Origin of the sequence: Cellulosimicrobium cellulans (assembly GCF_024124905.1) — a bacterium.
Lineage (GTDB): Bacteria > Actinomycetota > Actinomycetes > Actinomycetales > Cellulomonadaceae > Cellulosimicrobium > Cellulosimicrobium cellulans_G.
In genome coordinates, this window is record NZ_JAMXST010000001.1 from 513043 (window position 1) to 743728 (window position 230686).

General features: G+C 74.7%; 204 protein-coding genes and 3 tRNA genes (2 of these 207 running past the window's edge). 104 read left to right on the plus strand and 103 right to left on the minus strand.

Annotation, left to right across the window (positions count from 1 at the left end; all coding sequences use genetic code 11):
* Positions 1-100 carry the 5' portion of a cysteine--1-D-myo-inosityl 2-amino-2-deoxy-alpha-D-glucopyranoside ligase gene (mshC, locus tag NHH00_RS02385; RefSeq protein ID WP_253049746.1) on the minus strand. Its footprint begins 1175 nt before the window's first position, so the window shows 100 of its 1275 coding nt (coding positions 1-100); it begins with the start codon at positions 98-100; its stop codon lies off the left edge, out of view.
* Positions 101-252: 152 nt separating this feature from the next.
* Here mshC and NHH00_RS02390 point away from each other — a divergent pair, with 152 nt between their 5' ends.
* Positions 253-1350 carry a magnesium and cobalt transport protein CorA gene (locus tag NHH00_RS02390; protein WP_253049748.1) on the plus strand — a complete coding sequence of 366 codons (1098 nt, stop codon included), beginning with the start codon at positions 253-255 and terminating at the stop codon, positions 1348-1350.
* Positions 1351-1357: 7 nt separating this feature from the next.
* On the opposite strand, the gene NHH00_RS02395 is transcribed toward NHH00_RS02390, so the two are convergent.
* Entirely contained in the window at positions 1358-2233 is an 876-nt protein-coding gene (locus tag NHH00_RS02395) for an undecaprenyl-diphosphate phosphatase (protein WP_253049750.1), read from the minus strand.
* Positions 2234-2442: 209 nt separating this feature from the next.
* On the opposite strand from NHH00_RS02395, the gene NHH00_RS02400 reads away from it, so the two are divergent.
* Entirely contained in the window at positions 2443-3411 is a 969-nt protein-coding gene (locus NHH00_RS02400) for an aldo/keto reductase (protein ID WP_253049752.1), read from the plus strand.
* Between the two features lie 10 nt (positions 3412-3421).
* Here the strand turns inward: NHH00_RS02400 and NHH00_RS02405 are convergent, their stop codons facing one another.
* Entirely contained in the window at positions 3422-3742 is a 321-nt protein-coding gene (locus NHH00_RS02405) for a primosomal protein (RefSeq protein WP_253049754.1), read from the minus strand.
* 102 nt (positions 3743-3844) lie between these two features.
* Between NHH00_RS02405 and NHH00_RS02410 the strand changes: the two genes are divergently transcribed.
* Both NHH00_RS02410 and NHH00_RS02415 read left to right on the plus strand, forming a co-directional pair.
* A complete protein-coding gene (locus NHH00_RS02410) occupies positions 3845-4078 on the plus strand; it encodes a DUF5703 family protein (protein WP_009861400.1) in 234 nt (77 codons plus the stop codon).
* A 10-nt stretch (positions 4079-4088) separates the two neighbouring features.
* Entirely contained in the window at positions 4089-4940 is an 852-nt protein-coding gene (locus NHH00_RS02415) for a fructosamine kinase family protein (RefSeq protein ID WP_253049756.1), read from the plus strand.
* Between the two features lie 19 nt (positions 4941-4959).
* Here NHH00_RS02415 and NHH00_RS02420 read toward each other — a convergent pair whose 3' ends face one another.
* The 3 genes from NHH00_RS02420 to NHH00_RS02430 form a co-directional block, all read right to left on the minus strand.
* Positions 4960-6339 (minus strand): M20/M25/M40 family metallo-hydrolase, encoded by a 1380-nt coding sequence (locus NHH00_RS02420; RefSeq protein WP_253049758.1) that lies wholly within the window; start codon positions 6337-6339, stop codon positions 4960-4962.
* Positions 6340-6522: 183 nt separating this feature from the next.
* Entirely contained in the window at positions 6523-8229 is a 1707-nt protein-coding gene (locus tag NHH00_RS02425; RefSeq protein ID WP_253049760.1) for a multicopper oxidase family protein, read from the minus strand.
* Between the two features lie 256 nt (positions 8230-8485).
* Positions 8486-9019: a hypothetical protein gene (locus NHH00_RS02430; RefSeq protein ID WP_253049762.1), complete on the minus strand. Its 534-nt coding sequence runs from the start codon at positions 9017-9019 to the stop codon at positions 8486-8488.
* A gap of 166 nt (positions 9020-9185) precedes the next feature.
* On the opposite strand from NHH00_RS02430, the gene NHH00_RS20930 reads away from it, so the two are divergent.
* Both NHH00_RS20930 and NHH00_RS02440 read left to right on the plus strand, forming a co-directional pair.
* Positions 9186-10511: a sensor histidine kinase gene (locus NHH00_RS20930; protein ID WP_253049764.1), complete on the plus strand. Its 1326-nt coding sequence runs from the start codon at positions 9186-9188 to the stop codon at positions 10509-10511.
* Positions 10508-11227, plus strand: coding sequence for a response regulator (locus NHH00_RS02440; protein ID WP_253049766.1), 720 nt, complete (start codon positions 10508-10510; stop codon positions 11225-11227). The genes NHH00_RS20930 and NHH00_RS02440 overlap by 4 nt, the downstream gene beginning before the upstream one ends.
* Positions 11228-11296: 69 nt before the next feature.
* Here the strand turns inward: NHH00_RS02440 and NHH00_RS02445 are convergent, their stop codons facing one another.
* The 3 genes from NHH00_RS02445 to ald form a co-directional block, all read right to left on the minus strand.
* Positions 11297-13459 (minus strand): M3 family metallopeptidase, encoded by a 2163-nt coding sequence (locus NHH00_RS02445; protein WP_374613933.1) that lies wholly within the window; start codon positions 13457-13459, stop codon positions 11297-11299.
* Between the two features lie 68 nt (positions 13460-13527).
* Positions 13528-14163, minus strand: a complete 636-nt coding sequence (locus NHH00_RS02450; protein WP_253049770.1) for a GNAT family N-acetyltransferase — start codon at positions 14161-14163, stop codon at positions 13528-13530.
* A 101-nt stretch (positions 14164-14264) separates the two neighbouring features.
* Positions 14265-15380: an alanine dehydrogenase gene (ald, locus tag NHH00_RS02455; protein WP_253049772.1), complete on the minus strand. Its 1116-nt coding sequence runs from the start codon at positions 15378-15380 to the stop codon at positions 14265-14267.
* Positions 15381-15488: 108 nt separating this feature from the next.
* On the opposite strand from ald, the gene NHH00_RS02460 reads away from it, so the two are divergent.
* Together NHH00_RS02460 and NHH00_RS02465 are read left to right on the plus strand one after the other, a co-directional pair.
* Positions 15489-16808, plus strand: a complete 1320-nt coding sequence (locus NHH00_RS02460) for an APC family permease (RefSeq protein ID WP_253049774.1) — start codon at positions 15489-15491, stop codon at positions 16806-16808.
* A gap of 74 nt (positions 16809-16882) precedes the next feature.
* The gene (locus NHH00_RS02465) at positions 16883-17185 is read left to right on the plus strand and encodes a DUF1905 domain-containing protein (protein ID WP_253049776.1); all 303 of its coding nucleotides are present in this window, start codon (positions 16883-16885) and stop codon (positions 17183-17185) included.
* Positions 17186-17218: 33 nt separating this feature from the next.
* Here NHH00_RS02465 and NHH00_RS02470 read toward each other — a convergent pair whose 3' ends face one another.
* Entirely contained in the window at positions 17219-18490 is a 1272-nt protein-coding gene (locus tag NHH00_RS02470; protein WP_253049778.1) for an AI-2E family transporter, read from the minus strand.
* Positions 18491-18705: 215 nt separating this feature from the next.
* On the opposite strand from NHH00_RS02470, the gene NHH00_RS02475 reads away from it, so the two are divergent.
* Both NHH00_RS02475 and NHH00_RS02480 read left to right on the plus strand, forming a co-directional pair.
* A tRNA-Leu gene (locus tag NHH00_RS02475) sits at positions 18706-18790 on the plus strand.
* 369 nt (positions 18791-19159) lie between these two features.
* Positions 19160-19948 (plus strand): MHYT domain-containing protein, encoded by a 789-nt coding sequence (locus NHH00_RS02480; RefSeq protein ID WP_253049780.1) that lies wholly within the window; start codon positions 19160-19162, stop codon positions 19946-19948.
* Between the two features lie 22 nt (positions 19949-19970).
* On the opposite strand, the gene NHH00_RS02485 is transcribed toward NHH00_RS02480, so the two are convergent.
* Together NHH00_RS02485 and NHH00_RS02490 are read right to left on the minus strand one after the other, a co-directional pair.
* Positions 19971-20429: an SRPBCC family protein gene (locus NHH00_RS02485; protein ID WP_253049782.1), complete on the minus strand. Its 459-nt coding sequence runs from the start codon at positions 20427-20429 to the stop codon at positions 19971-19973.
* 27 nt (positions 20430-20456) lie between these two features.
* The gene (locus NHH00_RS02490) at positions 20457-21191 is read right to left on the minus strand and encodes a hemerythrin domain-containing protein (RefSeq protein WP_253049784.1); all 735 of its coding nucleotides are present in this window, start codon (positions 21189-21191) and stop codon (positions 20457-20459) included.
* 374 nt (positions 21192-21565) lie between these two features.
* Here NHH00_RS02490 and NHH00_RS02495 point away from each other — a divergent pair, with 374 nt between their 5' ends.
* From NHH00_RS02495 to NHH00_RS02520, 6 genes are all read left to right on the plus strand, one after another.
* Entirely contained in the window at positions 21566-22324 is a 759-nt protein-coding gene (locus tag NHH00_RS02495; RefSeq protein WP_253049786.1) for an ABC transporter ATP-binding protein, read from the plus strand.
* Positions 22321-23190, plus strand: coding sequence for a hypothetical protein (locus NHH00_RS02500; RefSeq protein WP_253049788.1), 870 nt, complete (start codon positions 22321-22323; stop codon positions 23188-23190). Before NHH00_RS02495 ends, NHH00_RS02500 begins: the two co-directional genes overlap by 4 nt.
* Position 23191: 1 nt before the next feature.
* Positions 23192-24016, plus strand: a complete 825-nt coding sequence (locus NHH00_RS02505) for a hypothetical protein (protein WP_253049790.1) — start codon at positions 23192-23194, stop codon at positions 24014-24016.
* Positions 24017-24047: 31 nt separating this feature from the next.
* Positions 24048-25493, plus strand: a complete 1446-nt coding sequence (locus NHH00_RS02510; RefSeq protein WP_253049792.1) for a sensor histidine kinase — start codon at positions 24048-24050, stop codon at positions 25491-25493.
* The gene (locus NHH00_RS02515) at positions 25490-26161 is read left to right on the plus strand and encodes a response regulator (RefSeq protein WP_253049794.1); all 672 of its coding nucleotides are present in this window, start codon (positions 25490-25492) and stop codon (positions 26159-26161) included. The genes NHH00_RS02510 and NHH00_RS02515 overlap by 4 nt, the downstream gene beginning before the upstream one ends.
* A 101-nt stretch (positions 26162-26262) precedes the next feature.
* Positions 26263-29022 carry a cation-translocating P-type ATPase gene (locus NHH00_RS02520; protein WP_253049796.1) on the plus strand — a complete coding sequence of 920 codons (2760 nt, stop codon included), beginning with the start codon at positions 26263-26265 and terminating at the stop codon, positions 29020-29022.
* Positions 29023-29032: 10 nt separating this feature from the next.
* Here NHH00_RS02520 and NHH00_RS02525 read toward each other — a convergent pair whose 3' ends face one another.
* The 3 genes from NHH00_RS02525 to NHH00_RS02535 are packed head-to-tail and all read right to left on the minus strand — an operon-like array spanning position 29033 to position 33594.
* Positions 29033-31693, minus strand: a complete 2661-nt coding sequence (locus NHH00_RS02525; protein WP_253049798.1) for a LuxR C-terminal-related transcriptional regulator — start codon at positions 31691-31693, stop codon at positions 29033-29035.
* Between the two features lie 58 nt (positions 31694-31751).
* A complete protein-coding gene (locus NHH00_RS02530) occupies positions 31752-33200 on the minus strand; it encodes a hypothetical protein (protein ID WP_253049799.1) in 1449 nt (482 codons plus the stop codon).
* A gap of 10 nt (positions 33201-33210) precedes the next feature.
* Positions 33211-33594: an SHOCT domain-containing protein gene (locus NHH00_RS02535; protein WP_253049801.1), complete on the minus strand. Its 384-nt coding sequence runs from the start codon at positions 33592-33594 to the stop codon at positions 33211-33213.
* 187 nt (positions 33595-33781) lie between these two features.
* Between NHH00_RS02535 and NHH00_RS02540 the strand changes: the two genes are divergently transcribed.
* Together NHH00_RS02540 and NHH00_RS02545 are read left to right on the plus strand one after the other, a co-directional pair.
* The gene (locus NHH00_RS02540; protein ID WP_253049803.1) at positions 33782-34291 is read left to right on the plus strand and encodes an SHOCT domain-containing protein; all 510 of its coding nucleotides are present in this window, start codon (positions 33782-33784) and stop codon (positions 34289-34291) included.
* A 318-nt stretch (positions 34292-34609) separates the two neighbouring features.
* On the plus strand, positions 34610-38506 hold the full coding sequence (locus NHH00_RS02545; RefSeq protein ID WP_253049805.1) for a PQQ-dependent sugar dehydrogenase: 3897 nt from the start codon (positions 34610-34612) through the stop codon (positions 38504-38506).
* Between the two features lie 132 nt (positions 38507-38638).
* Here NHH00_RS02545 and NHH00_RS02550 read toward each other — a convergent pair whose 3' ends face one another.
* Positions 38639-39784, minus strand: coding sequence for an FUSC family protein (locus NHH00_RS02550; protein ID WP_253049807.1), 1146 nt, complete (start codon positions 39782-39784; stop codon positions 38639-38641).
* 164 nt (positions 39785-39948) lie between these two features.
* Here NHH00_RS02550 and NHH00_RS02555 point away from each other — a divergent pair, with 164 nt between their 5' ends.
* Together NHH00_RS02555 and NHH00_RS02560 are read left to right on the plus strand one after the other, a co-directional pair.
* Positions 39949-41142: a zinc-dependent alcohol dehydrogenase gene (locus tag NHH00_RS02555; protein ID WP_253049809.1), complete on the plus strand. Its 1194-nt coding sequence runs from the start codon at positions 39949-39951 to the stop codon at positions 41140-41142.
* The gene (locus tag NHH00_RS02560) at positions 41133-42731 is read left to right on the plus strand and encodes a phytoene desaturase family protein (RefSeq protein WP_253049811.1); all 1599 of its coding nucleotides are present in this window, start codon (positions 41133-41135) and stop codon (positions 42729-42731) included. The genes NHH00_RS02555 and NHH00_RS02560 overlap by 10 nt, the downstream gene beginning before the upstream one ends.
* Positions 42732-42823: 92 nt before the next feature.
* Here NHH00_RS02560 and NHH00_RS02565 read toward each other — a convergent pair whose 3' ends face one another.
* Positions 42824-43261, minus strand: a complete 438-nt coding sequence (locus NHH00_RS02565; protein ID WP_253049813.1) for an SRPBCC family protein — start codon at positions 43259-43261, stop codon at positions 42824-42826.
* A gap of 140 nt (positions 43262-43401) precedes the next feature.
* Between NHH00_RS02565 and NHH00_RS02570 the strand changes: the two genes are divergently transcribed.
* Entirely contained in the window at positions 43402-44082 is a 681-nt protein-coding gene (locus tag NHH00_RS02570; RefSeq protein WP_253049815.1) for an ANTAR domain-containing protein, read from the plus strand.
* Positions 44083-44091: 9 nt separating this feature from the next.
* Here the strand turns inward: NHH00_RS02570 and NHH00_RS02575 are convergent, their stop codons facing one another.
* On the minus strand, positions 44092-44526 hold the full coding sequence (locus tag NHH00_RS02575) for a DUF6098 family protein (RefSeq protein WP_253049817.1): 435 nt from the start codon (positions 44524-44526) through the stop codon (positions 44092-44094).
* 267 nt (positions 44527-44793) lie between these two features.
* On the opposite strand from NHH00_RS02575, the gene NHH00_RS02580 reads away from it, so the two are divergent.
* Positions 44794-44976 (plus strand): hypothetical protein, encoded by a 183-nt coding sequence (locus tag NHH00_RS02580; RefSeq protein WP_253049819.1) that lies wholly within the window; start codon positions 44794-44796, stop codon positions 44974-44976.
* Positions 44977-45031: 55 nt separating this feature from the next.
* Here the strand turns inward: NHH00_RS02580 and NHH00_RS02585 are convergent, their stop codons facing one another.
* Together NHH00_RS02585 and NHH00_RS02590 are read right to left on the minus strand one after the other, a co-directional pair.
* On the minus strand, positions 45032-46399 hold the full coding sequence (locus tag NHH00_RS02585; protein ID WP_253049821.1) for a cytochrome P450: 1368 nt from the start codon (positions 46397-46399) through the stop codon (positions 45032-45034).
* Positions 46400-46439: 40 nt separating this feature from the next.
* A complete protein-coding gene (locus NHH00_RS02590; protein WP_253049823.1) occupies positions 46440-47321 on the minus strand; it encodes a manganese catalase family protein in 882 nt (293 codons plus the stop codon).
* A 261-nt stretch (positions 47322-47582) separates the two neighbouring features.
* Here NHH00_RS02590 and NHH00_RS02595 point away from each other — a divergent pair, with 261 nt between their 5' ends.
* Together NHH00_RS02595 and NHH00_RS02600 are read left to right on the plus strand one after the other, a co-directional pair.
* A complete protein-coding gene (locus NHH00_RS02595; RefSeq protein WP_253049825.1) occupies positions 47583-48188 on the plus strand; it encodes a DUF2231 domain-containing protein in 606 nt (201 codons plus the stop codon).
* Positions 48185-49033, plus strand: coding sequence for an SDR family NAD(P)-dependent oxidoreductase (locus NHH00_RS02600; RefSeq protein ID WP_253049827.1), 849 nt, complete (start codon positions 48185-48187; stop codon positions 49031-49033). Before NHH00_RS02595 ends, NHH00_RS02600 begins: the two co-directional genes overlap by 4 nt.
* Here NHH00_RS02600 and NHH00_RS02605 read toward each other — a convergent pair.
* From NHH00_RS02605 to NHH00_RS02620, 4 genes are all read right to left on the minus strand, one after another.
* Positions 48973-49233 (minus strand): CDGSH iron-sulfur domain-containing protein, encoded by a 261-nt coding sequence (locus NHH00_RS02605; RefSeq protein ID WP_253049829.1) that lies wholly within the window; start codon positions 49231-49233, stop codon positions 48973-48975. The two genes, NHH00_RS02600 and NHH00_RS02605, sit on opposite strands and share 61 nt — an antisense overlap.
* A complete protein-coding gene (locus tag NHH00_RS02610) occupies positions 49230-50231 on the minus strand; it encodes a glycosyltransferase (RefSeq protein ID WP_253049831.1) in 1002 nt (333 codons plus the stop codon). Before NHH00_RS02610 ends, NHH00_RS02605 begins: the two co-directional genes overlap by 4 nt.
* On the minus strand, positions 50224-51501 hold the full coding sequence (locus NHH00_RS02615; protein ID WP_253049833.1) for an iron-containing redox enzyme family protein: 1278 nt from the start codon (positions 51499-51501) through the stop codon (positions 50224-50226). The genes NHH00_RS02610 and NHH00_RS02615 overlap by 8 nt, the downstream gene beginning before the upstream one ends.
* A gap of 117 nt (positions 51502-51618) precedes the next feature.
* Positions 51619-51876, minus strand: a complete 258-nt coding sequence (locus NHH00_RS02620; protein WP_253049835.1) for an acyl carrier protein — start codon at positions 51874-51876, stop codon at positions 51619-51621.
* Between the two features lie 276 nt (positions 51877-52152).
* Here NHH00_RS02620 and NHH00_RS02625 point away from each other — a divergent pair, with 276 nt between their 5' ends.
* Genes NHH00_RS02625 through NHH00_RS02635 form a run of 3 tightly spaced genes read left to right on the plus strand, consistent with a single transcriptional unit; the run spans position 52153 to position 54198 of the window.
* Positions 52153-53082: a hypothetical protein gene (locus NHH00_RS02625; protein ID WP_253049837.1), complete on the plus strand. Its 930-nt coding sequence runs from the start codon at positions 52153-52155 to the stop codon at positions 53080-53082.
* Positions 53066-53578 carry a phage holin family protein gene (locus NHH00_RS02630; protein WP_253049839.1) on the plus strand — a complete coding sequence of 171 codons (513 nt, stop codon included), beginning with the start codon at positions 53066-53068 and terminating at the stop codon, positions 53576-53578. Before NHH00_RS02625 ends, NHH00_RS02630 begins: the two co-directional genes overlap by 17 nt.
* Positions 53575-54198 carry a DUF3618 domain-containing protein gene (locus NHH00_RS02635; protein WP_253049841.1) on the plus strand — a complete coding sequence of 208 codons (624 nt, stop codon included), beginning with the start codon at positions 53575-53577 and terminating at the stop codon, positions 54196-54198. The genes NHH00_RS02630 and NHH00_RS02635 overlap by 4 nt, the downstream gene beginning before the upstream one ends.
* A gap of 126 nt (positions 54199-54324) precedes the next feature.
* Here the strand turns inward: NHH00_RS02635 and NHH00_RS02640 are convergent, their stop codons facing one another.
* Positions 54325-55119, minus strand: a complete 795-nt coding sequence (locus tag NHH00_RS02640) for an MBL fold metallo-hydrolase (protein WP_253049843.1) — start codon at positions 55117-55119, stop codon at positions 54325-54327.
* A complete protein-coding gene (locus NHH00_RS02645) occupies positions 55116-56555 on the minus strand; it encodes an aldehyde dehydrogenase family protein (RefSeq protein WP_253049845.1) in 1440 nt (479 codons plus the stop codon). The genes NHH00_RS02640 and NHH00_RS02645 overlap by 4 nt, the downstream gene beginning before the upstream one ends.
* A 187-nt stretch (positions 56556-56742) precedes the next feature.
* Here NHH00_RS02645 and NHH00_RS02650 point away from each other — a divergent pair, with 187 nt between their 5' ends.
* Genes NHH00_RS02650 through NHH00_RS02695 form a run of 8 tightly spaced genes read left to right on the plus strand, consistent with a single transcriptional unit; the run spans position 56743 to position 67463 of the window.
* A complete protein-coding gene (locus tag NHH00_RS02650) occupies positions 56743-58419 on the plus strand; it encodes a carbamoyltransferase family protein (RefSeq protein WP_253049847.1) in 1677 nt (558 codons plus the stop codon).
* Positions 58416-60086 carry an HAD-IIIA family hydrolase gene (locus tag NHH00_RS20935; RefSeq protein WP_308202246.1) on the plus strand — a complete coding sequence of 557 codons (1671 nt, stop codon included), beginning with the start codon at positions 58416-58418 and terminating at the stop codon, positions 60084-60086. The genes NHH00_RS02650 and NHH00_RS20935 overlap by 4 nt, the downstream gene beginning before the upstream one ends.
* Positions 60083-61159 (plus strand): glycosyltransferase family 9 protein, encoded by a 1077-nt coding sequence (locus NHH00_RS02665; RefSeq protein WP_253049849.1) that lies wholly within the window; start codon positions 60083-60085, stop codon positions 61157-61159. Before NHH00_RS20935 ends, NHH00_RS02665 begins: the two co-directional genes overlap by 4 nt.
* Positions 61156-62154, plus strand: a complete 999-nt coding sequence (locus tag NHH00_RS02670; RefSeq protein ID WP_253049851.1) for a glycosyltransferase family 4 protein — start codon at positions 61156-61158, stop codon at positions 62152-62154. Before NHH00_RS02665 ends, NHH00_RS02670 begins: the two co-directional genes overlap by 4 nt.
* Complete coding sequence (locus tag NHH00_RS02675) at positions 62151-63425, plus strand: glycosyltransferase (RefSeq protein ID WP_253049853.1); 1275 nt, start codon at positions 62151-62153, stop codon at positions 63423-63425. Before NHH00_RS02670 ends, NHH00_RS02675 begins: the two co-directional genes overlap by 4 nt.
* Positions 63422-65653: a PfkB family carbohydrate kinase gene (locus NHH00_RS02685; protein WP_308202247.1), complete on the plus strand. Its 2232-nt coding sequence runs from the start codon at positions 63422-63424 to the stop codon at positions 65651-65653. The genes NHH00_RS02675 and NHH00_RS02685 overlap by 4 nt, the downstream gene beginning before the upstream one ends.
* The gene (locus tag NHH00_RS02690) at positions 65650-66384 is read left to right on the plus strand and encodes an SDR family oxidoreductase (RefSeq protein ID WP_253049855.1); all 735 of its coding nucleotides are present in this window, start codon (positions 65650-65652) and stop codon (positions 66382-66384) included. Before NHH00_RS02685 ends, NHH00_RS02690 begins: the two co-directional genes overlap by 4 nt.
* On the plus strand, positions 66381-67463 hold the full coding sequence (locus tag NHH00_RS02695; RefSeq protein WP_253049857.1) for a glycosyltransferase family 9 protein: 1083 nt from the start codon (positions 66381-66383) through the stop codon (positions 67461-67463). Before NHH00_RS02690 ends, NHH00_RS02695 begins: the two co-directional genes overlap by 4 nt.
* A gap of 25 nt (positions 67464-67488) precedes the next feature.
* Here the strand turns inward: NHH00_RS02695 and NHH00_RS02700 are convergent, their stop codons facing one another.
* Complete coding sequence (locus NHH00_RS02700) at positions 67489-68829, minus strand: UDP-glucose dehydrogenase family protein (protein WP_253049859.1); 1341 nt, start codon at positions 68827-68829, stop codon at positions 67489-67491.
* The gene (locus tag NHH00_RS02705) at positions 68826-69875 is read right to left on the minus strand and encodes an NAD-dependent epimerase/dehydratase family protein (protein WP_253049861.1); all 1050 of its coding nucleotides are present in this window, start codon (positions 69873-69875) and stop codon (positions 68826-68828) included. Before NHH00_RS02705 ends, NHH00_RS02700 begins: the two co-directional genes overlap by 4 nt.
* Before the next feature lie 201 nt (positions 69876-70076).
* Between NHH00_RS02705 and NHH00_RS02710 the strand changes: the two genes are divergently transcribed.
* Complete coding sequence (locus NHH00_RS02710) at positions 70077-71417, plus strand: APC family permease (RefSeq protein WP_253049863.1); 1341 nt, start codon at positions 70077-70079, stop codon at positions 71415-71417.
* A 163-nt stretch (positions 71418-71580) separates the two neighbouring features.
* Here the strand turns inward: NHH00_RS02710 and NHH00_RS02715 are convergent, their stop codons facing one another.
* A complete protein-coding gene (locus NHH00_RS02715) occupies positions 71581-72603 on the minus strand; it encodes a LacI family DNA-binding transcriptional regulator (protein WP_290444590.1) in 1023 nt (340 codons plus the stop codon).
* 173 nt (positions 72604-72776) lie between these two features.
* On the opposite strand from NHH00_RS02715, the gene NHH00_RS02720 reads away from it, so the two are divergent.
* From NHH00_RS02720 to NHH00_RS02740, 5 genes are all read left to right on the plus strand, one after another.
* A complete protein-coding gene (locus tag NHH00_RS02720) occupies positions 72777-73520 on the plus strand; it encodes a glutamine amidotransferase (protein WP_074806944.1) in 744 nt (247 codons plus the stop codon).
* On the plus strand, positions 73520-74440 hold the full coding sequence (locus NHH00_RS02725; protein ID WP_253049867.1) for a ribokinase: 921 nt from the start codon (positions 73520-73522) through the stop codon (positions 74438-74440). The genes NHH00_RS02720 and NHH00_RS02725 overlap by 1 nt, the downstream gene beginning before the upstream one ends.
* A 36-nt stretch (positions 74441-74476) precedes the next feature.
* Complete coding sequence (locus tag NHH00_RS02730) at positions 74477-75583, plus strand: DMT family transporter (RefSeq protein ID WP_253049869.1); 1107 nt, start codon at positions 74477-74479, stop codon at positions 75581-75583.
* On the plus strand, positions 75580-76629 hold the full coding sequence (locus tag NHH00_RS02735) for a phosphotriesterase family protein (RefSeq protein WP_253049871.1): 1050 nt from the start codon (positions 75580-75582) through the stop codon (positions 76627-76629). Before NHH00_RS02730 ends, NHH00_RS02735 begins: the two co-directional genes overlap by 4 nt.
* A gap of 110 nt (positions 76630-76739) precedes the next feature.
* Positions 76740-77324 carry a CueP family metal-binding protein gene (locus NHH00_RS02740; RefSeq protein WP_253049873.1) on the plus strand — a complete coding sequence of 195 codons (585 nt, stop codon included), beginning with the start codon at positions 76740-76742 and terminating at the stop codon, positions 77322-77324.
* 1 nt (position 77325) lies between these two features.
* On the opposite strand, the gene NHH00_RS02745 is transcribed toward NHH00_RS02740, so the two are convergent.
* The 7 genes from NHH00_RS02745 to NHH00_RS20510 all read right to left on the minus strand — a co-directional run bounded on the left by NHH00_RS02745 (position 77326) and on the right by NHH00_RS20510 (position 85005).
* The gene (locus NHH00_RS02745; RefSeq protein WP_253049875.1) at positions 77326-79290 is read right to left on the minus strand and encodes a zf-HC2 domain-containing protein; all 1965 of its coding nucleotides are present in this window, start codon (positions 79288-79290) and stop codon (positions 77326-77328) included.
* 121 nt (positions 79291-79411) lie between these two features.
* Entirely contained in the window at positions 79412-81262 is a 1851-nt protein-coding gene (locus NHH00_RS02750) for a DUF5979 domain-containing protein (protein ID WP_253049877.1), read from the minus strand.
* 211 nt (positions 81263-81473) lie between these two features.
* Complete coding sequence (locus tag NHH00_RS02755; RefSeq protein WP_253049879.1) at positions 81474-82919, minus strand: ThuA domain-containing protein; 1446 nt, start codon at positions 82917-82919, stop codon at positions 81474-81476.
* A 318-nt stretch (positions 82920-83237) separates the two neighbouring features.
* Complete coding sequence (locus tag NHH00_RS02760) at positions 83238-84410, minus strand: RtcB family protein (protein ID WP_253050737.1); 1173 nt, start codon at positions 84408-84410, stop codon at positions 83238-83240.
* Positions 84411-84528: 118 nt separating this feature from the next.
* Positions 84529-84604, minus strand: a tRNA-Arg gene (locus NHH00_RS02765).
* 44 nt (positions 84605-84648) lie between these two features.
* Positions 84649-84720, minus strand: a tRNA-Arg gene (locus NHH00_RS02770).
* A gap of 153 nt (positions 84721-84873) precedes the next feature.
* The gene (locus tag NHH00_RS20510; RefSeq protein WP_290444594.1) at positions 84874-85005 is read right to left on the minus strand and encodes a hypothetical protein; all 132 of its coding nucleotides are present in this window, start codon (positions 85003-85005) and stop codon (positions 84874-84876) included.
* A 325-nt stretch (positions 85006-85330) separates the two neighbouring features.
* On the opposite strand from NHH00_RS20510, the gene NHH00_RS02775 reads away from it, so the two are divergent.
* From NHH00_RS02775 to NHH00_RS02785, 3 genes are all read left to right on the plus strand, one after another.
* Positions 85331-86158 carry a metal-dependent hydrolase gene (locus tag NHH00_RS02775; protein WP_253049881.1) on the plus strand — a complete coding sequence of 276 codons (828 nt, stop codon included), beginning with the start codon at positions 85331-85333 and terminating at the stop codon, positions 86156-86158.
* A 293-nt stretch (positions 86159-86451) separates the two neighbouring features.
* Entirely contained in the window at positions 86452-87393 is a 942-nt protein-coding gene (locus tag NHH00_RS02780; RefSeq protein ID WP_253049883.1) for a serine protein kinase RIO, read from the plus strand.
* 62 nt (positions 87394-87455) lie between these two features.
* A complete protein-coding gene (locus NHH00_RS02785) occupies positions 87456-87857 on the plus strand; it encodes a hypothetical protein (RefSeq protein WP_253049885.1) in 402 nt (133 codons plus the stop codon).
* Positions 87858-87916: 59 nt separating this feature from the next.
* On the opposite strand, the gene NHH00_RS02790 is transcribed toward NHH00_RS02785, so the two are convergent.
* The 4 genes from NHH00_RS02790 to NHH00_RS02805 all read right to left on the minus strand — a co-directional run bounded on the left by NHH00_RS02790 (position 87917) and on the right by NHH00_RS02805 (position 94846).
* The gene (locus NHH00_RS02790; protein WP_253049887.1) at positions 87917-88198 is read right to left on the minus strand and encodes an NDUFA4 family protein; all 282 of its coding nucleotides are present in this window, start codon (positions 88196-88198) and stop codon (positions 87917-87919) included.
* 165 nt (positions 88199-88363) lie between these two features.
* Complete coding sequence (locus tag NHH00_RS02795) at positions 88364-92071, minus strand: error-prone DNA polymerase (protein ID WP_253049889.1); 3708 nt, start codon at positions 92069-92071, stop codon at positions 88364-88366.
* Positions 92064-93779: a DNA polymerase Y family protein gene (locus NHH00_RS02800; RefSeq protein ID WP_253049891.1), complete on the minus strand. Its 1716-nt coding sequence runs from the start codon at positions 93777-93779 to the stop codon at positions 92064-92066. Before NHH00_RS02800 ends, NHH00_RS02795 begins: the two co-directional genes overlap by 8 nt.
* The gene (locus NHH00_RS02805) at positions 93776-94846 is read right to left on the minus strand and encodes a hypothetical protein (RefSeq protein WP_253049893.1); all 1071 of its coding nucleotides are present in this window, start codon (positions 94844-94846) and stop codon (positions 93776-93778) included. The genes NHH00_RS02800 and NHH00_RS02805 overlap by 4 nt, the downstream gene beginning before the upstream one ends.
* Positions 94847-95125: 279 nt before the next feature.
* Between NHH00_RS02805 and NHH00_RS02810 the strand changes: the two genes are divergently transcribed.
* Both NHH00_RS02810 and NHH00_RS02815 read left to right on the plus strand, forming a co-directional pair.
* On the plus strand, positions 95126-95686 hold the full coding sequence (locus NHH00_RS02810) for a YbhB/YbcL family Raf kinase inhibitor-like protein (protein WP_253049895.1): 561 nt from the start codon (positions 95126-95128) through the stop codon (positions 95684-95686).
* A 43-nt stretch (positions 95687-95729) separates the two neighbouring features.
* A complete protein-coding gene (locus NHH00_RS02815; protein WP_253049897.1) occupies positions 95730-96311 on the plus strand; it encodes a YbaK/EbsC family protein in 582 nt (193 codons plus the stop codon).
* Between the two features lie 80 nt (positions 96312-96391).
* On the opposite strand, the gene helR is transcribed toward NHH00_RS02815, so the two are convergent.
* The 6 genes from helR to NHH00_RS02845 form a co-directional block, all read right to left on the minus strand.
* Complete coding sequence (gene helR / locus NHH00_RS02820) at positions 96392-98644, minus strand: RNA polymerase recycling motor ATPase HelR (protein ID WP_290444753.1); 2253 nt, start codon at positions 98642-98644, stop codon at positions 96392-96394.
* 264 nt (positions 98645-98908) lie between these two features.
* Positions 98909-99901 carry a siderophore-interacting protein gene (locus NHH00_RS02825; RefSeq protein ID WP_253049901.1) on the minus strand — a complete coding sequence of 331 codons (993 nt, stop codon included), beginning with the start codon at positions 99899-99901 and terminating at the stop codon, positions 98909-98911.
* An 80-nt stretch (positions 99902-99981) separates the two neighbouring features.
* A complete protein-coding gene (locus tag NHH00_RS02830; RefSeq protein ID WP_253049904.1) occupies positions 99982-102186 on the minus strand; it encodes an iron ABC transporter permease in 2205 nt (734 codons plus the stop codon).
* 83 nt (positions 102187-102269) lie between these two features.
* Positions 102270-103271: an ABC transporter substrate-binding protein gene (locus tag NHH00_RS02835; protein ID WP_253049906.1), complete on the minus strand. Its 1002-nt coding sequence runs from the start codon at positions 103269-103271 to the stop codon at positions 102270-102272.
* 129 nt (positions 103272-103400) lie between these two features.
* Positions 103401-104261: an ABC transporter ATP-binding protein gene (locus NHH00_RS02840; RefSeq protein ID WP_308202249.1), complete on the minus strand. Its 861-nt coding sequence runs from the start codon at positions 104259-104261 to the stop codon at positions 103401-103403.
* Between the two features lie 62 nt (positions 104262-104323).
* The gene (locus NHH00_RS02845) at positions 104324-105220 is read right to left on the minus strand and encodes an endonuclease/exonuclease/phosphatase family protein (protein WP_253049908.1); all 897 of its coding nucleotides are present in this window, start codon (positions 105218-105220) and stop codon (positions 104324-104326) included.
* A 112-nt stretch (positions 105221-105332) separates the two neighbouring features.
* Here NHH00_RS02845 and NHH00_RS02850 point away from each other — a divergent pair, with 112 nt between their 5' ends.
* From NHH00_RS02850 to NHH00_RS02860, 3 genes are read left to right on the plus strand one after another with little or no spacing between them, the layout of a single operon-like run.
* On the plus strand, positions 105333-105965 hold the full coding sequence (locus tag NHH00_RS02850) for a nucleotidyltransferase family protein (protein WP_253049910.1): 633 nt from the start codon (positions 105333-105335) through the stop codon (positions 105963-105965).
* A 55-nt stretch (positions 105966-106020) separates the two neighbouring features.
* Positions 106021-106833: an alpha/beta fold hydrolase gene (locus NHH00_RS02855; protein WP_253049912.1), complete on the plus strand. Its 813-nt coding sequence runs from the start codon at positions 106021-106023 to the stop codon at positions 106831-106833.
* On the plus strand, positions 106830-107534 hold the full coding sequence (locus NHH00_RS02860; protein ID WP_253049914.1) for an esterase/lipase family protein: 705 nt from the start codon (positions 106830-106832) through the stop codon (positions 107532-107534). The genes NHH00_RS02855 and NHH00_RS02860 overlap by 4 nt, the downstream gene beginning before the upstream one ends.
* 10 nt (positions 107535-107544) lie before the next feature.
* Here the strand turns inward: NHH00_RS02860 and NHH00_RS02865 are convergent, their stop codons facing one another.
* Positions 107545-109707: a HelD family protein gene (locus NHH00_RS02865; RefSeq protein ID WP_253049916.1), complete on the minus strand. Its 2163-nt coding sequence runs from the start codon at positions 109705-109707 to the stop codon at positions 107545-107547.
* A gap of 303 nt (positions 109708-110010) precedes the next feature.
* On the opposite strand from NHH00_RS02865, the gene NHH00_RS02870 reads away from it, so the two are divergent.
* The 3 genes from NHH00_RS02870 (at position 110011) to NHH00_RS02880 (ending at position 113261) form a co-directional block, all read left to right on the plus strand.
* Positions 110011-111171, plus strand: coding sequence for a DUF262 domain-containing protein (locus tag NHH00_RS02870; RefSeq protein WP_253049918.1), 1161 nt, complete (start codon positions 110011-110013; stop codon positions 111169-111171).
* Positions 111168-112301 carry an AAA family ATPase gene (locus NHH00_RS02875; RefSeq protein ID WP_253049920.1) on the plus strand — a complete coding sequence of 378 codons (1134 nt, stop codon included), beginning with the start codon at positions 111168-111170 and terminating at the stop codon, positions 112299-112301. Before NHH00_RS02870 ends, NHH00_RS02875 begins: the two co-directional genes overlap by 4 nt.
* Before the next feature lie 276 nt (positions 112302-112577).
* Positions 112578-113261 (plus strand): hypothetical protein, encoded by a 684-nt coding sequence (locus NHH00_RS02880; RefSeq protein WP_253049922.1) that lies wholly within the window; start codon positions 112578-112580, stop codon positions 113259-113261.
* A 35-nt stretch (positions 113262-113296) separates the two neighbouring features.
* Here NHH00_RS02880 and NHH00_RS02885 read toward each other — a convergent pair whose 3' ends face one another.
* Positions 113297-114187 carry a TrmH family RNA methyltransferase gene (locus tag NHH00_RS02885; protein WP_253049924.1) on the minus strand — a complete coding sequence of 297 codons (891 nt, stop codon included), beginning with the start codon at positions 114185-114187 and terminating at the stop codon, positions 113297-113299.
* A gap of 180 nt (positions 114188-114367) precedes the next feature.
* On the opposite strand from NHH00_RS02885, the gene NHH00_RS02890 reads away from it, so the two are divergent.
* A complete protein-coding gene (locus tag NHH00_RS02890) occupies positions 114368-117283 on the plus strand; it encodes a cation-translocating P-type ATPase (protein ID WP_253049926.1) in 2916 nt (971 codons plus the stop codon).
* Here NHH00_RS02890 and NHH00_RS02895 read toward each other — a convergent pair.
* Positions 117192-118355: a glycosyltransferase gene (locus NHH00_RS02895; RefSeq protein ID WP_253049928.1), complete on the minus strand. Its 1164-nt coding sequence runs from the start codon at positions 118353-118355 to the stop codon at positions 117192-117194. The two genes, NHH00_RS02890 and NHH00_RS02895, sit on opposite strands and share 92 nt — an antisense overlap.
* Positions 118355-119395 (minus strand): phosphodiester glycosidase family protein, encoded by a 1041-nt coding sequence (locus NHH00_RS02900; RefSeq protein ID WP_253049930.1) that lies wholly within the window; start codon positions 119393-119395, stop codon positions 118355-118357. Before NHH00_RS02900 ends, NHH00_RS02895 begins: the two co-directional genes overlap by 1 nt.
* A gap of 152 nt (positions 119396-119547) precedes the next feature.
* On the opposite strand from NHH00_RS02900, the gene NHH00_RS02905 reads away from it, so the two are divergent.
* The 3 genes from NHH00_RS02905 to NHH00_RS02915 all read left to right on the plus strand — a co-directional run bounded on the left by NHH00_RS02905 (position 119548) and on the right by NHH00_RS02915 (position 122237).
* Positions 119548-121314: an FAD-dependent oxidoreductase gene (locus tag NHH00_RS02905; protein WP_253049932.1), complete on the plus strand. Its 1767-nt coding sequence runs from the start codon at positions 119548-119550 to the stop codon at positions 121312-121314.
* Positions 121311-121670: a rhodanese-like domain-containing protein gene (locus NHH00_RS02910; protein WP_253049934.1), complete on the plus strand. Its 360-nt coding sequence runs from the start codon at positions 121311-121313 to the stop codon at positions 121668-121670. Before NHH00_RS02905 ends, NHH00_RS02910 begins: the two co-directional genes overlap by 4 nt.
* 294 nt (positions 121671-121964) lie before the next feature.
* Positions 121965-122237 carry a metal-sensitive transcriptional regulator gene (locus NHH00_RS02915; RefSeq protein ID WP_253049936.1) on the plus strand — a complete coding sequence of 91 codons (273 nt, stop codon included), beginning with the start codon at positions 121965-121967 and terminating at the stop codon, positions 122235-122237.
* Positions 122238-122336: 99 nt separating this feature from the next.
* On the opposite strand, the gene NHH00_RS02920 is transcribed toward NHH00_RS02915, so the two are convergent.
* The 6 genes from NHH00_RS02920 to NHH00_RS02945 all read right to left on the minus strand — a co-directional run bounded on the left by NHH00_RS02920 (position 122337) and on the right by NHH00_RS02945 (position 130040).
* Positions 122337-124451, minus strand: a complete 2115-nt coding sequence (locus NHH00_RS02920; RefSeq protein WP_253049938.1) for an ABC transporter ATP-binding protein — start codon at positions 124449-124451, stop codon at positions 122337-122339.
* Positions 124448-126181: an ABC transporter ATP-binding protein gene (locus NHH00_RS02925; protein ID WP_253049940.1), complete on the minus strand. Its 1734-nt coding sequence runs from the start codon at positions 126179-126181 to the stop codon at positions 124448-124450. Before NHH00_RS02925 ends, NHH00_RS02920 begins: the two co-directional genes overlap by 4 nt.
* 130 nt (positions 126182-126311) lie before the next feature.
* The gene (locus NHH00_RS02930; RefSeq protein ID WP_253049942.1) at positions 126312-127088 is read right to left on the minus strand and encodes a TetR/AcrR family transcriptional regulator; all 777 of its coding nucleotides are present in this window, start codon (positions 127086-127088) and stop codon (positions 126312-126314) included.
* Positions 127089-127325: 237 nt separating this feature from the next.
* Entirely contained in the window at positions 127326-128639 is a 1314-nt protein-coding gene (locus tag NHH00_RS02935; RefSeq protein ID WP_253049944.1) for an SPFH domain-containing protein, read from the minus strand.
* Between the two features lie 65 nt (positions 128640-128704).
* Positions 128705-129175 carry an NfeD family protein gene (locus tag NHH00_RS02940; RefSeq protein ID WP_308202250.1) on the minus strand — a complete coding sequence of 157 codons (471 nt, stop codon included), beginning with the start codon at positions 129173-129175 and terminating at the stop codon, positions 128705-128707.
* Between the two features lie 76 nt (positions 129176-129251).
* The gene (locus NHH00_RS02945; protein ID WP_253049946.1) at positions 129252-130040 is read right to left on the minus strand and encodes an ABC transporter ATP-binding protein; all 789 of its coding nucleotides are present in this window, start codon (positions 130038-130040) and stop codon (positions 129252-129254) included.
* 27 nt (positions 130041-130067) lie between these two features.
* On the opposite strand from NHH00_RS02945, the gene NHH00_RS02950 reads away from it, so the two are divergent.
* On the plus strand, positions 130068-130904 hold the full coding sequence (locus NHH00_RS02950) for a hypothetical protein (protein ID WP_253049948.1): 837 nt from the start codon (positions 130068-130070) through the stop codon (positions 130902-130904).
* A 175-nt stretch (positions 130905-131079) separates the two neighbouring features.
* The gene (locus tag NHH00_RS02955; protein WP_253049950.1) at positions 131080-131547 is read left to right on the plus strand and encodes a hypothetical protein; all 468 of its coding nucleotides are present in this window, start codon (positions 131080-131082) and stop codon (positions 131545-131547) included.
* A gap of 229 nt (positions 131548-131776) precedes the next feature.
* Here the strand turns inward: NHH00_RS02955 and NHH00_RS02960 are convergent, their stop codons facing one another.
* The 4 genes from NHH00_RS02960 to glgA form a co-directional block, all read right to left on the minus strand.
* Complete coding sequence (locus NHH00_RS02960; RefSeq protein WP_253049952.1) at positions 131777-132511, minus strand: hypothetical protein; 735 nt, start codon at positions 132509-132511, stop codon at positions 131777-131779.
* Between the two features lie 155 nt (positions 132512-132666).
* Positions 132667-133236, minus strand: coding sequence for a DUF6318 family protein (locus NHH00_RS02965; RefSeq protein ID WP_253049954.1), 570 nt, complete (start codon positions 133234-133236; stop codon positions 132667-132669).
* A 353-nt stretch (positions 133237-133589) separates the two neighbouring features.
* On the minus strand, positions 133590-134072 hold the full coding sequence (locus NHH00_RS02970) for an SRPBCC domain-containing protein (protein WP_253049956.1): 483 nt from the start codon (positions 134070-134072) through the stop codon (positions 133590-133592).
* Entirely contained in the window at positions 134069-135280 is a 1212-nt protein-coding gene (gene glgA / locus NHH00_RS02975; protein WP_253049958.1) for a glycogen synthase, read from the minus strand. The genes NHH00_RS02970 and glgA overlap by 4 nt, the downstream gene beginning before the upstream one ends.
* A gap of 129 nt (positions 135281-135409) precedes the next feature.
* Here glgA and glgC point away from each other — a divergent pair, with 129 nt between their 5' ends.
* Both glgC and serB read left to right on the plus strand, forming a co-directional pair.
* Entirely contained in the window at positions 135410-136651 is a 1242-nt protein-coding gene (gene glgC, locus NHH00_RS02980; RefSeq protein ID WP_253049960.1) for a glucose-1-phosphate adenylyltransferase, read from the plus strand.
* A 116-nt stretch (positions 136652-136767) separates the two neighbouring features.
* Positions 136768-137436, plus strand: a complete 669-nt coding sequence (serB, locus tag NHH00_RS02985; protein ID WP_308202265.1) for a phosphoserine phosphatase SerB — start codon at positions 136768-136770, stop codon at positions 137434-137436.
* Between the two features lie 75 nt (positions 137437-137511).
* On the opposite strand, the gene NHH00_RS02990 is transcribed toward serB, so the two are convergent.
* The 3 genes from NHH00_RS02990 to fabG all read right to left on the minus strand — a co-directional run bounded on the left by NHH00_RS02990 (position 137512) and on the right by fabG (position 139663).
* Positions 137512-138048: a SixA phosphatase family protein gene (locus NHH00_RS02990; protein WP_253049962.1), complete on the minus strand. Its 537-nt coding sequence runs from the start codon at positions 138046-138048 to the stop codon at positions 137512-137514.
* Between the two features lie 14 nt (positions 138049-138062).
* Positions 138063-138830, minus strand: coding sequence for an enoyl-ACP reductase FabI (fabI, locus tag NHH00_RS02995; protein ID WP_047233141.1), 768 nt, complete (start codon positions 138828-138830; stop codon positions 138063-138065).
* Positions 138831-138937: 107 nt separating this feature from the next.
* The gene (gene fabG, locus NHH00_RS03000; protein WP_253049964.1) at positions 138938-139663 is read right to left on the minus strand and encodes a 3-oxoacyl-ACP reductase FabG; all 726 of its coding nucleotides are present in this window, start codon (positions 139661-139663) and stop codon (positions 138938-138940) included.
* 208 nt (positions 139664-139871) lie between these two features.
* On the opposite strand from fabG, the gene NHH00_RS03005 reads away from it, so the two are divergent.
* Genes NHH00_RS03005 through NHH00_RS03015 form a run of 3 tightly spaced genes read left to right on the plus strand, consistent with a single transcriptional unit; the run spans position 139872 to position 141519 of the window.
* The gene (locus tag NHH00_RS03005; RefSeq protein ID WP_253049966.1) at positions 139872-140240 is read left to right on the plus strand and encodes a DUF3099 domain-containing protein; all 369 of its coding nucleotides are present in this window, start codon (positions 139872-139874) and stop codon (positions 140238-140240) included.
* Positions 140237-140485 carry a hypothetical protein gene (locus NHH00_RS03010; protein ID WP_253049968.1) on the plus strand — a complete coding sequence of 83 codons (249 nt, stop codon included), beginning with the start codon at positions 140237-140239 and terminating at the stop codon, positions 140483-140485. Before NHH00_RS03005 ends, NHH00_RS03010 begins: the two co-directional genes overlap by 4 nt.
* On the plus strand, positions 140482-141519 hold the full coding sequence (locus tag NHH00_RS03015; protein ID WP_253049970.1) for an SURF1 family cytochrome oxidase biogenesis protein: 1038 nt from the start codon (positions 140482-140484) through the stop codon (positions 141517-141519). The genes NHH00_RS03010 and NHH00_RS03015 overlap by 4 nt, the downstream gene beginning before the upstream one ends.
* Here NHH00_RS03015 and NHH00_RS03020 read toward each other — a convergent pair.
* Positions 141492-143090: an ABC-F family ATP-binding cassette domain-containing protein gene (locus NHH00_RS03020; RefSeq protein WP_253049972.1), complete on the minus strand. Its 1599-nt coding sequence runs from the start codon at positions 143088-143090 to the stop codon at positions 141492-141494. The two genes, NHH00_RS03015 and NHH00_RS03020, sit on opposite strands and share 28 nt — an antisense overlap.
* A gap of 255 nt (positions 143091-143345) precedes the next feature.
* Here NHH00_RS03020 and ypfJ point away from each other — a divergent pair, with 255 nt between their 5' ends.
* Positions 143346-144248: a KPN_02809 family neutral zinc metallopeptidase gene (gene ypfJ, locus NHH00_RS03025; RefSeq protein WP_253049974.1), complete on the plus strand. Its 903-nt coding sequence runs from the start codon at positions 143346-143348 to the stop codon at positions 144246-144248.
* Between the two features lie 88 nt (positions 144249-144336).
* Here the strand turns inward: ypfJ and NHH00_RS03030 are convergent, their stop codons facing one another.
* Complete coding sequence (locus NHH00_RS03030) at positions 144337-145470, minus strand: GNAT family N-acetyltransferase (protein WP_253049976.1); 1134 nt, start codon at positions 145468-145470, stop codon at positions 144337-144339.
* Between the two features lie 198 nt (positions 145471-145668).
* On the opposite strand from NHH00_RS03030, the gene metH reads away from it, so the two are divergent.
* The gene (metH, locus tag NHH00_RS03035; protein WP_253049979.1) at positions 145669-149262 is read left to right on the plus strand and encodes a methionine synthase; all 3594 of its coding nucleotides are present in this window, start codon (positions 145669-145671) and stop codon (positions 149260-149262) included.
* 34 nt (positions 149263-149296) lie between these two features.
* On the opposite strand, the gene NHH00_RS03040 is transcribed toward metH, so the two are convergent.
* On the minus strand, positions 149297-150127 hold the full coding sequence (locus NHH00_RS03040; protein ID WP_253049982.1) for a hypothetical protein: 831 nt from the start codon (positions 150125-150127) through the stop codon (positions 149297-149299).
* Positions 150128-150233: 106 nt separating this feature from the next.
* Between NHH00_RS03040 and NHH00_RS03045 the strand changes: the two genes are divergently transcribed.
* The gene (locus NHH00_RS03045) at positions 150234-150845 is read left to right on the plus strand and encodes a dihydrofolate reductase family protein (RefSeq protein ID WP_308202251.1); all 612 of its coding nucleotides are present in this window, start codon (positions 150234-150236) and stop codon (positions 150843-150845) included.
* 147 nt (positions 150846-150992) lie between these two features.
* A complete protein-coding gene (locus NHH00_RS03050; RefSeq protein WP_253049985.1) occupies positions 150993-151433 on the plus strand; it encodes a VOC family protein in 441 nt (146 codons plus the stop codon).
* 14 nt (positions 151434-151447) lie between these two features.
* Here the strand turns inward: NHH00_RS03050 and NHH00_RS03055 are convergent, their stop codons facing one another.
* The 5 genes from NHH00_RS03055 to NHH00_RS03075 all read right to left on the minus strand — a co-directional run bounded on the left by NHH00_RS03055 (position 151448) and on the right by NHH00_RS03075 (position 155774).
* Positions 151448-151816 (minus strand): DUF2200 domain-containing protein, encoded by a 369-nt coding sequence (locus NHH00_RS03055; RefSeq protein ID WP_253049988.1) that lies wholly within the window; start codon positions 151814-151816, stop codon positions 151448-151450.
* Between the two features lie 68 nt (positions 151817-151884).
* Positions 151885-152475, minus strand: a complete 591-nt coding sequence (locus tag NHH00_RS03060) for a DUF6580 family putative transport protein (protein WP_253049991.1) — start codon at positions 152473-152475, stop codon at positions 151885-151887.
* A complete protein-coding gene (locus NHH00_RS20940; RefSeq protein ID WP_253049993.1) occupies positions 152472-152933 on the minus strand; it encodes a DUF4430 domain-containing protein in 462 nt (153 codons plus the stop codon). Before NHH00_RS20940 ends, NHH00_RS03060 begins: the two co-directional genes overlap by 4 nt.
* 64 nt (positions 152934-152997) lie before the next feature.
* A complete protein-coding gene (locus NHH00_RS03070; RefSeq protein WP_253049996.1) occupies positions 152998-153642 on the minus strand; it encodes a cation transporter in 645 nt (214 codons plus the stop codon).
* Between the two features lie 2 nt (positions 153643-153644).
* Positions 153645-155774 (minus strand): DNA gyrase/topoisomerase IV subunit B, encoded by a 2130-nt coding sequence (locus NHH00_RS03075; RefSeq protein ID WP_253049999.1) that lies wholly within the window; start codon positions 155772-155774, stop codon positions 153645-153647.
* Positions 155775-155918: 144 nt separating this feature from the next.
* On the opposite strand from NHH00_RS03075, the gene NHH00_RS03080 reads away from it, so the two are divergent.
* On the plus strand, positions 155919-156131 hold the full coding sequence (locus NHH00_RS03080) for a DUF7455 domain-containing protein (protein WP_021479923.1): 213 nt from the start codon (positions 155919-155921) through the stop codon (positions 156129-156131).
* Between the two features lie 183 nt (positions 156132-156314).
* Here NHH00_RS03080 and NHH00_RS03085 read toward each other — a convergent pair whose 3' ends face one another.
* From NHH00_RS03085 to NHH00_RS03095, 3 genes are all read right to left on the minus strand, one after another.
* Positions 156315-157880, minus strand: a complete 1566-nt coding sequence (locus NHH00_RS03085) for an RNA polymerase sigma factor (protein WP_253050002.1) — start codon at positions 157878-157880, stop codon at positions 156315-156317.
* A 270-nt stretch (positions 157881-158150) separates the two neighbouring features.
* On the minus strand, positions 158151-158549 hold the full coding sequence (locus NHH00_RS03090) for a universal stress protein (protein WP_253050005.1): 399 nt from the start codon (positions 158547-158549) through the stop codon (positions 158151-158153).
* A 95-nt stretch (positions 158550-158644) separates the two neighbouring features.
* Entirely contained in the window at positions 158645-159820 is a 1176-nt protein-coding gene (locus NHH00_RS03095) for a DUF4192 domain-containing protein (protein ID WP_253050008.1), read from the minus strand.
* A gap of 152 nt (positions 159821-159972) precedes the next feature.
* Here NHH00_RS03095 and NHH00_RS03100 point away from each other — a divergent pair, with 152 nt between their 5' ends.
* The gene (locus NHH00_RS03100) at positions 159973-160545 is read left to right on the plus strand and encodes a hypothetical protein (protein WP_253050011.1); all 573 of its coding nucleotides are present in this window, start codon (positions 159973-159975) and stop codon (positions 160543-160545) included.
* A gap of 55 nt (positions 160546-160600) precedes the next feature.
* Positions 160601-161779 (plus strand): polyprenyl synthetase family protein, encoded by a 1179-nt coding sequence (locus tag NHH00_RS03105; RefSeq protein WP_308202252.1) that lies wholly within the window; start codon positions 160601-160603, stop codon positions 161777-161779.
* A 42-nt stretch (positions 161780-161821) separates the two neighbouring features.
* On the opposite strand, the gene NHH00_RS03110 is transcribed toward NHH00_RS03105, so the two are convergent.
* On the minus strand, positions 161822-162247 hold the full coding sequence (locus tag NHH00_RS03110; RefSeq protein WP_253050014.1) for an Rv2175c family DNA-binding protein: 426 nt from the start codon (positions 162245-162247) through the stop codon (positions 161822-161824).
* Between the two features lie 93 nt (positions 162248-162340).
* Between NHH00_RS03110 and NHH00_RS03115 the strand changes: the two genes are divergently transcribed.
* On the plus strand, positions 162341-164371 hold the full coding sequence (locus NHH00_RS03115; protein ID WP_253050017.1) for a Stk1 family PASTA domain-containing Ser/Thr kinase: 2031 nt from the start codon (positions 162341-162343) through the stop codon (positions 164369-164371).
* Between the two features lie 82 nt (positions 164372-164453).
* Here the strand turns inward: NHH00_RS03115 and NHH00_RS03120 are convergent, their stop codons facing one another.
* The 3 genes from NHH00_RS03120 to NHH00_RS03130 form a co-directional block, all read right to left on the minus strand.
* The gene (locus NHH00_RS03120) at positions 164454-165803 is read right to left on the minus strand and encodes a class II 3-deoxy-7-phosphoheptulonate synthase (protein ID WP_253050020.1); all 1350 of its coding nucleotides are present in this window, start codon (positions 165801-165803) and stop codon (positions 164454-164456) included.
* A 13-nt stretch (positions 165804-165816) separates the two neighbouring features.
* Positions 165817-167043: a pyrophosphate--fructose-6-phosphate 1-phosphotransferase gene (locus tag NHH00_RS03125; protein ID WP_253050023.1), complete on the minus strand. Its 1227-nt coding sequence runs from the start codon at positions 167041-167043 to the stop codon at positions 165817-165819.
* Between the two features lie 125 nt (positions 167044-167168).
* Positions 167169-167954 carry a lysophospholipid acyltransferase family protein gene (locus tag NHH00_RS03130; protein ID WP_253050025.1) on the minus strand — a complete coding sequence of 262 codons (786 nt, stop codon included), beginning with the start codon at positions 167952-167954 and terminating at the stop codon, positions 167169-167171.
* A 57-nt stretch (positions 167955-168011) separates the two neighbouring features.
* Between NHH00_RS03130 and NHH00_RS03135 the strand changes: the two genes are divergently transcribed.
* Positions 168012-168638 carry a hypothetical protein gene (locus NHH00_RS03135; protein WP_253050028.1) on the plus strand — a complete coding sequence of 209 codons (627 nt, stop codon included), beginning with the start codon at positions 168012-168014 and terminating at the stop codon, positions 168636-168638.
* 60 nt (positions 168639-168698) lie between these two features.
* Here the strand turns inward: NHH00_RS03135 and NHH00_RS03140 are convergent, their stop codons facing one another.
* The gene (locus NHH00_RS03140) at positions 168699-169646 is read right to left on the minus strand and encodes an ROK family glucokinase (RefSeq protein ID WP_253050031.1); all 948 of its coding nucleotides are present in this window, start codon (positions 169644-169646) and stop codon (positions 168699-168701) included.
* 260 nt (positions 169647-169906) lie between these two features.
* Between NHH00_RS03140 and NHH00_RS03145 the strand changes: the two genes are divergently transcribed.
* Entirely contained in the window at positions 169907-171724 is a 1818-nt protein-coding gene (locus NHH00_RS03145; RefSeq protein WP_253050034.1) for an AMP-dependent synthetase/ligase, read from the plus strand.
* A 73-nt stretch (positions 171725-171797) separates the two neighbouring features.
* On the opposite strand, the gene NHH00_RS03150 is transcribed toward NHH00_RS03145, so the two are convergent.
* On the minus strand, positions 171798-173243 hold the full coding sequence (locus NHH00_RS03150; protein ID WP_253050037.1) for an NYN domain-containing protein: 1446 nt from the start codon (positions 173241-173243) through the stop codon (positions 171798-171800).
* A 107-nt stretch (positions 173244-173350) separates the two neighbouring features.
* Between NHH00_RS03150 and NHH00_RS03155 the strand changes: the two genes are divergently transcribed.
* Together NHH00_RS03155 and NHH00_RS03160 are read left to right on the plus strand one after the other, a co-directional pair.
* A complete protein-coding gene (locus tag NHH00_RS03155; protein WP_253050040.1) occupies positions 173351-175195 on the plus strand; it encodes a DEDD exonuclease domain-containing protein in 1845 nt (614 codons plus the stop codon).
* Positions 175189-175470, plus strand: a complete 282-nt coding sequence (locus NHH00_RS03160; RefSeq protein ID WP_253050044.1) for an Lrp/AsnC family transcriptional regulator — start codon at positions 175189-175191, stop codon at positions 175468-175470. Before NHH00_RS03155 ends, NHH00_RS03160 begins: the two co-directional genes overlap by 7 nt.
* 40 nt (positions 175471-175510) lie before the next feature.
* On the opposite strand, the gene trpD is transcribed toward NHH00_RS03160, so the two are convergent.
* Together trpD and NHH00_RS03170 are read right to left on the minus strand one after the other, a co-directional pair.
* Positions 175511-176608 (minus strand): anthranilate phosphoribosyltransferase, encoded by a 1098-nt coding sequence (gene trpD, locus NHH00_RS03165; protein WP_253050046.1) that lies wholly within the window; start codon positions 176606-176608, stop codon positions 175511-175513.
* Between the two features lie 33 nt (positions 176609-176641).
* Complete coding sequence (locus NHH00_RS03170; RefSeq protein ID WP_253050049.1) at positions 176642-177079, minus strand: hypothetical protein; 438 nt, start codon at positions 177077-177079, stop codon at positions 176642-176644.
* A gap of 317 nt (positions 177080-177396) precedes the next feature.
* Between NHH00_RS03170 and ctaE the strand changes: the two genes are divergently transcribed.
* From ctaE to NHH00_RS03195, 5 genes are all read left to right on the plus strand, one after another.
* Complete coding sequence (ctaE, locus tag NHH00_RS03175) at positions 177397-178047, plus strand: aa3-type cytochrome oxidase subunit III (protein ID WP_087472315.1); 651 nt, start codon at positions 177397-177399, stop codon at positions 178045-178047.
* 73 nt (positions 178048-178120) lie between these two features.
* Entirely contained in the window at positions 178121-178900 is a 780-nt protein-coding gene (gene qcrC / locus NHH00_RS03180) for a cytochrome bc1 complex diheme cytochrome c subunit (RefSeq protein WP_253050052.1), read from the plus strand.
* On the plus strand, positions 178897-179958 hold the full coding sequence (qcrA, locus tag NHH00_RS03185; RefSeq protein WP_374614011.1) for a cytochrome bc1 complex Rieske iron-sulfur subunit: 1062 nt from the start codon (positions 178897-178899) through the stop codon (positions 179956-179958). Before qcrC ends, qcrA begins: the two co-directional genes overlap by 4 nt.
* Positions 179955-181718, plus strand: coding sequence for a cytochrome bc1 complex cytochrome b subunit (qcrB, locus tag NHH00_RS03190; protein ID WP_253050055.1), 1764 nt, complete (start codon positions 179955-179957; stop codon positions 181716-181718). The genes qcrA and qcrB overlap by 4 nt, the downstream gene beginning before the upstream one ends.
* Positions 181719-181909: 191 nt before the next feature.
* Complete coding sequence (locus tag NHH00_RS03195) at positions 181910-182536, plus strand: superoxide dismutase (protein WP_053369073.1); 627 nt, start codon at positions 181910-181912, stop codon at positions 182534-182536.
* 244 nt (positions 182537-182780) lie between these two features.
* Here the strand turns inward: NHH00_RS03195 and NHH00_RS03200 are convergent, their stop codons facing one another.
* Genes NHH00_RS03200 through ctaC form a run of 3 tightly spaced genes read right to left on the minus strand, consistent with a single transcriptional unit; the run spans position 182781 to position 185919 of the window.
* Positions 182781-183179: a cytochrome c oxidase subunit 4 gene (locus tag NHH00_RS03200; RefSeq protein WP_047234280.1), complete on the minus strand. Its 399-nt coding sequence runs from the start codon at positions 183177-183179 to the stop codon at positions 182781-182783.
* On the minus strand, positions 183176-184999 hold the full coding sequence (gene ctaD, locus NHH00_RS03205; protein WP_253050058.1) for an aa3-type cytochrome oxidase subunit I: 1824 nt from the start codon (positions 184997-184999) through the stop codon (positions 183176-183178). Before ctaD ends, NHH00_RS03200 begins: the two co-directional genes overlap by 4 nt.
* Positions 184999-185919: an aa3-type cytochrome oxidase subunit II gene (gene ctaC, locus NHH00_RS03210; protein ID WP_253050061.1), complete on the minus strand. Its 921-nt coding sequence runs from the start codon at positions 185917-185919 to the stop codon at positions 184999-185001. The genes ctaD and ctaC overlap by 1 nt, the downstream gene beginning before the upstream one ends.
* Before the next feature lie 400 nt (positions 185920-186319).
* Here ctaC and NHH00_RS03215 point away from each other — a divergent pair, with 400 nt between their 5' ends.
* Together NHH00_RS03215 and NHH00_RS03220 are read left to right on the plus strand one after the other, a co-directional pair.
* The gene (locus NHH00_RS03215; protein ID WP_253050063.1) at positions 186320-187465 is read left to right on the plus strand and encodes a cysteine desulfurase family protein; all 1146 of its coding nucleotides are present in this window, start codon (positions 186320-186322) and stop codon (positions 187463-187465) included.
* A gap of 17 nt (positions 187466-187482) precedes the next feature.
* Entirely contained in the window at positions 187483-187716 is a 234-nt protein-coding gene (locus NHH00_RS03220; RefSeq protein ID WP_253050066.1) for a sulfurtransferase TusA family protein, read from the plus strand.
* A gap of 104 nt (positions 187717-187820) precedes the next feature.
* Here NHH00_RS03220 and erpA read toward each other — a convergent pair whose 3' ends face one another.
* Complete coding sequence (gene erpA / locus NHH00_RS03225) at positions 187821-188171, minus strand: iron-sulfur cluster insertion protein ErpA (RefSeq protein WP_047234275.1); 351 nt, start codon at positions 188169-188171, stop codon at positions 187821-187823.
* 190 nt (positions 188172-188361) lie between these two features.
* Here erpA and NHH00_RS03230 point away from each other — a divergent pair, with 190 nt between their 5' ends.
* Complete coding sequence (locus NHH00_RS03230; protein WP_253050069.1) at positions 188362-188790, plus strand: VOC family protein; 429 nt, start codon at positions 188362-188364, stop codon at positions 188788-188790.
* 12 nt (positions 188791-188802) lie between these two features.
* On the opposite strand, the gene NHH00_RS03235 is transcribed toward NHH00_RS03230, so the two are convergent.
* Positions 188803-190020, minus strand: a complete 1218-nt coding sequence (locus NHH00_RS03235) for a glycerate kinase (protein ID WP_253050072.1) — start codon at positions 190018-190020, stop codon at positions 188803-188805.
* 114 nt (positions 190021-190134) lie between these two features.
* On the opposite strand from NHH00_RS03235, the gene nadA reads away from it, so the two are divergent.
* From nadA to NHH00_RS03255, 4 genes are all read left to right on the plus strand, one after another.
* On the plus strand, positions 190135-191343 hold the full coding sequence (gene nadA, locus NHH00_RS03240) for a quinolinate synthase NadA (protein WP_253050752.1): 1209 nt from the start codon (positions 190135-190137) through the stop codon (positions 191341-191343).
* Positions 191344-191395: 52 nt separating this feature from the next.
* A complete protein-coding gene (locus tag NHH00_RS03245) occupies positions 191396-191995 on the plus strand; it encodes a DJ-1/PfpI family protein (protein ID WP_253050075.1) in 600 nt (199 codons plus the stop codon).
* Between the two features lie 163 nt (positions 191996-192158).
* Positions 192159-192689, plus strand: a complete 531-nt coding sequence (locus tag NHH00_RS03250; protein WP_253050078.1) for an acyl-CoA thioesterase — start codon at positions 192159-192161, stop codon at positions 192687-192689.
* 48 nt (positions 192690-192737) lie between these two features.
* Entirely contained in the window at positions 192738-193562 is an 825-nt protein-coding gene (locus tag NHH00_RS03255; RefSeq protein WP_253050081.1) for a hypothetical protein, read from the plus strand.
* Between the two features lie 40 nt (positions 193563-193602).
* Here the strand turns inward: NHH00_RS03255 and NHH00_RS03260 are convergent, their stop codons facing one another.
* The 3 genes from NHH00_RS03260 to NHH00_RS03270 all read right to left on the minus strand — a co-directional run bounded on the left by NHH00_RS03260 (position 193603) and on the right by NHH00_RS03270 (position 197264).
* Positions 193603-195024 (minus strand): dipeptidase, encoded by a 1422-nt coding sequence (locus NHH00_RS03260; RefSeq protein WP_308202253.1) that lies wholly within the window; start codon positions 195022-195024, stop codon positions 193603-193605.
* A 74-nt stretch (positions 195025-195098) separates the two neighbouring features.
* Complete coding sequence (locus NHH00_RS03265) at positions 195099-195782, minus strand: TetR/AcrR family transcriptional regulator (protein WP_253050084.1); 684 nt, start codon at positions 195780-195782, stop codon at positions 195099-195101.
* A gap of 24 nt (positions 195783-195806) precedes the next feature.
* Positions 195807-197264 carry an MFS transporter gene (locus tag NHH00_RS03270; RefSeq protein WP_253050087.1) on the minus strand — a complete coding sequence of 486 codons (1458 nt, stop codon included), beginning with the start codon at positions 197262-197264 and terminating at the stop codon, positions 195807-195809.
* A 127-nt stretch (positions 197265-197391) separates the two neighbouring features.
* Between NHH00_RS03270 and NHH00_RS03275 the strand changes: the two genes are divergently transcribed.
* Together NHH00_RS03275 and NHH00_RS03280 are read left to right on the plus strand one after the other, a co-directional pair.
* Positions 197392-197985, plus strand: coding sequence for a DUF3043 domain-containing protein (locus NHH00_RS03275; protein ID WP_253050090.1), 594 nt, complete (start codon positions 197392-197394; stop codon positions 197983-197985).
* A 46-nt stretch (positions 197986-198031) separates the two neighbouring features.
* Positions 198032-199045, plus strand: coding sequence for an aldo/keto reductase family protein (locus NHH00_RS03280; RefSeq protein ID WP_253050093.1), 1014 nt, complete (start codon positions 198032-198034; stop codon positions 199043-199045).
* A 62-nt stretch (positions 199046-199107) separates the two neighbouring features.
* Here NHH00_RS03280 and yczE read toward each other — a convergent pair whose 3' ends face one another.
* A complete protein-coding gene (gene yczE / locus NHH00_RS03285; protein ID WP_253050097.1) occupies positions 199108-199821 on the minus strand; it encodes a membrane protein YczE in 714 nt (237 codons plus the stop codon).
* 62 nt (positions 199822-199883) lie between these two features.
* Between yczE and yczR the strand changes: the two genes are divergently transcribed.
* Positions 199884-201395, plus strand: coding sequence for a MocR-like transcription factor YczR (gene yczR, locus NHH00_RS03290; protein ID WP_253050100.1), 1512 nt, complete (start codon positions 199884-199886; stop codon positions 201393-201395).
* Between the two features lie 36 nt (positions 201396-201431).
* Here the strand turns inward: yczR and NHH00_RS03295 are convergent, their stop codons facing one another.
* From NHH00_RS03295 to NHH00_RS03310, 4 genes are read right to left on the minus strand one after another with little or no spacing between them, the layout of a single operon-like run.
* Positions 201432-201641 (minus strand): hypothetical protein, encoded by a 210-nt coding sequence (locus NHH00_RS03295; RefSeq protein ID WP_253050103.1) that lies wholly within the window; start codon positions 201639-201641, stop codon positions 201432-201434.
* On the minus strand, positions 201638-202750 hold the full coding sequence (locus NHH00_RS03300; protein WP_253050106.1) for a quinone-dependent dihydroorotate dehydrogenase: 1113 nt from the start codon (positions 202748-202750) through the stop codon (positions 201638-201640). The genes NHH00_RS03295 and NHH00_RS03300 overlap by 4 nt, the downstream gene beginning before the upstream one ends.
* A complete protein-coding gene (locus NHH00_RS03305) occupies positions 202747-203247 on the minus strand; it encodes a hypothetical protein (RefSeq protein ID WP_253050109.1) in 501 nt (166 codons plus the stop codon). Before NHH00_RS03305 ends, NHH00_RS03300 begins: the two co-directional genes overlap by 4 nt.
* Before the next feature lie 16 nt (positions 203248-203263).
* On the minus strand, positions 203264-203620 hold the full coding sequence (locus tag NHH00_RS03310) for a hypothetical protein (protein ID WP_253050112.1): 357 nt from the start codon (positions 203618-203620) through the stop codon (positions 203264-203266).
* A gap of 103 nt (positions 203621-203723) precedes the next feature.
* Here NHH00_RS03310 and NHH00_RS03315 point away from each other — a divergent pair, with 103 nt between their 5' ends.
* The gene (locus NHH00_RS03315; RefSeq protein WP_253050115.1) at positions 203724-205229 is read left to right on the plus strand and encodes a leucyl aminopeptidase; all 1506 of its coding nucleotides are present in this window, start codon (positions 203724-203726) and stop codon (positions 205227-205229) included.
* A gap of 95 nt (positions 205230-205324) precedes the next feature.
* Here the strand turns inward: NHH00_RS03315 and NHH00_RS03320 are convergent, their stop codons facing one another.
* Complete coding sequence (locus NHH00_RS03320) at positions 205325-205687, minus strand: oxidoreductase (RefSeq protein ID WP_374614025.1); 363 nt, start codon at positions 205685-205687, stop codon at positions 205325-205327.
* 215 nt (positions 205688-205902) lie between these two features.
* Here NHH00_RS03320 and lpdA point away from each other — a divergent pair, with 215 nt between their 5' ends.
* The 3 genes from lpdA to NHH00_RS03335 all read left to right on the plus strand — a co-directional run bounded on the left by lpdA (position 205903) and on the right by NHH00_RS03335 (position 210163).
* Positions 205903-207285, plus strand: a complete 1383-nt coding sequence (gene lpdA, locus NHH00_RS03325; RefSeq protein WP_253050118.1) for a dihydrolipoyl dehydrogenase — start codon at positions 205903-205905, stop codon at positions 207283-207285.
* 30 nt (positions 207286-207315) lie between these two features.
* Entirely contained in the window at positions 207316-209121 is a 1806-nt protein-coding gene (gene sucB, locus NHH00_RS03330; protein ID WP_253050121.1) for a 2-oxoglutarate dehydrogenase, E2 component, dihydrolipoamide succinyltransferase, read from the plus strand.
* Between the two features lie 148 nt (positions 209122-209269).
* Entirely contained in the window at positions 209270-210163 is an 894-nt protein-coding gene (locus NHH00_RS03335) for a TIGR01777 family oxidoreductase (protein WP_253050124.1), read from the plus strand.
* A 53-nt stretch (positions 210164-210216) separates the two neighbouring features.
* Here NHH00_RS03335 and NHH00_RS03340 read toward each other — a convergent pair whose 3' ends face one another.
* Positions 210217-211665: a hypothetical protein gene (locus tag NHH00_RS03340; protein ID WP_253050127.1), complete on the minus strand. Its 1449-nt coding sequence runs from the start codon at positions 211663-211665 to the stop codon at positions 210217-210219.
* Positions 211666-211830: 165 nt separating this feature from the next.
* A complete protein-coding gene (locus NHH00_RS03345) occupies positions 211831-212871 on the minus strand; it encodes a Gfo/Idh/MocA family protein (protein ID WP_253050130.1) in 1041 nt (346 codons plus the stop codon).
* Positions 212872-213034: 163 nt separating this feature from the next.
* On the opposite strand from NHH00_RS03345, the gene NHH00_RS03350 reads away from it, so the two are divergent.
* The gene (locus tag NHH00_RS03350; RefSeq protein WP_253050133.1) at positions 213035-213748 is read left to right on the plus strand and encodes an HNH endonuclease family protein; all 714 of its coding nucleotides are present in this window, start codon (positions 213035-213037) and stop codon (positions 213746-213748) included.
* On the opposite strand, the gene NHH00_RS03355 is transcribed toward NHH00_RS03350, so the two are convergent.
* Positions 213661-216030 carry an MMPL family transporter gene (locus NHH00_RS03355; protein ID WP_253050136.1) on the minus strand — a complete coding sequence of 790 codons (2370 nt, stop codon included), beginning with the start codon at positions 216028-216030 and terminating at the stop codon, positions 213661-213663. The genes NHH00_RS03350 and NHH00_RS03355 overlap by 88 nt on opposite strands.
* A gap of 38 nt (positions 216031-216068) precedes the next feature.
* Between NHH00_RS03355 and NHH00_RS03360 the strand changes: the two genes are divergently transcribed.
* From NHH00_RS03360 to NHH00_RS03380, 5 genes are all read left to right on the plus strand, one after another.
* Positions 216069-216575: a MarR family winged helix-turn-helix transcriptional regulator gene (locus tag NHH00_RS03360; protein WP_253050139.1), complete on the plus strand. Its 507-nt coding sequence runs from the start codon at positions 216069-216071 to the stop codon at positions 216573-216575.
* A gap of 9 nt (positions 216576-216584) precedes the next feature.
* Positions 216585-217271 (plus strand): lipoyl(octanoyl) transferase LipB, encoded by a 687-nt coding sequence (gene lipB / locus NHH00_RS03365; protein ID WP_253050141.1) that lies wholly within the window; start codon positions 216585-216587, stop codon positions 217269-217271.
* Positions 217272-217354: 83 nt separating this feature from the next.
* Complete coding sequence (locus tag NHH00_RS03370; RefSeq protein ID WP_253050143.1) at positions 217355-218707, plus strand: MFS transporter; 1353 nt, start codon at positions 217355-217357, stop codon at positions 218705-218707.
* A 108-nt stretch (positions 218708-218815) separates the two neighbouring features.
* Entirely contained in the window at positions 218816-219826 is a 1011-nt protein-coding gene (gene lipA / locus NHH00_RS03375; RefSeq protein WP_253050145.1) for a lipoyl synthase, read from the plus strand.
* Positions 219827-219836: 10 nt separating this feature from the next.
* A complete protein-coding gene (locus NHH00_RS03380) occupies positions 219837-220580 on the plus strand; it encodes a DUF4191 domain-containing protein (protein ID WP_047233940.1) in 744 nt (247 codons plus the stop codon).
* Between the two features lie 127 nt (positions 220581-220707).
* On the opposite strand, the gene NHH00_RS03385 is transcribed toward NHH00_RS03380, so the two are convergent.
* The gene (locus tag NHH00_RS03385; RefSeq protein WP_253050147.1) at positions 220708-221184 is read right to left on the minus strand and encodes an RDD family protein; all 477 of its coding nucleotides are present in this window, start codon (positions 221182-221184) and stop codon (positions 220708-220710) included.
* Between the two features lie 261 nt (positions 221185-221445).
* Here NHH00_RS03385 and glnA point away from each other — a divergent pair, with 261 nt between their 5' ends.
* The 3 genes from glnA to NHH00_RS03400 all read left to right on the plus strand — a co-directional run bounded on the left by glnA (position 221446) and on the right by NHH00_RS03400 (position 224587).
* Positions 221446-222870, plus strand: a complete 1425-nt coding sequence (glnA, locus tag NHH00_RS03390) for a type I glutamate--ammonia ligase (RefSeq protein WP_253050149.1) — start codon at positions 221446-221448, stop codon at positions 222868-222870.
* Between the two features lie 220 nt (positions 222871-223090).
* Positions 223091-223477 carry a hypothetical protein gene (locus tag NHH00_RS03395; RefSeq protein WP_253050151.1) on the plus strand — a complete coding sequence of 129 codons (387 nt, stop codon included), beginning with the start codon at positions 223091-223093 and terminating at the stop codon, positions 223475-223477.
* A gap of 198 nt (positions 223478-223675) precedes the next feature.
* Entirely contained in the window at positions 223676-224587 is a 912-nt protein-coding gene (locus NHH00_RS03400; RefSeq protein WP_253050153.1) for a glycoside hydrolase family 19 protein, read from the plus strand.
* Between the two features lie 64 nt (positions 224588-224651).
* On the opposite strand, the gene NHH00_RS03405 is transcribed toward NHH00_RS03400, so the two are convergent.
* Together NHH00_RS03405 and NHH00_RS03410 are read right to left on the minus strand one after the other, a co-directional pair.
* A complete protein-coding gene (locus tag NHH00_RS03405; protein ID WP_253050155.1) occupies positions 224652-226358 on the minus strand; it encodes a flavin-containing monooxygenase in 1707 nt (568 codons plus the stop codon).
* Between the two features lie 124 nt (positions 226359-226482).
* Positions 226483-228078, minus strand: a complete 1596-nt coding sequence (locus NHH00_RS03410) for an SLC13 family permease (RefSeq protein WP_253050157.1) — start codon at positions 228076-228078, stop codon at positions 226483-226485.
* Positions 228079-228166: 88 nt separating this feature from the next.
* Between NHH00_RS03410 and NHH00_RS03415 the strand changes: the two genes are divergently transcribed.
* On the plus strand, positions 228167-228808 hold the full coding sequence (locus NHH00_RS03415; RefSeq protein WP_253050159.1) for an NADPH-dependent F420 reductase: 642 nt from the start codon (positions 228167-228169) through the stop codon (positions 228806-228808).
* A 61-nt stretch (positions 228809-228869) separates the two neighbouring features.
* Here the strand turns inward: NHH00_RS03415 and NHH00_RS03420 are convergent, their stop codons facing one another.
* Positions 228870-230686, minus strand: the 3' portion of a protein-coding gene (locus NHH00_RS03420) for a bifunctional [glutamine synthetase] adenylyltransferase/[glutamine synthetase]-adenylyl-L-tyrosine phosphorylase (protein WP_253050161.1). 1327 nt of this gene lie beyond the right edge of the window; only the last 1817 of its 3144 coding nucleotides appear in the window; its start codon lies beyond the right edge, outside the window; the stop codon is at positions 228870-228872.

Sequence of the window (230686 nt, forward strand, 5' to 3'; positions counted from 1 at the left end):
AGGCCGCGACGACGAGCTCGCGGGTCGTCGAGTCGTGCACCCGGACCGGGAGGCCTCGTCCGGGGAGCTCGGGGATCTGCGGGGCGGGCCAGCTGTGCACGCGTCAACCTTAGCCGTCGGGACGTCGGCGCCGGACCGTCGTCCGGAAGGCGGGCGCCGCGCGCACGGGACACGGACGGCACGCCGCTGCCCGCACCGACGGCGATCCCGCGCGACCGGGCAGGTCCACGCCGGGCGCGGGACAATGCGGACGTGACGAAGCCCACCGACCCGCGCGTCGACGCCGCGCGAGGCCCCCTGCTCCCCGGCGCCACCGTCCTGGCGGCGTGGACCGTGGACCCGGGTGCGGCCGGGGTGCGCGAGGTCGACCCCCGCACGCTCGGGGATGCGCGCGCCGGGGACGACCCGGCCCGCGACCACGAGGGCGGCGACCATGACGCGGGCGAAGGCCGGACCCCGCGTAGCCCGGCGACGTGGGCGCGGGTCGCCGACCTCGACGCCGTGCTCGACGCCGCGGCCCGCGTCTCCACGAGCCCGGGACCGACGCGCCACGAGCTGTCCCGGCACGCGCACCACCCGCTGGCGCACGTGCGCCGCCTCGCGCCCGACTGGCTCCTGCTCGTCACGCCGACGGCGTGGTTCACCGAGGCGGACCGCCAGGTGCGCACCGGCCAGTTCGCCGCGCTGCTCGGACCGGGCACCGTCGTCACCGCCGAGGAGGGGGACGCCGGCGTGCACGCGACCATGCTCGACAAGCTCGCCGCCCCGGGGGACCCGCGGGGCACGCCCGTCCAGCGGATCGTGTCGGCCGCCGTCCTGGCGATCGTGGGCGGGGCGTCGCAGGTCGAGCTCGGCCTGGGGGACGCGGTCGCGGACACGGAGCGGGTCGTGTTCGACCAGCAGCGCGAGGACCCGGTCGAGCGCATCTACGACCTCAAGCGCGAGATCACCGAGGCGCGGCGCGCGCTCATGCCCGTCTCGGCGGAGCTGCCCGAGCTGCTCGACCCCGACGTCCCGGACCACCTCGCGGTGAACCGGCGCATGCTCGAGCGCGTGGTGACGACCGTCGAGCGGATCGACCGCCACCTCGACGCGCACGACGACCTGCTCTCGGACATGCTGCAGGTCCACATGTCCCAGGTGTCGGTGCGCCAGAACGAGGACATGCGCAAGATCTCGGCCTGGGCCGCGATCCTCGTCTACCCGACCATCGTCGCGGGGGTCTACGGCATGAACTTCCGGAGCATGCCCGAGCTGCACTGGGCGTTCGGCTACCCGTTCGCGCTCGCGCTCATGGCGGTCGGCTGCCTCGTGCTCTACCGGGTGTTCAAGCGGGTCGGCTGGCTCTGACCGCGGGTCACGGGGTGGACGCGGCGGTCCCGCCGGGCTCGAGCACGCCGGTGAGCAGGAGCAGCACGACGAGCGCGGCGAGCACCAGGCGGTAGACCACGAACGGCGTGTAGCTGAAGGTCGAGACGATCTTGAGGAACGCGATGATGACGAAGTAGCCGACGACGAACGCGACGAGCGTGGCGATGAGGGTCGCGCCCGCGCCGGGTGCGCCGGGGGCCGGCTCGTCCGCGGACTTGACGAGCTGGTAGAACCCCGAGCCCATGACCGCGGGGATCGCGAGCAGGAACGAGTAGCGCGCCGCGGCCTCGCGCGTGAAGCCCATGAGGAGGCCCGCCGTGATCGTGCCGCCGGACCGGGAGACGCCCGGGACGAGCGCGAGCGCCTGCGCGAACCCGAACGCGACGGCCTGGCCGGGCGAGAGCTCGCGCAGCGTGCGCCGCTTGGCGCCGATCCGGTCCGCCCAGCCGAGCAGGAGCGCGAAGACGGCGAGCATGAGCGCGGTGAGGTAGAGGTTGCGGAACGTGTTCTCGATCGCGTCCTGGAAGAGCAGGCCGAGCACGACGATCGGGACGGAGCCCAGGGCGATGTACCAGGCCATCGCGGCGTCGTGATCGTGCCGACCGAGGCGCGACCTCCAGTCCGTGCCGTGGTCGCCGCGCACCGAGCGCCACCACGCCGCGCAGATCCGCGCGATGTCGCGACGGAAGTACAGGAGGACCGCCGTCTCGGTCCCGATCTGGGTGATCGCCGTGAAGGCGGCCCCCGGGTCCTGCGAGCCGATGAGCTCGCCCACGATGCGCAGGTGCGCGCTCGAGGAGATCGGGAGGAACTCGGTCAGGCCCTGGACGAGGCCGAGGAGGACGGCTTCCCACGCGTTCACGAGCGGCCACGATACCCGCTCGGGCAGGCCCTCCCGGCACCTCGTCGGCGGGTCGGCGCCCCCGGACGAACGCCGGGCGACGGGCGCGTGAACACCGTCCCGCGGACCCGGACCGCAGGCTTGGAGGGACGGGTGAACCTCGCCGCTCCCGGGGTCCGTCGCGCGCCCCGACGGTCGCGCGGCGGGGTCCGCCGGTACCCTCGGCTCCCATGGAACACCGCCACCTCGGCAGCACCGGCCTGCGCGTGTCCGAGCTCGGCCTCGGCACCATGACGTGGGCCCGGGACACGGACGAGCTCGACGCCGCCGAGCAGCTGCGCGACTTCGTCGACGCGGGCGGGACCCTCGTCGACACCGCCGCCTCGTACGCCGACGGGGACGCCGAGTCCCTGCTCGGGTCGATCCTGGGGACGAAGGTCGACCGGCGCGACGTGCTCCTGTGCACCAAGGCGGGCGTGCGCCGCACGGCGCAGGGACCGGTCGTCGACGCGTCCCGCGGGGCGCTCCTCGACTCGCTGGACGACTCGCTGTCGCGCCTGGGCACCGACCACGTCGACCTGTTCCTCGTGCACGCGCCCGACCCGCGCACGCCGTTCACCGAGACGCTCTCCGCGCTGCGCCACGCCGTGACGTCCGGCCGGGCACGGTACGTCGGGCTGTCCAACCACCCCGCGTGGGCGACGGCGCGCGCCGCGACGCTGCTCGGCGGTGCCGACGACGTGGGCCTCGCCGCGGTCGAGCTCGAGTACTCGCTGCTCCAGCGCGGCGCGGAACGGGAGGTCGTGCCGGCCGCCGAGGCGCTCGGGCTCGGCCTCCTCGCCTGGTCGCCGTTGGGCCGGGGCGTGCTCACGGGCAAGTACCGCCGCTCGCTCCCCGCGGACTCGCGCGGCGCGTCCCCGCACCTGTCCGGGTTCGTCGAGCCCTACCTGGACCAGTCCTCCTCGGGGATCGTCGAGGCCGTCGTCACCGCGGCCGACGGTCTCGGCCGCGCCCCGCTCGACGTCGCGCTGTCGTGGCTCCTGGGCCGCCCCACGGTGGCGAGCGCGATCGTCGGCGCCCGGACTCCGGCCCAGCTGCGCACGTCGCTCGCCGCGACCGACCTCGAGCTCCCCGACGCCGTCCGCGCGGCGCTCGACGACGTGAGCGACCTGGAGGTCGGCTACCCCGAGCGGTGGTGACGACGGCGCGTCAGCGCGCGCCGTCGGTCTCCAGCTCGCCGGTCAGGACGTCGTCGTCGAGGGTGTCGTCGAGGTCGTCGAGCGCGTCCTCGTCCTCCTCGTCGTCGTCCTCGTCCTCGTCCTCGTCGTCCTCCTCCGCGAGGTAGAACGGCGTCGCCTCCCCGTGGACCTGGCCGAGGGCCTCGTCGTAGACCTCGAAGGCGTCCGCGAGCACGTAGTAGGCGTCGTCGACGGCGGGGTCGTCCTCCCCGCGGCGTGCGGCGACGGCGTTGTAGTGGGCCTCGAGCGCGGCGATGAACCGGTCGAGCGCGGCACGCGGGTCAGCGGTCATACCCTGACGGTAGCGCCGAGAGGGGCACAATGGCACTCGTTAGTCGAGCGGGTTCTCCCCGCCCGGCCGACGACCGAGACAGGCGAGAGAGGACGGTGGCACGTGGAGGAGAGGCCGACGTCACGTCGGCGGTCCGGATGGGCCGCGCACGGCGGGCAGTACGAGTACCGCGTCCTGACGATCGACCGCTCCACGAGCCGGTCGGACGCGAGCAGGCTGCTCACCGACGAGGCCGAGTACGGGCGCTGGGAGCTCGCCCGGACGAGGCTCTACGTCGGGGGCGAGCGCCGCGTGTGGCTGCGCCGCAAGATCATCCGGGTCAGCTCGACCCTGTGAGCCCTGCCCCGTGAGCGGTCCCGGCCGCGGGGACGGCTCCGCGGGCTCCCCGCCGGACGTCTTCACGAAGTCGCGCGCGGACGCGCCCGCGGGCTTCTTCGACTGCGAGGCCGCGGGGCTCGCGTGGCTCCGCGTCCCGGGCGGGCCGCGCGTCGCGACGGTGCGCGGGGTCGGCCCGACCCGGCTCGACCTCGAACGCGTCCTGCCCGCCGCACCGACGCCCGAGGCGGCGCACGCGTTCGGCCGGGCGCTCGCCGTCGTGCACGACGCGGGAGCGCCGGCGTGGGGCGCGCCGCCGCCCGGCTGGTCGGGCGACGCGTTCTTCGGTCCGCTCGACGACCCGCTGCCGATGCCGACGGGCTCCTGGCCCGACTGGCCGACCTTCTACGCCGAGGCGCGGCTGCTCCCGGTCGCGCGCCAGGGCCGCGACCGCGGGGCGCTCGACGCCGACGACGCGCGCCTCCTCGAACGCCTGGGAGAACGCCTCGCGGACCTCGCGCGCCCCGCGCTCGACGACTCCCCCGCGCGCGTGCACGGCGACCTGTGGTCGGGCAACGTGCTGTGGTCCCCGCTCGACCCCGGTCCGGACGGACGACCGGGCGACGTCGAGGCGGTGCTCGTCGACCCCGCGGCGCACGGCGGGCACCGCGAGGCCGACCTGGCGATGCTCGCGCTGTTCGGCGCCCCCTTCCTCGAGGAGATCCTCGCCGGGTACGACGCCGCGCACCCGCTCGCGCGCGGGTGGCGCCACCGGGTCGCGCTGCACCAGGTGTACCCGGTCGCGGTGCACGCGGTGCTGTTCGGCGGCGGCTACCGCGCGCAGCTCCGCTCGTCGGTCCGGGCGCTGCTGGGCGACGCCTGAGCGGTCGACCCGGACGGCGTCAGCAGGTGCGCAGCAGGCGGTCGAGCACGCGCACGCCGAAGCGCAGCGAGTCGACCGGGACCCGCTCGTCGACCCCGTGGAACATCCCGGAGAAGTCGAGGTCGCCGGGCAGGCGCAGCGGCGCGAAGCCGTAGCCCGTGATGCCGAGGCGCGCGAGCGACTTGTTGTCCGTGCCGCCCGAGAGCGTGTACGGCAGCACGGTCGCCTCGGGGTCCTCCGCGAGCAGCGAGTCGACCATCGCGTCGACGAGGTCGCCCTCGAACGGCACCTCGAGCGCGATGTCCCGGTGGATCTCCTCGACCCGCACGTGCTCGCCCGCGAGCGCCCGCAGCGTCGCGAACCCCTCCTCCTCGTGCCCGGGCAGCAGGCGCGCGTCGATCGCCGCCTCCGCCCGGCCCGGGATGACGTTCGCCTTGTACCCGGCGGAGAGCTGCGTCGGGTTGGACGTGTGGCGCACCGTCGCCCCGACGAACCGCGACGCGGGGCCGAGCGCGGCGACGAGCGCCGCGACCGACGACGGGTCCTCCGGGTCGTACCGGAGCCCGGTGAGGTCCGCGACGCCGCGCAGCAGCCTGTCGACGGTCGGGGTGAGCGTGTTGGGCCAGCGGTGGGCCCCGATGCGCGCGACCGCCTCCGCGAGCCGCGTCACCGCGTTGTCCTCGTTCACCTGCGACCCGTGACCCGCGCGGCCTTCCGCGACGAGGCGCAGCCACGCGATGCCCTTCTCCGCCGTCTGGAGCAGGTACGCGCGCCGGCCCCCGACCTCGACCGAGAACCCGCCGACCTCGCTGATCGCCTCGGTCGCGCCCTCGAACAGCTCGGGCCGGTGGTCGACGGCGTAGCGCGCCCCGTACACGCCGCCCGCCTCCTCGTCGGCGAAGAACGCCACGACGACGTCGCGCGCGGGCTTGCGCCCCTCGCGCGCCATCTGCCGCACGACCGCGAGGATCATCGCGTCCATGTCCTTCATGTCGACGGCGCCGCGGCCCCACAGCAGGCCGTCGATCTCCTCGCCCGCGAACGGGTCGACCGACCAGTCCGCGGCCTGCGCCGGCACGACGTCGAGGTGCCCGTGCAGCACGAGCGCAGGGCGGGTCGGGTCCGCGCCCTCCAGACGCACGACGACGCTCGCCCGGCCGGGCTCCGACTCGAACAGCTCCGGCTCGAGCCCGACCTCGTGCAGCAGCCCCATGACGTACTCCGCCGCGCGCCGCTCCCCCGGACCGGTCCCGTCGCCGAAGTTCGACGTGTCGATCCGCAGCAGCTCCCGGCAGATCCGCACCACCTCGTCCTCCGCCCGCGGCACCGTGCCGGAGGGGACGTCGACGGTCGCCGGGGTGCCGGCGCTGGCCTGGGATTCCGGGTACGGAGCGGTCATGGCCACACGCTACCCGTCGCGATCGCCCCGCCCGCCTGTCCCCGCCGCCCCTCCCACATCCCGGACGCTCCCCCCACCATGCCAGCCGCCGCGTCGAGCAGGTCGTCCAGGCGCGTCCGGGTCGCGTGACGCGCCCACATCGCCTGCTCGACCCGGCAGGATGGGCTGGTCGGGTCCTCGGGGTCAGTGGGTGGCGCCGTGGGGGTCCGGGGCGAGGTGGCGGGGGCCGGTGCCGTCGCCCGGGAGCGTGTCCGCGTGGTCGGGGTGGGTGGCGCCGTCGGGCACGTCGATGCGGGACGGCGCCCGCTCCCCCGGCGCGACGACGACGAGCTGGCCCATCATGCCCTGGTCCTCGTGCGTGAGCAGGTGGCAGTGGAACATGTACGGGGTGCTCGGGTCGGTCGCGCCCTCGGCCGCCTCGAACCGGACGAGCAGGCGCGTGACGCGGCCGGGCTGGACGTAGACGGTGTCCTGCCAGCCGTCGAGGTCGGGCGTGGGCGGCTGCCCGCCGACGTCGAGGACGCGGAACTGGACGTCGTGGACGTGGAAGTTGTGCGGGGTGTCGTCGAGCCCGGTGACCTCCCAGACCTCGGTCTCCCCGACGGTCACGACCTCGTCGACGCGGGACATGTCCATCGACCGCCCGTTGATGGACCGGCCGGAGAGCTGGAACGTCCGCGTCCGGACGGCGTCGGCCTCGTCGAGCACGTCCGCCGGGTCGGCGCCGAGGGTGTCGGGGACGGCGGGGCTCGGCGCGAGCGTGGGAGCAGCGCGCAGCTCCAGGAGGTCGAAGGTGTCGTCGCCGCCGGAGAAGCGCTCGAACAGCGGGTTGACGCCGAGCTCGGGCGGGAGGCTGCGCAGGACGGCGCGCTGCCCCGGGGCCATGGTCACGACGACCTCCGCCCGGTCGCCCGGGGAGAGGCGCACGCGCTCGACCGTGCGCGGGGCGGGGAGCAGCCCGCCGTCGGTCCCGACGAGCTGGACCGTCCCGCCGTCGGCGAGGCCGACGTCGTAGACCCGCGAGTCGGAGCCGTTGAGCAGGCGCAGGCGGACGCGCTCGGTCGTGACGTCGAGGTACGGCCCGGGCGTGCCGTTGACGAGCACCGTGTCGCCCAGCGTGCCGACCGGTGAGAGGAACGAGGCGGCGTCGTCGAGCCGCCCGTCGGGGTGGAAGCTCTTGTCCTGGAGGATGACCGGGACGTCGTCGACGCCGTACTCGTGCGGAAGGCCGGCGGCGGGGCCGTCGGCGGCGGCCGGGTCGTCGAGGAGGAACATCCCCGCGAGCCCCCGGTACACCTGGCTCGCGGTCCGCCCGTGCAGGTGCGGGTGGTACCAGAGCGTCGCGGCGGGCTGGTCGATCGTCCACGTGGGCGACCACGTCTCGCCGGGCTCGACCATCTGGTGCGGGCCGCCGTCCATCGCGGGCGGGAGGTGCATGCCGTGCCAGTGGAGCGTCGTCGTCTCGTCGAGCGCGTTCGTCACGTCGACGCGCACGCGCTCGCCGCGCGCGGCCCGCAGGGTGGGGCCGAGGTAGTCGCCGTTCAGGCCGATCGTCGGGGTCGGTGCGGACGCGCCGAGGTCCGCGACGCCCGCGCGCGCCTCGAGCTCGAAGACGCGCACGCCGTCCTCGACCCGGGACTCCGCGAGAGGCGGGACGGCGAGCGGCCGCGTGAACTCCACGGCACCCGCCGTGCTCGTCGCGGCACGCGCCCAGGCGACGCCCACGACCGCGACGACCGCCCCGACGAACAGGACGACGACGAGCCCGAGCACCACGAGGACGCGGGCGAGCGGGCCGCGCCGCCGTCGCGGACGACCTCCGGGTGGTCCGGCGGGCGCACCGGGCGCCGGCGGGACGGCAGGCGGCGGGGTGGTGTACGTGGTCGTCATCAGGTCTTCTCCAGGGTGGACGACGGCGGTCGGCGGGTGCGGGTCGACGGCGGCCCGGCCGTGCGGGCGACGCCGTCGACGCTAGGGACCGGGCGGTGCCGGGCGCGTCCGCTCGGAAGCGTACGCGGGCCCGGAACCGACCCCGAGCGCACCCGGGCACGGCTCGGGGTGGTGCCGGGTCGGGCGGTGCGGGTCGGGTGTGCGGGTCGGGTGTGCGGGTCAGGGGTTGCGGGTCGGGCGGGATCGGCAGCCGGCCTCAGCGGCGTCGGGCCGCGAGGAGACCGAGCGCCACGGCCCCCGCGAGCGCGCCCCAGACCGCGTTGGTGAGCAGCATCGGGACGATCGCGACGGGGTGGGCGACGGGTCCCTGCAGCTCGCCGGTGAGGATCGGCGACAGCACCGCGCTGAGCACCAGCGCGAGCACGCCGTAGGCGAGCCCGACGGCCACGCCGGTCGCGAGCGGGTGCGCGGGGCGGGCGACGACGATCGCGACGATCCACACGACCGTGAGCACGAGGGTCGTGAGCAGGGGTGCGGCGGGTCGGCCGATCGCGTCGTCGAGGCCGGTGACGCTCAGGAGCGGTCGGACGAGCGCGAGCGCACCGAGCCCGAGGACGAGGGGCCAGCTCAGCGAGCGGACGGTCTCGCCGAGCGTGGGGCGGGCCGCAGGAGCCGGCGCCCTCGACCCTCCGGGAGTGACGGCGGGGCCGGGCGGGACCGGGCCGTCAGGTGGGACGGACGAGGCGGGCGGGGTCGGGCGGTCCGGTGCGGGGCCGGGGGTCGGGTTCATGCCGTCGACGCTAGAGATCGGCATCGCCTCGCCGCGTCCGCCCCGGCGCGCGGCACGATGCGTCGTCCCGCGCCCCACGCCTACGCGTCTCGACGTAGTCGACCCTGACGCGGACCCGCCCCGCGACGGACGCGCGTCGGGGTGCGTCTTCCTAGACTCGATGGTCGTGACGTCCCCCGACCTCCCGCCCGACCGGCCCGCCGGGTCGCCGCCCGCGACCCGGGCGGCGCGCCCGTCGCCGCCGCCGTGGCTCATCGACGCCCTGCTGGGGTTCGCGGTGTTCGACGTCGTCGCGTTCGCCATCGCGGCCGACGTCGGCGGCACGCGCGCCGACCCGTGGGTCGCGTACCCGATCGCCCTCGTGCTGGGCCTGCTCGTCCTCGGCCGGCGCCGCTTCCCCGTGGGGGTGCTCGTCGCGACGGCGCTCGTGATCTGCGCCTACTACACGCTCGACCTGCCCGCAATCGGCCTCGCCCTGCCCGTCTCGGTCGCGCTGTACTCGGCGGCCGTCGCGGGCCGGCTCGGGTGGGCCGTGGGGGTCGCGGCGGCGCTCGTGGTCGCCTCGACGTACTTCCGGCTCGCCGAGGGCGACGACGTCCGGTACGTCGTCGGGTACGAGCTCGCGACCACGGTCGCGCTGATGGCCGCCGCGATCGCGCTCGGTCACGGCGCGTTCGCCCGCCGGCAGCGCGACGAGCAGCGGCGGCACGCGGACGCGCTGCTGGAGCAGACCCACGAGCTCGAGGCGGCCGACCGGCTCGCGCGCGACCGGGAGGCCGTCGCGCGCGACCTGCACGACGTCGTCGGGCACCACCTCGCCGTCGTGTCCCTGCACGCGGGCGTCGCGCACGAGGCGCTCGACGACGTGGGACGCGCCGACGGCGCCGGGCGGGAGGACGCGCTCGCGGTGGCGCGCGCCGAGCTCGACCTCGTACGCACGTCGGCGACGGCCGCGCTGGCGGACCTGCGCGCGACCGTGCGCTCGCTGCGGGGTCCGTCCGGGCCGGCGGGCGTCGCGGAGCAGGCCCGCCTCGACCGGCTCGGCGACCTCGCCCGCACGGCGCGGGCGGCAGGCCTCGAGGTCACGCTGGACGTCGACCTGCCCGCGGGCACGCCGGACGGCAGCGCGGCGGGCGCGGCGGTGTTCCGCGTCGTGCAGGAGGGACTGACCAACGTCCTGCGGCACGCCGGGGCGCGCGCCGCCGTCGTGCGCGTGACGCTCGAGCCCGCGACCGGGACGCCCGGCGACGTGCTCGCGGTCGAGGTGCGCGACGACGGTCGCGGCGCACCGGGCGGCACCCCGGACCGGGAGGGGTTCGGCCTGCGCGGGCTGCGCGAGCGGGTCGCCGTGCTGGGCGGCACCGTCACGACCGACGCGCCCGACGGCGGCGGCTTCCGCCTGCGCGCCCGGGTCCCGGTCGGCGCGGCCGGCCCCGCACCGGCGCCGGCCGGGGCACCGGGGAGCGAGGCCGCGGGCGGAGGCCCCGCGTGATCCGCGTCGTGCTGGTCGACGACCAGCCCCTCGTGCGAACGGGCATCCGCGCGCTGCTCGAGCGTGCGGACGACGTCGAGGTCGTCGGCGAGGCCGCCGACGGTCGCGAGGGCGTGGCGCTCGTGCGCCGGTCGCGGCCCGACGTCGTGCTCATGGACCTGCAGATGCCCGTCCTCGACGGGGTCGAGGCGACGCGGCAGATCGTCGGGGGCGCCACCGGCACCGACACGCCGGTCGCGGGCGCCGTGTCGACCGGCCACCGCCCGGACGGTCCCCGCGTCGTCGTGCTCACGACGTTCGACGACGACGCGAACCTCTTCGCGTCGCTGCGGGCCGGGGCGTCGGGCTTCCTGCTCAAGGACGCGAGCCCGGACGAGCTGCGTGCCGCCGTGCGCACCGCAGCCGCGGGCGACGCGCTGCTCTCCCCCGCGGTGACGGCGCGCGTCGTCGCGCAGGCGGTCGACGCCGGGCGGCGGGACGACGCGCTCGCCGCCGCCGTCGCGGACCGGCTCACGGACCGCGAGCGCGAGGTGCTCGCGCACGTCGGGCGCGGCCTGACCAACGACGAGATCGGGTCGGCGCTGTTCATGAGCCCGGCGACGGCGCGCACGCACGTGGGCCGCGTCCTCGCCAAGCTGGGCGTGCGGGACCGCGCCGGCCTCGTCGTCGTCGCGTACGAGACCGGCCTGGTCCGTCCCGGCACCCCGCCGAGGTAGAGGCGTGGTCATGACCACGCCTCTACCTCGCGGTACCGGGGCTCTACCTCGGCGGGGCGGATCGTCGGGTCAGGCATCGAGGCCGCGGCGCGCGAGGAGCGGCGCGATGTCGGCGTCGCGGCCGCGCAGCTCGCGGAACGAGAGGAGCGGGTCCTGCGAGCCGCCACGCGCGAGCAGGACGCGACGGAAGCGCTCGCCGTTCTCGCGCGACAGGCCGCCGTTCTCGCGGTACCACTCGACCGTGTCCGCGTCGAGCACCTCGGACCAGATGTAGGAGTAGTACCCGGCCGCGTACCCGCCGCCGAACACGTGGTTGTAGTACGTGGTCCGGTAGCGCGGCGGGACGGGCGCGAACGCCACGCCGGCCGCCTCCAGCGCCGCGGCCTCGAACGGCACGACGTCGGCCTCGGACGACGGGACGCCGTCGGGCCCGACCTGGTGCCACGCCTGGTCGAGCAGCGCCGCCGCGAGGTACTCGGTCGTGCCGAAGCCCTCGTTGAACTGGCGCGAGGCCAGCATGGTGTCGACCCACTCGGCGGGCATCGGCTCGCCCGTCACGTGGTGCACCGCGTAGGAGCGCAGGATCGACGGCTCCCACGCCCACATCTCGTTGACCTGCGACGGGTACTCGACGAAGTCCCGCGGCACCTCCGTGCCGGACTGCGACGGGTAGCGCACGTCGGAGAACAGCCCGTGCAGCGCGTGCCCGAACTCGTGGAAGAGCGTGATGACCTCGTCCCACACGAGCAGCGTGGGCTGTCCGGCCGGCGGCTTGACGAAGTTGAGGTTGTTGACGACGACCGGCTTCTGGCCGAGCAGGTGGTTCTGGTCGACGAGGTTGTTCATCCAGGCACCGCCCCGCTTGGACTCGCGCGTGTACCAGTCGGCGAGGAACAGGCCGAGCCCCTGACCCGGCTCCCCCGGCGTCTCGCTGTCGAAGACCTCGAAGACGCGCACGTCCGGGTGGTAGCCGACGAGGTCGTGCCGCTCGGCGAAGGAGACGCCGAACAGGCGGTTCGCGGCCAGGAACACGCCGTCGTGCACGACGCGCTCGAGCTCGAGGTAGGGGCGCAGCAGCGCGTCGTCGAGCGCGTAGCGGTCCTTGCGCACGCGCTCGGCGTAGAACGACCAGTCGGAGGCGCGCAGCGTCGCGCCCGGCTCGTCGGCCCGCAGCGCCGTCTCGAGGTCGGCCGCCTCGCGGCGCGCGTTCGCGACGGCGGCGGGGGCGAGCCGGTCGAGCATCGCGTTCACGGCCTCGGTCGTCTTCGCGGTCGCGTCCTCGGCGACGTACGCGGCGTGGTGCTCGTACCCGAGGAGGCGCGCGCGCTCGGCGCGCAGGCGCACGGTCTCCAGCACGATCTCGCGCGTGTCGTGGTCGTCGCCGGTCGCACCGCGCGACTCCGACGCCTGCTGGACGCGCTCGCGGACGTCGCGGCGCGCGAGCGACGCGAGGACGCCCTGCTGGGTGGGGAGCTGCATCTCCAGCAGCCACGCCCCCTCGTGCCCGCGCGAGGCGGCGGCGGCAGCCGCGCCCGCGACCGCGTCCTCGGCGAGGCCGTCGAGCTCGGCGCGGTCCGTGACGAGCACGCTCGCCGCGTTGGCCCCCGCGAGCAGCTTGCGGCCGAACGCGGCCTCGAGCGTGGTGAGGCGGCCGTTGAGCTCGCGCAGGCGCGCCTGCTGCTCCGCGTCGAGCTCGACGCCGGAGCGGCGGAACCGGACGAGCAGCGTGTGCAGCAGCCACGCGGCGTCGGGGTCGAGGATCTGCTCGCCGGCGTCGACGGCGTCCTGCAGGGCGCGGGCACGCGCGTAGAGGCGCGCGTCCATGTAGATCGCGTCGTGGTGCGCGGCAAGCTCGGGCGCGGACTCCTCCTCGATCTGCTCCAGTCCCGGCGTCGCGTCGGCGGAGAGCTGGTTGTAGAACGCGTTGAGCACGCGCGCGAGGTCGCGGCCCGACCGCTCGAGCGCCGCGAGCACGGTGGCCTCGGTCGGGGGTGCGTCGTCGGTCGCGACCGCCTCGATCGCGGCGCGCTGGGCCGCGGTCGCGGCGCGAAGCGCGGGGAGGTAGTGCTCCTCGCGGATCGCGTCGTAGTCGGGCAGCTCGTACGGCAGCGCGGAGGGCGCGGCGAACGGGTTGGCGGGATCGAGGTCGATCAGGGCGGAGGCGACTGCGGGCGCGGAGGTGGGCGCGGGCGCGTCGGTGCGCGTCGTGGGCTCGGAGGTCATGGTGCCCATCTTGACCCCGCGGGCGGGCACGACGGAAACGCATTCGCGGACGCCCCTTGGCGACCGGGGCGAGTGCGTCAGGCGGCGCGGCCCGACGACGGCGCGTCCGCGGGCCACGGCTCGTTCGGCGCGCGCGGGTCGTCGGGCAGGAGCGTGCCGAGCCACGCGTCGCGGCGCTCGCCGCGCTGGAGCGCGAACCCGCGCACCGTGCCCTCGACCCGGAAGCCGAGCCGCCAGGCGGTGCGCCGCGACGGCCAGTTGCCGACGTACGCCTGCCAGAAGAGCCGCGCGAGCCCCCCGCCCTCCGGGTCGAACGCCCAGTCGACGACGAGCCGGCACGCCGCGGTCATGAGGCCGCGGCCCCGGGCCTCGGGAGCGGTCCAGTAGCCGATCTCGGCCGACCGTCGCCCCTCGGGCGCATCGTCGAGGCTTAGCCCGACCATCCCGAGGAGGGCACCGACGCCGTCGGGGCCGGGGATGCCCGAAGGGCCGGCGCTGTCGCGCACGCCCCAGGTGAGGACGTCGCCGCGCTCCCAGCCCGGTCCCACGTAGTCCGACACGAACTGCACCGCGTCCTCGCGCGCGTACGGGGACGGGACGACCGTCCACGCAGCGGTCTCCGCGTCCTGGCACGCGGCCGTGATCGCGTCGACGTCGTCGAGGGTCGGGGTGGACAGGTGGACGCGGCCGTCGTCGAGGGCGAAGGGATGCACCCGCACGAGCCTGGCACGTCCCGCCGCACGTCGTCACCCGGATTCCCCGAGCGTGGCCACCCCGCGGGGCCACCGACCCGGCGTCCCGTCCCGCGGGTGCGTCACGGGCGCAGGGCGTCCTCCGCGGGCGTCCACGGCAGGCCGTGCGCGGCGGCGACCGCCTCGTTGAGGAGCGCGCCGCGGTGGGTGGACGCCCCCGACCGCAGGAGCGGGACGTCCCGCACCGCGTCGACCCCGCCCTCCGCGAGCGCCGCGAGGTACGGCAGCGTCGCGCTGGTCAGCGCGAGCGTGCTCGTCACGGGGACCGCGCCGGGCATGTTCGCGACGCAGTAGAACGTCGTGCCGTGCACGGCGAACGTCGGGTCGTCGTGCGTGGTGGGCCGCGACCCCTCGAAGCAGCCGCCCTGGTCGACGGCGACGTCGACGAGCACGGCGCCGGGGCGCATGCGTGCGACGAGGTCGTCGGTGACGAGGCGCGGGGCCCGCGCCCCCGCGACGAGCACGGCCCCGACGACGAGGTCGGCCTCGAGCACCTCCCGCTCGATCGCGTACGCGCTCGACACGACCGTGCGCACGTGGCCGGAGAACTCCTGGTCGACGGCGCGCAGGACGGGCAGCGACAGGTCGACCACGCTCACCTCCGCGCGCATGCCCACCGCGACCTCGGCCGCGTTGCGGCCGGCGGTCCCGCCCCCGAGCACGACGACCCGCCCGGGCCGCGTGCCGGGGACGCCGCCGAGCAGGACGCCGCGACCTCCCGCGGGTCGTTGCAGGAGCCAGGCGCCGACCTGGGTCGCCATGCGCCCGGCCACCTCGCTCATGGGGGCCAGCAGCGGGAGCGTCCCGTCGGGGGCCTGCGCCGTCTCGTACGCGACGGACGTCGTGCCCGCGTCGAGCAGTGCACGCGTGCAGGCCGCGTCCGCGGCGAGGTGCAGGTAGGCAAAGAGCAGGAGGTCGTCGCGCAGCAGCGGGTACTCGCTCGCGACAGGTTCCTTGACCTTGCACACGAGCTCGGCCTCGCCCCAGACCTCCTCGGCGCTCGGCACGATCCGCGCACCGGCGTCGGCGAACTCCGCGTCGGGCAGGTGGGAGCCGACCCCGGCCCCGGACTGGACGAGCACGTCGTGCCCGGCCCGCACGAGGTGGTGCGCGCCGGCGGGGGTGAGCGCGACGCGGTCCTCGTGGTTCTTGACCTCGGTGGGTATGCCGATCCTCATGGTCCAGTGTGGTCGCACCGTCCCGCTCCGCGCAGGGTGGCAGGATCTTGTCGGAGAGTGACCTTCCTGCCGCTCGTTCCGGGACCGGCCCGCTGCCAGGGTGGGCGCGTGGACACGACGACTCCCCTCGCGACGCCGGGCGTCGCACCCCGCCCCGCGCCGACGGCGAGCGAGCACGCGCCGGCGGGCACCCTGGGGCTCGCGCGCGGCAGCGCCCTGTACGTGGCGAGCGTGCTCGGCACGGGAGTGCTCGCCCTGCCCGGGCTCGCCACGCGGGTCGCCGGCCCCGCCTCCGTGCTCGCCGTCGCCCTGGTGCTCGTGGCGAGCGTCCCCCTCGCGGGCACCTTCGCGGCGCTGGCGGCGCGGCACCCGGACCGGGGCGGCGTCGCGAGCGCGGTGCGCGTCGCGCTCGGCCCGACGGCGGCCCGCGCCACGGGCTACTGGTTCTACCTGGGCGTGTGCGTGGGCGTGCCCGTCGTGGCGGTGCTGGGAGCGGAGTACGTGGTCGCAGTGGTGGGCGCCGATCGCGGGGCAGTCCCGGTCGTGGCCGTCGCGCTCGTCGTCGTGCCGGCGGTCGCCGTGGGGCTCGGCGTCCGTGTGGCGGGCGCCGTCCAGCTCGCGCTCACGTCGCTGCTGCTCGCCGCCGTCGTCGTGGTCGTCGCCGTGGCGGCGCCGGCGGCGAGCGCCGAGCGGTTCACCCCGTTCCTCAGCGAGGGGTGGTCCGGCGTCGGCTCCGCGGTGAGCCTGTTCGTGTGGGCGTTCGCGGGCTGGGAGGTCGGCACGCACGTCTCGGCGGACTTCCGCGACCCGCGCCGCACCGTCCCCGCCGCGACCGGGATCGCGCTGGTCGTCGTCGGCGTCGCCTACCTCGCCCTGCAGGTCACCACGGTCGGCGTCCTCGGCGCCGAGGCCGGCTCCGGCACCGTCGCCCTGCTCGACCTCGCGCGCACGGGCGCACCCGCCGCGGGGCCCGTGGTCGTCGGCGTCGTCGCGGCGATCGTCACCTCGGGCGTGCTCACCGCCTATCTCGCGGCGTTCGCCAACCTCGGCCAGGCACTCGCGCGCGACGGCGACCTGCCGCGCCCGCTCGCCGCTCTCTCCGGTCGCGCCGGGGTACCCCGGCGGGCGCTCGCGGTCACGCTCGTGCTGAGCGCGGCGTACCTCGCCGTGCTCGTCGCCACCGGCCTCGACCTCGAGCCGTTCGTGCGCGTCCACACGAGCTGCATGGTGGCGGTCTACGCGCTCGGCATGGTCGCCGCCCTGCGCCTGCTCCCCCGCGGCACGGTCGGCTGGTGGCTCGCGGCCGTCGCGACCGTCCTCACCGGCGTGCTGCTCGTCCTCGCCGGGGCGTCGCTCGTGGCCCCCGCGCTCCTCGCCCTGGCCGCCGTCGCGGTCGCGCTGGCCCGCCGCCGTCGCCCGCCGCGCTGAGCGGCCCGCCGGCCGGAGAGGTTCGCCCTCCTGGCCCGTTCCCCGCAGCGGCGGTGTCCGCTACGGTCGACGGCATGCCCACGTGGACGGACCCGGGCCCCGTCGAGTTCGACGCCGTCGTGATCGCCGCCGGGACGCGCTCGGGAGCGTTCGTCGCTCTCCCGTACGACGCCGTCGACCTCTTCGGCACGCGCGGTCGCGTCCCCGTGGTCGCGGAGGTCGACGACGTGCGGTACCACGCCTCCCTCGTCGCCTACGGCGGTCCGCACCTCCTCGCCGTCCTGCGCTCCGTGCGCGCCGCGACCGGCAAGGGCGTCGGGGACACCGTGCACGTCGCGGTCCGGCTCGCCGCGGAGGTCTCGGCCGTCCCGCGGTGAGGCGCCGGCCGCCCGCGCCCCGGCGGTCGCGCGTCAGCCGGCCGCGTCGGGCGCCGTGCGGTCCGACGACCCGGGCACGGCGTCGCCGAGCGCGATCTCCTTCGCCGTCGGCAGGTCCTCCTCCATGGGTGGGTCCTTGTGCCGCAGGTGCGAGAACACCGACCACGCGACAGCGACGAGCGGCACGGACACGACCGCGCCGAGGATCCCCGCGAGCAGCGTCCCCGCCGTCACCGCGATCGCCACGACGACCGGGTGCAGCGAGACCTGCTTGCCCATGACGAGCGGCTGCAGGATGTGACCCTCGAACTGCCCGATGAGCGCGATGCCGATCGTCACGACGAGCGCGATGACGATGCCCTTGGCCGCGAGCGCGACGATGGCCGCGATGATCATCGCGAGGGGCGCGCCGATGATGGGGATGAACGCCCCGATGAAGACGAGCACCGCGAGCGGCGCCGCGAGCGGCACGCCCAGGGCCCCCAGGAAGATGCCCGCGAGGATGCCGTCGACGAGAGCGATGATCACGGTGCCCCGGGCGTAGCCGGAGAACGTGTACCAGCCCGCGCCGCCCGCGACCTTCCAGCTGTCGCGCGAGCGGGCCGGGAGCTGGTTGAGGAACCACGTCCACATGTCCTTGCCGCGGGCGAGGAAGAACACCGTGCAGAAGATCGCGAGGGCGATCGCCGCGAACGCCTCGAACACCGAGCCGGCGCTCGCGGCGGCCTGGCTCGCGATGTCGCCGCCGTGCTCCGTGAGCCACTGCCGGCCGTTGTCGATCCACCCGTTGACGTCGTCCGCCGTGATCGTGACCGGCAGCGGGCCGTTCTCGAGGAAGTCGAAGATCTGCTCGATGCCCTGGTCGAACTGCTCCGCGAGGCTCTGCCACTGCCCCGCGACCGAGGTGATGACGTACGTCAGCAGACCGGCGATGAACAGCAGGGCGGAGAGGATCGCGAGCCCCGTGGCCAGACCCCGCGGCATGATCCGCGCGTAGAAGTCCGTGACGGGCCGCAGGACCGACGTGATGACGAGCGCCAGGAAGACGGCCACGAACACGAGCTGCACCTGCGCCGTCGCGAAGAAGATGAGCGCGACGGCCGCGACGATCATGAGCAGGCGCCACGACCAGCCCGCGGTCGTGCGCAGCCACGCGGGCACCGACTCGTCGTACCCGACCACCGACGGGTTGCGTCGCGCCCCGGCCACCTTGCGTGCCGCGCTCGACGCCCCCGCGAGGTGCTTCACCGACGCCGCCGCGCGGTCCGAGCCGGAGCCGGGCCTCGGGGTCGGCGCTGCTGCCACCGGCCGCTGCTCGTCCGTCACACGTGCCTCCGCCCGGTCGTGGCCACCATCCGCCCAGTCTGCCCCAGGTCGTCCCCCCACGCCGGGTACCGCGGTCGGCCCGTCGTCCCACGTCGGCCCGGCACCGACCGGCGACCGCGATGTGAGGACCACGCCCGAACCGTGCTATGTTTTTCCCCGCACCGGAACGGCGGAAACGCCGGGAAGGTCCACTCGTCCGGGTGGCGGAATGGCAGACGCGCTAGCTTGAGGTGCTAGTGCCCTTTATCGGGCGTGGGGGTTCAAGTCCCCCTCCGGACACCGCGTGGCACACCTCGTGCCACGGAGGCCGGGTCAGGAGATTCTTCCTGACCCGGCCTTCTGCGTATCCCGCCGCCTCGGTCCGGCGGGCCTCGCCTCAGCCGCCCGTGTCGGTCCAGGACGCGACCTCGACGCCGTGGTCGTCGGGCGACGCGAGCGACCACCACGTCGGGGCGCGCGAGTCATCGGCCAGCGCGCGCTCGTCGAACAGTCAGAACACTCCCCTCGATGCCGCCGGGCCTGACTCCGGCGCGCCCGGCCCGCGGGATCTCCTCGTCGCGAATCGCCGTCCGCGCGCCTCGAGATGCGGGGTCGGACGTCCCGCTTTACGGTGACGTGTCCTTTCTGATGCTTTTGAGGCGGTATGCAATGCTCGACGTCCATCACTTCACCTACGGTGCCGTGACCCCGCTCATCTCCTACGTGGCCGCGGTCTCCGGGTCTGCCTGCGGCCTGTCCGCGGTCTCCCGCTCCCGTGTCGACGCGCCGTGGCCCGTGCGCTCGGCGTGGCTGTGGCTGGGGGCCGCGGCCATCGGGGGCACGGGCATCTGGGTGATGCACTTCGTGGCGATGCTCGGGTTCACGGTCACCGGCATGCCGATCCACTACGACGTGCCGCTCACGATCGTCTCCGCGCTGGTCGCCGTGGTGGTCGTGTCGGTCGGCCTGCACCTGGTCATGATGTTCGGCTACCGGCCCCTGCTGCTGGCCGTGGGAGGCGCCGTGGCCGGGCTCGGCGTCGCCGGGATGCACTACCTGGGCATGGCGGCGATGCGCATGCACGGGACGATGCACTACAGCGCGGTCTCCGTCGTCCTGGCGGTGCTCGTCGCGGTCGCCGCCGCGACGGCGGCCCTCTGGCTCTGCGTGCACGCGCGGGGCGGGCTGTCCATGACCGTGTCGGCCCTCGTCATGGGGGTCGCTGTCGCAGGGATGCACTACACCGGCATGTGGGGCGTCTCGGTGACGGGTCAGCCGGGCGCACCGGACGGCGGCGTCCCGATGCTGGACCTGCTCGGCGCCCTCCTCGTCGGGGGCGGCGGCTCCGTCCTGCTGCTGGTGTTCGTCGTCGTCGGCTCCCGGACGGAGAGCGAGCGGCAGCGGCACGAGGCCTTCCGGGACCGCATGGCGCAGGAGACCGTCTCGGTCGGCAAGTAGCGGCACGCGGGTGCGCCGTCTCTCACGGCCGGCGCGCGCGTGCCCGGTCCTCCGTCTCGAGCACCCGGCGCAGGCCCGTGAAGTCACGCAGGAGGATCCGTGCCAGGACCGCGGTCGGGAGCAGCGCCACCAGCCGGAGCGTCGACGCCACGTCGCCGTGGTAGTCGGCGCGCACGCGCGTCCCGCCGCCGTCGGGCGACGTGACGTACTCGACGCGAGAGTTCCAGGGCGCGGTGGAGTGCCACACGACCCGCAGGTCGGGCTCGACGACCTCGAGCACGTCGGTGAACCGCACCCGGAACGGACCGACGCGGTCGACGGCGGCCCAGCGGCTCCCCACCCGCAGCGGCCCGTCGTCGACCGGGCGGCGGGAGACGACCGCGGGCGCGAACTCCGGCCACCGGCCCGGGTCGGCGAGGTACGGGAAGACGCGCGCCGGCGGGTGATCGAGGTGGACGTCGAGCGTCACGCGTCGCCACACGGTCCGGTCTCCTTCCGCCGCCCGGCGTCAGACCATCGCCGGCACGGGACGGTCCGGGTAGAGCTCGCGCATCGCGTGGTCGTACCGACGCTTCAGGAGCAGGAGGTACAGCACCCGGACGGGCGCGGGCACGTTCGCGCGGAACCACTCCTCCCGCTCGGCCTCGGGGACGCTCGCGAGCAGCAGGCCGAGCTGCAGCGCCACGAGGTCCTTGCCGAGCTCCTTGCGGTGCTTCACGAGGGTGGCGCGCGTGTGCTCCTCCATGGAGTCCCACTCCTGCTGCGACATCACGTCCCCGGCCACGGGGAGGATCTCCACCTCCTCCTGCCCGAGGTGCGCCGACAGGAGGTCCCGCAGCCCCTCGACGTCGGTCGCGAAGGCGTCGCGGAGCCGCGGGTCGGCCGTGGCCACCCACGGCTCGAGCTGCGGCTCGACCCGCGCGAGGCGCACCGCGACCTCGGCGTGCTGCGCCCGCATCTGGCCGACGTGCAGCGCGCACGCGGGCTCGCGCGCCTCGAGGCGGTCCCAGAGCACCCGGTCCTCGGTCTCGTGGTGCAGGTGCAGCGCGAAGAAGTCGAGGTGGGCGTAGCGGCCCACGACGGCCGAGCGCCCGGTGTCCCCGGGCCGGACCTCGCGGACCAGCACGGGGAGCTCGCGGTAGAGCCAGCGGAAGATCCGGTGGACGAGGAACATGCCCGACGTGTCGCACCCGGGGTGCTGCCCCGCGGGCAGCGGCCCGGGGAGAGGGAGCCTGTCGGTCATCTCGTCCTCCGCCCGTCGGACGACGTCGGTGTCGTCGTGGCGCTCTCCGACGCTACGCCCGCCCGCGGCGTGGCCACAATGCCCGGTCCGCAGGTTCACCCGGGCAGCGAGAAGCCCCGCCGTGTGGAGCGGCGGGGCTTCTCGATCCGCTGTCTCATTCGGATCCCGCCGGCGCTCTCACGCCGGAAGCATGCGTCCAGTCTAGGGCGTCGCGACGGCCGCCTCCGACCCCGGCACGACCGCCTCCTCCCCGAGGAGGAGGTCGCGCCCCCGACGATCTCGGCCGACGGCGGGAGCCGGCGTCCCCGCGCCCGTCCGTAGCGTCGACGACGGCGGTGCCCGAGGACCGGGCGCCCGCGACGACGGGAGGACGCATGATCCAGGTGGAGGCGCTCACCAAGCGCTACGGGCCGACGACGGCGGTGGACGGGCTGACGTTCACGGCACGCCCGGGCACCGTGACGGGATTCCTCGGCCCGAACGGGGCGGGGAAGTCGACGACGATGCGGGTCGTGGTCGGGCTGGAGCGGCCCACGTCCGGCACGGCGACCGTCGACGGACGCCGGTACGCCGACCTCCCGGCGCCGCTCCACGCCGTCGGCTGCATGCTCGACGCGCGGTCCGTGCACCCGGGGCGCACGGCGTTCCGGCACCTGCGGGCCCTCGCGCGGACCCACGGGATCGGCCGCGCCCGCGTGGACGAGGTCATCGGGATGACCGGGCTCGAGAGCGTCGCCGGACGGCGCGCCGGGACCTTCTCCCTGGGGATGGGCCAGCGGCTCGGCATCGCGGGAGCGCTGCTCGGCGACCCCGGGACGCTCCTCCTCGACGAGCCCGTCAACGGCCTCGACCCGGACGGCGTCCTGTGGGTGCGGGGACTCGTGCGCGGCCTCGCGGCCGAGGGACGGACCGTGCTCCTCTCCTCGCACCTCATGCACGAGCTCGCGCTCTGCGCCGACCGGGTCGTCGTCATCGGCCGGGGCCGGCTCCTCGCGGACGCACCGGTCCAGGAGCTCGCCGCCGACGCGGGATCCCTCGAGGAGGCGTACCTGCGGCTCACCGCGGGGGCGGTCCAGTACCAGGGCCGCGCCTCCGGCGGGTCCGACCGCGCCGCGGCGGGCGGTGCCCGATGACCGCCGCGACCCCCGCCCCGGTGCGCACTCCCCCGGCCCTGGCGCGGGCCACGCCCCCGGGCCCGACGCTCGCGCGCGTCGTCGGCTCCGAGTGGACCAAGCTCACGAGCCTCCGGTCCTCCTGGTGGGCGGCCGCGCTCACGGTCGCGGTCTCGGCCGCGCTGACCCACCTCTCGGCCCAGGCGTCGTCCGTGGACCCCGGGTTCGACCCGCTGGGCTCCCTCACCTCGGGCCTGCTGCTCGCCCAGGTGCCCCCGCTCGTCCTGGGCGTGCTCGTCGGCACGGGCGAGCACAGCACGGGCACGTTCCGCACGACGTTCCTCGCCGCCCCGAGGCGCTGGCCCGTGCTCGCCGCGCAGACCGTCGTCACCGCCGCGTTCGCGCTGCTCACGGCCGTGCTCGCGGTCGGCGCCGCCGTGCTCGCTCTGCTCCCCTCGGCCCGGGCCCGCGGCATCGCCCTCGATCTCGCGAGCGACGGCACGCCCCAGGTGCTCGGCGGGATGGTGCTCCTGCTCGTCGCGACGGCCCTGCTCGGCCTCGCGCTCGGCGCTCTGCTCCGGCGGCCGGTGCCCGCCCTGACGGTCGCGGTCCTCGTCGTCCTCGTCCTGCCCGTCGCGCTCGTGCTCGCGGCCGACCTGGCGGGCGACCCGCTCGCCGCGTCCGCGGGCGTGCCGCCCGCCCAGGCCGCCGTCAACACCGCCGTGACGTTCCTCCCCGCCGGCGCGGGGTCCCTCCTGACCACCGAGGGCGCCGTCGAGGGTGCGCCCGACCTCGGCGCGTGGGGCGGCGGGCTCGTCCTGGCGGCGTGGGTCGCCGTCCCCCTGACCCTGGCCGGTATCCGCCTCCGCGCGCGGGACGTGGTGTGACGTGGCCGCGACGACGCAGACGCCCGCCGCCCCGCCCGCGAGCCGCTCACCGGTGACCCTCCGCCGGGTGCTCGCGGCCGAGTCGGACAAGCTCACGAGCCTGCGCGCGACGGGCTGGCTCGCCCTCGCGACGGTCGCGGCGTCGGCCGCGAGCGCCTGGGCGCTCGGCCTGTTCGCCCGGCCCGACGACGGCGCGTCCGGCGCGCCCGTGGCCGTCGCCGGGTACGTGCTCGCCCAGCTCGGGTTCCTCGTGCTGGGCGCGACGACCGGCGCGGGCGAGTTCCGCACCGGCACGGCGCGCGTCACCTTCGTCGCGGTGCCCCGGCGGGTCCCGGTGCTCGTGGCCCAGGCGCTCGTCACGACGACGGTCGCGGCCCTCACGGCCGCGGTCGCGCTCGGCGCGGCGCTCGCGGCGACCGCCGGGCAGCGCGCGGCGACCGGGCTGGTGCTGGACGCCGCGGACCCGGAGACGGCGCGCCTCCTCGGGGGGTTCGTGCTCTACCAGACCGGGGTCGCGCTCGTCGGGCTCGGGCTGGGGGCGCTGCTGCGCCGGCCCGACGCCGCGCTCGTCGCCGGGGTCGTCCTGGTCGTCGTGCTCGACCACCTCCTCGCCACGAACCCCGGCCGGGTCGCCGACACGGCGCGCGCCCTCCTCCCGGGCGCCGGGGCGCGGCTCCTCCAGGCCGACGAGCGGCTCGCCGCGCTCGACGCGACGACGCTGGGCCCGCACGTCGGCCCGTGGGCGGCCGGCCTCGTGCTCGCCGCGTGGGCCGCCGCGCTCCTCGTCGCGGCGGGGTACCGCCTGCGGCGCCATGACGTCACCTGACGTGGACCGGCAGGGATGGGAGAGTGGGCCCATGCCCCTGCCGTCCCCCGCCACGTCCGCGCGCGGGACGACCGACGGCGGCGCGCTCACCGAGACCGACGTCCAGCGGCGCGGGCCGCTCGGCCGGCTGGTCGAGGAGCACCCCCGGGCCGCGGACGCCGCGCTCGTCGCCGGCGTCGTGGCGCTCGGGCTCGTCACCGCGGTCCTCGGGCTCGCGACGGTCGAGGGGTCGACCGGGCTCGGCCTCTTCCGGCCCGACGAGCCCGTCGCCCAGGTGGTCGTCACGGCGTGGCTCGCCGGGGCCGTCCTCGGGGCGACGCTCCTGCTCGCCCGCCGCGCGCGACCGCTCGTCGTCGCGGCCGCGCTCACGGCGCTGGCCGTCGCCTCGCTCGCGACCGCGGGCGTGCTGGGGGTGCTCGGGGTGTGCCTCGCGTGCGCGGTCCACGCCGTGGCGGCCTCCCGCCCGCCGCGCACCGCGTGGCTGACGTGCGCGGCGGTGCTCGCCGTCGTCACGGTGGCGATCTGGTGGTGGCAGGACATCGGCCTCGCCGAGATCCTGCTCTGGAGCGACCCGGTCGTGTCACCGGACGGCGATCCCGTGCGGGACCTCGCCGAGCCACCCTTCTCCCCCGGCCGCCGGTCCGCGTCCGTCTCCCTCCTGCTCGCGCTCCTGCTCCTCGGCATGGCCACGGGTTCCGGCGCGCGCGCCCGTCGGCTCCACGCCGAGGACCTCACGGAGCGCTACCGGGCCATGGCGCGGGACCGCGACCAGAGCGCCGCGCTCGCCCGCGCGGCCGAGCGCACCCGCATCGCCCGCGAGATGCACGACGTCGTCGCCCACAGCGTCTCGGTGATGGTCGCGCTGTCCGACGGCGCGGGCGCAGCGCTCGACCGTGCACCCGACCGCTCGCGCGAGGCCCTGCGGGAGCTCTCCCGGACGGGGCGCGAGGCGCTGACCGACATGCAGCGCGTGCTCGGTGCGCTCGACCCCGGCGACGAGGAGCCCGTGGCGCCGGACGGGCGGCCCGAGCCGACCGGGACGGACCTCGCGGCCGTCGTCGCACGGTTCCGCGCCGCGGGCGTCCCGGTGACCGCGACCGGCCTCGACGTCCCGCTCCCGGACGACACCTCGCTCCGGCTCGCGGTCGTGCGGGTCGTGCAGGAAGGGCTGACGAACGTCCTGCGGCACGCGCCCGGTGCTCCGACGGCCGAGGTCGAGGTCCGGCGCGGCGCGGACGTCGTCGAGGTCGAGGTCCGCGATTCCGGCGGCACGCGGCCCGGCACGGGCGGCGGGACCGGTCGCGGCATCGTCGGGATGCGCGAGCGCGCGGCCCTGCTCGGCGGCAGCGTCGAGGCCGGCCCGCGACCCGAGGGTGGGTGGGTCGTGCGGGTCGTCCTCCCGTGGTCCGGGCGGGACGCGCCGTGGGACCGGCCGCACGACCGGCCGTACGACGAGGACGACGGAGGGCTCCCGTGACGACCGTGCTGCTCGTGGACGACCAGGCGCTCCTGCGGATGGGCTTCCGGCTCGTGATCGAGTCGGAGCCCGACCTCAAGGTGGTCGGCGAGGCGTCCGACGGCCGGGTGGCGCTCGACCAGGTCGCGGCGCTCGCCCCGGACGTCGTCGTCATGGACGTCCGGATGCCCGGCATGGACGGCATCGAGGCGACGCGACGCGTCGTCGCGGAGCACCCCGCGACGCGCGTGCTCGTGCTGACGACGTTCGACGTCGACGAGTACGCGTTCGCCGCGCTGCGCGCGGGCGCGAGCGGGTTCCTGCTGAAGAACGCCCGCCCGGACGACCTCGTCGAGGCGATCCGTACCGTCGCGGCAGGAAGCTCGGTCGTCGCGCCCCGGGTGCTGCGCCGCATGCTCGACCTCTTCGCCCCGCACCTGCCCGTCGGGGACCGGCCGGCGGACGACGGCGTCGACCCGCGCCTGCGGTCGCTCACGCCCCGCGAGCTCGACGTGCTGCGGTGCGTGGCCGACGGCCTGTCCAACGCCGAGATCGCCGAGCGCCTCGTGCTGTCGTCGACGACGGTCAAGACGCACGTGGGCAACCTCCTCGCCAAGCTCGGGGTCCGGGACCGCGTCCAGGCCGTGATCGTCGCCTACGAGAGCGGCCTGGTCGGCTCCCGCCGCTGAGCGGCACCGCTCGCCGTCGCTGCCGCGTTCACCCCCGACGGGTGAGGCTCCGCCCCGGGTCCGCTGCGACCGTGGTGCCGAGCGCCGGAGAGGAGCCCACGATGACGGCTGCGCAGATCCCCCGACAGCAGGTCCCTGCCGCCACGGGCCCGTGGCACACCGCGTCGACGCAGGCCGTGTGCGCGGCGCTGGACGTCGACCCGGCGGTCGGGCTGACGACGGCGCAGGTCGCCGAGCGGCGCGCCCGGTACGGGCCGAACGCGCTCGCGGAGGAGCGCAGGGAGAAGCCGTGGCAGGCGTTCCTGCGCCAGTACCGGGACCTCATGCAGCTCGTCCTCGTCGGGGCGGCGGTCGTGAGCATCATCGCGCTCGGCGACGTCACGACGGGCGTCGTCGTGCTGGGCCTCACCGTGCTCAACGCCCTCATGGGCCTGCACCAGGAGGGCAAGGCCGCCGAGAGCGTCGCGGCGCTGCAGCAGATGCTCGTCATGACGGCCACGGTGCGCCGCGACGGACGCCAGGAGCAGGTGCCCGCGGAGGAGCTCGTGCCGGGCGACGTCGTCGGCTTCGAGGCCGGGAGCAAGATCCCCGCGGACGGGCGGCTGCTCGTCGCGGCGTCGCTGGAGATCGAGGAGGCGGGGCTGACCGGCGAGAGCACCCCTGTCGCCAAGGGCGTCGAGACGGTCGTCGCCGAGGACGCGCCGCTCGGCGACCGCACCGACATGGCGTACATGAACTCGCAGGTGACGCGCGGGCGCGGCGAGATGGTCGTCACGGCGACGGGCATGACGACCGAGGTGGGCCGCATCTCCGGGATGCTCAGCGGCGTCGAGCAGGACAAGACGCCGCTCACGCGCCAGCTCGACCGCATCACCGTGATCATCACGGTCATGGCGGCGATCGCCCTCGTCGTCGTCGTGGTCCTGGGCCTGGTGCGCGGCGAGGACTTCGACAGCCTGTTCGTGGTCGGGATCAGCCTGGCCATCGCCGCGATCCCGACGGGTCTCCCGGCCGTGGTGACGATGCTGCTGTCGCTCGGCACGCGGCGGCTCGCCGAGGAGGGCGCGATCGTCAAGCGCCTCAAGTCGGTCGAGACGCTCGGGTCGACCTCCGCGATCTGCTCGGACAAGACCGGGACCCTCACGCTCAACCAGATGACCGCGCGCCGCCTCGTGCTCGCGGGACGCCGGTTCTCCGTCGACGGCGAGGGCTACTCCACGACCGGCCGCATCCTCGCGGCCGCCGGCTCGACCGACGTGCCGCTCGAGCCCGTCGCGCTGCCCCTCGCGCTCGCGAGCGACGCCGTCGTGCGCGACGGCGAGTGCATCGGCGACCCCACCGAGGGCGCCGTCGTCGTCCTGGCGGCGAAGGCGGGCCTCGACGTCGAGGAGACGCGCGCCGAGCACCCGCGCGTCGCGGAGGTCCCGTTCGACGCGGCGTACAAGTTCATGGCGACGTTCCACGAGATCGACGGCGCGCTGACGTGCTTCGTCAAGGGCGCCCCGGACGTGCTGCTCGCCCGGTCGAGCCGGTACCTCACCGCCGACGGCGGGTCGGCGCCGCTCGACGACGACGCGCGGTCGCGCGTGGTGGCGGAGAACGACGCCCTCGCGGGCGAGGGCATGCGCGTGCTCGCGGTGGCGCGGCGTGCCGTGGGCCGCGACGAGCTCGCGGGCGAGCTCCTCGACGCGGTGCGCGACCTCGAGCTGGTCGCGCTCGTCGGGATCGTCGACCCGCCGCGCCGGGAGGCGCGCGACGCCATCGCGGAGTGCCGCGACGCCGGCATCCGCGTGCGGATGATCACGGGCGACCACGTCACCACCGCGGCGGCGATCGCCGGGCAGCTCGGCATCGAGGGCCGCGCGCTGACCGGGGCCGAGTTCGCCGCGATGTCCGACGCGCAGCTCGAGGCGGAGGTCGGCGAGATCGGGGTGGTCGCGCGGGTCGCGCCGGAGGACAAGGTGCGCCTCGTCGACGTGCTCAAGCGCACGGGCGACGTGGTCGCGATGACGGGCGACGGCGTCAACGACGCGCCCGCGCTCACCCGCGCGGACATCGGCGTGGCGATGGGCATCACCGGCACCGAGGTGACCAAGGACGCCGCGGAGATGATCCTCACCGACGACAACTTCGCGACCATCGTGGCCGCCGTGGAGGGTGGCCGCGGGCTCTACGACAACCTCATGAAGTACATCCGCTTCCAGATGGTCGTGCTCGTCGGCTTCATCCTCACGTTCGTGGGCGCGGGCGTCTTCACGGTCGCGGGCGGCACGCCGCTCACGCCGCTCCAGATCCTCTGGGTGAACTTCGCGATCGACGTGCTCCTCGCGATCGGCCTCGGCTTCGACGCCGCGACGCCCGGCCTCATGCGCCGCCGGCCACGGTCTCCCGCCGAGCCCGTCATCGGGCGTGGGCTCGGGGTCCGGCTCGCCGTCGGCGGCGTCCTCATCGCCGTCGGCTCGCTCGTCGCCGTCGCCTGGGGCGAGGCCGACGCCGACCTGGCGGTCGCGACGACGATGGGCCTCACCGCGATGTCGCTCCTGCACGTCGTGGCCGCGCTCGAGTGGCGCGACCCGCGGGCGAGCATCCTCTCGTTCGAGACCCTCGCGAACGGGCGGTTCGTCGTGCTGCTGCTCGCGTCGCTGGGGCTGACGTTCCTCGTCACGACCCTCGACGGCCTGCAGCGGATCTTCGGCACCGTCGACCTCGACGGGGGCCAGTGGGGCGTGTGCGGCCTCGTCGCGCTCGGGTTCCTCGTCCTGGCCGAGCTCGGCAAGCTCGTGCTCCGGCAGGTGGACCGGCACCGGGGCGCGCCCGCCGACTCCGGCGCCTCCGCCCAGGTCTCGCGCGCCCGGGTCTGAGGGCTCCGGGTCAGGGCACGACGCCGAGCTCGCGGCCCCGGCGGACCGCGTCGCGACGCGAGCTCACGCCGAGCTTGCGGTAGACCGACTTGAGGTGCGCCTTGACGGTGTTCACCGAGACGAAGAAGTCCTCGGCGATCTCGACGTTGCTGGCCATCGAGGGCAGCACGGCGAGGATCGCCAGCTCGCGCTCGGTGAGGGGCTCGACGAGCGGGGCCGGCTCCGGCGCCCGGTCCGCCGGGTCGAGGTGGGCGCGCAGCCGCCCGGCGAGCGCGTCGTCGCGTGCCGTGACCGCGCGGGCGAGCGCCGGACGCAGCTCGCGCACGACGAGGGTGAGGAACGGGCGCGCGACCTGCTCGACGGCGGCGAGGTCCAGGGCGCGGGCCAACGGGACCTCGACGCGGCGGGTGCCCGCCCGCGCCAGGGCGGACGCCTCGACGAGCGCCGCCTCGACCCGCACGACGTCGTCCACCTCGTCCTCCCCCGCGTCCACGAGCCCGGCGACCGCGCGCAGCGCGGCCCCGGTCCGCCCCGTGGCGAGCAGCTCGCGCGCGCCGCACACCGCGACGACGGCGGCGGTGCCCAGCCCCTCCCGCCGGACGCGCACCGGCAGCGCGGGCTGCGTCCCGTCGTCGAGCAGGCGGACCGCGGCGGTCGCCCGGACCCACAGGTCGGCGAGCACCGGCGGCGTCGCGACGGGCCCGAGCGCGTGGTCGGCCGCGACCAGCGCGTGCCGCGCGGCCCCGGCGTGCCCGCGGTCCGCCGCCGCGAGGGCCTGGAGGAGCCGGACGGCCGCCTCGGACGCCGGCTCGCGGCCCCCGGCGTCGGCCGCCAGCGCGTGCGCGAGCTCGCGGTCGAGGGCGGAGTCCGACGCACGCAGGTACCGCACCCACGCCCGGGCCGCGTGCGCCGGGCGCGCGTGGGCGTACCCGTCCCAGCCCCGGGGCTCGGCCTCCGCGACCACCGAGCGTGCGGACGCCTCCCCCTCGCCGAGCCGGCCCTCCGCGACCGCGAGGAGCGACGCCGCTGCCCGCGCCCCGAGGACGAAGAGCTGGGGCGCCCGCCAGTCGCGACCGGGAGGCGGTGCGAGCGGGAACGAGGCCGTCGCCGCCTCGGTGCCCACCGAGCACCACGCGAGGCCCGCGGCGCGGTGGGCCTGCGCGAGGCTGCGGTAGGTGTCGAGCGCCGGGAACGGGTACGGCGCCGCGTCCGCGGTCGCGAGGGCGGCGCCGGCCGCCGTCGCGAGGGCGCGCACGTCGCCCGTCGCGCGCGCGATCGAGGCGTCGAGCAGCTCCAGGAGCACGGCCGCGGCCGGCTGCTCGACAGGGTCGAGGAGGTCACGCGCCGTCGCGACGTGCCGACGGGCGGCGTCGTACCGCTCGTCGACGTACGCCAGCGCGCCCGCGCACAGGTGCAGCCGCGCGTCGACGCCGATCGTCGCGTAGGGCACGCGCCGCAGGACGTCCGCGACGGTCTCGCGGTGGGGGCCCGCGAACTGGGCGGCCGTGCCCTCCACGAAGACCTCGCCCACGAGGGTCCAGTCCTCGGCGGCGGCCGCGTGCTCAAGGGCCCGCACCGCCTCGCCGTCGCGCGCGAACCAGCGGGCCGCCGCCCGGTGGGCGTCGCGGAGGCAGGCAGGGTCCTCGGCCCGGAGCTGGCTCAGGAGCATCTCGCGCAGGAGCGGGTGGTACCGGTACCAGGTGCGGCGCTCGCCCGCCGCCGTGACGAAGCCGTCGGCCGCGGCCAGGCCCGGGAGCAGCCGCTCTGCCGGCGCCCCCGGGTCGAGGGCCGACGCGAGGTCGGGGCACACGGCCGAGGCGACGCTCGTGCGGAGGAGGAAGCGTCGGACCGTCGGCTCCTGGCGGTCGAGGACCTCGGCCAGGAGGAACTCCGCCGCCGAGCGGTCGGCGCGCGCGCGGCTCGCGGCATCGTCGGCCTCGACCCGCAGGCGGACGCCGACCGCCCAGCCGCCGGTCTCGTCGAGGACGCGGCCCACCGCGGCCGGGGACAGCGGTCGGCGGTAGGACGCCGCGAGCGTCGTGACGGACCTGGCGTCGAACGCGAGGTCCGCGGCACCGACCTCGGCGACCTCGCCCTGCGCGCGCAGCCGCTGCAGCCGCACCAGCGGGTCGACGCGCGTGAGCACGAGGAGATGCAGGGGCAGCGGGTAGCGCAGGAGGTCGTCGACGGTCGCCGCGACGTCGGGGCGCGCCGCGTGGTGGAAGTCGTCGAGCACGAGGACGACCGGCTCGGGCAGCTGCTCGACCGCGGAGAGGACGCGCCGCAGGAGCGCCGACGAGAGCCGGGGCGGGACGACGAGCGTCTCGAGCGGGTGCCCCGGGGGGACCGCGCCCGCGGCGCGGAGCGCGGAGAGGACGTCCGCCCAGAACGCCGCGGGCTTGTCGTCGAACGGCTCCAGGGTGAGCCACGCGACCCGCTGCCCGGTGCCGCCGCGCGCCCACCGCGCCACGGCGGTGGTCTTGCCCCAGCCCGGGCCGGCGGACACGAGCGTCAGGCGCCGCGCCACCGCGGCGCCGACGAGCGCCTCGACCCCGGGGCGAGGAAGCGTCGAGGCGGGGAGCGCCGGGACCGCGGTCCGGGCACGCAGCACCTCGAAGGCGTCGGACCGCGCGACGTCCTCGTGCTCGGCGCGTGGCTCGACCGAGGTCATGAGGGCAGGCTATTCCCGGGTCCCGGGAGGCGCAGGGCGAGCGCGGGGCGGACGGCCGTCAGGCCGGCCCGGCCCCGGTCCCCGGGTCGACGGCTCCGCTCACGGAGGAGCCCGTCGGCGCGGCGACCGCGGGTGGTCGGGCGAGGATCTCGACCACGACGAGGACGAGACCCGCGACGAGCGCGACACCGACCACGAGGCCCGGCGTGAGCGAGCCGGCGAGCAGGAGGACGAGCGCCGCGACGCCGATGACGACGACGCGCAGGAACGTCTTGTGCCGCCCGAACCAGTCGCCCACCGGACCCGCCGAGACCCCGCGACCCTCGCCCCAGCCACGCACGGTGGCGCCCAGGCGCCCGAGCCCCGCACGCAGGCTGCGCGCGGACTCGCTCGGTCCGCCGAGGTACGCGGCGAGCGCGACGACGAGGCCGAGCACCCCCACGGTCCGCAGCGTGAGGCGCAGGTACCCGACCGCCTGGTCGAACACCACCTCGGCCGCGTCGAGCCGCAGCACCTGCCCGGAGAGCGCCCCGAGGTACAGGCCGCGCGCGACCGCGAGGCCGACGCCCAGGGCGACCATGGCCCCCGTCAGCACGAGCCCGGCGACGACGAGCGCACGCGACCGCCGGTTCGCCACGAGGACCCCGGCGGCGAGCAGCCCGAGCACGACCCACGGCAGCCACGTCGTGAGGGTGACGATCTGCGCGTACCGGTTCTGGAGCATGACGAGCTCGGCGGACTGGGCGATGGTGAACGTCGCGTCGACCGACGGGATGCGTGCGGACACGTCCAGCCCGCGGTCGACGAGCCGCTCCTTGAGCAGGTCGATCAGGCCGGAGAGCTGGATGCTGAGGCGGCCGTCGTCGACCTGGAGGATGTCTCCGTCCTCGCCGCGCATGACCGAGACGAGCTGCTGGTGCGCCACGCGGTTCGCCTGGAGCCAGGCGCCCTCGAACGCGTCGCTCTCCACGAGCCGCGTCGCGGTCTCGTGCACGAGCGACTCGACGCCGCTCTGGAGCGGCGCCTCGAGCGCGGCGAGCGCCTGGGTCGCGCGCGGCGGGACGTCCCGCTCCTCCAGCCCTCCGACGAGGTCGTCGACGAGCGCCCCGACGTCGATGCGGGACATGACCTCCTCGGTGAGGCGTCCCGCGACGGCGGACTGCACGACCGGGTCCGCGGCGAGCGGACCGACGGTCGCGACGTACCGGTCGGTGTCGGTCAGCTCGCGCTGCGCCCACGCCGAGACCGCGCCCAGCGGCGCGAGGAGCGCCCCCAGGGTGATGAGCACGGCGCACGCCACGGCCCGCAGGCGGCGCCGGGGGCGGCGCGCGGCCGTCGGTGCCTCGGCGCCCGTGCCCTGGCCGGCCCCGCCACCCGGCGACGGCCGTTCCTCGAGCCGGCGCCGCAGCTCCGCGTTCTCGCGCTCCAGCGCGGCGAGGCGCGCCGCCACGTCGTCGGTTGCGGTCCCCGACCCGGTCCCCGGCGCGGGCTCGCTCTGGTCGGTCATCCCCGGCCCCTCAGGCGAGCGCCCGCGCCTTGAGGCGCGCGAACTCGTCCGCGTCGATCGTCCCGGCGTCGTAGAGCGCCTTCGCGTCCGCGATCTCGCTCGCGGGCGAGCGGCCCGTGCCCGCGGTCGCCCGGACGTAGTCGTCCATCACCTGACGTCGCGCGCGGTCCTCCTCGGCGTGCCGCTCGGCCATGCCACGCCCCCGGGCGATGACGTACACGAGCGCCGACACGTACGGGACGACGATCAGGGCGACGACCCACAGCGCCTTCCACCAGCCGCTGAGCGCCCTGTCGCGGAAAAGGTCGGCCACGATCTGGAACAGCACGACGAGGTAGGCGATGAAGAAGAACCACCACACCATGAGCCAGAACCAGTCCCAGAAGCCGTCCATCGGGCACCTCTCGTCTCAGGTCGCGAACGTTCGCGATGCTCCCACTGTGGGTCGCGGGGCGCCACCGGTGCTCACCCGCCGGGGGTAGTCGCCCGGCGCACCCACCCGGGTGCCACCCGCACCGGGTGATCCGCGTCGCCCCGTCCACGCGCATCCTGGGGCGACGTGGGCGAGCCGGGAGAGGCACATGGACGGCACGACGATGGTCGAGGTGACGGTGCTGGGCCCGGTGGCGCTCCCTGCTGCCGACCTGGCCGAGCTGGGGGTGCGGCGGACCGCGGAGTGCACGCTGCTCGAGGCGACCGTGCGCGACCAGGCCGCGCTCTACGGACTGCTCCAGCGTCTCGCCGCGCTCGGTCTCGAGCTCCTCGAGCTGCGCACCGCGGCGCCCGGGCAGCGGGCCGACGTGGAGGTCGTCGTCCGTGGCCCCGTGGGCGCGCTGGTCCAGGAGATGCTGCGCGACGTCGGCCGGGCCCTGCCGGGGTCCCTCACCTCCTACCGGCTCCGGGACACCGACCTGGCGGGCCTCCTCGCGGTCGTGGCGGACCTGCGTCCGCGGGCGGTCGACGACGAGTCGCCGCTCTCGGCGATGGACGCGAAGATCGCCCAGCTCCGCGAGCTCGCGGCGCTGCGCGACCAGGGCGTGCTCACGGACACCGAGCTCGCGGAGCAGAAGGCGCGCATCCTCGGGCGCTGACCCGGCGGCCGTCCGCGTCGCGGCCCTGCGACGCTGCGCGAGCGTGTATCCCTTGACACTCGGAAAGCGCCTTCCCTACGCTGCGAGGGTCGCGCGCACGGACGTGCAGCTCGAGCCGGACGGAGAGCAGGACGCGGCGGTCGAGGGGCCGCCACCGACCGCGCGCGCGACCCGTGCGGACCTCCGCCGCGACGATGCGGCCGCGGGACCCGACGGCGTGCAGGAAGCGACCCGGCGACGGACGGCCGGCGGGTCGGGAGACATGACAGCGCTCACCGGTGTGTCGTGCCAGCACCATCCGACGAAGTGGAGCAGACGATGACGTCTACGCATTCGAGCCGACGAGGGAGGACGGCGCTCGCCGTCGCCCTCGCGGCGGTCCTGGGAGGGACCCTCCTCGTGCCACCCGCGGCCGCAGAGGTCGCCGAGGACGAGTTCACCGAGATCCTCAGCTTCGAGGGCTACCAGCGCACCGCCCTGAACGGCCAGGACGGCTGGTCGGCCTCGGCCGCGGCCCGGGTCGTCGCGGACCCGCTCAACGGCAACAACCAGGTCCTCGAGATGGTCGGCGGCACCCAGCGCGCCCACCGCGCGGTCCCCGGGATCGCCGACGGCACGACCGGGACCGTGTTCTTCCGCTTCATGCGGACCGGCAGCGTCGACACGTCGTTCGGCATCACGGACAACGACGCGCCGTCCGACTACGCGCACAGCCGCGCGTACGTGAACAACCAGAACAACGACGTGATGCTCGTGCGGGACGGCGGCGCCTTCAAGCCCGCCGGCGTCTGGTCTCGGGACACGTGGCAGTGCGTGTGGATCGTCGCCGACAACGCGACGGACAAGGTCAGCGTCTACAGCCAGGGCGGCCCGTACGAGGAGATCACCCGGCTGCCCGAGGGCACGGAGCAGCAGTTCGGCTTCCGCCAGGGCGTCACCTCGGCGCTCGACCGGTTCTTCTGGATCAACGGCGCCAGCAGCGCGGGCCGCCTCATGCTCGACGACGTCGCGGTCGACGCGGCGGGGCAGAACCTCGCGATCCCGACGGGCAACCCCGCCGACTGCGCCGCGGGCGGCACCACGCCGAACGAGCCGCTGCTCAACCCGCTGCCCGACCCGACGCCGTCGACCCTCGGCATCGAGGTGACGGAGCTGGCCCAGCTCCCGGCGTCGCAGACGACCCCGGCGACGCAGGACCCGCGCCTCGTGCGCCACAACCGCATCACGCACCTCGACGAGATCCCGGACGGCTCGGGCCGCCTCATGGTGCCGGACAACAACGCGGTCCTCTACACCGTCGACAAGGACACGGGCGCCTACGTGCCCTACCTCGACGTGCGCCAGCAGTTCCTCGACAACTTCCACAACAGCGCGGGCCTGGGCACCGGCCTCGGCTCCGCCGAGTTCCACCCCGACTTCGCCGAGAACGGGCTGTTCTACACGGTGCACACCGAGGGCGGCACGGCTCTGACGGAGGACACCCCCGACTACCCGGCCTACGGCAACACGCAGTTCCACTCCGTCGTCACCGAGTGGAAGGCGACCGATCCGTCCGCCCCGGTCTTCGCGGGCACGAGCCGCGAGGTCCTGCGCGTGCCGTTCGCGGGACGCGTGCACACGGTGCAGCAGATCGCGTTCAACCCCACGGTCACCGAGGGGGACGCCGACTACGGCAACCTCTACGTCCTCGTGGGCGACGGCGGCAACGGCGTCGGCAACGGCAACCCGCAGAACCTCGCGACGCCGCAGGGCAAGGTCTTCCGCATCGACCCGCTCGGCACGAACGCCGCGAACGGCCGGTACGGCATCCCGGCGGACAACCCGTTCGTCGGCACGCCGGGCGCGCTGCCGGAGATCTACGCCGTCGGCCTGCGCGACCCGCACCGCATCAGCTGGGACCCCGAGGGCGACCACACGATGTACCTCGGGCACATCGGCGAGTGGCAGGTCGAGTCGGTGTACGCGGTCGAGCCGGGCGACAACTTCGGCTGGTCCGTGCGCGAGGGGTCGTTCCTCGCCGACAACCGGCAGATCTACCCGCTGCCCGCGAACGACGCCGAGAACGGCTTCACCTACCCCGTGGCCGCCTACGACCACAACCGCGACCCCGGTCAGACCGGCGACGCGGGCGTCGCGCTCAACGGCGGGTTCGTCTACCGCGGCGACATCCCCGAGCTGCGCGGACGCTACCTCTTCACGGACCTCGTGCGCGGCTGGGTGCTGTCCACCGAGGCGGACGAGATGGTCCGCAACGACGGCGACCTCGAGGACCTGGCCGAGATCGAGCACCTGCGCGTGTTCGCCGACGGCGCGGAGACGACCTTCCAGGAGCTCGTCGGCGACCAGCGCGTCGACCTGCGCTTCGGGTCCGACGCCGACGGCGAGCTCTACCTGATCTCGAAGGCCAACGGGAAGATCTGGCAGGTCACCGGCGCGCGGCGCGTCGGGGCGTCCTCGCCCGTCGTGCTCCCCGAGCTCGCCGGGAACGTCGCGGCGCACTACGACTTCGACCACCCGGTCGCGGGCTCGACGACGTGGGAGGCGGACCAGGGCTGGTCCGGCACGAACATCCAGCTCGTCAACGGCGGGGTGGAGATGCGCGTGGCCGACCGGGCCTACCCGGGCGCGGGCGAGGCGCTGCAGACGCAGCAGATGAGCCCGCTCACGGCGTCGAACGACGACTGGAAGGCCGGCGTCTACGACCCCGCGGGCGTGGACTCGCTCGGGGCGTTCGCGGACGCCGACGAGATCTCCGTCATGGGCTGGTTCAAGCCGACCGGCGAGCACCCCGCCCTCAACTCCGGCACGGCGAACCCCGACGACCGCTACAACGCGATCGGCCTCGCCGGGGTGCTGACCGGGGACTCCGACGGCCACGCCGTGCGCGCGCTGCTCGAGGTCATCACCGTCGGCGACGAGCTCAAGCTCGTCGCCCTGGGGCGTCGCGTTGACGGCGGCGGCTCGTGGACGTTCGCGGCCGACCTCCCGTGGGACCAGATCCTCGAGCGCAACCGCTGGGTCCACCTCGCGGCGACGTTCGACTTCGCGGGAGGCGAGATGAAGCTCTACATGAACGGCGAGGAGCTCGAGGGCCGGTACACGGCCTCGAACCCCTGGGGTGCCGGCTCCACCTCCCCGACCGACCCGCGGGGGATCAAGATCGGCGGCAGCTTCCCGCAGGACACGCGGGAGGCCAACCCGTTCCACGGCCGCATGGACGACCTCATGTTCCTCGACACCGTCCCGACGCCGGAGCAGGTCGCGGCGCAGTACGCCCGGTTCGGCGCGCAGCCGGTCGAGCCGCCGGCGCCGCCGTCGTGCGCGCCGGCGGGCGAGCCGGTCACGGACGTCATGGCCGCCGAGAACTGGGCGCCGCGCACGCCGTCGAAGTGGCAGTTCCCCGGCGACGCGATCGTCCTCGCCCAGGCGGGCGACAACCCGAACGACGGCATCCGCCGGCCGTTCGAGTACGCCGTCCTCACCGAGGGCCCCGAGCTCGGCTCGTTCGCGCTCGACGCCGAGGTGCGGCTCGACGCCCCGGCGTCCGTGAACAACCGGGACGTGATCGTGGTGTTCGGCTGGCAGTCGGACACGCAGTACTACTACGCGCACCTCTCGCAGGACAACACGATCTACGCCCACAACGGCATCTTCAAGGTCGACGGCAAGGACCGGGAGCGGATCGACGACCAGTGGGACGGCGCGGTCGGGGCTCCCCCGGCGGTCACCGACGAGGAGTGGCACGACGTGCGCGTCGTGCGCTGCGCGGACAGCGGCGACATCGCCGTGTACCTCGACGGCCTCGACACCCCGCTCCTCACCGCGAACGACACGACGTTCGCCGAGGGACGTGCCGGCTTCGGGTCGTTCGACAACACCGGCAGCCTGCGCGACCTCGTGGTCACGCCGGCCGCGGAACCGGCCGAGGTCGAGCTCGACGTGGCGGTCTCGCCGCGCTGCCTCGCCGGCAAGGCGTACCTCGCCGTCGCGGCGACGAACGCGTCCGACGTGCCGGCCGACGTGACCCTGACGACCGCCTTCGGGTCCCGCACGGTCGCTGACGTCCAGCCCGGCCAGGCCGCCTACCAGTCGTTCGCGTCGCGGGCGACCGCCCTCGACGCGGGGTCGGTCACGGTCTCCGCGACGGCCACGGTCGACGGCGAGGAGGTGTCGAGCGAGGTGGTCGTCGAGCACGCGGCGCACACCTGCGGGTGACGCCCGGCTCGTGGCCCGGGGGTCCTGACCCCCGGGCCTGACCGCACGAACCGCCCCGGCTCCGTCCAGGCTGCGTCCGACCAGCCCGCGGGACCGGGGCGGTCCGTGCGTGCGGACCGCGGCCGCCGGCGGTCACCCGGCCGCGAGCGCCGCCCCACCGCGCCGGAGCGCGAGGACGAGCGAGCCGGCGACGAAGTAGTCCTCGTCGACCTCGTGCCGCGCCTCCCGGACCGCCCGGCGCAGGTCCTCCGCGCGGGCCGCGAGGGTGCGCAGCGCCGCCTCGTCCGCGGGCACGGCGGAGACGGAGCGCAGCGCGGCGGCGTAGGCGTCGAGCGCACGGGCCGCGAGCGGCCGCAGCCGGGCCCCGAGGGCCAGGTCGTCGCGTCCCTCGCGCTCCCACTCGACCAGGAGCCGGACGAGCGACCCCACGACGTCGGCCGACACCTCCAGCTCCTGCGAGCGCCGCACCTGCGAGACCGCCCAGTCCCGGTGCCGGCGCAGGCGGAGGTTCGCCCGCGCGGCCTCGCGCGTGCGTGCGACGGCGTCGCGCGCACGGACGAGCGTCGGGTCCACCTCGCGGCGGCGTTCCTCCCACTCCTCCGCGGACGGCGGTCGGTCGCCGTCGAGCCCGTCCGCGAGCGCCTCGACCTGGTCCGCGAGCGTGTCGCGCAGCCCGTCGAGCGCGTCCTCCGTGGGGGTGAGCGGCAACGGGGGGACGAGGAGGTTGATCCCCACGCCGATGGCGGCGCCGACGACGACGAGACCGGCATAGGCACCGACGAACTCGACCTTCGCCGCGTTGCCGATGATGAGGACGAACAGCGCCGACGTCACCGCCCACGTGCCCATCTCGCCGAAGCGGCGCCACCCCGCGCACAGGAGCGCGAGCCCCACGACGAGCGCGACGGACAGCGCGCTCGGGGAGAGGACGAGGTCGACGCCACGCGCGATGGCCGCGCCGACGAGGATCGCGAGGATCGCCTGGGCGGACTCGCGGACAGAGCGGGCGAGGGTGCTCGTCGTCGCGACGACGGCGCCCAGCGGCGCGTAGTACGGGTAGTCGGAGAAGGGCTCGGGCGCGAGCACGCCGACGAACCAGGCGAGCGCGGCCGCGACGGCCCCCTTGACCGCGAGCGACCACCGGGGGTGCCGCACCCAGCGCCGGGCCGCGGTGGTGACCGCACGGCGCGCCCAGGTGGGCCCCTCCCCGTCGGGCCCGTGCGGGGCCGCCCGGTCGTCCGTCGTCACGAGCACGAGGATCGCCCCTCGTGCCGGCACCCGCACGTCGCCTCCTCACGGCGGCCCGGGGTGTGAGCGGGAGGGGCCGGTGCTTCACTGGCGGCGTCGGTGCAGAGTCCCGCCGACGCCGTCGGGCACGGTGGCGTCTCGGGCGTGCTGACGCCGCCGCGGTCGGCACGACGACCACGGAAGGACGACGACCCATGCGAGCACTGACCTGGCAGGGACGCGAGAGGGTGAGCGTCGAGGACGTGCCGGACCCGCGCATCGAGGAGCCGACGGACGCGGTCGTGCGCGTGACGTCGACCGCGATCTGCGGCTCCGACCTGCACCTGTACGGGGTGCTCGGGATGTTCCTCGACGCGGGCGACGTCCTCGGTCACGAGGCGATGGGCGTCGTCGAGGAGGTCGGCCCGGAGGCCGGGGGCCTGCAGGTCGGCGACCGCGTCGTGGTCCCGTTCACCATCGCGTGCGGGCGCTGCTGGATGTGCGAGCGCGGCCTGCAGACCCAGTGCGAGACGACGCAGGTGCGCTCCCAGGACAAGGGCGCCGCGCTCTTCGGGTACACCAAGCTCTACGGCCAGGTCCCCGGCGGGCAGGCGCAGTACCTGCGCGTGCCGCAGGCGCAGTACGGACCGATGGTCGTGCCCGACGACGGCTCCCCGGACGAGCGCTACCTCTACCTGTCGGACGTCCTGCCCACCGCGTGGCAGGCGGTCGAGTACGCCGACGTCCCGCCCGGCGGCACGGTCGTGGTCCTCGGCCTCGGCCCCGTCGGGCAGATGTCGGCCCGGATCGCGCTCCTCCGCGGAGCGTCCCGCGTCGTGGGCGTCGACCTCGTCCCCGAGCGGCGCGCGATGGCCGAGCGGCACGGCGTCGTGACCCTCGACCCGTCCGCCGTCGACGACCTCGCCGTGGCGGTGCGCGACCTCACCTCGGGCCGCGGCGCCGACTCCGTCATCGACGCGGTCGGCATGGAGGCCCACGGCTCCCCTCTCGCAGAGGCCACCCAGAAGGTGGTGGGCCCGCTGCCGGACCTGCTGTCGGCGCCCCTCACCGAGCGTGCCGGGGGCGACCGCCTCGCCGCCCTCTACACCGCGTTCGACCTCGTCCGCCGCGGCGGCACGGTCTCGATCTCGGGCGTCTACGGCGGTGCCAAGGACCCGTTGCCGATGATGCAGCTCTTCGACAAGCAGCTGACGCTGCGCATGGGCCAAGCGAACGTGCGCCGGTGGACCGACGACGTCCTCCCCCTCGCGGCCGACGTCTCCGACCCGCTCGGCGTCCTGGACCTGCGCACGCACCGGCTCCCGCTCGAGTCCGCGCCCGAGGCGTACCGCACGTTCCAGCGCAAGGAGGACGGCTGCATCAAGGTCGTGCTCGACCCGTGGGCCTGACCACCGTCGACGCCGTCGTCGTCGGCGCGGGGCCCAACGGTCTCGTCGCCGCGAACGCGCTCGCGGACGCGGGCTGGGACGTCCTCGTCCTGGAGGCGCAGGAGACGTACGGCGGCGCGGTCCGCTCCGCCCAGGTCGCCGCGCCGGGGTTCGAGACGGACCTCTTCAGCGCGTTCTACCCGCTCGCGGCCGGGTCGCCCGTCGTCCGGGGGCTCCACCTGGAGGACCACGGGCTGTCGTGGTCGCGCGCACCGGACGCCCTGGCCCACGTGCTGGACGACGGTCGGGCCGCCGTCCTGCGCGAGCGGGCGGTGGACACCGCCGCAGGGCTGGAGGAGTTCGCGACCGGGGACGGCGACGCGTGGCTCGAGCTCGTCGCGGGCTGGGACCGCGTGCGCGACCCGCTCCTGGACGCGCTCTTCAGCCCCCTGCCCGCGGCGGGGCCGGTGCTGCGCGTGCTGCGCCGCCTCGGGGCTGCGGGGACGCTCGACCTCGCGCGCCTGGCCGTGCTGCCCGTGCGCCGCCTCGCCGACGAGACGTTCCGCGGCGAGGGCGGTGGCCTGCTCCTCACCGGCAACGCCATGCACGCCGACGTCCCGCCCGACGCCGCCGGCAGCGGCGTGTTCGGCTGGCTGCTCGCGATGCTGGGTCAGGACGTGGGCTTCCCCGTCCCGACGGGCGGCGCCGGGCGCCTCCCGGACGCGCTCGTCGCCCGGCTGCGCGCCCGCGGCGGGGACGTCGTCACCGGCGCGCGAGTCGACCGGGTGCACGTGGTGCGGGGCCGCGCGGTCGGCGTGAGCACGGCCGAGGGTCGGCACGTGCGGGCGCGCCACGCGGTCCTCGCCGACGTCAGCGCGCCCGCGCTCTACCTCGACCTCGTGGGTGCCGACCGGCTGCCGCCGCGGCTCGTGCGCGACCTCGGCCGGTTCCAGTGGGACCACCCGACCCTCAAGGTGAGCTGGGCGCTCGACCGGCACGTGCCCTGGACCGCGCCCGGCGCCCGGTCGGCCGGGACGGTGCACCTCGGGGTCGACCGGGCCGGGTTCGTGGACGTCTCGGCCGCGCTGTCCCGGGGCCGCGTCCCCGACCGGCCGTTCCTCGTGCTCGGGCAGATGACGACCTCCGACCCGTCGCGCTCCCCCGCCGGGACGGAGTCCGCCTGGGCCTACACGCACCTGCCCCACGGCCTGCGCTGGACGCGCGAGGCCGTCGCGGACGAGGTGCAGCGCGTCGAGGACACGGTCGAGGCCGCGGCGCCCGGGTTCGCCGACGCGGTCGTCGGACGCTTCGTGCAGTCTCCGGCCGACCTCGAGGCCGCCGACGCCAACCTGGCGGGCGGGGCCGTCAACGGCGGCACGTCCGCCGTGCACCAGGAGCTGTTCCTGCGGCCGACGCCCGGCCTGGGCCGGCCGGAGACGCCGGTCGCGTCGCTCTACCTCGCGAGCGCGTCCGCCCACCCCGGCGGCGGGGTGCACGGCGCGTGCGGGTGGAACGCGGCGCGCGCCGCGCTCGCCGCCGCCGGCGCGCGCGGGGCGCTCCGGCGCGCGCTCGTGCGGACCGCGTGGGCGCGGCTCCTGCGCGAGCCCTGACCGCACGCGGACCACCCGCCGGCCACCGGGCCGAGGACGTGCCGGGACGGATCGAGGGCAGATCCGGGGGGAGGTCGCCGGCAGGTCGGGTGCTACGGGTTCCGGCGCTCGGCGAGGAACGCGAGCCGACGCAGCGTCTCGACGTTCCGCGGGCCGATCACCGCGCTGCGCAGGGGCCGCGGGACGAGCGTCCCCGGCCCCTTCTCGGCGTCCTCGGCGATGCGCACGACGCACCCGTCGGCGGTGGACGCCACCTCGATCCGCACCCGTGCCTCCCCCGCGGGCCAGCCCCGTGCCTGCAGGTCGATCCCGCGGCCCGGCTCCCAGGCGCGTACGACGGTCTCGTCGTCGAGCAGCGCGGGCCAGAGCCCGACCGAGTGGAGGATCCGCGACCCCGGCGCGGGCCACGCGTCGTCGACCGCGCGCACGCGCGCCGTCCCGACCACCCACGTCGCGTACGACCAGCCGTCCGCGAGCACGCCGAGGACCGCGTCCGGGGGGCACCGTACGGCCCGTGCGACGGTCACCATGAGGCGACGCTAGTCCCGCGCCCGGCACTGGCAACCGCTCGCGGTCGGGGCGCTCGTGCGCGCGTGCGCGCGCCGCCGGACGTAGCGTGAGAGGCCCCCCGCGACGACGCGAGGACCACCCTCAGGAAGGGGCACGCGCCATGGGTATCGCCCGCTTTCCGCAGGAGTTCGCGGTGCGCGCCGCGACGATCCTCGACCACGGCCTCGAGGTCAGCGTGACGATGCGCCAGGCGGGGGTGAGCGTGCGGGCCGGGAGCAGCAGCGACGCGGCCGCCCGCTGCGACCAGGCCGAGGCGCTCGACGACGCCGGGCCGTGCGTGGACGCCATGGACGTCGGCTCCCGGCTCGTCGTCGCGGTCGCGGACGCCGCGCGGTGGGAGCGCTGGTCGCGCCAGGCGCGCCTGGAGGGCTTCGTCTCGACCGCGGCGGTCCCGGCGACGGTCGCGGACGACGTCGCCGTCGCCCTCAACCTCTACTCCCGCACCCCCGATCCCTGGACCCCGGAGCTGCTCGCCGCGGCCGACTCGTACGCCCAGCTCGTCGCCTCGGCGGTACGCCTGCGCCTCGAGCTCGCCGAGCTCGAGGACGCGACCGCCGGGTTCTACCGCGACATGTCCGACGCCGTCGCCACGGAGCGCGCCGTCGGCGCGATCATGCAGACGAACCAGTGCTCCGCCGAGGAGGCGCGGCGCATCATCGACTCGGCCTCGCGGCACCGGAACGTGAGCCCGCGCGAGGTCGCCGAGCAGCTCCTGCGGGCGCTCGTCGTGTCGGAGCCGTTCGAGCCGCCCGAGCCGTCCGAGGACGAGCCGGGCGCGTGAGCGCGTGCCTCACGTCCCGTCGTCGCCCGCGTCGAACACCTCGCGGTAGAGACGCCCCGCCTCGTCGACGACCTGCGGGTCGACCGACGCCGCGGGCACGACGCCCACGAGCAGGGGCTCGCAGTCGGGCCCGCGCCCCGCGACCTCGCCGGTGAGCAGCCAGGGGAAGCGCTCGGGCGTCAGGAGGTGCGCGTACTGGCAGAGCTGGCGCGCGACCCAGTGCTCGACGGGCCGGTCCCACCACGGCTCGGGGTTCATCGGGTTGACGCTGAGGCCCGGCAGCAGGCAGCCGCTCTCGTGGTCGCGGCTCACGGTCGCGCGGTCCTGCGCGGGCCCACCGCTGAACCGGACGTAGAGGGGGTCCACGACCGCGACGAGCTCGGCGACCTCCGCCAGGCTCCGCAGGCGCGGCAGGGCGTCGAGCGCGCTCGTCTCCTCGGGCACCGTGTCCTCCTGACGGACGTGGCTGCGTGCCGGTCGGCCCCTTCTCGACCGCGTCCTGACGACGTCCCCGCCCGGGTCCGCCGCCGACACGGCCAGGCTACGAGGGCCTCGCGTCGCAGGCACCCCGGGACCTGCGAGCGCCGCGGCGCCGTGCGACGGTGGCACGACCGCGCCTTCCCGGCGCGGTACCGACCAGCCGGCACCCCACCAGCCGGCACGCAGCACCCAGCACCCAGCAGCCAGCCAGCACCGACCGAGGAGGCCGACATGAGCGAGAACGACGAGCGCGGCTACGACCCCGCCGAGGACCCCGACGCCGACCCCCGGTCGCTCAACCCTCGCGAGGGGCGCCACGCGAGCGGCTCCGGCGCGGACGACGAGACGGACACCGACGCCGACCCCGGGAACGTCAACCCGCGCACCGGCGGCGCGGCGTCCGGCGACGCCTGAGGCGCGCGCGAGCGCTACCGCGACCCGCCTACGCGACCGCGCTACCGCGACCCGCCTACGCGACCGCCGGGGCGGGCGTCGGCGTGGGCGCCACCGCCTCGCCCGGGGCCGTCTCCCCGCGGAGCCCGAACCGCAGGCCCAGGTGGTCCATCGTCGGCGGGAGCGGGTCCCGCGCGAGGTAGCGCCCCCGGCCGACGACGAGGTCGAGGCGGGCGACGCGCACGAGCGTGTGCGACGCCAGGAGGAGCACCACGTTGCGGCCCGGGCAGGACACCGGGCCGCCGCTGAACGGGACGAGCCCCCAGTCGGCGTCGGCCCGGCCGTCGAGCCACGCCTCCGGCGTGAACGCGTCGGCGAACGACAGGCGCCCGGGGTCCCGGTGGAAGTACGCGCTGAGCACGACGAACCCCGTCCCCGCCGGGAAGGTGCGCGCGCCCCAGCGCACCGGACCCGTCGCGTCGCGCAGGATCGCGAGCGTCGTGGGCCACAGCCGGACCGACTCCAGCACGCACCCCCGCGCGTACGGCAGCACGGCGGGCCCGCGTCCGGTCGTGACCGGCTCCGCGAGGAGGCGCTCGCGGACGACCGGGCGAGCGGACGCCACGGCCAGCGCGCGGAACGTGGCGGCGCCCGCGGCGTCGAACGCGAAGAGCCAGTGGGGGATCTGGCGGCGCACGGCGTCCGCCCCGTCCCTGTCACGCCCGCGCGCGGCGAGGGTGCCCGGCTCGGCCACGGCGACGTGCTCGGCGATCCGGCGTTCCAGGGCCGCCCGCAGCCACGGGCGGCGCGGCCGGAACCAGGACCAGTTCCCGTCACGGCGCAGCGCGTCGAGGACGGCGACGAGCCGCTCGTCGTCCCGGGCCGCGCGCCCGAGGACGACGGTGCGGACCACACGCCACCACGAGGCCGCGAACGTGTCCCAGTCGAGCCGGCCCGACGCCTCGACCGTCGCGACGAGATCTCGCGTCTCCCGCTCGACCACCGCGACCAGGGCGTCGCCGTCGTGGTGCACGGGCTCGGACGTGTCGAGCACCGCCTCGTTCTCGGGACGGCGCTCGCGTCGTGCCTCGGGCGGGGAGATCAGGACGCCGTCGGGCTGGAAGTGCCCGAGCGTCCCCCGCTTCTCCCACGACGCCGGGGTGAACGGCGCCGGCGACCCGACGAGGATCCGCTCGACGTGCTCGGGCCGGGTGGCCAGGACGAGCCGGCGCGCACCGAGCCGGACCATGAGCGGAGCCCCGTGGTACCGGGAGCGCAGGCGGTCCAGCAGCCGGCGGGCCGTGCGGTCCACCTGGCGACGCTCCGCCCACGCGGTCGCGCGGGGACGGCGCACGATCGCGCCCTGGGCGACGAGCGGACCGAGCACGTCCCGCAGGACGAGCCCGGTCTCGCGCGTCGTGAGGTCGACCGGCGTGTCGGTCATGCGCCCGTCCCGAGGACGGCGGCGGTCAGGGGCACCCCGCTCAGTCCTTGTGCAGGGCGTCCTTGACGGCGCCCTTGGCCTTGTCGAGCGTCGACGGCGTGCGCGTCGTGCCGTGGAACCGCTCGTCGGGGGTCGTGGGCGGCGGCATCGGCACGCCCGCCGGTGGCTCCGCGACGTAGGTGAACTCGCCCTTGCCGTCCGGGGTCGGGCCGCTCGCCCAGCGTCCCTCGGACGCGTGCTCGCCGTCGGAGAAGTTGATGTACTGGTACGCGACGTCGCGGTCCTCCTTCGAGAGCGGGAACGTGCTGGGGACGGGCAGCTCCTCGACGCCCTCGTCGCGCAGCTCCTGCGCCGCGGCGAGCCACTGGTTCTGGTGCATCGTGTCGCGCGCGAGCAGGAAGGCCAGGAGGTCCTTGACCCCCGCGTCGTCGGTCATGTGGTAGAGCCGGGCGACCTGCAGGCGGCCCTGCATCTCGGCGTTCGCGTTCGCCGTGAAGTCGGCGAGCAGGTTGCCGCTCGCGGTCACGTAGCCCGCCGACCACGGGTTCCCGTTCGAGTCGACCGGCCGGGCGCCCGCACCCGCGACGATCGCCTGCTGCGGGTCGGTCCCGCCGACGATCGCGGCCACGGTCGGGTCGTCCTGCACCGCGCCCTCGACGAGGCCGACGGGCGCCTTCTCCAGGAGCTGCGCGATCATCGTCGCCAGCATCTCGACGTGACCGAACTCCTCGGCGCCGATGCCGTAGAGCAGGTCGCGGTACTTGCCCGGGAGGTGGGAGTTCCAGGACTGGAAGCCGTACTGCATCGCGACGGTGATCTCGCCGTACTGCCCGCCGAGCACCTCCTGGAGCTTGCGGGCGTAGACGGCGTCCGGCCGGTCGGGCGTGGCCTGGTGCTGGAGCTCTTGACGGTGGAAGAACATGGTCTCTCCCTCGAGGAGGTCGGCCCTCACCACGCGGCGTGCGCGGAGGACCACGGCACGCGCCCCGTTCTCGACGCGTCGAGCGTCCCACCAGCGTGGAGCCCTCCGGTCCCGGTCGCATCTGGGCGGGGCACGCCCGACGCGGCGTCGCCGGGCTCCTCGGCGACGTGCGTCCGAGGTCGCGCGCGCGAGCGCGGCCGGACGTGCCTACGGTCGACCCAGGGCTTCGAGAACGGGAGCGCGACGACACGAGGAGCGCCCATGTCCGAGCCGCGCAGCAGCACCACCATCCCGGACGACGCCGGCGCCCCCGTCCTCCTGCGCCTCGCGCGGCGGCTCGAGGACTCGACCGCGCTCGACGACCTCTCCAGCGCCGTCCGCGGCGTGGCGCTCGCCGTCGTCCCCTCCCACGGTCGGCTGCGCGAGGAGCTGCACGGCCGCTCGCTGGGCCACGCGCTCCACGCGACCCTCACCGACGTCCCCGTCGGCCTGTGGACCAGCGCCGCCGTGCTCGACCTCGTCGGGGGCGAGCGGAGCGCCCCGGCGGCGCAGCGGCTGGTCGGGCTGGGCGTGCTGGCCGTCGCGCCGACGGCACTGACCGGTCTCGCCGACTACCTCGACGTCGACCGGCGTGCCCGACGCGTCGGCGCGGTGCACGCGGCGCTCAACACCGGCGTCTCGCTGCTCTACGGGACGTCGTGGCTGCTGCGCCGCGGCGGGCGGCACCGGGCCGGGGTCGCGGTCTCGACGCTCGGCTACGCCGTCGCCGGGGCGAGCGCGTTCCTCGGCGGGCACCTCGCCCAGGCGCTGCGGGAGCCGCCCGCGGAGGTCGCGCTCGGCGACGACGACGCCCCGGACCTGCCGTGACCGCGGCACGACCCGCCCGGCGTGCGCTGCCGCCGGCGGACCGCGGCGCCGCCCTCGTGACCGGCGCGACGAGCGGGATCGGGCGCGCGCTCGCGGTCGAGCTCGCCCGCCGCGGGGACGACGTGCTCGTGGTCGCGGACCGCGACGTCGAGCCCACCGTGCGCGACCTCGCCGCGCACGGCGGCGCGCACGAGGGACTGACGGTCGACCTGGCGACGCCGCGCGGGGTCGAGGCGACCGCCCGGCGCGCTCGCGACCTCGGCGTCTCGACCGTCGCCCTCAACGCGGGGGTCGGCGTGCACGGCGCGTTCGCGCGCACCCCGCTCGAGGACCAGCTGCGCCTCCTGGACCTCAACGTGCGCTCGGTGGCGCACCTGACGCACCTGCTCCTGCCGGACCTCCTGGCGGAGGGCCGCGGCCGGATCCTCGTCACGTCGTCCGTCGCCGGGGAGATGCCCGCCCCGCACTTCGCCGGGTACGCCGCCTCGAAGGCGTTCCTGCGCTCCTTCGCGTGGTCGCTGCGCGGCGAGCTCGCCGGGACGGGCGTCACGGTCACCGCGCTCCTGCCGGGCCCGACGCGCACGCCGTTCTTCCGGGAGGCGGGGATGGAGCGCACCCACGTGGGCCGCCTGCCCAAGCCGCGACCGGCGACCGTGGCGCGGCGGGCGGTGGACGCGCTCCTCCGCGGGGACCCCGAGGTGGTCACGGGCGTCCAGGGCGGCGTGATGCTCGCCGCCGCGCGGGTGCTGCCCCAGCCGGCCCGCGCCGCGTTCCACGGCTGGTTCTACGCGCCCGTCCCGGCCTCGCTCGCCGTGGCGGGGCCGTCGTCGTCACCGCTGCGGTAGCCGTTGACCTTGTGCGTGCCGTCGCACCACGGCGGGATGGCCGTGCCGCCGCAGCGGCACAGCGCGACGGTCGCGCGGTGCCGCTCGATCTCGTGCCCCTCCTGGTCGACGAGACGGGCGGGACCGCGCACGAGCAGCGGGCCGTCGGGGCAGGCCGTCACGACGACCTCCTCCGCGCGCCCGCGCGGTTCGCCCGTCACCGTGACCCCGCCCCGGTCGCGCGCCGCAGCGCGGCCACCGAGTGCGCGGCGCAGCGGATCCGCGTCCCGCGGTAGGGCACGCCTCCGCGGAGGCGCCACGCGAGCGCGACCCACACGCACACCGCGCGCTCCAGCAGCCACGCGGGCGCCCAGAGGGCCGCCGTCGGGGGCCACGCGGCGGCTCCCCCGGCGGTGCGCCGCCCGACCTCCGCGACGAGGACCGCGCTCCCGAGCACGACCGGGACCGCGGCCGTCCCCGCAGCGCGTCGTGCGCCGTCCGAGCGCGCCGCCCCGACGACGCACGCGGCCAGGAGCGGCGCCAGCGCGAGCTCGGCGACCAGGCGCGCGGGCTGGGCGAACGAGTCGTACGCCTGCCGCACGCGCTGCTCGAGGAACGCGCCGACGCCAGGCGGCCGGCGGACGACGACGAGGTCCGGACGGTGCGCGACGCGCCCGCCCCGGGCCAGCACGGTGCGCTCGAGCTCGAGGTTCTCGAACAGCACCCGGGCGTCGTACCCCTGCGGCCCGAGCGCGTCACGGCGCAGCACGAGCGTCCCCGCCCAGTCGTGGCCGAGCGCACGGTTCACGAGCGAGCGCGCGGTGTCCCACCGCGCGTGCCACGGCGCCGGGTCGAACACGTTCTGCGGCACGACGACGTCCGCCTCGTCGAGGGCCGCGAGCGCCCGGTCGAGCGTCGCGACGTCCCACCGCACGTCGTCGTCGGCGACGACGACCGCCGGGGTGGTCGCCGCGGCGAGGCCGGCGAGGACGCCGACGACCTTGCCGTTGCACCCCGGCGGCGGCGCGGCGACCGCGACCGTCCGGACGGCGTCGCCCCACGACGCCGCGTGGAGCGCGCGCACGGGGGCCGGCGACCCGTCGGCCACGACGACGTGCACGTGGCGCACGAGGTCCCCGAGGTACCGGGACAGCTCGGTCGTCGCACACGCGTCGAACCGGTCGCGGCGCAACGGGAGCACGTAGGTCGCGTCACGCACCGGGCGCGTCACCGCCCTCGGCGGCCCTGCTCGACGACCGGCTCGACGACCGGCTCGGCGACCGGCTCGACGACCGGCGCGACACCGGGCTCGACGACGCGCTCGACGCCTGGTCCGGCAGGGGCGGGTCGAGCGGCGCGCGCAGCGCGGACTCGCCCGCCTGCCAGCGCTCGAGCACGTGCGCGGCGACGTCGCCCTCGACGGCGAGGCACGCGGCCGCGCCGAGCAGGACGTCGTCGCGCAGCGCGGGCTCCTGCTCCGCGAGGCCGCTGGCCAGGTCGCGCGCGGCGATCTGCTCGTGGACCGCGTCCGCCTCCACGTGCTCGTCGAAGTACCAGGTCGTGTCCGCGTCGTGGCCCAGGCGCCGGAACCCGTTGCCGTAGAGGCGGCTGGGCACCGACGACGTCATCTCGAACGCCGCGAGGTGCCCGACGACCGCGCCCCGCAGCCGGCGGTGCAGGCCGAACAGGGACATCGTGTTGACCGCCGCGAGGACCACCGCGGGCACGGCGTCGACGTAGCGTCCGTAGGTGTCGTCGAGCCCGACGCCGCGCATCGCCCGCGCGAAGAGCTCCGCGTGCATCCGGCCGGGTCGACCGCCGCCGTACTCGTCGGCCTGGATCTCCACGAGCGCGGCCTTGGGCGTCCCGGCGAGCCGCGGCACCGCCCACGTGTGCGGGTCAGCCTCCTTGAGCTGGTACAGCGACTTGAGCGCCAGCAGCTCGCGCGCCTGCTCCGCGTCCGCGCGCTTGGCGACGTAGCGCGACAGGCTCGGGCCGTCGTCGGCGGCGAGCGCGAAGAGCCGGCGGGCCACCCCCGCGGCGTCCGTCTCCGTGCACGCCGGCCGGCCCGCGCGCTCGCGCACGGCGGCCTCGAAGGGGACCTCCAGGCGCGCGCGGACGGCCAGCAGCGCCGGAGCCCACTCCCACGCGTCGTCGACGCCGTCCACCCCGCGGTAGTGCAGCTCGTAGAGGACCGTCAGGGCGAGCTGCACGTCGTCGTCGCGCAGGACCCGCCCGGCGGCGGCGTCCAGGGCGACCGGGAGGGCGTCCCGGACGGGACGCAGCCGCTCGGCCGCGTCGTCCCCGGGCGGGCCGTCGACGAGAGCCCTCACGAGCGCCGCGGTCAGCGGACCGCGCGGTCGCGGCAGCGGCAGCCGACCCGTGCCGGGCGCCGCGAGGGCGTCGGGCACGGGCTCGGTCGCCGCACGTGCGGTCGCGGACGCCGGTGCGGCGGGCGCGGTCTGGGCGGGGACGGCGGTGGAGGTCATGCTGGGGGCTCCTCGCGCTCGCGCGGACGGCGCCCCTGCTCGACGCCACCGCCATGCTCCCCAGGGTCGGCCGCGCTCGCGAGCCGGGACGCGGCTCGTGCCGGCCCCGTCGCCGCGTCAGCCCTGCTGGGACCCCTGCGGTGACGTGGCGGACGTCCCGTGCCGCGTGAGCTCGGCGAGGAAGCGGTGGCACTGCTGGGCACGCTCGGAGTCCTCCGCCATGACCTTCTCGAAGAAGGTGGCGATCTCCTCCTTGCCCGCGTTGCGGGCGTCCCGCACGTACTGGCCGTAGTCGTGCCCGGCCTTGAGCGAGTGGTACTGCACCGAGATGAGGTCGAACGTGACGTCGTCGAACCCGGTCTCTCCTGTGGCCATGATCGTGGACCTCCTGCGCCCCGAGGGCGCCGTACGGCCGGGCGGCGCCCGGCACGGTGGCGGCCGGCTGCTCGACCGCTCCCACCGTCGCAAGGCCGCGGGCGCTCGCAACCGGGGGCCCGGGGGTGCGCCCCGGTTGTGTGCGGACGACCCCGGCCTACCGTGAGAGGTGGTCCAGGAGGTGGCCGTACCGGCGGAGCGGGAGCCCGGCACGGCCTCTCTGCTCCGTCGCCAGTCACGCCGCACCAGCGCGGCGACGACGACGGGAGTCCGACCATGAGCGAGACGAACGTGCCGTACGGCTCGGGGCCCGGTTCGCCGGGTGCCGGGACGACGCAGGGAACCGGCGAGAGCGGCAGCGCCGCGACCGGGGTGAAGGAGCGCGCGAGCGAGGCCGCGTCCCACGTGGGCGACGCGGGCCGCGACGTCGCGCAGGACGCGAAGGAGAAGGCGCGCGACGTCGCGCACGAGGCGACGGACCGCGCGCGCGGTCTGGTCGACCAGACGAGGACCGAGCTCAGCGCGCAGGCGCGCACGCAGCAGGAGCGCCTCGCGGGCGGGCTGCGGTCCCTCGGCGACGAGCTCCGCCAGATGGCGGACGGCACCGAGGACCCGGGCTACGCCACCGACCTGGTGCGGCGCGCCGGGGACGTCACCGGGCAGGTGGCGCAGTGGTTCGAGGACCGCGAGCCCTCGTCCGTGCTGCACGAGGTCGAGAGCTTCGCCCGGCGTCGTCCGGGCACGTTCCTCCTCCTCGCCGCCGGCGCGGGCCTCCTGGTCGGGCGGCTCGTGCGCGGCATGAAGGACGCGCCGGGCGCCGGCTCGGACCGCGGCGACGGCGCGTCCGGCGCGGGCACGTCGGGGACGCGCGGCGCGCACGCCGCGCCGGTCGGCACGTCGACCGGCAGCACGGGGACGACCGGGACCGCGGGACTCGCCGGGACCACGGGGTCGACCGGTACCACGGGCCTCGGTGGTACGGCCGGCACGAGCGGGACCGGCACCGCCGGGACAACGGGGACGCGGGGCGAGCCCGACATCGGGACCGCCGGGGCGTACCCGGGCCTCGCGAACGACCGGCTCGACCAGGACCCGGACGTCGCGACCTCGGCGGAGGGGGACCCGACGCCGCCGACGTTCCCGCCGACGACGTCCGGCACGGGCGCCGGCCGACCGGGAGGTGGCCCCGATGTCGTCCGTCCCTGACCCGTTCGCCGCGGCGCACACCGCCCGGCACACGGCGGGCAGCGGGCCCGACCCGGGCGCCCCGCCCGCCCCGGCGACCGCCGCGGGCGCGGCCGGCCCGACGGGGACCGGCGAGCAGCAGAGCCTCGGCGAGCTCGTCGCCGAGGTGAGCCGTGACCTGTCGACCCTCATGCGCCAGGAGGTCGAGCTCGCCAAGGCCGAGGCCAAGCAGTCCGCGCAGCGCGCCGGGAAGGGCGCCGGCATGCTCGCCGGTGCCGGGGTGGCGGGCCACATGGTCCTGCTGTTCCTCTCCGTGGCGCTGTGGTGGGCGCTCGGCGCCGTCATGGGCCGTGGCTGGTCGGCCGTCGTCGTCGCGGTGCTGTGGGCGATCGTCGCCGCGGTCCTCGCGGCGCGCGGACGCACGGAGCTGCGCACGGTCGAGGGCATGCCCGAGACCACGGACACCCTCAAGAAGATCCCGAACGCCGTCCGAGGACACGAGGAGAAGAACTCATGAGCACCAGCGATCCGGAGGAGATCCGGGCCGACATCGAGCGCACGCGGACCGAGCTGAGCCGGGACGTCGACGCCCTCGGGGAGAAGGTCAAGCCCGGCAACGTGGCGCGACGCCAGGTGGACCGGGTGCGGTCCGGCGTGACGAGCGTCAAGGACCGGGTCATGGGCACGGCGCACGACACGGCGGACTCCGCCCGCGACGCGTCGCACGGCGTCGCCGAGCGTGGCCGCGAGGCGGCGTCGTCGGTCGCCGACTCGGCGCGCAGCACCGCGTCCTCGGTCGCCGAGACCGTGGGCTCCGCGCCGCGCGCGGTGCGCGAGCAGACGCAGGGCAACCCGCTCGCCGTCGGGCTCGTCGCGTTCGGCGTCGGCCTCGTCGTCGCCTCGCTCCTCCCGTCGAGCCGCGCCGAGCAGCGCGCCGCCGTCGGCGTCAAGGAGAAGGCGACCCCGCTCGTCGAGGACGTGAAGTCCACCGCGCAGGAGGTCGTGCAGGACCTCAAGGAGCCCGCGAAGGAGGGCGCCGAGGCCGTCCGCGACGCCGCGAAGGACGCCGCGCAGTCCGTGGGCCAGCACGGCAAGGAGGCCGCGGCCGACGTCCGCGACCAGGTCCGGGAGGGCTGAGCCCGACGCACCGACGGCCCGGGAGACGAGACCTCGTCTCCCGGGCCGTCGTCGACCTTCCTCCACACCACGTCGTGACCCGATGCACGTCGGCACGACGTGCGGCGACCGGTCCGGCGGAGGCGCTCAGTCGACGCGGAGGCTGACGGTCGCACCGCGGACGACGGGGCGCAGCTCGACCCCCGGGAGCTCCGGCGATCGCGCCAGGAAGTCGCGCAGCGGGCTGCGGAAGACCCCGTAGTCGTCGTAGTGGACCGGCACCACGAGCGGCACCCCGACCCGCCGCACCAGGTCGGCGCCCTGGACGTCGTCCATCGTCACCGTCCGGCCGAGGATCCGCGTCCCGCCGAGGTGCGCGACGACCGAGTCGAGGTGCGGGAAGGCGTGCGCGACGACGTCGACGTGGTCGCCGGTGAGCGTGTCGCCCGTGACGTAGACCTGGGTCTGTCGGTCGCCGTCCACGCGGTGGGTGTAGACGGTGACCATGACCTCCGGCAGGAGCGAGCGCAGGACGCCGCGCGCGTGGATCGCCGGGACCGACTCCACGTCGAGCGTCTCCTTGCCCGAGCGGAACGTCTCGATCGTGCCGGTCGGCATGCCGACCGTCGCGAAGTGGTGCCGCGCCAGGCGCCGCGCCGCGGACGGCGTGGTGAGGAGCGGCACCTGCCTCGTCAGGCCGCGCCGCGCGACGCGGTCGAAGTGGTCGCCGTGCAGGTGGGACAGGACGATCGCGTCGAGCGGCGGGAGGCCCGTCGGGCCGATCGCGGGCTCGGTGCGCCGCCGCGACGCGAGACCCTTGCCGAGGTAGGCCCACTGGCCGCGGTGCAGGAAGTTGGGGTCGGTGAGCACGGTGAAGCGTCCGAACCGCAGGAGCGCGGTCGCCGTCCCGCCGAACGTGAGCGTCGCGTTCGCGCGGCTCACGGCTCCCCCAGCGCTTCGAGGTGGACGGCCTTGCGGACGGTCATCTCGTCGAGCAGGTCCGGCCCGTAACCCGCTCCCCCGCCGCTGCCGCGGCGCGGGTCGGCCGACCCGCCCGGCGCGCCGCCGAACACCGCGTTGACCTTGACCGTGCCGACGTCGAGCACGTCGGCCGCGCGCAGCGCGTGCGCGAGCGACGCCGTGAGCACCGTCGCCGCGAGCCCGTAGGCCGACGCCGACGCCCGGCGCAGCGCCTCGTCGAAGTCCGCCACGCGCACGACCGGCGCGACGGGCCCGAACGTCTCGACGGTCAGCAGGTCGACGTCGTCCGGACACCGGTCGAGCACGGTCGGCGCGTAGTACGACCCGGGACGGTCGAGCCGGCGCGCACCGGTCACGGCGCGGGCGCCGGCCGCGAGCGCTCCCTGGACGTGCGCGTCGACGACGGCGAGCTGGTCCTCGTCCACGAGCGGGCCCATCGTCGTCGCGTCGTCGCCGGGGTCGCCCACCACGACCTCGTGCGCGAGGCGCGCGAGCTCGGCGACGACGGCGTCCGCGACCTCCTCGACGACGTAGGCGCGCTCGACCGCGGTGCAGAGCTGCCCGCCGTTGGTGAACGCGCCCGTCGCGATCTGGCGCGCGGCGACGACGGGGTCCACGCCCGCATCGACGACGAGCGGGTCCTTGCCGCCGTTCTCGAGCAGCGCCTTCGCCCCGCGCGCCCCGGCGACCGCCGCGATCCGGCGCCCCGCGGCCGTCGAGCCGACGTGCGCGACGAGCGCGACGCCGTCGTGCCCGACGAGCGCCTCCCCGGTCGCCCCGTCCCCGCTGACGACGCGCAGCACGTCCGCGGGCAGGGCCGCGGCCACGAGCTCGGCCAGGCGGACCCCGGGGGCGTCGCTGCGCTCGGACGGCTTGTGCACGACCACGTTGCCCGTGACGAGCGCCGCGGCGAGGAGCCCGGCGGCGGCCGGGTACGGGTCGTTCCAGGGCGTGACCACCGCGACGACGCCGCGCGGCTCGCGGCGCACGACGTCGAGCGCCGCGGGGTCGCCCGCGAGCACGCGGCCCGCCCGCCCGAGACCCGCGACCGCGGCCTCGTCGAGCAGGTCCGCCGCGACCAGGGCCGACGCGCGCGCCTCGGCCTCGAGCCGGCCCGTCGTCGCCCGCAGCAGCGCGCCCAGCTCGTCGGCGGCGTCGCGCACGGACCGCGCCGCGGCGCGCAGGGCGGCGGCGCGGTCGGCCGGGGCCGTCGCGCGCCACGCGGGCCACGCGGCCACGGCGGCGCGCACGGCGGCGTCGACCTCGTCGGCCGTCGCGCACCGGACAGGGGCGGCGGGTCGCCCGGTCGCGGGGTCGGTCCGCTCGATACGGCGGTCCTCCGGGGCGGGTGCGGCGAGGTCGTCGCGCGAGGTAGTGGGGGCGGTGGACGTGGTCATGCGGGCCTCCCGGCGAGTGACACGAAGAGAACTACCCATAGGTGCGCCGTGGGCGTGCGAGAAGCGCTTCTCCGGGTGAGGGTGAAGTTCGGGGTTGCAGCAGAGCCGACCCGCACGCGTCAGGCGGTGCCCCACGTTCTCGAGGCGCACCACGAGCCTGACCCGATCCAGGGAGGCTCGCAGCCCCATGCGCGTCCTCGGTGTCAACGCCCTGTTCCACGACCCGTCCGCCGCCCTCGTCGTCGACGGGCGCGTCGTCGCCGCCGCGGAGGAGGAGCGCTTCTCGCGGCGCAAGCACGGCAAGCGACCGCTGCCGTTCGCGGCCTGGGAGCTGCCCGAGAAGGCGATGGCGTGGTGCCTCGAGGAGGGCGGGCTGCGCCCCCAGGACCTCGACGCCGTCGCGTACTCGTTCGACCCGGCGCTGGCCAAGCCCGCCGAGGAGATGGGCCTGCCGGACCCGTGGGACTGGTTGCGCGTGCAGTACGCCGAGCGCGCGCCGCAGTTCCTCGCCACCGCGCTGCCGGGCCTGTCGCCGTCGACGGTGCGGTTCGTGCCGCACGAGGTCGCGCACGCCGCGTCGGCCGCGCTCGCCTCCCCGTTCCTGGTCGCGAGCGTGCTGTCGCTCGACGGCCGCGGCGAGCGCTCGTCCCACCTCGCGGGCCGCTACGACCACGGCCGCCTGGAGGTGCTCGCGAGCCAGGAGCTGCCGCACTCCCTCGGGCTGGTCTACGAGTCGCTCACCGAGCACCTGGGCTTCCTGCGGTCGAGCGACGAGTACAAGGTCATGGCGCTCGCCTCCTACGGCGAGCCGCGCTTCCTCGACGACCTGCGCGAGGTCCTCTACGCGACCGGCGACGGCGGGTTCGTCGCCGAGGTGCCCGACTGGGAGCGGTGGGCGCCCCCACGCACCGACGACGGCACGTGGGGCACCGACCACGGCGGGCTGGCGGAGCACGCCGACCTGGCGGCCTCCGTGCAGGCCCGTCTCGAGGAGGTCCTCGTCGACCTCGCCACGTGGCTGCACGGGCAGACCGGGGACCGCGTGCTGACCATGGCCGGCGGGACGGCGCTGAACTGCGTCGCGAACTCGCGCGTCTGGCGCGAGTCTCCGTTCGAGGAGGTCTGGGTCCAGCCCGCGGCGGGCGACTCCGGCACGGCGCTCGGCGCCGCGCTCCAGCTCGCCGCGGAGGCGGGCGACACCGTGGAGCCCATGGGCTCGGCCGCGCTCGGCCGGGCGTGGGGCGACGACGCGCTCGCCCGGTGGCTCCGCACGGCGCACGTGCCGTTCACGACGCCCGACGACCTGCCCGCCGAGGTCGGACGGATCCTCGCCGACGACGGGATCGTCGCGTGGTTCGACGGCCGCGCCGAGCTCGGGCCGCGCGCGCTCGGGCACCGCTCGCTGCTCGCGCACCCCGGACCGGTGGCGAACCTGGAACGGCTCAACGACGTGAAGGGCCGCGAGCAGTTCCGCCCGGTCGCCCCGATGGTGCTGCTGGAGGACGCCCCGGAGATCTTCTCCGGCGGCCCGGTCCCCAGCCCCTACATGCTCTTCGTGCACGACGTCGCGCCCGCGTGGCGCGAGCGCATCGCGGCCGTCGTGCACGTGGACGGCACCGCGCGCATCCAGACCGTCGACGACTCCACGCCCCGCCTCCAGGCGACGATCCGCGCGTTCAAGGACCTCACCGGGCTGCCGGTCGTCGTCAACACGAGCCTCAACACCGCGGGCCGGCCCATGGTCGACGATCCCCGCGACGCGCTCGAGCTCTTCGGCTCGGCGCCCGTGGACGCGCTCGTGCTGGGCCCGCACCTCGTGCGACGGCCGGGCGTGTTCGCCGCGCCGACGGAGGTGGAGGCATGAGCACGCCCGTCGCGCGCCCCGCCGGCGCGGTGCCGTACGCCGTCGTCGTGCCGTCGATCGGGCGCCCGTCGCTCGACCGGCTCCTGGAGACCCTCGTCGCCCAGGCCGACGGCCCGGACTCCCCCGGGCCGGCCGAGGTCGTCGTCGCGGACGACCGCCGGTTGCCGCCGCCCGGCGCGACCGCCCCGGTGCCCGACCCGCTCGATCTCGGGGACGCCGGCCGTGCGCTCGGCGCGCGCGTCGTGCGCACCGGGGGCCGGGGCCCGGCCGCCGCGCGCAATGCCGGGTGGCGCTCGACGTCCGCGCCGTGGGTCGTGCTCCTCGACGACGACGTCGAGCTCCCCGCCGGGTGGGCGCGCCACCTCGCGCACGACCTCGCGGCGGCGACGCCCCGCACCGGCGGCGTGCAGGGGCGCCTGCACGTGCCGCTGCCGACCGACCGCCGGCCGACGGACTGGGAGCGCGGGACCGCCGGCCTGGAGCGCGCGGCGTGGGCGACCGCCGACATGGCGTACCGGCGCGCGGCGCTGGAGCAGGTCGGCGGGTTCGACGAGCGCTTCCCCCGCGCCTACCGCGAGGACGCCGACCTCGCGCTGCGCGTCCGCGAGGCGGGCTGGGAGCTCGTGCGCGGCACGCGCACGACGACCCACCCCGTGCGCCCCGCGGACGACGCGGTGAGCCTGCGCGTGCAGGCCGGGACGCGCGACGACGCGACGTTCCGCGCCCTGCACGGACCCCGCTGGCGCGAGCGTGCCGAGACGGGCCGCGGCCGCCTCGCGTGGCACGTCGCGACCGTCGCCGCCGCCGCCGTCGGCGTCGGCGGGCTCCTGGCACGCCGCCCGCGCGTCGCCGCGCTCGGCGCCCTCGCCTGGGCCGGTCTCACCGCCCAGTTCCTGGGCCGCCGCCTCGCGCCGGGGCCGCGTCCGGGCGACGACGCGTTCGGGCCCGAGCTGCGGCGCATGGCGTGGACGAGCGCCGCCATCCCGTTCGCCGCGGTGCGGCACCGCGTCGTGGGCACGCTCGCCGCCCGACGCGGGCTCGAGCCCTGGCCGCCGCGGCTCGCGGCCGTGCTGCTCGACCGCGACGGCACGCTCGTGCACGACGTCCCGTACACCGGCGACCCCGCGGCGGTGCGTCCCGTGGACGGCGCCCGCGCGGTGCTCGACGACCTGCGCGCCCGCGGGGTCCGGCTCGGCGTGGTGTCCAACCAGTCCGGCGTCGGGCGCGGGCTCCTCACGCGCGCGCAGGTCGACGCCGTGAACGCGCGGGTCGAGGAGCTGCTCGGCCCGTTCGACACGTGGCAGGTGTGCCCGCACGCGCCCGACGACGGGTGCGCGTGCCGCAAGCCCGGCCCGGGCCTGGTGCTCGCCGCGGCCGCCGACCTCGGCGTCGAGCCGTGGCGGTGTGCGGTCGTCGGCGACATCGGCGCCGACGTGGGCGCGGCGCTCGCCGCGGGCGCGACGCCGGTCCTCGTGCCGACGCCTCTGACCCGCCCCGAGGAGGTCGCCGCCGCGCCGGTCGTCGCGGCCGACCTCGCCGGGGCGGTCCGCGCGCTCGACGGCCGCCTGCCCGGCGCCGCCACCCCCACCGACGCCGACCCCACCGACGCCGACCCGGACGCGGCCGACACGCCGGACGCGTCCCGGACCGGGGAGCGTGCCGCATGAGCGCCGACGTTCTCGCCGTGCGCCTCGACAGCGACGGCGACGTCCTCCTCACCGGCCCGGCGGTCCGGGCCATGGCGCGCACGGTCGCGCCGCGCGGCGGGCGGGTCGACGTGCTGGCCTCCCCCGCCGGGCACGCCGCGGCGGGGCTGCTCCCGGACGTGCGCGAGGTGCTCGTGTTCGACGCCCCGTGGTCCGGCTACCGACCTCCGCGCGTCGACCGCGCGCGCGTGCTCGACCTCGTCGCGACGCTCGCCGCGCGGCGCTACGCGTCGGCCGTGGTCTTCACGTCGTTCCACCAGAGCCCGCTGCCCGCGGCGATGCTCCTGCGGCTCGCCGGGGTCGAGCACGTCGCCGCGGTGAGCGAGGACTACCCCGGATCGCTCCTCGACGTGCGCCACGCACGACCCGACGGCCTGCACGAGGTGGAGGCCGCGCTCGACCTCGTCCGCGCGGCGGGCTTCGGCGCGCCGCCCGACGGTGACCGGCTGCGCGTGCGTCGCCCCCTCCCGGACGTGAGCGACCTCGTCCCGACCGGGCCGTACGTCGTCGTCCACCCCGGCGCGTCCGTGCCCGCGCGTGCCCCCGCGCCCGACCACGCGCGGGACGTCGTCGCGGCGCTCGCGGCGTCGGGCCGGGAGGTCGTGGTCAGCGGCGGGCCGGGCGAGACCGACCTCGCGGCGCACGTCGCCGCGGGGCGCGCGCTGGACCTGTCGGGGCGCACGGACCTCGCGCGTCTCGCGGCGGTGCTCGCCGGCGCCCGCTGCGTCGTCGTCGGCAACACGGGGCCCGCGCACCTGGCCGCCGCGGTCGGCACGCCCGTCGTGTCGCTCTTCGCCCCCGTGGTCCCCGCGGAGCGCTGGGCGCCGTGGGGCGTGCCGACCGTCCTGCTCGGCGACCAGGAGGCCGCGTGCCGCGGCACCCGCGCCCGGCTGTGCCCGGTGCCCGGCCACCCGTGCCTGGGCGTCGACCCCGCCGACGTCGTGGCGGCGGTCGACCGCCTCGCCGCACCGCACGTCGTCGGGACGCCCGCGCCCCGCACGTCCCTGCCCCGGACCGTGGGGGTGACCCGATGAGGATCCTCGTGTGGCACGTGCACGGGTCGTGGGCGACGTCCTTCGTCGCAGGCGGCCACGAGTACCTGGTCCCGGTCGTCCCCGACCGCGGGCCCGACGGCCGCGGCCGCGCGCGCACCTGGGACTGGCCGCCGGGCGCGCGCGAGGTGGCGCCGGACGAGCTCGCCGACCTCGCGGCGGACGGGTCGATCGACGTCGTGGTGCTCCAGCGCCCCGAGGAGGTCGAGCTGCTGCGCCGCTGGACCGGGCTCGTGCCCGGCCGCGACGTGCCCGCCGTCTACGTCGAGCACAACGCCCCGACCGGCCATGCGGCCGCGACCCGGCACCCCCTCGCCGAGCTCGACGTGGTCGAGGAGGGCCTCGTGCCGATCGTGCACGTCACGGCGTTCAACGCGCTCATGTGGGACACGGGCGACGCGCGCACGCTCGTCGTCGACCACGGCGTCCCCGACCCCGGCCCGCTGTACACCGGGGAACGGGCGAGCGTCGGCGCCGTCGTCAACGAGCCCGTGCGGCGCTGGCGCGTCGCCGGGACCGACGTGCTCGTCGGGCTGGGGCGGCACGTGCCGCTCGCCGTCTACGGCATCGGCGTCGGCAAGCTCGCCGAGCACCTCGTCGCGCCGCCCGGGGACCTCCCCCACCGGCTGCACGACGACGTCCCCCAGGCCGCGATGCACGCGCGCCTCGCGACGTCGCGCGTCTACCTGCACCCCTACCGCTGGACGAGCCTCGGGCTCTCCCTGCTGGAGGCGATGGCGCTCGGGATGCCGGTCCTCGCGCTGCCGACCACCGAGGCGCCCGTCGCGGTGCCCCCGGCCGCGGGGCTCCTCAGCGCCCGTCCCGACGAGCTCGCCGCGACCGCGCGGCGCTGGCTCGCCGACCCCGACGACGCCCGCGAGCACGGCCGGGCGGCACGCGCCCACGTGCTCCAGCACTACTCCCACGCCGCGTTCCTGCGGCGCTGGGACACGGTCCTGACGGAGGTGACCTCATGAAGATCGCGATGATCTCCGAGCACGCCAGCCCCCTCGCCGCGCTCGGCGGCGTCGACGCGGGCGGGCAGAACGTCCACGTCGCGTCGCTCGCCACCCGGCTCGGCGCCCAGGGCCACCGCGTCGAGGTGTTCACGCGCCGCGACGACGCGTCCCTCCCCGAGCGCGTGCCCCTCGCGCGCGGCGTGGACGTCGTCCACGTGGACGCCGGCCCGCCGGTGGCCGTGCCCAAGGACGACCTGCTCCCCCACATGGACGCGTTCGGCGCGGACCTGCTGCGGCGCTGGGTCGAGCCCGGGCCGCGCCCCGACGTCGTGCACGCGCACTTCTGGATGTCCGGGATCGCGGGCCTGCTGTCCGCGCCCGCGCTCGGCGTCCCCCTCGTGCAGACGTTCCACGCGCTCGGGTCCGTCAAACGCCGCCACCAGGGCGCGCACGACACGAGCCCGGCCGAGCGCGTGGCCCGCGAGCGCCTGCTGTGCCGCGCGGTCGACCGGATCGTCGCGACGTGCGCCGACGAGGTCGCCGAGCTCGTCGCGCTCGGCGCGGACCCCGACCGCATCGACGTGGTCCCCTGCGGGGTCGACCTCGGCCGCTTCCTGCCCGACGCCGACCGCTCGGACCACCTGCACCGCGAGCCCGGGCGCCTGCGCCTGCTCTCGGTCGGCCGCCTCGTCGAGCGCAAGGGCGTGGACACCGTGATCGAGGCGCTCGCGGAGCTGCCGGGCGCCGAGCTCGTCGTGGCGGGCGGACCGGCCGCGGACGCCCTCGACCACGACCCCGAGGTGCTCCGGCTGCGCGCGGTCGCGGACGCGTCGGGGGTGCCGGACCGGGTGCGGTTCGTCGGCAGCGTGACCCAGGACGACGTGCGTGACCTCATGCACGCCGCCGACGCCGTGGTGTGCGACCCCTGGTACGAGCCGTTCGGCATCGTCCCGCTCGAGGCCGCCGCGTGCGGACGCCCCGTCGTCGGCGCGGCCGTCGGCGGCCTGCTCGACTCGGTCGTCGACGGGCGCACCGGCCTGCTCGTCCCGCCGCGGGACCCCGGGGCGCTCGCGGCGGCCCTCCGGCGGCTCGCCGACGACCCGGCGTTCGCGGAGCGCCTCGGCTCGGCCGCGCGCGTCCGGGCCGAGCACCTGTACGGGTGGTCGACGGTCGCGGCCCGCACCGCCGAGTCGTACGAGCTCGTCGTGGCCGCGCGCCGCGCCGAGCCGGGGCGCGCACGGCCCGTCGTCGGTGCCCGCGCCGCGCTGCGGGCGGTGAGCGCACCGTGACGGCGCACCGGCCCGGGGGCAGCGCCGGCCCGCAGGACGCGGCGCGACGCTGGCTGCGCGAGCACGCCGCGGACCTGCACGACGGCCTCGACCTGCTCACGGCCGAGGCCGGGCGCCTCGACGCGTGGGGCGCGCGGCTGGCCGACACCGTGCTCGCGGGCGGGCGGCTGCTCGTCGCGGGCAACGGCGGCAGCGCCGCCGAGGCGCAGCACCTCACGGCCGAGCTCGTGGGGCGCTTCGACGGCGAGCGGACGCCCCTCTCCGCGATCAGCCTGCACGCCGAGACGTCGAGCCTCACCGCGATCGTCAACGACTACGGCGTCGGCGAGATGTACGCGCGGCAGGTCGCCGCGCACGGGCGGCCGGGCGACGTCCTCGTGCTGCTGTCGACGTCGGGCGAGAGCGAGAACGTCGTCGCCGCGGCCCGCCGGGCGCGCGAGCTCGGCCTCACGACGTGGGCGCTCACCGGTCCGCGGGACTGCGCGCTGGCCGCCGCGTGCGACGACGTGCTCGCCCTGCGCGGGGCGTCGACGTCGTCGGTCCAGGAGCTCCACCTCGTCGTCGTGCACGCGCTGTGCGCGGCGCTCGACGCGCACGTGCGCCACCGGGAGGCGGCCGCCCGGGGCGACGCACCCGGTGCCCCGCCCGACGGTCTGCCCGGCGAGGGGCCCGTGGACGGGCGGGCCGCGCAGGATCCCGCCGCAGCGACCGCGGCGGTGCTCCCACCGTCGTCCACGGCAGCGCAGGGCCCGCGCGTCGTCGTGGTCGGCGACGTGCTGCTCGACCGCGACGTCGACGGCCAGGTGACGCGCTTCTCCCCCGACGGGCCCGTGCCCGTGGTCGACACGCTCGGCGTCCGGCGCAGCCCCGGTGGCGCGGGGCTGACGGCCCTGCTCGCCGCCGACGCGGCGCGCGTGCGGCTCGTCGCGCCGTTCGGCGACGACGAGGCGGGCGGCGAGCTGCGTGCGCTGCTGCGTCCGCACCTCGACGTCGTGGCGCTGCCCCAGGTGGGCACCACGCGGCGCAAGACCCGCGTGCGCTCGGGCGGGCAGACCGTCGTCCGGGTCGACGACGGCGGTCCGGCGGGTCCCGACGACGTGCCCGAGCGCTCCGTGCGGGCGGCGCTCGCGGGCGCCGACGTCGTCCTCGTCTCGGACTACGGGGCCGGCACGACGCACGCCGGCCCCGTGCGCGACGCGCTCCAGCACGCGGCCCGCGACCGGACGGTCGTGTGGGACCCCCACCCGCGCGGCGGGGCACCCGTGCCCGGGACCGCGCTCGTCACGCCCAACCTCGCCGAGGCGCTCGACGCGGCGGAGGCCCTCGGGCTCGACGCGTGCGCCGACGACCCGGGCGGCCTGGCCCGGGCGCTCGCCGCCGCCTGGGGCGTGCGGGCGGTGTGCGTCACCGCGGGCGAGCACGGAGCGTTCGTCGCGCGCGCCGACGGGGAGCCCGCGTACGTGCCCGCGACCGTCGCGCACGGCGACCCCTGCGGCGCGGGCGACCGGTTCGCCTCGACGGCGGCGGTCGCGCTCGCCCGGGGCGCCGAGCTCGTCGAGGCGGTCGTCGCGGCGGTCGCCGCGGCCTCGGCCTGGGTCGCGGCCGGCGGCGCCGAGGGCTACCGGCGCCGCGCCGACGTCCCGGGTCGGCGCGCGCCCGACGCGGTGACGGACGGGGTGCCGGACCGCGCGCCCCGCGACGTCGGGGCTGCCTCCGACGCGGCCCCGCCGCAGGACCCGGGCGGGCCCGAGGCGGTGGCCGCGCGGCTGCGCGCGGCGGGCGGCACCGTCGTCGCCACCGGCGGGTGCTTCGACATCCTCCACGCGGGCCACGTCGCGACGCTCGAGGCCGCGGCGCGCCTCGGCGACCACCTCGTGGTCCTCCTCAACGGCGACGCGTCCGTGCGGCGGCTCAAGGGGCCGCAGCGACCCGTCGTCGGGCAGGCCGACCGGGCCCGCGTCCTCGCCGCGCTCGACTGCGTGTCGGCCGTCGTCGTCTTCGACGAGGACGACCCGCGCTCCGCGCTCGACCGCCTGCGCCCGGACGTGTGGGCGAAGGGCGGCGACTACACCGAGGAGGCCCTGCCCGAGGCCGAGGTGGTCCGGCGCCACGGCGGGCGGGTCGTCGTCCTGCCCTACGTCGACGGCCGCTCCACGACCTCGATCCTCGAACGCTCCGGGCGGTTCGCGCCCGGGCTCCCGACCCTGACGGAGGAGACCACCGCATGACCTCGACCACCTCGACCACCCCGCAGCCCGACCGGGCCCCGGCCCCGCGCGAGCTCGGCACCGTCTACGTCACGGGCGGCGCGAGCGGCCTGGGCGCCGCGCTCGTCGACGCCGTCACGGCGGCGGGCGGCAAGCCGGTCGTCCTCGACCGGGTCGCGCCCGCGGGCGGTGCGCCCCACGCCGTCGTCGACCTGTCCGACTCGGCCGCGGCGGCCGCGGCGGTCGAGCGCCTGGCCCTGGAGGTCGGCCCGCCCGACGCGGTCGTCACCGCCGCGGGCACCGACGCGTGCGGGCGGCTCGACGAGATCGACGTCGAGACGTGGGAGCGCGTCGTGCGCGTCAACCTCTTCGGGACGGTCGCCGTCGTGCGCGCCGCGCTGCCGTTCCTCGAGGAGCGGCGCGGGACGGTCGTCACCGTCGCGTCGACCCTCGGCCTCAAGGGCGTGTCCGACGCGACCGCGTACTGCGCGTCCAAGTTCGCCGTCCGCGGGTTCTCCCAGGCGCTCGCCGCCGAGCTCGCGGGACGCGTCGGCGTGACGTGCCTCGTGCCCGGCGGGATGCGCACCGCGTTCTTCGACGGCCGCACCGAGCAGTACAAGCCTGGCCCGGACGCCGACCTCAACGACCCGCGCGCGACCGCGGCCGCCGTCGTGACGGCGCTGCGCCAGCCGGTCGGCTGCGAGATCCGCGAGATGCTCGTCATGGCGTCCGGCGAGACGTCGTGGCCGTGACGACCGACGCCACCGGGCTCGCGCCCGACCTGCCGGGGCTCGGGGGCCAGGACGCGGGCACGGTCCTCGTGCTGCGTGCGCTCGGGCTCGGGGACGCGCTCACCGCGGTCCCGGCCCTGCGCGGCGTGCGGCGCGCCTGGCCCGGGCGCCGCGTCCTGCTCGCCGCTCCGGAGGAGGTGGGCGGCTGGCTCCGCGACCTCGGGCTCGTCGACGGCGTCGTGCCCTCGCAGGGCCTCGCACCCCTCGCGTGGGTCGAGGAGTCCGCGGCGGTGTCCGGCGCCCCGCCCTCCGGGCACGTCGCCGTGAACCTGCACGGCAGCGGGCCCCAGAGCCACCGCGTGCTCCTCGACACCGCGCCCGAGCACGTCGTCGCGTTCGCGTCGCGCGAGGCGGGCGTCGCCGGGCCGGGCTGGGACCCCGACGAGCACGAGGTCGACCGCTGGTGCCGCCTGGTCACGGCCGCGGGCGGAGCGTGCTCGCGCGAGGACCTGCGGCTCGACCCGCCCGCGTCGCGCGGGCGGCACGTCGTCGTCCACCCGGGTGCGGCCTCGGGGTCCCGGCGCTGGCCCGCGGACCGCTTCGCCGCCGTCGCGCGCGACCTCGCCGTCGCGGGGCACGACGTCGTCGTCACGGGCGGCCCGGACGAGCGCGACCTCGGCGCGCGCGTCGTCGCGGACGCCACCGCGTCCCTCGCGGAGGCGACGAGCGCGACGGGCGCCGTGACCGACACCGCGGGCACGCTCGACCTGCCCGCGCTCGCCGACGTCGTCGCGACCGCGCGCCTCGTGGTGTGCGGCGACACGGGCGTCGCGCACCTCGCGACGGCGTTCGGCACCCCGTCGGTCGTCCTGTTCGGGCCGACCCCGCCGTCGGCGTGGGGCCCGGCGATCGACCCGGAGCGCCACGTCGTGCTCTGGCACGGCGGCGACGCGGCGCCCGCGCGGCCTGGTGGGCAGCCGGACGGATACCGCGGCGACCCGCACGCCGCCGCCCTCGACCCGGCGCTCGAGCGGGTCACCGTCGACGAGGTCGTGGCCGCGGCCCGAGCGCTGCTCGCGGTGGCACCGCGGCGGGCCTGACCTCGTCGCCGCTGCTCACCGCCGGCTACGCCGTCGGGCTGCTCGACCGCGGCCGTCCCGCGCGGACGCCGGCGACGCCGAGCGAGCGGACGTCCCACCCCGCCGCGCGCCACCGGCCGCGGTCGACGGCGTTGCGCGCGTCGACGAGGCGAGGCGCGCGCACGACGCCGACGAGGTCGTCCGGGTCGAGCGCGCGGTACTCGTCCCACTCGGTCGCGAGGACGACGACGTCGGCCCCGGCGGCCGCCTCGCGCGCGTCGGCCGCGTAACCGAGCTCGGGGGCGGCGGCCTGCGCCAGAGCCAGCGCCTGGGGGTCGGTGACGACGACGTCGGCGCCCTCGGCGGCGATCGCCCGCGCGAGCGCGAGCGCGGGCGAGCTGCGCACGTCGTCGCTGTCGGGCTTGAACGCGGCACCGAGCACCGCGACCCGCCGGGCCGCGAGCGAGCCGCCGCACGCCGCGCGGGCGAGCTCGACCGCCCGGTCCCGGCAGCGGTCGTTGATCGCGTCGACCTCGTCGAGGAAGGACACGGCCGGCCCGACGCCGAGCTCGCGCGCCCGGGCCGCGAACGCGCGGATGTCCTTGGGCAGGCAGCCGCCGCCGAACCCGAGACCCACCCCCAGGTAGTCCCCGCCGATGCGGCGGTCCAGCGCCATCGTGCCGACGAGCGCGACGGCGTCGCCGCCCGCGGCCTCGCACACCTCCGCGACCGCGTTCGCGAACGAGATCTTCGTCGCGAGGAACGCGTTCGCCGCCACCTTGGCCAGCTCCGCCGTGGCGAGGTCGGTCACGAGGCGCGGGACGCCGTCGTCCAGGAGCCGCGCGTAGACCGCGTCGAGGCGCGCCACGAGGGCGTCGCCGTCGTCGGGCACGCCGTAGACCAGCCGGTCGGGGTGCAGCGTGTCCACGACGGCGTGACCCTCGCGCAGGAACTCGGGGTTCCACGCGAGGCCGACGCCGTCGGGCAGGTCGCGGGCGAGCCGCTCCGCCGTCCCGACGGGCACCGTCGACTTGCCGACCACGACGGCGCCGGGCCGCAGGTGCGGGCGCAGCGCGGCGAGCGCCGCGTCGAGCTGCTGCAGGTCGGCCACCCCGCTCCCGGCCGACTGCGGCGTGCCGACGCACAGGAAGTGGACGTCCGAGCCCGCGGCGCGCGCGGCCTCGGTCGAGAACCTGAGGGAGCCGGGGCCGTCGGAGCCGGCCAGCAGCGCCGTGAGCCCCGGCTCGAAGAACGGCGCCCGGCCCTCGGCCAGCGCGTCGACCCGGGCGCGGTCGACGTCCACCCCGACGACGTCGTGGCCGAGCCGTGCCATCGCCGCGGCGTGCACGGCCCCGAGGTAGCCGCACCCGTGCACCGAGAGCCTCATGCGTCCGCCCCTCCCGACCCCCCGGCGGCGCCGGTCGCGACCGCCACGGCGGGTCCGCGCCCTGCCTCCTCGCGGAACCACGCGACCGTGCGGGCCAGGCCCTCGGGCCAGGGCGTGCGCGCGCGCCAGCCGAGGACGCGCTCCGCGAGCGCGGTGTCGGGTCGACGGCGGCGGGGGTCGTCCTCGGGCAGGTCGACGTGGACGATCCCCGCGTCGCTGCCCGTCGCGGCGAGCACGTCCTCGGCCACGCGGGCCACGGTGAGCTCGGTGGGGTCGCCCAGGTTCACCGGCCCCGGGTGGTCCGAGCGGGCGAAGGCGAGGATCCCCTCCACGAGGTCGTCCACGTAGCAGACCGAGCGGGTCTGGGAGCCGTCGCCCGCCACGGTGAGCGGCTCGCCCGCGAGCGCCTGGCGGACGAACGTGGGCACCATGCGCCCGTCGTGGCCGCGCATGCGCGGCCCGTAGGTGTTGAAGATCCGCACGATGCCCGCGTCCACGCCGCGCGCGCGGCGGTACGCGGCCGTGGTCGCCTCGGCGAACCGCTTGGACTCGTCGTAGACGCTGCGCGGGCCGACCGGGTTCACGTGGCCCCAGTAGTCCTCGCGCTGCGGGTGCACGTCGGGGTCCCCGTAGACCTCCGACGTCGAGGCGAGCACGAACCGTGCCCCGGCCCGCCCGGCGAGCTCGAGCCCGTGGCGGGTCCCTGCCGAGCCCACGAGCAGGGTCTCGAGCGGGAGCCGCAGGTAGTCCACCGGCGAGGCGGGCGACGCGAGGTGCAGCACGAGGTCGACCCGGTCGGGGTCCGGGACGTCGATCCCCGCGCTGACGTCGGCCTCCACGAACCGGAACCGGGGCTCGTCGCGCAGCGCGTCGAGGTTGCGGACCTCGCCCGTCGACAGGTCGTCCACGCACACGACCTCCGTGCCCCGGGCCACGAGCGCCTCGCACACGTGGCTGCCCACGAACCCGGCGCCGCCCAGGACCACGGCACGGCGCGCACGACGTCCCGTCGAGCCCGCGCCTCGCACCACCGACGTGTCGCCCATGCTCGTCTCCTCGCGACCGCGCGCGACGGGCCGACGACGCCTGGTCCCGGCCGGTCACGCTCGTGCGGACGGGCTCGCTGCTGGACCCGGGACCTCCACGCTCGCACGGGCCCACCCGGCTCGCACACGCTCCCGCCGGCCTGCCCGCGGGCCGTCGCCGCCCGGGCCGCGAGCGGGACGGGCCCGTGGCACGGTGACCCGATGAGCGCACCCCCGGCACCCCAGGACCAGGCCGTCGACCCGCAGACCCGGCTGTCCCGGTCGGTCGGGGGCCGGCTCCTCTACCTGTTCATCCTCGGGGACGTGCTGGGCGCGGGCGTCTACGCGCTCGTGGGCGAGATGGCCGGCGAGGTCGGCGGCGCGGTGTGGCTGCCCCTGCTCGTGGCGCTGGGCCTCGCCCTGCTCACCGCCGGCTCGTACGCCGAGCTCGTCACCAAGTACCCGCGGGCCGGGGGCGCGGCGGTGTTCGCCGACCGGGCGTTCCGCAGCCCGCTCGTGTCGTTCCTCGTCGGGTTCTCCATGCTCGCCGCCGGGGTGACGAGCGCGGCGGGGCTCTCGCTCGCGTTCGCGGGCGACTACCTCGCGACCTTCGTCGACGCGCCCGACCGGCTCGTGGCCGTGATCTTCCTCGCGCTCGTCGCCGCGCTCAACGCGCGCGGCATCAAGGAGTCGCTGCGCGCCAACGTCGCGATGACCGCGATCGAGCTGTCCGGCCTGGTCCTCGTGGTCGTGCTGGCCGCGGTCGTGCTGGGCCGCGGCGAGGGCTCCCCGGGGCGGGTCACGCAGTTCGCGGAGGGCACGACGCCGGCGCTCGCCGTCCTCGCGGCGGCGATCCTCGCGTACTACTCGTTCGTCGGGTTCGAGACCTCGGCGAACCTCGCGGAGGAGGTGCGCGACGTCCGGCGCACCTACCCGCGCGCGCTCTTCGGGGCGCTCGTCACCGCCGGGGTGGTCTACGTGGCGGTCGGCGTGGCCGCCGTCGCGGTCGTCGACCCGCAGACGCTCGCCGGGTCCACGGGCCCGCTGCTCGAGGTCGTCGACGCCGAGGGGTCCGTGCCTGCGTGGGTGTTCTCGCTCGTGGCCCTGATCGCCGTGGCGAACGGCGCGCTGCTGACGATGATCATGTCGAGCCGGCTCGCCTACGGCATGGCGGAACAGGGCCTGCTCCCGTCGGTCCTCGGCCGGGTGCTCCCGCACCGCCGCACCCCGTGGGTCGCGATCGTCGTGACGACGGCGGTCGCCATGGGGCTCGTCTTCACGGGCGACGTGGCCGGGCTCGCCGAGACCGTCGTGCTGCTCCTGCTGCTCGTCTTCGCCTCGACGAACGTCGCGGTCCTCGTGCTGCGACGCGACCCGGTCGACGCGCCGCACTTCCGCGTCGCGACGGTCGTGCCGGTGCTGGGCGTGGCGTCGTGCGTCCTGCTGCTCACCCAGCAGGACGCCGTGACGTGGCTGCGCGCGGGCATCCTGCTCGCCGTCGGCGCGGTGCTGTACGTCGTCGTGCGCTGGACCCGACGGGCCGCGGACGCGCGCGCGGCATGACGATCCGGACGGAGGGGGAACCGTGGAGCCGGTGCGCAGAGAACGGCACCTGGTCCGCGCCGCCTTGCTCCGTGCCGCCCGTGGACCGCTAGCCGCGGGCGCTGCGGTCGTGGTCCTCACCCCGCCGCTGGTCGCGACGTGAGGTACGACGGCGGAGAACCCCTCAGCGGTCGGCGGGCCGCGACACCGAGCCCCGCACGACGAGGTGCAGGGGCAGGACGGTGCGGGCGGGCGCCCCGGTCCGACGCTCGCCCGTCATCGACCGCTCGATCGCGTCCATCGCGGCGAGCGCGAGCGCCGCGACGGGCTGCTCGAGCGTCGTGAGCTTGGGGCGCAGCCACTGGCCGACACGGATGCCGTCGCACCCGACGACCGAGAGGTCGTCGGGGATGGAGATGCCGTGCAGCTCGGCCGCGCCCAGCATCCCGACGGCGACGATGTCGCTGCCGACGAACACGGCCGTCGGCGCGTTCCCGGGCCGCGTGAGGTAGGGGAACGTCGAGGCGCCGAACTGCTCGGTGTACGGGCCGTGGCGCACGAGGTCCGGGTCGACGTCGAGGCCGGCGTCGTGCATCGCGTCGACGTAGCCCCGCAGGCGGTCCTGGGTCGTGGACAGCTCGGCCGGTCCGGCGACGTGCGCGATGCGCCGGTGCCCCTGCTGCACGAGGTAGCTCGTGGCCTGGTAGGCGCCGCCGTAGTTGTCGACGGTGATCGTCTCGACGGGCAGGTCGAGGTCGACCTCCTCGTCGATGACGACGACGGGCAGCCCGTCCGCGACGGCGCGCGCGAGCCGGTCGTCGGTGCGCGACATGCCCACGTACACGACGCCGCCGAGCGACCCGTCGCTCGCGAGGAGCTGCCCGAGGCCCGACTCCGCGTCGCCGTGCCGGGTCGACAGCGCGACGACGAGCGGGACCCGGCGGTCGCCCGCGAGGCGTGCGACCTCCTCCGCGAGCGCGGTGAAGAACGGGTTGACGAAGTCGGGCACGACGAGCGCGACGACCCCGGTGCGGCGCTCGTGCTCGCGCGCCGCCGGGCCGGGCGCGGGGACGACGTACCCCACCTCGCGCACCGCGGCGTCGATCCGCGCCGCCGTCTCCGGCTGGACGTTGAGCTGCCCGCGCAGGTAGCGCGACGCCGTCGAGGCCGACACGCCGGCACGTTGCGCAACACGCGTGAGCGTCATGGCTCCCCTCCAACGGCTCGCGTCCCAGAACCCCTGCACCCTACCGGCACCGCGTCACACAGACGGTGTTGACAGGCCGAGCATCTCCACCCTACGGTCTTGCGCAACGCCACACAACGTTGCGCAACGTCGTCGCCGACGTCGCCGCGCGACCTGATCGCAAGGAGGCCGGGATGAGCCGGGTTCTGCTCGCCGGGGAGTCGTGGATCAACGCGACCACCGACTACAAGGGGTACGACGCGTTCCCCCACGCCCAGCTCGAGATCGGGTGCGCGCGCCTTCTCGAGGCGCTGGCCGCCGAGGGCCACGAGGTCACGCACCTCCCCTCGCACCTCGTCGCCGAGGACTTCCCCTCCACGCTCGACGAGCTCGACGCCTACGACGTCGTGATCCTGTCCGACATCGGCGCCAACTCGCTCCTGCTGCCGCCCGTCGTGTTCTCCCAGGGGCGCCCGTTCCCGAACCGGCTCAAGCTCCTCGCCGAGTGGGTCCGCCGCGGCGGCGGCCTCATGATGGCCGGCGGCTATCTCAGCTTCCAGGGCTTCCAGGCCAAGGCCAACTACCACGGCACCGCCGTCGAGGCCGTCCTGCCCGTCGACATCCTCCCGTACGACGACCGCGAGGAGACCCCCGAGGGCATCGGCGGCACCCTGACCGACGTCGAGCACCCCGTCACCGCCGGCCTCGACCGCGAGTGGCCGATCCTCCTCGGCTACCAGCGCCTCACCGCCAAGGCCGACGCGACCGTCCTGGCCACCATCGAGGGCCGCCCGCTCGTCGCCGTCCGCACCGAGGGCGAGGGGCGCACGCTCGCGTTCGCCTCCGACATCTCCCCGCACTGGGCCCCGCGCGAGTTCATGGACTGGGCCGGCTACGGCCCGCTGTTCGGCCAGGCCGTCACCTGGCTCGCGGGCTGATGACGCCCGAGGTGGTGGTCGTCGGCAGCCTGAACATGGACCTCCGGCTGACCGTCGACCGCCTGCCCCGCTCGGGCGAGACCGTCTCCGCGACGGGCCTCGTCCGCTCCCCCGGCGGCAAGGGCGCCAACCAGGCCGTCGCCGCCGCCCGGCTCGGCCGCCGCGTCGCCATGGTCGGCGCCGTCGGCGACGACGACGACGGCCGCGCGATCCGCCGCCGCCTCGCCGTCGAGGGCCTCGTCCTCGACGGACTCGCGACGGCGGACCGCCCCACCGGCGTCGCCGTCGTGCTGTGGGAGCAGCCCGAGTCGACGATCGTCATCGAGCCCGGCGCGAACGCCGTCGTCGACGAGGCGTTCGTCGCCGAGCGCGCCGACCTCGTCCGCGACGCGGCGGCCGTCCTGTGCCAGTGCGAGACGCCGCTCGGCGCCCTGCGCGCCGTCGCCGCCACCGCGACGGGCACCACGGTCCTCAACCCGGCGCCCGCCGTCCCGCTGCCCGCCCCCGTGCGCGCCGCGTTCCGCGTGCTCGTGCCCAACCGGTTCGAGCTCGCGACCCTCGTCGGCGCGAGCGACGAGCCCGTCGGCACCGACGCCGTGCTCGCCATGGTCCGCGCGCTCGACCACCCCGGGGACGTCGTCGTCACCCTCGGGGCCGACGGCGCGCTCGTCGTCCCCGCGGGAGGCGCACCCGTCGCCGTCCCGGCGGAGCGCGTCGACGCCGTCGACACGACCGCCGCCGGCGACTCGTTCTGCGCGGCGCTCGCGGACGGCCTCCTCCACGGCGGCGACCTCGTCGAGTCCGCCCGCTGGGCGGCGCACGTCGCCGCCTCCACCACCACCCGCCACGGCGCCGTCGACTCCCTGCCGCGCGCCACCGACCTGGCCCCCGAGGGCACCAGGATTCCGCTCCACAGCTAAGTCCGACGTACCGTCGGAGGAAGGCACGGTCACGCAATGAAGCACACCACGCCGGCGACCACCGGTTCCCCGTCCGGCACTCAGGGAGGTGCTCTGAACTCGTCAGCCCGCCGCAGCAGGGTCAAGGACACCGCGACCGCCCTGCTCGTCGTCGCGACCGTCCTCGCGGGGGCCCTCGGCCCGATGCAGGCGGCCGTCAACGGCCAGCTCGGCAAGACGATCGGCGACGGGCACGCCGCCGCCCTCATCTCGTTCGGGACCGGCCTGGTCCTCATGTTCGTCGTCGTGTTCGCGCGCCCCGCCACCCGGCGCGAGGCGCTCGCGATCCCCGGCCTGATCCGCTCGCGCACCATCCCGTGGTGGAACTACCTCGCGGGCCTGTGCGGCGCCGTCATCGTCCTCTCCGAGGGCGTCACCGTCGGCGTCCTCGGTGTGGCCACGTTCCAGATCTCGCTCATCTCCGGCCTCGTGATCTCCGGCGTCATCTGCGACCGCATCGGCGTCACGGCGTCGGTCAAGCAGCCGCTCACCGCGACGCGACTCCTGGGCGCCGCGCTCGCCATCGCGGCGACCGTCGTCGTCATCTCGCCGAGCTTCTCCGTGCCGCACACGATCGTCCTGGCGATCATGCCGTTCGTGGGCGGCCTGCTCGCGGGCTGGCAGCCGGCCGGGAACGCGGCCGTCGCCGACGTCACCGGGTCGATGCTCGTCTCGATCGGCTGGAACTTCCTCGTGGGCTTCACGGCCCTGCTGATCGCCTACCTGGTGCGGGCGGCCACGGGCGGCGTCGACTTCCAGCTCCCGAGCGAGTGGTGGATGTACCTGGGCGGTCCGCTCGGCCTGCTGTCCATCGCGCTCATGGCGCTCCTCGTGCGCGGCCTCGGCCTGCTGCTGCTGGGCCTCGCGTCGGTCGCGGGCCAGCTCGTCGGCTCGCTCGTCCTGGACGCCGCGATCCCGGCGCTCGGGCACACCGTCCACGTCGCGACCGTCGTCGGCACCGTCATCGCGCTCGTGGCCGCCGGGATCGGCATGATCCCGTCGGGCAAGGCGGCCCACCCCGACGAGCCGGGCGACGGCGCGCACGAGGACGCCGTGGCCGCGGCGGTCGCGGGCGGCGAGGCGGGCGAGGCGAGCCCGCGATGAGCGTCACGCCCGCCGGCCACGTCCAGACCGTCACCGGCCGCGCCGGGGCCGCCGACCTCGGCCTCACGCTCCCGCACGAGCACCTCTTCAACGACCTGTCGGGCGTGCTCGACCCGCCGAGCTACCGCTTCTCCGCGGCGGTCGTCGAGGCCCCGGTCTCCGCGTCGGTCGCGTGGGCGCTGCGCCAGGACCCGTACTGCTGCGCGGACAACATCGCCGACAAGCCGGTCGCCGCGGTCGCCGCGGAGCTCGAGAGCTTTGCGGCGCTGGGCGGGCGCACGATCGTCGACGCGACGTCGAGCGCCGCGATCGGGCGCAACCCCGAGCGCCTCGCGGAGGTCGCGCGCCGGACGGGCCTGCACGTGGTCGCGGGCTGCGGCGCGTACCTCGAGAAGTTCGAGGGCGACCGCATCGCCGCGGCGGCCGTGGACGCGCAGGCGTCCGCGATCGTCGCGGAGCTCGCCGACGGGATCGGCGGGACCGGCGTGCGGCCCGGCATCATCGGCGAGATCGGCGTCTCGCCGTCGTTCACCGCGGGCGAGGCCGCGTCGCTGCGCGCGGCGGCCCTCGCGCAGCGCGAGCACCCGCACGTGGCGCTCCAGGTGCACCTGCCCGGGTGGCAGCGCCGCGCGCACGAGGTGCTCGACCTCGTGCTCGACGAGGTGGGCGTGCGCCCGGAGAAGGTCGTGCTGTGCCACATGGACCCGTCCGCCGACGACCCGGACTACCAGCGGTCCGTGGCCGAGCGCGGCGTCTGGCTCGAGTTCGACATGGTCGGCATGGACATCACCTTCCCGAAGGAGGGCGTGTCCCCCGACCCGCACACGACCGCGACCGCGGTGCAGCGCCTCGTCGAGGCCGGCCACGCGGGCCAGGTGCTGCTCAGCCACGACGTGTTCCTCAAGCAGATGTGGGTGCAGCACGGCGGCAACGGGTTCGCGTACGTCCCGACCGTCTTCACGGAGATGCTCGCGTCGCGCGGCGTGCCGCGCGACGTGCTCGCCCGGCTCACCCACGACAACCCGGTGGCGATGCTCACCGCGTGACGCGACGCCCTCCGCCACCCGCACGGCCGGGACCCGCACGGGTCCCGGCCGTCGGCGCGCCCGGGACCTCCGGCCCTGGTCAGGGCGTCGCGCTCTGAGAGGATCGGCGCATGAGACGACGTGCCCTCCCGACCCTCGTGGCCGCCGTGGCCGCCACCGCCCTCGTGCTCGCCGGCTGCTCCGGCGGGTCCGGCGACTCCCCCGAACCCTCCGCGCTGGACGCGCTGCTCGACCGTCACGATCTCGCCGGGCTCAGCGGCCAGGAGGTGGTGGACCGGCTCGAAGGCCTCGAGACGGCCGACCGGCCGACCGACCTCGTCGCCTCGGTCCGCGCGGCGGAGCTCGTGCTCGCGGACGAGACGTACGAGACCACGGTCCCGCTGCCCGAGGACACGTTCTACCTCTCCGTCGCGCCCTTCGTGGACGAGACGCACGAGTGCTTCTACCACTCGCTGACGACGTGCCAGGGCGAGCTCGCGGACGAGCCCGTGTCCGTCACGGTCGTCGACGCGGCGACCGGCGAGGTCCTCGTCGAGGAGGACACGACGCTCGGCGCGAACGGGTTCGTCGGCCTCTGGCTCCCGCGCGACGTGGACGCCGAGCTGCGCGTGGAGCACGAGGGGCGGGTCGGCACGACGACCGTCTCGACCGGCGCCGACGACCCCACCTGCCTCACGTCGTTGCAGCTCGTCTGACTCAGCCGACGACGGTGAAGCGCGTCGTGACGACGGGGCCGTGCTCCCCGGTCGCGGGGTCGACGACGCGCAGCCCGAGCGAGTGCTCGCCGAGCGAGAGCCCGGTCACCTGCCGGACCAGCGGCGCGTCGGCGAGCGTGTGGAGGTTGCCCGTCGGACGGTCGTCGACGAAGGCCTCGACGACCAGCCCGGGGGTCCCGGCGATCTCGGCGTCGACCGCGTAGCCCGTGGGCTCCCACGGCAGGCCGGAAGGCCGTCCCGTGACCGTCGCCCCGGGGCCGGGCGAGAGCAGCACGGGCACGTCGAAGGCGAACGGCCCCAGCGGCACGGACGGCGCGGACGTGACGCCCTCGACCACCTGCACCACCCGGAGCCGGTGCTCGCCCGCGGCGCCGAGACCGTCGGCGACCGCCTCCCACGCGCCGTCGTGCCCGGCCTCTGCCGTCCCGACGACGGCGCCCGCCGCGTCCAGGACCCGGACCGTCGCGCCGGGGGCGCCGGTGCCGCGCAGCACCGGGAACACCGCGAGCGCGCCGGGCGCCGGGGCCGACGCGACGACCGGGGCCGCCGGGGGCTGCGGCGCGGGCTCCTCCGTGCCCGGGTCCGTGCCGGGGTCCGGTTCCGGGGGCTCCGGCGCGGGCGGTGGGGCCGGGGTGGGAGGGATCCCGACCGCCGGGATCGACGGCCCCGTGACGGGGGGCGTCGCCCTCCCGGTGCTGGGTACCGGCCCGGGGTCGAGCGGGCCCGTCGTGGGCACGTCGGCGGGGCCCGGGGCGGCGTCCGGGGCGGCGTCGGGCGCCGTGCCGGGCTCGACGGCCGGCCCGTGCGCCTCGTCCTCGGGCGCGGCGGGGGCGGCCGGCACCTCGTCGGCCTGCACGCCCGGGGAGGCGAGCGCGCCCACGGCCTGGCCTGCTGCCGGCGTCGGTTCGCCGCCGCCCCACCACCCGGCGACGGCGCCGACGCCCACGACCGCCGCGACGACCGTCGCCGCCACGCCCCCGAGGACGAGGCCCGGGAGCGCGCCGGCTGCGCCGCCCGCGCCGGCGGAGGTCGCGACCGGGGTGGCCGCGGCGTGGGACGTGGCGGCCGGGGCGACCGGGGACGCGGCGGCCGCGGCGGCCGTGGGCGCGACCACCGTGCCCGCGGCCCCGAGGGCGGCCGGCACGCCGAGGACGAGCGGCAGCAGCACGAGGCGCAGGCGCGAGGCGACGTCGTCCACCTCCTCGGCGAGGATCGAGCACGCGAGGCACCCCGTCAGGTGGTCCTCGACGCGGTCGCGGGCGCTCGGCGAGAGCGTGCCGCGCGCGTGGTCGCCCAGGCGCTCGGCCGTCCAGCGGCACTCCGGCGCGACGGCGTCGGTCTCGACGTGGGCCTGCAGCCACTCCCGGCGCAGCCCCTCGCGCGCCCGGTACGCGAGGGCCGCCGTGGCGGGCGCGGACAGGCCCAGGAGCGGCCCCGCCTCGCGCGGCTCCATCCCCTCGACCTCCGTGTACCAGAGCACGGACTGCCAGCGCTCGGGCAGGCGTCGGAACGCCCGCACCGTGACCGACCGCTCGAGCACCTCGGTCGTGGCGTCCCGCGCGTCGGCGACCTCGGGGACCTCGTCGACGGGGAACGGGGCGGGCGTACGCGACCACGACGCGGCGACCGCGCGCAGCGTCGTGTAGAGGTAGGGGCGGAACGGGCCCGTCGGGCCGGCCCCCGCCTGGAGGGCGTGCAGGATGCGCGCGAACGCCTCCTGGAGGAGGTCGTCGGGGTCGTAGGTCGCGGTGAGACGCCGCGCCGCGGCCCTCCCGGCCCCGGCGTGGCGCCCCCAGAGCTCCGCGTAGGCGTCGACGTCCCCCGCGCGCACGGCGTCGGCGAGCTCGACGTCGTCCCGCGCGGGAGCGGGCTCGACGTCGTGCTCGTCGTGCGGGACCGCGCCGGCCCGGGTGCCGACGGCTGCGGTCTGGTGGTGCGCGTGCATGGTCGCCTCTCGTCCGGGGCAGCGCGGTCGGCGCGACCCCTCTGGTGGAGAGACCGCCCCGGCGCACGATCATGACGCCGGGACGGCCTCGCGGTGACGAACGTCACCCCGCCCAGGTCCCTCAGGCCCGGGCGCGGCGCCGCGCGACGACGACCACCACCCCGGTCGCGACGAGCAGGGCCGCGACGAGGGCCGCGACACCGAGGGTCGTGCCGGTGACCGCCAGGGCCCCGTTCGGGGCCGGCGTGCTGGGCTGCGTCCCGGGTGCCGGGGGCTCGGCGGTCTCCGCGGGGCCGCCGGGCTCGGCGGGCACGTCCGGGACGTCGGCCTCGTTCGTCAGGACGACCTCCGCCGTCGTGCCGTCGCCGACCACGACGCGCGCCGCACCGTCCGCGAGCACCTCGACCCCCTCGCCGGAGAACGACGGCGCCCGCCACGCCACCCCGTCGAGCGCCGCGGGAGCGGCCTCGGCGAGCGTGACGACCGTGCCCGCGGGCAGGTCCGCGAGCGACGCCGTGGACCCGTCGGTGACGACCAGCTCCCCGGTCACCTCGCCCTCGGGACCCTCGTACGCGTAGGCGACGACGAACGTGGTCCCCTCGGCCACGGCGTCGGCGGCGGCCCCCGTCACGCGCTTGGTCACGGCGATCCCCCCGACGTGCGCGTCGAAGGTGTTCGTCGCGACGACGTCGATCGTCGCGGGCGAGGCCGCCGTGACCTCGATCGGGCCGGCGGGGGCGAAGGTCACGCGGTCGGCTCCGCCGTCGTCCGTCTCGGTCAGCCCGCACACGGCACCCACCGGCACGCCCGCGAACGTCGTCGTGCCCCCGGCGGAGAGCGTGGCGGCACGGGGGAACCCGGCCAGCGTCTCGCCGTCCGCGTCGGTGCAGACCAGCTCGAACCCGAACGGACCGGTCACGCCCTCCGCGGCGTCGCCGTCGAGCTGCTTGGTGAGCCGGATCGAGCGCACGCCCTCGCCCCCGCCGGTCCCGCCGGCGCCCGCGTACTCCGCGGACGCCTCGACGTCGCCGACCGCGAGGCCGGTCACCGTGTTCTCGTACCGGTCGCCGTCGCGCGCGTCGTCGGGGACCGCGGTCGCGTACGTGAGCACGTAGACGTACTCGGCTCCGTGGGCGTCGGGCACGCTGAACCGGAACTGGTTCGCGGCCGGTCCCGTCTCGACGACGTAGTCCGCAGGATCCATCCAGAAGCCCGCGTCCCAGAAGTCGCCGTCGTCCCAGCGGTCGACGGGCACCGCGAGCGCCCCGACGCTGCCCTCGACCAGGGTGAGGCGCGGGTCGAACGTGTCCGTGAGCACGACGGGGTCGCCGTCCGGGCCGGTGAGGTACTGGCCGGGCACGTACACGTCCCAGCGCACGACGTCGGCCGAGCGGTCGTACCACCCGCCCTTGACGGGGTAGGTGGGCGGCTGCCAGCCTCCGCCGCCCTCGCCCTCGCCGATGCCGGCGGGGACGTCGACGCGGATCTCGACGCCGCCGCCCGTGGTGAACACGAGCACGTCGGCGTCGGTCGTCTCGGTGACCTGGGCCCAGAAGAACAGCGTCCCCGCGACCCCCGTGTGCGTCGCGACGTAGTCGCCGAGCGTGCAGACGAACTGCGACTCGTCCACGGTGCACGATCCGACCACCGCCCCCGAGGGGTCGGCGAGGTCGAACGTGTCGGTGAACCCGACGATGCGGGGGCTCGTGGGAAGCGCGAGGCGGAACGTGTCGCCCGGGCGCGCGCCGTCGGGCACGGCCCAGGTGGCGTCGAGGCGGATCGAGTCCCACTGGTGGATCTCCCCGGTGGGTCGGGTGATCTCGACGCCGGTGATCGCGTCGAGCTCGGTGGCGCTCGCGGCCGTGGGGACGGCGGCGAGGCCCAGCAGGGCGAGCAGCAGCGCGACCGCGCCGGCGAGGGCGCGGCGCGCGGGCGAGGTGCTCGCACGCGGGGGGCGGGCGGTGGGGGGCACGGCGGTTCTCCTTCACTTCTGGACGGTCGTCCAGGAGTGAGGACGCGACGCGAGGCGGATCATCACGCGACGTGTCGGACGTCACACCGGCTCGACGACGGAGCGGCGGCCCGAGCAGCCCGGCCCGGGGCGCCGCGACCGTGCCGGGACGCACGACGGCGCCCGTCGCACGCAGGTGCGACGGGCGCCGTCGGGTGCGCGGAGCGACGCGTCAGGCCGTGCCGGCGTAGGCGAGCACGATCTCCTCGGTGACGGTCTCGCCGTCGCGCTCGACGGTGGCCGTGACGGTCACCTCTCCGGCCGGGGCCTCGACGAGCCGGGTCGCGAACGCCTGGTAGGCGTTCTTCCCGGGCGCCACGTCGGCGTACTCCTTGCTGCCGTACGGCGTCGCGAGGGTGATGTCGACGGGGGCGTCGTCCTCGTTGAGCACGCGCACGGCGACGTACTGCTTGCCGCCCATGGTCCGCAGCTCGGCCTCGGCCGCGAGGTCGATCGCCGGGCCGTCGTCGACGAGCCCGGTCTGCCAGTCGACGAGGTCGTCGATCTTGGACGCGAGCAGGTCCCGGTCTCCCGCGGCCGCGGACAGGTGGTCGACGAGCGACCGCGCGCCGCCGAGCACCTGGACCGCGGTCGCGGGGTCGCCCGCCTCGGCCGCGGCGCGCGCGCTGCCGAGCAGCGAGGTGATCGCGCCCGCGATCACGCTGTCGCCCACCGCGGAGGTGTCCAGGCCGGCCACGACGCCGTCGACCTCGGGGAACGTCACGCAGTTGCCGCCGCCCTCGACGACGCCCGCGGTCCACTCGACGCCCTTGAGCACGTGCTCGCGGAAGAGCGGGTCCGTCCAGGACTCGTCGGTGTGCCCGGCGCCCTCGTACCAGGAGCGGCCGCCCTCGAAGTTCTGGCACCACGAGAGCGGGTGGTCCTCGCCCATCGCGCCGTTGCCGGGCGAGTACGTCGACTCGTCGAGCGTGACGAGCACGTGCACGTCCGCGCGAGGGTTGACCGAGTAGTTGTACCACTCGTCGAACCGCTCCCAGACGGCCGGCAGGTGCGCGGTCGAGGGGTGCGACGGGCTCTCGACGCGCATCGTCGCCGTCTGCTGCTGCGGGTGGCTGACGAACCGCGCGCCGCCGCCCGTCAGCTCGCTGTACCAGGGGACGGTGTGCATCGTGTCGGTCGCGGCGTGCAGCCCGACGAACCCGCCGCCGTCGTGGATGTAGCCCTGGAGCGCCGCGAGCTCGGTGTCGTCGAGCAGGCGCGGCGCCGCCGGGTCGAGCGAGTTGGTGTTGTCGACCGGCGAGACGAAGACCAGGGTCGCGTACTGCGACAGGTCCTCCGCGCTCGTGAACGGCGTCGAGTCGAGCGTGAGGTCGGGCTGGCCCGGCGAGCCGCTCCCCCACCAGCCCGCGGAGTCGTTCGGCGGGTCCCACACGTCGACCGTGAAACCGTTGTCCTCACCGAGCTCGATCAGCGCGCGCGTCGTGTCGTCGATGTGCGAGTGCCGGAACCCCAGCGTCTTGCCGACGACGAGGATCTTGTAGTCCTCCTCGTCGGCGGCCGCCGGCCCCGCGGCCACGAGCGTCGCCCCTCCCGCGAGGGGCAGCGCGACCGCGGCCGCCACCGCCCGCCTGACCGTCGTACCGCTGAACAAATCCATGCGTGCTTCTCCCTCGTCGTCGAGAGCGCTGGCCGGCGCCGGCCCCCGGCCGACCGCCGGTCGATCTCCAGGGGACATCTCCAGGCCCGGCGGCGCGCACTCCTGCGTGCGTGGACGTCGGCTGCTGCCGATGCCGCGAGTTTTGACGGCGACCGATCAAAAGTCAAGGATTCAACGACCGTGGCGCACCGATCTCACCCGCTCCCACCCCGAGACGACCGCCCCCGTCGAGCAGGTGGTCGTGGCACGTCCGCCTGAGCGGACGCGCCACGACCACCTGCTCGACGCGCCGGGACCGCCTGGTCGGCGTGGAGGTGGTCAGCCCTTGACGCAGAGGAGCGTCGTGAGGCGGGCGACGACCTCGACGAGGTCGGACTGCGCGCGGACGACCTCGTCGAGGTCCTTGTACGCACCCGGGATCTCGTCGAGCACCCCGGCGTCCTTGCGGCACTCCACGCCGGCTGTCTGGGCGGCGAGGTCGTCGAGCGTGAAGGTCTTCTTCGCCCTGGTTCGGGACATGCGACGGCCCGCGCCGTGCGACGCCGACCAGTAGGACTCCGGGTTCCCCAGCCCGCGCACGATGTACGAGCCGGTGCCCATGGACCCGGGGATGAGACCGAGGTCGCCCTTCCCGGCCCGGATCGCGCCCTTGCGGGTCACGACGAGCTCCTGCCCGTCGACGCGCTCGACCGCGACGTAGTTGTGGTGGACGTTCACGGCCTCGTCGAACGCGATCTCGCGACCGGGGAACGACGCACGCACCGCGTCGGCCACGAGCGTCATCATGACCGCGCGCGACCGCGCCGCGTACTCCTGAGCCCACCACAGGTCGGCGAGGTACGCATCCATCTCCGGCGTCCCGCCGAGGAACACCGCGAGCTCGCGGTCGACGAGCCCCTGGTTGTGCTCGAGGCGCTTCGCGACGGCGACGTGCTGCTCGGCGAGCGTCTTGCCGATGTTGCGCGACCCCGAGTGCAGCTGGAGCCACACAGAACCGGACTCATCCACACACAACTCAACAAAGTGGTTGCCTCCACCAAGCGTTCCGAGCTGGCGGCGCGCCCGACCCTCGATGTCCGAGACCCGCCCGTGCAGCCCGGAGAACCGCGACCAGAAGGCGTCCGCGCCGCGTGCGACCTCGGCCGGGCCACGCCCGGAGATCGAGCGCAGCCGGTGCGGGTCGACCGGCTCGTCGTGCGCGTGGAACCCGACGGGGATCGCCGCCTCGATGCGCGCGCGGACCGGCCCGAGGTCGTCGGGGAGGTCCTCGGCCGTGAGCGACGTGCGGACGCCGATCATGCCGCAGCCGATGTCGACGCCGACCGCGTTGGGCGACACGGCGTCGCGCATGGCGATGACCGAGCCGACGGTCGCACCCTTGCCCAGGTGGACGTCGGGCATGACGCGCACGCCCTCGACCCACGGCAGCGCCGCGATGTTGCGCAGCTGCTGCAGCGCGGCGGGCTCGACGGCGTGCTCGTGCGCCCACATGAGGGTCGGCGCCTTCGCGCCGGAGAGCGGGACGGGGAACGCGTGGGCCTCGGTGCTCACGGTGCTGACCTCCTCGGGTCGTCCTGACGATCACGACGCCGCCCCGGAGGGGCGGCGCTGGTGCGCGCGGGAGGACTCGAACCCCCGCCGCCCGGCTCCGGAAGCCGGCGCTCTGTTCGCTGAGCTACGCGCGCTGGTGCTCCTTAACGTCGAGCAGACGGGACGCGAGGCGTCCAGGTGCCCTCGGAGGGAGTCGAACCCCCGTCTCCGCTTCCGTAGAGCGGCGTCGTGTCCGTTGGACCACGAAGGCAGTGCTCTTCTCCACAGGCGCACGACAAATGCGCACCGGCGGTGAAAAGAGCCGAATGACAGCACGAGAAATACGCCCCGGCCGGGGCGCGTTCATGCACAAGAAAAAAGCCGTCCCGGCGATGTCCGGGACGGCCTGTCGTGCGACGCTGGGTCAGACGACAGGACCGCCGGAGTCGCCGGCGAGGAACGAGGACACGCCGAGATACACCGCGGGCAGCACGACGCGCGGCTGCTCGCAGGGCAGCACGGGACGTCGCCGGTCCTGCTGGACGGGTTCGCGCACGGCACTGCTCCTCTCGGTCATGTCGGGTGGCCCACGCACCGGAATGTCGTCGACCGAGGAAGACCGTACGCGCCTTTTCGGTTCGACACAACCTCATTTCCAGAATTCATCGGAAATGCGCTGCGAGCTCCGCCGTCCGGGGCCGGCCCGGCGGCCCCCTCCCGGGCTCGTCGGCGCTTGGCACACTTTTCCCCACCGGTACATCCGCGCCCTGACGGCCCTCCGGTGCTGTCGGCGGCACCCGGTAGGGTTCCGGACGTTCCGGACAACACCTCCCGACGCCGACGAACCACCCGGCCGGGCCGACGACAGGAGACCCGCCGCCATGATGGGCGCCCACCACGCCGCGACCGGAGCCGCCGCCTGGGTGGCGGTGACGTCCACCGCCCCGTTCGCGCTCGGGTGGCACCCCGTGTCGTCGGTCGGCGTCATGACGGGCGCCGTCGTGTGCGCCGGGGCCGCCCTCCTCCCGGACGCGGACCACCACAACGGCACGTTCGCGCACTCGCTCCCGCCCGTGAGCGAGTGGGTGTCCGACGCCGTCGAGACGGTCTCCGGCGGCCACCGGCAGGGCACGCACTCGTTCCTCGGCATCGCGGTGTTCACGGCGCTCGCGTGGCTCGTCGGGCTGGTCACGGTCGAGACGGAGAGCTTCGGCACGGTCTACGTGGGCGGCGGCCTCCTCGCGGTCCTGCTCGTCGCCCTCGCGCTCAAGGCGCTCAAGCTCACGCGGCGCGGCAAGCTCATGCCGTGGGTCACGTCGCTCACCGTCGCGGTGCTCGTCGCACTCTTCTCCCCCGAGGAGTGGAACTGGCTCCCGGTCGCCGTCGGGATCGGCGTGACCGTGCACATCCTGGGCGACGTGCTCACGACCAACGGCGCGCCGCTGCTGTGGCCGGTGAAGATCCGCTCCCCACGCTGGGTGCGTCGATCCCTCGTCGTCGACGACGTGTGGCGCCCCAGCGGCAGCTTCGCCCTGCCCCTGCTCGGCGACACCGGCTCCGTGCGCGAGTGGATCCTCGCGACGGCCGTCGGCCTCTACGCGACGGTCGGGTTCGTGTGGTCCGCGCTCGACCAGATGGGCTACGACACCTACGGGACGTACGAGCGCGTCGCGTCGGCGATCCAGGCGCTGGCCACCGGCGCCGCGTGAGCCGTCCCGCCTGACGACCGACGACCGACGACCGACGACCGACGACCGACGGTAATTCGCTTGCCCCGGGCCGCGCCCGGGTGGGACGGTCACCAGACGTCGCCCGCGCCGTCGGGCACCGGAGGAAGGAGGAACGCCATGAGCTGGACGACCCACGCTCGCGTGTCCACCACCCCCGGGAGCACCGACCGCCGCTAGACGGTCCAGGGCCCGTCCCGTGAGACGGCCCGCGCCCGCCGCTCGCCCTCGAGGCGACGGCAGCGCCGTGCGCTCCCCGCCCGAAGGAGCCCACCGTGCCCGAGCACGACCTGCTGTACCCCGACCCGTACCTCCCGCCGACGTTCGCGGGAGACCCCCGCACTCCCCCTCCCCGCCGCCTGCGGCGCCATGACGACGCTGCCGACCTCGACGACGCCGGTGCCGCCACGGGCGTCCTCGACGCCGCGCTCGGCGACGACCAGCGCTGGTCCACGTGGTCCGCCGTCGAGAAGGGGCAGCGCGGACCCGAGCCGCGCCCCGACTGGGTGGTCACCGCCGACGCGGCCGTCGACACCGAGCTGGGCGTGCTCAAGACCGGCAAGGAGGCGGACGTGTTCCTCGTCGAGCGCGCCGTCCCCGACGACGCCGCCCAGCGCTCGCTGCTCGCCGCCAAGCGCTACCGGGACCTCGACCACCGCGCGTTCCGGCGCGACACCGTCTACACCGAGGACCGCCGCGTGCGCCGCACGCGCGACCGGCGCGCGCTCGACCGCAAGTCTCGCTACGGCCGCCAGGTCGCCGCCGGGCAGTGGGCGGCGGCGGAGTTCGCCGCGCTCGGCGAGCTGTGGTCGGCCGGCGCCCCCGTGCCCTACCCGGTGCAGATCGACGGCAACGAGATCCTCATGGAGTTCGTCGGCACGTCGGACGGCGTCGCGCACGAGGCCGCGCCCCGGCTCGCGCGCACGCGGCCCGACCCGGACCTCCTCGCGTCGTGGTGGGACCAGCTCCGCGACGGGATGGCCGTGCTCGCGCGCCTCGGCTTCGCGCACGGCGACCTCTCCCCGTACAACGTCCTCGCGGACGGCGACCGGCTCGTCATCATCGACCTGCCGCAGGTGGTCGACCTCGTGGCCAACCCGTTCGGCACCGAGCTCCTGCTGCGCGACTGCCGCACGATGTCCGCGTGGTTCGCCGCGCGCGGTCTGGAGACCGACGCCGACGAGCTCTTCGCGCTCCTCCTCGCCGAGGCGTGGTGACCGCACCGCACCCTCCGCGCCGCGACCGCGCCGACGCCGGACGGACGCGGTAGAACGGGAGCATGGAACCCACCACCGAGTCCTTCGACGCCGACGACGTCCAGACGTTCCTCACGACCTACGGGGTCGCGCTCTCGACGGGTGACCTCGACACGATCGGCGAGAGCTACGCGTTCCCCGCGCTCGTCGTCGGAGCGACCGGGTCGGTGCTCCTCGCCGACCCGGAGTCCGTCCGGGAGTCGACGGCCGAGCTCGCCCGCGGGTTCCGCGAGCGCGGGCTCGTGGGCGTCGTGGCCCACCTCGTCGGCGTCGAGGAGGTGGGCGACGCGCTCGTGTGGGCGCACGCGCGCTGGAGCTACCGCGACGAGTACGCCAACGAGCAGGAGGCGCAGGAGGTCCGCTACCTGCTGCGCCGCGCGCGCGACACGTTCGAGGTCTGCGTCACCGCGCCGGTCGCTCCGTAGCGTCGACCGGTCAGCGCGTCACGGGCCCAGGGATCCGTGGCGCGCCGACAGGTCGCCGGTCAGGACAGCCGGTTGTCGCGGTCCTCCCACGGGGTCGGGGTCGCCTCCTTGCGCGGGGAGTCGTCGGGCTGCAGCGCCCGGACCAGGAACGAGCCGGCGGCCAGCACGATGCCGCCGGTGAACACGACGTGCAGCAGCACGGAGGCGGCCTCGAGGACGCCCAGCGGCACGGGCACGCTGAACATCACGCGCGGGAGGAGGACGCTGCGGAACAGCTCGCCGACGACCGCGAGCGCCAGCCCGGTCCAGAGCATCGTGCGGGGAGTCAGACGGGGTGGCATCGCAGGGTCCTCTCGTCGGTGAGCCGGTGCGCGGGTGCCGACCCGTCGTCGCGCGCGGCGACGGGGCCTGCGTCCGGTCCGTTCCTACCACGGGACCGCGCTCCGGAGCGCAAGGACCCCGAGGTTCCGGAGCCGGGGCGTCGGACCGCACGCCCGGGCGCGGCGTCAGTGGAAGTCGCGCGACGTCGTCGCGACCTGGAGGGAGAGCGGGGCGAGGTGCTCCGCGACGAGGTTCGTGGCGCCGTCGGCCCGTTCGAGCCGCCCGCGCACGACGAGCGCCGCGGACCCGCGCGCGACCTTCCGGAACCGCTGCCACAGCCCCGGCGAGCACACGACGTTGAGGATCCCCGTCTCGTCCTCGAGCGACAGGAACGTCACGCCCCCGGCCGTCCCGGGTCGCTGACGGTGCGTGACGACGCCACCCACCGCGACGCGCGACGACGGGTGGGGGCGCGTCCCGGGCACCTCGCCCGCGGCGCGCTCCGCCTCGTCGACGCGTTCGATCTCGCGCGACACCGCGACCGCGCCCACGACGGTGAGCACCCCGGCCGCGGTGAGGCCGTCGCGCACGTACTGCGTCGGGTAGGAGTCGGCGGACACGCCCGTGGCCCACACGTCGGCGACGGCGGTCTCGACGTCGGTCATGCCGGGCAGCGCCGGCGCCTCGACGCCGACGCTCACGCCCGGTAGTGTCCCCGGACCCTCCTGCGCGAGAGCGCCGGCCGCCCACAGCGCCTCGCGCCGGGTCACGCCGAGGCAGTCCGTCGCACCGGCGGTCGCGAGCCCCTCGAGCTGGGCGGTCGTGAGGTCGACGCGCCGCACGAGGTCGCGCAGGTCGCTGAACGGCCGCCCCTCCCCCGGCGTCCCACGCGCCGCGACGACGCGCTCGGCCGCGTCCTTGCCGAGCCCGCGCACGCTCGCGAGACCGAGCCGCACCGCGAGCCCGAGGTCGGGCTCCGGCCCGAACGCGGTGTCGACCCGCACCTCCCCGCCGAGCAGGCGGCTGTCGCCCGTCCGGGCGCCAGGACGGTCGGTACCGTCGGCGGGCGCAGCCGCACGGTCGGCGGGCAGCCGCTCGACCGTCGCCTCGACGTCGGACGCGTTGACGTCGGGGCGCAGCACGGTGACGCCGTGGCGGCGCGCGTCCGCCACGAGAGACTGCGGCGAGTAGAACCCCATGGGCTGCGCCGCGAGCAGTCCCGCGTAGAACGCGGCGGGGTGGTGCACCTTGAGCCACGAGCTCGCGTAGACGAGGAACGCGAACGAGTACGCGTGCGACTCGGGGAACCCGAAGTCCGCGAACGCCTTGAGCTTGTCGTAGATCTCCTCGCGCACGGCCGGGTCGGTGACGCCCTTCTCCCGCATCCCGTCCATGAGCCGCCCCCGCAGCTCCTCCATGCGCTCGACCGACCGCTTGGACCCCATCGCGCGCCGGAGCTGGTCGGACTCCTTCGGGGAGAAGCCCGCGACGTCGATCGCCATCTGCATGAGCTGCTCCTGGAACAGCGGCACGCCGAGCGTCTTGCCGAGCGACGGTCGCAGGAGGTCGTGCAGGAACGTCACCTCCTCCCGCCCCCGCGCGCGGTTGATGTACGGGTGCACGGACCCGCCCTGGATGGGCCCGGGGCGGATGAGCGCGACCTCGATGACGATGTCGTAGAACTTTCGGGGACGCAGCCGCGGCAGCGTCGCCATCTGCGCGCGCGACTCGACCTGGAACACGCCAACGGTGTCGGCCGCGCACAGCAGGTCGTACACCGCCGGGTCGTCCTCCGGCAGCGTGTGCAGCGCGAGGCGCGGGCCGCCCTCGTGCCGCTCGACCAGGTCGAACCCGATGCGCAGCGCCGTGAGCATCCCGAGTCCCAGGAGATCGAACTTCACGAGCCCCGCGTCCGCGCAGTCCTCCTTGTCCCACTGCAGGACGGTGCGGCCCTCCATGCGCGCCCACTCGACGGGGCACACCTCGATGACGGGGCGGTCGCACATGACCATGCCGCCCGAGTGGATGCCCAGGTGCCGCGGGAGGCGCAGCATCCGGTCGGCGAGGTCGAGCACCGCGTCCGGGATCTCGCCCTCCTGCGCGGCCGACGGCGGCCGGTGCGCGGGCACGACGTCGTGCGTGTCGTCCGCGCGCAGGACGTCGCCCTCGTCCACCGCGAGCGGGTCGACGACGCGCGGTCGCCGCGCGCCCCGGCCGCTCAGGTCGGGCGACCAGTCGCCACGACGCCCGGTGTGCGGACGTTCGTCGCGAGAGGCGTCGGCGCGGGAGGTGCCGGTGCGCGACGATCCCACCTCCCTCCCCGCCGAGCCCACGTCGCGCGATCCCCACAGGCGAGCCTTCTCGGCGTCCTTCTCGGCGGTCTTCGTCGCGATGGCGACCTCCTTGGCCTTGCGGTCGGCCGCGGGCGACGACGGGTCGGGGCCGCGCAGCGACCCCCAGCGCTCGATCGACTTGCTCCACGCGTCGGCCTGCCCGACGTCGTACCCCAGCGCCCGGGCCGCGTCGCGCACCGCCGACTTGGGCCGGTAGGAGATGACGTTCGCGACCTGCGCGGCGTGCGTGCGGCCGAACGTCGCGTAGACGTGCTGGATGACCTCCTCGCGCCGCGCCGACTCGATGTCGATGTCGATGTCCGGCGGGCCGTCGCGCTCGGGCGCGAGGAAGCGCTCGAACAGCAGGCCGTGCTTCACCGCGTCGACGGCCGTGATGCCGAGCGCGTAGCAGACCGCGGAGTTCGCGGCCGAGCCGCGCCCCTGGGCGAGGATCCCGTTCCTGCGGCAGAACTCGACGAGGTCGTAGACCACGAGGAAGTACCCCGGGAAGTGCAGGTCCTCGATGACGCGCAGCTCGTGGTCGATCTGCGCCCACGCGCCCGTGATCTTCTCCTGGCCGCGCGGCCCGTACCGGTCCTCGCCGCCGCGCCGCACGAGCTCGCGCAGCCAGGTCGCCTCGGTGTGCCCGTCCGGCACCGGGTAGGGCGGCAGGTCGGGTGCGACGAGGTGCAGGTCGAACGCGCACTCGTCCCCCAGCGCGGCCGCGGTCGCGACGGCCTGCGGGTGCCGGGGGTGGCGCGCGAGCATCTCCGCCGCCGAGCGCAGGTGGGTCGTCGGGGCGCCGGGCAGCCACCCGTCGAGGTCGTCGAGCGACGAGCGCGCGCGCACCGCGGCGAGCGCCCCCGCGAGGTCGGCGTCGCGCGGGTGGGCGTAGTGCGCGGCGGTCGTCGCGACGAGCGGCAGCCGGGCGTCCGCGGCGAGGTCGGCGAGCGCCGCGTGCAGGTCGGCGTCGCGCGGGTCGTCGGTCGTGGTGATCTCGACGGCCACGTTGTCGGCGCCGAAGACGGCGACGAGCCGGTCGAGCTCGCGACGCGCCGCGGCACGTCCAGACGTGACGAGCGCGCGGCGCACCGAACCCTTGCGGCAGCCGGTGAGCACGAGCCACTGGCCCGCGGCCTCCTCGCCGAGCTGGTCCAGGCGGTAGTCGGCGGCCCCCTTGGTCCCGGTCGCGAGGTGCGCGGTCGCGATGGCGCGCGACAGGTTGCGGTAGCCCTGCGTGCCGCGCGCGAGCACGAGCAGGTGGGTCGAGCGCGGGTCGGGCACGCCGGTGGGCGGGTCGAGCACGGGCGCACCCGTGGCCGTGGGCGCCGGAAGATGCAGCTCGGCCCCGAAGACCGTGGGGAGCCCGACCTTGCGCGCGGCCTCGGCGAAGCGCACGACACCGTACAGGCCGTCGTGGTCGGTGATCGCGAGCGCCGACAGCCCGAGCCGCGCGCCCTCGGCGGCGAGCTCCTCGGGGTGGGACGCGCCGTCGAGGAAGCTGAACGCGGAGTGCGCGTGGAGCTCGGCGTAGCGGGGGCCGGTGGTCCGGTCAGTCATACAGGCCCTCCACGGTCCACCGCCCGCGCGCGCTCGCGAGGAGCAGGCCGCGGCCGTCGTCGAGCAGGACCTGCACGTGCACGCGGCGCCGGGGCGCGGGCGTCCACCAGCGCTCGGCGAGCGGCCACGGCCCGGCCCAGTCCACGACGGCGCGCGCGGACCCCGGCCCGGGCAGCGCCGTCTCGCCCCGGGGCGCCGCCGCACGGCGCGGGCCCTCCTCCGGCGCGGGGGCCGGCCACCGCACGGTCGCGGGCTCGCCGCTCATCGCGAGGCGCGCGTCGACGACGACGGGCCGCCCGGCGTCGTCGAGCACGACGACGTCCTGCGGCTCGACGGGCACGAGCGCGGGGGCGGGGCTCGGCAGCGCGCCGGGCCACGGCAGGGCCGGGTCGCGCGGGCGCACGACGTCCTCCCCGAACGGCACGAGGTGCACGCGGTCGGTCGCGTCGCGGCCGCCCTGGACCTGGACGCGCAGGACCGCGTCGCCCCCGAGGATGCCCTGCACGCGCCCGAGCGCGCGGTGGGCCCGCGCGTCCTCGCCGCTCGACGCGCCCCACAGGCGCGGCTGCTCCGCCCCCGCGGGGACGACCTCCTCCGCCGTGAGGGACAGGCGGGCCAGCGGCGCGACCCCCGGGACGACGTCAGCCCCGCCGGGCGAGCCGTGCTCGCCGCCACGACGCCCGGCCCGGGCCGCGCGCCCGGCGCGGACGGACGTGGTGGTGAGCCAGCCCTCGAGCTGCCACCGGACCTTGTCCGTGAGGCGCGCCGGGCTCATCGCGCCCGGCCCGTCGAGCCGCCAGGTGCGCTCGAGGTCGTCGCCCTCGACGGTCCGCGCCGTGATGCGCAGGCGCCCGGCGACGAGCGAGCGCGCGACGAGCTGGTCGTGCAGGTCCTCGGAGAGCCGCCGCGCGGCGAAGGTCGCGACGTCGACGCGCTCGGCGGGCGGGTCGAGCTCGGCGCTCACCGCGACGTCGGGCTCGACGCGGCGCCGCGCGGGCGGGCGCAGGTCCTCGCCGCGCGCGAGCCGGTGCGCCCACGCGCCGAGGTCGCCGAAGCGCCCCTCGACGGTCGCGGGCGGCAGGGCCGCGAGCGCCCCGAGGGTGCGCACGCCGAGCCGGCCCAGGAGGTCGACGAGCTCGTCGACCGCGACGGCGGCGTCCGGCCGGGCGGTGACGTGCACGAGGTCGCGCGCGGGCCGGGGCGCGAGGAACGCGGCGGAGCGGCCGGGCGGGACGACGGCGGCGTCCCGCCCGGCGAGCACGGCGGCGAGGATGCCGTCGGCGACGCCCACCTGGCTCTCATGGCCGGTGCGCTCGGCGACGCGCGCGACGAGCGCCTCCGCGAGCGCGGCGTCCGACCCGTGGTACCGGCTCGCCCCGGCGGCGGGCAGGAGCAGCAGGCCGGGCCGGGTGATCTCCAGCCCCGCGACGACGGTCTCGGCCGCGAGCGCCACGGGCTCGAACTCGCGGGCGTCGCGCGCGTCGTCGACGTCGAGCAGCTCGAGCTCGGGGCAGCACTCGCGGGCCCGACGGCGGCGCATGCCCCGGCGCACGCCCTGGGCGCGCGCGGTCGCGGAGACGGCGACGACGCGGCGGCCGTCGTGCGTCGCGGCGGGGACGTGCGCGGGGACGTCGCGCACCGCCATCGCCGCGAGCACCGGCCAGTCCGGCACCCACAGGGCCGCCGTGCGGGTCGGGCTTGTGGTCATCCGACGAGCCGGAGCCGGGAGGGCCGGTCGGGGTCGTCGGCCTGGACGGGGCCGACGGCGGTCCCGTGAGCGGCCTCGTGGGCGGTCGCAGCGGTCTCGGCCACGGTGGCCCCGGCCCCGGCCGCGGGCCGGGTGCCGCGGACATCCTCGGCGAGGAACGCGGGCCAGTCCTCGTGGACGAGCGGGAGCTCGACCTCGAGCCGCGCGGGGCGCGCGGCTCCCCCGCGGCCCGCGCGCTCGACGACGAGGGTGCGACGGCGCAGCCAGCCCGCCCCGCGGTCCGCCCCGGACCAGCCGCCGCCCGTCACGGTGAGCGCGACGTGCGCGCCCGGCCACGTCCCCGCGGCGACGAGCAGCGCCCCGCGCTCGCGCGCCCGCGCGGCCAGGCGCCGTCGGTCGGGGTCGGTGAGGGCGGCGTCGGGCCCGACGACCACGACGTCCAGGCCGTCGACGAGCGCCGAGATCGCGAGCGCCGCGTCCGGTCCAGGTCGCGGGACGAGCACGACGCGGTCGAGGTCCGCGCCGGCGTCGGCGGCCGCGAGCAGCCCGACGGCGGGGAACCCGACGGCGGCGGTCCACGCCCCGGCCCGCGACGGCCGCGCGACGAGCGCGAGCAGGAGGCTCGTCGAGCCGCGCACCGCCAGCACGGTGCCGCGCTGCAGGGCGCCGAGCGGGAGGAGCGGCGCGAGCGCGTCGTGCACCGGCCACACCCGCTCGTCCGGGATCGCGTCCCGGTTCGTGTCCCGCATCGCGACGCGGCGGCCGCGGGAGCGCGCCGGAGGGTCGGGCAGCGCGGGGGCGGGTCGCACGACCGGCGACACGGCGGCGTCCGCGAGCGGGGCGACCTCGGCGAGGAGAGCAGTCCCGGCGCGCGGGACGACGGCCGGTGCGGCGGAGGCGGTGCGCGGTTCCGGGGCTGCGGGGGCGACGACGGGACGGTGTCGGCGGACGCCCGTACGCTCCTCCGCACGGCGCAGGACGGCGCGGGCGCGCTCGGCCTTGTCGACGGCCGCAGCCGTCGGGCCTGGTGCCCCCGCCCGTTCGGCGGGGTCGGCGAGAAGGGTCATCTCGCCTCCCGGGATGCTGCTCGGACGGGACGCGCACCGCGCGTCGACTGCTGGGGGCGTCGTTCTGCACCCACCCTTCGTTCGAACAGGCGTTCGAACACTTCCAGTGAACGACCGACGCTGCGGGGTGTCAACTCCGCAGGTGAGAGCCGTCGGCTTCGTCCCGGATGCCCGGCAAACCTTCGACCTCTCCTCGAAGGTTCGCCCCGACCTTCGACCTCTACCTGAACCTGATCCGGCGGGCGTGCCACGGTGCGGTCGGTTCGGCACGATGGGTCCATGGCCGACGTGAACCTCGACTCCCGACCCCAGGCCCCCGACCCCTACTCCCTCCTGCCCGCCGTGCCGTCCTTCGCGCTGACGAGCACCGACCTCTCCGACGGCGAGCCGCTCCCCCGGGCGTTCGCCGCCGAGGGCGAGAACCGGTCCCCGGCTCTCGCGTGGTCGGGCTTCCCGGAGAGCACGCGCTCGTTCGTCGTGAGCTGCTTCGACCCCGACGCCCCGACGCCTGCGGGGTTCTGGCACTGGACCGTCGCCGACGTCCCCTCGTCCGTGACGTCGCTGCCCGCGGGCGCCGGGGCGACGGACGGCTCCGGGCTGCCCGCCGGCGCGTTCCACGTCCGGCACGACGGCGGCGCCCCCGGCTACACGGGCGCCGCACCGCCCGCCGGGGACCGCCCGCACCGGTACGTGTTCGCCGTGCACGCGCTCGACGTCGGCTCCCTCGCCGACGCCGCCGGTCTCGGCCCGGACGCGACGCCGACCGCCGTCGCCTTCAACGCCTTGTTCCGCACGCTGGCCCGTGCGACGCTCACGGTCACGTACCGCGCCGCGGACTGACCCGGACCACCCGCTCGCCACCCGCCCGACAGCCGAAGGACCCATGGACGCCCCGACGACCCTGCCCACGCTCGGCTCTCTCACCTGGGAGCCGGCCCTCGACCACCTCGACCTCGTCGCCCCCGTGACCGCCGACGCGCTGCGCCGGTGGGCCGACGCCGACCCGGACGTCGCGACGCTCGTCGCCGTGACGGAGATCGACCCCGACCTCGCCGACACCGCGACGCTCAACGCCGCGTTCGACCTGCCCGTCGAGGCGTCGGCGAACTGCGTCGTCGTCGGCGGCGCGCGGGCGGGCGACGAGCGGATCGCCGCCGCCGTGGTGCGCGCGCACACGCGCGCCGACGTCAACACCCGCATCCGCAAGCTGCTCGACGTGCGCAAGGCGTCGTTCCTGCCGACCGACCGCGCGACGGCCGAGTCCGGCATGGAGTACGGCGGCATCACGCCCGTCGGGCTGCCCGCCGGGTGGCGCGTGCTCGTGGACTCGCGCGTCGTGACGGACGGCGCGCTCGCGCTGATCGGCAGCGGCGTGCGGCGCTCGAAGCTGCTGCTCCCCGGCGACCTGCTGGGCCGCCTGCCCGGCGTCGAGGTCGTCGAGGACCTGGCCGTCCCGGTCGCCTGACCCACCCAACCCGCCGAGCACGACATGGAGGTCGCCATCGGCTCCTTGGCGACCTCCATGTCGTGTTCGGCGGGAGATCGTCAGCGATCCAGGACGACGAGCCGCTGCGTCGCGCGCGTCATCGCGACATAGCGGTCGACCGCGCCCTCGACGCCGTCGCCGAACGCCTGCGGGTCCACGAGGACGACGAGGTCGAACTCGAGGCCCTTCGCCGTCTCGGGCGTGAGCACCCGCACGCGCGACGCCCCGTCCTCGCCGAGCCGCGCCGCGACCGACTCGGTCGACGCCGCGACGGACCCCGCGCCGCCGATCACGCAGGCCGTGCCTTCGGCGTGCTCGGCGAGCCACGCGTCGAGGATCCCGTCGAGGTCCGCGACCGCCCCGTGGGCGACCGGCACGCCCGTGCTGCGCACCGACGTCGGGACGTTGGCGTCCGGGAGCGCCGCCCGGATGACGGGCTCCGCCGCCGCCATGACCTCCTGCGGCGTGCGGTAGTTGACGCTCAGCGACGCCTCCGCGACCCGGTCGAACCCGACGCGCCCGAGCCGCTCGCGCCAGCTCTCCGCGAACCCGTGGCGGGCCTGCGCCCGGTCGCCGACCACCGTGACGCTGCGCGACGGGCAGCGGCTGAGCACCATCTGCCACTCGGCGTCGGTGAGCTCCTGCGCCTCGTCGACGACGACGTGCGCGAACGGACCGGCGAGCCGGTCGGGCGTGGCCGTGACCATCGCCCCCTCGTCGACGAGCGCGTCGCGCAGGTCCTGACCCTTGAGCATCGTCATGACCAGGAGCTCGCTGTCGTCGGACGCGACGAGGTGGTCGACGACGTCGTCCATGCGGGCCCGCTCCGCCGCCGCGGCGGCCTCGTTGCGGCGCCGGCGGCGCGACGCCTCCGGGTCGCCCAGGCGCTGCCGCGCGGCGTCGAGCAGCGGCAGGTCCGCCGTCGTCCAGGCGTGCGCGTCCGCGCGCTGGAGCGCGCGCACCTCCTCGGGCGTGAGCGACGGCGCGCACAGCCGCAGGTAGGCGGGCACCGACCACAGGTCGGCCACGAGGTCGGTGGCCTCGACGAGCGGCCACGCGCGGTCGAACGCGGCGCCGAGCCCGCGATGGCCCCGCAGCGCGCGGCGCACGTCGTCGGCGTCGAGGTCCGGGACCTCGCCCACCGCCTTGTCGACGAGGATCTCCACGAGCGCGCCCCAGACGTCGTCGCGCCCCTCGTTGTGCGGGGTGCCGGGGTCCGAGGACTCGAACGCCTCCGCCCAGTCGGCGGTGGAGAGCCAGACGTCGGCCCACGGCGTCTCGACCTCCATGCCCTCGGTGGGCGGCCGCTCGGAGAAGCGCACGGCCGGCTCGATCGCCGCGACGAGCGCGGCGGACGCCTTGAGCCGGGCCACCTCGGGGTCGGGCTCCTCGCGCGCCGTCGCGCCCTCGGGGACGAGGTCGCGCAGCGTGCACGTCTGGACGCCCTCCTCGCCGAGGCCGGGCAGCACGTCGGCGACGTAGGAGAGGTAGGGGCGGCTCGGCCCGACGACGAGCACGCCCCCGTGCCCGCCCCTCACCTGGGGGTCGGCGTAGAGCAGGTAGGCGGCGCGGTGCAGCGCCACGACCGTCTTGCCCGTGCCGGGGCCGCCGTCGACGACGAGCGCGCCGCGCGAGCCCGCGCGCACGATCGCGTCCTGGTCGGCCTGGATCGTGCCGAGCACGTCGCGCATGCGCGGCGAGCGGCTCGCGCCGAGGCTCGCGACGAACGCCGACTGGTCGTCGAGCGCCGCGCCCGACCCCGCGCCGTCGGGCACGAGCTCCTCGTCCCAGTAGTCCGTCACGCGACCGCGCGTCCACCGGTAGCGGCGCCGCGCCGCGAGGCCGAGCGGGTGCGCGGGCGTCGCGGCGAAGTACGGCTCCGCGGCGGGCGAGCGCCAGTCCACGAGCAGCCGCTCCCCCGCCGGGTCCGTGAGGCCCACGCGCCCGACGTAGACCGGGGCGGAGCCGTCGGCGAACGTCATGCGGCCCAGGCACAGGTCGACGCCGTAGCGCTGGAGCAGCCGGAGCCGGCCGCTGAGCCGGTGGATCTCCTGGTCGCGCTCGAGCGCCTCGGTCCCGCTCCCGCCGGGCGCGCGGCGCGCCGTGTCGAGGCGCTGCGCGAGGTCTGCGACGGCGTGCTCGAGGCTCGCCGCGATCGCGGCGAAGTGGCGCTCGTCGGCGGCGACGAGCGCGGAGTCGGCCTTCGCGGCCAGGCGGTCGGGAAGGTCGAAGACCCGGGCGGCGCCCGGGGTCGGACGTGCGGTCGGGTCGGTCGTGCGGTCGGCGGTCACGGGGGCGTCGGGCAACGTCATCAGCTCCGGTCCGAGGTCGAGCGGGACGGCGCGGACCGACGACGGCCCACGCACGAACGGAGATTCTGCGCCCCCAGGGGGCCCTTGCCGCAAGGCCCCCCGTGCGCTATACCTTGGAAAGGGAGGCCGCTGGGCCTCCTTTTCCGTTCCCGCCGTCGACGGGCGGTGGCCCGGCCCGTGCGGCCACGACCACCGGCCGAGATGTGAGAAGTGGCCCCTCACCGCGCTCGGTGAGGGGCCACTTCTCGCGTCTCGTGGAGCGCGTCAGCTCTCGGCGCGGCCTTCGCGCCAGTAGCCCATGAACGCGACGGCGCGGCGGTCGACGCCGAGGTCGGTCACGAGGTGGCGGCGCAGGGTCTTGATCGCGCTCGCCTCGCCCGCGAGCCACGCGTACAGGACCGTGTCCTCCTCGAGCAGGCCGGGGACCTCCCAGAGGATCGACGCGTCGACGTCGACGTCCTCGAGGTCCTCGGCGGTGCGGCACTGGGCGGGCGGGTCGGTGCCGAGGACGCCCGCGCCGAGGATGCGCGCGGCGGCCTCCTGGACGGCGGGCACGAGGCGCGCGCCGTGCGCGTCGTGCGGACCGCCGGGGACGTCGTCGCGCGCGAGGAACGTCACGCGCACCCCGGGCGGGGTGACGAGGTCGCGCGCGTCGCCCCCGTGCGGCACCTCGACGTAGACCTCGCCCCACGCGTCGGCGGGCAGGTCCTCGCAGATCGCGGCGATCGCGGGCAGCGCGGTCTCGTCGCCCGCGAGCAGGAGCGCGTGGGGGCGCGTCGGCGGGCGGAACTCGATGCCGCCGGCGGGGCCGTCGAACGTCGCGTCCGGGCCGAGCAGGACGAGCGGCGTGCCGACCTCCGCGGCGAGCGCCCAGCGCGAGGCGGGACCGGCGTCGCCGTGCAGCACGACGTCGACGTCGACCTCGCGCGCCTCGGGGCGCACCGCGACGGTCGTGTAGGTGCGCAGCGGGTTGCGGCGCTCCTCGGGCTGGTCGCGCCACGCGGCGTACCAGGACTCGGCGTCGCGCACGAGGTGCTCGTAGCCGCCGTCGGGCGCGGGAAGGACGAACTTGATCCGCACGTCGAGGCCGGGATCGCCGAAGAGGTCGAGCTCCGGGCCGGTGAACGTGAACCGGCGGAAGCTGGGCGAGACCTGCTCGACGCGGGCCACCTCGACGTCGAAGAAGCGCCACGGCGCGGTCGCCCGGGCGACGGGGCGACGGGCTCGGGTGCGGGGTGCGACGACGGTCTGGCTCACACAGGTGAGGCTAACCTACGCACCCTCGCCGGGGTCAACCCGTCCGAGCCTCGGATCCCGCCCCCGCAGGGTGAGACGCGTCACGCTCCCCGGCCGCGGCTGCGCCACAGCAGGTAGACGAAGTACGGCGCGCCCAGGAGCGCCGTCCCGAGGCCCGCGGGGATCTGCTCGGGGGCGATGACGACGCGCCCGAGCGTGTCCGCGACGGACACGAGGAGCGCGCCGAGCAGCATCGCGACGGGGACGACCCGACCGTGCCGCGCACCGACCAGCGCCCGCGCGGCGTGCGGCGCGACGAGGCCCACGAACGCGAGCGCCCCGATGGCGCACACCGCGGCGGCCGTGAGCAGCGCGGCGGCCGCGAGGAGGAGCAGGCGCGTGCGGTCGAGCGCGACGCCGAGGACGCGCGGGGTGTCGTCGTCGAGCGCCAGGACGTCGAGGTCGCGGCGGTAGACCGCCGTGAGCGGCGTGAGCACGAGCAGCGCGAGCGCGACCGGGATGAGCTGCTCGAGCGTGCGCCCGTACGTCGAGCCCGAGAGCCACGTGAGCGCGAGGTTCACGTCCCACGGCGCGACGACGACCACGAGCAGCGTGATGAGCGCCATGACCCCGGCCTGGGCGCCGATGCCGATGAGCACGAGCCGGTCCGAGCTGAGCCCGCCGCGGTAGGACAGCCCGTAGACGAGGCCGAACACCGCGAACGCCCCGATCGCCGCGGCGGCGGACATGGGCCAGATCCCGACGCCGGGGACGAGGAGGATCATCGTCACGGCACCGAGCCCGGCGCCCGACGTGACGCCCAGCAGGCTCGGCTCGGCGAGCGGGTTGCGGCACACGGCCTGCACGATCGTGCCGGCGAGCGCGAGCGCCGCGCCGGCCAGGAGCGCGGCGAGGACGCGCGGGAAGCGCTGGTCGAGGACGAACGTCACGTGGCGCCCGGAGAGGCCGTTCCACCAGTTCGCCACGTCGCCCAGCAGCACCACCCGGTCCCCGAGCAGCATGCCTGCGACGGCGGCCGCGGCGACGGCGAGCGCCAGCACGGCGACGACCACGAGCACGGCCCGCCGCGAGCGCGGGCGGCTCAGCGCGCCGTGCGCGCCGCGCGACGACGCCAGCCCGGAGTCGCGCAGGCGCCGCGCGAGCCAGATGAGCAGGACCGCGCCGAGGACGGTCGTCACGATGCCGGTCGGCACGGCGATGGACAGCATGCCCGGCAGCAGCAGGCGGAGCAGGACGTCGGCGCCGAGGACCACGATCACGCCGACGATCGCCGCGAACGGCAGGAGCAGCACGTGCCGGCCGAGCCCCGGCACGCGACGCGCGACGAGCCGCGCGACGACGGGCGCCGCGAGACCGACGAAGCCGACCGGTCCGGCGACGGTGACCGCGATCGAGGCGAGGAGCACCGCGACGAGGACGGACAGGACGCGTGTGCGGCGCACGTCGATGCCGAGCACGGTCGCGGCGTCGTCCCCGAGCCCGAGGAGGTCGAGACGGCGCGAGAGGAGCAGGGCGGCGAGCACGCCCACCGCGACGACGGGCGTCGCCAGCGAGACCGTGCGCGTGCCCGACTGGACGATGGACCCGCTCCCCCACGCGAACAGGCCCATCGTCTCCTGCTCGAACAGCACGAGGAGGACCATCGTCAGCGAGTGCAGCGCGAGCATGATCGCCGACCCGGCGAGCACGAGGCGCGTCGGGCCGTCGGCGCCGCCGCGCGCGAGGACGAGCACGAGCCCGGCCGCGGCGAGCCCACCGAGGAACGCGAGGCCGCCCTGGAGGTAGAACGGGATCGAGATGCCGAACGCGGCGACGACCACGACCGTCAGGTACGCGCCCGCGTTGACCGCGAGCGTGTCGGGCGACGCGAGCGGGTTGCGCGCGACCGACTGGAGCACCGCACCGGCGACGCCGAGCGCGACGCCCAGCAGGAGGCCCGCGAGCAGCCGGGGCACGCGCGAGGCGACGAGGACGGCGACCGTCTGGTCGACGCCGTCGCCCCCGGTCGCCAAGCGCAGCAGGTCCAGCGGGCCGACGTCGGCCGTGCCCTGGGTGAGGTGCACGGCGGCGAGCACCGCCGCGACCACGACCGCTGCGACGAACACCCCCACGATCCCGAGGCGCGACGTCCGCACGCGGGGCGCGGTCACCGTCGGGCCCGCGGGCGCGCCGTCCCCCGCGCCCGCGTCGCCCGTGCCGTCCGGCCCGGGGACGACGGCCGGAGCCGGGTCCTCCAGGAGGAGGGTGTCCGGCTCCGCCGTCGTGCGCTGCTCCGGCCGCGTCACGATGTCCTCGTCAGCACTGTGGTTCTCGTCAGCCTTCTCGTCGTCCCGGGCGCGCCCGCGCCCGGTGGTGGTGCGGACCGGTGTCAGGCCGCGGTGAGCGCCTCGACGACCGCGTCGGCGTAGGCCGCCGCGGACAGCGGGCCGCCGAACATCCAGATGCCGTCGGGCAGACGGTGCACGTTCCCGGCCGTGACGAACGGGAGCTGCTCCCACACCGCGTTGCCGGCGAGGCCGTCCGTGAACGGGTCGGCCTCGGAGTCGCTCGCGACGTAGAGGAACTGCACGTCGCCGAGCTGGGTCAGGCCCTCGACGTCGGTCTGGGCGAGCCCGTAGTCGGGGTCCCCGCCCTCGGTCCACGCGTTGACGAGCCCGATCTCCTCGCCGATCGCGCCGAAGAACGAGCCCGGCGTGTACATGCGGACGGAGACGGCACCGTTGGTGACCCAGCCGTCCGCCATCGTGAAGTCGGCGCCGGCGAGCCCGGCCTCGTCGAGCGCCGCCGTGGCGTCGGCGATCTTCGCGTCGTAGGTCTCGAGCGCGGCGGCCGCCTCGTCCTCGCGACCGGTCACGGTGCCGAGCGTCTCCACCGTGGAGCGCATGTAGCCGATCGGGTCCTCGCCGTCGGAGCCGCGCAGCGCGAGCACCGGCGCGACCTCCTCGATCTGCGCGATGACGTTCTCCGGCAGGTCGGTCGTCGTGACGACGAGGTCCGGCTCGAGCGCGGAGATCGCGTCGAGACTGGGCTCGCCGCGCGTGCCGACGTCGGGCGTGCTCGCGTCGATCGGCGCGACGGTGTCCCACGTGTTGTAGCCCTCGACGTCCGCCTGCCCGACGGGCTCGATGCCGAGCGCGACGAGGTTCTCCGTGAGACCCCACTCGAGCGAGACGATGTCGGTCGCCGGGGCGTCGAGCGTGACCTCGCCGCGCTCGTCGGTGACGGTGACGGGGCCGGACGCGGCGTCCGTCGTCGCGTCGGCGTCGCCGTCGGCGGCCGCGGGGTCCTCGGTCGTGCCGCACGCGGTGAGCGCGAGCGCCGTGGCGAGCGCGAGGGCGCCCGCGGCGAGGGAACGGGTGGTCGAGCGCATGGGTGTCCTTCGGGGTCGGTCGGTGCCCGGTCCGTGCTCCGTCGGGCGGGCCGGTGGGCGCGCGTCGGGGCCGGGCGGTGGGTCGGTGCGGGGTTCGTCGTGGGGTGGTGCGTCGGGATGGTGCGGAGGTCAGACGAGGACGGCCGCGTCGAGCCGCGCGGCGTGCCGCCCGAGCGGCTCGCAGCACGTGCGCCCCGTGAGGGGGTGCGTGTAGACGTCGACGTGGATGCCGTAGACCTCGGTGAGGAGCTCGGACGTGAGGACCTCGTCGGCGGGCCCGGTGGCACGCACGACGCCCGAGTGGAGCAGGACGACGCGGTCGGCGACCGCGGCCGCCTGGTTGAGGTCGTGCAGCACGACGCCGACGGCCACGCCGTGCTCGGTCGCGAGGTCGCGCACGAGGTCGAGCAGCTCGACCTGGTAGCGCAGGTCGAGGTACGTCGTCGGCTCGTCGAGCAGGAGCACCCGCGTGTCCTGCGCGAGGCACGTCGCGAGCCACACGCGCTGCAGCTCGCCGCCGGAGAGCTCGTCGACGCCGCGGTCGGCCATCGTCGTGATGCCCGTGACGTCCATGGCGTGCGCGATCGCGCGCGGGCCGTCGGGGTCGTTGGCGCGGAACCGGCCGCGGTAGGGGTGGCGCCCGTACGCGACGACGTCGCGCACGCTCACGCCCGACGGCGTGGGCCGACTCTGGGACAGGAGCGTCACCCGCCGCGCGAAGTCCTTGGGGTGCAGCGCGAGCGCGTCGGGCGCGTCGTCGAGCGCGACCGTCCCGGCGTCGGGGCGGTGCAGGCGCGCGAGCGAGCGCAGGAGCGTCGACTTGCCCGAGCCGTTGGGACCGATCAGCGCCGTGACGGCTCCGGGCGCGAGCTCGAGCGCGGCGCCGTGGACGACCGTGCGCGCGTCGTAGGACAGCCGCAGGTCGTGCCCGGCGAGGGCCGGGGCGCCGGGCGCTCCGGCCGGGCTCGGGACAACTGAGGTTCCACTCACATAGGTGAGGCTAATCTATGCCGCCGGGTCCGAACCAGACCCTGCCGCCCGTGTGACGCGGTTCACGAGGGACCGCGCGTCAGCCCTCGGCCGTCGGTGCGGCGGTACCGGTCCCCCGCACCCGCCGTCGGGGGCGCATGGTCCTCGTCCGCCGCGTGCGATCTCGTCGGGGAGGCGTGGTGCTCCCCGCCCAGAGCCACGGGGACGACCAGCGCACGGTGGTCGGACAGGCCCGTGTCGACCGCCACCGCGGGCTCCGTCGCGCGGACCGCCCCGTGGGCGAGCACGTGGTCGAGCTGACGCGCGGGCTCGCCGACCGGGAACGTCGCGGCCGACGCCAGCGGGCGCCACCCGCTCGTCCGGGCCGCCTGGGGCGCGTCGACGTTGAGGTCGCCGAGCAGCACGACCGGTTCGCCGTCGGGGGCCTCGGCGACGAGCGACCGGGTCAGCCGCACGAGCTGGGTCAGGTTGCGCCCGGGGACGAAGGTCAGGTGCGTGCACGCGACGGTCAGGGGACCGCCGGGGGCCTCGACCCGTGCCACGAGCGCCGCGCGCGGCTCGTCGCGCACGAGCGTCGGCAGCCGGCTCCCGGGGAACCGGACCGGGACGCGCGTGCGAGGAGCGGGCAGGAGGACGGTGCGCCAGCCGGTGACGGGGTACCTGCTCACGACGGCGATCCCGTAGGCGGCCCGGCCCGGCTGGTGCTCGCCGGTCGGCGCGGTCCACACGCCCGGCTCGCCGACCAGCGTGGCGACGAACCGGTGCTCGACGGCGCCCGCCGCCTCCGCCGCGACCGCCGTGAGGTCCGCGCGGTGCGAGCGCGGCTGGTCCCGGTCCACCTCCTGGAGCGCGAGGACGTCGGCGTCGAGGTCGCGGACGGCGCCGGCGAAGCGGTCGACGTCGACCCGGTCGTCGACGAGCGACCGTCCGTGCAGGATGTTGAACGTCGCGAGGCGCACCCTCCCGATTCTGGGTACGCCTGCTCCGGGTCGCACGCGCACCGGCGCCCCTCGCCCGACCGGGCACGCGCGGTGACGTGCCAGCGCACCGGGGGTGGTGTAGACCCTGGGCATGGTGGACGACAGGGACGCGCTGCACGACGGCCTCCGCATGACCGCCGCGGCGCTCGCCGAGGCCGACATCCCCCACGCCCTCGTCGGCGGGTACGCCGCGTGGGCGCGCGGCGCGCCGGAGCCGAGCCACGACGCCGACTTCGCGATCCGCGAGGTCGACGTGGACCGCGCTCGCGAGGTGCTGCGGGCCGCAGGGCTCGAGATCACGGAGCCGACGGAGAACTGGCTCTTCAAGGCCCACCACGGCGGGGAGCTCATCGACGTCCTCTACCGGATGGTCGGAGAGCCGATCGACGACGACCTGCTCGCGCGCACCGATGAGATCGAGGTGCTCGCGGTCCGCATGCCCGTGCTGTCCGCGACCGAGATCATGACGTCGAAGCTGCGCGTCGTGGGCGAGCACTACTGCGACTTCTCGCGCCTCCTGCCGGTCGCGCGCGCGATGCGCGAGCAGATCGACTGGCCGGAGGTCCGCGCACGGGTCGACGACAACCCGTACGCGCGCGCGTTCCTCTTCCTCCTCGACGAGCTCGGCGTCGTGGAGGCGGAGCAGATGCAGGACGACGCGCTCGGGTCGCGGGCCGCGCCGGCCGAGCCCGCGTCGGGCGACCCGTCGAGCCCGCTCGAGTGACCCTCCCGGCGAGGGATACCGCGCGCGACCCCGGCCGGGCCCGCATGCTGGTGCGATGACCGCGCGCGCCTCGTCCCGGACGACGCCCGACGCCGCCGAGGTGCGCTTCGTGGTCGGCGGCCTGCGGGCGACGGCGCACGTGTCGGGCGAGCCCGCTCCGACGCTCGCCGTGGTGCTCGTCCACGGCGTCGGGTCGTCCGCGCGAGCGTTCGACCCCGTGCGACGCGCGCTCCTGCGTCCCGGGCCGGGCCCGGGCGTCGCCGTGCACGCGATCGACCTGCCGGGCTTCGGCGCCGCCCCGCGCGCGCGACGCGACGTGCCGATCGAGGAGCACGCGGCCGTCGTCGCGGGCTACGTGCGCCGGTTCGTCCTCGACGCCCCGGCCGGTCCGCCGTCCGCCGTCGTGCTCGTCGGCCACTCGATGGGCGCCCAGGTCGTGGGCCAGGCGATGGCCGACCACCCGCTCGAGGCGCCCGCCGGGGTGCTGATCGGCCCGACGGCGGACCGGCGGGCTCGGACCGTGCCACGCCAGGCGCTGCGGCTCGCCCGCGACGCGGTCGGCGAGCGTCCGCGCGCGCTCGCGACGCTCGCGGTCGACTACGTGCTGCGCTGCTCGCTGCCGTACTACGCGCGGCAGGTGCGGAGCATGCTGCGGCACCGCCTCGAGGAGGTCCTCCCGCAGGTGCCGGGTCGGGTCGTCGTGCTGCGCGGCGCGCACGACCCGGTCACCCCCCGCGCGTGGGTCCGCGAGCTCGCGGCCGCCGCGCCGCACGGCACGTCTGGCGAGGTCCGCGGGCGGCACCACGCGATGGACGCCGACCCGGAAGCGGTCGTCGCGGCCGTCCTCGACGCCGGCGGCCTCGCGTGAGCACGCCGCGGCGGGCAGGGAGGCTGCGGCTGCGTGACCGCGCGGCGGACTACGCGTACGTCGCGGCGCGCCAGGTCGCGGGCGCCCTGCGGCCACGGCGCCCCGTCCCGGACGGCCCGGGCGGGCGCGATCCCGTCGTGCTGCTGCCCGGCGTCTACGAGACGTGGCAGCTCCTCGCGCCCGTCGCGACGGCGCTGGTGCGGGCCGGGCACCCGGTGCACGCCGTGCCGGGGCTCGGGTACAACCGGCGCCCCTTCGCCGACGCCGCCGACCGCACCGCGGCGTTCCTCGCGGAGGCCGACCTGCACGGCGTCGTCCTCGTCGCGCACAGCAAGGGCGGGCTCGTGGGCAAGAGCGTCATGCTGTCCCCCGCCGGCTCGCGCGTCGTCGGCATGGTGGCGGTCGCGACGCCGTTCAACGGCTCGACGTACGCGCGCTACCTCCTGGGCCGCACGCTGCGGGCCTTCTCGCCGCGGGACGCGGCGCTGCTCGCGCTCGCCGCGGAGCGCCGCGTGGACGCGCGGATCACGGCCGTCTACCCGCGCTTCGACCCGCACATCCCCGAGACGGGGCGGCTCGAGGGCGCGCGCAACGTCGAGCTGCCCCTCGCGGGCCACTTCCTCCCGCTCGGCGACCCGACGCTCGTCGACGTCGTGGTGCGGGAGGTCGACCGGCTCGCCCGGCCGACCTCCCCCACCTGAGGCGGGAGCGTCAGCCGGTCCCGGACGGCGCGCCCACGCTGACGCGCGCGAGCTCCTGCGTGCACCGGGTCATCGCGACGTACAGGCCGTTCCCGCCGCGCGGCTCGGCGGCGATGCCGTCGGGGTCGACGACGACGACCGCGTCCCACTCGAGCCCCTTCGCCTCCGAGGTGCTGAGGACGGGAACCCCGCTCACGGCGGCGCCCAAGCGGCAGAGCCGGTCGCGCGGCGCCACGACGCCGACGGAACCGCCGTCGTACCGCTCCGCGAGACGCGCGACCTCGGCCGCGACCGCCGCGCCCAGCGTCGCGTCCGACGCGTCGGCGGGCACGACGACGTCGCGCGGCGCGACCCCCGCGTCGCGCACCGCGCGTGGGGGTGCGTTGCGGCTGCCCGCCGCGCGCAGCACGGGCCCGACGAGCTCCATGACCTCGCGGGGCGTGCGGTAGCAGATCGTCAGGTCCGCGCGGTGCCAGCGCTCCCCGAAGACCGGGCCGACGACGTCCGCCCAGTCCGTGTGACGGTGCGGCGCCTCGGTCTGGTCGACGTCCCCGACGGCGGTCACCGAACGGGTCGGGCAGCGGCGCAGCACCATGTGCCACTGCATGGGCGAGAGCTCCTGCGCCTCGTCGACCACGACGTGCCCGTAGACCCAGTCGCGGCGCGTCGTCGCGCGCTGCGCGAGGAACTCGCCCTGCTCGCCGGGCGCGTCCGGGGTGCCCAGCGCGTCGGCGAGCGCGTCGAGGAGCGGGACGTCGCTCGGTGCGAGACCGACGGGCTCGCCCACCACGAGGCCGACCTCCGCGGCCGAGAGCTCGGGCGCGTGCCGCGCGAGCAGCGCGGCGTCACCCAGCAGGTCCGCGAGCGCCGTGCGCGCGTCCGTGACGGGCCACCAGGCGTCGACGGCGGTCGTGAACCCGGGCTCGCCCGCGAGGTCGTCGCGCAGCCGGTCCAGGTCGTCGTCCGTGAGCTCGCCGTCGACGTCGCCGCCGCGCGCGCCGGTGGTCGGGGCGCGGTCGTCGTGCGCGGCGAGCCCGGCGTCGAGCTTCCCGAGCACGTCCTCGAACCCCTCCTCGACGCGTTCGAGCAGCTCGGCGTGCCGTGCCGCGGCCTCGTCGACGAGCGCGTCGAGCAGGAAGTCGACGGCCCGGCGGCGCGCGGCCAGCACGCTGCGGCCGCCCGCGCGGGCCGCGCGCAGGACCTGTCCGATCCGCGCCGCGTCGAGCGTCAGCGGCTCGCCGTCGAGCCGCACCGTGAGCGCTCGCGCGTCCGGGACCAGGGAGTCGGCGTAGCGCGCCACGACGTCCTGCCACAGCGCGCGGCCCTTGAGCTCGGCGATCTCCCGCGACTCGTCGCGCTCGGGCGCGGCGCCGGGCACGAGCGTGTCGCACGTGGCGGACACGACCGCCGTCTCCCCCAGCGCGGGCAGCACCTGGGCCACGTACTCGAGGAACCGCGACGACGGGCCGAGCAGGAGCACGCCGCGCTCCGCGAGGTGCGGGTGCGTGAACAGCAGGTACGCCACGCGGTGCAGCGCGACGACCGTCTTGCCCGTCCCCGGGCCGCCCTGCACGACGAGCGTCTGCTCGGCCGGGGCGCGCACGATCGCGTCCTGCTCGGCCTGGAGGGTCGCGACCGCGGTGCCCATGCGGCCGGTACGCCGCTCGGACAGGGCGGCCAGCAGCGCGCCCTCGCCGACGAGGCCGTCCTCGTCGTCCGCCCCGGTCGCCGAGCCGTCGAGCGGCTCGTCGTCCACGCCGGTGACGCGGTCGCCCGCGGTCCGCACGTGCCGGCGCCGCGCGAGGCCCTGCGACTCGCGCGCGGTCGCGGTGTAGAAGGCGCGGGCGCCGTCGGCGCGCCAGTCGAGCACGAGCGGGTCGGCGTCGTCGTCGGGCGCGGCGATCCCGACCCGCCCGACGTGGCGCGTCACGCCCTCGACGGTGTCGACGCGGCCGAACACGAGCCCGCTCTCCGCTCGCTCGAGCTCGGTGCGCCGACGACGCAGCCCCGCGCGCCGCGAGCGCTCGACGACGTCCTCGGCGCCGGGCCGGTCCGGGTCGACCGGCACGGCGAGCTGGGCGTCCAGCTCGGCGAGGACCTGGGTGCGGCGCGCGAGCGCGGCGTCGAGATGCCGCTGCTCCTCGGCGACGGCGTGCGTCGCACGGTTGCTCACATGCTCGGGAAGCGTGGTGTCAGGCAGGGGCGGGGAGGGCTGGACCGGCACTAAACCTCTTCTCGTACTACGTACGGATACGGATCCCAACGTCCCGGCACACCCGATTGTTCCCGGACACTGCCCAGTCCCGGCAAAACCGCCTGACCTACGCGCGTCGCCTGGACCGGACGGCAACGCCGCGCCATGCGAGGTCACGCCGAGCGCCACGTGACGCAATCGATGGATAGGATCGGCTCAGTCGACGGATCTCGCCACATAGCAACCACAGGAAGGCCCCGGGTGTCGAAAGAGGAGAAGCACATGGCGCTCCAGGACGAGCGGAGCCGCCTCACGCTAGCAGCAGACGGCACAGAACCCGAGGACGAGGGTGTCACTATTGACCGTCCGTTCGACCCAGCAACGATCGACGTCATCACTCGGACTCCAACAGTAGACCTCCTGTTGAAGCGTCTGCGCAATGGAGCCCTCGACCTTACGCCCGACTTTCAGCGGCACGCGGGAGTTTGGAGTGAAGCAGACCAGAGCAGGCTGATCGAGTCGCTACTCCTCCGCATCCCTTTGCCCACCCTGTATGCGGCCGAGAGCGGCGACGACGGCTGGGTCGTCGTGGACGGAATTCAACGTCTAACGACAATCGCACGTTTTGTAAATCCAAAACTTGTCGCGGAATCTTACGGAAGCAGCACTCCGCTGAGATTACGAGACCTGGAGTACCTGAAGGCGTACGAGGGCAAGACCTATGAACAACTGCCCGGCAGCCTGCAAACCCGTATAGACGAAACGGAACTGCTGGTGCATCTGATCCGTTCGGGAACCCCCGAGGAAGTAAAGTTCAACATCTTCGCTCGGATCAATACAGGCGGGCGGCCCTTGACGCCGCAAGAACTACGTCACGCGCTCGTGCCAGGCCCTGCACGATCTCTACTCGCGAAACTTGCAGAGAGCAAGGAGTTTCGTGTTGCCACCGGAAACAGCATTAGATCGTCTCGGATGGCCGACCGCGAGATGGCACTTCGATTTCTCGCGTTTAGAATCACGGACCCAAACGAATACCCCCGGGGCGATCTCGACCGATTCCTTGTCGAGGCAATGCACCGCATCAACCGCCTGACGCCGAAGGATCACGACCGCCTGACAGCAGAGTTTCGCCAATCTATGATTGATGCGTACGCGATCTTTGGGAAATTCGCATTTCGGAAGAGAGATCTCGAGAACCTACGGTACCTGGTTCCAGTAAATAAGGCGCTGTTCGAAACTGTTTCGGTGAGTTTGGCTGGCCTCGGGAAGCAGCGAGTGAAAGTACTGGTCGACCGACGCAAGCTCGTCGAGGAAAGGTTTCTAGACTTACTCCGACACGATGCGCGTTTTGTAAGCGCGATTTCTGTTGGCACCGGCGACGTAGAGAAGGTCCGTCTCAGGTTTCGTACATTCCGCGCTCTACTCGAAGGAGTTTCGGCATGATCCGACATCTGCGCCTGACAAACGTCAAGGCTTTTGCGTACGTCGACCTAACTCTTGGGCGTTTCACATTGCTGTCTGGGCTTAATTCCTCAGGGAAAAGCACGGTTCTGCAGTCCCTCGGGCTGCTTCGACAGGCTTACGAGTCACACAGGGCCAGAGCCGACGGTGAAACCACTGCGCCAGGATTGCCACTTAATGGCGAGTACGTCGACCTCGGAACCGGGAAGGACGTTCTTCACGAAGAGCACGACAACCAGCAGCCTCTGATTGGCATAGAGTTGGAGACAGACGACGGAGCCGTTGCCAAGATAGCCGTCCAGTACGAGGCAGAAGCTGACGCCCTGCCGATCATCGGAAGCCCCTTCGTCGATGCGGCATGGAGTTCGCCTTCGCTTTCCCTCGTTCAGCGCGGGTTCCAGTACCTCCGTGCAGATCGCATAAACCCAGCAACAACCTACGCCCGCTCTTATGAGATGTCGGCTCGTCGCGGGTTCTTGGGGACCCGCGGCGAGTACACAATTGACTATTTAAGAGTGCACCAGGATGAACTCGTGCGCGATGTCGCTCTCCAACATCCAGGCGCGGGTAGCCATCGCCTGCTCGCGCAAGTCGAGGCGTGGCTCGGAGAGGTCTGCCCTGGTGTGCGACTTAGCGCTGACGCCATCGATCAAACTGATCTGGTGAGACTGGGCTTCCGTTTCAGCACGTCCCTCGGCGCGTCTAATGCTCGTCGTCCTACAAACGTGGGTTTCGGCCTAACTTACGTCCTCCCCGTCATCATCGCATGCTTGACTGCACGGCCAGGTGCACTGGTACTTCTGGAAAATCCTGAAGCGCACGTGCACCCACGCGGACAGAGCGCACTCGCCCAATTGGCTTGCGCTGCGGCTTCCGTCGGTGCGCAGGTCATCGTGGAGACACATAGCGATCATGTTCTCAACGGTACCCGTCTCGCCGTTAAGGACGCGAAGCTGGACACTTCGGACGTCGTACTGCATTATTTTTACCGACCGGAAAGCGGTGGCGTCGAGATTGCTAGTCCAGAAGTCGGCCCTGATGGCATGCTTTCGGATTGGCCAGAGGGCTTCTTCGACGAGTGGGACACGACGCTCGACAAACTGCTCGACTGATTGTTTCCCCGGTCCATGGCAATGACTTGGCAGGCACGGTAGAGAGGCACACAGTTGCGCGTGCTAGTGTTCTTTAACGAACTTTCTGGCGGGCACCACGAGGGCGATGCTGACATGCTAGTGAATAACATGGTCGATGCGCTGCGCGAATGCGTAAAGCGGCGCCCAGGGACGTCTCTGGTAGCTCCACAGCTGCTCGATCATCAGGTTACCGTCGATTCCACGGTCCGAGATTGGCGGTCCAAGCCGGGGAACCACGAGCGCGGAAGATGGTTGATGAGCCGAATGAACCGCGCACCGTTCGTTCGTTCGGAATCACCCGAGGAAACCGGCGTTGAGTATCGTTACGACGCCCGTCTTTCGTTGGGCCTTGGGGATGCGCATTACTATGACGGAATCGCGCTGAGTCTCCCGTCACATCCGGAATGGGATGACTCCGAGATCTCTCTCACTCGACACAGGCTCGATTCCTCCGCAGAGATCCTTTCAGACGATGTCTCAGTGCGCCAAATGGCTCAGCCTGTACATGTCGACACCCATCTTGATTGGCTGACGACTGGAATTCTTCGGACTATGCAAACCGGTGCGGATCTGTGGGCGCATCGTTCCAATGTGTTTCCTCGGCTACGATTTCTACCGCGTACCGAAGCGATGCTCCGTGGCCTTGAGAAGTCGCACGTCGCCGCAGTTGCACACGAGTTAGCGCTTCTCGACCGATGCGCAACCGAGTGGGATCCGGCACGCGACGCGGCGCCACTTTGGCGCTCTAAAGTCACTCCCGAGCATGAGACTCGCAGGAAAAGTGGGGATTTCGACTTTGTGGACGAGGATGGAACACTGCAGACCTTCGACATGCATGGCCGCTTCACAGGAAACGTTCCCGGCAGGATATACTTTCGGTTAGCCCATCAGGAGCACAAACTGGTCATCGCCCATGTTGGACGCAAAATAGGGGCGTGACTGACTGAAACTCGCTCATTTATCTAGTTTTATGATTACGCCGATGGTCCCATGCGCGTCGCCCAGAACGCGACCGCCGACGCCGCGGCGACGTTGAGCGAGTCCACTCCCCCGGCCATGGGGATCGTGACGACCCGGTCCGCCGCCGCGATCGCACCGCGCGACAGCCCGTCGCCCTCCGTGCCGAGCACGAGCGCGAGCCGCTCGGGCGGGTCCGCGACGACGTCGTCGAGGCTCACCGCGTCGTCGGCCAGAGCGAGCGCGGCGACGGTGAAGCCCTCCTCCCGCAGCAGGTCGAGCCCGCCCGGCCAGGTCTCGAAGCGCGTCCACGGGACCTGGAACACCGTGCCCATGCTCACGCGTACCGAGCGGCGGTAGAGCGGGTCCGCGCACCGCGGCGAGACGAGCACGGCGTCCACGCCCAGCGCGGCGGCGGACCGGAAGATCGCGCCGACGTTCGTGTGGTCGACGATGTCCTCCAGCACGGCGACGCGCCGGGCCCCCGTGCCGCCCCGGGCCTTCGAGAGCAGGTCGGGGACGGACTCCAGCGGCGGGCGGTGCATCGCCGCGAGCGCCCCCCGGTGCAGGTGGAACCCGGTGATCGCCTCGAGGACGTCGGGCGCGCCCACGTACACCGGGACCGGCTCGCCCGTGCCCCCGGGCGCGTCGTCGACCGGCAGGGTGGCGATGTCGTCGGCCAGGTCGTCGAGCCAGCGCTCGGCCATGAGGAACGACCGCGGCCGGTGTCCCGCGGCGAGCGCACGCCGGATGACGGTCGAGCTCTCCGCGATGTAGAGGCCCTTCTCCGGCTCGTGCTTGGACCGCAGCGCGACGTCGGTCAGGCGGTTGTAGTCCGCGAGGCGGTCGTCGGCGGGGTCGGTGACGTGCACGACCCGCAGGTCGGCCCGGGTGCTGGTGTCGCTCACGCGTCGATTCTCCCAGGCGCACCATGCGCGCCGACTCCGGGGTCGCTCCCCACGACCCGACCGTCCTGAGGAACGATCCCGGGTTCGGCACGCCTCGTGCCCGTCCGACCACGAGGGCGTGGCGCGGCTCACGGTCCTTCGTCTCTCGCGCGATCCGGGCATCGGGGGTCGAATAGGCACATGGGATCCGCGCCGGACGCTGCACCGACCCCCGCCACCACGGTCTCGTCGACCTCCGCGGGCGCCGCCGAGCCCCCGCGCGCCGCGCCGTGGTCGCGCCCGCCCGACGAGGTCCTGGCCGAGCTCGGCACGGACGCGGGCGGCCTCTCGGACGCCGACGCCGCGACGCGGCTCGCGGAGGTGGGACCCAACCGGCTGCCCCCGCCGCAGCGCGACCCGCTGTGGAAGCGGATCCTCGTCCACTTCGACGACGTCCTCATCTACATCCTGCTCGTCTCCGCGGTGCTCAAGGCGATCCTCGGCGACTGGGTCGACTTCACGGTCATCCTCGCCGTCGCGGTCATCAACGCGGCGATCGGGTTCATCCAGGAGGGGCGCGCGGAGAGCGCGCTGGAGGGCATCCGCAACATGCTGTCGGTCCACGCGGAGGTCCGGCGCGACGGCGCGTGGGCGCGCGTGGACGCGGACGACGTCGTGCCGGGTGACGTCGTGCGCGTGCGCTCGGGCGACCGCGTGCCCGCGGACGTCCGGCTGATCCAGGCGACGAACCTGCGCGTCGAGGAGTCGGCGCTCACGGGCGAGTCCGTCGCGGCGGCCAAGACGGTCGACGCCGTCGGTGCGGACGCGGGCGTGGGCGACCGGTCGAGCATGCTCTTCTCGAGCACGCTCGTGGCCGCGGGCCAGGGCGTCGGGGTCGTCACCGCGACAGGGACGGCGACCGAGATCGGCCGGATCCAGACCATGATCTCCGAGGTCCGCAGCCTCGCGACGCCGCTCACGCGCCAGCTCGACCGGTTCGGCAAGCTCCTCGCGGTCCTCATCCTCGCGATGGCCGTCGTCATGGTCGTCATCGGCCGGGTCGTGCACGACTTCTCGGTCCCGGAGCTGATCTCGGCGTCGATCGGCTTCGCGGTCGCCGCGGTGCCGGAGGGCCTGCCCGCGCTCGTGACGATCACGCTCGCGCTCGGCGTGCAGCAGATGGCCCGCCGCCGCGCGATCACGCGCAAGCTGCCCGCGGTCGAGACCCTCGGGTCGGTCACGACGATCTGCTCGGACAAGACCGGGACGCTCACCAAGAACGAGATGACGGCGCGCACGGTCCGCACGAGCGGGCGGACGTTCACGGTCGCGGGCGCGGGGTACGCGCCCGTCGGGGACGTGACCGTGCCCGACGACGCGCCCCGCCCCGGGCCGACCGGCGCACCCGGCGCGGCCGGAGACCCGGGCGACGGACCGGCGTCGGGCACGCGGCACGCGGACCTCACGGACGACCGGGACCTCGCCGCCCTGGCGACCGTCATGATGCTCTGCAACGACGCACGGATCGTGCCCGACGCGTCGGACGCCGACGGCTGGCGGCTCGTGGGCGAGCCGACCGAGGGAGCGCTGCGCACGCTGGGCATGAAGGCCGGCGTCGACCCCACGGGGTGGCGGCGCGTCGCCGTCGTCCCGTTCGAGTCCGAGAACAAGTTCATGGCGACGCTCGACGCGGATCCCGACGGCGGGCTGCACGTGCACGTCAAGGGCGCGCCGGACCGCGTGCTCGACCGGTGCACGACCCAGGTCGGCGCGGACGGCGGCACCGAGCCGCTCGACCGCGCGTTCTGGGACGCGCAGATCGACGCGCTCGGCGGGCGCGGGCTTCGGGTGCTCGCGGCCGCCCGCCGGACCGCCGCGGAGGGCACGGAGGACCTCGACGTCGCCGACGTCGCGGACGGCCTCGAGCTGTGCGGGCTCGTCGGCATCGTCGACCCGCCGCGGCCGGAGGCGATCGAGGCCATCGCCGAGTGCCGCGACGCGGGCATCCGCGTGAAGATGATCACGGGCGACCACGCGGGCACGGCCCTCGCGATCGGCCGCGAGATGGGCATCGTGGACCCCCACGACGGGACCGGCGACAACGTCGCGCCCGCCGTGCTCACCGGCCCCGAGCTCGAGGAGATGAGCACCGAGCGGCTGCGCCAGGTGGTGCGCGACGTCGACGTCTACGCGCGCACGAGCCCCGAGCACAAGATCCGGATCGTCTCCGCGCTCCAGTCGCACGGCGAGGTCGTCGCCATGACGGGCGACGGCGTGAACGACGCCCCCGCGCTCACCCAGGCGGACGTCGGCGTCGCGATGGGCATCAAGGGCACGGAGGCGACCAAGGAGGCCGCGGAGGTCGTGCTCGCCGACGACAACTTCGCGACCATCGAACGGGCCGTGAAGGAGGGGCGGCGGATCTACGACAACATCCGCAAGTCCGTGCTCTTCCTCCTGCCGACCAACGGCGCGCAGTCGCTCGTCATCCTCGTCGCGGTCCTGTTCGGCCTCACGCTGCCGCTCCAGCCGGTCCAGGTCCTGTGGATCAACATGATCACCGCGGTCACGCTGTCGCTCGCGCTCGCGTACGAGAAGGCGGAGCCCGACGTCATGCGCCGGGCCCCGCGCGACCCCAAGGCGTCGATCCTCGACGGCGCGTACGTGCGGCGCATCCTGCTCGTCTCGCTCCTCATCGGCGGCGCGACGATCCTGCTGTTCTACGTCGAGCGGGCCCAGGGCGTCCCGATCGCCGAGGCCCAGACGACCGCCGTGACGATGCTCGCGCTCGGCCAGCTCGCGTACCTGTTCAACTGCCGGTTCCTCGACCGGTCGAGCCTCACGCTCGACGTGCTGCGCGGCAACCGGGTGATCTGGATCTCGGCCGTGACGCTCCTCGCCCTCCAGGCCGTGTTCGTCTACGCGCCGTTCATGCACTCCTGGTTCGACTCGGCCCCCATCGACGTCGTCGAGTGGGGCAAGACGCTCGGGCTCGCGCTCGTCGTCTTCCTGCTCGTCGAGGTCATCAAGTGGGTCGGCCGGCGCTGGACCGCGCGCGACCACGTGCCCGCGCTCGTCGAGCGCCACGACGCCGGTGAGCGCGCCGTCCAGGGGTGAGGCGAGCGAACACGACCCTCCGCTGCACCTCGTAGCTCGTCGCGAAGAGGGCCGCGTCGGTGCCGACCTTCGCCGCGAGGAGCGGCACGCCGAGCCCGGTCAGCAGCGCGAGCAGCCCGTAGCTCGCCGCGAGCAGCACGACCGCGAGCGCCCCGTACCGCACGACGGCGGCGCGCAGCGGGACGTCGCGCCCGCCCGCGAACACGAGGCGACGGTTGACGGCGAAGTTCACGCCCGCGCTGAGCAGGCGCGCGCCCACCACGGCCGCGAGGAGCGACCCGGTGAGCGCGTGCAGCACGAGCAGCGCGACGACGTCGACCGCGGCCGACCCCAGCGACGACGCGGCGAACCGCAGCAGCGGTGCCCACACGCGCAGCGAGTCGGCGACGGGCCGGAAGTGGGAGGACGCGTTGTCGTCGAGGTAGACCGTCGCGACGTCCACCTCGACGATCCGGCGGCCCGCGCGGGTCGCGTCGAGGAGCGCGCGCAGCTCGTACTCGTACCGGTCGCCGCGCACGGCGAGCAGGTCGTCGAGCAGGCCCGGCCCGTAGGCGCGCAGCCCGGTCTGGGTGTCGCGCACGCGGGTCCCCGTCGCGGCCGTGAACGCCCAGCGCGTCGCGGCGTTGCCCACGCGGCTGCGCAGCGGGACGTCCCCTGCGAAGCGTCGTGCGCCGAGCACGACGGCGTCGGGCTCGCTCTGCGACCGTGCCGCCACGCGGAGCACGTCGAGGACCGTGTGCTGCCCGTCCGCGTCGGCGCACACGACGCCGTGCCCGGGCAACCGGTCACGCACCCACCGGATCCCAGCGCGCAGGGCGTGGCCCTTCCCGCGGTTCACCGGCACCGCGAGCACGACGGCGCCCAGCGCCCGCACCGCGCGGAACACTCCCCCGCACCGCCGGTCGCTGCCGTCGTCGACCACCACGACCGGCAGCCCGGGGACCGCGGCGCGCAGCGCGTCGACGAGGGCGACGAGGCGCGCGTCCGGCTGGTACGCGGGGACGACGACGGCGGTCCGCGCGGCGTCGGCGCCGAGCGCGGTCGCCGTCGCGTGCGTGGTCGCTGCGGCCATCACGCACCGTCCGCGACGTAGAGCACGTCGGACGTGCCGCGCTCGCGACCCTGCGACGGGCTGTTGACGACCTCGCCGTCGAAGTACAGGGTCGAGGAACCGCCGCCGTCGATGTTGTACGCGGTCGTCGCGCCGAGGCCCTGCAGGATCCCGGCGAGCTCCGTCATGGTCACGCCGCGGGAGTAGCCCTCCTGACGGCCGTCCACGACGACGAGGACGAGGTGGTTCGCGTCGACCACCCCGACGGCCGTGCGCGGCTGCTCCCCCTGGATCGAGTGGTTCCCGACGTTCGTGTCGACCTCGACGTCGTCGATCCCGGCCACGACCTCGCCGTCCTCCACGAGCGCGGGCCCGAACGACAGCGTGTTCCAGACCCCGGCGTCGACGAGGCTGTGCGCGTCGGTCGACGTCTCGTCGTAGACCTCGACGTGGCCGTCGCGGTAGAGCGCGAGGCCCTCGCGCGCGCCCTCGTCCCGGTACACGACGCCGTTGCGGATGACGATGCCGGTGTCGCGGAACCCGTAGTAGTCGCCGTTGATCGCGAGGACGGCGTCGTGGTCGGCCGCGATGTCGGACGTCGTCTCCGTGATGTTCGTGCCGAACGCGTCCTGCGCGAACGCGGAGCGCAGGTCCGTCATGTCGGAGAGCACGACGTCCGCCACGTAGTACGTCACGGTGTCGTCGCCCGAGCCGGTGGTCACCCGGGTGACCGTGATGCTCGTGCCGTCGGACGTGTAGGTGTCGCCGTCGACGGTCGCAGCGCCCGTGGTGGTCTCGGCCGAGGCGCCCGCGCTGTCGTCCGCCGTGGTGCCGTGGTCCGACGGCCCGTCCGCGTCGGCGCTCTGCGACGCCTCGTACGCCGTCACGTCGGCGATCTCGACGTGCTCGACGACGAACCGGTCCAGCGCCCATGCCGTGGCGCCTCCCAGCGGGAGCAGCACGGCGAGCGTCGCGACGAGCACGGCACGCCATCGTCGTCGGCGCGGGCGCCGGACGGCGGACGGGTCGTGCGGGGTCGGTGCCGGATCCTCGGTGCTCATGGTCCGTGTCTACGGAGCGGGCGTGTGCCGCCCAGGTGGCGCGGCTGTTCGTCGGCTGTGAGGGGTCCGCCCACCGACCGGGCACGGCCCGTGACGGACCTCTCAGCCCGTCGGCTTGCGCCGATCGATACCCCCGGGGGTATTGTCGAGCCATGATCCCCTCGACTCCCGGCTCGACGACCCACCCGTCCGACACCGACGGCCCGCGCCGCATCGTCGTCGTCGGGGGCGTCGCGGGCGGCATGAGCGCCGCCGCGCGCGCCCGTCGCCTCGACGAGCACGCGTCGATCGTGGTGCTCGAGCAGTCCGACCACGTCTCGTTCGCGGGCTGCGGCCTCCCGTACCAGGTGGCGGGCGAGATCGCCGAGCGCGACGCCCTCCTGCTGCACACGCCCGTCTCGCTCCGCGCGAGCCTCGACCTCGACGTGCGGACGCGTCACCGCGTCACCGCGGTCGACCGCGCGGCGCGCACGGTCACCGTCGCCGCCGAGGGCGGGACGTACGAGCTCGACTACGACGCGCTCCTCCTCGCGCCGGGCGCGACCACCGTGCTCCCGCCGGTCGACGGTCTCGACCACCCGGCCGTGCACACGCTGCGGACGGTCGGAGACCTCGACGCGCTCGCCGAGCGGCTCACGGGCCTCGAGGCCGAGGTCACCGCGGGGCGCACGGCCCCGGTGCGGGCCGTCGTCGTGGGCGCGGGGTTCATCGGCCTGGAGGCCGTGGAGGCGCTCGTCGCCCGCGGGCTCGCGGTCGACGTCGTCGAGCGCGCCGACCAGGTGCTGCCGCCGCTCGAGCCGGACCTCGCCCCGCTGCTCGCGGACGAGCTGCGCGACCACGGCGTCGGGCTGCACCTCGGCACCTCCGCGACGGCCGTCGTGCCGCAGCCGACCGACGCGACCCACGCCGTCGCGATCGAGCTCGCGGACGGCACGACGCTCGACGCGGACGTCGTGCTCGTGAGCGTCGGCGTCCGGCCCGCGAGCGACCTCGCCGCGGCCGCCGGTCTGGCGCTCGGCGAGCGCGGCGCGATCCGCGTCGACGCCGACCAGCGCACGTCCGACCCGCACGTGTGGGCCGTGGGCGACGCGGTCGAGGTCGTGCACGCCGTGACCGGCGCGACGGGCCCGGTCCCGCTCGCCGGACCGGCCAACCGCCAGGGCCGACGCGCCGCGGACTCGATGCTCGGCCACCGCACCACACCGCAGGCTCCCGTGCTCGGCACCGCGATCGTGCGGGTGTTCGGCCTCACCGCCGCGGTCACCGGGCCGAGCCACGCGACGCTGACGTCCGCCGGCGTCGCGCACGAGCAGGTCCGCGTCCACGCGGCCCACCACGCGGGCTGGTTCCCCGGGGCGGAGCCCGTGCACCTGACGGCGAGCTTCGCGCCCGACGGCCACCTGCTCGGCGCCCAGGCCGTGGGCCGTGCCGGGGTGGACAAGCGCATCGCCGTCCTCGCGACGGCGCTGCGCGCCGGGCTCGCCGCGGACGACCTCGCCGAGCTCGAGCTCGCGTACGCGCCGCCGTTCGGCGCGGCCAAGGACGTCGTGAACATGCTCGGCTTCGTCGCGCAGAACGTGCTCGACGGCACCATGCCGCAGTGGCACGCGGCCGACCTGGACGAGGTCGTCGCGACGTCGCTCGTGCTCGACGTCCGGTCACGCGCCGAGCACGCCGGCGGACACCTCGACGGAGCCCTCAACGTGCCGCACACCGAGCTGCGCGAGCGGCTCGACGAGGTGCGCGCCGCCGCGGCCGGGCGACCCGTCGCCGTGCACTGCGCGAGCGGCGTGCGCTCCTACCTCGCCACCCGCGTCCTGCTCGCCGCCGGGCTCGACGCGCGCAACCTCTCCGGCGGCTGGCTCACCCTGACCACCACGCCGCGCGCCGCGCGCCCCCTCGAAGGAGTCCCCGCATGATCGACCGCCTCCGCCGCCTCTTCTCCCGCTCGACCGACGACGGCACCCTGCGGCCGACCGTCGACGCCACCACGGCGGTGCAGCTCGTCCGGGACGGCGCGACGCTCCTGGACGTGCGCGAGCGCGACGAGTGGCGCGCCGGGCACGCGCCCCAGGCCGTGCACGTGCCGCTCGCCGACCTCCCGTCCGCGGCGCCCCGTCGCCTCACGGACGGCGCGACCGTCGTCGTCGTGTGCGCGTCCGGGATGCGCTCGCGCACCGCGGCCCGGCAGCTCCGCTCGCTCGGCTACGCCGCGACGAGCCTGTCCGGCGGGCTCGGCGCGTGGCAGGCCGCGGGCGGAGCCGTGCGACGCTGATCCTGCACCACCCGACCGCCCCGCCTCGACCGAACCCCCGAACCCCCGAACCCCCGAACCCCCGAACCGAGGAGAACACCATGTGCAGTCCCGCCCTGTGCCGCACCTGCGGCAAGACCACCTGGACCGGCTGCGGCATGCACGCCGACGACGTCATGGCCGAGGTGCCGCCCGAGCAGCGCTGCACCTGCGCCTGACGGCGGCCCTGCCCGGAGCCCGGCAGACCGGGCACCGCGCCAGGCGGCTGCCGAACCTCCCCAGACAAACCACCCCGACGAACGCAGGAGAACGACCGTGGAGCTCGACCGCACCGACATGGACAAGGTCGTCAACCGGCTCAAGCGCGCCCAGGGCCAGCTCGCCGCCGTCGTGCGCATGATCGACGAGGGGCGGGAGTGCGAGGACGTCGTCACGCAGCTCTCGGCCGTGTCGCGCGCGCTCGACCGCGCGGGCTTCGCGATCATCGCGTCCGGCATGCGCCAGTGCCTCACCGAGCCGGCCGAGGACGGCGAGGACCCGACGCTCGACGTCGCGAAGCTCGAGAAGCTGTTCCTGTCGCTCGCCTGAGGGCCCGGGCGGATCACCGCCCGGTCGCCGGCCCTCGTCGTCCCCGCGACCGGCCCGCGCCGGCCCACCCGAGGGTGGGCGGGCGCGGGTCGAGCCGCGTCAGGCGCCTGCCGGCCGGCCGGCGGGGGCGGCGGCGTCCACCGCGTCGTCCTGCGCCTCGGCGCCGACCGGTGCCGCGAACTGGCTCTCGTACAGTCGCGCGTACGCACCGCCCGCCGCGAGCAGCTCGTCGTGCGAGCCCTGCTCGACGATCGAGCCGTGCTCCATGACGAGGATGGTGTCGGCGTCGCGGATCGTCGACAGACGGTGCGCGATGACGAACGACGTGCGGCCCTCGCGCAGCGCGTTCATCGCCTGCTGCACGAGCACCTCCGTGCGCGTGTCGACCGAGCTCGTCGCCTCGTCGAGGACGAGGATCGCCGGGTCGGCGAGGAAGGCGCGCGCGATGGTGAGGAGCTGCTTCTCCCCCGCGCTCACGCTCGACCCCTCGTCGTCGATCACCGTCGCGTACCCGTCGGGCAGCGTGCGCACGAACGGGTCGACGTGCGTCGCGCGCGTCGCCGCGAGGAACTCCTCCTCGCTCACCTCGCGCCCGTCGCGCACGCCGTACCGCAGGTTCTCCTCGATCGTGCCCTGGAACAGCCACGTGTCCTGGAGCACCATCCCGATGTCGGAGCGCAGGTCGTCGCGCGTCATGGCGCGCGTGTCCACGCCGTCGAGCGTGATCCGGCCCGAGTCCACGTCGTAGAACCGCATGAGCAGGTTGACGAGCGTGGTCTTGCCCGCGCCCGTCGGCCCGACGATCGCGATCGTCTGGCCCGGCTCCACGACGAGGTCGAGGTGCTCGATGAGCGGGGTGTCCGGGCTGTAGGAGAACGACACGTCGTCGAACGCGACGCGACCGCGCACCGGGTCGACCGTCTGCGCCGGCGACGGGTCCGGCGTCTGCTCCTCGGCGTCGAGCAGGTCGTAGACCCGCTCGGCCGACGCGACGCCCGACTGGAGCAGGTTCATCATCGACGCGATCTGCGTGATGGGCTGCGTGAACTGGCGCGAGTACTGGATGAACGCCTGCACGTCGCCGAGCGTCATGGTGCCCGACGCGACGCGCAGCCCGCCGACCACGGCGACGATCACGTAGTTGAGGTTCGCGATGAAGCCCATCGCCGGCTGGATGGTGCCGGAGATGAACTGCGCCTTGAAGCTCGCGTCGTACAGGTCGCCGTTCTCGCGCTCGAAGTCGTCGATCGCGGCCTGCTGGTGGCCGTAGACCTTGACCAGCGTGTGCCCGGTGTACATCTCCTCGATGTGGGCGTTGAGGCGCCCCGTGGCAGCCCACTGCTGGATGAACTGCGGCTGCGAGCGCTTGGCGATCTGGGCCGTGACGATCACGGACAGCGGCACCGTCACGAGCGCGACGACCGCGAGCAGCGGCGAGATCCAGAACATCACGCCGAGCACGCCGACCACGGTGAGGACCGACGTCACGAGCTGCGAGAGCGTCTGCGTGAGCGTCTGGGAGATGTTGTCGATGTCGTTCGTGACGCGCGAGAGGATCTCGCCGCGCGCGTTGCGGTCGAAGTACGACAGCGGGAGGCGCCCGAGCTTGGCCTGCACCTCCCCACGCAGCCGGTAGACGGTGCGCTGCACGACGATCGCCGTGATGCGCCCCTGCAGCCAGCCGAACAGGAACGAGCCGACGTAGACCGCGAGCACCCACGCGAGCACGGTCGCGAGCGCCGTGAAGTCGATGCCCTCGCCCGGGACGAGCCCGGGGACGCCCGAGACGAGGTCCGCGATCTGGTCCTGCCCCTGGGCGCGCAGCGCGTCGACGGCCTGCGCCTGCGTCACGCCCGCGGGGAGCTGGGACCCGACGACGCCCGCGAAGATGATGTTCGTCGCGTTGCCCAGCAGCTTGGGGCCGGCGACCGCGAGCGCCACCGAGACGACGCCGAGGATCACGACGGCGACGATCGGCACGCGCTCGGGCCGCAGCGACGCCGCGAACCGGCGCAGCGAGCCCTTGAAGTCGAGCGCCTTCTCGCCGGGCACGCCCATGCCGCCCATGGGGCCGTGCCCACCGCCGCCGCGGGGACGCCCGGCGAGCCGGGTCCGGGCGACGTCGCCGCCCTTCGCGGGAGCGTCGGAACCGGGCGCGGGGGTGTCCCGGCCCGACGGCGCGGGCGTGCGCGAGGCGTCCTGCTCGCCGCTCATGCTGCCTCCTCGATCGAGAGCTGGGAGTAGACGATCTCCTGGTACGTCTCGTTGGACTCGAGGAGCTCGGCGTGCGTGCCGCGGCCGACGATGCGGCCGTGGTCGAGCACGAGGATCTGGTCGGCGCCGCGGATCGTCGCGACGCGCTGCGCGACGACGATCACCGTGGACCGGCGGGTGCGGGGCGCGAGGGCCGCGCGCAGGCGCGCGTCGGTCGCGTAGTCGAGCGCGGAGAACGAGTCGTCGAACAGGTAGACCGCGGGGTCGCGCACGATCGCGCGGGCGATCGCGAGCCGCTGACGCTGTCCGCCCGAGAAGTTCGTCCCGCCCTGTGCGACGGGCGCCTCGAGCCCGCCGTCCAGCGCCTCGACGAACTCGCGGGCCTGGGCGACGTCGAGCGCCTCCCACATCTGCTCCTCCGTCGCGTCGGGGCGGCCGTACCGGAGGTTGTCCGCGACGGTGCCGGAGAACAGGTACGCCTTCTGCGGCACGAGGCCGAGGAGCGACCCGAGGTCCGCGCCCGTGAGGTCGCGCACGTCGGTCCCGTCGATGCGCACCGACCCGCCCGTGACGTCGAACAGCCGCGGCACGAGGTTGAGCAGCGTCGTCTTGCCGGCGCCGGTCGAGCCGATGATCGCGGTCGTCTGCCCGGGCTCGGCCACGAACGAGACGTCGTGCAGCACCGGGTCCTCCGCTCCCGGGTAGCGGAACTCGACGCCGTCGAGCTCGACGCGCCCGGTCCGCGACGTGAGCGCCACGGGCCGCTCCGGCTCGACGACCGTGGCCGTCGTGCGCAGGACGTCGGTGATGCGCTCGGCGGAGACCGCGGCGCGCGGCACCATCATGAACATCATCGTCGACATCATCACGGCCATGAGGATGTACATGAGGTAGGACAGGAACGCGGTGAGCGCACCGACCTCCATGTCGCCCGCGTCGATCTGGCGCCCGCCGAACCACAGCACCGCGATGCTCGACGCGTTCATGACGAGCATGACGGTCGGGAACATGAGCGCCATGAGCTTGCCCGCCTTGAGCGAGACGTCGAACAGCGCGTCGTTCGCGACGTCGAACCGCTCGGCCTCGTGCCGCTCGCGCACGAACGCGCGGATCACGCGGATGCCCGTGATCTGCTCGCGCAGGACGGCGTTGATGCCGTCGATCTTCTTCTGCATCTGCCGGAAGTACGGGACCATCCGCCAGATGATGAGCCCCACGCTCACGCCGAGCACCGGCACGATGACGAGGAGCAGGCCGGAGAGCTCGACGTTCTCCTGCAGGGCCATGACCACGCCGCCGACGAGCATGATCGGCGCCATGACCATGATCGTCAGGGACAGCAGCACGAGCATCTGCACCTGCTGCACGTCGTTCGTCGTGCGCGTGATGAGGGACGGCGCGCCGAACTGGCCCATCTCCTGGGCGGAGAAGCGCTGCACGTTGGTGAACAGGCCGGCGCGCACGTCGCGGCCGAACGACATCGCGACCCGCGCACCGAAGTACACGGCCCCGACCGCGCACACGACCTGCCCGAGGCTCACGAGGAGCATCAGGCCGCCGGTGCGCATGATGTAGGCGGTGTCGCCCTGCGTGACGCCCTGGTCGATGATGTCGGCGTTGAGGCTCGGGAGGTACAGCGACGCGAGCGTCGCCACGAGCTGGAGCCCGAGGAGGATGAGGATCGGTGTCAGGTAAGGACGCAACCGCGTCTTCAAGAGGCTGACGAGCATGGGTTTCCTGTCCGGGTGGGGGGCTACGGGACGGACGGTCGGGCCGGTGGACGATCCCGGGCGCACCGGGGGGCTCGAACCGTGCGGCGGGCCGGGCGAGGGCCGCCGCAGGGCGCGGGCGGCGCGCCCCTCAGGGCGAGGGGTCGGTGGTGACGTCGGCTCCGATGCCGCCCAGGATCAGGTCGGCGAGCTGCACGGCGTCGAGCCTGTCACCGCCGGACAGGTGCGGCAAGGCGTTTCCGAAGACGAGGGAGAAGACGGCGCGCGCCGCGAGCCCCGGGTCCACGCGCAGCTCCGCGCGGTGGGCGACGAGCGTGCGCTCGATCGCCCCGACGATCTCGCGCGCGGAGCGTTCGCGCGCGTCGAACCCCGCCCGTCGCGCGTCCGGGCCGTGCCCGGCGCGCATCCGCCGCACGGTGTCGGCCCGGTCCTGCCGCTCGGTCCGCGGGTCGCCGGCCCCGGCCCCGTGCGCGCCGCCACGGTGGGGGTCGAGCACCTGGTGGGCCGCGGCGAAGATCCGCATCCCGACGCGCTGCGCCTCGAGCAGGAACTCGACGATGCTCACCACGAGCGGGCGCAGACCGTCGTCGTCGGGGAGGTCAGCGATCGCGGCGACCGCGGGCGCCGGGTCGAGCGAGCGCACGACGGCGGCGTGCAGGATCTCGTCCTTGTCGGCGAACGCGCGGAACAGCGTCCCCTCGGCCACCCCGGCGGCGTCCGCGATCTGCCGGGTCGTCACGGCGGCGCCGTGCTGGACGAGCAGCGGGATCGTCGCGGCCGCGATCGCGTCGCGCCGCTCCTCGCGCGAGAGCGGGCGGGCACGCGTGCGCTCGGGTGCGGGCGCGTCGGGCGTCGCGTCGGGCGACGTGCCGGGCGGCGCGTCCGACGGGGAAGGGAGCGGTGTCACGAGGGCGACGCTAACTGAGTGAGCACTCACTCGCAATGTCGTCCGCTCACGGCGGAACTCCGTACCGCCGACGACACGCCTGCCGCGACGCGCGAGAGCCCCGCACCGGGAAGGTGCGGGGCTCTGCGGTGCGGACCCAGCGTCCGCCGGGGGTCACCCGCAGGGTGCCGACGACGCGGGCGTCAGCGTCGCGGTGCCGTCGGCGTCCGCGTCGGCGTGCGACGTCGAACCCGGAGGTCAGCGGTGCGGCGGGAACGACGGCGGCTGCTCGCCGGACGGCGGCTCGTCCGCCCCGGGCGCGTCCTCCACGGGCGGCGGCGGGGGCGGCGCGTACTGCGCGGGGCCCCCGAGCGGGCGCGGCGTCGCGGCACCCGGCTCCGGCGGGCCCGCGCGGTGCTCGCCGGCGCCGCCCGGGTGCTGGCCGCGCTCGGTCTGCGGGTCGAACGGGAGACCGGAGCGCGTGCCCGCGCTCGTGGCGTCCGCGGTGGCCGCCTCGGCCTGACGACGTGCCTCGGCCAGCGCCTCCGACGGGTCGGTGAGGGACGGCACGCCGAACTTCACACGGTCGCGCTCGCGCTCGCGGCGCGCCTCGGCGCTCGCCTCGGCCGCCTCCGCGTCCTCGGCGGGCGTCGCGCTCGGCACTCCCCCGCCGTCGATCCCGGGCACGCCGCCGAAGCCCTTGGCGATGGACCCGAGAGCAGCCGTGAACTCCGTCGGCACGACCCACAGCTTGCTGGCGCTGCCGTTCGCGATCTGCGGGAGCATCTGGAGGTACTGGTACGCGAGCAGCTTGGGGTCGGCGTCGCCCTCGTGGATGGCGTCGAACACCTGGAGGATCGCGCGCGCCTCGCCCTCGGCCGTGAGGATCTTCGACTGCGCGTCACCCTCGGCCCGGAGGATCGCCGCCTGCTTCTCGCCCTCGGCCGTGAGGATCTGCGACTGCTTGACACCCTCCGCGGTGAGGATCGCCGCACGACGGTCACGCTCGGCGCGCATCTGCTGCTCCATCGAGCCCTGCACGCTCGGCGGCGGGTCGATCGACTTGAGCTCGACGCGGTTGACGCGGATGCCCCAACGCCCGGTGGCCTCGTCGAGCACGCCGCGGAGCTGGCCGTTGATCTGGTCGCGGCTCGTGAGCGTCTGCTCGAGGTCCATCGAACCGATGACGTTGCGCAGGGTCGTCACGGTGAGCTGCTCGATCGCCGTGATGTAGTTCGCGATCTCGTAGACCGCCGACTTGGGCTCCGTGACCTGGAAGTAGATCACCGTGTCGATGCTGACCACGAGGTTGTCGGACGTGATCACGGGCTGCGGCGGGAACGAGACGACCTGTTCGCGCAGGTCGACCGAGGCGCGCACGCGGTCGATGAACGGCACCAGCAGGTGCAGGCCCGGCTCGAGCGTGCGCGAGTACCGGCCCAGGCGCTCGACGATGATCGCGACCGCCTGCGGCACGATGCGCACCGCCTTGACGAGCGCGACGACCACGAAGATCAGGATCAGCGCGAGGACGACGTACGCGAGGATCGTTCCGGGACTGGGGTCGTTCATCGACTACCTCCTGGTCGGCGGCGCGACCGGTCGCCCGGCGGCGCGGTGCGGGTCGTGCCGGTCGGTCACGACCCGGTCGGGTGCTGGGCGGGCAGCGGCGCGACGACGGCCGTCGCGCCGTCGATCCGGACGACGCGCACCTCCGTCCCCACCGGGATCTGGGGGGCGTCGGGCTCGGTCCGCGCGGTCCAGACCTCGCCGACGAGCTTCACGCGGCCGCCGAACTCGCTCACGCGGTCGACGGCGAGCGCCGTCCGGCCGACGTGGGCGGCGACGTTCGTCTCCGTGAGCGGGACCCGCGAGCGCAGGTGGCGCAGGAGCCACGGCCGCAGGGTGAGCAGCAGGACGGCGCTCACGACCGCGAACGCCACGATCTGCAGCCACAACGGCCCGCCGGCAGCGTTGACGCCGGCCGCGGCGAGCGAGCCGCCGGCCAGCATGATGAGCACCAGGTCGAGCGAGATGATCTCCACGAGAGCGAGGAGAAGCGCCGCTCCGACCCACCACAGCCAGTCCATCTCGACCCCCGTTCCCACGTGCGCGCTTTACGTGTACTTTACCGAACTTCCGCCCGCCGTGCACGCGTCCTCGCGCAGGTGCGCGACGCGTGCGTCACACCCGTGCGGCGCGCGCCATCCAGCGCCCACCCCCGTGCGCGACGAGGAGCGGCAGGCCGAACGCGTCGCTGAGGTTCTCGGCCGTGAGGACCTCCTCGACCGGGCCGGCCGTGTGCACGACACCGTCCTTGAGCAGCAGCAGGTGCGTGAACCCGGGCGGGATCTCCTCGACGTGGTGCGTGACGAGCACGAGCACGGGAGACGCCGGGTCGCCCGCGAGCTCGGACAGCGCGCCGACCAGCTCCTCGCGCCCGCCGAGGTCGAGCCCCGCGGCCGGCTCGTCGAGGAGCAGGAGCTCGGGGTCGGTCATGAGCGACCGCGCGATCTGGGTGCGCTTGCGCTCGCCCTCCGAGAGGGTGCCGAACAGGCGGTCCGCCAGGTGGTCGACGCCGAACGCCGCGAGCAGGTCGCTCGCGCGCTCCGCGTCGAACTCCTCGTACTCCTCGCGCCAGCGGCCGGTGACGCCGTACGCGGCCGTCAGGACGACGTCGCGCACCGTCTCGTCACCCGGGATCCGCTCGGCCAGCGCCGCGGAGGCGAGGCCGATGCGCGGGCGCAGCTCGAAGACGTCGACGCGGCCGAGCCGCTCGCCGAGGATGTCCGCCGTGCCCGCGGTGGGGTGCATGCGCGCGGACGCGATCTGCAGCAGGGTCGTCTTGCCGGCGCCGTTGCGGCCCAGCACGACCCACCGCTCGCCCTCGTTCACCTGCCAGTCCACCGCGTCGAGGATGGTCTTGGTGTCACGGCGGACCGTGACGCCCTTCAGGTCGAGAACCGCGCTCATGGTCACCGACCCTATAGGTTGGCCGACGTGGTCTCACACTCGTCCGAGGGCCCGCACGACGCGACCGGCCCGGGTTCCGGTCCCGGCTCCGCGTCCAGCACTGGCGCCCTCCCCCGCAGCGCGCTCCTCGCGCTCTGGCTGCGCGCGGCGCGCCTGGGCGACGACGACGGGCTGGCCCGCCTGCTCCGCGCCGTGCAGCGCGACGACGAGCCGCACGTCGTGTCCGGGGCGCTGGGCGATCTCCGCCTGGAGGACCTGGCCGGGGCGTGGGCCGGCGACGCGCGCGAGGTCGTCGCGCTGGCTCCGGTCCCCGGCGACGTCGGCGGCGTCCCGCCGGAGGCCGCCGCGCGCGCGACCGACGCCGGAGAGTGCGTCGTGGTCACCACGTCGTCCGGCTCGTGGGCGCTCGTCCCGGAGGTCACCGAGTTCGGCAGCGACCTCGAGCCGGGCCACCTCGTGACGTGGCACGTGACGTCGGTGGGACCGTGGAGCACGCGCGCGCTCGGCGCGCTCGGCTCGCTCGCGGAGGCCGAGCGCGACCTGCGCACCGCGCTGCTCCTCGCGACCCGCGCCCTCGACGAGCTCGACGTCGCGCGCTGGCGCGACGACGCCGCCGGCGCCCTCGCGGACCTGCGCGCGGGCGGCGTCCCCGCCTGGCAGCTCCCCGCGTCCGTCCCGCCGCGCGCCGTCCAGGTGCTCACCCAGGCCGCCCGCCTGCGCGCCATCGTCGACCTGGCCACCGCCGACGACGGCGGGTCCGTCAACCTCTGGCAGGCCGACCAGCGCTCCACCGCCCTGCGCGAGGTCGACCGCGCCTCCCGCCACGCTCTCGGCGCCGCCACCCTCTGGATCGCCGCCTCCTGACGCTCCGCGAGATCGACCCGTGCGTCGTGAGATCGACCCCCAGAGGGTCGATCTCGAACGTTGGGGTCGATCTCACGAGGGTGCGGCGCCCGGGCACGCAGGCCCAGGGTGCGTTGATCGATGTGGTGCCGCGGGGCTGAAAGTCGTTGCGGTCCATCCCGATAGAATTGAGGGCGTGCGCGAGGAGCATCTGTTCGGTATCCACCTCTACCCGGCGACGGTGAGAACGGACGTCGTTTCCGGGGCTCGCGAGATCGGCAGTGTCCACGACGGGGAGTTTCTGGTCATGGAGGACAGCGACGGGACGACATCGGTGTGCGATGTCGCGACAGGCGAGTGTTCCCCGCTCAACCGCGACCGAAGGGCCACCGAGGGCTTCCTGGAGGCCTTCGCAGAGTATCTCGGCTCCGGGCCGCCTGCCCCGACACCGGTGACGATGACGGCTGAACAGGCCGCGGAGCGTCTTCGTGCATTCCAGGAGGGGCAGGTTCCTCCCCGCGTCCTCCCAGCACGCAACGGCCTCTCTCACCGCACACGGCTGAGGAAGCTCCGAAAGCGGCTGCACGCGATCGATCGCACCGCGACCGGGCCGGACTCATGGTGGAGCGGCCCCATCGAAGAGGCGGAGAACGACCTGCTCTGAGGTGCGTCACGGTGAGATGGTGCGTCGCCAGGTCGAGGTGGCGGCGAGGGCGATCGCGGCGCGGCGGTTGCGGGCGAGCCCGTCGGTTCGGATCGCATGCCGGGCCACCCCTTGAGCTCGTTGACGTAGCGCTCGACGACGTTCCGGTCGCGGTAGCGGACCTGCTGCTGGCGCCGACGTCGATCGGCCGTCCGGGCCTCTGCGGTGGGGCCGCGGGTGGGTGGCCGCGTCAGTCGGGCAGGTTGTCGGTGACGAGGCGGGAGCGGGCCTCGTAGACGCGCAGCGGGTCGGCGGTGCTGGTGGTGGTCGCGGTGCCGGTGACGTCGGTCCAGGTGGTGGTGCCGGTGATGCGGAACTGTCCGGACCAGGTCGTGGTGAGCGTGATCTGGACCTGCTCGGCCGGTTGGTCGTAGGTGTGCGCGACGGTGTGGTGCGGGTAGGCGGCGCCGGGGTCGGTCGTGGAGACCGGGGGCGTGCCGTCGCCGTAGTCCCACGCGTACGAGCGTGGGGTGGCGCGGATCTGCACGGGGATGCCGAGCAGGGTCGTGTCCAGGGTCTGCTCCCCGGGCTGGGTGTAGGTGATGGTGGGGACGTTGACCAGGGTCCACCCGTCCGGGGGCTGGACCACGATCGGCGACGGCGCGATGGTCAGGGTGCGGAACGCCGCCTCGGCCTCGCCGGCCAGGTCGACGGCGCCGAGGCAGGACGCGTCGGCGACGAGCTCCCAGCCCGAGACCGCGGTCCGGGTGCCGTCCGTGGTGTTGGTCCAGGTCTGGCGGAACAACGGCTCCAACGCGACCTGGTCCGCGGTGCACCCGGGGTCGAACCCCGCCGCGTTCTGCCCGTCCGGGCACGCGGGCACCAGCCCGGGCAGCGTCGTGGCATGGTCACCGTCGTAGCACCGGTACGCCGGCCCGCGCCGGTACGCCTCCGACGCCGGACCACCGTCCGCCGCCGCGGGCACGTACTCCGCCCCACCATTCGGCGCCGCCGTACCGTGGACTATCGCCTTGCTGCCGCCCAGTTCACCCCAGATCTCCGCGTCCCGTGTTCCGTCTGGGGGTGCAACGTTCGCAACGATCGCACCAACGAGGCCAGCAAGTGCAAGTAGTCGCGCGGTCATTCGGCACTCGTCACAGCGAGAACGAGCCAGCCATCAGCCAGGTGCTTCATGTCGATCTGCAGCCTTCCGCTTGCCCCTTGATCCTCCGAGACAATCGAGCCGTCCACTGCGACACGCTTGTGAGGCGACTGCACGAAGTCGAACAAGACTGGAAACCCACCAACGAAGTCGTCGTATGCACCCACGTTTGGGTTAGTCACTTCGATTCCGGCTCCCGTGAACGAGTCGTCGTTTGCACGCACGTCGCTCGCCCGGTCGCGAACGCTGGTGCAGAACGTGCACGTCTCGGCCCACGTCATCGCGTCCCACTCGGCGGTGTCACCCGTCGCGAGAACGTACGCGTACAACGACAGGAAGTACTCCGCCGCCGCGGCGGCACCCTCGGCGTCGTCGCGGTCCATCGCCGCGGGACGTTCCGGCTTCACCGGTCCGGTCTCGCCAGGCGTCGGCGCGGGGGACTCCGCCGGCGACGGCACGACCGGCTCGTCGACCGACGGTGACGGACCAGGGCCACCACCACCGGTGCACCCGGCGACCACGCACCCCATCGCGACGACGACGCCCACGACGAGCGACCGCCGTCGGGCACGGGACAGCACACGAGAACGACGCACGAGACCCCCTGCAGATCGATGCGAACCACCCCGCACGCCACACCGACGGGGCGCGCGGGCTGCCCAGCAACCTAGCGAAACCGCACCGCCGACGGAACCGCGCGTCCCGCCCTGTGGACAACGGAGGTTCGTCGCCCCGCTCCCCGGCGATTCGGTCAGCCGGACGCACGGACCGGCGGGTCACGATCGACGTCGCCCGGTGGCGCGGGGTGAGAAGCGAGACGTGGCCCCTCGTGGAGCGCGCCGGAGGGCCACGTCTCACGACTCGCCGACCACTCGGGCACCCGCACCCCGTGCGCGCGCCGTCAGGAGCGCGACGTCACGTGCGCGTCGAGGTGCGCGAGGGAGGACGCCATCCCGGTGGCGTGGTCCTCCGGGGAGATGCCCGACGGCACGCCCGTCGCCCGCACGGTGACACGGGCGCCGTCGTCTGCGGGCTCGACGGTCCAGGTCATCGTCATGGTCCCGGCGAACGCCGGGTCGTCGGACGCGAAGTCGACCTGCTGCACGACCCTCCGGCCGGGGACGAGGTCGACGATCGCGACGTCGACGACGTCGGTCCCCTCGCCGGTCTTGCCGGGGTCGGCCTGCGGGTCGTCGTAGGCGAGGACCATGCGGTAGCCGCCGCCGGGGCGCAGGTCGAAGCGCTCGAAACGGCCCGACATGCCGTCGGGCGGGAGCCACGCGGCGAGCGCGTCCCGGTCGACGAGGGCCCGGTAGACGTCGCGGGGCGCGGCGGCGACGAGGCGCGACGCCTCGTCGACCCGGCCGGCTCCCGCGGTGGTCACGACCGCTCCAGCACCGTCCGGTAGACGTCGAGCGTGCGCTCGCCGATCGCGTCCCACGCGAAGTGGTCCTCGACGCGCTGCCGCGCGGCACGGCCCATCTCGGCGGCGCGCTCGGGGTCGCTCACGACCTGGGTCAGCGCGGCCGCGAGGTCCGCGACGAACCGGTCGGGGTCCAGCGGGGTGCCCGTGCCGTCGTCCGCCTGGTCGATGGGCACGAGGAGGCCCGTGACGCCGTCGTCCACGACCTCGGGGATGCCGCCCGTGGCGGTCCCGACGACCGGCAGGCCGACCGCCATGGCCTCGAGGTTGACGATGCCGAGCGGCTCGTACACGGACGGGCAGACGAACACGGTGGACGCGGCGAGCACGGCGACGAGCTCGGCTCGCGGGAGCATCTGCTCGATCCAGACGACGCCGCTGCGCTCCTTCTGCAGCTCGGCGACGGCGCCGCTCACCTCGGCGGCGATCTCCGGGGTGTCGGGGGCGCCGGCGCACAGGACGAGCTGGACGTCGTCGGGCAGCGAGCGTGCGGCGCGCAGCAGGTACGGCAGGCCTTTCTGGCGCGTGATCCGGCCGACGAACACGACGGCGGGACGGTCGGGGTCGATCCCGAGGGCGCGCACGACCCCGTCCGCGCCGCCGCGCTGCGTCTCCGACTCCGGACGCCGCCAGCCGTCGAGGTCGATGCCGTTGTGCACCACGTGGACCTTCGCGGGGTCGACCTGCGGGTAGACCCGCAGGATGTCGTCGCGCATGCCACCGGACACGGCGATGATCCCCGCCGCACCCTCGTACGCGGTGCGCTCGGCCCAGGACGACAGCGCGTACCCGCCGCCGAGCTGCTCGGCCTTCCACGGGCGCAGCGGCTCGAGCGAGTGCGCGGAGAGCACGTGCGGGACGCCGTGCAGGAGGCCCGCGAGGTGGCCGCCGAGGTTCGCGTACCAGGTGTGGGAGTGCACGAGGTCGGCGCCTGCCACGTCGTCGGCCATCTGGAGGTCGACGCCGAACGTCCCGAGCGCGGCGTTCGCACCGGACAGGACGCCCGGGACCGAGTAGCCGGTCACGTCGTCCTCGGCGCGCGGGCCGTCGAAGCAGCGCACGCGCACGTCGACGTGGCGGCGCAGGACCGCGGACAGCTCGGCGACGTGCACGCCGGCGCCGCCGTAGACGTGCGGCGGGTACTCACGGGTCAGCAGGTCCACTCTCACGCGCCACACCGTAGCCGAGTCGCCCGCCACGGTCCCGCGATGACCGCCGGTGCGGACGGCGCGGACGCGCCGCGCCCACGATGCGGGTCCCTGCTGCGTGGTGCCGCCCCGAGGGGCTACCGTCTGGGCATGGCCGCCGCACCACGAGTCCTCGCCATCGTCCTCGCCGGGGGCGAGGGCAAGCGCCTCATGCCGCTCACCGCGTCCCGGGCCAAGCCCGCGGTGCCGTTCGGGGGCATCTACCGCCTCGTGGACTTCGCGCTGTCCAACCTGGTGAACTCGCACTACCTGCACATCATCGTGCTCACGCAGTACAAGTCCCACAGCCTGGACCGGCACATCACCAAGACGTGGCGCATGTCGTCGCTCCTGGGCAACTACGTGGCGCCGGTGCCCGCGCAGCAGCGCGTCGGCAAGCACTGGTACCTCGGCAGCGCCGACGCGATCTACCAGTGCCTCAACATCATCGACGACGAGCGGCCGGACATCGTCGTCGTCGTCGGCGCGGACCACGTGTACCGCATGGACTTCTCCCAGATGGTCGACGCGCACGTCGAGTCGGGCGCGCAGCTCACCGTCGCGGGCATCCGGCAGCCGATCTCCATGGCGGACCAGTTCGGCGTCATCGAGACCGACCCGAAGGACCCGACGAAGATCGCGGCGTTCCGCGAGAAGCCCAAGGACCCGGTCGGCCTCGCGGACTCGCCCGACGAGGTGCTCGCGTCGATGGGCAACTACGTCATCGACACCGACGCGCTCGTCGAGGCCGTGACGTCGGACGCCGCGAACGCGGACTCGCGCCACGACATGGGCGGCGACATCGTGCCCGCGTTCGTCGAGAAGGGCACGGCGGCGGTCTACGACTTCATCCGCAACGACGTCCCCGGCTCGACGGACCGCGACCGCGACTACTGGCGCGACGTGGGGACGATCGACTCGTACTACGACGCGAACAAGGACCTCATCGCCGTCACGCCGGTCTTCAACCTCTACAACGAGGAGTGGCCGCTGCACACGGGCTACACGGGCCTGCCGCCCGCGAAGTTCGTGCACGCGGGCCGCGGGCGCCTCGGGCACGCCGCGGACTCGATCGTCTCCCCCGGCGTGATCATCTCGGGCGCGACGGCGGTCGGATCGGTCCTCTCTCCCGGCACCTACCTGCACTCGTGGTCGTCCGTCTCGGACTCCGTGCTCATGGACGGCGTCCAGGTGCACCGGCACGCGCAGGTCCACCGCGCGATCATCGACAAGAACGTCGTCGTGGGCGAGCAGGCGCGCATCGGGCTCGACCCGGAGCAGGACCGCGCCCGCGGGTTCACGGTCACCGAGTCCGGTATCACCGTCGTCCCCAAGGGGACGGTCGTCGAGTGACACCGTCCTCCCTCGGCGTCGTGCCCGACGCCGTCCGCGCCGCGCTGCCCGACGACGCGCCCGCCGAGGCGCCCGGCCCGGGCGTCGACGAGACCGACACCGCGAGGAGCCCCCGCGTGACCCCCGACCCCACGAGCGGCCCCGTCCGGCTCCTCGTCATGGACGTGGACTCGACGCTCATCGAGCAGGAGGTCATCGAGCTGCTCGCCGACCACGCGGGCACACGCGCCGAGGTCACCGAGGTGACCGAGCGCGCGATGCGCGGCGAGATCGACTTCGGGGCGTCGCTGCGCGAGCGCGTCGCGACCCTCGCCGGGGTTCCCGTCGAGGCCTTCGCCGACGTCCGCGCCCGCGCGACGTTCACGCCGGGCGTGCGCGAGCTCGTCGCCGAGGCGCGCCGTCGCGGCTGGGAGGTCGGGCTCGTGTCGGGCGGTTTCGAGGAGATCGTCGCCGACCTCGCGGCGGAGCTGGGGATCACGCGCTTCCGCGCGAACCGGCTCGAGGTCGCCGACGGTCGGCTCACCGGTCGCACGACCGGCCCGGTCGTGGACCGCGCCGCGAAGGAGGTCGCGCTGCGCGAGTTCGCGGCCGAGCTCGGCCTGCCGATGAGCGCGACGATCGCCGTGGGCGACGGTGCGAACGACCTCGACATGATCGGCGCCGCGGGCATCGGGGTCGCGTTCGCCGCGAAGCCGGTCGTGCGCGCGCAGGCCCCCTACGGCGTCGACGGGCCGCGCATCGACGCCGTCCTCGACGTCGTCGACCGGGTGGACGCCACCCGCTGAGCCGCGACGGCCACGCGAGAGAGCCCTGGTCCGCACGGACCAGGGCTCTCTCGCGTCACGAGCAGGGCGCGACCGTCAGGACGGGCGACCCACGTAGGTGAGCAGCGCGCTGCGGGGCGCCCAGGCGTCCCAGGCCGTCGCGGACTCCAGGACGGAGTAGGTCGCCGTCGGCACGCCGACGCGCACCTGGGCGAGCGCCCCACCGTCGGACGCCGGGTCTGCGAGGTGCGACGCCGTCGCCGCCATCGTGGGCTCGTGCCCGACGACGAGCAGCGTGCGCACGCGCGAGTCCGTCGACCGGACGAGGTCCAGCACGTCGGTCACGTCGGCCGCGTAGAGGTCGTCGCTCACGACGACGTCGGGGTCGACGTCGCCCAGGTGGGCGGCGAGCAGCTCCCAGGTCTGGCGCGTGCGCAGCGCCGACGAGCACAGCACGCGCTCGGGGACGAGCCCCGTCTCGCGCAGCGCGCCGCCGACCCGGCCCGCCTGGCGCCGCCCGTTGAGCGCGAGGGGGCGCAGCACATCGTCGACGCTCCCGCCGCCGGGCTCCGCCTTGGCGTGGCGCAGGAGGACGAGGCGGCGCACGCCGCCGTCGATGGTCTCCGCGCCCATGCTCTCCTCCTGAGTCACTGCCCCATGGCGTGCACGCCGCCGTCGACGTGCACGATCTCACCGGTCGTCGCCGGGAACCAGTCGGACAGGAGCGCGACGACCGCGCGCGCGGCGGGCTCCGCCGTCGTCTGGTCCCAGCCGAGGGGCGCGCGCTTGGGCCAGCCGTCCTCCATCTGCTCGAAGCCGGGGATGGACTTGGCGGCCGTCGTGCGGATCGGGCCCGCGGAGACGAGGTTGGCCCGGATGCCGTCGGGGCCGAGGTCGCGCGCGAGGTAGCGGTTCGCGGACTCGAGGCCGGCCTTCGCCACGCCCATCCAGTCGTAGACCGGCCACGCGAACTGCGCGTCGAAGGTGAGACCCACGACGGCCCCGCCGTCGGTCATGAGCGGCTTCGCGGCGACCGCGAGCGACTTGTAGGAGAACGTCGAGACCTGGAGCGCGGTGGCGACGTCCTCCCAGGTGCCCGAGAGGAAGTTGCCGCCCATGACGCTCTGCGGGGCGAAGCCGATCGAGTGCACGACGCCGTCGAGGCGGTCGGTGTGCTCGCGGAGGGCGTCGGCCAGGCCGGCGAGGTCGTCGTCGTTCGTCACGTCGAGCTGCACGACGGGCGCCTCGACGGGCAGGCGCTTGGCGAAGGCCTGCGTGAGCTTCATCTGGCGGCCGAACGAGGAGAGCACGACCTCGGCCCCCTCCTCCTGCGCGAGGCGCGCCGCGTGGAACGCGATCGAGGAGTCGGTGAGCACTCCCGTGATCAGGAGCTTCTTGCCGTCGAGCAGACCCATCGGTTTCCTTCCGTCGTGCACCCGCCGTGCGGGCGCGCTGAGGCTGAGCGTACCGAAAGAGAGCGGGCGCGGGCGCACGAGTGACCGTGGCCCGGACGCGCGTCGGGTCAGTGACCCATGCCGAGACCGCCGTCGACGGGGATGACGGCCCCGGAGACGTACGCGGCGTCGTCGGACGCGAGGAACTGCACGACCCCGGCGACCTCGTCGGCCTGCGCGAAGCGCCCGGCGGGGATCGCGGCCTTGTACGCGGCCTGGCGCTCCTCGGGGAGCTCGGCGGTCATCGCGGTGTCGATGAACCCGGGCGCCACGACGTTCGCCGTGATGTTGCGCGACCCGAGCTCGCGCGTGATCGAGCGCGCCATGCCGACGAGCGCCGCCTTGGAGGACGCGTAGTTGACCTGCCCGGCGCCGCCGTACAGACCGATCACCGACGACACGAGCACGATGCGTCCGCGCCGCAGCCGGATCATGCCCTTGCTCACGCGGCGCACGCAGCGGAACGTGCCGGTGAGGTTGACGTCGATCACGGACTCGAAGTCCTCGTCGGTCATGCGCAGCAGGAGCTGGTCGTGCGTCACGCCCGCGTTCGCGACGAGCACCTCGACCGGCCCGAGCTCCTTCTCGATCTCGGTGAACGCGGCGTCGACGGCGGCGGTGTCGGTGATGTCCGCCACGGCACCGAGCACGCCGTCGGGCAGGTCGCCGCCGCGGTAGACGGTCGCGACGCGGTCGCCGTTCGCCACGAACCGCTCGGCGATGGCACGGCCGATCCCCCGGTTCGCGCCGGTGACGACGACGGTGCGCGGGGCGGGTGCGGTGGCTTCGGACACGGTGCGGCTCCTCGGGACGGTCGGGTGGGACGGCGGCCGGGGACGGGTCCCGCACGGCCGGTGCCAGGGGGCCCGTGCGGGCTCGTGACGGAGCCGCGCGAACGCGCCGCACCGACCGTACCGTGCGCAGGCCCCGCCGTGCGCGGTACGGCGAGGTCACACCGCTCCCCCACACTTTGTGGGGTCCCGACAAACGTAGACTGGACGGGTGAGCACACGACGCACGGCCCGGAGGTCGGCCGAGGCGGTCCCGAGCATCACGTCGGCCCCGGAGCCCCTGGCCGCCGACCAGTCGCGCCGCGAGCGCAAGTACCTCATCCAGATGGGTATCCGCATCGTGTGCTTCGTGGCCGCGATCCTCGTCGCGCCGAGCTGGCTGACCTGGGTGTTCGCCGCCGCGGCGATCGTCCTGCCGTACAGCGCGGTGCTCATCGCCAACGCCGGGCGCGACCAGGCCCAGTACGACACCTCGCCGATGGAGCACCGCGCGCTGCCCGCGGCCGGGGTGCCGGGATCCCACGGGATCGCCGGCGCAGGACCGCGCGATCCGCAGGACCACGAGGAGGACGACCGGTGACCGATGTGCTGGGCCTCGCCGACCCCGTCGGCGAGGAGGACCTGGTGTGCAGCGCCAAGGGCTGCCGTGAGTCGGCCGCGTGGGGGCTGCTGTGGAACAACCCCAAGATCCACACGCCCGAGCGGCGCAAGGTCTGGCTCGCGTGCGACGCGCACCGCGAGCACCTAGAGACGTTCCTCGGCGCCCGCTCGTTCTGGCGCACGACCGTGCCGGTCGACGAGCTCGAGCGCCGGGCGGCCCCGTGACGCAGGCTGCACCGTCGGGCCCGGCGTCGGGCGCCCCGGCAGGCCCGACGCCGGAGCGCGCCACCGCGGAGGCCCACCAGCCGCGCACGCCGCGCCAGTGGGTGACCCTCGCGGTCGGGGTGGTCGTCCTGGTCGCCCTGTGCCTCGTGGCGGGGCGCTGGCAGTGGAACCGGTACGTCTCGCGCGAGGCGGAGATCGAGCGCATCGAGACGAACTACACGTCCGAGCCCGTCCCGGTCGACGAGGTCCTCGACGGTCCGGGCGCCACGCTCGACGAGGCCGACCTCTGGCGTCCCGTGACGCTCGTGGGCCGCTACGAGACCGACGCGACCGTCCTCCTGCGCAACCGCCCCGTCGGCGGCAGCCCCGGTTTTCACGTGCTCGTCCCGTTCGTGACGAACCCCACGCCGTCCGCGCCCGACGGGCTCGTCGTGGTCGTCGACCGCGGGTTCGTGCCGCTCGGCAGCGACGCCGTCACGCCGGGCGACGTCCCCGTGCCCCCGGAGGGCGAGGTCGAGGCGACCGTGACGCTGCGCGGCGACGAGCCGCCGTCGGGCCGGGACGCTCCCGACGGGCAGGTCCAGGCGGTCGCCACCGACCAGGTGCTCGCCGCCGGGCCCGACGGCGCCGCGTGGGCCGAGGGCCGGACCGTCGGCGCGTACGGCCAGCTCCGCACGGAGGTGCCGCCCGCGGCCGAGACGCTGGAGGCGCTGCCCAAGCCCGACACCGACCCGGGGTCGCACCTGTCGTACGCGTTCCAGTGGGGCGTGTTCGCGATCGGCGCGGTCGCCGGCTTCTGGCTCCTCGTCCGCCGCGACCGTCGGGACGCGCGCGGCGAGGAGACGACGCTCACCGCGGGCGACCTGCTCGCCGCCCGGGATCCCGCCGGCACCCGCGCACGGCGTGAGCCGCGCAGCCGCCGGCCGAGCGCCGAGGACGAGGAGGACGCCCTCGTCGACGCCCAGCTCGGCGCAGGCCGTGAGACCGCGCCGGACCGACCGCCCGCTCAGGCCAGCGAGACGAGCTCCGCGTAGTCGTCGCTCCACAGGTCCTCGTCGCCGTCCGGCAGCAGCAGGACGCGCTCGGGCTCGAGCGCCTCGACCGCGCCGTCGTCGTGCGTGACCATGACGACCGCGCCCTCGTACGTCTTGAGCGCCCCGAGGATCTCGGCGCGCGACGCCGGGTCGAGGTTGTTCGTCGGCTCGTCGAGGAGCAGCACGTTCGCGGCCGAGACGACGAGCGTCGCGAGCGCGAGGCGCGTCTTCTCCCCGCCGGACAGCACCTTGGTCGGTTTGTCCGCGTCGTCGCCGGAGAACAGGAACGACCCGAGCACGGACCGCACCTGCGTGTCGGTGAGGTCGGGCGCGGCGTGGCGCAGGTTCTCGACGACGGTCGCGTCCATGTCGAGCGTGTCGTGCTCCTGGGCGTAGTAGCCGATCTTCAGGCCGTGGCCCGGGTGCACCTCGCCCGTGTCCGGCTGCTCGACGCCGCCGAGGATGCGCAGGAGCGTCGTCTTGCCGGCGCCGTTGAGGCCGAGCACGACGACGCGGCTGCCGCGGTCGATCGCGAGGTCGACGCCCGCGAAGACCTCCTGCGACCCGTACGCCTTGGACAGCCCGCTCGCGGTGAGCGGCGTGCGGCCGCACGGCGCCGGCTTGGGGAACCGCAGCTTGGCGACCTTGTCGGTCTGCCGCTCGCCCTCGATGCCCGCGAGCATCTTCTCGGCGCGGCGCATCATCTGCTGCGCGGCGACGGCCTTCGTGGCCTTGGCGCGCATCTTCTCGCCCTGGGCGAGCAGCGCGCCTGCCTTCTTCTCGGCGTTCTGCCGCTCGCGACGGCGGCGGCGCTCGTCGGACTCGCGCTGCGCGAGGTAGGCGTCCCACCCGAGGTTGTACTGGTCGAGCTCGCCGCGGTTCGCGTCGAGGTGGAAGACCTTGTTCACGGTCGCGCGCAGCAGCTCGACGTCGTGGGAGATCACGACGAACCCGCCGCCGTACGACTTGAGGTAGTCGCGCAGCCAGATGATCGAGTCCGCGTCGAGGTGGTTCGTCGGCTCGTCGAGGAGCAGCGTCTCGACCCCGGAGAACAGGATGCGCGCGAGCTCGATGCGGCGGCGCTGACCGCCGGACAGCGTGCTCAGCGGCTGCCCGAGCACCCGGTCGTCGAGGCCGAGGTTGCTCGTGATGCGGTGCGCCTCGCTCTCGGCCGCGTAGCCGCCCGCGGCGAGGAAGCGCGCCTCGAGCTTCGGGTAGCGCTCCATGGCGGCCTCGTGCGTCTCGACGTCGGCGCTCGCCATCGCACCCTCGGTCTCGCGCATCTGGCGCACGATCTTGTCGAGGCTGCGGGCCGAGAGCACCCGGTCCATCGCGATGACGTCGAGGTCGCCCGTGCGCGGGTCCTGCGGCAGGTAGCCGATGTCGTTGCCGCGCGTGATCCTCCCCGCCGTCGGCTGGGTCTCCCCCGCGAGCGTCTTGGTCAGGGTCGTCTTGCCGGCGCCGTTGCGCCCGACGAGTCCGATCCGGTCGCCCGAGGCGATCTGGAAGGTCGCCTCGTGCAGCAGGACGCGGGCGCCGACGCGCAGCTCGACGCCGTGAGCGGTGATCACGGGAGGGTCCTCTCGGGTGGTGCGGTGCCCGACGACGGCCCTCGCCCGGCCGGTCGGCCGGTGGCTCGTCGTGGGGCCGGGTGCGTGCTCCCCGGCGTCCGGGCCTCGTCGATTCTACGGGGGCCCGCCGTCGCGTCCCACCCCATTCCGCCGGAGGGGCGTGCGAGGGCGCTGCTCGGCGCCGAGATCGTGCTCGCGCCGGCCGGGCACCCGCACCAGGACGCCTGGCGCACGGCCCGGCGGTAGCGTTGACCTGTGACTTTCCAGGAGGGTGGCTCGTTCGAGGGCGGGCGGGTCCGCAAGGGCGGCGGTCGGCGCGGCACGATGATCGCGGGCGGCGGGATCGGGGCGGTGCTCGTCGCGCTGCTCATCGCGTTCGTCGGCAACCAGACCGGCGTCGACCTCAGCGCGCTCACGGGCGGCGACGGGTCCGACTCGGGCGCGTACGGCGAGGGCCAGCAGGAGTACATCGACGCGTGCACGGCCGAGGAGGCGAACACGACGCGCGAGTGCCGCCTCAACGGCACCGTGCAGTCGCTCGACGCGTACTGGGCCGACGCGCTCCCCGAGCAGGCGGGCGTCACGTACGACCTGCCCCAGGTCGTGAGCTTCACCGGACAGGTCTCGACGGGCTGCGGTGCGGCGACGAGCGCCGTCGGGCCGTTCTACTGCCCGCCCGACCAGACCGTCTACATCGACCTCGGCTTCTACGACGACCTCACGAGCCGGTTCGGCGCCAACGACGGCGGCCTCGCGGAGATGTACGTCGTCGCGCACGAGTTCGGCCACCACATCGAGCAGCTCGTCGGCGCGATGGACGCGGCGAACCGGCAGGGCACCGGTCCCCAGTCCGACTCCGTGCGCATCGAGCTCATGGCCGACTGCCTCGCCGGCATGTGGGCGGGCCACGCGGCGAGCACCGTCGACCCGGACACCGGCGTGACGTTCCTCGCGCCGATCACCGACCAGGAGCTGAACGACGCGCTGTCCGCCGCGTCCGCCGTCGGCGACGACCGCATCCAGGAGGCCGCGACCGGTCAGGTGAACCCCGAGGGCTGGACCCACGGGTCGAGCGAGCAGCGCCAGCGCTGGTTCACCATCGGCTACAACGGTGGCACCCTCCAGGACTGCAACGCCCTCTCCGCGTCGACCCTCTGACCGCTCCAGCCGAGATCGACCCGGCCGCCCCGAGATCGGCCCTCACGGGGTCGATCTCGGACGGGCAGGTCGACCTCGCAGGCCGTCGTCACAGCTCGATCGAGTACATGCGCGAGCCTGTCACCTTCTCGTAGCCCAGGCTCGCGTAGAGGCCGTGCGCGCCGGACGGGTTCTCGGTGTCGACGTCGAGCGCGGCGTACTGCATGCCGTCCGCGGCGAACGCGCGCATCCCGGCCGCGAGCGCCGCGACGGCGACGCGACGCCCCCGGTACGCGCTGCGCACGCCGAGGATCTCGGTGTAGCCGAACGTGTAGCCGCGCACGGGGAAGTCCTCGTCGTAGCGGCCGGCCATCTCGTAGCCGACGACGAGCGGCTGGCCGGCGCGCAGGGCCGCGGCGGTCTCGGCGTCCGTCGTCGGGTCGGCGAGGAGCGCGTCGACATCGGGCGCGTCGTCGACCACGAGGAAGGACCACTGGGGCGCGAACTCGCTGCGCCCGTGCGTCCACGCCTCGGCGGTGCGGGGCTCGCTCCCCCAGTGGTCGCGGAACGCGTCGTTGTGCGCGAGGCGGGTCGCCTCGTCGAGCTCCGTCGACCACGGGACGAGTCGCAGCGACCCGTCGAGCGGCACCTCGGGGATGGGCGTGGCCAGGTCGCGACGCAGGTCGGCGTAGAAGCGGCGGGTCTCGAGCCCGAAGCGCGCGTAGAGCCGCGCCTTCTCGGGTGGGTCGGTGTCCTCGCCGTAGGTGAGCAGGCGCGCGGGCAGCTCCTTGCCGCTCGCCGCGAGGAGCTGGCGTCCGCGCGCGATCTCCCAGGCGAACAGCTCGCGCCCGACGCCGCGCCCGCGGTGGGTGGGGTGGACGCCGCCCCAGAGGAACGCGCGCACGGTGTTCGCGTCGCCCGGGTTGGTGTCGACCAGCGCGTACGCGCGCAGCGTCCCGTCGGTCTCGACGCCGACGAGCGAGTCGGCCGCGAGGTCGCGCCACGGCGCGGTGAACAGCTCCTCGACCTCGCCGATCGTCTCGCGGTACGGCTCCTGGTCCGCCTCGGCGATGCCGTTGCGCAGGGCCAGCAGCGCGGGCGCGTCGGCCGGCACGGCGGGGCGCCAGGTCAGGTCGCCGGCGGTCACGGCCGGGAGGGTCGACGGCGCGGCGGCGCGCTCGACGATCGGGGCGAGCGTCGCGGGGGCCGGGTTCTCGACCTGGTCGGTCGCGCGAGAGGACATGCCGACCACGGTAGGTGCGCCCGCGCCGTCGGGCACGCGCTTTTCCCCGGTCCCCGGTCACCCCGTCAGTGATGCACCGCGGTGCGGGGGATGCACGACGAGGTGCGTCTCTCGGTCGGGATGGCGTCCCTCGCCGAGCACGGCGGTCCGCTGAGACGGGTCCCCACGACCGAGCAGGCGCGATCTACGCTGCGTAGCATGCCGATCGTCGTACCCCAGGACCTCGCCGACGCCCGTTCCCGGGCCCTTGCCGACGCGCTGCGCACGCGCGTCGTCGTGGCCGACGGCGCGATGGGCACGATGATCCAGGAGCAGGACCCGACGCTCGAGGACTACCAGGGCCTCGAGGGCTGCAACGAGATCCTCAACGTCTCGCGCCCGGACATCATCGCGGCGGTGCACGACGCGTACCTCGAGGTCGGGGTCGACGCGATCGAGACGAACACGTTCGGCGCCAACTGGTCCAACCTGTCGGACTACGACATCGACGACCGCATCCGCGAGCTCGCCGCGGCCGGGGCGAGGATCGCGCGCGAACGGGCCGACGCGTTCGCGACCGACGAGCAGCCGCGCTGGGTGCTCGGCTCGATGGGGCCGGGGACCAAGCTGCCGAGCCTCGGGCACACGACGTACGCGCACCTGCGCGACACGTTCGCCGAGCAGGCCGCAGGCCTCCTGGAGGGCGGGGTCGACGCGATCCTCGTCGAGACGAGCCAGGACCTGCTCCAGGCCAAGGCCGCGGTGACGGGATCGCGGAACGCGATGCGCGACGTCGGGCGCGAGGTCCCCGTCATCGTCCAGGTGACGGTCGAGACGACGGGCACGATGCTCATGGGCTCCGAGATCGGGGCCGCGCTCACGACGCTCCAGGCGCTCGGCGTCGACGCGATCGGCCTCAACTGCGCGACCGGCCCGGCCGAGATGAGCGAGCACCTGCGGCACCTGTCGCGGCACGCGGAGAACCCGGTGACGTGCATGCCCAACGCGGGGCTGCCGGTGCTCGGCCCGAACGGCGCGACGTACCCGCTGACGCCGGACGAGCTCGCGACCGCGCACACCCAGTTCGTCACCGAGTTCGGCCTGGGCCTCGTGGGCGGCTGCTGCGGCACGACGCCCGAACACCTGCGCCGCGTCGTCGAGGCGGTGCGCGCGCGGCCGGTCGTCGAGCGGCACCCGGAGCGGGAGAACGGCGTCGCGAGCCTGTACTCGCACACGGACCTGCACCAGGACGCGTCGTTCCTCGCGATCGGCGAGCGCACGAACGCGAACGGCTCCAAGGCGTTCCGCGAGGCGATGCTCGCAGAGAACTGGGACGAGTGCGTCGAGATCGCGCGCGCCCAGACGCGTGACGGGGCGCACCTGCTCGACGTCTGCATCGACTACGTGGGGCGCGACGGCGTCGCGGACGTGCGCGAGGTCGTGTCGCGCCTCGCCAGCGCGTCCACGCTGCCCCTCGTCATCGACTCGACCGAGCCGGAGGTCATCGCCGCGGGACTCGAGCTCGTGGGCGGGCGCGCCGTCGTGAACTCGGTGAACTTCGAGGACGGCGACGGCCCGACGTCGCGGTTCGCGCGGATCATGCCGCACGTCGTCGAGCACGGGGCGGCCGTCGTCGCGCTGACGATCGACGAGGAGGGCCAGGCGCGCACCGCGTCGGGCAAGGTGGAGATCGCGACCCGGCTCGTCGAGACGCTCACGCGCGACTGGGGCATGCGCGTGGACGACATCATCGTCGACGCGCTGACGTTCCCCATCGCCACGGGCCAGGAGGAGACCCGCCGCGACGCCATCGAGACGATCGAGGCGATCCGCGAGATCACGCGCCGCTACCCCGGCATCCACACGACGCTCGGGGTGTCGAACGTGTCGTTCGGCCTCAACCCCGCGGCGCGCACGGTGCTCAACTCGGTGTTCCTCCACGAGGCCGTCGAAGCCGGACTGGACTCCGCGATCGTGCACGCCGCGAAGATCCTCCCCCTCGCGCAGATCCCCGCCGAGCAGCGCGAGGCCGCGCTCGACCTCGTGTGGGACCGGCGGGGGTACGACGACGAGGGGAACCTCGTGCACGACCCGCTCGCCCGGCTGCTCGAGCTGTTCGAGGGCGTGGACTCCGCGGCGCTCAAGGACCAGCGCGCGGCGGAGCTCGCCGCGCTGCCGGTCGGCGAGCGGCTCGAGCGGCGGATCGTCGACGGCGCGCGCAAGGGCCTCGAGGAGGACCTCGACGCCGCGATGGCGTCCGGGCTCAAGGCGCTCGACATCGTCAACGACCACCTGCTCGAGGGCATGAAGGTCGTGGGCGACCTGTTCGGGCGCGGTGAGATGCAGCTCCCGTTCGTGCTGCAGTCCGCCGAGGTCATGAAGACGGCGGTCGCCTACCTCGAGCCGCACATGGAGAAGATCGAGGGCTCGACCGGGTCCAAGGGCACGATCGTGCTCGCGACCGTGCGCGGCGACGTGCACGACATCGGCAAGAACCTCGTCGACATCATCCTCACCAACAACGGCTACACGGTCGTGAACATCGGCATCAAGCAGCCGATCTCCGCGATGATCGAGGCCGCCGAGGAGCACGACGCCGACGTCATCGGCATGTCCGGCCTGCTCGTGAAGTCCACCGTCGTGATGAAGGAGAACCTCGCGGAGCTCACGTCGCGCGGGCTCGCCGGCCGCTGGCCGGTCCTGCTCGGTGGCGCGGCGCTCACGCGCACGTACGTCGAGGACGACCTCGCGGGCCAGTTCCCGGGCGTCGTCCGGTACGCGCGCGACGCGTTCGAGGGCCTGCGCCTCATGGAGCCGCTCGTGCGCGTCGCGCGCGGCGAGTCGCCCGACGCCGTCGGGCTGCCCGCGCTGAAGAAGCGCCGGCACGCCGTGGTCACCGTGACCGAGACGCCCGTCGAGGACCTGCCCGCGCGGTCCGACGTCGCGGCCGACAACCCGGTGCCCGCTCCCCCGTTCTGGGGCACGCGCCTCGTCAAGGGCGTCCAGCTCGCCGAGTACGCGGCGTTCCTCGACGAGCGCGCGACGTTCATGGGCCAGTGGGGCCTCAAGCCGGGCCGGGGAGACGACGGGGCGTCCTACGAGGAGCTCGTCGAGACCGAGGGCCGCCCGCGGCTCAACGCCTGGTACGAGCGGATCCGCACCGACGGCGTCGTCGACCCGTCGGTCGTGTACGGGTACTTCCCGGTGTGGTCGGAGGGCGACGACGTCGTCGTCGCGCACCACGGCGCCGGGCTCACGGGGATCGGCGCGCCCGACGGCGGGTCGGGCGGAGAGCCCGGGACCGAGCGGTTGCGCTTCACGTTCCCGCGCCAGCGCCGCGACCGACACCTGTGCCTCGCCGACTTCGTCAAGCCGCGGTCGTGGGTCGAGGAGACCGGCCGGTACGACGTGCTGCCCGTCCAGCTCGTCACCATGGGCGCGAGCGTCGACCAGCACACCGCGAAGCTCTTCGCGGGGAACCACTACCGCGAGTACATGGAGCTGCACGGGCTGTCGGTGCAGCTCACCGAGGCGCTGGCGGAGATGTGGCACTCGCGCGTGCGCGCCGAGCTCGGCTTCGCCGACGAGGACCCGACCGAGGTCGAGGGCATGTTCAAGCTCGAGTACCGGGGCGCGCGCTTCTCGCTCGGCTATCCCGCGTGTCCCGACATGGAGGACCGCACCAAGGTCGTCGAGCTCCTGCGCCCCGAGCGCGTGGGCGTCGAGCTCTCCGCGGAGCTCCAGCTCCACCCCGAGCAGTCGACCGACGCGTTCGTGTTCCACCACCCCGAGGCGAAGTACTTCAGCGTCTGACAGCCTCAGGGTTCCGGAGTTCACGGGCAGGAGGTCAGGCCCACCTCCAGGTACTCACGACCTGCTCGATGAGTTCGTCGCCGTTGTCGTAGGGGGTGACGATCCCGATCACGAAGAACTGGACCGCGTCGCCGCCCGGCGTGAACGGCTCTGGTGCGAACGCGGTGATGAAGGCCTTCGTCCGCGTCTCCGCGAGGGTACCTTCGACCCGGGTGATGTTCGCCGGGACACCGCCGAGGGTGGTCGGTTCGTGCAGCCTGAGGATCGTGCCGTTCTCCGCGAAGTACGAGTCCGCAAGGGCGTCGACGGCGCCGTCGAGGTCGGTCCCGACTCCCCAGGCGTCGGACGTCGAGACGCGCACTGGTTCGACCTTCACCTGGCCGTAGACCGCCCCGACTCCCGTCGGCACCACTGCGCCGTCGACGACCTCGCCCCAGAGTTCGAGCGCGCCCAGACACAGGTCCTCGTCGTCGGACGAGATGTTGTTCACGAACGTCCGCGGACCCTCGTAGGACCAGCATGGCGTCCCGATCGGCTGGCCCGAGACGATCGAGAAGTCTTCGTCCGTGGGAAGTGCGGAGGTCGCCGGCGCGCTCTCGCTCTGTGCCGGCGCCGCATCACCCGAGTCGTCGTCGGTCGCGATTTCCAGGGGGAAGGCGCAGCCGCCCAGCGCAACGAGCAGGCCGACGAGGGCGAGGCCCGCGATCCCGTGGCCGACGATGTCCTCCGGCCGGACGCAGCCGGGTCGCCGGAACGGTGCCGCGACATCGGTCGTGGTCGCGTGCGAGTGCAGGGTGTGCAAGATGATCCTCCAGGCCGTGTGTGCTCCTGGCTCGAACGCTAGACGGCACGCCGGCGTGAGCACGGGTTGTCCACAGGTTTGGAGATGCATGACCGGGCGAGCGCGATGAGTTCTTCGACGGCCCCCGGTCTACCCCTCGACCCAGACGACGAGCACACCGGAGCGGGCCATGGGAGCGATCGAGATCGAGCTGTTCACGACCCTCGACCTCGTCGGGCAGGCGCCCGGCGGGCCGGAGGAGGACCCGGAGGGAGGGTTTGCGTTCGGCGGCTGGCAGGCACCGCTGATCGACGACGTCGCGGGCGCGCAGATCGCCGCGGCGTACGAGGGCGCGGACGCGCTGCTGCTCGGGCGGCGGACGTACGACATCTTCGCGTCGTACTGGCCGTTCCAGGAGGGCGGCCAGGACGACGACTTCGCCGCCCTGTTCAACCGCATCCCCAAGTACGTCGCGTCGCGCGGCACGCCGGACCTTCCGTGGGCCGGGTCGACGCTGCTCGGACCGGACCTGCCCGCCGCGGTGCGCGAGGTGCGCGACCGCCACGAGCACGTCAAGGTCGTCGGCAGCCTCGACCTGGTGCAGACGCTGCTGCGGGAGAGGCTGTTCGACCGCCTCGACCTGTGGGTGCACCCCATCGTGCTCGGCACGGGCAAGACCGTGTTCGACGGCGGCGCCGTCCCCACCAACCTCACCCTCCTCGACCGCCCGCACCCAGCCCCAACGGGACCGTCCTGCTGCGCTACGGCCTCGCCGCCGGCACACCCGGGACGGGCGACATGAGCGAGCCGGGACGCGGCGTCGGGCAGGACGCCTGATCCAGGAGAGCGTCGTCGGGCACGAAAGCCCGTCGGCGCCCGGCGGCTCGCAGCCCATGCACCCCGGACCTACGAGTCCGCACCCAGGAACCCGACCTCAGGAGACGTGCCCATGACGATCCAGCGACTCGACAACGTGGCGGTCGTCGTCGACGACCTCGACGCGGCCGTCGCGTTCTTCGCCGAGCTCGGGATGGAGCTCGAGAACCGGATGACGATCGAGGGGCGGTGGGCCGAGCGCGTCGTCGGGCTCGACGGCCTGCGGTCGGAGATCGCGATGATGCGCGTCCCCGACGGGCACGGGCGCCTCGAGCTCACCCGGTACCACGCGCCCGCGCCGCTCGACCTCGGCCTGGGCACGGCCCCGCCGAACGTGCTGGGCCTGCACCGCGTGATGTTCGCCGTCGACGACATCGACGACACGGTGCGGCGCCTCGGGCCCCACGGCGGCGAGGTGATGGGAGAGATCGTCGAGTACGAGGGCGTCTACCGGCTCTGCTACCTGCGCGGACCGGGCGGCGTCATCGTGGGGATCGCGGAGCAGCTCGACTGAGAACCCGCCGGCCGCTACGAGGCGGCCGCGGTCTCCCCGCGGAGGATCGAGGTCATCTTCTTCCCTCGCGCTACCTCGTCGACGAGCTTGTCGAGGTAGCGGATCTTCTGCATGAGCGGGTCGTCGATCTCCTCGACGCGGACGCCGCAGATCACCCCGGTGATGAGCGAGGCGTTCGGGTTCATCGACGGTGCCCGGTCGAAGAACTCCTCGAGCGTGATCTCGTCCGAGATCGCCGCCGCGAGCCCGGCGTCGTCGTAGCCGGTGAGCCAGGCGATGACCTGGTCGAGCTCGTCCGTCGTGCGCCCCTTGCGCTCCACCTTGGTCACGTAGAGCGGGTAGACGCTCGCGAAGCTGATCCCGAAGATGCGGTGTCGCGCCATGGCTGCCTCCTCATGCCCGCCAGGGTCCGTCGCCGCCCGGCCCGGGCGGCCGTCCGGCACGGTTCACGCTACCCCGCGGCTCCCGCCGGACGGACCGCGACCATCGCGTGCGAGGCCTCGATCCGGTCCACGAGCAGCGTGCCCGCCGCGACCAGCGGCAGGAGCACGAGGTTGCCCAGCAGCATCGTGCGCAGGAACGGCAGACCCGCGACGTAGCTCGCGACGAGTCCGTCCACGGAGGCCGGGTACCAGATGCCACGCCCCTGGAACCAGACGCCGAAGTTGGTCCACGCGAAGAACCACAGCGAGCCCGCGACGCCGAACGCGGCTCCCGCGCCGACGCGGCGCCAGCCGGTCGTGTTCCGCGCGAGCAGCGAGCCCAGCCCGACCACGAGCCAGGCGCTCCACGTGAAGAGCGCGATCGCGGTGTTGCCGAGCACGACGTCGGACACGACCGTCACGGCGAGCGGCACGACGAACGCCCAGCGCGAGCGCAGCAGGAGCGTCGCCGCGAACGTCGCGGCCGTGACGAGCTCGAGGTTGGCGGGCGCGCCCAGGTCGGCACGCACGAGGCGCCAGACCACGGCCAGCGCCGCGAGCGCCACGACGAGCGCCGGGCGCCACCAGCGAGTCACCGTCGAGGCCTGCGAACCCGTCACGAGGTGAACGTCTCGAGCTTCCACGTGATCTCGTCCCCGTCCTCGGTCTCGAGGGATCCTGCTCCCACGGTAGCCATCTCGCCGTTCACGTACAGCGCCCAGAACTCGCTGTCCGGGTCGGCCGCGACGCCGTCGATCGCCGTGACGAACGCGTTCCCGCCCTCGCCGGTCACCTGGGCGGACGGGTCCGCCTCGAGCAGCAGGTCGAGCGCGGTCGTGCCCGCGCGCCCCTCGTACGACAGCTCGGGCGCGTCCTCGGCGTCGTCGGACGCCTCGTCCGTCGCGTCGTCGGCCGGGGCGCTCGTCTCCTCGCTCGCGGTCGACGTGGACGGCGACGCGGCGTCGGCGGCCGGCTCGTCGGTGGAGGAGCACCCGGCTAGCAGGCCCGCGGCGAGCAGGACGGCGGTCAGGGCGGTGAGCGGGCGCGCGGCGGCGTCGCGGAGGGTTCGGAGGGTCACGACGTCAGCGTACGGAGCCTGCGCCGACCCGCGCCCGGACGCCCGCCAGTCGGACGACGCACCGTCACCCGATCTCCTCGCCCGCGACGGCCTTGGCGGCCAGCCGCTCCTCCTCGCTGACCTCCCAGACCTCGTAGGCGGAGTGGAACGCGAGGAAGATGATCCCGCACCCGAGCACGAGGTCCGGCCAGCCGGAGCCGGTCCACGCGGTCACGAGCCCCATCGCGATGACGGCGACGTTGACGAGCACGTCGTTGCGCGCCGACAGGAACGCTGCCCGGCTCAGCGACCCACCGTGGTGTCGGACCCGCACCAGGAGCCACGCGCACACGCCGTTGACGACGATCGCCCCGAGCGAGGCGAGGACGAGCGGCACGACGTGGGGCGCCGTCGGGTCGCCGAAGCGCTGCACCGCCTCCCAGGCCGCGAAGAGGGCAGGACCGAGGATGAGCAGCGCCATGACCTTGCCCAGGACCGCGCGCCGCGCGAGCGGGAAGCCGAGCGCGACGGCGATGAGCAGGTTGATCGCCGTGTCCTCGAGGAAGTCCACGCTGTCGGCGAGCAGCGAGACCGAACCCGCCGCGAGCGCGACCGTGAGCTCGACGACGAAGTACGCGAGGTTGAGCCCCGCGACCAGCAGGACGGTGCGCCGTAGCAGGCGGACGAGGTCGGGGTCGCCCGCCCGACGCGCGTCCTGCCCGTCGGTCATCGTCAGACGTCGATACGCGCGTGGTCCAGCTCGGCGGCGCCGGCGACGATGAACTCCTTGCGCGGCGCGACGTCGCTGCCCATGAGCAGCTCGAACACGCGCTCCGCGGCCTCGGCGTGCTCGGCCGTGACGCGACGCAGCGTGCGGTGGCGGGGGTCCATCGTCGTCTCGGCGAGCTGGTCGGCGTCCATCTCCCCCAGGCCCTTGTACCGCTGGATGTCGTCCTTGTAGCGGCGCCCGGCCTTGTCGAGCTTCTTGAGGGTCGCGGCGAGCTCGGCCTCGGAGTACGTGTAGATGTACTCGTTCTTGCGGCGCCCGGCACCGATGACCTCGATACGGTGCAGCGGCGGCACGGCAGCGAAGACGCGGCCCGCCTCGACGAGCGGCTTCATGTAGCGGTAGAAGAGCGTGAGCAGCAGGGTGCGGATGTGGGCGCCGTCGACGTCGGCGTCCGTCATGAGCACGATCTTGCCGTAGCGCGCGGCCTCGAGGTCGAACGACCGCCCCGACCCGGCGCCGAGCACCTGGATGATCGCGGTGCACTCGGCGTTGCGCAGCATGTCGCTCACGGACGCCTTCTGCACGTTGAGGATCTTGCCGCGGATGGGCAGGAGCGCCTGGAAGTCGGAGCTGCGCGCGAGGCGCGCGGTGCCGAGCGCGCTGTCGCCCTCGACGATGAACAGCTCGCTGCGCTCGACGTCGTCGCTGCGGCAGTCGACGAGCTTGGCCGGGAGGGACGACGTCTCGAGCGCGTTCTTGCGCCGCGAGATCTCCTTCTGCTTGCGCGCGGTGATGCGCGCGCGCATCTCCGCCACGACCTTGTCGAGCAGCAGCGCGGCCTGCGTCTTCTCGTCGCGCTTGGTCGACGTGAGGAGGGCGTTCAGCTCCTTCTCCACCACGCGCGACACGATGCCGCGCACGGGCGCGGTGCCGAGGACCTCCTTCGTCTGGCCCTCGAACTGCGGCTCCGCGAGGCGGACGGTGACGACGGCGGTCAGGCCGGCGAGGACGTCGTCCTTCTCGATGCGCTCGGACGCGTCCTTCGTCGAGACCTTGAGGCGGCGCGCGTTCGTCTCGACCGCCTTGCGCAGCACCTTGAGCAGGCCCTGCTCGAACCCGCCGAGGTGGGAGCCGCCCTTGGGCGTGGCGATGATGTTGACGAAGCTGCGGACCTCGGTCTCATACCCCGTGCCCCAGCGCAGCGCGACGTCGACCTCGCAGTCGCGCTGGACCGCCTGCGGCGTCATGTGGCCGCGGTCGTCGAGCACCGGGACGGTCTCCGTGAACGACCCCGAGCCCGTGAGGTGCCAGGTCGCGGTGACGGGCGTGTCCGGCGCCAGGAAGTCGACGAAGTCGACCGACCCGCCCGTGTGCACGAACGTCTCCTCGTGCGGCCCGTCCTCCCCCGGCGTGCCCGGGACGCCGCGCTCGTCGCGCACGGTGATCTCGAGGCCGGGGACGAGGAACGTCGTCTGGCGCACGCGCGTGACGAGCTCGTCGTAGGAGAAGACGGCGGTCTTGAGGAAGATCTGGCGGTCGGCCCAGTAGCGCACGCGCGTGCCCGTGACGCCGCGCTTCGTCTTGCCGACGACGGCGAGCTCCGACCCGGAGACGAACGGCTCGAACGGGGCGTCCGGCGTCGGTCCCGCCTTCGGGTCCGTGAAGACGCCCGGCTCGCCGCGGTGGAAGGTCATGCGGTGCGTCTTGCCGCCGCGGTCGACCTCGACGTCCAGGCGCGCGGACAGCGCGTTGACGACGGACGCCCCGACGCCGTGCAGACCGCCCGACGCGGTGTACGACCCGCCGCCGAACTTGCCGCCCGCGTGGAGCTTGGTGAACACGACCTCGACGCCGGACAGCCCGGTCTTGGGCTCGATGTCCACGGGGATGCCGCGACCGTCGTCCTCGACCGTCACGGACGAGTCGGCGTGCAGCACCACCCGGATCTTCGAGCAGTTCCCTGCGAGCGCCTCGTCGACCGAGTTGTCGATGATCTCCCAGAGGCAGTGCATGAGACCGCGCGAGTCGGTCGTGCCGATGTACATGCCCGGGCGCTTGCGCACGGCCTCGAGGCCCTCGAGCACGGACAGGTGCCGAGCGGTGTAGCTGGACTCAGCGGAGGTGGTCGTCACGGCGGCAAGCCTAGACGAGCGCGCCCACACCGTTGCGCTCCCCCGCCGCGAGGCCGCTGCGCGACGACGCGGCTCCGCTTCGCGGGTAGCGAACCCCGGGCCCCGGCGGGACGAATCCTCGGGAGCAGATGGTTTGATGTTCACGTGACTGCTACGACGACCACCACCGAACCGCTGACCGCGGCCGACCGCTGCGACCGCTGCGGGGCCCAGGCGTACGTCCGTGTGGTCCTGCCGAGCGGCGAGCTGCTGTTCTGCGGCCACCACGCGCGGGCGCACGCGGATGCCTACACCGACCTCGCGACGTCCATCCAGGACGAGACCGACAAGCTGCTCGCGGAGCACGGCGCGCGCTGACGCGCCCTCCGCCGAGCACCGTCCCGCGCCAGGAGCGCACCACCGCGGGGACCGGCTCCACCGCCCGGTCCTGGCGGCACGACCTCAGACACGACGAAGGCCCCGAGGAGATCTCCTCGGGGCCTTCGTCGTGCGACGACGGCGGGCGGCCGGTGGCGTGCACCGGCCGCCCGCCGCGACGCGTCAGTCGAGGTAGTCGCGCAGCACCTGCGAGCGGCTCGGGTGGCGCAGCTTCGACATGGTCTTCGACTCGATCTGACGGATGCGCTCACGCGTCACGCCGTAGACCTTGCCGATCTCGTCGAGCGTCTTGGGCTGGCCGTCCGAGAGGCCGAACCGCATCGAGACGACGCCCGCCTCGCGCTCGCTGAGCGTGTCGAGCACCTGGTGGAGCTGCTCCTGCAGGAGCGTGAAGCTCACGGCGTCGGCCGGGACGATGGCCTCGGAGTCCTCGATGAGATCACCGAACTCGCTGTCGCCGTCCTCGCCGAGCGGGGTGTGCAGCGAGATCGGCTCGCGGCCGTACTTCTGGACCTCGACGACCTTCTCCGGGGTCATGTCGAGCTCCTTGGCGAGCTCCTCGGGCGTGGGCTCACGACCCAGGTCCTGCAGCATCTGACGCTGCACGCGCGCGAGCTTGTTGATGACCTCGACCATGTGCACCGGGATGCGGATGGTGCGCGCCTGGTCCGCCATCGCGCGCGTGATCGCCTGCCGGATCCACCACGTCGCGTACGTCGAGAACTTGTAGCCCTTGGTGTAGTCGAACTTCTCGACCGCACGGATCAGACCGAGGTTGCCCTCCTGGATCAGGTCCAGGAACAGCATGCCGCGACCCGTGTACCGCTTGGCCAGCGACACCACCAGACGCAGGTTCGCCTCCAGCAGGTGGTTCTTCGCCCGCTTGCCGTCGTGCGCGATCCACTGCAGCTCACGCTTGAGCTTGCGGTCCAGGTCGTCGCCCTCGGCCGCGAGCTTCTCCTCCGCGAACAGGCCGGCCTCGATCCGCTTCGCGAGCTCGACCTCCTGCTCCGCGTTCAGCAGCGCGACCTTGCCGATCTGCTTGAGGTAGTCCTTGACCGGGTCGGCCGTCGCACCCGCGGTCACGACCTGCTGGACCGGCGCGTCGTCCTCGTCGGCGTCCGACACGACGAAGCCCGTCTCCTCGGGCTCCTCGGTCGCGGCACCGGCGGCGGGCTTCTTCGCTCCCGTGTCCGCGGCCGCGTCCTCCTCGTCCTCGATCACGTCGATCTCGAGGTCCTCGACCTCGACCTCGACGTCGTCCTCGTCGTCGTCCTTCTTCTTGGCGCGCGCGGGGGTCGCCTTCGCCTTGGCCGGAGTCTTCGCCGCGGTCTTGCGCGCCGCGGGCTTCGCCGGGCCGGTGGACGGGGCGGCCTCGGCCGCGTCGCCCTCGGCGGCCGGGGCGGCCTTGGTGGTGGTCGTCGTGCGCTTGGTCGTCGACGCGGACTTCGCCGCCGCGGGCTTGGTGCGCGCCGTCGTCGTGCTGCGCGGGGACGCCGCCGCAGCGACCTTGGTCGTGGTCGGGATGTCGACCTCGACGCCGGCGCCCGCGAGCGCGCGGAAGACCGCCTTCAGCCGCTTGGCGTCGTTGACGGCGGCCTGCTCGCACGCGGTGCGGAAGCTCTCGGCGTCGACGCGACCGTTCGCGCTGCCGCGCCGCAGGAGCTCCTGCAGGGCGGGGTGCTCGAACTCTCGCGGGAGTGCGGAAATCGGGGTTGAGGGCGCCACAAACCGACCTTTCGGCAATCATGGGGGGCGGTAGGGCCGCCGGAGCGGGGACGTGAACCGTGAAGTGCGGGCTTCTCGTGGACTCTCACGGTGAGTCGTCGGGCTCTGGCGGATACCTATATTGTACCGGCGATCCGTGCACCGGACGCCGCGACACGAGGTGAGGTCGGACCTGACCGCCTCGCGGCGGCCCGCACACCACGTCTCGGCGACGTTCGACACCCGGGTCCTGGCCTGTACAACGGCCCGGTACCCCCGAAGATTCCCTGCTCAGGCCCCCGCACGCTCGGGCTTGACGGCCAGCACCGGGCAGGGCGCGTCGAGCAGGATGCGCTGCGCGTTCGACCCGAGGATGAGCTTGCCGACCGGGCTGCGGCGGCGCAGGCCGATGACGATGAGGTCCGCGGAGGCCCGCTCGGCGGCGCTCACGAGGTCCTCGGCGAGGTCGGACGTCCCCTGCTCGCGCCGCAGCGTCGTCCCCGTCCCCGCGAGCCGCTCCTCGACCCGACGCAGGTCGTCCTCGTGCGCCGCGACGAGCTCGGGCGTCGAGGTCGACGCCTCCGTGACGACGACCACGAGATCGGTGCCGCGCCGGACCGCCTCGGTGGCCGCGCTGTCGAGAGCCTCGCGACCCTCGGGCGTGCTCAGGTGCGCGACGACGACGCTCATGTGTCCTCCGGGAACGGATCGTGGGCGCGGTCGGCCGCGGGCGGCGACCGCAGGTCGTGTTGCGGTCGAACCTACCCGAACCCGCGCGCCGCGGCTCACACGTCGGCGCGGATCCAGCCCGGCGCGACCCCGGCGTCGAGCGCGCTCGACAGCAGGAGGGCGAGCCGGTACGTCGGGTCCTCCGCGAGCGCCTCGTCGAGCCGGCGTCCCGCCCTGCCGCCGTCCCCGTGCCACCAGGCGACGAGCGCGAGGAGCGTGAGCGCCGGGGCCGTGCTCCCGCGCGGCGCGTGGGCCACGACCGCCTCGAGCACGGCGCGGGCGGGACCGGTCACGTCCGGGTCCGGCGCCAGTCCCGCCGCCGGGTCGACGATCGACGCGATCGCGCGCGCCGTCCCGGCGTCGACGTCGCCGCCGCGGACCGTGCGGTCCGCGAGGTCGCCCGTCCCGGACACGAGCGAGACGAGCACGGCGTCACGCACGGGGACCGCCTCGAGCCCGGCCGCGAGCCGGCCGAGGACCGTGGCCGGAGGCAGCCCTGCACCGGTCCCCGCGCCCCGGGCCCCGCTCTCGGCACGCCCCTGCTCGTGCGCGGCCGCGCGGGCGACCGCCGCACGCCACTCGGCCAGGCTCTCGACGCGGCGGGCGACGGCGTCGGGGTCGGCCCCGGCGCCGGGAGGACCGCCCTCGCGGGCGCGGTCCCGTACCCGGCGGGCCGCGCGCGCCGCACGCCGCCGCGCGTCGGCGCCCGCGCGCGGGATCCGCAGCGCCTCCTCGCGCGAGTCCGCGAGCACGGCCCCGGCGAGCACCATGTGCGCACCCACCTCGCTGGACTCGAGCTCGCGCAGCGGGCGCCCGCCCGGCGGGCAGCACTCGTCCTCGGCGCAGTCGAGCGCGTACCAGCCGCTCGGCGACACGACCCAGACGTCCACCGGACCGTGCTCCGGCTCGACGGCCTCCCGGCAGCGCTCGACGGCGGCCCTCACGACGGCGGTCCCGACGCCGCCGGACCGCAGCGGCGCTCCCGTGTACACGACGAGGACGACCCGCTGCGCGCCGTCGGCGGCGAGGTGGCCGACGACGGAGCGCGCGAGCTGCGGGCCGTGCTCCAGGTCGGCGAGGTCGGCGACGTCGACCCGGACGACGAGGCCGACCCGACCGCGCGGCGGTCGCAGCCCGACGAGGACGACGCTGTCCTGGGGTCGGTAGCCGAGCCGGTAGGGGACGTAGGCGAGGAGCTCGCGCGGGCCCTGGGCCCGGATCAGGGTGGTCATGACGCCCATCCCAGCCCGTCTCGACGGCGCGCGGGGCGGGCGGGCGGACGGCTGTGGACGCCCGGGGCCCGGACCCGACCCCGCGCTCCGCCTGTGGTCCACCCCCGAGGCCGGTGGTGGCTCGCAGACGCCCGGGTGACTACGGTGTGCGCGTGCCACCACGAACCCGAGCCCGCGCGCGGCGAGCGGCCCCGTCCGTCCACGCGGCCGCCGTCGTCCTTGCCGTGGCGCTGCTCGGCACGGCGCTCGCCGGCTGCCAGGCGGGCCCGGACGACGTCCAGGGGGCCGCCGGGCCCCGTGGCACGCCCGCGTCCCCCGCCGAGGAGGCTGCGGGGGACGCCGGCACGCCGCTGCCCCGCTACGACGCGGACTCCGCCGTCGGAGACCTCGTGGAGGGCTTCCCGGCCGAGCTCGTCACGGTCCCCGCGGGCGCCCAGGTGCTCGCGAGCTCGGCCCGGCCGTCCGAGGACGGCACGCTGGTCGACGTCACCCTCAACCTGCGCTCGGACGAGCCCGTCGACGTGCTCACCGCCTACTACACCGAGGCGCTCGGCGCCGCCGGGTTCGCGGTGTCGCCCTCGAGCGTCCCGAGCGCGCTCACCTCGCTCACGACGTTCGTCCGGACGCCGGCCCCCGAGTCCCCCACCGAGTCGCTGGCCGTCGGCGTGTTCGACGACGAGACCGAGCGGCTGGTGACGATCAGCGGGCAGGTCGCGGCCGGCTGACGGGTCCGACCGTGGGACGACGCCGCCGAGGTGCCGCACCGCATAGGCTGCCCCCGTGCCGAACCCGTCGCTGCCGACCTCGTCCTCGCCCGAGCCCCTCGACCCGGGGGCCCCTCGGAGCGTCACCGACCCGAGCCCGAGCGCGCTCGTCGACCGGGAGGGCGTCCGCGCCGGGGTCGACGAGGCCCTGCACGTCTCGACCGCGGCGCTGCGCGAGGAGCTCTCCTCCACGCACCCCGACGCCGACCCCCTCGCCGACGCGACGGACGAGCTGCTCGCCGGTGGCAAGCGCCTCCGGGCGGCCTTCTGCTACTGGTCCTGGCGCGCGCACGGCGGCGACCCGGACGGCCCGCACCGCGCGGTCGCGCTCCGTGCGGGCGCGGCGCTCGAGCTGTTCCAGGCCGCTGCGCTCTTCCACGACGACGTCATGGACGCCTCCGACACCCGGCGCGGGCGGCCGACCGCGCACCGCGCGTTCGGCGCGCGGCACCGCGGGCTCGGCTGGTCCGGCGACGCCGACCGCTACGGCGAGAACACGGCGATCCTGCTCGGCGACCTCGCGCTCATCGCGAGCCACCGCGAGCTGGGCGACGCGCTCGACGCCCTCCCCGCCGACGTCGCGACCCGCTCGCGCGTCGTCTTCGGCCGCATGCAGACCGAGGTGATCGTCGGGCAGTACCTCGACGTGCAGGCGCAGGTGCTGCCCTGGGGCGACGACCCCGCGGCCGACGAGGAGCGCGCGCGCGCCGTGATCCGGTCGAAGTCGGCGCGCTACAGCGTGGAGCACCCCATCGCGCTCGGCGCGGCGCTCGCCGGGGCCGACGAGGACGCCGTCGCCGCGACGAGCGCGTTCGGGCTGCCCGTGGGCGAGGCGTTCCAGCTCCGTGACGACGTGCTCGGCGTGTTCGGGGACGCGCGCGTCACGGGCAAGCCCGCGGGCGACGACCTGCGCGAGGGCAAGCGCACGGTGCTCGTCGTGCGCGCGCTCGCCGCCGCGACGCCCGCGCAGCGCGACCTCCTGCTCACGCACCTGGGCGACCCTGACCTCGACGCGAGCACGGTTGAGGACCTGCGCGCCGTGCTCGTCGAGACCGGCGCGCGCGACGCCGTGGAGGCGCTCATCGCCGAGCTCACCGACCGTGCGTCGTCGGCCCTCGCCGACGCCGGGCTCGCCGAGCCCGGGGCCACGATGCTCGGGCTGCTCGCGCGGGCCGCCGTCGAGCGGACCGCCTGACGCGGGGCCGAGCGGCTCGGACGGGCTGGTCGGGCGAGCGGGTCAGAGCTCGGACTGCGCGACGCGGCGCACCCGCGCCTTGTGCCCGCTCAGGAGCGTGTCGAACGGGGGCTCACCCAGCTCGTCGTTCGGGCTGAACAGCCACTCGAGGATCTCGGCGTCGTCGAACCCGGCGTCGGCGAGCACGACGATCGTGCCCTGCAGGCTCGACAGGACGCCCACCCGCCCGCTCTCGTCCGGACGGCCCGCGTTCGCCGGGTCGACGAGGTGCAGCGGCACGAGGAAGCGGGCCGGGATCTGGAACGTCGTGCGCTCGCCGCGCTTCACGCCGACGACGCGGCGCTCCTGCACGATGCGGCGCACCTTGCCGACGTCGGTGCCGAGCGCCTCGGCGACGTCGGGCAGGGTCAGCCACTCGCCGACCAGGTCGTCGAGGGTCGGGCGGGGGCTGGGGTCACGGTCGGTCACCGGGCAAGCCTACGGCGTGCCTCCACACGACACCCACGCCGTGCGCGCCCGCGCTCACCGGATCGCGACGTCGGGCCACCTAGACTCTCTCCCGTGGCCACCGTGACGACCGATCCCCTCGTCGGCCGCCTGGTCGACGGGCGGTACGAGGTCGTCTCGCGCATCGCGCGAGGCGGCATGGCGACGGTGTACCTGGCCGTCGACCGCCGGCTCGAACGCGAGGTCGCGCTCAAGGTCATGCACGCCCACCTCGCCGAGGGCGCGTCCGGCGCCGACTTCGTCTCGCGCTTCCGCCGCGAGGCGCGCGCGGCGGCCCGCCTCACGCACCCGGGGCTCGTCGCCGTGTACGACCAGGGGCTCGACGGCGACACGAGCTACCTCACGATGGAGTACGTGGCGGGCTCGAACCTGCGCCGCGCGATGCTCGCGGAGCGCACGCTGCCGCTGGGCCGCACGCTCGACGTGCTCGAGGACGTCCTCGACGCGCTCGCCGCCGCCCACCGCGCCGGTCTCGTGCACCGCGACATCAAGCCGGAGAACGTGCTCGTCGACACCGAGGGCCGGCTCAAGGTCACCGACTTCGGGCTCGCGCGCGCGGTCAACGAGGTCACGGCGACGACGACCGGCACCATCCTCGGGACCGTCGCCTACCTCTCCCCCGAGCTCATCGCGACGGGCGCGTGCGACGCACGGACCGACGTCTACGCCGTGGGCATCCTCGCGTACGAGATGCTGCTGGGCACGGTCCCGCACACCGGCACGACTCCCATCCAGGTCGCGTTCCAGCACGTCAACAACGACGTGCCGCCGCCCTCGGACGTCGCCCCGTGGATCCCGCCCGAGGTCGACGACCTGCTGTGCGCCCTCGCCGCGCGCGACCCCGCCGACCGCCCGGCCGACGCCGGCGCCGCGCTCGCGCTCGTGCGCTCGACCCGCGCGGCGCTCGACCCGGCCGACCTCGAGCGGCGCGTCGACCCGCCCGCGGGCTCTGCCGTCGACGGCCCCCCGGCCGAGGCCCCCGGGTCCGGCCCGACGACGGAGCACCGGTCCGCGGCGACCGCGCCCCTCGCCGCGCTCAGCCTGCAGGACCGCGAGGCCGCCGGCCTCACCGAGCCGCTCGCCGTCGGGCACGTCGTCGCCCCGACGACGCGGCCGGGCCCGCCGCCACCTCCCGCTCCCCCGGTCACGGCGCGACGCCGCGGGCGAGGCCGGGCGTTCGTCTGGTCGCTCGTCGTCCTGCTCGTCCTCGCGGGGGCCGGCGGCGGCGCGGCCTGGTGGTTCTCCTCCGGGCCCGGCGCGTACACGCAGGTCCCCGGCGGGCTCGTCGAGGCGTCCCGGACCGAGGCCGCCGCGATCCTCGACGGGGCGGGCCTCGACCACACGGTCGAGGAGCGCTACGACGACGCCGTGCCGGAGGGCGCCGTCGTGGCGACCGACCCGGCGTCCGGCGAGGACGTGCGCAAGGACGGCAGCGTGCAGCTCGTCGTGTCGAAGGGCGTGCGGATGCTCACGGTGCCGACCGGCCTCGTGGGCGCGACGCAGGAGGAGGCGACCGCCGCGATCGAGGGCGCCGACCTGACGCTCGGCGACCCCGTCCTCACGCCGCACGACGAGGTGCCGTCGGGCCAGGTCATGGCCGTGAAGGACCCCGACGGCAACATCATCGAGGAGGGCGCCACGATCCGGCACGACGTGCCGGTGGTGCTCACCGTCTCGTCCGGCCCCGCGCCCGTCGTCGTGCCGCAGGTCACGGGCTCCCCGAAGGACGCCGCGGTCCAGGCCCTGGAGGACCAGGGCCTCGTGCCCGCGGTCACCGAGGAGTACTCGGAGGCCGTCGCCGCGGGCCTCGTGATCCGCCAGGACCCCGAGCAGGGCACCGACGCGCACCGGACGGACACGGTGAACGTCGTCGTGTCGCTCGGGCCGCCGCTCGTCGAGGTGCCCAACACCTACTCGATGAACGTCAAGGCCGCCGAGAAGGCGCTCACCGACGCGGGGTTCACGGTCGAGGTCCGGCACCCGCAGGGCATCAGCCCTCTCAACATCGTCTACGCCCAGGACCCTCCGGGCGGCGACGGCCGCACCGCCCCGAAGGGCTCGACGATCGTCATCAACGTCTTCTGACGTCGACTCCCGAGCATGGCTGTGGCCCGTCCCGACGTCGGGACGGGCCACAGCCACGTGCTCGGCGCGCGAGTCGTGCCGCTCAGCGGCGGAGCATCTCCGCGACCTGGAACGCCATCTCCAGCGACTGCTGGTGGTTGAGGCGCGGGTCGACGAGGGTCTCGTAGCGCAGGGCGAGCCCCGCGTCGTCGATCTCCTCGCTGCCGCCCAGCACCTCGGTCACGTCGTCGCCCGTGAGCTCGACGTGCAGCCCGCCCGGCACGGTCCCCGCGGCGCGGTGCACCTCAAAGAAGCCGCGCACCTCGTCGAGCACGTCGTCGAACCGGCGCGTCTTGTAGCCGCTCGCGGACGTGATGGTGTTGCCGTGCATGGGGTCCGTGACCCACGTGACGTGCACGCCCGCGCGCGCGACGGCCTCGACGAGCGGCGGGAGCGCGTCTCGGATGTTGCCCGCGCCCATGCGCGTGACGAAGGTCAGGCGACCCTCGACGTCGTCGGGGTTGAGACGCCGGGCGAGCTCGAGCGCGACGTCGGGCGTCGTCGTCGGGCCGAGCTTGACCCCGATGGGGTTCGCGACGCGCGACAGGAAGTCGACGTGCGCGCCGTCGAGCTGGCGCGTGCGCTCGCCGATCCACAGGAAGTGGGCCGACGTGTCGTACGCGTCGCCCGTGCGCGTGTCGCGGCGCGTGAGCGCGCGCTCGTAGTCGAGGACGAGGGCCTCGTGGCTGACGAAGAACTCGACCGTGCGCAGGGCGTCGAAGTCGGCGCCGCACGCGTCCATGAAGCGGATCGCGCGGTCGATCTCGGACGCCGTCCGCTCGTAGCGCGCGTAGGCGGGGTTGCGCATGAAGCCGCGGTTCCACTCGTGGACCTGGCGCAGGTCGGCGAACCCACCGGTCGTGAAGGCCCGCACGACGTTCCACGTCGCCGACGAGATCTGGTACGCCTGGACGAGGCGCTCCGGGTCGGGCACGCGCGCCTCGGGCGTGAAGGCGTGGCCGTTGATCATGTCGCCGCGGTAGGCGGGCAGCGTCACGCCGTCGCGCGTCTCCGTGTCGGAGCTGCGCGGCTTCGCGTACTGCCCGGCCATCCGACCCATCTTCACGACGGGCATGCTCGCGCCGTGCGTGAGGATGACCGCCATCTGGAGGATGGTGCGGATCTTGTTGCGGATGCGGTCCGCGTTCGCCTCGGCGAACGTCTCGGCGCAGTCGCCCCCCTGCAGGAGGAACGCCTCGCCCCGCCCGGCCGCGGCCAGGCGGGAGCGCAGCGTGTCGGCCGCGGCGGGCACCACGAGCGGCGCGGAGGCCGCCAGCCGGTCCCGGACGGCGTCGAGCGCCGCCTCGTCCGGCCACGTCGGCTGCTGGAGCGCGACGAGCGTGCGGAAGTGGTCGAGCCCGGCGTCGGTCCCCGGCTCGCTCGTGGTGGTCATCCCGCTCCTCGGATCAGTGCGCGGCGGGAGCCGCGGCGACGAGCGGCTGGCCGATGCCCTCGAGCAGCTCGCCGAACCACTGCTGCGTGACGTCGAAGGCCTTGCCGCCCGCGATGCGCGGGAACTCGATCGCGCGCAGGCGGTCGCCGTTCTCCTCGTCGTGCCCGATGACGCCCGACTCGCCGCGCAGCGCGCACTCGACCGCGAGGTCGGTCATCGACTTGATGAGGCGCAGGTCCTCGGCGTTCGCGGCCGCGGCGCGCGAGAAGTAGCCGGACTTCTGCACCATGACCTTCTCGGCGCCCAGCTTCTCGGCGAACTGCTTGGCGAACCACTGGCCGGGGTTGACGGTGTCGAGCTTGACGTGGCCGAAGGGGTCGCGCTGGACCTCCTCGCCGGCCGCCTCGAGCTGCGCGACGATCTCGTGCATGCCGGCGCCCTCGGACAGGAAGATGTTGACGTTGCCCTGCTCGTCCATGATCGCCTTGAGACGCTCGGCCTCGGCGTCGATGTCGAGCGCGAGCTCCGGCAGGAAGACCGCGTGCACGTCCCAGCGCTCGCGCGTCAGGCCGAGGGCCGGGGCCCACTCCTGCGCGTCGAGCCACTTGCGGTACTCGGCCGCCGACGCGGCGGTGAGCCACCCGCAGTGGCGGCCCATGACCTCGTGCACGATGAGCATGCGCGGGCCGGAGCGGTGCTCGCCGATGACGTTGGCGGCGAAGCCCGCGGCCTCCTCGGCGGCGGTCCACGCACCGAGCGACTGACGGATCGGGATCACGTCGTTGTCGATCGTCTTGGGCAGGCCCACGACGGTGAGCTCGTAGCCGTTGTCGTGCAGGTACGCGGCGAGGTCGGCCGCGGTCGTGTTCGTGTCGTCGCCACCGATGGTGTGCAGGACGTCGACGCCGTCCGCCTTGAGCTGCTCCGCCGCGACCTGCAGCGGGTCCTGGCCTTCCTGGACCAGGCCGCGCTTGACGCAGTCGGCCGCGTTCGTCAGCTTGACGCGCGAGTTGCCGATCGGCGAGCCGCCGAAGCGGTGCAGGATGCCCGCCTGCTTGCGACCCTCCTCGTCCACGACGATCTTCGTGCCCGTCAGCAGGCCGTGGTAGCCGTACTGGTAGGCGATGATCTCGATCTCCGGGTCGAGCTCCGTGTACCGCTCGATGAGGCCCCCGACGGCGGAGGACAGGCACGGGGCGAAACCGCCCGCGGTGAGGAGGGCGACGCGACGAACCGACATGTGAACTCAGAACCTCTCGTAGGACGGATCCTGGCCGGACGGACGCGGTCCGGCGGGGTGGCGGCGACGGCGGCGGGCACGTGCCCCACGAGGGGCACCGTGAGCGAAGCGCGACCGGCCGTCGCTCAGTCTACTGACGCCGCGCCGGGCTCCGGCGGCGGTTCCGGGACCTGGACGTCGGGAGCCGGACGCCCGCCGGGCGCCCCGCCCGCCTCCTCGGACTCGGTGTGCCCCGCGGCGAGGCGCGCCTTGGCCGTCGCGGCGTAGATGTCGACGTACTCCTGGCCGGACAGCCGCATGATCGCGTACTGGATCTCGTCGGCGACGGCGCGCAGGATGAAGCGGTCGTTCTCCATGCCGCGGTAGCGCGAGAAGTCGAGCGGCTCACCGACGACGACCCCGATGCGCATGGGCTTGGGGATGACCTTGCCGATCGGCTGGGCGATGTTCGTGCCCACCATCGCGACCGGGACCACGGGGGCCCCCGACTCGAGCGCGAGGCGCGCGACGCCGGTCTTGCCGCGGTACAACCGTCCGTCGGGGCTGCGCGTCCCCTCGGGGTAGATGCCGAACAGGTCGCCCTCGCGCAGGACGCGCAGGCCGGTCTCGAGCGCGGCCTCGCTCGCCTTGCCGCCCGACCGGTCGACCGGGATCGTCCCGACCCCGCGCATGAACCCGGCCGTCAGGCGGCCCTTGATCCCCGTCCCGGTGAAGTAGTCGGACTTGCCGAGGAACTGGACCTTGCGGTCGAGGACGAGCGGCAGGATGAACGAGTCGATCACCGCGAGGTGGTTGCTCGCGAGGATCGCACCGCCCTCGTCCGGCACGTGCTCGACGCCCCGCGTCCAGGGACGGTACAGGACCCGCAGGATCGGGCCGACCATCACCTGCTTCATGAACCAGTAGAACAACGTTCCTCCTCGCGGGGTCCCGGCGCGGGACGTGCATCCGACTCTAGAGTGATTCCTATGGCCGCACCGAACGCCCAGCCGGACTCCCCGCAGCCCGACGACGGACCCGACCCCACGCCCGACGACGCGTCGCGGGGTCCTGAGCACCCCGCCGAGCCGGACGACGAGGCTGCCCGGCAGGACGACGCACGGGGCGAGGCGGCGCTCGACGTCGACGCGCAGTGGGCCGGCATCGTGGCCGAGCTCTCCGACCTGTCCGATCTCGACCACGACGCGGCGCGCGGACCCGACGACGGCGGCAGCCCCGCCGACGGCCCGTCGCCCGCGGCCCGCGAGGGCCGCGACGTGCTCGGCTCCGTGCCGGTCGCGCCCTGGGTCCGCACCAGCGGCCCCCGCGACTGGCCGACGACGCCGGAGGTCGAGGACCTCGAGGAGGCCGAGAGCCACTTCGTGCCGCCGGACCCGCCTCTCGTCCTCGGCCGCGACCCCCTCCTCACCATGGCGTGGGCCCTGGTCGTCGGCGTGCCGATCCTGCTCCTGGTCGTGCTCGTCGTCGTGCGCCCGTACCCGGTGATCGTCGCGCAGGTGGGCGGCGGGGCGTTCCTCGCCGGGCTCGCGATCCTCCTCTGGCGCATGCCGCACCGCCGCGAGGACGACGACGAGGGCCCGGGCGCCGTCGTCTGACGCCCGGGCCCCGCCCGCACCTGGTCGCGCTGCCCGTCCCGGTCGGCCCGTCGAGGCCGATCAGCGACGGGCGAGGTCCGCCGCGCCGACGATGCCCGCCTCGTTGCCGTGCTCGGCGAGCTCGATGCGCGCCTCGGGACGGTGCCCGCGCGCGGAGAGCTGGTCCGCGAACGCGCGACGCACGGGCTGGAGCAGCAGGTCGCCGGCCGCGCCGACACCGCCGCCGATGACGATGAGCTCCGGGTCGAGCAGCGCCGTCACCGAGGCCGCGCCCTCGCCGATCCAGCGCCCGAGGTTCGCGAGCAGCTCGACCGCCAGGTCGTCGCCCTCCTGGGCGGCCTGCGTGATCTGAGGGCCGTTGAGCTTCTCGGGGTCGCCGCCGCAGATCTCCAGGAGCCGGGTCGCGCGGTCGGGCTGGGCGATGAGCGCGTTCTGCCCGTCGCGCACCAGGGCGCGGCCCGACGCGTACTGCTCCCAGCAGCCCTCGTGGCCGCAGCCGCAGTAGTGGCCGCCCGGCACGACGCGCATGTGCCCGACCTCGGCCGCGACGCCCCACTTGCCGCGCACGAGCTCGCGGTCGACGACGATCGCGCCCCCGAGCCCGGTGCCGACCGTGAGCATGAGCATGTCGGTCGCGTCGCGCGCGACGCCGAACTGGAACTCCGCCCAGCCCGCCGCGTTGGCGTCGTTCTCGACGACGATCGGCACGTCGGTGCCGCCGATGAGCTCGCGCACGTTGCGCGCGAGCGGGTACTCGCGCCATGCGATGTTCGGGGCGAACAGCACCGACGTCCGGTCGGGGCTGACGAAGCCCGCCGCGGCGAGGCCCATCGCGCCGACCTCGTGCTCGGCGGTCAGCTCGGCATACACGTCGGCGATGGCGCGGTCGATGCTCGCGACGTCGTCGGGCTCGGTGTCGCGGCGCGTCTGGACGAGGATCTCGCCCTTCTCGTCGACGACCCCGGCCGCGATCTTCGTCCCGCCGATGTCCACACCGATGGCGTGCATGTCCCGTCCTCACTCGCTCGGTAACCGCTGACTAACCGCTGGCTGGAAGCCTCACGCTGCAGGTGCTGCCCGTCGACGGGCGACGCACGACCACGGCTCGCGACCCCGCGCCCGGGTCGTCCCGCCGGAACTCCGCGCCCGCGCGAAACGTTGCGCAAGCAGCGCACAGCACCTGAAGCCTACCGACATCGGCAGGTCCCGGGCACACACCACCACTGGGTAGGGTTCTCCCACCGTCGACTACTGCCACTGGAGCCAGCATGGACGAGATCAGCGCCCCACGGATCGTCGAAGTCGATCCCTCGAAGAACCTCAACGACCTGCTCGCGAGCCGGGTCGCGGCCGACCCGGCCGCGCCGCTGGTCGAGCGCCGCGCCGGCGCCGACGGCACGTGGCAGGCGCTCAGCGCACGGGACTTCGACGCCGAGGTCGTCGCCGTGGCGAAGGGGCTCGTCGCGCGCGGGATCCAGCCGGGCGACCACGTGGGCATCATGTCCCGCACGCGCTACGAGTGGACGCTCCTGGACTGGGCCACGTGGGCGGCCGGCGCGGTGCCGGTGCCGCTGTACGAGACGTCGAGCGCGGAGCAGGTCCAGTGGATCCTGTCGGACGCCGACGTCCGGCTGCTCGTCGTCGAGACGGAGGCGCACGCGGCGACCGTCGGCGAGGTGCGCGACCAGGTCCCCGCGCTCGGTGACGTCCTCGTCATCGACTCGGGCGCCGTCGCGACCCTGAGGGCCGACGGGGCCGCCGTCGAGGACGCCGAGATCGCGCGGCGCCGCGGCCTGGCGAACCTCGCCGACGTCGCGACGATCATCTACACGTCGGGCACGACCGGGCGCCCCAAGGGCGCCGAGCTCACGCACCAGAACTTCTACTCGCTCACCGTGAACGCGGTGGCCGCGGTGCCGGAGGTGTTCGGCGAGCCGGGCGGTCGCACGCTGCTGTTCATGCCGCTCGCCCACGTGTTCGCGCGGTTCATCGGCGTGCTGGTCGTGGCCGGCGGGACGGTCCTGGGCCACACGCCGGACACCAAGACGCTGCTCGACGACCTCGGCACCTTCAAGCCGACGTACATCCTCTCGGTGCCGCGCGTGTTCGAGAAGGTCTACAACTCGTCCGAGCAGAAGGCCGCGGCGGGCGGCAAGCTCAAGATCTTCCACTGGGCGGCGGCCACGGCGATCGCGTACTCGCGCGCCCTGGACGAGCCGTCGGGCCCCGGCGTCGGGCTGCGCCTGCAGCACAAGGTCGCCGACGCGCTCGTGTTCAAGAAGCTGCGCCACGCGCTCGGGGGCCGCGCGAAGTACGCGGTGTCCGGCGGCGCGCCGCTCGGCGAGCGGCTGGGGCACTTCTATCGCGGCATCGGCGTGCGCATCCTCGAGGGCTACGGGCTCACCGAGTCGACGGCGCCGACGTGCGTCAACCGCCCCGCGACCACGAAGATCGGCACGGTCGGCGAGCAGCTCCCGGGCTGTGGGGCGCGCATCGCCGAGGACGGCGAGATCCTGCTGAAGGGCGACCACATCTTCCGCGGCTACCACAACAACGAGCAGGCCACGGCCGACGCGTTCGTCGACGGGTGGTTCCGCACGGGCGACCTCGGCTCGCTCGACGAGGACGGCTTCCTGCGCATCACCGGGCGCAAGAAGGAGATCATCGTGACCGCGGGAGGCAAGAACGTCGCGCCCGCCGTCCTCGAGGACCGCATCCGCGCCCACGCGCTCGTCTCGCAGTGCGTCGTCGTCGGCGACCAGAAGCCGTTCATCGGCGCGCTCGTCACCCTCGACCCCGAGGGCCTTCCGGGCTGGGCGAGCATGCACGGCAAGGAGCCGATGTCGATCGAGGACGCGGCCAAGGACCCCGACGTCCTCGCCGCGCTCGACGCCGCCGTCACGCGCGCCAACCAGGCGGTGTCGCGCGCCGAGTCGATCCGCAAGTTCACCGTGCTCACCACCGACTTCACGGTCGAGAACGGCTACCTCACGCCGTCGCTCAAGGTGAAGCGGAGCGAGGTGCTCAAGGACTTCGCGGCGGACGTCGAGGCGATCTACGTGGACGGGCCGGCCCCGGTCCGCTGACGTCGCGCACTCCGGGACCACCCGCACGGCCCTCCTCGGCACACCCGCCGGGAGGGCCGTGCGGTGCCCCGCGTCAGCGGCGCGCGAGCCGCGCCAGGAGCGCCTGCGCCGGGACGCACACGGCGCCCATCGCCTGCACGTCGTCCGACACGGCACGGTCGCTCGTCACGACGACGACGGGCCGTCCCGCGGGCTCCGCGGCGACCAGTCGCCGGATGAGGTCGTCGGCGATCTCGCCCGACGAGAACAGCACGCGCACGCCCCGCGGGGCGTGCACGGGTCGGGCGGCGGTGTCCGCGCCGTCGAAGCAGACCGTGACCTCGGTTCCCCCGGCCGCGACGCGCAGGAGCCCGCTGAGGAGCCGGTCGCGCTGCTCGGCGAGCGTGAGCTCCCCGAAGCCGGTCTTGGTCACGTTGTAGCCGTCGACGACGAGGTGGGTGCGCGGGACCGACAGGAGGTCGCCGAGCAGCGCCGGGTCGTCGGCGGCCCGACCGCGCGACCCGGGCCTCGGCCGCGCGGTCGCGCCCGGCAGGGCGGCGGCGACGTCGTCGGCCGGGGTCGTCGTGGCGGGCCCCAGCGCGAGCTCGCGCCGCAGCCCGGACGCCGCCTCGACCACCGTGTCGAGCAGGAGCCGCGCGCGTGCCGTCGCGACGTCGGCCGCCGACGTCCGCGCCCGACGCGCCTCGTCCCGCTCCGCGCGCGCCCGGGCGAGCTCGACGCCCGCTGCGCGGCGCTCCTCGCGCGCGTCGCGCAGCGCCCCCTCCGCCTCCGCGCGCTCGGCCGACGCCGCCTCGAGGGCCGCCCGGGCCTCGGCGCGCGCCCGGTCGGCGTCCGCCCGCAGCCGTCGCTCGGCGCGACGCGCGCCCGCGAGCTCGGCCGTCGCCGCGTCGGCGCGGGCCGCGGCGTCACGAGCCTGCGCGCGGAGCTCCTCGACCTGTGCGGCCAGCCGGTCGCGGTCGCGACGCAACCGGGCGACCTCGCTGCGCTCCGAGCGCTCGGTCCGCAGCGTCGTGTCGAGCGCGCGGGCGCGCTCCACGGCCGCCTCCCAGCCGTCCGGGCGCAGCAGGAAGGCGCCGGCGGCGCGCTCGCGGACGACGGCTGGCGCGGTGGCCTCCGCGTCCCCCGGTGCCGCGACGACGTCGTCGGCCGCTGCCGCCGCACCGGCCTCGGGCGACCCCGGGCCGTCGGGGGCCGGGACCTCCTGCGGTGCGCCCGTCCCGCTCCCGTGCTCGCGCGACCAGGCGGCGGCGACCGCGTGCCGGAACCCGGCGTCGTCGACCAGGGCGCGCCACAACGGCACCGCCCCGGCCGACGCGCGCCGGCGTGGGGCGAAGGCCTTGACCCGTTGCAGGGCCACGGGGACGAGGACCGGGTCGAGCGTGCCGAGCACGTCCGCGGCGGCCTCGACGAGCAGCGCGCGCACCGCCGGCGGGACGTCGCCGTCGGGTCCCCCCTCGTCCGACCTCTCGGCCACCATCCCCGCCTCCTGCGTCTCCGCCGTCGGGAGCTCCGCGGACATTTCGTCCCCGATCGTCCCGATTCCCGTGCACCCACCCTATGCCGTGCCGAGGGCGTGGCCGCGGGACACGACGGATCGTGTCGGTGGCCGTCGCTAGCCTCGCCGCCATGTCGTCCGGTCCCCTCCTCGCCTCCTCCCGCGAGGGGTCCGTGCCGCGGGGCGTGCCCGTCCAGCCCACGCTCGACGACCTCGGGACGCCGCTGCGCGACGTGACGTTCGTCGTCGTCGACCTGGAGACGACGGGCGGGTCGCCCGCGGGTGCCGGCATCACGGAGATCGGCGCCGTGAAGGTGCGCGGCGGCGAGGTGCTCGGCGAGTTCCAGACGCTCGTCGACCCGGGCGTGCCCGTCCCCGCCTTCGTCGCCCGGCTCACGGGGATCACGTCGGCCATGGTCGCGACGGCGCCGCGCATCGAGGCCGTGCTGCCGAGCTTCCTGGAGTTCGCCCGCGGCGCCGTGCTCGTCGCGCACAACGCGCCGTTCGACATCTCGTTCCTCAAGGCCGCGTGCCGGGCCGCGGGCTACGAGTGGCCCGGGAACCAGGTGCTCGACACCGTCCCGCTCGCGCGCCGCGTCGTGACGCGCGACGAGGCACCGAACCACAAGCTCGCGACCCTCGCCGCGCTGTTCCGGGCCACGGTGACGCCCGAGCACCGCGCGCTCGCCGACGCGCGCGCCACGGTGGACGTGCTGCACGCGCTCCTCGCGCGGCTCGGGCCCCTGGGCGTCACCCACCTCGAGGACCTGGCGGGCGCGACGGACCCGGTCCCGCAGGACGTCCGGCGCAAGCGGCACCTCGCGGACGGCCTCCCGGACGCGCCGGGCGTCTACCTCTTCCGCGGGCCCGGGGACGAGGTCCTCTACGTCGGCACGTCGACGTCCATCCGGCGCCGCGTCCGGTCGTACTTCACCCGCTCGGAGAAGCGCAGCCGCATCACCGAGATGGTGCGGGTCGCGCACGCCGTCACCCCGGTCGTGTGCGCGACCCCGCTCGAGGCGCAGGTGCGCGAGCTGCGCCTCATCGCGGAGCACGCGCCGCGCTACAACCGGAGGTCGCGCCACCCCGAGCGCATGACCTGGGTCCGGCTCACGGACGAGACCTACCCGCGCCTGTCCGTCGTGCGCGACGTGAGGGCCCCGGCCGCCCACATCGGGCCGTTCGCGTCCAAGCACCAGGCCCAGGCCGCCGTCGACGCCCTCCACGACGCGTTCCCGCTGCGCCAGTGCACGCGCCGGCTCCCCGTCGTCGCCTCGCCGGGGGCCACGGCGTGCGTCCTCGCCGAGATGGGACGCTGCTCGGCCCCGTGCACGACCGCCGAGCGCGACACCGGCTACGCGGCCGTCGCCGGAGGCGTGCGGGAGGCGTTCGAGTCAGACCCGTCCCACGTCGTCGCGGAGCTCGGGCGCCGGATCGTCGCGCTCTCGCGCGACGAGCGGTTCGAGCAGGCGGGAGAGCTCACGCACCGGCTGCGGGCCTTCCTCGCGGGCGCCGCGCGCGCCCAGCGGCTCGCCCCGCTCGCGGCGTGCGCCGAGCTCGTCGCCGCCCGCGCGACGGACGCGGGCGGGTGGGAGATCGTCGTGGTGCGGCACGCGCGCCTCGCCGCGACCGGGGTGAGCGAGCCCGGCGCGGACCCGTGGCCCCTCGTGCACGCGCTCGTCGCGACGGCGGAGACGGTCGCACCGCCCGTACCGCCCGCCCCGGCGAGCCACCCCCACGAGGCCGAGATCCTGCTGTCGTGGCTCCAGGAGCCGGGCGTGCGGATCGTCGACGTCACCGGCCCGTGGACGTGCCCGGTCCGGTCCGCGGGGTCCCACGTGGACCTCGCCGCCACGGCCCGTGACGTCGCACGCCACGCCGACCCGGTCGACCGCCCCGACCTGACGCACGCGGCGCCCGCCGTGACCGTAGAGTGGTCGCCAGTCGACGACCCGACCCCGGAGGAACCATGCTGACCGCCATCGTCCTGATCGACACCGCGCCCGACCGTATCCCCGAGGTCGCGTCGGAGGTCGCGGACCTTCGCGGCGTCAGCGAGGTCTACTCGGTCACGGGCAAGGCGGACCTGGTCGCGATGGTGCGCGTCGAGGAGCACGACCAGCTCGCCGACGTCATCGCGGACCGCATCAGCAAGGTCCCCGGGGTCGTGCGCACGGAGACGTTCATCGCGTTCCGCGCCTACTCGAACGTCGACCTCGAGCAGGCGTTCGCGCTCGGCCTCGACGACTGACGGGCCGCCTGGCGCCGCCGGCCGGCCTGCCGCCGCGGGATCAGTCCCGCGCCGCGGCCTCGGCCCAGCGCGCGAGGACGTCGCGGGCGGCACCCGTGTCCACGCTGCGCGCGGCGATCTCGTAGGCGGCGCGGAGCCGCTCGGCGAGCGTCCCCTGCGCGGTCCCGGGCAGCGTGCCGTCCGCGACGAGACCGGCGGCCGCGTTGAGCAGCACGGTCTCGCGCACCGGGCCTGCCTCGCCCGCCAGGAAACGCCGCGCGACCTCGGCGTTGTGCGCCGCCTCGCCACCGCGCAGCTCGGCGATCGTCACCGGCGCGAGGCCCAGGTCGGCGACCGGGTCGAGCCGCTGCTCGGTCACGACGCCGTCGCGCACCTCCCAGACGGTCGCCCCGCCCGTCGCCGCGAGCTCGTCGAGCCCGTCGTCGCCGCGGAACACGAGCGCCGAGGTCCCCCGCCCCGCCAGCACCCCGGCGATGAGCGGCGCCATGCGCGCGTCCGCGACACCGATGGCGGCCGCACGGGGTTGCGCAGGATTCGTCAGCGGGCCGAGGACGTTGAACGCCGTCGGGATGCCGAGCTCCTTGCGCGCGACGCCCGCGTGCCGCATGGACGGGTGGAAGACCATCGCGAAGCAGAACGTGATCCCCGCCTCCTGCACGATGCGGGCCACCCGCTCCGGCCCGTGGTCGAGCCGGATGCCGAGCTCCTCGAGCACGTCCGCGGCGCCCGACGACGAGGTCGCGGCGCGGTTGCCGTGCTTGACGACCCGCACGCCCGCGCCCGCGATGACGAGCGACGCCATGGTCGAGATGTTGACCGTGTGCGCGCGGTCGCCGCCCGTGCCGACGATGTCGACCGCCGGACCGTCCACGGCGAACCGGCTGGCGTGGGCCAGCATCGCGTCGGCGAGACCGGTCAGCTCGGCGACCGTCTCGCCCTTCGCGCGCAGCGCCACGAGGAAGCTCGCGAGGCGCACGGGCGACACCTCGCCCGACATCACCTGGTCCATCGCCCACGCGGTGGAGTCGGCGTCGAGGTCGTGCCCCGCGACGAGCTCGGTCAGCAGGCCGGGCCACGTGAGCCCCGTGCCCGTCGAGTCGCTCGTGGTCGAGGCGGCGGGGTGCGGGGTGGCGGTCACGGGCGGCCCTTCGGCTGGTCGGTCTCCTGTCGGCTACCGCGTGCCGGCGGCACGCAGCAGGTCGGCGACGGCGCGCTGGAGGGCGACCGCGTCGAACGGCCGGGGCACCGCGTCGTCGGCGAGCGACCACGATGCTAGCCAACCGTCCTGCGGCCTGCCGGTGAGGACCAGGACCGGCGGGCAGCGGTAGACCTCGTTCTTGAGCTGCCGGCACAGGCCCATGCCGCCGGCCTTGTCGGCCTCCCCGTCGAGGACGAGCAGGTCCCAGCCGCCCGCGTCCGCCGCGGTCACGACCGCCGCCGGCGTCGCGACCTCGAGCCACTCGATGTCCGGCTGACCCGCACCCAGCCGCCGCCCCACGGCGAGGCGCACCTGCTCGCGCACCGTCACGTCGTCGCTGTAGAGGAGGATGCGCGGCGCGCGCGGGGTCACGCTCGTGTCCCCGTGCGTCGTCGTCACGGTCGTCGTCATCGTCGTCACCGTCGCCTTCGTGGTTCCCTCAGGGTGGTCGGGGAAGGCGCGCCACGGCACCGCGGCGCGCACGTCCCGACTGGCATCTTGGCACGTCGGAGCGGATCGCAGCACCCCCTCGCGCGGTACCGACGCCGACCGGCGCGGGGCCCGGGACCAAGGGCCCTGGCCACCCTCGGGCGCATGCCAGTTTCATGGCACTTAGCAGCGATCCGTCACCAAGTGCAGGTCTCCGTGGGAAGATCTGGAGACATTGTGAGATTCACCGCCTCCGGGCGGCCGTCTGCGTGCCGCAGACCGGCCGTTCGTCGGCCATAATGGCTCCTGTGTCGACCGCAACGGCTGCCCCCCACGCCCATCAGCACGTGAGCGTCAACCGACCGAACCCCGTCTCGGTCGGGACGATCGTGTGGCTGGCCAGCGAGCTCATGTTCTTCGCCGGCCTCTTCGCCATGTACTTCACGGTCCGCGCCGTGATGCCCGCCGACGAGTGGGCCCTGCAAGCGGACAAGCTCAACCTGACCTTCGCGGCGATCAACACGACCGTCCTGGTGCTGTCGTCGGTGACGTGCCAGATGGGCGTGTGGGCCGCCGAGCGCTTCCAGCCCGTGCGCACCGGCTCGATCTTCCAGGTGAACCGCTGGGGGATGAACGAGTGGATGACGCTCACGTTCCTCATGGGTGCGTTCTTCATCGGTGGTCAGATCTTCGAGTACGCCGAGCTCGTCGAGCACGGCGTCTCGATCTCCTCGACGCCCTACGGCTCCGTCTTCTACATCACGACCGGCTTCCACGGCCTCCACGTCGTCGGTGGCCTGATCGCCTTCCTGTTCCTTCTCGGCCGCTCGTTCTCGGCCAAGAACTTCGGGCACCACGAGGCCACGACGGCCATCGTGACGTCCTACTACTGGCACTTCGTCGACGTCGTGTGGATCGCGCTGTTCTTCGTGATCTACATCTTGCGCTGACGACCCGCCCGGGGTCCGCCCCGGCCCGCCCATCCGCCCCCTGCTCCCCCACCTGCGAGACGAGGATCATTTCGTGAAGGCACTCGCCGCCCGCAGACACCACCGCCTCGCGCCGGTCGTGCTGCTGCTGCTGGCGCTGCTGGTCACCGGTGGCGTCTACGCCGCCTTTGCACCGACTCCGGCCAACGCCGAGACCGCCAGCACCGAGGACATCGAGACCGGCCAGAAGCTGTTCCAGGCCAACTGCGCCACGTGCCACGGCCCGAACGCCGAGGGCTCGGACACGGCTCCGTCGCTCGTCGGCGTCGGCGCGGCGTCGGTCGACTTCCAGGTGTCCACCGGCCGCATGCCCATGCAGATGGACGGTCCGCAGGCCATCCAGAAGCCTCGCCAGTTCGACGAGGAGCAGACGGCGCAGCTCGCCGCCTACGTCGCCTCGCTCGGCGCCGGCCCGGCGATCCCGACGGACGAGCAGGTCGACGCCTCGCTCGGCGACGTCGCGAACGGTGCCGCGATCTTCCGCACCAACTGCGCGATGTGCCACAACGCCGTCGGCGCGGGCGGCGCGCTCTCGGAGGGCAAGTTCGCGCCCCCGCTGTGGGAGACGTCGGAGCGCAACATCTACCAGGCGATGCTCACCGGCCCGCAGTCGATGCCGGTCTTCAACGACGCGACCGTCACGCCCGAGGAGAAGCGCGACGTCATCGCGTTCCTCGAGTTCCAGCGTGAGGGCTCGGCCGGTGGCCTGTCGCTCGGCTCGCTCGGCCCGGTCAGCGAGGGTCTGTGGGCCTGGATCGTCGGAATGGGCCTCCTCATCGGGGCCGCAGTGTGGATCGGAGCGAAGTCCTCGTGAGCGACTACCAGAACCCCCGGTCGCCCGAGTCCTCGCACCGCGAGGTCGGGCACCGCGAGGAGCACGGCACCCTCGACACCTTCCCGGACCCGGGGCTGCCCGAGCACAAGAGCCGCATGGCGGACCGCGACCCGAAGGCGTCGAAGCGCGCCGAGCGTCAGGTCGCGACGCTCTTCGGCATCTCGGTGATCGGCACGATCGCCGCGCTCGTCGTGTACTTCGTCATCCCGCCGGACGGGACCACGGCCGGCGTGCGCCTGTCGACGCTCTCGCTCGGCGTCGCCATCGCCTTCGCGCTGCTCGGCATCGGGCTCGGTGCCGTGCACTGGGCGAAGGTGCTCATGTCCGACCACGAGAAGGTCGACGAGCGCCACCCGATCGCGAGCGACGCGGAGACCCGCGCCGGCGCGATCGCCGAGCTCGAGGCCGGCGCCAAGGACTCGGGCATCGCCCGTCGCGGCGTCCTCAAGGGCGCGGTCATCTCCGCGCTCGCGCTGTTCCCGCTCACCATCGCCGTCCCGCTCGTCGGGAGCGTCGGCGGCGACTGGAACGTCTCGAAGTTCAAGCACACGCTCTGGAAGCCCGGGACGCGCCTCGCGATCGACCCCTCGGGTCGGCCCATCAAGGCGGCGGACGTGACGATCGGCTCGGTCGTGCACATCATCCCCGAGGCCTCCCAGGAGGAGATGCAGTCCCACGAGTGGATCACGGAGAAGGCCAAGGCCGTCGTCCTGCTGGTCCGTCTCGACCCGCGCGACATCGTGTCCGAGCAGTCCCCTCCGGGAGAGAGCTGGTCGTACGACGGCATCGTCGCGTTCTCCAAGATCTGCACGCACGTCGGCTGCCCCGTGGCGCTCTACGAGCAGCAGACGCACCACCTGCTGTGCCCGTGCCACCAGTCGACGTTCGACGTGGCCGACAGCGCGAAGGTGGTCTTCGGCCCCGCGAAGCGGCCCCTGCCGCAGCTGCCGATCACCGTTGATGACGAGGGCTACCTGGTCGCCCAGAGCGACTTCCACGAGCCCATCGGCCCGAGCTTCTGGGAGCGTCTGAAGTGACCACCAGCACCGGAACCGCCGCACCCAAGGCGGCCGCACCGAAGGCAGCCGCGCCGACGACCCCCGCCGGCAAGGCCGCCGACTACCTGGACCAGCGCACGAGCATCGGCGTCGCCGTCAAGGAGTTCGCGCGCAAGGTCTTCCCCGACCACTGGTCGTTCCTCCTGGGCGAGATCGCCCTGTACTCGTTCGTCGTCCTGATCCTCACGGGCATCTTCCTGACCATGTTCTTCGTGCCGAGCATGTCGCTCGTCACGTACCACGGCGAGCCGGCGTCGATGAACGGCGTGCTCATGTCGGACGCGTTCGCGTCGACGCTGCACATGTCCTTCGAGGTGCGCGGCGGTCTGCTCATGCGGCAGATCCACCACTGGGCCGCGCTCATCTTCCTCGCCGCGATCGTCACGCACATGATGCGCGTGTTCTTCACCGGCGCCTTCCGCAAGCCGCGCGAGGTCAACTGGCTCGTGGGCATGCTGCTCATGATCATGGGCCTCGCCGCCGGCTTCTCGGGCTACTCCCTCCCGGACGACGTCCTGTCCGGCAACGGCCTGCGCATCACCGACGGCGTCGTGAAGTCGATCCCCCTCATCGGGTCGTACCTCTCGTACTTCATCTTCGGCGGCGAGTTCCCGGGCGAGCACATCATCCCCCGACTCTTCACGGTGCACATCCTGCTGGTGCCGGGCCTGATCCTCGCGCTCGTCGCGCTCCACCTGTTCTTCGTCGTGCTGCACAAGCACACGCAGTACCCCGGTGGCGGCCGCACGGACACGAACGTGGTCGGCTACCCGCTGTTCCCGGTGTACGTGGCCAAGGCCGGCGGCTTCTTCTTCGTCGTGTTCGGCATCCTCGCCCTCATGGGCGGCACGATGGCGATCAACAACGTCTGGAACTACGGCCCGTTCGACCCGTCACCGGTGTCCGCGGGAGCCCAGCCCGACTGGTACATGCTCTTCCTCGAGGGCTCGCTACGACTGATGCCCGGCCAGGCGGAGTTCGTGACGTGGGGCGACTACACCGTGCCCCTCAACGTCCTGATCCCGGCCGTGGTCGTCCCGGGCCTGCTGTTCACGTTCCTGTTCGTCTACCCGTTCCTCGAGGCCGCGGTGACGAAGGACAAGCGTGAGCACCACGTCCTCGACCGCCCGCGCAACGTCCCGGTCCGCACGGGTCTGGGTGTCGCGTTCCTCACGGCGTTCATCATCCTGGCGCTCGCCGGGTCGAACGACCTCATCGCGACGCACTTCCACATGTCGATCAACACGATCACGTGGGCGTTCCGGATCCTGTTCTTCGTCGGCCCGTGGTTCGCGTTCTGGATCACCAAGCGCATCTGCCTCGGCCTGCAGCGCAAGGACCGCGAGCTCGTGCTCCACGGCCACGAGACGGGCCGGATCGTGCGGTTCGCGCATGGCGAGTACATCGAGGTCCACCGTCCGCTCGACGAGCAGGAGCGCTGGCTCCGGGTCAACTACCAGGCCCACGAGCCGCTCGAGATCGAGCCGGCGACGGACTCGCGCGGCGTGCGCCGCAAGGGCTACAAGAAGGACAAGCGTCTCCAGCGCCTGTCGCGGTTCTTCTACGAGGACCGGATCGAGCCCGTGACGCCCGCCGAGCTCGCGGCCGCGCACTCGCACGGCGAGCACGACGCACTCGAGGGCGAGAGCCACGAGCAGATCGAGGCCGGTGCCGCGACCGTCGGTGGTGGGCGCGACCTCGTCGAGCCGGAGAAGGGCGCCGACGAGCGTCGACGCTGAGGTTCCTGCACAGTAGGACGATGACCCGCGACCAGTCCCCTCATCGAGGCGGACAGGTCGCGGGTCATCGTCGTCTCGGCACCCGGGCGCGGGCGGCCGCGCCCGCCTGAGGCTGTCGAGGCACCGCCAGTCCACCGCACACAGCGGCCGCCGGACCCCTTCCTGCGGCCCGGTACCAGGAGGTACTCCGGATGCCCGTCTACACCCTGCCCGAGCTGTCCTACGACTACGGTGCGCTCGAGCCGCACATCTCCGGGCGGATCATGGAGCTGCACCACTCCAAGCACCACCAGGCCTACGTCACCGGCGCGAACACCGCCCTGGAGAAGCTCGCCGAGGCCCGCGAGACCGGCGACTTCGCCGCGATCAACCTGCACGAGAAGAACCTCGCGTTCAACCTCGGCGGCCACGTCAACCACTCCGCCTTCTGGACCAACCTCTCCCCCGAGGGCGGCGGCGAGCCCACCGGCGAGATCGGCGCCGCGATCGACGAGCACTTCGGCTCCTTCGACGCCTTCAAGAAGCAGTTCGCCGCCGTCGCCGCCGGCGTCCAGGGCTCGGGCTGGGCCATCCTCGCCTGGGACTCCATCGGCTCCAAGCTCGTCACCGTCCAGCTCTACGACCAGCAGGGCAACCTCACCCTCGGCCTCACCCCGATCGTCCTGCTCGACGTCTGGGAGCACGCCTACTACCTCGACTACCAGAACGTGCGCGCCGACTACGTCACCGCCTGGTGGAACCTCGTCAACTGGTCCGACGCCGAGGCCCGCCTCCAGCGCGCCAAGACCCAGACCGCCGGGCTCATCGTCCCCGCCTGACGCCCCGCCAGACGACACCCGGCGGGCGAACACGACACCGCCCGCCGGCGAACACGACATGAGGGTCGTTATCCGATGGATAACGACCCTCATGTCGTGTTCGACAGCCTGACGGGGGCGGCGGCTCAGTCAGCCGTCACGAAGAGGTGGCGCGCGACGTCGTCGAGCCGGTCGACGAAAGACGAACGGCCCGGTCCCCGGACGGGGATCGGGCCGTTCGGACGTCGCGAGGACGTCGGGTCGATCAGTGGGCGTGCTGGCCGCGGGAGAACTCGAAGACCCAGCCGACGAGGGCGACCGCGGCGAGCGCGATCCCCACGTAGACGAGCCACCAGCCGACGGCGAGGCCGAGGAAGACGATCGCGGCCGAGCCGGCGATGGCGAGCGGCCACCAGCTCCACGGGGCGTACACGCCCTGGTCGCCGGCGCCCTGCTCGATGAGGCCCTCGGGGTCGTCCTCAGGGCGGGCGTCGATGCGCTTCGCCGTGAGCATGAGGTAGGCACCGATCATCGCGACCAGCGCGCCGGTCAGGAGGATGGCGACCGACCCGACGGGCTCCCAGTGGCTCCAGAAGCCGTAGACGAGCCCTGCGGCGATGAAGAACGGCGTCCCGTAGAGGAACAGCTTGTACTCGACCTTCACTTCCCGGCCTCCTCGTCCGTCGTGCCCGTGCGGGGTTCGTCGACGATCGTGGTCGTCGTGGAGTCGCTCGCGGCCTCCGAGCCGCTCAGGCGGTCGAGCGCGACGCTCTTCTCACCGCGACGGTCCGCCTCGCCGTAGACCTGCTCGAGGACGTTCGGGTTCGGCTCGGCGTGGTCCATCGCCGCGACCTCGGGGTGGTGCAGGTCGAACGCGGGCGACTCGGAGCGGATGCGCGGCAGCGACGTGAAGTTGTGGCGCGGGGGCGGGCTGGACGTCGCCCACTCGAGCGAACGGCCGTAGCCCCACGGGTCGTCGACCTCGACCTTGGGCGCGTTGCGCCAGGTCGTGTAGACGTTCCAGAGGAAGGGCAGCGTCGACGCGGCGAGGATGAACGCCCCGACCGTCGAGACCTGGTTCTCCCACGTGAAGCCGTCCGACGGCGCGTAGTCCGCGTAGCGGCGCGGCATGCCCTCGACGCCCAGCCAGTGCTGGATGAGGAACGTCATGTGGAAGCCGATGAACAGCAGCCAGAAGTGCAGCTTGCCGAGGCGCTCGTTGAGCATCCGGCCGGTGAACTTGGGCCACCAGAAGTAGAAGCCCGCGAACATCGCGAACACCACGGTGCCGAACACGACGTAGTGGAAGTGCGCCACCACGAAGTACGAGTCGGAGATGTGGAAGTCCATGGCCGGGCTCGACAGGATGACGCCCGTCAGGCCGCCGAAGAGGAAGGTCACGAGGAAGCCGATCGACCACAGCATCGGTGTCTCGAACGTGAGCTTGCCTCGCCACAGCGTGCCGATCCAGTTGAAGAACTTCACGCCGGTCGGGACAGCGATGAGCATCGTCATGAACGCGAAGAACGGCAGCAGGACCGCGCCGGTCACGTACATGTGGTGCGCCCACACCGTGACGGACAGCGCCGCGATGGCGATCGTCGCGTAGACGAGGCCCTTGTACCCGAAGATCGGCTTGCGGGCGAAGACCGGGAAGATCTCGGACACGATGCCGAAGAACGGCAGCGCGATGATGTACACCTCAGGGTGCCCGAAGAACCAGAACAGGTGCTGCCAGAGGATCGCTCCCCCGTTCTCGGGGTTGAAGATCTGGGCACCGAAGCGCCGGTCGGCGCCGAGCGCGAAGAGCGCGGCGGCCAGCGGCGGGAACGCCATGAGCACGAGGAGGCTCGTGATGAGCGTGTTCCACGTGAAGATCGGCATGCGGAACATCGTCATGCCGGGCGCGCGCATGGTGATGATCGTGGTGATGAAGTTGACCGCACCGAGGATCGTGCCGAAGCCGGCGAGCGCGAGGCCGAACACCCACAGGTCTCCCCCGAGACCTGGACTGAACGTCGTGTTCGACAGCGGCGCGTAGGCGAACCACCCGAACGAGGCCGCGCCCTGCGGCGTGAAGAAGCCGGCCGAGGCGATGAGACCGCCGAAGAGGTAGAGCCAGTACGCGAACATGTTCAGTCGCGGGAACGCGACGTCCGGCGCACCGATCTGCAGCGGCATGATGACGTTGGCGAACCCGGCGAACAGCGGGGTCGCGAACAGCAGCAGCATGATCGTGCCGTGCATCGTGAAGAGCTGGTTGTACTGCTCCTTGCTCTGCACGATCTGGATCCCGGGCTCGAAGAGCTCCGCGCGGATCACGAGGGCCATGAGGCCGCCGATGCAGAAGAAGATGAACGACGTGATCAGGTACATGTACCCGATCGTCTTGTGGTCGGTGGACGTGACCCACTTGATCACGGTTCGACCGAGGGTCTGACGCCGAGGGGCGAGACCGGGGATGACTTCGGCCTGCGCGACCATCAGTGCTCACCCTCCGTGCTAGCGGGGACGGGGTTCGGGTCCTGGAGGCGGCTGAATCCCTCGACCGGGATCTGGCCCTCCTGCCCCTTCTCGCGGAGCGCCTCCATCTGCGCGTCGAACTCGGCGCGGTCGACGATCTCGACGTTGAACAGCATCCCGGAGTGGTGCTCGCCGCAGAGCTCGGCGCACTTGCCGGCGTAGACGCCCTCGCGCTGCGGGGTGACCACGAACTCGTTGGTGCGGTGGGGGATCATGTCGAGCTTGTAGAGGAACGCCGGGATCCAGAACGAGTGGATCACGTCGCGCGAGTCCAGGACGAAGCGGATGCTCTCCCCCGCCGGCAGGTACAGCGTGGGCAGCGCCTCCGACGTACCGGGCGCGCCGTCGATCTCCGCGTCCACGGTCATGGTGCCGCCGACGTCGGCGAGGTGCTGGCCGGTCTCGTAGACGTCCTCGTCCACGTAGTTGAAGTCCCAGCTCCACTGCTTGCCGATGACCTGGACGGTCATGTCCGACTCGACGTCCTTGTCCACGATCGCGGACATGTCGCGGTCCGTGTAGAAGAACAGGACGAGGACCATGATGATCGGCACGGCCGTGTACATGATCTCGAGCGGCAGGTGGTACCGCGTCTGGACCGGGAGCCGGTGGTCGTCCTTGCGCTTGCGGTACGCCGCGACGCACCACAGCATGAGGCCCCACGTGATGACGCCGACGATGAGGGCGGCGATCCACGAGCCGGTCCACAGCGACGTGATCCGGGCGGTCTGGTTGGTCACCTCCCCGTCCTCGTAACCGGGCAGGAACCCGCGCTGGACCGTGTCGCTGGCGCAGCCGGACGCCACCGCAGCGACGGCGACGGCGAGGGCCGTCGCCCGCAGGATGGTGCGCCGTGTGCGGCTAGGGGGTTGCGAGTGCAAGGGGGGCCTTTCACGTCACGTCCTGCCCGAACCCGTCTTTACGAGCCCAGCACAGGACCTTCGTCCTCGACACACGAAGCCTAGCGCGGGATTCCGCCCTTCGTGCCCCGGAACGCGCGCTGGACGGGCGAGATGCGGCACACGTCGCCGCCGGTCAGGGCGGGTTCACCACACCCGCGCCAGGTCTGTCAGATCCTTGCCACACCGACGCTCCGCCCGGCAGGGCGGTACCGTGCCGGTGGAGCGTCCGGGCTCGCGCCGACGCCCCGTCGCGGTCCGCGCGAGCGCAACGATCCGGCGCCCCGCGGGAGACCCGCGACGCGCCACCCCGGCGCGGTCGACCGGCTCGCCCGCCCGCGCCGCGCCCACGCGGCCCGACCGCCAGCGCCCAGGAGGCCATGTGACACACACCACCCCCGTCCGCCGGGCCCGGCTCGACAACGGCGGGCGCGCGCCCTGGCACCCCCTCGCGCGCGAGGCCTTCGACCGTGCGCTCGACGACGGCTGGGCCGACCCCCGCCGCCTGCACGCGGAGGGTCGTCGTGCCGCCGCGCTGCTCGACGGCGCACGCGAGGCCGTCGGTGCCGCGCTCGGCGTGCGGACGGAGGAGGTGCACTTCACGCCCTCCCACACGGCGTCGTTGCACACCGGCGTCGCCGCCCTGTCCGGCGCACGCGCACGCGTCGGCCGACGGGTCGTCGTCGGCGCCGTCGAGCGTGCCGCCGTGCTGCACGCCGCCGAGCACGGCGGGCTCGAGCGCGAGGTCGTCGACGTGGACCGCACCGGCCGGGTCGACGCGGCCGCGATGTCCGACGCCGTCGCGCGCCCGGGGGTCGCGCTCGCCGCGCTCCAGCTCGCCAACGGCGAGGTGGGCACGCGCCAGCCCGTCGTGGCGGTGCACGACGCCGCGCGCGCGGCCGGGGTCCCGCTCCTCGTCGACGCGGGGGCGAGCGTCGGCCACGACGAGGTCCCCGCGTCGTGGGACGCTCTCGCCGCCGACCCCGCCGACTGGGGCGGAGGTCCCGGGGTCGGGGTGCTCGCGGTCCGCTCCCGCGTCCGACGGCGCAGCGCGTTCCCGGAGGACCCCGACCCGTGGGCACCCGGAGGGGTGTCCGTGCCCGCGGCGTTCGCGGCCGCCGTCGCGCTCCAGGCGGTGCTGGCGGACCGGGAGGCCGAGGACGCGCGCCGCCGTGCGCTCGTCGACCGGGTCCGGGCGCGCGTCGCCGAGATCCCCGACGTCGAGGTGGTCGGCGACCCGGCCGACCGCCTGCCGCACGTGGCGACGTTCTCGTTCCTCTACGTGGACGGCGAGGCCCTGCTCACCGACCTCGACCGCGAGGGTGTCGCCGTCGGGTCGGGGTCCGCGTGCACGTCGAGCTCCCTCGAGCCGTCGCACGTCCTGGCCGCGATGGGCGTGCTCACGCACGGGAACGTGCGCATCGCGCTCGACCGGTCGACGAGCGCGGCGGACGTCGACCGGCTGCTCGACGCGCTGCCCGGGGCGGTCGCGCGCGTGCGCGCGACGCTGGGGGTGCAGGGCCTGTGACGGGCGACGCTCCCGACGTGGTCGACGCACGCGGTCTGCGCTGCCCGCTGCCGGTGATCCGGCTCGCCGCGGCGGCGCGCGACCGGGACCCGGGCACGCGCCTGACGGTGTGGTCGACCGATCCGGCCGCGCGCCTCGACGTCCCGGCCTGGGCACGGATGCGCGGGCACACGGTCGTCGGCGACGAGCCGCTCGCGCGCGACGACCAGGACGAGGGCGCCTGGGCGATCACGGTCGAGCTCGGCGCCTGACGTCTCGCCGGGCTCGCCGCCGGGACGACGCGAGCCCGGCCACCCGCGGTGCGGGTGGCCGGGCTCGTGCGGTCCGGTGCGGCGTGCGGGGCACGCCGGGCGGGTCAGCTGAAGGAGCCGCCGCAGGCGCAGGCGCTGCCCGCGTTGGGGTTGTCGATCGTGAAGCCCTGCTTCTCGATCGTGTCCGCGAAGTCGATCGTCGCGCCCTCGAGGTACGGGACGCTCATCTTGTCGACCACGACCTCGACGCCGTCGTAGTCGCGCAGCGCGTCGCCGTCGAGCACGCGCTCGTCGAAGTAGAGCTGGTAGATCAGGCCGGAGCAGCCGCCGGGCTGCACCGCGACGCGCAGGCGCAGGTCGTCGCGACCCTCCTGCTCGAGGAGGGTGCGGACCTTGTCCGCGGCCCCGTCGGTCAGGTTGACGCCGTGCGTGGCAATGTCGGTGGTCTCGCTCATCTCGTCTCCGCGCTGTCGGGGGCAGTGCTGCCCCGGTGGTGGCCGGCTTCTACGGACCTCTCGAGAGAGATCCCGTCAGGTCCTCAACACCACTCGTGCCGGTCGTGTTCCCGAGTCTACGACCACGCGACGGCGTACGGTCGAACGGAGCCCGCGCCGCACCGGTGGCGCGGCCCCCGACGGGAGACGCATGGACCAGTCGTTGCACTTCGTGACGGTCGCGACGCGCGACCTGGACGCCGCGCGGGCCTTCTACGGCGCGCTCGGCTGGACCGCGCAGCTCGACGTGCCGGGCGAGATCGTCTTCTACCGCTCGGCGGCGGGCCAGCTCCTCGGCTTCTTCGAGGAGTCGGCCTTCGCGCGCGACGCCGGAACCCCGGGCGCCACGCCGACCACGACGGGCCTCACGCTGTCGCACAACGTCGGTTCCCGGGCCGCGGTCGTCGAGCTCGTGCAGGCGATGGTCGACGCGGGCGGGACCGTCCGCAAGGCGCCGCAGGAGGGCGAGTTCGGCGGCGTCTTCCACGCTCACGTCGCGGACCCCAACGGACTGGTGTGGGAGGTCGCGCACAACCCGGCCTGGTCCGTCCGCGCGGACGGGACCGTCGACCTCGGCTGAGGCGCCCCGCCGTCAGCCGCGCGACCAGGTGCGCGCGACGCGCTCCACGAGCGCGCGCGGGTCGCCGTCGCCCCACGCGTACGCGCCGCTGAGCCCCGCGGCGGCCTGCTCGCGCCGCCCCGCGACGACCGCGCGCGCCACCACGACGACGGGGAGCGCGTGGTGCGCGGCGCGGACCGCGACCTCGCGCACCGTCCCGTCCCCCAGCTCGTGGGCGCCGAGCTCGTCCGCGAGCACGACGACGGCCTCCGCACCCGCCAGGCGCGCGTCCAGGCCCAGGTCGTCGGCGACGACGCGCAGCCCGGGCACGAGCCGACCGCCCAGCGCCGCGACCGCGTAGGCGAGCCCGCCCCCGCTCCCGGCCCCGGGCAGTCCGGCCAGGCGACGGCCTGCCGTCGCCGCGGCGAGGAGGTCCCGGCCCGCGAGCGCACGGCCCGCTCCCCCGGTCTCCGCCGCGTGGTCGACGGCGGACGCCACGCCGTGCGCGACGGCGCCGAGCGCGCGCTCGAGGTGCTGGGCCACCGCGGGGTCCACGCCGCGGGCGTCGAGCACCGCGCTCGCCCCGTGCAGGCCGAGCAGCGGGACGTCGGACGCGACGGCCGCCACGAGGTCGGCGCCCCCGAGCGCCGCCCGCGCGGCGCGCACGACGTCGGTCGGGACCGCGGTCCCCGGGTCGCCGGCGAGCGACGCCGCCCCCGCGAGCGCCAGGAGCGCCCCGCGCCCGGCGTCGTGGCTCGTGCTCCCGCCGGTGGCGAGGACGACCCGCCCGGGCGCCCCGTCGGGTCCGCGTGCGGCGTCGGCCGCGAGCGCCAGGAGGTGGCCGACGGCGGTCGAGGACCGCGCGGGCACGGTCACCGCTCCCGCGTCGCCGTCGAGCGCCTCGCCGGCGCCGGTGGCGGGCACCTGGGAGGCGTCGACGTAGACGGTCCGGCGCGTGCCCGTGCCGTCGCCGCCCGGCGTCCGACGGCGGACCGCGACCGGGACGTCGTCCCCGTCCGGCCTCGGGACCGCCCCGGCGAGCACCTCGGGCGCGACGGGCGCGACCGCGTCGAGGAACGCGGGCCCCGACGCTGCGAGCGGCACGGTCTCGACCTGGGCGTGCGGCGCCCACCAGCCCGCGACGTCGTCGAGCGAGGGCCCTGCCGGGACGGGTGGCGACGCGGCCGCCGCGGCCGGCCACGCGCCGTCGGGCACGGGTGGGACGGCGGACCCGGTGAGCAGCACGCGCATGCCCGGATTGTGCCAGGGCGCACGCCCGTCCGGTCCCCGCGGGACGCCCGCTCGGCCGCGGCGGCGCTGTGCGACGATGGTGCCGTGAGCACTGGTAGCACCTTGCTGTCGTCCGTGGACGGGCCGAACACCTCGCGCCAGGGCGGGTTCGCCGAACCCAGTCCTTCCGCCCTGCTCCTGCTGGGCCAGGGCCGCGACCTCGCGTCCGAGCGCGGGGTCGAGTGCGTGGGCGAGCTGCCCGCGCCGAGCGACCCGGACCTCGTGGAGCGCGCCCGGGCCGCCCGCGCCGCGCTGGGCGAGCGGGCGTTCGTGCTCGGTCACCACTACCAGCGCGACGAGGTCATCGACTTCGCCGACGTGACGGGCGACTCGTTCAAGCTCGCGCGCGAGGCCGCGGCGCGGCCCGAGGCGGAGTTCATCCTCTTCTGCGGCGTGCACTTCATGGCGGAGAGCGCGGACATCCTCACGTCCGACGCGCAGCAGGTCGTGCTGCCGGACCTCGCGGCCGGCTGCTCGATGGCGGACATGGCGGCGATCGACCAGGTCGAGGACGCGTGGGACGTGCTCGAGGAGGTCGGCATCGCCGACTCCACGGTCCCCGTGACGTACATGAACTCCTCGGCGGCGATCAAGGCGTTCACGGGTCGCCACGGCGGCACCGTGTGCACCTCGTCGAACGCGGAGGTCGCGCTGCGCTGGGCGTTCGACCAGGTGGGTGGCGTGGACGGCACGGGCAAGGTGCTGTTCCTGCCGGACCAGCACCTCGGTCGCAACACGGCGGTGCTGAAGCTCGCGATGTCGCTCGACGACTGCGTCGTGTTCGACCCGCGCAAGCCGAACGGCGGCCTCACGGACGCCGAGCTGCGCGACGCGCGCATGATCCTGTGGCGCGGGCACTGCTCGGTCCACGGCCGGTTCTCGGCGAAGAACGTGAGCGACGTGCGCGCCGCGGTGCCGGACGTCAACGTCCTGGTGCACCCCGAGTGCAAGCACGAGGTCGTCACGGCGGCGGACTTCGTCGGGTCGACGGAGTACATCATCGCGATGCTCGACGCCGCCGAGCCGGGCTCGTCGTGGGCGATCGGGACCGAGCTCAACCTGGTGCGCCGCGTCGCGCGCGCCCACCCGGACAAGCAGGTGCACTACCTGGACTCGACGGTGTGCTTCTGCTCGACGATGAACCGGATCGACCTGCCCCACCTCGTGTGGGCCATGGAGTCGCTCGTCGCGGGCCGCGTCGTGAACCGGATCGTCGTGGACGCGGACGACGCGCACTGGGCGCGCGTCGCGCTCGACCAGATGCTCGCCCTGCCGGGCATCTAGCCCGACGGGAGCCGAGGTCCCTCGAGCAGCCGGGGGCACGCGGAGGTATGGCATGAGCACCGGGAACGGCATGAACGTCGGCATCTTCGTGTTCGACGAGGCGGAGGAGCTCGACGTCGCCGGGCCGTTCGAGGTGCTGTCCGCGTGGGCCGAGCACTCGGCGCTCAAGCCGCACGTGTCCACGTTCTCGTGGGACGGCGGCGGCGTGCGGCTCGCGAAGGGGCTGCGGCTGCTCCCCGACCGCTCGGCGGACGACGTCGGCCCGCTCCACCTGCTCGTCTACCCGGGCGGTTGGGGGACGCGCTCGCTGCTCGCGGACCGCGTGCACCTCGAGTGGCTGCGCGCGATGCGCGCCCAGACCCCCGTCATCGCGAGCGTGTGCACGGGGTCGCTCGTGCTCGCCGCGGCGGGGCTGCTCGCGGGGCGGCCCGCGACGACGCACTGGGCGCACTACGACGAGCTCGCGGAGATCGACCCGAGCGTCGTGCTGGACACCGAGGCGCGTTTCGTGGACGACGGCGACGTCGTCACGTCCGCGGGCGTGTCCGCGGGGATCGACATGGCCCTGCACCTCGTCGCGCGCCTGGAGAGCGACGACGTCGCGCGCGCCGTGCGCCGCGGGATCCAGTACGACCCCGACCCGCCGGTCTGAGGCGGCCGCGTCCCCCTGACGCCGACGGAGTCGGGCTCCGGCGACGACCGCCCGGCTCGCCGCGCGGACGGGCACGAGGCGCCGTGGCGGGCCGAGACCTCCACGCCCCGCTCGCCGGCCGAAGGTACCTGATACCGCCCGTGCGAGGTAGTAGCCTGCCCGGGTGACCCGCCAGATCCAGCTCCTCGTCGCCAGCACGCTGCCGCGCAAGGCCGTGCAGGGCCGGGGCGTCCTCGAGCCGTCCGTCACCCGCATGCGCGTGCACCCCGGCGACCTCGACTTCTACCTGCACGTCAACAACGGGACGTATCTGCAGATGATGGACGTCGCGCGCAGCAACTTCATCGCCGACCTCGGCGGGTTCCCCCTGCTCAGGGACAAGGGCTGGTACCCCGTCGTCGCGGCGTCGACCATGAAGTACCGCCGCTCCCTCCAGCTGTGGGACCGCTTCGAGATCACGACGCGCGTCCTCGGGTGGGACGAGCGCGTCGTCTACCTCGAGCAGGTGTTCACGCGCGGCGCCGACCTGTGCGCGCGCGGCCTCGTCGCGGGCCGGTTCCTGGCGCGCGGGTCGGGCGACCGGATCGCCGCCCCCGACGTCGTCGGGCTCCTCGGCGGCGACGTCACCTCTCCCGAGCTCCCGGACGACGTCGACCGGTGGTCCCGGGCGGTCGACGTCGCGCACCGCGGCTGACGACCGGCACCCTGGTCCCGCGCGGGGGTCGGGTGCTTCGATGGCACGGTGACCGCCGACCGAGCCCCTGACCCCGACCCGCACCCGGACCACCCCGCCACCGACCCGTTCGACGCGACCATGGTCCCGGCCCTTCCCTGCCGGGACATCGACGAGCTGCGCGACTTCTGGACCGCGCTCGGCTTCGACGTGACGTACCGCCAGCTCCGGCCGAACCCGTACCTCGCGGTGCGGCGCGGCGGCGTGGACATCCACTACTTCGGGCTCGACGGGATCGAGCCGCAGGACAGCTACAGCACGTGCATCGTCGTCGTGGAGGACACGGCGCCCGTCTTCGAGGCGTTCGCCGCGGGGCTGCGCGCCCGCTACGGGCGCCTGCCGCTCACCGGGTTCCCGCGGATCACCCGACCCCGACGGCGCGCGAACGCGGGCGGCACGACGGGATTCAGCCTCGTGGACCCCGCCGGCAACTGGGTCCGCGTGATGCGCCGCCCTCCCGCCGCGGCGGCGCCGACCACGGACGCGGCCGGGGCGTCCGCCGTCGACGCGTACGCCGCGCGGCCCGAGGGACGGCTCGCCCGGGCCCTGGACGACGCCGTCGTGCAGGCGGACTCGCACGGCGACCCCGTCCAGGCGCGCAAGATCCTCGCGGGCGCGCTGCGGCGTGCCGGGGACGACGCCGACGTCGCCGACCGCGTGCGCGCCCTCGCCTACCTCGCCGAGCTCGCCGTCCGCGCGGACGATCCCGACGCTGCCCGCACGCACCTCGACGACCTCGACGCGCTGGCGGCCGCCCTCTCCCCTGACGTGCGCACCGTCGTCGAGCACGCCCTCGCCGAGGCCGCCGACCTGCGGGCGGCGCTCCCCGGCTGACCGGTCGAGCGCCGCCGCGCACGGACGGACGGTCCCCGGGTCAGGCGACCGCGCCGCCGAGCCGGGCGAGCAGGAGCGCCTCGGCGAGCACCACCTTCTCCAGCTCGCCGAGGTGCACCGACTCGTTCGCGCCGTGCGCGCGCGAGTCCGGGTCCTCGACGCCCGTCACGAGGATCGCCGCGTCGGGGAACACCTCGAGCAGGTCGGCGATGAAGGGGATCGACCCGCCCACGCCGATGTCGACCGGGTCGGCGCCCCACGACGTCGTGAACGCCCACCGCGCGGCCCGCATCGCCTCGGAGTCACCCGGGGCGAGGAACGGCTTGCCCTGCTCGCCGTCGCGGACCGTGACGCGCGCGCCGAGCGGAGCGTTCCCCTCCAGGTGGGTACGCAGCGCCGCCATCGCGGCCGCCGGGTCCTGACCCGGCGCGAGCCGCATCGAGAGCTTCGCGGTCGCGCGGGGCGTGAGGGTGTTCGACGCGTGCGCGACGCTCGGCGCGTCGAGCCCGATCACGGCGATCGCCGGCTTGGTCCACAGCCGGCCCGCGATGCTGCCCTCGCCTGCGAGGACGGTCCCGTCGAGCAGCGAGGAGTCGGCGCGGAAGTCGGCCTCGGCGTAGTCCACGGTCGGCTCGTCCGCCGTGACGAGCCCGGGCACGGCCACGTTGCCCGCGTCGTCGTGCAGGGTGGTGATCAGCCGCGCGAGCAGCGTCACCGCGTCGAGCACGGGACCGCCGAACATGCCCGAGTGCACCGCGTGGTCGAGCACGGCGACCTCGACCTCGCAGTCGACGAGGCCGCGCAGCGACGTCGTGAGCGCGGGGACGCCGACCTTCCAGTTCGACGAGTCCGCGACGACGATGACGTCCGCCGCGAGCAGGTCGCGGTACTGCGTGAGGAACGGCAGGAACGTCGGCGAGCCGATCTCCTCCTCGCCCTCGACGAAGACCGTCACGCCGACAGGCAGGTCACCGACCTCCGTGAGCGCGCGCAGCGCACCCAGGTGCGCCACGACCCCCGCCTTGTCGTCCGCCGCACCGCGCCCGTACAGGCGCCCGTCGCGCTCGGTCGGCTCGAACGGGTCGGACTCCCAGGTCGCGGCGTCGCCCGGGGGCTGCACGTCGTGGTGCGCGTACAGGAGGACGGTCGGGGCGCCGTCGGGCGCAGGGCGGCGCGCGACGACGGCCGGCGCGCCCTCCGTGCCGTCGGCGGCCCGAGCGCGCAGCACCTGCACCTCGGGCAGACCGGCGTCGCGCAGCAGCGCCGCCACGGCATCGGCGCTCGCCGCGACGTGCGCCTGGTCGAACGCGGCGTTCGACACGCTCGGCACGCGCACGAGGGACTCGAGGTCCGCACGCAGCGCGGGGAAGAGGCGCGCGACGGTCTCGCTGAGCGTGGTCGCGAGCTCGGGGTCGGTCGCGGTGCCGGGCGCGGGGACGGTGGGTTCAGGTGAGTTCGTCACGACGAGCACGGTACGACAACCGGACGTGCGGTGAGCTCTGCCGCATCCCCGAGACTCTTCCCTCGCGGGTCGAGTCAGCCCGGGAGGTGGACGTGCGGCGCGTCCGGCCCGCCCCGGTGCTCGAGCTCGAGCGCCGCGCTGCGCGCGAGGAGCGCGTCGTAGTCGACGGCGAGGCCACGGAGGACGAGCTCGATCGCGCTCTCGGCCTCCGTGTCGCTCAGGTGCGTGTCGCCGAACAGCGCGCGGTACTGGACGAGCGACGCGAACAGGTCCACGACCTGGTCCTGGTCGACGTCCTCGCGCAGGTCGCCACGCGTCGCCGCGTGGGCGAGGGTCGCGGCGACGGCCCGCCGCGACGGCTCGACGACCACGGCGAGGTAGCGCTCGCGCAGCGCCGGGTCGGGCGCGCACTCCGCGTACAGCGCAGCGAGGACGTCCGGCCTGGTCGCGCGGTACGCGCCCAGGAACACTCCGAGGCTCTCGCCGAGGTCGCACAGGGTGCATCCGGTGTCCGGCGCCTCGGGGACGCTCAGCCGGGCCGCGATCGCGGCGAGGGCCAACGGCGCGCGCCCCGCCCAGCGGCGGTAGATCGCGGGCCGCGTGGTCCCGGCACGGCGTGCCACCTTCTCGAGCGTCAGCTGCGCGTAGCCCCCGGAGTCCAGGAGCGCGGACGCCGCGTCGAGCACCGCGCGGTCGATCTGGCGGTCACGCGGCCGGCCACCACCGCCCGGGGTCGGGATGCCGGAAGCGCTGGACATGGTCGTGATCGTATCCGCGGACCGTCAGCCGCGACGGTCCGGGCGCACGAGGACCCGGAGCACGAACGTCGCCGCGAGACCCACGAGCAGCGCCGCGACGACCGCGTAGGCCGGGAGCCCCTGGGCGGGCGCGCCGCCGTCCTCCGCGAGGGCCGCGCCGTCACGGAGCGCCGAGCGGTGCACGACGACGGACAGGACCCCGGCCGCCGCGATGCCGAGCGCCGTACCGAGCTCGGCGGACACCTCCTGCGTCGCGGCGGCGGAACCCGTCTGCTCGGGTGGCGCCGACGAGATGACGAGGTCACTCACGAGCGCCGCCGCGGCACCGTGCCCGAGGCCGAGCACCGCGACCGACCCCGCGAGCGCCGGCACGGGTGCCCCCGCCCACCCGACGACCACGGTCAGCACGGCCCCCGCGACGATCACGACCAGGCTGACGGCGACGACCACCTCGGGGCGGAACCGGGAGGCGAGACCAGGAGCGAGCAGCGCGCCGAGGATGTTCACCGCGACGTACGGCAACGTCCACAGGCCCGCCTCGAGCGGGTCCAGACCGGCCGCGCGCTGCAGGTGCTGGGTGAACAGGTAGTACACCCCGACGACGCCGATCCCGGTCAGCAGCAGCGTGCCGAGGGCGGCGGCCGGCCGCCGCGCCGTGACGAGGCGCAGGTCGAGCAACGGGTCGGGGAGCCGTCGCTGGCGTCGGGCGAAGAGCCCGAGCAGCAGCGCTCCGGCGACCATCACGGCGGCGTCACGCACCGCCGTCGTGCCTCCGGAGGGACCGGCCGCGAGCTCCTGGAGACCGAAGACGACGGCGAGCATCCCCACGACGGACAGTGCGACGCTCGTCAGGTCGAGCCGCCCCGCGTCGTTCGTCCCGCGTGGCCTCGGTAGGAGCCACGGTCCGAGGAGCACGAGCGCGAGCATGGGCGGCACGTTGACGAGGAAGACGGAACCCCACCAGAACCGCTCGAGGAGTGCACCGCCCAGGACCGGCCCGATCGCGGCGCCGACCGAGAAGGCGCTGAAGAGGATCGCGATCGCGAGGCGCCGCTGCGCATCGGCACGGAACATCTGGCGCAGGAGGGAGAAGAGCGCGGGCATGAGGGTCGAGCCCGCGACGCCGAGCAGTGCCCGGGCGAGGATCAGCGTCTCCGCGCTCGACGCGGTCGCGGCGAGCACGGACAGGGCGGCGAACGCGGTCGCCCCGACGAGCAGAAGCCGACGTGCGCCGACGCGGTCCGCGAGCCGCCCGGCGGTGACGAGCGTCCCGCCGATGAGGAAGCCGTAGACGTGGGAGATCCACAGCGCCTGCGTGGCCGAGGCGTCCAGGTCCACGATGATCGAGGGCAGCGCGAAGAACAGCACGGTGAGGTCGGTCGCGACCATGAGCATCGGGAGCACGAGCAGGACCAGCCCCGCCCACTCCTGGGGTCCTGCCCGGACGGTCGTCGTCACGGTGGCTTCGGTCGTGCGGCTCATGGCTCTCTCCTCCGGCAACATTACGTATCGCCTTGTAACGCTACTGGCGGATGCTGCTCCTGACCACCCCTACCGGAGGAGGGATCGACGACGCCGAGCACTCGTCCGGCTCGACTACGCTGGAGGGGTGTTCTCCCGCAACAAGTCCGCCGCGACCCCCGCCGCCCCCGACCCTGTCGAGCAGGCGGCCGAGATCGAGCGGGCCGGCAAGGGCCGCCCGACGCCCAAGCGCAAGGTCTCCGAGGCCGCGAACAAGCGCCCCCTGGTGCCGAACGACCGTCGCGCCGCCGCGAAGTCCGCGCGGGAGAAGCAGCGCGAGATGCGCGACCGCCAGTACCAGGCGATGCAGACGGGCGACGAGCGCTACCTGCCGCCGCGCGACAAGGGCCCGGTCAAGCGCTACGTGCGTGAGTACGTCGACGCGCGCTGGAACCTCGGCGAGTTCTTCCTGCCCGTCGCGCTGGTGTTCATCGTCTTCTCGTTCCTCACCGCGCAGAACCAGGACCTGGCGTTCCTCACGGTGATGACGCTCTACGTCATCGTGCTGCTGACCGTCGTGGACGGCTTCATCATGTGGCGTCGCCTGCGCAAGCGCCTGCTCGCGAAGTTCGGCGAGATCCCCAAGGGCACGACGATGTACGCCGTCATGCGGGCCTTCCAGCTGCGCCGGGCGCGCCTGCCCAAGCCGACGCACAAGAAGCACGGCGTCTTCCCGGAGTGAGCCGGAGCGGTTCCTGAGGCAACCGTCCGGCGGTTAGGTTGAGCCCATGCCCACCTACCGCTACCTCGGCAACTCGGGTCTCAAGATCTCCGAGATCACCTACGGCAACTGGCTCACCCACGGCTCCCAGGTCGAGAACGACGTCGCGACGGCGTGCGTCCACGCGGCGCTCGACGCCGGCATCTCGACGTTCGACACCGCGGACGTCTACGCGAACACGAAGGCCGAGCAGGTCCTCGGCGACGCGCTCAAGGGACAGCGGCGCGAGTCGCTCGAGATCTTCACGAAGGTCTACTGGCCGACCGGCCCCGGCGGCCCCAACGACACGGGCCTGTCCCGCAAGCATGTCATGGAGTCGATCAACGGCTCCCTCCAGCGGCTCGGCACCGACTACGTGGACCTCTACCAGGCTCACCGGTACGACACCGAGACGCCGCTCGAGGAGACGATGCAGGCGTTCGCCGACATCGTCCGGCAGGGCAAGGCCCTGTACATCGGCGTCTCCGAGTGGACCGCCGACCAGATCCGCGCCGGCGCCGCGCTCGCGAAGGAGCTCGGCTTCCAGCTCATCTCCTCCCAGCCCCAGTACTCGATGCTGTGGCGCGTCATCGAGGACGAGGTCGTGCCGACCTCGCGCGAGCTGGGCGTGTCGCAGATCGTCTGGTCCCCGATGGCCCAGGGCGTGCTGTCCGGCAAGTACCTGCCCGGCCAGGCGGCACCGGCCGGGTCGCGCGCGGCCGACGAGAAGGCGGGCCGCGGTGGGATCTCGCAGTTCATGACCGACGACGTCCTCACGCGCGTGCAGGGCCTCAAGCCGGTCGCGGACGAGCTGGGGCTCACCATGCCGCAGCTCGCCATCGCGTGGGTCCTGCAGAACGACAACGTCGCGGCGGCCCTCGTGGGTGCGTCGCGGCCCGAGCAGGTCGCCGAGAACGTCAAGGCGTCGGGGGTGACGATCCCGGCCGAGCTCCTGGCGCGCATCGACGACGTCCTCGGGGACGTCGTCGAGCGCGACCCGGGCAAGACCGCCGAGAACGCACCGCAGACGCGCGTCGCCTGACTCCGGCACACCGCGTGCGACGACGGCCCCGGCGGCGTTCCGCCGGGGCCGTCGTCGTCTCCTCACCGGCCGGGCTCGGGCATGCCTCCCTCGCCCGGCCGGAGGCCTGTGGTCGCGGCGACGGGCTCCCGCGGCTCCGACTCGGCGTGCGCCCGACGACGCACCCGGGCGGGGCGCGGGTCCGCGAGCCCCCGCGGGGCGAACCAGCGCGCCGTGAGCTGGACGATCGGCCCCACGCCCAGCGCGTAGGCGACCGTCGCCCAGCCCAGCGTGCCGCCGAGCACCCAGCCCAGCGACACGACGACGACCTCGATGAGCGTGCGCACGAGGCGCACCGACCACCCGGTGCGCGCGACGAGGCCGGTCATGAGCCCGTCGCGCGGGCCGGGCCCGAGGCGCACCCCGAGGTACGCCGAGGTCGCGAGCCCGTTGAGCACGATCCCGCCGACGGCGAGCGCGACGCTCGCGACGACGCCGGGGTCGGGCACGAGGCGGGTCACGAGCGCGATCGCCGGGTCGATGGTCAGGGTGATGACGACGACGTTCGCGATCGTCCCGATCCCCGGGCGCTGCCGCAGCGGGATCCACGCGAGCAGCGCGAGCACGCTGAGCGACCCGACGACGACGCCGAACGGCAGCCCGGTGCGCAGCACGACGCCCTGGTGCAGGACGTCCCACGGCATCCCGCCCTGGCCCGCGTGGAGCAGCATCGCCATGGACAGCGCGTAGGCGAGGAGGCCGAGGAGGAGCTGGACGGCACGACGGGTGGGGCTCATGCGAGCCATCCTGACGACCAAGTGGCATCGACATCCATAGCCAATCGCGAGAGAGTGGCCCCATGAGCCTCGCGCCGCCCGGGTCCGTCGACGTCCACCGGCACCTCTCCCCCGCCGCCGCGGCGCGGCTGCTGGGACGGTGGCACGCGGGCGGCCCCGCGTACACCGCGCTGGCCGACGCGCTGCGCGCCGCCGTCCTCGCCGGCACGCTCGCCCCGCACACGCGGCTCCCGTCCGAGCGCGACCTCGCCGTCGCGCTCGGCGTCTCCCGCACCACCACGGCGGCCGCGTACGGGCGGCTGCGCGAGCTGGGCTTCGCGCGCTCCCGGACGGGGTCGGGGACCGTCGTCGTGCTCCCCCGCGCGACCCGGCCCCGGACCGCGCCCCGTGCCCGCGGGGGCGACGCCCCGCCCGCACCGGCCCCGCACGTCGCACCGATCGACCTCGCCGACCTCTCCCAGGCGACCTCCGCCGCCCCGAGCGGGCTGCACGGCGCGTACTCGCGCGCGCTCGAACGCCTCCCCGAGTACCTGTCCGGCGGCGGGTACGAGCCGTACGGCGTCGGCGTCCTGCGCGAGGCGATCGCCGACCACCACACCCGGCGCGGCACGGCGACGACGCCCGACGAGGTCCTCGTCACGACCGGCGCCCAGCACGCGATCACCACGCTCGCGGGCACGCTCCTCGGCGGCGGCGACCGCGCCGTCGTGCAGTCGCCCACCTACTACCACGCGATGGAGGCGCTGCGCCGCGCCGGGGCGCGGCTCGTCCCGGTCCCCGTGGGGCGCGGCGACCGGGGGTCGCACCCCAGTCGCGAGCAGGACGCGCCCGGGTTCGACGTCGACCTCTTCGGCTCGACGCTGCGCCAGGTCTCGCCGCGGCTGGTGTACCTCGTACCGGACTTCCACAACCCCACCGCGTACACGCTCACCCCCGAGGAGCGGGCCGGGGTGCGCGAGGCCGCCGCGCGCCACCGCGTGACCGTCGTCGGGGACGAGACCCTCACGGACCTCGACCTCGACGGCGACCCGGACGCCGTCGGCCCCGTCGCCGAGCCGCTCGCCGGGGACGGGGCCTCGCCGTACGTCGTCACCGTCGGGTCGGCGTCCAAGTCGTTCTGGGGCGGGCTGCGCGTCGGGTGGGTCCGCGCGCACCCCGACCTCGTCGCGCGGCTCGCGCGCACCCGGCAGTCCGCCGACATCGCGACCGCGGTGCTCGAGCAGCTCGCCGTCGTCGAGCTGCTCGACGACGCGGGCAGCGTGCTCGCCGAGCGCCGCAGGACGCTGCGCGCGCAGCGCGACCTGCTGTGCGGGCTGCTGGGCGCGGCGCTCCCCGACTGGCGCGTGCACGTGCCGGAGGGCGGGCTGTCCCTGTGGGTCGACGTCGGCGCGCCCGTCGCCCAGGCGTTCGCCGCCGCGGCCGCCGCGGAGGGCGTCCTGGTCAACGCCGGCCCGACGTTCACCCCCGACGGCAGCGCCGCGGACCGGCTGCGCCTCACGTTCTCGCGACCGCCCGAGGAGCTGGAGCGGGCGGTGCCCCGGCTCGCCGCGGCGTGGGCGCGCGTGGCCGGCTGACCACGCCCTGGGCCGTCCGCGAGCGGGCAACCGCGGTCAGCGCGAGCGGAGCTCCACGGGCGCGGTCGCCTGGGTCCCGTCGTGCAGGAGACGCGCGACCACGGCGCCCTCGGCCGCGAGGGCCCGCCAGGTCTCGCCGAGCCACTGCTCCGCGTCGTACTGCGTCGTGAAGACGGGGCTCACGGGCGTGGCGAGGACGCTCCCCTCGGCGTCGTCGAGCTCCCAGACCCACTGCGGCCGGATCATCGTGCCTCCCTCGCCTCGGCGCCGCGCACGTGCTCGCCCGGCTCCGGGTGGCGCACGAGCGACCGGTTGATGCGCGCCGCCCAGAGCGGGCCCTGGTAGAGGAACCCGGTGTACCCCTGGACGAGGTCGGCGCCCGCGTGCAGGTAGTCACGGGCGTCGTGCGCGGTCGTGATGCCCCCGACGCCGATGATGGCGCGACGCGGGCCGAGGCGCTCGCGCAGGCGCGCGACCACGGCGAGGCCCCGGGCGCGCACCGGCGGTCCGGACAGTCCGCCGGGCCCCCGGTCGTGCCCGATCGTCGTGTTGACGGCGACGACGCCGTCGAGGTCGAGCTCGTCGACGAGGTCGGCGACCGCGTCCACGTCCTCGTCCGCGAGGTCGGGCGCGATCTTGACGAGCAGCGGCACGCGGGCGGCTCCCGCGTCCGTGGTCGCGGCGTCCGCGGCCTCGCGGACCGCCACGAGGATCGGGCGCAGCGACGCGACCTCCTGGAGGTCGCGCAGGCCCGGGGTGTTGGGTGAGGACACGTTGACGACGAGGTAGTCGGCGTACGGCGCGAGGAGGCTCGCGCTCGTCGCGTAGTCCCCCGCGGCCTCGGACGCGGGCGTGACCTTGGTCTTGCCGATGTTCGCGCCCACGAGCACGGCCCGGCCCGCGCGGGTCGAGCGCAGCGCGGCGAGGCGCCGGGCGGCCGCCGCGGCACCCTCGTTGTTGAACCCCATGCGGTTGCGCACGCCCGACACGTCGAGCTCGCGCCACAGCCGCGGCTTCTCGTTGCCGGGCTGCGCGTGCGCGGTGACCGTACCGATCTCGACGAACGCGAAACCGAGCATGGTCAGGCCGCGCACGGCGCGCGCGTCCTTGTCGAACCCGCCCGCGAGGCCGAAGGGCGCGGGGAAGACCCTGCCCAGGACCTCGACGCTGCCCCGGCCCCCGGCCGCGCGGCCCAGGTAGGGCGCGAGCGCCCCCTGCACGACGTCGCGCAGCACCGGCACGCGGCCGACGGCGCCGATCAGGTCGAACGCGACGTGGTGCGCGCGCTCCGGGTCCATGCGGCGGAAGACGGTGTCGAAGAGCAGTCCGTAGAGGAGCGGGCGGCGGCGGGTCATGCGGCGTCCTCCGGGGTGTCGGTGTCGGTGCGGGTGCTGGTGGCGCTCGGGGTGGCGACGGTCGCCGACGTCCCGCCGGGGCGGGTGCGCCAGAGCCACCACAGGCCGACGAAGGGCAGGACGAGGGGCACGTAGCCGTAGCCCTGCCCGAAGCCGGACCAGACGGTGGCGCGGGGGAACGCCTCGGGGTCGGCGAGCGAGAAGGCGCCGACGGCGAGCACCCCGACGAGCTCGACGCCCACCGCGACCCACGCGACGCGCCGCGCGACCTGGCCGCCCCGCGCGAGCGCGATCGTCGCGACGACGTACACGGCCGCCGCGAGCCCCGACAGCGCGTACGCGAGCGGCGCCTCGTGCCAGTCGCGCAGGAGCTGCACGGCGGCCCGGGCCGAGGCCGCGAGCGCGAAGATCCCGTACACGGCGACGAGGACCCGGCCGAAGCCGGCGTTCGTGCGACGCGGGTGCGGCGTCCCGTCCGGGGCGGCGGGTGCGCTCATGGCGAGGACCTCCAGGTCAGGCGTTCCAGATCTGCCACAGGCGCCACTCGAGGAACGCGACGGTGAGCGCGGCGACCGCGAGCACGACGGAGCTCCAGCGCGAGCGCTCCGCGAAGGCCCACAGGGCGGCGACGGGCAGGATGAAGAGGGTGGTCACGAGGTAGCCCCACAGCAGCACGGGGTCGCTCGGCGCGGTCCCGGTGGCGCCGAGCACGCCCACCACGACCGCCTGCACGAGGATCAGCCCCTCGATCACGGCCGCACCCCAGAGCTGGCGCAGGATCACCGCGCGGTCGCGCACGACGAACACGAGAGCCCAGCCGGCGAGCGCGACGCACGCCGCGACCACGAGCAGCAGGAGGGGAAGGACCACGCGGCCGAGCGTACCGGGGGCGGCCCGCGGCCACGGAATCGGTCCACAGGCCCCGCCGACCTCACGGGGGCAGGGGCGCCGTCGCCGGGGATAGCATCGCGGGGTGGCTGAACTGACCGTCTCCAGCAAGAATCCCGCCGGTGCCAAGGTCGACGCGCTCGTCGTCGGCACCCACACGACGTCCGACGGCGTCGCGATCGTCGGGGGCGACCTGCCCCGTCCGGTGGTCGCCGCCCTCGAGGACCTCGCACCCGCGCTCGGCATCACGGGCGCCGCCGACGAGGTCCGCAAGGTGCCCGCCGGGCCCGAGCTCAAGGCCGACGTGCTCGTGCTCGTGGGCCTCGGCGCACGGCGCGCCGACGGCACCTTCAGCGCCGAGGCGCTGCGCCGCGCCGCCGGTGCCGCGCTGCGCGCGCTCGCCGGGACGACGTCGGTCGCGGTCGCGCTCCCCGTCGAGGACGAGGCCGAGCTCGGCGCCGTCGCCGAGGGAGCGCTGCTCGGTGCCTACGCGTTCGCGCGCTACCGCACGGGCGAGGCCGCGTCGTCGGCCGCGAACCGCCCGCCGGCGACCGTCGAGGTCCTCGCCGGGAGCACGCGCAGCTCCGCGGCCAAGGCCGCCGTCGAGCGGGCCAAGGTCGTCGCGGCGGCCGTGAACGCGACGCGCGACCTCGTCAACGCCGCGCCCAACGACCTCTTCCCCGCCGCGTTCGCCGACGTCGCGAAGCAGGCCGTCAAGGACTCGGGCGCCAAGGGGCTCAAGGTCACGGTGCTCGACGACAAGGCGCTCGTCGCGGGCGGGTACGGCGGCCTCGTCGGCGTCGGACAGGGCTCGGCGCGCGGCCCGCGCCTCGTCAAGGTCGCCTACGCGCCGTCGCGCCCCGCCGCGAAGGTCGCGCTCGTGGGCAAGGGCATCACGTTCGACTCGGGCGGCATCTCGATCAAGCCCGCCAAGGGCATGGAGGCGATGAAGTCCGACATGGCCGGCGCCGCCGCCGTGCTGCAGACCGTCGTCGCCGCCGCGCGCCTCGGGCTGCCCGTGGCCGTGACGGGCTGGCTGTGCCTCGCGGAGAACATGCCGTCGGGCACGGCGCAGCGTCCGTCCGACGTCATCACGATCCGTGGCGGCAAGACCGTCGAGGTGCTCAACACCGACGCCGAGGGCCGCCTCGTCATGGCCGACGGCCTGGTCGCCGCCGTCGAGGAGAAGCCCGACGTCGTGCTCGACGTCGCGACGCTCACCGGCGCCCAGATGGTCGCGCTCGGCAACCGCGTCTCCGCGGTCATGGGCGCCGACGACGTGCGCGCCGAGGTCGTCGCGGCGGCCGACGCCGCGGGCGAGCAGTTCTGGCCGATGCCGCTGCCCGAGGAGCTGGGAGCGTCCTTGAAGTCGAAGGTCGCCGACCTCGCGAACATCGGCGACCGGTTCGGCGGCATGCTCGTCGCGGGCCTGTTCCTGCAGGAGTTCGTCGGCGAGACGCCGTGGGCGCACCTCGACATCGCCGGCCCCGCGTTCAACGAGGGCTCGGCCCACGGCTACACCCCGGTCGGAGGCACAGGCGTCGCCGTCCGCACCCTGCTCGGCCTCGTCGAGGGCCGCGCCCGCCGCTGACCCGGTCTCGTCGAGCAGGTGGTCCTGGTCGGTCCCGTCGCCCGGACGAACCAGGACCACCTGCTTGCGCCGGAAGATCGCCGGGTCGGGCGGTGTCAGGAGGTGCGGCGACGGCGCTGGCGGGAGTTCCAGTCGCGCATGCGCTGCGGGTAGCCGGTGAAGCGCACGTTGTAGACGGGCACGCCCAGCGAGCCGGCGACGTCGAACGCCGTCTTCTCGTCCGGGACGCGCCGGCGCGTCCACTCGCCCGTCGTCGCGATGAGCAGCAGCGTCGCCCCCGTGTCCTGCGTGGGCGGCTCGACGTACGCCTCGACCCCGACGCGCGTGCGCACGAAGTCCTGGAGGTGGGCGAGCGTCGCGCGGCGGGCGTCCGACGGCGCGGCGGCGGCGCCGCCCGGCGACGAGGTCGTCGCGGGGCGGCGGGAGAACAGGCTGGACAGCTTGGGCAGCCGGGGCACAGCGGCAGGGTACAGCGTGACCCTGGTCATACGGTGGCCCCGCTGTCTGCAGCGTCACAGCCGCGAGGCCCTGGTTTCGATTGGGGAGCCCGTGCCCGAGGTGCCAAGATGGCACCCGGAGAACGTTCACGCACCGTGGGCCAGCGGTTCCCGTCCGGCCCGTCGACGTGCCGTGCACGTCCGCCCTCGCTCTCCCCTCGCTGAAGGAGTCGCACGTGGCCGAACCCGGCACACCATTCGACGTCGTCGTCCTGGGCGGAGGCAGCGCCGGCTACGCCACGGCGCTGCGTGCCGCCCAGCTCGGCCTCTCCGTCGCGCTCGTCGAGTCGGGCAAGCTCGGTGGTACCTGCCTGCACAACGGGTGCATCCCCACCAAGGCCCTGCTCCACGCGGCCGAGCTCGCCGACGGCGCCCGCGAGGGCGCGAGGTTCGGCGTCCGCAGCTCGTTCGACGGCATCGACATGGCAGGCGTCAACGGCTACAAGGACGGCGTCGTCGCGGGCCTCTACAAGGGCCTCCAGGGGCTCGTGGCCTCGCGCGGCATCACGTTCGTCGAGGGGCACGGCCGGCTCGTCTCGCAGGACACCGTCGAGGTCGACGGCACCCGGTACACCGGCCGCCACGTCGTGCTCGCGACCGGCTCGTACGCGCGCTCGCTGCCCGGTCTCGAGATCGCCGGCCGCGTCATCACCTCCGACCAGGCGCTGCGGCTCGACCGCGTCCCGAAGTCGGTCGTGGTGCTCGGCGGCGGCGTCATCGGCGTCGAGTTCGCGAGCGTGTGGAAGTCGTTCGGCGCCGACGTCCAGATCGTCGAGGCGCTGCCCCACCTCGTGCCCAACGAGGACGAGGCGCTGTCGAAGTCGCTCGAGCGGGCGTTCCGCAAGCGCGGCATCCAGTTCTCCCTGGGCGACCGGTTCGCGGGCGTCAAGGAGACCGACTCGGGCGTCACCGTCACGCTCGAGTCCGGCAGGACCTTCGAGGCCGAGCTGCTGCTCGTCGCCGTCGGGCGCGGGCCGCGCACCGCCGACCTCGGGTTCGAGGCGCAGGGCATCACGCTCGACCGCGGGTTCGTGATCGTCGACGAGCGCCTGCACACGGGCGTCGGGAACATCTGGGCCGCGGGCGACATCGTGCCCGGCCTCCAGCTCGCGCACCGCGGGTTCGCGCAGGGCATCTTCCTCGCGGAGCAGATCGCCGGGCTCGACCCGACGCCGATCGTCGAGTCGTCGATCCCGCGCGTCACGTACTGCGAGCCCGAGGTGGCGTCCGTCGGCGTCACGGAGGCCGCGGCGATCGAGACGTGGGGGGCCGACCAGGTCGAGTCCCTCGAGTACAACCTCGCCGGCAACGGCAAGAGCAAGATCCTCGCGACCAGCGGCTTCGTCAAGCTCGTGCGCCGCAAGGACGGTCCCGTCGTCGGCGTGCACATGATCGGTGCCCGCGTCGGCGAGCTCGTCGGCGAGGGCCAGCTCATCGTGGGCTGGGAGGCGTACCCCGAGGACGTCGCCGCCCTGGTCCACGCCCACCCCACCCAGAACGAGGCACTCGGAGAGGCGCACCTGGCCCTGGCCGGCAAGCCTCTGCACGCCCACAACTGACCCCAACGATCGAAGGAGACCAGGCAGGTCATGTCTGAGAACGTGCAGATGCCGGCCCTCGGCGAGTCCGTCACCGAAGGCACCGTCACCCGTTGGCTCAAGTCGGTCGGCGACACCGTCGCCGTCGACGAGCCGCTGCTCGAGGTCTCGACCGACAAGGTCGACACCGAGATCCCGTCGCCCGTCGCGGGCGTGCTCGAGCAGATCCTCGTCCAGGAGGACGAGACCGTGGAGGTCGGTACCGACCTCGCCGTGATCGGCGACGGTTCCGGCGGCGGCGACGCCGCGCCCGCCCCCGCGGCGGCCGAGGAGCCCGCGCCCCAGGCCGCGCCGGAGCCCGAGCCGGAGCAGCCGGCCGCGCAGGAGGCCCCCGCCGAGCCCGCCCCCGCCCAGCAGGCCGCTCCCGCGCCGCAGTCCTCCGGCGGTGAGGAGATCAGGCTCCCCGCGCTCGGCGAGTCCGTCACCGAGGGCACCGTGACCCGGTGGCTCAAGTCGGTCGGCGAGACCGTCGAGGTCGACGAGCCGCTGCTCGAGGTCTCGACCGACAAGGTCGACACCGAGGTCCCCTCGCCCGTGGCCGGCACCGTCCAGCAGATCCTCGTCCAGGAGGACGAGACGGTCGAGGTCGGCACCGTGCTCGCGATCGTCGGCTCGGGCGCCGCCCCGGCCGCCGCCCCCGCGGCACCGGCCGAGCCCGCCCAGGAGGCCCCGAAGCAGGAGGCTGCTCCCGCCCCGGCCCCGACCGAGGCGCGCACCCCGGCGAGCGAGGCGGACGTCCCGGCCCAGGCCGCGCAGGAGGGGACGCCGGCCCCCGCCACGAGCGCCCCGGCTCCCGCGGCCGAGAAGCCCGCCGCGCCGTCCGCACCGGGTGCGACCCCGGCCCCGGCCGCGAAGGCCGGCGGCACGTACCTCACCCCGCTCGTGCGCAAGCTCGCGGCGGACAAGGGCGTCGACCTGTCGACCCTCACGGGCACGGGCGTCGGCGGCCGCATCCGCAAGGAGGACGTGCTCGAGGCCGCCCGCAAGGCCGAGGAGGCCAAGGCCGCCCCCGCAGCCGCCGCTCCCGCGGCTCCCGCCGGTGGTGCCCCGAAGAAGGCCTCCGTCCCGGCCGTCTCGCCGCTGCGCGGCACGACCGAGAAGACGAGCCGTCTGCGCAAGCTCGTCGCGAGCCGCATGGTCGAGGCGCTGAGCACGCAGGCCCAGCTCACGACGGCGGTCGAGGTCGACGTCACCCGCGTCGCCGCCCTGCGCAACCGCGCCAAGGCGGACTTCAAGGCGCGCGAGGGTGCGAACCTCACGTTCCTGCCGTTCTTCACGCTCGCCGCGGTCGAGGCGCTCAAGGCCTACCCGAAGATCAACGCGACCTTCGGCGAGGACGAGATCACCTACCACGGCCAGGAGAACGTCGGCATCGCGGTCGACACCGAGCGCGGCCTCGTGGTCCCCGTCATCAAGGACGCGGGCGACCTCAACCTCGCCGGCATCGCGCGCAAGATCGCCGACCTCGGCGCACGCACGCGTGCCAACAAGGTCGGTCCGGACGAGCTCGCGGGCGCGACGTTCACGATCACCAACACCGGCTCGGGCGGCGCCGTCTTCGACACGCCGATCGTCCCGGTCGGTCAGGTCGCGATCCTCGGCACGGGCACCATCACCAAGCGCCCGGTCGTCGTGACGGACGCGGACGGCAACGACACGATCGGCATCCGCTCGACGTGCTTCATCTTCCTGTCCTACGACCACCGCCTGGTCGACGGTGCGGACGCCGCGCGCTTCCTCACCACGATCAAGAACCGCATCGAGGAGGGCGCGTTCGAGGCCGAGGTCGGCCTCTGACGCTCCGCGCTCCCTGACGCACGCCGCGAGGCCCCGACCACCCACGGTCGGGGCCTCGCGGCGTTCCCGTGACCTGGCGCGGGCCGGGTCGCGGAGAAGTTCCCGGCCACGGGTGCGCGGGACGGTCGCGGCCCCGTAGCGTGGCCCCATGGACATCGTCGTGGCGGGCTCGCACGGATTCATCGGTGCGGAGCTGCTCGAGCGGCTGCGCGAGGAGGGCCACCGCGTGCGCCGGCTCGTGCGGCGTGCCCCGCAGACGTCCGACGAGCACGAGTGGGACCCCGACGCCGGGGTCCTGGACCCCGGCGTGCTCGCGGGGGCCGACGCCGTCGTGAACCTCGCGGGCGCAGGGATCGGCGACCACCGCTGGACGACCGAGTACAAGCGCACCCTGGTCACGTCCCGGACCCGGACCACCGGCCTCCTGGCCCGGACCATGGCCGGCCTCGACGCGCCACCGCCGGTCTGGGTCCAGGGCTCCGCGATCGGCTACTACGGCGACCGGGGCGCGCAGGTGCTCACCGAGACGTCGGCGTCGGGCGACGGGTTCCTCGCCCGGCTGGTCCGGGAGTGGGAGGCCGCGACCGCGCCGGCCGAGCAGGCGGGCGTCCGCGTGGTCCACGCCCGGACGGGCATCGTGCTCTCCTCCGAGGGCGGCGCCCTCGGCCGGCTCCTCCCGCTGCTGCGGCTCGGCGTCGGCGGACGCCTCGGCCCCGGCACGCAGTACTGGAGCTGGATCACGCTGCGCGACGAGGTCGACGCGCTGCGCCACCTGCTCACCGCGCCCGTGCACGGGCCGGTCAACCTCTGCTCCCCCCACCCGGCCACGAACGCGGAGATCACCCGCGCGCTCGCGCGAGAGCTCCACCGCCCGGCCGTGCTGGCCGTCCCCTCCGTCGCGCTGCGCGTCGTGCTCGGCGAGCTGGCCTCGGACATCCTCGGCTCCCAGCGCGCCCTCCCCACCGTGCTCGAGGCGAGCGGGTTCACCTACTCCGACCCCCTCCTCGACGACGCCGTCCGGCGGGTCGCCGAGCGGCGCTGACGCCTCGCCCCGACGTCCGAGCCAGGTCGGACCGGGGCCCGCGGCGGTGCGCCTCAGCGCACCTCGACGACACGCCACCCGGCGTCGGTCCAGCGGAGCACGAGCACGACGGTCGTCCGCGGCGTCGCGGGCACCTGCAGCTCGTCGCCGTCCGTGCGCTGCCGGTGCGCGCTGACGGCGTAGTCGACCTCGACGACCGCGTCGGCGGGCACCGTGCCCGCCCCGGCCGCCGCGGGTGACCAGCCCTCGACGGGTCGGGCGTCGAAGACCTCCGCCCGCGCGTCGAGCACGTCCACGCCCTCGAGCGCCGCCAGCACCGCGGCGTCCCGCGCCTCCGCCGACGAGCCCGCGACCACCACCGACGACAGGTCGCCCGTGCCCTCGGTGAGCAGCGCGAGCCGGCGCGCCGTGAGGGCCCGTGCGGCCCCGGCCGGGTCGTCCGGGTCGAGCACCCTCGTGTCCTCGGCCGGCTCGACGGCGGTCGCGGCCGTGCTCGGCGCCCTCTCGCCGCCGTCGGGCGCGGCCGTCCGCGACGGTCCCAGGTGCACCAGGAGCACCACGAGCGCCGCGCACCCGGTGAGGATCGCCAGGCTCGTGCCGACGGCACGAACCGCCCGTCGCCGTCGGCCCCGCGCGCCCCGCCCACGGGGCCCGGTCCCACCACGCGCGGCGCTCCCGGACACCGTCCGTACCGCGACGCCGGGCCGCACGGTCCGCCGACCGCCGAGAGCACCGGCCACGAGACGCGCGGGGTCGGGCATCACGACCGGTCGCGGCACCACGGCGTCGTAGCAGCGCGCGGCGAACGTCCCCGCGGCAGGTCGCGCGGACGGTTCGTCGCGCAGCGCCACCGCGAGCTCGGCGTGGAGCGCCGCGAGGTCGCGCGCCTCCTCCGGGTCGCCGGTCGCGCGGTAGGACGGGTGGCTCGACGCCGGGGGCGGCACGAGGTCGAGCACGACCCGGGCGAGGTCCCGCACGTCGTCCGCCGCGGTCCCGCGCGCGGGCGCCAGCGCCGGGCGCAGGACGGCCCTCCCGCTCGGCGTGACGACCACCGACGCCGCCTCGAGGCTCCCGTGCGCGCGCCCGTCCCGATGGAGCCGCGCCAGGCCCTGCGCGACGGGGACCAGCACCGTGACCGCCTCGGCAGCCCGGAAGGGCTCCCGTGCCGCCGCCAGCTCGTCGAGACGCAGCCCGTCGACGTGGTCGGTGAGCACCACGAGCGACGACTCCCCCGCCTCGACGACACCACGCACCGCCACGACGTGCTCGTGCTCCTCGGAGAGCGCGTGCAGGTGCTCGACCAGCACCGCGCGAGCCCCCGGGCCCTCGGGGACCTCCAGCCGGGCGATCTCGCACACCGTGCCCGCGTCGTCGTACGCGACGGACCCACCGCTCGCGCCGGGCTCCCGCCGCACCGACCATCCCGCGGCCGCGAGCACGGGTACCAGGTCGGCGACGGACTCCACGGGCGGTCGCGCGCGGCGCGACGTCGACGACGACATGCCCCCATCTCACCGCGTGCCGGACCCCGCCGTGCCGTTGTCCACAGGCCGGATCCTCCGTCCGGTGCCGCGTCCCGGGCGCGGGCGGGTCGGGACGCCGGGGCCGGACCCGAGCGCTCGGGTCCGGGTCCGGGCGTCCCCCGGCCGGCTCCGCCCCGAGGGCGGTCAGACGTCGAGGAGGCGACCCTCGCGGGCGCTGCGACGGGCGGCGTCGAGGACCTCGGCGGTGCGGACGGCGTCGTGCGGGTCGACGGGGACGGGCCCGTCGTCGAGGATCCAGTCCGCGACGGCACGGTAGAAGTCGGCGTGACCGCCCGGTGCCTGCGGGACGGGCTCGCGCTCGCGACCGCGCGTGACCCAGCCGAGCGTGCCCTCGGGGGCGGCGTCGTCGAAGACCTCGAAGGGCGACGCGTCGTTCTCGAACGTCGTGACGACGTACGCCCCGGTCGTCCCGAGCACGCGCGTGCGCGGCCCGGGGGCGCCGACGACGGAGCCGGCCCAGAGGCGGCTCACGACCGCGTTCCCGTCGGCGTCGGGCGCGTGGTGGAGCACGAGGAAGACGTCGTCCTCGGTGGGGGTGGTGTGCGAGCGCAGCTCGGCCCACACGCCGGTGACGCGCCCGAAGAGCTGGGTCGCGGAGTCGACGAGGTGCGGCCCGAGGTCGAGGAGCAGGCCGCCGCCGACGAGGTCGTTCTCCTTCCAGCGCTGCTGCGGCACGGGGCGCCATCGCTCCCACCGGCGCTCGAACGTGTGCACGCGCCCGATCACGCCGCGGTCGAGCACGGAGCGCAGGGTGAGCTGCTCGGGGTCCCAGCGGCGGTTCTGGAAGACGGTGAGGGGCGTGCCCGCTGCCTCGGCCGCCTCCACGACGGCGCGGGACGACGCCGCGCCGAGCGCGAGCGGCTTGTCGACGACGACGGGCACCCCCGCCCGCGCGAGCGCGGTGGCGTGGTCGGCGTGCAGGGCCGACGGGCTCGCGACGACGACGACGTCGTAGGCGGCGCGGTCCGCGAGGAGCGCGTCGAGGTCGTCGTGCAGGTGCACGTCCGGCCAGTCCTCGGCGGCGGCGGCCCGACGCTCGGGCGACCGGACGACGACCGCCGTGACCACGTGCCCGGCCTCGCGGACGAGGCGCGCGTGGATGCCCCGGCCTGCTCCCCCGTACCCGACGATCCCGACCCTGAGCGTGCGCGCGGCGGTGTCCATGCCGACCAATCTAGCCGTGACCGTGACGGGCGCCGGAGGTGTCCGTCGGGATGGTCCGAGCACCCCCGCGAACCTGGCAGAATGTGCGCGTTGGTCCGGTATGGAGCGCTGCGTACCGTCTCGCGCGGGTCGGGCCGAGAATCGGTTTCGGGAAGGTCGTCCCTTGAGCACCACGAGCCGCCGCGTCCCTCGTCGGAGCGTCCTGCGCTACGTCCTGATCGCCCTGGCGGTCGCCATCGTGGTCGCGAACGTGATCAACCAGCAGTCCGTCGCCGCCGACGACGAGCCGGCCCCGACCCCGGGCAGCGCGCTCGAGGCGCTGGCGCGGCTCGAGGTGAAGGGGCCTGGCCCGGACACGGGCTACGAGCGGGGGCTCTTCGGTCCCGCGTGGGCGGACGTCGACAGCAACGGCTGCGACACCCGCAACGACATCCTCGCGCGCGACCTCACCGACCTCACGTTCTCGACCCGGGGCGAGGTCTGCGAGGTGCGCACGGGCACGTTCCAGGACCCGTACACCGGCGAGACCATCGACTTCCGCCGCGGCAACGCGACGAGCATGGCGGTCCAGATCGACCACGTGGTGCCGCTGCTCGACGCGTGGCGCAAGGGCGCGCGCGCCTGGGACGACGAGACGCGTCGGCAGTTCGCCAACGACCCGCTCAACCTCCTCGCGTCCGACGGCCCCGCGAACCAGGCCAAGGGCGCGCGCGACGCGTCCGCGTGGCTGCCCCCGAACCACGCGTTCCGCTGCCCGTACGTCGCACGGCAGGTCGCGGTGAAGACCGCCTACGAGCTCGCGGTGACGCCGTCGGAGTCCGAGGCGATGGCGCGCGTGCTCGCGGACTGCCCGGCCGAGCCGCTCCCCGCCGGCTGACCCGGCTCCCCCGGGCACCGGTCCGTACGCCCGAGCGCGCTCGGCCACCAGGCCCGACGGCCGACGTCGTGCACGAGCGCGGGCACGAGCAGCGACCGCACCACGAGCGTGTCGACGAGGACGCCGAACGCGACGATGAACGCGAGCTGGGCGAGGAACAGCAGCGGGATGATGCCGAGCGCGGCGAACGTCGTGGCCAGCACGACCCCCGCCGACGTGATGACCGACCCCGTGACCGCGAGGCCCCGCAGGACGCCGCGCCGCGTCCCGAACCGCAGGCTCTCCTCCCGCACGCGCGTCATGAGGAAGATCGAGTAGTCGACCCCGAGCGCGACGAGGAAGCAGAACGCGTAGAGCGGGACGGCCGGGTCGGCGCCCGGGAAGTCGAGCACGTGGTCGAACACGATCGCGGCGACGCCGAGCGCGGCGCCGAACGACAGCACGTTGGCGAGCATGAGGAGCACCGGCGCGACGACGGACCGCAGCAGCAGGATCAGGATGAGCAGGATCACGGCGAGGACGACCGGCACGATGGTCCGCAGGTCGCGCTGGCCCGCGAGCTGCGTGTCGAGCCGCTCGGCGGCGGCGCCCCCGACCATCGCGTCGGGCGAGACGTCGTGCACGGCGTCACGGAGCGCCGAGACGGTCTCGACGGCCTCCTGGCTGTCCGACGGCGCGTCGGTCGTGACGTCGACCCGCACCTGTCCGTCGACGACGAGCGGTTCGCCGCGCGCGGGTGCGCCCGGCGCGGCGGCAGGCTGGTCGGTGACCGGCGTGGCGGCGGCGACGCCCTCGGTGCCCTCGGCGGCCGCGACGACCGCGTCGAGGTCCTCCTCGGGGGCGATCACGATCGCGGGCTGCGCGGAGACGCCCTCGAAGTGCTCCGTGAGCGCCGCCTCGCCGGCGACGGAGTCGACGTCCGCGAGGAACACCTCCGAGTCGCCCGTTCCCTCGGCGTCGAGCGTCGGGACGAACGCCGCGCACGCGGCGAGGACCAGCGCCGTGACGACCCACACGCGCCGGTCGTGCCGACCGACGAAGCTCGCGACGCGCGACCACACGCCGTGCCCGTCGACGCGCACCGCGTCGTCGCTCTCGACGGGCGCGGTCTGCGCGTCCGTCGCCCCGCCGTCGTGCTCGGCGTGCGCGCCCTCGTACCGGGGCATGCGCGGCCAGAACAGCGCGCGCGACCGCTGGCCAGCGACGAGCAGGAGGGCGGGGAGGAGCGTGAGCGCGGCGACGAACGCCGCGGCGATGCCGATCGCGGCGACCGGGCCGAGGCTGCGGTTGGACGACAGGTCGGACAGGAGCAGGCACAGCAGGCCCGCGATGACGGTCCCCGCGCTCGCGGCGACGGGCTCGACCGAGGCGCGCACCGCCCGCCGCAGCGCCACCGTGGTGGAGCGGACGAGGCGCAGCTCCTCCCGGTACCGGGCGACGACGAGCAACGAGTAGTCGACCGCCGCGCCCACGACGAGGATCGAGAGGATGCCCTGCGACTGCCCGTTGAGCGTGAGGACGTCGGCGGCGGCGAGGTGGTAGACGACGAGGCCCGCGAGGGTCAGCGCGAGCACGGCCGTGAGGATCACGAGGAACGGCAGGATCGGCGACCGGTAGACGATCGCGAGGATGACGAGCACGGCGCCGAGCGCGACGAGCAGGAGGACGGTGTCGATCCCGCCGAACGCGGTGACGAGGTCGGCCACGAACCCGGCCGGGCCGGTGACCCAGACGTCGAGCGAGGTCCCGGCGAGCCCGCCCTCGGACGCGTCCGCGGCGGCGAGGTCGCGCAGCGCGCCGACCGCCAGCTCGCTCACGCTGTCCTCGTCGGCGCCGATCCGGTCGGACGCGACGGACGCGTCGAGCGAGACGACGACGAGCGCCGCCTCGCCGTCCTCGGACGGCACGACGACGGGGTCGGCGACGGAGACGTCGCCGACGGTCGCGGGCTCGTCGCCCGACGTCCCCGCGAGCGGGGCGTCCGGGACCGCCCGGGCGAACGCGTCGAGCGCGGCGAGGTCCTCGGGCGTCAGGGCGCTGCCGTCGCCCGTCGTGGCGACGACGAGCGCGGGCAGGGTCTCGGAGTCGGTGAACTCCTGGGCGACCTCGGCGGCGCGCGTGGACTCGGCGCTCGCTGGGAGGAACGCGGCGGCGTCGTTCGTCTGCACGCTGCTCAGGCGCCCCTGGGCCTGCCCGCCCAGCGCGCCGATCGCCATCCACAGACCGATGACTGCGACAATGATCAGCCCGCGGAGGAACCCGCCCGTCCTATTGCTCAGCATGCTGAGGAATGGTGCCATGGCGGAGGGAGGAATGCACGTTGGAGCACGCGTCGAGCAGCGGCAGCACCGGGCGGTACGCCGGCCCGGACGTCGGCGACCCCACACCCACCGACCCCCGGGAGTGGGCCACCGGCCGCCTCCTGTTCGCCGTCGCCCGCCGGATCGAGCGGGAGTGGAACGCCCATCTCGGGCAGTGGGACCTCAACCATGCGGGCTTCCCCGTGCTCATGCACCTGCTCGCCGGACCTCGCTCGCAGCGGGCCCTCGCCGAGGAGTCGGGCGTGACCGAGCAGACCATGAGCAGGGTCGTCGCCCGGCTCGAGCGCTCCGGGTACGTGACCCGCACCGACGACCCCGCCGACCGCCGCCGTCGCGCCGTCGCGATCACCGCGGCCGGGCGCGAGGCGGGCCTGGCCGCCGCGCGGCGTCGTCCCGCCGAGGAGCTCGCGACCCGCGGGCTCGACGACGCCCAGATCGCGGCGCTGCGGGACGCCCTCCTCGCGCTGCTCGAGACGTTGCCGCGGACTCCCCACGACGAGGGCTAACCTGAGCCGATGGACCTGCTCGCGCTGCCCGGGATCACGGAGTACCACGAGGCCTGGGACCTCCAGCGCGCGGTGCACGACGACGTCGTCGCGACCACCCGGCCGGACACCCTGATCCTCGTCGAGCACCCCTCCGTCTACACCGCCGGCCGCCGCACGCGCCGTGACGAGCGGCCCGACGACGGCACGCCCGTCGTCGACGTGGACCGCGGCGGGAAGATCACGTGGCACGGCCCGGGCCAGCAGGTCGCCTACCCGATCGTGCGGCTCGTCGAGCCGGTCGACGTCGTCGCGTACGTGCGCGCGCTCGAGGAGGCCGTCATGGGTGTTTGCGCGCGGCTCGGCCTCGCGACGATGCGCGTCGAGGGACGCAGCGGGGTCTGGGTCGCTGCCGACGCGACGCGCCGCGAGCGCAAGGTCTGCGCGATCGGCGTGCGCGTCGCGAAGGGCGTGACGATGCACGGTCTCGCCCTCAACTGCGTGCCCGACCTCTCCCGCTTCGACCGGATCGTCCCGTGCGGGATCGAGGACGCCGACGTGACGTCGCTCACCGCCGAGCTCGGGCGCGAGGTCACGCTCGCCGAGGTCGCGCCGCTGCTCGTCGCCGCGCTGGGGGACGCGCTCGCGCCGCTGCTCGCCGCGACCGCGTGGGACGACGCGCACCCGACCTCCCCGCAGGACGCGCTCGCGGGCTAGGCTGGGGACTCCAGGGAATCCTCGCGCGCCGGAGTACGGGTGGGTCGGCGCGCGGTAGGACGTACCCCGAGGACCTGGACCGCATGACCACCACCCCCGCGCGCCCGACGTCGCGCGCCCGCAACTCCCCGCCCCTGCCCGCTCCTCCCCGCCCCGACGCGCCGGGGCGCAGCGGCTACGCCCGGCTGCCGCAGCTCGCGGGCCGCGCGTTCCTCCCCGTGGCGTTCCTCGCCCGGCTCCCGTTCTCGATGCTCACCATCGGGACCCTGCTCCTGGTGTCCTCGACGACCGGGTCCGTCGCGATCGGCGGGCTCGCCTCGGCGGCGACCGCGCTCGGGACGGCGCTCGGCGGCCCGACCCAGGGCGCGCTCGCCGACCGCGTCGGTCAGCGCCGGGTCCTGCTCGTCGCCGTCCCCGTCGCGACGCTCGCCGTGCTGGGTCTCGTCCTCGCCGCCTCCGCGCCCGGTGCGACGGCCGCCGTCCTCGCCGCCGCGGCGGTGACGGGAGCGAGCGCGCCGCAGGTCGGCCCTCTCGCGCGCGTGCGCTGGCTCCGGCTCGCCGCCGACGAGCCGCGCACCGTCGAGGCCGCGATGAGCTACGAGAGCACCGCCGACGAGGTGAGCTTCGTGCTCGGCCCCGCGCTCGTCGGCGTCCTCGCGTCGGCCGGCTCGCCGCAGGTCGCGGTCCTCGTCGCTGCGGGCGGCATCGCCGTCTTCGGCACCGCGTTCGCTCTCCACCCGACGGCGCGCGCGACCCTCCACGCCCCCGCCACCTCGTCCGACGCGGGAACGGGCACGGGCACGACGAGCCCGGCCACCGACACCGTCGGGACGCTCGCGCTCGTACGGCGCGAGGCCGTCGTGCTCGTCGGGATGCTCGCGATGGGCCTCCTGTTCGGCGGGACCCAGTCCGCGCTCACCGCGCTGACCCGCGACGCGGGCGTGCCCGGGAGCGCGGGTCTCGTCTACGCCGTGATGGGGGTGGGCTCCGCCGTCACCGCGCTGTCGGTCGTCGCACTCCCCCGCCGCTGGGGCCTGCGCAGCCGGTGGATCACGTTCGCCGCCGGGCTCGTGGCGGGCACGGTCGCCCTCATCCTCGCCGCCGCGAGCGGCTCGCTGACCGCCGTCGTCGTCGCGGTCGCCGCGACCGGCCTGTTCGTCGGGCCGGTGATGGTCACGGTGTTCACCGTCGCCGGCGAGCGCGCACCCGCCGGGCGCACGGCGTCAGCCATGACGCTCGTGGCGAGCGCGAACGTCGTCGGTGTGGCGGTCGGCGCCTCCGGTGGCGGCGCGCTCGCCGACGCCGTCTCGACGACGACCGCCTTCTGGCTGCCCGTCGTCGCGGCGGTCCTGCTCGTCGCGACCGGGGTGTCGTTGACGTCACGTCCACAGGGTGAGCGACGCGCGGGAGACGACGAGCGCGAGCGCGTAGTCTGACCGGAGTCCGGCGTCGTACCCGGGCGCGCGCACCCGAACGGTGCGCCCGCCCACTGCCTGCTCGGCGCGACGTCGGCGCTCACTCGCCACGACGACCGGGAGACACCCGTGACGATCGCACCTGAAGGACGGCGCATGCTGCGGGTCGAGGCCCGCAACGCCGCGACGCCGATCGAGAAGAAGCCCGAGTGGATCAAGACCCGCGCGACGATGGGTCCTGAGTACTCCGAGCTCAAGGGCCTCGTGAAGCGCGAGGGCCTGCACACGGTCTGCGAGGAGGCGGGCTGTCCCAACATCTTCGAGTGCTGGGAGGACCGCGAGGCGACGTTCCTCATCGGCGGCGACCAGTGCACGCGCCGGTGCGACTTCTGCCAGATCGACACGGGCAAGCCGGCCGACTTCGACGCGGACGAGCCGCGCCGCGTCGCGGAGTCCGTCCAGGCGATGGGCCTGCGCTACTCGACGATCACGGGCGTCGCACGCGACGACCTGCCCGACGGCGGCGCCTGGCTCTACGCGGAGACCGTCCGCCAGATCCACGCGCTCAACCCCGGCACGGGCGTCGAGCTGCTCATCCCCGACTTCAACGCGATCCCCGAGCTGCTCGACGAGGTGAACGGCTCCCGGCCCGAGGTGCTCGCGCACAACCTCGAGACCGTGCCCCGCATCTTCAAGCAGATCCGCCCGGGCTTCCGCTACGAGCGCTCGCTGTCGGTCCTCACGCGGGCGCGCGAGGCCGGGCTGGTGACCAAGTCGAACATCATCCTCGGCATGGGCGAGACGATCGCGGAGGCCAAGGAGGCGCTGCAGGACCTGCACGACGCAGGCTGCGACCTCGTGACGATCACGCAGTACCTGCGCCCGTCGCTGCGCCACCACCCGGTGGACCGGTGGGTCAAGCCCGAGGAGTTCGTCGAGCTGTCCGACGCCGCGGAGGAGATCGGCTTCCTCGGCGTCATGTCCGGCCCGCTCGTACGGTCGTCCTACCGCGCGGGACGCCTGTGGGGCCAGGCCATGACACGCCGCGGCATGGAGATCCCGGCGGCTCTCGCGCACCTCGCCGAGCCGACGACGTCCCGCCAGGAGGCCGCGAGCCTGCTGGCCCGTTCGCCCCACTAGACTGACCGGCATGGCCCGCAAGAACTCGGACAGCACCGGCGCGCCCGCCGCCGGCGAGCAGGTCGCGAAGCAGAAGAAGCCCAAGAAGCAGCGCTGGTACCACCAGGTCTGGGCCGCGTACCAGATGACGCGCAAGCAGGACCCCGCGGTCACGTGGGTCATGCTCGGCGTGTTCGTCGGCATCCTCGCCGTCGCGCTCGGCATCGGCCTGTGGTGGGGCCAGTGGGTCTACACCCTCATCGTCGGCATCCCGTTCGCCGCGCTGGGCGCGATGTTCGTCCTCACGCGTCGCGCCGAGCGCGCCGCGTACCAGCAGATCGAGGGCCAGCCCGGCGCGGCGCGCGCCGCGCTCGGGACGATCCGCCGCGGCTGGACGTTCGACGAGGAGCCCGTCGCGATCGACCCGCGCACGCAGGACCTCGTGTTCCGCGGCGTCGGCCGGGCCGGCGTCGTGCTGGTGAGCGAGGGCCCGGCGCACCGCGCGAAGCGTCAGCTCGACGCCGAGCGCAAGCGCGTCGCGCGCGTGCTGCCGAACGTGCCGATCACGACGATCCAGGTCGGAGACGAGGAGGGCCAGGTCGCCCTTCCCAAGCTCCCGCGCGCCGTCCAGAAGCTCAAGCCGTCGCTCACCAAGCCGGAGACGGCCGAGGTGTCCAAGCGTCTGCGCGCCCTCGGGGTCTCGCGCCTGCCGATCCCCAAGGGGATCGACCCGACGCGCGCCCGCCCCGACCGCAAGGGCCTCAAGGGGCGCTGACACGCACTCCTCCTGCACGACGACGCCCGGCCGGGCGAGGCTCGCTCCTCACCGGCCGGGCGTCGTCGTGCCGGGTGAGCTTCCGGCCCGGGCGACCCGCTGAGCGGGACGCGGGTCGGAGCCGCCGTCAGGTGCGGACCAGGACGGTGCCCGCAGCGCGGTCGTGGAGACCGCGCCCGTCGGCGTCCCACACGACCGCGGGGATGACGAGGCACAGGAGCACGGTGCGCAGCGCCCCGCGGCCGATGCCGACCATGCGGGCGGGCTCGGCGAGACGGCGGACCCGCATGCCCATCACGCGGTGCCCGACCGTGAACCCCAGCGTGCTCACGAGCAGGACGTTCTCGATCGCGAAGACCAGCGGCTGCGACCACACCGGCAGCGCGGAGATGCCCTCGAAGAAGCCCGGCACGGCAGGCCGGAAGAAGAGGAACGCGACGAGCGTCGCGAGCACCCAGTCGATGACGAGCGCGACGACGCGCCGTCCCAGGGTCGCGAGCGAACCCGGTCCGTCCGGCGGGAGACCGAGCCGCGCGCCGCGACCGCCCTGCTGACCGCCCGGGGTGCCCTCGAGCCACGAACCCATGTCCTCGCGTGAAACCACGGGACCAGGGTACGTGCCGGTCGGTGGACGACCTCGACGGTTCGGGCACCCACGGCGGTATCGTGCCGAACGGCACACCGCCCGCCGGCGGCTGCCGCGTGCCCTCGTGTAGCACGAACGTCACACGGGGACGCGGGACGTAACACGACGGAAACAATGGGTACACGGCGGGGAAACCGCCTCGGCCTAGGTTCGTGGGCGCCACGTCAGCGGCAGGTTCGCCGCGCAGCCCGACGGCACCACCCGATCAAGGAGCAACGGATGTTCAACAACGCGGAGGAGGCAATCGCCTTCACGCGGAACGAGGGCGTCGAGTTCGTCGACGTCCGGTTCTGCGACCTGCCCGGCATCATGCAGCACTTCAACATCCCCGTCTCGCAGTTCGACGAGAAGGCGTTCGAGGACGGCCTGATGTTCGACGGGTCGTCGATCCGCGGCTTCCAGGCGATCCACGAGTCGGACATGAAGCTCGTGCCGGACGTCAAGACCGCGTTCGTGGACCCGTTCCGCAAGCGCAAGACGCTCGTCGTGAACTTCTCCATCGTCGACCCGTTCACGGGCGAGCCGTACTCGCGCGACCCCCGCAACATCGCGGCCAAGGCCGAGGCGTACCTGCGCTCCACCGGCATCGCCGACACCGCGTTCTTCGCGCCCGAGGCCGAGTTCTACCTCTTCGACGAGGCGCGGTTCGCGACGAACCAACACTCCAGCTTCTACTACCTCGACTCCATCGAGGCGGCGTGGAACACGGGCCGTGAGGAGGAGGGTGGCAACCTCGCGTACAAGACGCGCTACAAGGGCGGCTACTTCCCCGTCTCCCCGTCCGACCGCTTCGCGGACCTGCGCGACGACATGTGCGCCACGCTGGAGCAGGTCGGCCTCGAGGTCGAGCGCGCGCACCACGAGGTGGGCACCGCGGGCCAGCAGGAGATCAACTACCGCTTCAACACGCTGCTGCACGCGGCCGACGACCTGATGAAGTTCAAGTACGTCATCCGCAACGAGGCGTTCGAGGCCGGCAAGTCCGTCACGTTCATGCCGAAGCCGATCTTCGGCGACAACGGCTCGGGCATGCACTCCCACCAGTCCCTCTGGAAGGACGGCAAGCCGCTGTTCTTCGACGAGAAGGGCTACGGCGGTCTCTCCGACATCGCGCGCTGGTACATCGGCGGCCTGCTCAAGCACGCCCCGTCGCTGCTCGCGTTCACCAACCCGTCGGTGAACTCCTACCACCGCCTGGTCCCCGGTTACGAGGCCCCGGTCAACCTGGTCTACTCGGCCCGCAACCGCTCGGCGTGCATCCGCATCCCGGTGACCGGCTCCTCCGCCGCCGCCAAGCGCGTCGAGTTCCGCGTGCCGGACCCGTCGGCCAACCCGTACCTCGCGTTCGCCGCGCAGCTCCTCGCCGGCATCGACGGCATCAAGAACCGCATCGAGCCGCCGGAGCCGATCGACAAGGACCTCTACGAGCTGCCGCCCGAGGAGCACGCGCAGATCCAGCAGGTCCCCGCGTCCCTCGGCGAGGCGCTCGACGCGCTCGAGGCCGACCAGGAGTACCTCACGGAGGGTGGCGTCTTCACGCCGGACCTCATCCAGACGTGGATCGACTACAAGCGCACCAACGAGATCGACCCGATCCGCCTGCGCCCGCACCCCCACGAGTTCGAGCTCTACTACGACATCTGACCAGTTCTCTGCGTCTGACCTGCGTCGACGCGAGCGGGACGATGCTCTGGTCCGCAGAGTCCGCACGAGCCGCCAGCACCCTACCGGCGGCGGCTCGTGCGGACTCTGTCGTCTCCTGCCACCGGTCGGCGCAGGGATGGTCGTGGACGAGGTCGGTGCCGCGAGGGTGAATTCTGGCGCTCGCCTTGCCAGAGAGCGCTTACCGCCGAGACTGGTACTCATGAGGCTGGACTGGGGACGGTCGGAGGACGGCAGCTATCAGGCGAGCGCGCGCGAGGGGCAGTACCGCATCGTGCCCCGCGGGGACGAGTGGTGCCTGGAGAAGCCGTACCCCACCCCGGGACGGATCGGCGGTTTCACGACGCCGGCCGAGGCGATGGCGTGGGGACAGGACCTGCACCACGCCGCGATGGGCCCTCGCGTGCGGACACCACAGCCCTCATGGCCCACGGTCGAGGAGTTCGCCGAGATCGTCGATGTACACCCCACCGCCCTCAGAAGGTGGCTCGCCGCCCACGACGTCGGCGCGCCCAGCCGACGACGACGCCTCGACCCGACCACCCAGCAGCGCATCCGGGCGTTCTACGGGACGCACGCCCACCGGTAGGCCGTGCTCTCGCTCGCCGGCGGCGCGCCGCGGGCACCCCGATCTCGGCACGGCCCCGCGTGCGCCGGCGCTCCTCCCCGCCGCCGTGGGCTCGACCGCCGGGCGCGGGTGTCCCGGACGTCTTGCTTGTCGTGGTGCCCCGCGCGCGCTAGGTTTGTGAGCGGCGGTAACGATGCCGCCCACAGAGCAGGGGGATTCATGAGCACACGCTTCCGGCGCGCCCTCACGGCCGTCGCGTCCGCGCTGGTGTCGACCGTCGTGGTGGCGTCGCTCGCCGCTCCGGCGAGCGCGTCCGCGGCGCCCGCGACCGCCGACCCGTCCGCGAGCGCCGCCACGTGCGCCGCGACGTGGTCGGCCACGACGGCGTACTCGGGCGGCCAGACGGCGTCGCACCACGGGCGGAACTGGACGGCTCGCTGGTGGACGCAGCGCGAGACGCCGGGGTCGACGAGCGTCTGGGTGGATGCCGGCCGGTGCGTCGGGGGTGGGGACGACTTCGTCGTGAGCCGCGCGGAGTTCGACGCGATCTTCCCGAACCGGCACCCGTTCTACACGTACGACGGGTTCGTCGACGCGCTGGGCGCCTACCCCGCGTTCGCGAGCACGGGCACGCCCGAGACGCGGACGCGCGAGGTCGCCGCGTTCCTCACGCACGCGGACTTCGAGTCGGTCGGGCTGCGGTACGTGAAGGAGATCAACGAGGCCAACTACTGGATCAAGTGCGACGACGAGCAGCCGTTCGGCTGCCCCGCCGGCCAGACGGCGTACTACGGCCGCGGGCCGATCATGTTCAGCTGGAACTTCAACTACAAGGCCGCGGGCGACGCGCTCGGGATCGACCTGCTGAACGACCCGTGGCTCGTCGAGGAGGACCCGTCCGTCGCCTGGCAGACGGCGCTCTGGTACTGGAACACGCAGAACGGCCCCGGGGTGATGACGTCGCACCAGGCGATGGTCTCGGGTGCCGGGTTCGGCCAGACGATCAACTCGCTCAACGGTGCGCTCGAGTGCAACGGCGGCAACCCGGCGTCCGTGCAGTCCCGGGTGGACCGGTACGTGCGCATCACCGAGGTCCTGGGCGTGGCCCCGGGCTCGGGCCTGTACTGCTGACCGGTTCGTCCCGCGGGCAGCGAGGCGGGTGCGGTGCGCGCAGGGGGCGCACCGCACCCGCCTGTCAGCCTGCGGCAGGGACTGCGGCGGTCTCCGCGGCGGTCGCGGGCACGTGGACCGTCGGCAGCCCGGAGCCCGGGCGGAACCCGGCGTACTGCTCGGCCGCGGCCCGCGCGCACGCGTCCTGGTAGGCCGGTCCCCCGCCCAGGTACACCGCCATCTCCGCGCGCTTGCCGGGGACGTTGCCGCCGACGAACCAGGCGCCGGCCTTCTTGCCCTCCTCGTACATGACCGTGGCCCGGGCCGCGCGCTCGGTCTCCTCGTACCACCACTCCTCGGCCTCGCGCGTCGCCTCGAGCTGCGCGACGCCGTTCTCCCGCGCGTAGGCCAGCGCGCGCTGGAGCCACTGCGCGCCGCGCTGGACCGGCACGGTGAGGTTGGACAGCGGCGTCTGCGGCCCGAGCGACAGGAAGAGGTTGGGGAACCCGTGGACGGAGATCCCCAGGTACGTCCGCAGGCCGTCGCGCTCCCACCGCTCGCGCAGCGTGACGCCCTCGCGACCGACGACGTCGAACGCGGTGAGCGCCCCGGTCATGGCGTCGAAGCCCGTCGCGAGCACGAGCACGTCGAGGTCGTGCTCGGCCTCCTCCGTCCCGTCCTCGGAGGCGACGACGACGCCGCGCGGCGTGACTCGCGCGATCGGGTTCGCGAGGACGTCGACGAGCTCGACGTTCTCCCGGTTGTACGCGGCGTAGTAGCCGTGCCCGGTGGGCGGGCGCTTGCCCATGAACGTGTAGGTGGAGGGGCTGAGCGCCTCGGCGGTCCGGGGGTCGGTGACGATCTCGCGGATCTTGCCGCGGAGGAAGTCGGACGCGAGCGCGCTCGCCTCGGGGCTGGAGACCAGGTCCGTGAAGCACTCGTTGGCGAACCGGAAGCCCCCGGCCTCCCACCGTGACTCGAACACCCGGCGGCGCTCGTCGTCGTCCACCTCGAGCGCCGACCGCGTCGGGATCTCCATCGGCACGCCGAACGGGTGCTGGGCCGCGCGCTCGAAGACGGCGTCGTAGTCCGCCCGCAGCGCGGCGAGCTCGTCGGCGGTCACCGCGGGGCTCGTCGTCTCCAGGACGTAGTTCGGGGTGCGCTGGAAGACCGTGACGTGGGCCGCCTGCGCGGCGAGCTCCGGGAGCATCTGGATCCCGGACGCGCCGACGCCGATCAGCCCGACGCGCTTGCCGGACAGGTCCACCCCCTCGTGCGGCCACCTCGCCGAGTGGTACGCAGGCCCGGCGAAGGTGTCCAGCCCGGGGAGGTCGGGGTACACGGGGCGGGAGAGCAACCCGGTCGCCGACACGAGATAGGTGGCCCGCAGCGTCGACCCGTCGGCGAGGGTGAGCGTCCACAGGTTCGTGGCGTCCGAGTGCTCCGCCCGCTCGACGGCCGTGCTCAGCCGGATGTCGCGCCGCAGGTCGAGCCGGTCGGCGACGAACTCCAGGTAGGCGCGGATCTCCTCGCCGCGCGGGTAGCGCTCGCTCCAGTCCCACTCGTCGCGCACCTCGCGGGAGAACGAGAAGGCGTACGCGAGGTACTCCGAGTCGGTGCGCACGCCCGGGTAGCGGTTGGCCCACCACGTCCCGCCGACTCCCGCGGCGGCGTCGACCACGAGGACGGAGAGCCCGACCTCCCGGAGATGGTGGAGCATCGCCAGCCCCGAGAAACCCGCCCCGATCACGACCGCGTCGTACGTCCCGCCGCCGCTCGCCACATCGTCCATGCACCGCTCCCCTGTCTCAGGTCCGTCCGGACGCCGCAGGGGCGGACGGCCCCGCGCGACGCGGTATACCGTCCCACGCGCGGCGGCTTCCCGCCACGGCACGCCGGCGGTGCCGTGAAGCGCGTCAGAACGGCCAGACGAGCGGCACGTAGAGGACCGCGGCGGCGAGGAACACGACCGCGAGGGGCAGGCCCAGGCGCCAGTAGTCGCCGAACCGGTAGCCGCCCGGCTGCAGGACCATGAGGTTGACCGGCGTGGCGATCGGGGTCAGGAACGCGGCGGCGCCCGCGACCGTGAGCGCCATCATGAACGGCTGCACGCTCACCCCGAGCGTCTGCGCGAACGACACCGCGACCGGCGCCATCACGAGGACCGTCGCGACGTTCGAGATGAACTGGCCGAGCACGAGGGTGAGCACGCATACGACGAGCAGCGCGAGGTGCGGGGAGCCGCCGCCGGTGAGCCGGAGCACGACGTCCGCGATCGCGTCGGCCGCGCCCGAGGAGACGAACGCCGCGGACAGCGGGATGAGGGCCGCGATGAGCACGACGGTGTCCCACGAGATCGCGCGGAACGACTGCGGCACGGTGACGACCCGCAGGAGCACGAGGGCGCCCGCCGCGAGCAGGCCCACGATGACCGGCGGCACGACCCCGGTCGCGAGCAGCACGATCGTCGCGACCAGCACCCCGAGGCAGCGCCGCCAGCCGCGTCCGAGCGGGACGCCGCGCTGCAGGCTGCGCGGGGAGTCGACGGCGATGACGTCGGGCGACTGGGTGTACCGGTGGAGCGCGTCCCACGGCCCGCGCACGAGCACGGCGTCGCCGGGCTGGAGGATCATCGGACCCGAGGGGGCCTCGGACTCGGGGCCCGTGGTGCTGCCGTCACCGCGGCGGATGGCGAGCACGACGAGGCCCTCGTCCCGCGTCGTCATGCCGGGGCTCACCCGGCGCCCCACGAGCGTGGAGCGGGGCGCGATGAGCACCTCGACGACCCCTGTGCCGCCCGTGAACAGGCGACCCGTGTCCAGGTCCGCGGGGTAGCTCTCGCGCCACGAGCGCACCCGCTCGCGCGGGTCGGTGGCCGTGTCCGCGAGGTGCTCGGGGACACGCTCCGGCAGCAGCCGGTCGCCGAGCGTCACGACGAGCACGGCCGTGGCGAGCACGAGCGGGATCCCCACCAGCGCGAACTCGAAGTAGCCGAACTCCTGACCGCCCGCCTCGGCCGCCGCCTCGGACACGATGATGTTCACGGGCGTGCCGGTCAGCGTCAGGAGCGATCCGGCGCCCGCGGCGAACGCGAGCGGGACGAGCATGCGCGAGGGGACGATGCCGGCCCGGGCTGCGGCCACGACCGCGACCGGGAGCAGCGCCGCGACGGCGCCGTTGATGCTGATGACCGCCGCGAGGAGCGCCGCGACGCCCACCATCAGCGCGAGCAGCCCGGCCCGCCCCAGCGAGGCGCGCCGCTCGAGCCACTGTCCGATCCACGCGGTGATCCCCGTGGAGTCCAGCGCGTCGCTGAGCACGAACAGGGTCGCGATGAACAGGACGATCGGGTCGCTGAAGCCACCCAGCGCGGCGTCGAGCGGAAGCACCCCCGTCGCCCAGAGCGCGACGGGCACGAAGAGCGCGACGACCACGAGCGGGAGCCGGTTCGTCATGAAGCCGACGACCGCCAACGCGAGGATCACGAACGTCGCGACCAGCGGATCGATCATGGGCACCCCCCTGGGACGGAAGGATGCCACACGACCCCGTCCGGGTGGTCACCGGAATAGCGGGCGCGCCGGTGCGTTGTCGATGACCATGACGACTCTCGGGATCATCGGCGCAGGCAACATCGGCTCTCAGGTCGCCCGGGCGGCGATCGCCCACGGCTACGACGTGGTCATCGCGAACTCGCGGGACCCCCGGACCCTCGACGACCTCGTCGCCGAGCTCGGCCCGCGGGCGCGGTCGGCGACGGCGGAGGACGCCGCGCGGGCCGCGGACGTCGCCGTCGTGGCGGTGCCCTTCGGGGCGTACCGCAAGGTCCCGGTCGAGCCGCTCGACGGGAAGATCGTGCTCGACGCGAACAACTACTACTGGGAGCGCGACGGCCACGTCGAGGCGCTCGACCGCGGCGAGGCCACGTCGTCGGGCCTGCTCCAGGAGCACCTGGCGGGGTCCAAGGTGGCCAAGGCGTTCAACCACATCCGGTCGACGGACATCACGACCGACGGGACCCCCGCGGGCACGCCGGGACGCCGCGCCCTGGCGACCGCGAGCAACTTCCCGGAGGCGGCGGACTGGGTCGCGAGCTTCTACGACGAGCTCGGCTTCGACACCGTCGACACGAGCCCGCTCGCGGAGTCGTGGCGGGTGGAGCGGGACCGGCCGGCCTACGTCGCGCGCCAGGACGCCGACGAGCTGCGCGAGAACCTCGCCCGCGCTCCCCGCACGATCTGACCGCGCGCGACGCGCGCGACGGGCAGCCCGGGCCGAGCTCGTCCGTCGCGCGGCGTCGGGCTCAGTCCTCGCCGTAGAAGACGCGCTCCATGACGGTCCGGGCGCGCCGCGCGGTGCGCAGGAAGTGCTCCTCGAGCTCCGCGCCCGTGTCGACGTCCGGCAGGTCGAGCACGCGCGCGAGCCCGGTGAGCGCGAACCGGTCGTGCGGCAGCACGTCCACGGTCGTGCCGGTCGTCCGGCCCGACCACAGCACGAGCGCGCTGCGCAGCCGGGACGCGAGGTGCCAGGCCTCGCCGAGGACCGCGGCGTCGTCCGCCTCGACGAGCCCGGCCGTCACGGCGGCCTCGAGCGCGTCGACGGTCGACGTGGTGCGCAGCCCGGCCACGTCGTGGGCGTGCTGGAGCTGGAGGAGCTGGACGGTCCACTCGACGTCCGACACTCCCCCGCGGCCGAGCTTGAGGTGGCGCGAGGCCTCGACGCCTCGCGGGAGCCGCTCGGACTCGACGCGCGCCTTGATGCGCCGCACCTCGCGCACCTCCGCGACGTCGAGCCCGCCCTGCGGGTAGCGGCGGCCGTCGACGACGTGGGTGAGCTCCGCGCCGAGCCCGTCGAGGTCGCCCGCGACCGGGCGCGCACGCAGCAGCGCCTGCGCCTCCCAGACGCTCGACCACCGCTCGTAGTACTCGGCGTACGACGCGAGCGAACGCACGAGGGGGCCGTTGCGCCCCTCGGGCCGCAGGTCGGCGTCGACCGGGAGCGCGGGCTCCGGGCCGACGGCGGACAGGAGCTGGCGCAGCCGCGTCGCGACGGCGAGCGCGTACGCCTGGGCGTCGCTGCTCTGGACGCCGGGCCGCGGGTCGTGCACGAACATCACGTCGGCGTCGGAGCCGTAGCCCATCTCGCGCCCGCCGAGGCGTCCCATCGCGACGACGAGCAGGCGAGCCGGGGCGGACCCGGGGTCCTGGGCATCGTACCCGAGCTCGCCGCGCGCGACGAACTCGGCGATCCGGAGCGCGCCCGCGAGCACGACGTCCGCGGCGTCGGAGATGCTCCGGGCCGCGTCGACCGCGTCGACGACTCCCAGCAGCTCGGCGGCGCCGGTCCGCGCGAGCTCACGCCGGCGCACCGCGCGCAGGCTCACCGTCGCGGGCTCGACCTCGTCGGCGCGCGTGAGGATCGCGTCGGTCTCGGCCGTGAGCCGCTGGATGCCGCGCGGCGCGAGGTCGGCGTCGTCCGCGAGCCACCGGACGGACTCGGGCGACCGGGCGAGCGCGTCGGCCATGTAGCGCGAGTTCGAGAGCAGGTGCGCGAGCCGCTGCGCCGCGGAGCCGGAGTCGCGCAGCAGCTTGAGGTACCAGTGGGTCGCGCCGAGCGTCTCGGAGAGCGTGCGGAACGCGAGCAGGCCCGCGTCGGGGTCCGCGCCCTCGGCGAACCAGCCGAGCATGACGGGCAGGAGCTGTCGCTGGATCGCCGCGCGTCGGCTCACGCCCTCGGTGAGCGCCGTGACGTGGCGCATCGCGCCCGCGGGGTCGCGGTAGCCGATCGCCGCGAAGCGCGCCTTCGCCGCCTCCGGGGCGAGGCTCACCTCGTCCGGGGAGAGCTGCGCGACGGCGGGCAGGAGCGGGCGGTAGAAGATCTCCTCGTGCAGGCCCCGCACCTCGCGGCGCGTCGCGCGCCAGCGCTCGGTGAGGCCCTCGGCGCCCTCGGCGCGCATCCCGAGCGACCGCGCGAGACGGCGCAGCTCGTCCTCGGCGGTCGGCACGAGGTGGGTGCGCCGGAGCCGGTAGAGCTGGATGCGGTGCTCGAGCGAGCGCAGGAACCGGTAGCAGACCCCGAGCCGGGCCGCGTGCTCGCGGCCGACGTACCCGGCGGCGGCGA

Coding starts and splice junctions, on each gene's coding strand:
- NHH00_RS03030 (WP_253049976.1), bottom strand. CDS start 145,470: ATGTCCTCTCGCGCGACCGACCAGGTCGAGAACCCGGCCCCCGCGACG.
- NHH00_RS02645 (WP_253049845.1), bottom strand. CDS start 56,555: ATGACCACGTCCACCGCCCCCACTACCTCGCGCGACGACCTCGCCGCA.
- NHH00_RS02530 (WP_253049799.1), bottom strand. CDS start 33,200: ATGACCGACCAGAGCGAGCCCGCGCCGGGGACCGGGTCGGGGACCGCA.
- NHH00_RS03395 (WP_253050151.1), top strand. CDS start 223,091: ATGAGGCTGGACTGGGGACGGTCGGAGGACGGCAGCTATCAGGCGAGC.
- NHH00_RS03120 (WP_253050020.1), bottom strand. CDS start 165,803: ATGACCACCACGAGCGAGCCGGGGACCGACGCCGGGCTCGACCACTTC.
- NHH00_RS02790 (WP_253049887.1), bottom strand. CDS start 88,198: ATGCCACCCCGTCTGACTCCCCGCACGATGCTCTGGACCGGGCTGGCG.
- NHH00_RS02675 (WP_253049853.1), top strand. CDS start 62,151: ATGAAGATCGCGATGATCTCCGAGCACGCCAGCCCCCTCGCCGCGCTC.
- NHH00_RS02545 (WP_253049805.1), top strand. CDS start 34,610: ATGACGTCTACGCATTCGAGCCGACGAGGGAGGACGGCGCTCGCCGTC.
- NHH00_RS02710 (WP_253049863.1), top strand. CDS start 70,077: ATGAGCGCACCCCCGGCACCCCAGGACCAGGCCGTCGACCCGCAGACC.
- NHH00_RS03265 (WP_253050084.1), bottom strand. CDS start 195,782: ATGTCCAGCGCTTCCGGCATCCCGACCCCGGGCGGTGGTGGCCGGCCG.
- ctaE (WP_087472315.1), top strand. CDS start 177,397: ATGGCTCCTGTGTCGACCGCAACGGCTGCCCCCCACGCCCATCAGCAC.
- NHH00_RS03415 (WP_253050159.1), top strand. CDS start 228,167: ATGACGACTCTCGGGATCATCGGCGCAGGCAACATCGGCTCTCAGGTC.
- NHH00_RS03305 (WP_253050109.1), bottom strand. CDS start 203,247: ATGAGCGCACCCGCCGCCCCGGACGGGACGCCGCACCCGCGTCGCACG.
- NHH00_RS02945 (WP_253049946.1), bottom strand. CDS start 130,040: ATGAGCGCGGTTCTCGACCTGAAGGGCGTCACGGTCCGCCGTGACACC.
- NHH00_RS03195 (WP_053369073.1), top strand. CDS start 181,910: ATGCCCGTCTACACCCTGCCCGAGCTGTCCTACGACTACGGTGCGCTC.
- NHH00_RS02835 (WP_253049906.1), bottom strand. CDS start 103,271: ATGCGCTCGACCACCCGTTCCCTCGCCGCGGGCGCCCTCGCGCTCGCC.
- NHH00_RS02585 (WP_253049821.1), bottom strand. CDS start 46,399: ATGACCGACACGCCGGTCGACCTCACGACGCGCGAGACCGGGCTCGTC.
- NHH00_RS02730 (WP_253049869.1), top strand. CDS start 74,477: ATGAAGCACACCACGCCGGCGACCACCGGTTCCCCGTCCGGCACTCAG.
- NHH00_RS03145 (WP_253050034.1), top strand. CDS start 169,907: ATGGACGAGATCAGCGCCCCACGGATCGTCGAAGTCGATCCCTCGAAG.
- NHH00_RS02725 (WP_253049867.1), top strand. CDS start 73,520: ATGACGCCCGAGGTGGTGGTCGTCGGCAGCCTGAACATGGACCTCCGG.
- NHH00_RS02690 (WP_253049855.1), top strand. CDS start 65,650: ATGACCTCGACCACCTCGACCACCCCGCAGCCCGACCGGGCCCCGGCC.
- NHH00_RS03045 (WP_308202251.1), top strand. CDS start 150,234: ATGGGAGCGATCGAGATCGAGCTGTTCACGACCCTCGACCTCGTCGGG.
- NHH00_RS02650 (WP_253049847.1), top strand. CDS start 56,743: ATGCGCGTCCTCGGTGTCAACGCCCTGTTCCACGACCCGTCCGCCGCC.
- NHH00_RS02805 (WP_253049893.1), bottom strand. CDS start 94,846: ATGACCCTTCTCGCCGACCCCGCCGAACGGGCGGGGGCACCAGGCCCG.
- NHH00_RS02800 (WP_253049891.1), bottom strand. CDS start 93,779: ATGACCACAAGCCCGACCCGCACGGCGGCCCTGTGGGTGCCGGACTGG.
- NHH00_RS02850 (WP_253049910.1), top strand. CDS start 105,333: ATGGTGGACGACAGGGACGCGCTGCACGACGGCCTCCGCATGACCGCC.
- NHH00_RS03095 (WP_253050008.1), bottom strand. CDS start 159,820: ATGACCACCCTGATCCGGGCCCAGGGCCCGCGCGAGCTCCTCGCCTAC.
- NHH00_RS02740 (WP_253049873.1), top strand. CDS start 76,740: ATGAGACGACGTGCCCTCCCGACCCTCGTGGCCGCCGTGGCCGCCACC.
- NHH00_RS03410 (WP_253050157.1), bottom strand. CDS start 228,078: ATGATCGATCCGCTGGTCGCGACGTTCGTGATCCTCGCGTTGGCGGTC.
- NHH00_RS03050 (WP_253049985.1), top strand. CDS start 150,993: ATGACGATCCAGCGACTCGACAACGTGGCGGTCGTCGTCGACGACCTC.
- glnA (WP_253050149.1), top strand. CDS start 221,446: ATGTTCAACAACGCGGAGGAGGCAATCGCCTTCACGCGGAACGAGGGC.
- NHH00_RS02590 (WP_253049823.1), bottom strand. CDS start 47,321: ATGTTCTTCCACCGTCAAGAGCTCCAGCACCAGGCCACGCCCGACCGG.
- NHH00_RS02565 (WP_253049813.1), bottom strand. CDS start 43,261: ATGGTGACCGTCGCACGGGCCGTACGGTGCCCCCCGGACGCGGTCCTC.
- helR (WP_290444753.1), bottom strand. CDS start 98,644: ATGACGTTGCCCGACGCCCCCGTGACCGCCGACCGCACGACCGACCCG.
- NHH00_RS03230 (WP_253050069.1), top strand. CDS start 188,362: ATGGACCAGTCGTTGCACTTCGTGACGGTCGCGACGCGCGACCTGGAC.
- yczE (WP_253050097.1), bottom strand. CDS start 199,821: ATGAGCCCCACCCGTCGTGCCGTCCAGCTCCTCCTCGGCCTCCTCGCC.
- NHH00_RS02500 (WP_253049788.1), top strand. CDS start 22,321: ATGACCGCCGCGACCCCCGCCCCGGTGCGCACTCCCCCGGCCCTGGCG.
- NHH00_RS03300 (WP_253050106.1), bottom strand. CDS start 202,750: ATGACCCGCCGCCGCCCGCTCCTCTACGGACTGCTCTTCGACACCGTC.
- NHH00_RS02580 (WP_253049819.1), top strand. CDS start 44,794: ATGAGCGAGAACGACGAGCGCGGCTACGACCCCGCCGAGGACCCCGAC.
- NHH00_RS03055 (WP_253049988.1), bottom strand. CDS start 151,816: ATGGCGCGACACCGCATCTTCGGGATCAGCTTCGCGAGCGTCTACCCG.
- NHH00_RS03125 (WP_253050023.1), bottom strand. CDS start 167,043: ATGTCGGTTCGTCGCGTCGCCCTCCTCACCGCGGGCGGTTTCGCCCCG.
- ald (WP_253049772.1), bottom strand. CDS start 15,380: ATGAGGATCGGCATACCCACCGAGGTCAAGAACCACGAGGACCGCGTC.
- NHH00_RS02430 (WP_253049762.1), bottom strand. CDS start 9,019: ATGAACCCGACCCCCGGCCCCGCACCGGACCGCCCGACCCCGCCCGCC.
- NHH00_RS02555 (WP_253049809.1), top strand. CDS start 39,949: ATGCGAGCACTGACCTGGCAGGGACGCGAGAGGGTGAGCGTCGAGGAC.
- NHH00_RS02925 (WP_253049940.1), bottom strand. CDS start 126,181: ATGCTCGTCAGCCTCTTGAAGACGCGGTTGCGTCCTTACCTGACACCG.
- glgC (WP_253049960.1), top strand. CDS start 135,410: ATGGCCGCCGCACCACGAGTCCTCGCCATCGTCCTCGCCGGGGGCGAG.
- NHH00_RS02490 (WP_253049784.1), bottom strand. CDS start 21,191: ATGACCGACAGGCTCCCTCTCCCCGGGCCGCTGCCCGCGGGGCAGCAC.
- NHH00_RS03295 (WP_253050103.1), bottom strand. CDS start 201,641: ATGATCCGGCCGCAGTGGGTCTGGGAGCTCGACGACGCCGAGGGGAGC.
- NHH00_RS02910 (WP_253049934.1), top strand. CDS start 121,311: ATGATCGACCGCCTCCGCCGCCTCTTCTCCCGCTCGACCGACGACGGC.
- NHH00_RS03280 (WP_253050093.1), top strand. CDS start 198,032: ATGCCCACCTACCGCTACCTCGGCAACTCGGGTCTCAAGATCTCCGAG.
- NHH00_RS03090 (WP_253050005.1), bottom strand. CDS start 158,549: ATGAGCGTCGTCGTCGCGCACCTGAGCACGCCCGAGGGTCGCGAGGCT.
- NHH00_RS02670 (WP_253049851.1), top strand. CDS start 61,156: ATGAGGATCCTCGTGTGGCACGTGCACGGGTCGTGGGCGACGTCCTTC.
- NHH00_RS02875 (WP_253049920.1), top strand. CDS start 111,168: ATGATCCGACATCTGCGCCTGACAAACGTCAAGGCTTTTGCGTACGTC.
- NHH00_RS02615 (WP_253049833.1), bottom strand. CDS start 51,501: ATGACCTCCACCGCCGTCCCCGCCCAGACCGCGCCCGCCGCACCGGCG.
- NHH00_RS03170 (WP_253050049.1), bottom strand. CDS start 177,079: ATGACGACGACCGTGACGACGACGCACGGGGACACGAGCGTGACCCCG.
- NHH00_RS03245 (WP_253050075.1), top strand. CDS start 191,396: ATGAGCACCGGGAACGGCATGAACGTCGGCATCTTCGTGTTCGACGAG.
- NHH00_RS02465 (WP_253049776.1), top strand. CDS start 16,883: ATGCCCACGTGGACGGACCCGGGCCCCGTCGAGTTCGACGCCGTCGTG.
- NHH00_RS02570 (WP_253049815.1), top strand. CDS start 43,402: ATGGGTATCGCCCGCTTTCCGCAGGAGTTCGCGGTGCGCGCCGCGACG.
- NHH00_RS02795 (WP_253049889.1), bottom strand. CDS start 92,071: ATGACTGACCGGACCACCGGCCCCCGCTACGCCGAGCTCCACGCGCAC.
- NHH00_RS02920 (WP_253049938.1), bottom strand. CDS start 124,451: ATGAGCGGCGAGCAGGACGCCTCGCGCACGCCCGCGCCGTCGGGCCGG.
- lipB (WP_253050141.1), top strand. CDS start 216,585: ATGGACCTGCTCGCGCTGCCCGGGATCACGGAGTACCACGAGGCCTGG.
- NHH00_RS02900 (WP_253049930.1), bottom strand. CDS start 119,395: ATGAGCACCGAGGATCCGGCACCGACCCCGCACGACCCGTCCGCCGTC.
- NHH00_RS02510 (WP_253049792.1), top strand. CDS start 24,048: ATGCCCCTGCCGTCCCCCGCCACGTCCGCGCGCGGGACGACCGACGGC.
- NHH00_RS03070 (WP_253049996.1), bottom strand. CDS start 153,642: ATGACCGACGGGCAGGACGCGCGTCGGGCGGGCGACCCCGACCTCGTC.
- NHH00_RS02760 (WP_253050737.1), bottom strand. CDS start 84,410: ATGTGGGCGCACGAGCACGCCGTCGAGCCCGCCGCGCTGCAGCAGCTG.
- NHH00_RS02595 (WP_253049825.1), top strand. CDS start 47,583: ATGTCCGAGCCGCGCAGCAGCACCACCATCCCGGACGACGCCGGCGCC.
- NHH00_RS02935 (WP_253049944.1), bottom strand. CDS start 128,639: ATGAACGACCCCAGTCCCGGAACGATCCTCGCGTACGTCGTCCTCGCG.
- NHH00_RS02635 (WP_253049841.1), top strand. CDS start 53,575: ATGAGCACCAGCGATCCGGAGGAGATCCGGGCCGACATCGAGCGCACG.
- erpA (WP_047234275.1), bottom strand. CDS start 188,171: ATGAGCGAGACCACCGACATTGCCACGCACGGCGTCAACCTGACCGAC.
- NHH00_RS03400 (WP_253050153.1), top strand. CDS start 223,676: ATGAGCACACGCTTCCGGCGCGCCCTCACGGCCGTCGCGTCCGCGCTG.
- NHH00_RS02745 (WP_253049875.1), bottom strand. CDS start 79,290: ATGCACGCGCACCACCAGACCGCAGCCGTCGGCACCCGGGCCGGCGCG.
- yczR (WP_253050100.1), top strand. CDS start 199,884: ATGAGCCTCGCGCCGCCCGGGTCCGTCGACGTCCACCGGCACCTCTCC.
- NHH00_RS02785 (WP_253049885.1), top strand. CDS start 87,456: ATGGAACCCACCACCGAGTCCTTCGACGCCGACGACGTCCAGACGTTC.
- NHH00_RS03340 (WP_253050127.1), bottom strand. CDS start 211,665: ATGTCGTCGTCGACGTCGCGCCGCGCGCGACCGCCCGTGGAGTCCGTC.
- NHH00_RS03370 (WP_253050143.1), top strand. CDS start 217,355: ATGACCACCACCCCCGCGCGCCCGACGTCGCGCGCCCGCAACTCCCCG.
- NHH00_RS02815 (WP_253049897.1), top strand. CDS start 95,730: ATGGACGCCCCGACGACCCTGCCCACGCTCGGCTCTCTCACCTGGGAG.
- NHH00_RS02720 (WP_074806944.1), top strand. CDS start 72,777: ATGAGCCGGGTTCTGCTCGCCGGGGAGTCGTGGATCAACGCGACCACC.
- ctaD (WP_253050058.1), bottom strand. CDS start 184,999: ATGGTCGCGCAGGCCGAAGTCATCCCCGGTCTCGCCCCTCGGCGTCAG.
- metH (WP_253049979.1), top strand. CDS start 145,669: ATGCCGATCGTCGTACCCCAGGACCTCGCCGACGCCCGTTCCCGGGCC.
- NHH00_RS03150 (WP_253050037.1), bottom strand. CDS start 173,243: ATGTCCGCGGAGCTCCCGACGGCGGAGACGCAGGAGGCGGGGATGGTG.
- NHH00_RS03345 (WP_253050130.1), bottom strand. CDS start 212,871: ATGGACACCGCCGCGCGCACGCTCAGGGTCGGGATCGTCGGGTACGGG.
- NHH00_RS03335 (WP_253050124.1), top strand. CDS start 209,270: ATGGACATCGTCGTGGCGGGCTCGCACGGATTCATCGGTGCGGAGCTG.
- NHH00_RS02400 (WP_253049752.1), top strand. CDS start 2,443: ATGGAACACCGCCACCTCGGCAGCACCGGCCTGCGCGTGTCCGAGCTC.
- NHH00_RS02535 (WP_253049801.1), bottom strand. CDS start 33,594: ATGGACGGCTTCTGGGACTGGTTCTGGCTCATGGTGTGGTGGTTCTTC.
- NHH00_RS02520 (WP_253049796.1), top strand. CDS start 26,263: ATGACGGCTGCGCAGATCCCCCGACAGCAGGTCCCTGCCGCCACGGGC.
- NHH00_RS03235 (WP_253050072.1), bottom strand. CDS start 190,020: ATGCGCGTGCTGCTCACCGGGTCCGCCGTCCCACCCGTGCCCGACGGC.
- NHH00_RS02665 (WP_253049849.1), top strand. CDS start 60,083: ATGAGCGCCGACGTTCTCGCCGTGCGCCTCGACAGCGACGGCGACGTC.
- NHH00_RS02495 (WP_253049786.1), top strand. CDS start 21,566: ATGATCCAGGTGGAGGCGCTCACCAAGCGCTACGGGCCGACGACGGCG.
- NHH00_RS02480 (WP_253049780.1), top strand. CDS start 19,160: ATGCTCGACGTCCATCACTTCACCTACGGTGCCGTGACCCCGCTCATC.
- sucB (WP_253050121.1), top strand. CDS start 207,316: ATGTCTGAGAACGTGCAGATGCCGGCCCTCGGCGAGTCCGTCACCGAA.
- NHH00_RS20935 (WP_308202246.1), top strand. CDS start 58,416: ATGAGCACGCCCGTCGCGCGCCCCGCCGGCGCGGTGCCGTACGCCGTC.
- NHH00_RS02540 (WP_253049803.1), top strand. CDS start 33,782: ATGGACGGCACGACGATGGTCGAGGTGACGGTGCTGGGCCCGGTGGCG.
- NHH00_RS02870 (WP_253049918.1), top strand. CDS start 110,011: ATGGCGCTCCAGGACGAGCGGAGCCGCCTCACGCTAGCAGCAGACGGC.
- NHH00_RS02890 (WP_253049926.1), top strand. CDS start 114,368: ATGGGATCCGCGCCGGACGCTGCACCGACCCCCGCCACCACGGTCTCG.
- NHH00_RS03355 (WP_253050136.1), bottom strand. CDS start 216,030: ATGCTGAGCAATAGGACGGGCGGGTTCCTCCGCGGGCTGATCATTGTC.
- NHH00_RS02810 (WP_253049895.1), top strand. CDS start 95,126: ATGGCCGACGTGAACCTCGACTCCCGACCCCAGGCCCCCGACCCCTAC.
- NHH00_RS02990 (WP_253049962.1), bottom strand. CDS start 138,048: ATGGGCGCGGAGACCATCGACGGCGGCGTGCGCCGCCTCGTCCTCCTG.
- NHH00_RS02905 (WP_253049932.1), top strand. CDS start 119,548: ATGATCCCCTCGACTCCCGGCTCGACGACCCACCCGTCCGACACCGAC.
- NHH00_RS02880 (WP_253049922.1), top strand. CDS start 112,578: ATGAGCCGAATGAACCGCGCACCGTTCGTTCGTTCGGAATCACCCGAG.
- NHH00_RS03155 (WP_253050040.1), top strand. CDS start 173,351: ATGTCGTCCGGTCCCCTCCTCGCCTCCTCCCGCGAGGGGTCCGTGCCG.
- NHH00_RS02405 (WP_253049754.1), bottom strand. CDS start 3,742: ATGACCGCTGACCCGCGTGCCGCGCTCGACCGGTTCATCGCCGCGCTC.
- NHH00_RS02735 (WP_253049871.1), top strand. CDS start 75,580: ATGAGCGTCACGCCCGCCGGCCACGTCCAGACCGTCACCGGCCGCGCC.
- fabI (WP_047233141.1), bottom strand. CDS start 138,830: ATGGGTCTGCTCGACGGCAAGAAGCTCCTGATCACGGGAGTGCTCACC.
- NHH00_RS02420 (WP_253049758.1), bottom strand. CDS start 6,339: ATGACCGCTCCGTACCCGGAATCCCAGGCCAGCGCCGGCACCCCGGCG.
- NHH00_RS03135 (WP_253050028.1), top strand. CDS start 168,012: ATGGCCGCACCGAACGCCCAGCCGGACTCCCCGCAGCCCGACGACGGA.
- NHH00_RS02775 (WP_253049881.1), top strand. CDS start 85,331: ATGATGGGCGCCCACCACGCCGCGACCGGAGCCGCCGCCTGGGTGGCG.
- NHH00_RS03270 (WP_253050087.1), bottom strand. CDS start 197,264: ATGAGCCGCACGACCGAAGCCACCGTGACGACGACCGTCCGGGCAGGA.
- NHH00_RS02895 (WP_253049928.1), bottom strand. CDS start 118,355: ATGGCCGCAGCGACCACGCACGCGACGGCGACCGCGCTCGGCGCCGAC.
- NHH00_RS03140 (WP_253050031.1), bottom strand. CDS start 169,646: ATGCACGCCATCGGTGTGGACATCGGCGGGACGAAGATCGCGGCCGGG.
- NHH00_RS02625 (WP_253049837.1), top strand. CDS start 52,153: ATGAGCGAGACGAACGTGCCGTACGGCTCGGGGCCCGGTTCGCCGGGT.
- NHH00_RS02620 (WP_253049835.1), bottom strand. CDS start 51,876: ATGGCCACAGGAGAGACCGGGTTCGACGACGTCACGTTCGACCTCATC.
- NHH00_RS02700 (WP_253049859.1), bottom strand. CDS start 68,829: ATGAGGCTCTCGGTGCACGGGTGCGGCTACCTCGGGGCCGTGCACGCC.
- NHH00_RS03380 (WP_047233940.1), top strand. CDS start 219,837: ATGGCCCGCAAGAACTCGGACAGCACCGGCGCGCCCGCCGCCGGCGAG.
- NHH00_RS03160 (WP_253050044.1), top strand. CDS start 175,189: ATGCTGACCGCCATCGTCCTGATCGACACCGCGCCCGACCGTATCCCC.
- NHH00_RS02445 (WP_374613933.1), bottom strand. CDS start 13,459: ATGGGCACCATGACCTCCGAGCCCACGACGCGCACCGACGCGCCCGCG.
- NHH00_RS03405 (WP_253050155.1), bottom strand. CDS start 226,358: ATGGACGATGTGGCGAGCGGCGGCGGGACGTACGACGCGGTCGTGATC.
- NHH00_RS02630 (WP_253049839.1), top strand. CDS start 53,066: ATGTCGTCCGTCCCTGACCCGTTCGCCGCGGCGCACACCGCCCGGCAC.
- NHH00_RS02715 (WP_290444590.1), bottom strand. CDS start 72,603: ATGACGCTCACGCGTGTTGCGCAACGTGCCGGCGTGTCGGCCTCGACG.
- NHH00_RS02755 (WP_253049879.1), bottom strand. CDS start 82,919: ATGGATTTGTTCAGCGGTACGACGGTCAGGCGGGCGGTGGCGGCCGCG.
- NHH00_RS02525 (WP_253049798.1), bottom strand. CDS start 31,693: ATGACCTCGGTCGAGCCACGCGCCGAGCACGAGGACGTCGCGCGGTCC.
- NHH00_RS02855 (WP_253049912.1), top strand. CDS start 106,021: ATGACCGCGCGCGCCTCGTCCCGGACGACGCCCGACGCCGCCGAGGTG.
- NHH00_RS02705 (WP_253049861.1), bottom strand. CDS start 69,875: ATGGGCGACACGTCGGTGGTGCGAGGCGCGGGCTCGACGGGACGTCGT.
- NHH00_RS02425 (WP_253049760.1), bottom strand. CDS start 8,229: ATGACGACCACGTACACCACCCCGCCGCCTGCCGTCCCGCCGGCGCCC.